This window comes from Mesorhizobium sp. M0659 (assembly GCF_040320605.1).
Taxonomy (GTDB): Bacteria; Pseudomonadota; Alphaproteobacteria; order Rhizobiales; family Rhizobiaceae; genus Mesorhizobium.
Genome location: NZ_JAMYPY010000008.1, coordinates 1 through 226962, shown reverse-complemented (window position 1 = coordinate 226962; position 226962 = coordinate 1). Strand labels below are relative to the sequence as shown.

Here is a 226962-nt window from a genome sequence, read left to right as displayed (position 1 = left end):
CCCCGTGTTCCGCCAAGCTATACATATTGCAGTGCAATATCAGATTGTGCAAGTGCGAGAATGGGGCTGGGCAGTCCCTTGGGAAGTATGCGCCTGTTCTTGCACGGGAATTGCCTGAAACAACGGATTTGCGCGTGGCAGCGAACTCGCAAGGACTGGGCAGTTACAGCTCGCCGCAGACGAACAAAGGGGCCGCGATGGCCCCTTTCCTTGTCAGTAGTTGATGATGTCAGGCGTTGGCTGCCGCCACGGCGCGCTTGGCCATCACGGCGATCAAATTGGCGCGGTATTCGGCCGAAGCGTGGAGGTCGGTCATCAAATTCTTCGCCGGCACTTTCACGCCGTCGAGCGCCGATGCGGCAAAGTTCTTCGCCAGTGCGGCTTCGATCTCCTTCGAGCGGAACACACCGTCATCGCCGGCGCCGGTAACGGCAACGCTGACCCCGTCCTTGCCCTTGGCCACGAACACGCCGACAATCGCATAGCGCGAGGCCGGGTTGCGGAATTTTTCGTAAGCAGCCTTGGCCGGCGCGGTAAAACTCACCGCCGTGATGATCTCGCCTTCTTTCAGCGCCGTCTCGAACAGGCCGGTGAAGAATTTCGCGGCTGAAATCTCGCGCTTGTTGGTGACGATGGTGGCGCCCAGCGCCAAGAGCGCCGCCGGATAATCGGCGGCTGGGTCGTTGTTGGCGACCGAGCCGCCGATCGTGCCCTTGTGGCGCACCGCCGGATCGCCAATCAGCGACGCCAGATGCGCAAGCGCCGGACAGGCCTTTCTCAGTCTCTCGTCATTGGCGACGTCGTAATGGGTGGTGGCAGCGCCGATGGTGACGGTCCTGCCCGACACCTTGACGCCTTGCAGCTCCTTGATCCGCGACAGGTCGATCAGGTCGGAGGGTGCGGCGAGCCGCGTCTTCATCGCCGGGATCAGCGTCATGCCGCCTGACAAAAGCCTGGCGTCGCCGCTCTTCACCAGCTTGGCGGCGTCGGCGACCGAGGCGGCGCGGTGGTAGTTGACTGCGTACATGGGATCCTCCCCTGAAGTGGTTAGGCAGTAGTGAGTAGGGAGTAGGGAATAAGGACGCTGTCATCTCCGGTAGTGCCCATTCCCTACTCACTACTCCCTACTCACTCATTTCTTCGCCCTAATCGCCGCCCACACCGTCGACGGCGAGGCCGGCATGGCGATGTCCACAATCCCCAAAGCGTCGGTGATGGCGTTGATGACCGCTGGCGGCGAGCCGATGGCGCCGGCTTCGCCACAACCCTTGATGCCGAGCGGATTGCTCGGACACGGCGTGTTCGAGGTCGACACCTTGAATGACGGCAGGTCGTCCGCGCGCGGCATGGTGTAGTCCATGTAGCTCGCCGTCAAAAGCTGCCCGCTATCGTCATAGTGAGCGCCTTCCAGCAGCGCCTGGCCGATGCCCTGGGCGATGCCGCCATGCACCTGGCCCTCGACGATCATCGGGTTGATGATGTTGCCGAAATCGTCCGCGGCGACGAACTGGACGATCTCGGTCGTGCCGGTTTCCGGATCGATCTCGACCTCGCAGATGTAGCAGCCGGCTGGGAAAGTGAAGTTCGCCGGATCGTAGAAGGCGGTTTCCTTCAGTCCCGGCTCCATGCCTGCCGGCAGATTGTGGGCGGTGTAGGCGGCAAGCGCCACCTGGAACCAGGGCAGGCTCTTGTCGGTGCCGGCAACCTTGACCTCGCCATTCTCGATGACGATGTCGCCCTCGTCGGCCTCGAGCAGATGGGCGGCGATTTTCTTGGCCTTGGCCTCGACCTTGTCGAGCGCCTTGGCAATTGCCGACATGCCGACCGCGCCCGAGCGCGAGCCGTAGGTGCCCATGCCCATCTGCACCTTGTCGGTGTCGCCATGGACGATCGACACCGAGTCGAGCGGCACGCCGAAGCGCTGGGTGACCAGTTGCGCGAAGGTCGTCTCATGGCCCTGGCCGTGGCTGTGCGAGCCGGTCAGCACCTCGATCGTGCCGACGGCATTGACCCGCACCTCGGCCGATTCCCACAGACCGACGCCGGCGCCGAGCGAACCGACCGCCGCCGACGGCGCGATGCCGCAGGCCTCGATATAGCAGCTCATGCCGATGCCGCGCAGCCTGCCTTGGTTGGCGGCGGCAGCCTTGCGTTCCGCAAAGCCGGGATAGTCGGACGCCTGTGTCGCCGCATCGAGTGAAGCTCCATAGTCGCCGGCGTCATAGTTCATGATGACCGGCGTCTGGTGCGGAAACTCGGTGATGAAATTGATGCGCCGCAACTCCGCCGGAGAGACCTCGAGTTCGCGTGCGGCGGTCTCCATTGTGCGTTCGAGCAAATAGGTCGCTTCCGGCCGCCCTGCCCCACGATAGGCATCGACGGGTGCCGTGTTGGTGTAGACGGTGCGCACATTGGCGTGGATTGCGGGAATATTGTACTGGCCCGACAGCAGCGTCGCGTAGAGATAGGTCGGCACGCAAGACGAGAACAGCGACATGTAGGCGCCGAGATTGGCGATGGTGTCTACCTTGAAGCCGGTGATCCGGTTGTTCTTGTCGAACGCCATTTCGACTGTCGAGACATGGTCGCGGCCATGCGCGTCGGTGAGAAAGCTTTCGGTGCGGTCGGCAACCCATTTGACCGGCACGCCGGTCTTCTTCGACGCCCACAGGCAGACGATCTCTTCGGGATAGATGTAGATCTTCGAGCCGAAGCCGCCGCCGACATCGGGCGCAATGACGCGCAGCTTGTTTTCCGGTGCGACATTGTAGAAGGCGCTCATCACCAGCCGCGCGACATGCGGGTTCTGCGACGTCGTCCAGCAGGTAAAATGGTCCTCGGCTTTGTCGTAATGGCCAAGGGCCGCGCGCGGCTCCATGGCGTTGGGAACCAGCCGGTTGTTGACGATCTTCATGCGGGTGACATGGGCCGCCGCCTGGATCGCTGCGTCGGTCGCCTTGGCGTCGCCGATCTCCCAGTCGAAGATCAGATTGTCCTCGGCATCGGCATGGACCTGCGGCGCACCTTTTTGCAGCGCCTTGGTGGCATCGACCACCGCCTTCAATTCCTTGTAGGTGATCTCGACCGCTTCGGCCGCGTCGCGGGCCTGGCCCTTGGTTTCCGCCACCACGATGACGACCGCATCGCCGACATAGCGCACCTTGTCGACCGCCAGCGGCGACCACGCGCCCATCTTCATCGGCGAGCCGTCCTTGGAATGGATCATCCAGCCGCAGATCAGGTTGCCGATGCCGTCGGCCTTGAGCTCCTTGCCGGTCAAGACGCCGATGACGCCGGGCATCGCCTGCGCTCGTCTGACGTCGATCTTCTTGATCTGAGCATGCGCGTGCGGGCTGCGCACGAAAGCGGCATGCTTCATGCCGGGAACCACCATGTCCTCGACATAGCGGCCGGCGCCGGTGATGAAGCGTTTGTCTTCCTTGCGCACGACCCGAGCGCCGATACCTTCAATGCCCATAGGAATTCCTCCGGAATAGCGAATAGTGAGTGGCGAATAGTGATTAGTGAGTAGGGAATTGTGCTCGGAGCGGTTCGGCTAAACCGACTACTCGCTACTCCCTATTCGCTACTCGCTTCTTTCTTACGCTGCCTGTTTCGCCCTGCCCTTCGGCACCTTCGCCATAGTCTGCCATGCGGCGAGGATCGCCTTGACGATGTTGTGGTAGCCGGTGCAGCGGCAGATGTTGCCTTCGAGCTCGGCGCGCACCGTCGCCTCATCGAGGCCTTCGGGATGGCGCGCGATCATGTCGGTCGCGGTCATGATCATGCCCGGCGTGCAGAAGCCGCATTGCAGCCCATGATGTTCCTTGAACGCGGCCTGCATCGGATGCAGGTCGCCGCCATTGGCAAGCCCTTCGATCGTCACCACGGTCGACCCGGAGGCCTGCACGGCCAGCATCGAACAGGACTTCACCGCCTTGCCGTCGACATGCACGACGCAGGCGCCGCATTGAGAGGTGTCACAACCGACATGCGTTCCGGTGAGACCAAGATTTTCGCGCAGGAAATGAACCAGAAGCGTTCGGTCCTCGGCAGCGCCGCTGATCCGTTTTCCGTTCACGACAAACGAAACGTCCGACATGCATCCTCCCTGGGTATGACCTTGGTAGTCATGCTGCCGATGCGGCTTTGGCGCTCGGCCATGCGCTATTGGTACACTGCACAAAGCGCAAAAAACACACGGCGCTCATTGTACTTTCGGTCATGGAGAAAACGAAAATCATGGGCCTGTCCGCCCCATTGCCAAAGAGCGAATAGGGGGCAACAATGCCCTCGACGCCAGCTCGCCGAGAGACATAAAACGGGCGCGCGCAGGAAGCGTCGGAGGATATCGGGAGGAAGCCTCTGGCCAGTTCACGGACGAGCTATGCATCCGGTCTGTCGGCGCTCACCACCGACGAGCCCGACGCCGATGCATTCGCCCTGGCGGTCGCTGTCGAGGCCGCAGCCATCGATGCCGGCTTTGCCCTGCTGTTCTTCTCCCAGAGCTTGTTTGACGCGAGCGTCCTTTCGCAAGGGCTGAAGACCCACGCACCGACGCTGGCCTACGCCGCCTGCTCGACCGCCGGCGAGATCACCCCCCAGGGCCTGGAGGAAGGCCATGTGCTGGCGCTGCTCTTTCCCTCCGCGTCGTTTTCGGCGGTCAGCACCATGGTCGACAATCTCTCCTCGTCGGGAATGGACAGGATCACTGATGAAGTCGAGGGCTTGCGGCGGTTGCTGCGCGGACGCACCGGCAGTTGCCATGCCAAAAGCACCTTCGCGCTCTGCTTCATCGACGGCCTGTCCTTTGCCGAGGAAGCTGTAACCTCGGCCATCCATTGGGGGCTGGACGACATCCCGCTGATCGGCGGTTCGGCGGGCGACGATTTGAAATTCGAAACCACCAGGCTGATTTCGAACGGCAAGGTTGCGTCCGATAGCGCCATCATTGTGCTGATCGCCACCGAGATCCCGTTCCATGTCTTCAAGACCGACAATTTCATCCCCACCGACGAGAAGCTGGTGGTGACGGCATCCGATCCGGACCACCGCACCGTGCGCGAATTCAACGCCACCAATGCGGCTGAGGAGTATGCAGCCTCCGTCGGCATCGTTGCGCAGAACCTGACGCCGATGAGCTTCGCTTCGCACCCGGTGGTGGTGAAAGTGGGTGGCGAATTTTACTGCCGCTCGATCCAGAAGATGCATCCCGACGGCTCGCTGTCATTCTTCTGCGCCATAGACGACGGCGTCGTGCTGTCCATCGCCCAGCCCAAGGACATGGTGGAATCCACGCGCGCCGCACTGCGCGACGTCGAGCAACGGCTCGGCGGCATCGACATGATCCTCGGCTTCGATTGCGTGCTGCGCCGGCTCGATGCGCGCAACCGCCAGGTCTTCCGCGACATTTCGGAGCTCTACCGGGTCAACAATGTCATCGGCTTCGGCACCTATGGCGAACAGTACCGCTCCATGCATCTGAACCAAACCTTCACCGGCATCGCCTTCGGCGAACGCCAGGCGGCGGAATAGCCCATGCCGCTCAGGGATATCGACGACGTCGACAGGCTGAAGAAGATCAACGCCGCTCTGGTCAGCCGCGTCGAGCGCTCGATGGACCAGCAGGGCAACGCCTTCTCGCTGTTCCAGACCGCAATTTCACTGGAAACCCGGGTGCGCATGCGCACCGAGGAACTGCACTCGACCTTGCGCCGGCTGGAACAGTCGAACATCGACCTCAGCGCCGCCAAGGAAAACGCCGAGCTGGCAAACTTGTCCAAGACCAGGTTCCTGGCCGCCGCCAGCCATGACGTGCTGCAGCCGCTGAACGCCGCCCACCTCTCCGTCTCGGCGCTGGCCGAAGTGCAGACCAGCGACGAGGGCAAGAAACTTGTCCGCCAGGTCGAGCGCTCGCTGGAGACCATGGAAGACCTGTTGCGCACGCTGCTCGACATTTCCAAGCTCGATGCCGGCGTGGTCCAGCCCGACATCGGCGATGTCAATCTGGAGACGCTGTTTTCCTCGCTGCGGTCGGATTTCCTGCCGGTGGCCGAGATGAAGGGGCTGGCGCTGAAGTTCCGCCCGGTCAGCGCCGTGGTGCGTTCGGACCGCACGCTCTTGCGCCGCATCCTGCAGAACATCCTGTCCAATGCGCTGCGCTATACCCCTTCGGGCGGCGTGCTTGTCGGCACAAGGCATCGCGGCGATACCATCCGCATCGATGTCGCCGACACCGGCTGCGGCATTCCCGAGGATCAGCGCGAGGCGGTGTTCGAGGAGTTCCATCGCGGCTCCGCCATTCCAGCCGACACCGGGATCTCCGGCGGCGGGCTGGGCCTGGGCCTTGCCATCGTGCGGCGCATGGCCGCCGCGCTCGGTCATCCCGTGACGTTCTCCTCGAGGGTTGGGCGCGGCACCATCTTCCACATCGACGTGCCGGTCGGCATCGGCGCCAGCGCCGATGCGATCGCCAGCCTTGCCGAGATGGAGCGGCCGCGCGGCTACGGCCTGTTCGGCACCAAGGTCCTGCTGGTCGAAAATGACGCCGACGTGTTGCAGGCGATGACCTTCCTGCTCGAGCGCTGGCAGTGCCTGGTGCGCGCCGCGACCTCGACCGAGGCTGCGATCAGCCTGCTTGGCGACACCGACTGGGTGCCCGACATCGTCATTGCCGACCAGCATCTCGACGACGGCGACCTCGGCACCGCAACAATAGCCGAAGTCCGCGACTATCTCGGCCGCGCCGTGCCGGCGCTGATCGTCACCGCCGACGGATCGGAGGCCGTCGCCAAGGCAGCCCGCGCCGCAGGCATAGAGCTGATGCGGAAGCCGCTAAAGCCGGCGCAGCTAAGGGCGCTGCTGGCGCATCTGCTGGCTTGAGCTCCATACCCTCCCCTCGATGGGGAGGGTCGGCGCGCAGCGCCGGGGCGGGGTGCAGCGCCAAGCTCCCCCACCCCCGCTCCGCTTCGCGGATCGACCCTCCCCACAAGGGGGAGGGTAAAGATCAAAACCCGGCCTGATCGCGAAACAGCTCCGCATTGTCCAGCTTCGACACCTCAATCACCGCTTGCGTCCGGCTATACACATTGAGCTTGCGCAGGATCTCCGAGACATGCGCTTTGACCGTGGTCTCGCCGACCTGCAGCTCGTAGGCGATCTGTTTGTTGAGCAGGCCGTGGCGCAGCATCTGCAGCACCCGCAGCTGCTGCGGCGTCAGTTTCGCCAGCCGCTGCACCATGTCGGCGCGGTCTGTGCTGTCGGCGTCCGGCGGCTGTCCCTCATAGTTTTCCGGCACATAGATCGCGCCTTCCATCACGGAGCGGATGGCGGCGGCGAGATCGCTTTTGCGCGCCGATTTCGGGATGAAGCCGGCAGCGCCATAGGACAGTGCCTCTGAAATGATCTTCGGCTCCTCATAGCCCGAGACGACGACCACCGGCAGCCGCGGATGGCGGGTCCTGAGTTGCAGCAGCCCGTCGAAGCCATGGACATCGGGCATGTTGAGATCGAGCAGCGCCAGGTCGAACGGTTTTATCCCACCCAGGAGATCGAGCGCTTCGGCGATCGAGCGCGCCTCCACCGTGTCGACTTCCGGGTACGCCATCTGCACGGCGCTGTGCAGCGCCTCGCGAAACAGCGGATGGTCGTCGATGATCAGAAACCGGGCGCGATCGTTGACTGCGGTCATGGTGTTCGTTTCAGTCCTCCCTGGGCAGGATACTCCCCGGACCATGGGCAGCTTATTGGCAAATAGTCTATCGCCATCTTAACCCCCGGAGGCGAAGCCGACTTTATCCGACAATCAAGGCGCAGCCGATGCTTTTGCGGACGCTGATGCCTTGCCCGGCGGTTCAAATCGGTCAAATGTGCCGGCAGTTGAAGCAGAAAGACCTGGTATGACAGACTTCGTCCTTCCCTTGCCCGCAACCCCATCGGTCGCCATAGCAGGCTCGTCGGCTCGCTTCGCGGTGCGCCGCATCTTCTGCGTCGGCCGCAACTACGCCGCGCACGCCCGCGAACTCGGCAATGACGAACGCGACCCGCCCTTCTTCTTCACCAAGCCGGCCGACGCGGTGGTCGATTCCGGCACCACGATCCCCTACCCGCCGCTGACCAAGAACCTGCACCACGAGATCGAGCTGGTCGCTGCGATCGGCAAGGCCGGCTTCCGCATTCCCCGCGCTGAGGCGCTAGACCATGTCTGGGGCTACGGCGTCGGCATCGATCTCACCCGCCGCGACCTGCAGGACGAGGCCAAGAGGGCGGCGCGGCCGTGGGACTGGTCGAAGGCCTTCGACCGCTCGGCGCCCTGCGGCCCGTTGGTACCAGCCGCCAAATCCGGCCACCCGCAAAAGGGCCGCATCTGGCTCGCCGTCGACGGCACGGTGAAACAGGAGGGCGACCTCGCCGAACTGATCTGGCCGATCGCCGATATCGTTTCTATCTGCAGCAGTGCGGTTGTACTACAACCGGGCGACCTGATCTTCACCGGCACGCCGGCCGGCGTCGGCGCGGTGGTGCCGGGCCAGACGATGACCGGCGGCGTCGACGGCATCGGCACCATCGAGATCACCGTCGGCCAAGATCCCGTCGGCCAAGATCGCATCGGCCAAGATTCCACCGGCCAAGATTCCAGCAGCAAGCCGTGACCCGATGAGCGATCTCGTCCTCCACAACTACTACCGCTCCTCCACCTCCTACCGCGTGCGCATTGCGCTGGAGATGAAGGGCCTGAGCTACGAGTACGTGCCGCATCATCTGCGTCACGGCGACCATCTGGAGCCCGCTTACCGCGCGGTCAATCCGCAGGGGCTGGTACCGGCGCTGATCCTGGGCGACGGCACGCTTTTGACGCAGTCGCTGGCAATCATCGAATTTCTCGACGAGACCAAGCCCGAGCCGCGGCTGCTGCCGAAGGACGCGCTCGGCCGGGCGCGCGTGCGAATGCTGGCGCAGATGATCGCCTGCGACATCCACCCGGTGAACAATCTGCGCGTGCTGACCTCGCTGCGGACTCTGTTCGGCGCCGGCGACCAGGATGTCATCCACTGGTTCCGCCACTGGGTGAACGAAGGGTTCCAGCCGCTTGAAAAGATTCTGGCTTCATCTGATGAGACCGGCGCCTTCTGTCATGGCGACACGCCCGGCCTGGCCGACATCTGCCTGGTCGCCCAAATCGCCAGCAACGCCCGTTTCGGCGTTGACCTGACGCCCTACCCCGAGATCTCGCGCATCCACGCCGCCTGCATGGCGCTGCCGGCCTTTCAGAGGGCAGCGCCAGAGAATCAGATAGATGCCGAATAGGCGCACAATGCCGGAGCAGAGCACAGAGAGTTGCCGATGAAAGCCGTCGTCTTCGAAAAATTCGGTGAGGCGCCGAGAATCCAGACCGTGCCGGATCCGAAACCGGCCGCCGACGGCGTCGTCATCAAGGTCGAGGCGACCGGGCTCTGCCGCAGCGACTGGCATGGCTGGATGGGCCATGACGACGGCATCACGCTGCCGCATGTGCCGGGCCATGAGCTGGCCGGCGTCGTCGTCGCCGTCGGCAAGCAGGTCACCCGCTGGAAGGCCGGCGAACGCGTCACCGTGCCGTTCTGTGTCGGCTGCGGCCGCTGCTTCGAATGCAATTCGGGCAATCATCAGGTCTGCGAACACCAGACGCAGCCCGGCTTCACCGCCTGGGGATCGTTTGCCGAATATGTCGCCATCGAGCATGCCGACACCAATCTGGTGCGCCTGCCCGAGGAGATGGAGTTCGCCACCGCCGCCAGCCTCGGCTGCCGCTTCGTCACCTCCTTTCGCGCCATTGTCGACCAGGGCCGGGTGACGCCGGGCGAATGGGTGGCGGTGCATGGCTGCGGCGGCGTCGGCCTGTCGGCGATCATGATCGCCAGTTCCATGGGCGCCAATGTCATCGCCATCGACCTCACCGACGAGAAACTTGAATTGGCCAAAAAGATCGGCGCGGTAGCGACCATCAACGCCTCGACGACGCCGAACGTGGTCAAGGCGGTCAAGCAGATCACCAATGGCGGCGCGCATATGTCGATGGACGCGCTCGGCCACTCCACGACCTCGTTCAATTCGATCGCGAACCTGCGCCGGCGCGGCCGCCATGTGCAGGTCGGCCTGATGCTGGGCGAACACGCCCGCCCGCAAGTGCCCATGGACAAGGTGATCGCCTTCGAGCTGGAAATCCTCGGCAGCCACGGCATGCAGGCCTACCGCTACCCCGCCATGATGGAAATGATCCGCACCGGCAAGCTCAAGCCCGAACTGCTGGTCGGCAGAAAGATCAGCCTCGACGAGGCGCCTGCGGCGCTGATGGCAATGGGCGGGTTCGAGGGGATTGGCATTGGGGTGGTGACGAAGTTCTAGGGCGGAGTCGCCCTCCACCACCAAACTCCTAGCGCGCAAATTTCTTCGCCCCGAACACGCAAGCCACCACGCCGAGCGTCACGACCACCATCAGCGGGCTGACCTGCTCGTGCAGCAGCGACGCTGCCAGCGCCAGGCCGAAAAAGGGCTGCAGCAACTGCAACTGCCCGACGGCAGCGATGCCGCCTTGGGCCAGGCCGCGATACCAGAACACGAAGCCGATCAGCATGCTGAACAGCGAGACATAGGCGAGACCCATCCAGGCGTGAGAGCCGATGCCGGCGAAGGACGACGGCAGCGTCGCAAAGGTCAGAACCAGCATGATCGGCAGCGAGATCGCCAGCGCCCAGCAGATCACCTGCCAGCCGCCCAGCCTGCGCGACAATGCCGCCCCCTCGGCATAGCCCAGGCCGCAGACGATGATGGCGGCCAGCATCAGGCCGTCGCCGACAGGTGAGGCCGTCACGCCTTGCATCAGGGCAAAACCGGCGACCAGCGCGCTGCCGATGCAGGAAAACAGCCAGAAGGCCGGGCGCGGACGCTCGCCACCGCGCAGCACGCCGAAGATCGCGGTGGCCAGCGGCAGCAGGCCGACGAAGATGATGGAATGGGCGGAGGTGACGTGCTTCAGCGCCAGCGCGGTGAGCAAGGGAAAGCCGACAACCACGCCAAGGGCGACGATCACCAGCGACAGAAAATCGCCGCGCTCCGGGCGTTTCTGCCGAAACAGCATCAGCATGGCGAGACCGAGAAGTCCGGCAATCGCGGCGCGGGCCGAGGTCAGGAATATCGGATCGAAATCGGCCACGGCCACGCGCGTTGCCGGCAGCGAGCCTGAGAAGATCAGCACGCCGATGAATCCGTTCATCCAGCCGCTCGCGGTTTTGTCCATTCCAGGCTCCATTGCTTTCGCCCTCTATCGGGCAAGTGCCTATGGTGCAGCCAGAGACAATGCAGTACAATTCCGCAAAACTGTAATGGCTATCAGAGCAATACAGATGACCGAACTCATTTTGGAAACCGGCAATGCGCACCCTCCTGTCGCGACCACGCTTGTGGAAACTGTCATGGCGACCATCCGCCAGCGGATATCGGCGCGCAGCCTGACGCCAGGCGCGCGGCTACCTTCGATCCGCGCCTTTGCCAAGGCCATGCAGGTGTCCAAGTCGACCGTGGTCGAAGCCTATGAGCGGCTCGCTGCCGAAGGCGCGATACGCTCACGGCCGGGTTCGGGTTTTTATGCCGCCGGATCGCTGGCGCCACTGTCGCTGGCCGAGATAGGCCCGCGGCTCGACCGCGCTGTCGATCCGCTTTGGGTTTCGCGCCAGTCACTGGAAGCCGGCGACGAGATGCTGAAACCCGGCTGCGGCTGGATGCCGGCCTCATGGATGCCGCAGGGGGCCTTGCGCCGGGCGCTGCGCACCGTGGCGCGCGCCGACGATGTCGACCTAGCCGATTACGGCACGCCGCTCGGCCTGCCGCCGCTCAGGCAATTGCTCGCGCGGCGCATGGCTGGCCACGGCATCGAGGTCTCGCCCGAACAGATCATGCTGACCGAATCGGGCACGCAGGCCATCGATCTTCTGTGCCGCTTCCTGATCGAACCGGGCGATACCGTGCTGGTCGACGACCCCTGCTATTTCAATTTTCACGCGCTGCTGCGCGCCCACCGCGCCAAGGTCGTCAGCGTGCCCTACACGCCATCGGGGCCTGATATCGAGCTGTTCGCGCAGGCGCTCGCCGAGCACAGGCCGCGCCTCTACATCACCAATTCCGCCATCCACAACCCGACCGGCGCGATCCTGTCGCCGGTCACCGCGCACCGGCTGCTGAAGCTCGCCGACCAGTCGGACCTGACCATCGTCGAGGACGACATCTTCGCCGATTTCGAGCACAGTCCCGCGCCCCGGCTGGCGGCGTTCGACGGCCTCAACCGCGTCGTCCATATCGGTAGCTTCTCCAAGACGCTATCGGCATCGGTTCGCTGCGGCTTCATCGCGGCACCGCGCGACTGGATCGAGCAACTCACCGACCTCAAGATTGCCACCACCTTCGGCGGCGGCCGGCTGGCGGCCGAACTGGTGCTGACGCTGCTTAGGGACGGCAGCTACCGCAAGCACATGGAATTGCTGCGCGCGCGGCTTTCCCGCGCCATGGGTGAGACGGGCGCGCGCCTGAAGGCGATCGGCATCACGCCCTGGATCGACCAACCGGCCGGCTTGTTCCTGTGGTGCAGCCTGCCGGATGGCGTGGATGCGGCTGAAATTGCTCGCCGTGCATTGGCCGACAACATCGTGCTGGCGCCCGGCAATGCATTCAGCCTGTCGGGAACCGCCAGCCGGTTCCTGCGCTTCAACGTTGCCCAATGCCAAGACGAGCGGATTTTCAGGGTGCTCAAGGCGGCAATGGCGCGCTGAGCGCTCAGCGGGAGGCCGCGCAGACCTTCCGAACGCAATCTCGCAGCCAGCGTTGCGCCGGATCGGCATCGAGCCGTGGATGCCAGAGCATCGAGATGGTGACCTCCACCGTGGCGACCGGCAGCAGAAAGCTGACCATGCCGGCGCGTGCGCCTTGCGTGTGCCGTTCGGGCACGCTGGCAATAAGGTCCGAAGCGCGCGCCATGGCGAGTGCAGCCGAAAAGCCGGAGACCATGCACGCCACGGTTCGCTGCAGGCCGAGCAGCGCCAAAGTCTGATCGATCGGCCCTCTTTCCCGACCCCGCCGTGAAACGCTGATGTGGCGGCCGGCCGCGTAGCGTTCAGGCGTCACCGCGCCTTCGCTCAAGGGATGGCCGGCTCCTACGGCGCCGACGAACCGGTCACGGAACAGCGCCTGTATCAGCACTTCAGGTCCGGTCTCGCCGGCAACGCCGATTTCCAGATCGATCGCTGCGTCGCGCAACGAGGCGACATCCTTGTCGGCTTTCGGCGCAAATCGCAGCCGCACGCCCGGCGCCTCGGCCTGGATGCGAGCGACAAGACGCGGCCCGAACTCCTCGACGAACCCTTCATTGGTGCGCAGCGTGAAGATCTGGTTCAGCTTCGCGAGATCGAGAGGCCTGGCAGGGCGCAGCAACGTTTCTGCTTCCTGGACGACACGGCCGGTCTGCTGCCGCAATGCCTCCGCGCGCGGCGTCGGCACAAGGCCTCGACCGGCCCGAACCAGCAGCGGGTCGCCGGTCGCTTCGCGCAGTCGCGCCAGGGTGCGACTCATCGCCGAAGGGCTGAGCCGCAGCCGGGTTGCCGCGCGAGCCACGCTACCTTCGGTCAGCAGGACGTCGAGAGCGAACAGCAGATTGAGGTCGGGCGATGTCATTGGCGGATTGTAGCACATGCCATGGCGTTTGGTGCACGAATAAGATGCAAATGCTGCGCCTTCCGCCATTCCACCCTGACGACTAGATCTCCGACAGGTCCGGTTGCGGGACTGACAAGGAGGAAATCGCCATGGCAACTGCCGAGCAGAACGAGTGCGCATCGGCGCCGCAGAACACCCGGTCCGCAGGCCTGGCCCACTCTCCTGTCTTGGCATTGGCCAGCCTGTCGCTCGCCACGCTGCTGTCGTCGCTTGGAACCAGCATTGCCAGCGTCGGACTGCCTTCCCTCATGCAGGCGTTCGGTGCGCCGTTCCAGTCCGTGCAATGGGTGGTTCTCGCCTATCTGCTCGCCATCACGGCCCTGATCGTCAGCGCCGGCCGGCTGGCCGATATGGTCGGCCGCCGGCCGTTGCTGCTCGGCGGCATCGCGCTGTTCACACTGGCCTCGGTGCTCTGCGGCCTGGCGCCGACGCTCTGGCTGCTGATTGCGGCGCGCGCCGTGCAAGGGCTGGGTGCCGCGCTGATGATGGCGTTGACGCTGGCCTTTGTCGCGGAGACCGTGACCAAGGAGAGAACCGGCAGCGCCATGGGCCTGCTCGGCGCCATGTCGGCGATCGGCACGACGCTCGGACCCTCCCTCGGCGGCTTGCTGATCGCCGGCTTTGGCTGGCGGGCGCTCTTCCTCGTCAATGTGCCGCTCGGCCTCCTGACCTTTGCCCTCGCCTGGCTGGCCCTGCCTGCCCGCGGCAAGGCTGCGGGCGTTCAAGGCGGGTTCGACGCGATCGGGACGGTCTTGCTAGGCCTGACGCTCGCCGCCTATGCACTGGCCATGACGCTCGGCCACGGCCATTTCGGCGCCCTCAACACCGGCCTGCTGGTTGCCGCCGGCATCGGCGTCGTTCTGTTCGGCGTCGCGCAGAAGAGGGCGAAGAATCCCTTGATCCGGCTTGCCCGGTTGTACGACATCCGGCTCAGCGCCAGCCTCGCCACGAACCTCGTTGTCGCCACAGTGATGATGGCGACCCTGGTGGTCGCTCCGTTCTATTTGTCGCGAGGGCTGGGGCTCAATGCTGCGATGGTCGGCGTGGTCCTGTCGACAGGTCCGCTGGTCTCCGCGCTCTCGGCACTTATCGCCGGCCGCCTCACCGATCGCTTCGGTACCAACAGGATGATGATCGCCGGACTATTCGGCCTGGTCAACGGCACCTTGCTTTTGTCGCTCGCCGCAACAAAACTCGGCATTGCCAGCTATATCGTGCCGATCGCCGTCACCTGCTTCGGGTACGCCCTGTTCCAGACATCCAACAATGCCGCCGTCATGAGCGGTGTCGCTGCCGGCGAGCGCGGCGTGGTGTCCGGCCTGCTCAATCTGTCGCGCAATCTCGGCCTGATCACCGGCGCATCGCTTATGGGCGCCATTTTTGCGGCTGCCTCGACGGGAGAACGGCAAAGCCAGGACATGCTGACCTCAGCGGCAGCCGCGCACGGCATGCAGGTTACCTTTCAGACGGCAACGGTCCTGGCGGTGGCTGCGCTGTTGCTGGCACTGCTCTCGACCCGCGCCGGCGGCAGGCTGTCGGTGCGGCAACAGCCATCATGACCGAAGATAGGGAGCTTACGCTCCCGCCCGCTTGCGCCGCTCATAAAGCATGACCAGCGTTTCGGCGGTCAGCGCCGGCCTCTGTTCGCCCTCGATCTCGACCGTATTGGCGGCCTTCATCAGATACTGGCCCGGCCCCTTGTCCTCCACCGACAACAGCGTCGTGCGCAGCCGGATGCGTGCGCCGACCCTGACGGGCGCCAGGAACCGCACCTTGTCGAAGCCGTAATTGAAGGCGGCTTGCGTGTTTTCGGGGACGATGCCCATGCCCAGCGCCAGCGCGCCGATGATCGACAGCGTCAGATAGCCATGCGCGATCGTGGTGCGAAATGGGCTCTGCCGCTTCGCCCGCTCCGGATCGACGTGGATCCACTGATGGTCGCCTGTGCATTCGGCAAACTGGTTGATGCGGTTCTGGTCGACGGTCGTCCATTCCGACACGCCGAGCTCCTGCCCGGCCATCGCCCTTAACTGCTCGAAGGTCGGCGGCGTTTTCGGCCGTAGTTCCGTCATTCCTGCTTTCCCGGTGGCTCCCAGTGCCTCGGACCACGAACGGACGGCTCCTGTCAATTCGCCCGTTGCGATTCCGTTCCGCCATTTTCCGCCAAACAGCGTCCCTCGTCCATGCTCATGCGCCGCAACTGGCCCACTCCTCTCATGGTTGCGTTGAGAGTCACTTCTTGTCATAGCCCGAGCGGATTTCCTCCATCGCTTCCTTGATGCGGCTGCGCAGGATTTCGATCGATTCGGTGCCGGATTTCTTGACCAGCTCGGCCACTTCGCCGGCATTTTTCAGGGCGGCTTCGAAGGATTTCCTGGCGAACTCCGCCTGCTTTGTCATCAGTTCCTGGGGATTGCCCGGCGCCTTGTAGCTCTGCGCCATGTCGCTGACTTCACGCAGCGTGTCCTGCAGCATCTCGCGCTGTCTGGACAACAATGAGGTCGCGCCGGCAGCTCCCGCCCGCGCCGATCTTTCCAGGGCCTCGAGGTTCTTGCGATGATGCGCGAGGATCGCCTCGACATTCGGCACCTTCAGGTCACGGCCGAACCGGCTGAACATGTCAAGGAACGAATCGGAGTCGGGTTGTTTGGCCATTGCTCGTGCTCCCCAGTGTCGCAAATGCTGAACCCTGTTCTGGACAATAGCACTCGCGCGCCGTGTGTCCATTCGGACGCCCAAGCAATTCAGCGGCAAATGCAGCATCAGCCAGCGAGAAACAGCCTCTCCGCCGTGTAGAGCACGAGACCGGCCAGGCCGCCAATAATCATGCCATTGAAGCGGATATATTGCAGGTCCCTGCCGATGTTCATCTCGATCAGCCTCGTCAGCTGGGCAAGGTCCCAGCGCTTGACCTGGTCGGCGATGAACGTCGACACACCGCTCTTCTGGCTCTCGACGAATGACGACAGCGCCACGACAAAGCCCTGGTTCATGTCGGCCCTGATCTGCGGATCGCCTGAGAGATGGCGGCCGACCTCGACGAACATGTTGGCGAGATGCGCGCGAACAATCGAATTCTCCGCCTTGGCGTCCTGTTCGATGAACAGGCTGAGGCTCTGCCACATGTCGCCGGCGAGCGACTTCACTTCCGGCCGCGCCAGGAAATCGCGTTTCAGCTTCTCGGCCCGTTTGGCGTATTGCTTCGAGGTTCTGAGCCGCTCGATGAAGCTGTGCGCGAAACGGTCGAATTCGGCGCGCATCGGATGGTCGGGGTCGGCGCGCACCTCGCCAAGCAGCGAACCGGCGGAAGCGACTATCTTCTTCAGCAGATAGGCGTCGGCTCTGAACAGGTTGAACAGCGACGGCAATTCCTCGCGGATTTTCTCGCGCATGGTCGCCAGCGCCTCTTCATCGTTCAGGAACCGGCCGATCACCCTGGTGAATTCGTCGAAGAGTTTCTGGTGGCGGCGGTCGTCGGTCAGTGCCGACAGCAATTCGGCCGCGAGCGGCGCCAGCGGCACCTTGTCGATCTGCTCCAGCATGCGGCTGGTGACGAAGCCGCGCAGGCCGGATTGCTCGATCGCCGCAAGCGTCTGCGGGACCAGCCGTACGACGAAGCGCGACAGGCCGGCAGAGCGTTCGGCGTCAGTCAGCCAGTCGGCGACCAGTGCTGCAAAATCGACCTCGGCCAGCTTTTCCCGCACCGGCTCCGGCGCCAGAAAATTGACCTCGATGAAGCGGCCCAGATTATCGGCGATGCGGTTCTGGTTCGCTGGGATGATGGCGGTGTGCGGGATCGGCAGGCCCAGCGGCCGCTTGAACAGCGCCACCACCGCGTACCAGTCGGCCAGGCCGCCAATGGTCGCCGCCTCGGCGAAGGCCGCCACGAAGCCCAGCCACGGATACTTAGCCTCGAACGATTTGGCCACGGCAAAAACCACGACGCAAAGCACCAGCGCAGCCGTGGCGAGGAACTTTGTCCGCCGCAACGCGAAAAGCTTGGCGCCCGTCTCGGCATCAAAACCGCCAGGCGCCAGGGACGAAGCCGATTGGGACATGATACGCCGCTCCTCATCGATCTCTTGGCTATCTGGCATGGGCTATTTAGGGGGTGTTTGGGCCCGTAGCATGATCGGATGGGCCGATTTCGTCCGGGAATTGCCGGTTTCGCACGCAAAGTTGACAAGAATGTTCATCTATCATGCAATCCCAGTCTGGAATTGTTCCAAGGTATAGGCCATATTCCGATCAGGCCAGTGTGGGCGAATCCGAAACTCCGGGTGAGAAAGCCGCACCAGCACAATCTAAAATCTGGTGCAGTTCCAGCGCGCCAGCACTCGGGTGAGGAATGAAATGCGGCTGACGCGCCAGACCAACTACGCCATGCGCATCCTGATGTATTGCGCCGCCAACAACGATCGCCTGAGCCGCATCCCCGAGATTGCGGCCGCCTATTCGGTGTCGGAGCTTTTCCTGTTCAAGATCCTGCAGCCGCTGGTCGAGCATGGCCTGGTCGAGACAGTGCGCGGCAGGAATGGCGGCGTGAGGATCGGCCGCCCCGCCGAGCAGATCAGCCTGTTCGACGTCGTACGGGTGACCGAAGAGAGCTTTGCCATGGCCGAATGCTTCGAGAACGATGCCGCCGAATGCCCGCTGGTCGACAGCTGCCAGCTGAATTCGGCGCTGCGCGAGGCGCTCAACGCCTTCTTTGCCGTACTCTCCCGCTACACCATCGCCGATATGGTGGCGGCGCGCCCGAATGTGCGTCATTTGCTCGGCATCGACATGCTGGTGCAGCGAGCTCCGGCCGCCTGAGTTTTCTAGTGCATGTCGCTCAAAAGTGGCCCCGGTTTTGAGACAACGACATGCATAAAGACAAAGACCTAAAGCGCGTCGCCTGAGTCCGTTCAAACGCGACGCGCTTTAGGCGGCTGACTGCGGCAAGACAAACGGCATGTTCGCCGCCGGCAACACACCGACCCTTAGCCGACAATCGAACACCTTTTCGATCAGATCGTCGCTCAGCACCTCCTGCGGTGAACCGTCGGCGGCGAGCCGGCCGCGATGCATCACGAAAATCCGGTCGGCATACATGGCCGTCAGATTGAGGTCGTGCAGGATGGCGATCACACCGCCGCCGCGCCGGGCGAAATCGCGGGCGATGTTCATGATGATCAGCTGGTGCTTGATATCGAGGCTGGAGACCGGCTCGTCGAGATAGAGATAGCGCGGCTTGCCGTCCAGCACCGGCGCCCAGACCTGGCACAGCACGCGCGCCAGTTGCACGCGCTGTTGCTCGCCGCCCGAGAGCTCCTGATAGAAACGGCCGGCAAAGCCGTCGAGGTCGACCCGCACCAGCGCCCGCTCGGGCAGACGATCATCTTCGCCCGGCAGAACGCCGGAACGGCCGCCGATAAGGCCGAGCCTGACCACTTCGTGCACGGTGAAGGGAAAGGACAGGGTCGTCGCCTGCGGCAGCACGGCACGCACGGTCGCGGCCTCCACCGGCCTCATCGCGGAGAGGTCGCGCCCGTTGACGGCCACTGTCCCCGTAAACGCCAGATCGCCCGACAACGCCTTCAAAAACGTCGTCTTGCCCGAGCCGTTCGGTCCGACGATTGCCGCAATTTCGCCCGGCCGCGCGACGAAATCGACATTGGCAACAATGCGCTTGCCGCCGATCGCCACCGAGACATCGCGTGCTTCGATCATGCCGGCCTCATAGGTTTCAAATCTCACAAGTCGATTACCCCGCGCTTGCGCAGCAGGATCCAGAGGAAGAACGGCGCGCCGGCGATCGCCGTGACGATGCCGATTGGCAATTCGGCCGGCGCCACGATGACGCGGGCAACTGCGTCGGCAAGAAGCAGCATCGAGGCGCCGAGCAGCGCCGATGCCGGCAAGAGATAGCGATTGTCCGGACCGATCAGCAGCCGCAAGAGATGCGGCACGACGATGCCGACAAAACCGATGCCTCCGCTGACTGCGACAGAGGCGCCGACCGCTGCCGAGACGCCGACGATCGCGGTGTATTTCAGCCGCTGTACCGGGATGCCGAGATGTCCGGCCGTCGCCTCGCCGAGCGCCAGGGCGTTGAGGCCTTTGGCCAGGAACGGCATTGCCGCAAGCGCCAGGATGATGATCGGACCGACGGAAGCGATCTTCGGCCAGGTCGCGCCGCCCAGCGAGCCCAGTTGCCAGAAGGTCAGATCGCGCAACTGCCGGTCGTCGGCCATGAAAATCAGGATACCGGTCAGCGCCATGGCAAGGGCTGCGAGCGCAATGCCGGCAAGCAGCATGGTGGCGACCGATGTGCGCCCCTGCCGCGTGGCGACGCGGTAGAGCACCAGCGTGACCGCAAGGCCGCCGCAGAAAGCGGCGAGCGGCAAGGCCAGCCCGCCGAGCGCCAGAGTGAGCGGCGCCAGCCACGTCGTGCCGAGCACGATGACGGCGACCGCGCCGAGGCTCGACCCGGCGGAAACGCCGATCAGGCCGGGATCGGCGAGCGGGTTGCGAAACAGGCCTTGCATGACCGCACCCGATACGGCCAGTGCCGCCCCGATGAGCACACCGAGCAGTACGCGCGGCATGCGGATATCGTAGACGATCAACCGGTCGCGGGCACCAAGCGCGGCGTCGTCCGGCATGGCGCCGGTCAGCCAGTCACGAATGACACCAACGGCCGATGCATCGGAAGCGCCCGACCTCAGCGACAGGAACATCGAAAGGGCAAGCGCCACACACAGGAGCACAATAACCATGCGAGCGCGCCCGGAACGATCGCCCTCGGCCACCTTGCCCGCCGCGCCGGCGATCGACTGATCCACCATCGGCTCAGTCCGTGACCTGGCTGCCATAGAGCGAGGCGGCCAGATCGTGGATGGCATCGGCCGTGCGCGGCCCGAAGCCGAGGAGATAGCTGCCATCCATCAGGGTCAGTTTGCGGCCTTCACCGGCCGGCGTCGAGGTGATCGACGGGATGGCAAACAGCTCGGCCTCCGCAATCGGCGGTCCGGCATTTTTCATCGCCAGGATCACGTCCGGCCTGGCGGTTACGATGGCCTCGTCGGACATCTGCTTGTAGCCGGAAAAACCTTCGACGGCGTTGACCGCACCGGCGAGCTTGATGATGCCGTCGCCGGCGGTGTCGGTGCCGGCGGCCAGGATCTTGCCGCCCTGGATCGACAGCACGAACAGGATGCGCTTGCGCTGCTTGATCGACGCCGTCTGCTTCTCGGCCGCCTTCAGCTTGGCATCGGTCTCAGCCACCAGCGTCTCGGCCTTGGCGTCGACGCCGAGCGCCTTGCCGACGATGCGGATCTTTTCCAGGATGCCGTCATGGCTGTAATGCTCGGGCACGTCGATGAACGGAACGCTCGACTTTTTCAGCACATCGACCGCTTCCTTCGGCCCACTGCCATGCAGCGCCAGAATGCCCGAAGGATTGACCGACAACACGCCTTCCGGCGACAGCTGGCGCATATAGCCGACGTCGGGCAGCGCGACCGCGGCGGCGGGGTAGCGGCTGGTCGAATCGCGGGCGACGAGATGACCTTCCTCGCCAAGCGCGTAGACGATCTCGGTGATCGAACCGCCGATCGCCACGATCCGCGACGTGTCGGCAAACACGGCCACGTTCTCGCTGGCCGGCACTGGGGCGGCAATAAACAGCGACAGGCCCATGGCCGCGGCAAGCATCCTGAACAGTGAAATCATCGTCGTTTCCTCAGGCTGCGGTCGGGCTTGGAATGCGCGGCAGGTTCTCGGCAAGGAACCGCCAGTCGTCGCGCTCGCCCTCGCCTTCATGGCGCTTGCCGAAGAACTGGATGATCATCTTGCCGTCGGCGCCATAGGCTTCGAGCGAGGAAACATGACCGTCCTTGGTCGGTTTGCGCACCGCCCACACCTCCTGGATGTGGTCGGTGCGCAGATGCAGGTGGAACGTCTCGTCCATGACGTTGATCCACGGCCCCATCGGCCTGATCGACTTGACGGGACCGGAATGGATCTGGATGCAGCCTCGGTTTCCGACAAAACACATGATCGGCATGTCGTCGGCGGCGGCATGGTGGAACATGGCGCCGATGGCGTTATTGTCGAGCAGCCAGGCATAGTCCTGGCCGACCATGCGCACGGCCTGGTGGCGGGTGAGCTTCAGCGTTTTCAACATGCCAAAGAACTGGTGGACGTCGGTCAGCCGGCTCCAGCGGTCGCGCAGATCATCGATGTCTGCGGCAACGCCCGACGTCTCCGCGTCGTCGTCGGCCAGGCCTGCGATAGACACGGTCGCCTCCTGGTTCGGCGATTCGAGTGCGGCCACGAGCTTCTGGTAGGCATAGAGATTAGACGCCGGCCGCAGATGCACCTTGTGCACCGCATCGCCGGCCACGTCGAAGAATTGCAGGCTGCGGCGGATGTCGCCACCGTCGCGCTTCTCGACGGCAAAGCCATGCGCCCAGACCTTTGGAAAGATACGCAGGTCGATGTTTTCGCCCAGCACCATGGCGTTGTGCGTGCCTGTGACAACCTTGTCGTAGACGCCGATCTTCTCGTGCACCGCGCTTTCGTTGCGGGTCAGCGCCATCACTTCGCCGACGGCGTCGAGGCCGGTCAGAAGATCGTTGACCCTGGGCTCGACGCGCACGACGCCGTCGCCGCAATGCGCGGCCACCAGCTCGGCCTCGGAAATACCGAGCTCGGCGGCAAGATCGCGCTCGCGCGCTTTCGGATTGTCTGCCCGCGCCCGCCGGATTTCATGCGGGGCGGGTTTTGCGCGCTGGTCCATGTCCTGCTTACCTGTCTGCCATGTTTGGTCGTTTCGTCACTTGTTGAGGATGAGCTTGCCCTGGCGGGTGATCTTCAGCCGATAGAGCGCGCCATGGTGCTCGATGCCGATCTCGTGCTCGCCCTGGAACAGCGTGTTGGAGGACAGCGTCCGCACCGCCAGCGGCACCCGGTCGAAGCGGGTCGGCGTCTCCTCGGAACGGCGGACGCGGTAACGGAAGTCGTTGGGATTGTGGGTGTTCATCTCTTTCGATCCCTTTCCTGTGCCGGGCAACTGGCTAGGCGTTGCAAAAATGCCGATCATTTCTTGACTCGCATAATCATGTTTATTAGTCAGTGCAATACCGGACCAAATGAGTCAACATTTAAGACGCCGGACAGAATGAAAAATGCCAGCGAGCACCAAGCCAGCCAGCATCGAACCTGGAATTTTGGAGTTAGGGCATGGGCTTGGGAAATTGTGGACGACTGGGTCTGGCGAACGCCGATCCGGTGCATCGGTCTATGGCAATGGCAGCCTTGCTTGCGGGGGCAGCGACGATCGCGCTGCTGACATCGCCGGCCAGCGCTCGGCTGGCCGCTGACCAGGCCGACCAGACCAGGAAAACCGAGGACACCAAGCCGGCGCCCGCCGGCGCGACCCTGCTGGACAAGATCCTCGTCATCAGCCGCACCGGCGAGACGGCAATCGAATCGCTGGCCTCGGCCAGCCATGTTGACCAGGAACAGCTCGACCGCCGCATGGCGACGACGCCGAACGAAATGCTGCTCGGTGTGCCTGGTGTCGCGGTGCAGGCCGATGCGCGACGCGTCAGCTCCAGCATCAACATCCGCGGCCTGCAGGATTTCGGTCGCGTCGCGGTCATCGTCGACGGTGCCAGGCAGAATTTCCAGCGCTCAGACCACGGCACGCAGTCGACCTTCTATGTCGATCCCGAGCTCATCAAATCCGTTGACGTCATTCGCGGACCGACCGCCAACACCTACGGCTCCGGCGCCATTGGCGGCGTCGTCTTCTTCGACACCAAGGATGCGGTGGATTTCCTCAGACCGGGCGAAACCTGGGCCGGCTCCGTCACCGGGCGCTATGAAAGCAACGGCAAGGGCTGGACCGCCAGCGCCAGCGGCGCCTACAAATTCAACGACGATTTGGATGTGCTGGGCAACATCGTCTACCGCGACTACGGCGACTACAAGAATGGCAGCGGCGACACCGTCGCCGGTACCGGTTTCGACGTGCTGAGCGGCCTGCTCAAGACCACAATCCGCCCGAGCGAGAACAGCGAATTGAAGCTCGGCTGGGTCGGCTCGAGCGACGGCTGGACGGAAACCAGCGGCGGCGTGCCGGCCAACGACGTCGACCTGAAGTCGAACACCTTCACCGCCCGCTACAACATCACTGACGACGCCAGGAGCTGGCTCGATCTCCACATCAACGCCTCCTACAACAAGACCAATCTCGACCTCGCCACGCTGGTCCCGCAGAACCGCTTCGATCCGTCGACCGGCCTTCCCGTGCTGCTGCCCGTCGGTTCGACCTCGACCTTCGACGTTGGCACGGCCGGCGTCGACATCTGGAACACGTCGCGCTTCGAAACAGCCGGTGTTGCGCACGAATTGACCTATGGCGGCGACTGGGTGGGTGACGATGTCGAGACCGGCGGCACCGCCGGCGGCGACAGCTTCTACACCCCATCGGGCAAGCGTAGTGTTTCGGGCGCCTACATCCAGGACAAGCTCACTTGGGACTGGCTCGAGGTCATTGCCGGGCTGCGTTACGACAGTTACAGCCTGGAAGACAGCACCCACGAAACGTCAGGTGATCGTCTGTCGCCGCGCATCACCGTTGGCGTCTCGCCATTCGAAAGCGCCAGCCTTGCGGGCCTGCAGTTCTACGGCACCTACGCGGAAGGCTACCGCTCGCCCTCGTTGACCGAGACGCTGATCAGCGGCAACCATCCGGCAGGCGTCACCTTCCCGTTCCTGCCCAACCCAAACCTGCGGCCTGAAACCGGCAAGACCACCGAGTTCGGCGTCAACTACAAGCTGGACGACCTTATCGAGGCCGGCGACGCGTTCCGGCTCAAGGCCGCCTACTTCCACAACGATGTCGACGACTACATCGAAGGCGTCACGCTGTCGGCATTCGACCCGACCAGCGGCTGCCCGTTCGGCCCCGGCATTCCGATCTGCTTCCAGTACCAGAACGTCGCCCAGGCCAAGATAAACGGCTTCGAACTGGAAAGCGTCTACGATGCCGCCTGGGGTTATGCCGGGCTCTCCGCCTCGATCACCAACGGCCACACCATCTCCGATGAAGGTGAGCGCGCCGACCTTGCCACCATCCCGTCCTCGCAGGTCACCGGGCAGCTCGGCTTCCGCTTCCTTCAGGACAAGCTGACCGTCGGCGGCGAGGTGCAGTACAACGGCAAGCCGAAGGGCAACCCCGTGGCCAAGGATTATACTCTGGTCAACGCCTTCGCCAGTTACCAGGCCACCGACAATCTGAAGGTGGACTTCCGCGCCGACAATTTGTTCGACGTCAAATACACCAACCCGCTGAACGGCGGCACCACCGCCGTCATCTATGAACCCGGCATCACGCTGAAGCTGGCCGCAACCATGCGCTTTGGAGGCTGACACCCATGACAAGTTTGACGGCATCGCTTCGGCTCCTGACCTCGACGCTGGCGATGTCGCTTGGCTTGATGCCGGCGTGGGCTCAGTCCGCGCCGGCTCCGCAACTCAGCCTCGAGCTCAATGCCGCGCAGCCCTCCGAAAAGGGTTGCCGCCTGACCTTCGTCGTCAACAATGCGCTCGGCGCCGATCTTTCCAAGGCGGCATTCGAGATCGCGCTGTTCAACGAGGCCGGCATTGTCGACCGCCTGAGCGTGCTCGACTTCAAGGACCTGCCGGCCGGCAAGACCAAGGTGATCCGCTTCGACCTCGCCGGCACCGACTGCACCAAACTCAGCCGCGTGCTGATCAACAGCGCCACCGAATGCGCCGGCGTCGAACCGGGCGCCTGCATGCGCGGCCTGAAGACGCAGACCAAGACCGGTATCGCATTCGGCGTTTGAGGTGGGTCTGCATCCCGCCTTCCTGCACGACAATGCGACACGACCCGTCGCAGCTCCGCCGTTATGGCCGGCAACCGATCTTGATTTGACAATCCCGCCGCGCTCGCGGCAGGTCTCGCCGCGAACCATGCAGGACATCACCCCCCTCCCCGACGCCGGCAACGAACCGGCGATAACAATGGACGAGCTCGTACAGCCGGCGGCCGCGGACCGCAAATGGACTGTGGCGATCGTCGCGTCCTGCCTGCTCCATGCCGCTGCCGCAGCGGCGTTCATGGTCGCACCCGCCGGGACATTTGATACCGGGAAGGCAATACAGGCCGAAGGCGCCGATCGATCAGGCGCAGACGTCCTCGGCACCGCTTTGCAAAACCCGGTACCCGACGCGGTGGATGTTACCCTGGTAACCGATCCGCAGCCGGCCAAGCCCGTCCAACCCACGCCGCAAACCGAGGCGCCTCAAGCCGTAGAGGAGCCGGCGGCGCCCAAATCTGCGCCGGAATCTGCCAACCAGGCAACCGTCGCTCCCGATGCACCAACGGCCGCCATCCCGGATGATCAAAGTGTCGCCCCAGAGGCTGAGACGCCTGCACCGTCACCGGTTCAAACGCAGAGTTCGGAGGCATCTCCCGCCAATCAGCCTGCCGTTGAATTGCCTGCCGCGAGGCCACCAGTCCCAAGCCCGAGGCCAAGTACATCAATATCGGGCGCACCAATATCGGGAGAGACTGGCGGCACGGCAGATGGCGAGGAGCGCGAGGCAACGGCGGTTGCCAGCAAAGGCGGAAAACAGAGCGCGGCGGGCAATTCGATGGAATCCGGCTACAGCGTTGAAGTTCAGAACAAGCTTGTCCGCGCCAACCGCCACGTTTCGAAGGCGGTTCAAGCCAAGGCTCGCAACAATGCCAGGGTCTATTTCGTCGTCATGGCCGACGGCAGCGTCAGCGACTTGCAGCTTGTCGAAAGTTCAGGGTCTGCCGAGCTAGACCAATTCGCTTTGAAACTGGTGCGCCAGCAAGCCCCGTTCCCGCCCATTCCACCCGAGACCGGATTATCAAGTTGGGTGTTCAGGGCGCGGATCGGTCCGTTTTAAACAGCTTGTAGACCTTCGCCAAATGGCATCGTCCACCAATTCGAGAGGAAGCCAATGTACATCGCCATGAACCGCTTCAAGGTCCAGAATGGCTCGGAGACCGCCTTCGAGGATGTCTGGAAGAACCGCGATTCGAGCCTCTCGGAGATGAAAGGCTTCAGGGAATTCCACTTGCTGCGCGGCCCGGTCAACGAGGCCGAGGGTTACACGCTGTTTGCCTCGCACACGGTGTGGGCAAGCCATGAGGATTTCGTCGCCTGGACCAAATCCGAGAATTTTCGCGCCGCCCATCGCAACACCGGCACCTCGAAGGTGCATTATCTCGGCCATCCGCAGTTCGAAGGCTTTTCGGTCGTCGAAGGGGCCTGATTGAGATTTCACCCGTCGACGAGATCTGACGACGGGCAGATGCCGTCAGGTTCCGGTTGAATTCCGGCCGCCCAGTCGCCGAAGCCACTGGGCAATGTGCAGGCGCAGCCGCCGCCAGGGCTGTCCGCGTGTCAGGTAGCGCGCCAACCGCGGATCACCGGCCAACTCCGGGAACTGGCTCACATGCTGCGTCAGGAATGCAGGTATGAAATTGCGCCCGTTGAGATCGCTGAGCCAGGCAGAATTCGCCAGCAAATAGTCTGCGGCATCCGCCGCCAACACGCTCCTGTAGCTCCTGTATGCAGGCGTTTGCCGCACATTGCCGCCGGCAAAGGCAGTTCCGGTGGACAGGTTGGAGCCATGCAGGCGATAGAGGCCGAGACCTTCTGACAGGATGAGGCTGCCGCCGGCCTGGTGCGCGAGTGTCGCCGTCAGATAATCCGTCCCGACCTTGGCCTTGAACGGGAAGGACAATACCGGTTCCAGCGCGCCACGCCGGTACATGATCGCCGAGCATTGCGACCACAGCCAGCCCGTCACCGCAGGTGCGAAATAGGTTACCGGATGCTCCGATGCGTAGGCGATCCCGGGCGCCATGCCGGCAAGCCGGCCACCGGGCGCGATGGCGACGCCACTGCGATCCGCTCCGGACCGCGGTTTGCGCAAGGCAAGGAAGGTGCCGCCCAGCAAGGTGCCGTCGCCATCGACAAGGAACACATCGGAACTCGACAGTGCGGCCGAATGCGTCGTGTTGAGGTGGGCGGACAGATGCGCGAGGAGAAAATCCGGCAGCCACACGTCATCGGCGTCGAGAAACGCGACGAAGGGCGCGTCGGTTGCGGCAAAGCCGTCGCGGAATCCCGCGGTCTGGCCGCCATTCTCCTTGCGCGCCAACAGGCGCAGGCGCGGGTCTTCTATATCCCTTAGAAGCTGTCGGACATGGTCGGCCGAGCCGTCCGTCGAGGCATCGTCGACGATGACGCATTCCCAATTCCGGTAGGTCTGCGCAAGCACCGAGCGGATCGCCTGTTCGACGTACGGCCGATAGTTGAAGCAAGTGATGACCACCGCCACGCGCGGCAGCTCAAACGGTCGGGACGTGTCTTCCATCTGTTCGGCTGCCCCGCTCGAGTTGCTCTCTATCCCTTGCGCATACCCTTGCAACCCGACGCAGGCAAGCGAGCCGCGAAAAGCCCCCTAGGCCGCCGCGAGCAGGCTGGCATTGCCGCCGGCAGCCGTGGTGTCGACGCAGACAGCGCGTTCATGCGCATAGGCCGCCGGGTTGAGCACCTCGCTGACCAGTGGCACGATCGGCCCGCTGCGGTCGGCAATGACCTTGCGCACGATCCGCGCCGCCTCGGGCCTGCCCGAGAAGGCGACGACATGGACGCGCAGCGAACGCGCTTCGACTGGGTCTGGCCGACCGTCTATGGCCGCCAGCGGCAACCCCTTGCCGGTCAGCGCCGACAGTGCCGCCGGCGCGCCCGGCGCCACGGCCAGCACCGCATTGCCGGCGGCCAGCGCCTGGATCGTCTGGGCAAGCAGCGTGTCGGCGTCCGGACCGAGGCACAGCACCCGGCCGCGCGGCGACAGCGACAGCGTGTTGGCCTCGCCGGTCGGTCCGGGCAGGTCGACCTGGCCGAAATCGATGGCGGCTGCAGCGCCGATGGCTGCAGCGCCCTTGCCGCGCAGATGTTTTCTCAAAATGGCGATGCGGTCCGGCCGCGTCGACCAGCCGCCAAGCGTCGGATCGGGCAGATTGTCGGCCAGTTCGGTCGCCGTCACCTTGTGGCCCTCGGCAATCTCCGTGCCCGCCTCCGGCCCTTTGCGGAACCGCCGGAGATAATGCGGCCCGCCGGCCTTCGGCCCGGTGCCCGAAAGCCCCTCGCCGCCAAAGGGCTGCGAGCCGACGACGGCGCCGATCTGGTTGCGGTTGACATAGATGTTGCCGGCATGGATGCCGTCGACGAAATGCTGGACGCGGCCTTCGATGCGGGTGTGCAGGCCGAAGGTCAGGCCATAGCCCTTGCGGTTGATGGCGGCGATGACGGCGTCGATCCCGTCGGCGTCGAAGCTGGCGACATGCAGCACCGGACCGAACACTTCGCGCTCCATCTCCTCGATGCCCTTGACCCGGAACACATGCGGCGCAACGAAGCGGCCGTCCTTCGGTGCTTCGAGCTTGGCAATCAACCGGCCCTGCAGCCCCATCTTGGTGCAATACTCGCGGATCGATTCCTGCGCCTCGTCATCGATGACCGGCCCGACATCGGTCGAAATCTGCCAGGGATCGCCGATGGTGAGCGCTTCCATGGCGCCCTTCAGCATCTCCAGCATCTTCTTCTCGACATCCTTTTGCACGTAGAGCACGCGAAGCGCCGAACAGCGCTGGCCTGCACTCTGGAAAGCCGATGCCAGTATGTCGCGCACCGCCTGTTCGGGCAGTGCTGTGGAATCGACGATCATGGCATTGAGACCGCCGGTCTCGGCGATCAGCATGGCGTCCGGCGCGGCCGTCTCGGCCAGTTGCTTCTCGATCAGCTTTGCAACCTCGGTCGAGCCGGTGAAGCAGACGCCGGCAATGCGCGGATCCGCAGTTAGCGGTCCGCCGACCGCCGGACCGTCGCCCGGCAGAAGCTGGATGACATCTTCCGGAACGCCGGCCTCGCGCAGCAGCTCGACGGCGCGGAAGGCGATCAGCGGCGTCTGTTCGGCTGGCTTGGCGATGACCGAATTGCCGGTGACGAGCGCTGCCGCGATCTGGCCGGTGAAGATGGCGAGCGGGAAATTCCACGGCGAAATGCACACGATCGCGCCGCGCGCCTCGCTGCCCGCTTCGTTGTTGGCCGCTTCGGCAGCGTAGTAGCGCAGGAAGTCGACGGCTTCGCGCAGTTCAGCCACGCCGTCGGCCAGCGACTTGCCGGCTTCCCTTGTAGCCAGCGCGAAAAACTCGACCGCATTGGCCTCATAGAGGTCGGCGGCGCGGTTGAGGATGGCGGCGCGCTCGGCAACGGGACGCTTTGCCCAGGCCGGCTGCGCTTCCACAGCAAAGCGCACCGCGGTCGCGACCTGCTTGGCAGCGGCTTCGGCGACCGTGCCGACGATCTCGGCAGGCTTTGCCGGATTGACCACCGGGCGCTGCTTGCCGTAGCCGGCGGCGCGCGTGATCGGCTTGGCATGCCAGCGCTCGGGCCCGGCAAAGGCCGCCTTGGCCTTGTCGATCGCCGCCAGCGTCACCGGATCGGTGATGTCGAACCCCTTCGAGTTGCGCCGACCAGCGCCGAAGATCGTCGCAGGACGAGCGATTGCCGGATTGGCGTCGGGGCCCTGGCTCTCGACCGTCTCGAGCGGATCGCGCGCAATATCCTCCGGCTCGACGTCCTCGTCGGTGAGCTGATGGACGAAGGAGGAGTTGGCGCCATTCTCCAGCAGGCGGCGAACCAGATAGGCCAAGAGGTCGGAGTGCGCGCCGACCGGCGCATAGATGCGGCAGCGCGTGCCTTCGGCCCGGCGCACCGTCTCATGCAGCGCTTCGCCCATGCCGTGCAGGCGCTGGAATTCGAAAGCGTCACGGTTGTCAGCCATCGACAGGATGGCGGCGACGGTATGGGCATTGTGCGTGGCGAATTGCGGATAGATACGGTCGGTCATGCCAAGCAGCTTCCTAGCGCAGGCCATATAGGAAACATCGGTGTTGGCCTTGCGGGTGAAGACGGGGTAGCCGGAAAGCCCCAGCGTCTGCGCCCGCTTGATCTCGGTGTCCCAATAGGCGCCCTTGACCAGCCGCACCATGATGTTGCGGTCGTACTTTTTCGCCAGCGCATAGAGCCAGTCGATTGTGAAGGCCGCGCGCGGGCCGTAGGCCTGGACGACGACGCCAAAGCCATTCCAGCCGGCAAGCTCCGGCTCGGACAACACACGCTCGATGACGTCGAGCGACAGGTCGAGCCGGTCGGCCTCCTCGGCGTCGATATTGAGGCCCATGCGCGAATGGCGTGCGGCCAGCGCCAGCGACAGCAGCCGCTCGGCCATCACCGGCAGCATCTTTTCCTTCTGTGCCTCTTCATAGCGCGGATGCAGCGCCGACAGTTTGACCGAGATGCCGTGGTTCTGGCGGATATCGGGACCGTTGGAGCCCGAATCCAGCGAGGAGATCGCGGCGGCATAGGCCTTGAGGTAGCGCAGCGCATCGGCCTCGGTGCGGGCGGCCTCGCCCAGCATGTCGAAGGAATAGAGATAACCTTTCTGGATCATCGACTTGCCGCGCTTGACGGCTTCCGCAATGGTGCGGCCGAGCACGAACTGCTCGCCCATTTCGCGCATGGCGGCGGCGACCGCCTTGCGGATCACCGGCTCGCCCAGCCGGCGAACCATCGAGCGCAGCGTGCCTTCAATGCCGCCCTCGCCCTCGTCGAGCACGCGCCCGGTCAGCATCAGCGCCCAGGTCGAGGCGTTGACGAAGATCGAGCTCGAACCGCCCGAATGCGCCGACCAGTCATGCGGTGCGATCTTGTCGGCGATCAGGTCGTCCATGGTCTCGGTGTCGGGCACGCGCAGCAGTGCCTCGGCCAGGCACATCAGCGCCACGCCTTCCTTGGTGGAGAGGCCGTAGGCCGAGAGAAAAACCTCCATCAGCCGCGGGTCGGACGAGCCGCGCACCGCGCGCACCAGATCCGCGGCACGGGCCGAGACGGCTTTGCGGTCATCGGCCGAAAGTTCTGTCGCCGCAGCCAGCCGCTTCACAGCCGCGTCTTCGTCGGGCAGGTAGTTGGCGCGGATCTGCTGGCGGATGGTGTCGAGCGGCATGGCGGTCCCTGCGGAGCAAACGTATGGGAGCGGGCCGGCGGTCGCCGGACCGAATGGCGCAAGCTAGCACAAAGCCGTATTTTCGGCCGGTCCAAAGAAATCGACATGGCAGGCCGAGCGGTCTATCATTGCGGCCAAATTGTTATCAGATGGACTGTGACATCCGTGACAGAAGACCAATTGGACCGCATCGACAAAAACATCCTGTCGGCGCTGGCGCGCGACGGGCGGCTATCCATGTCTGGACTGGCCGGCAAGGTCGGCCTGTCGAAGACGCCGGTGCAGGCGCGGGTGAAGCGCCTGGAGAAGGACGGTTATATCAGGGGCTATCAGGCGATCATCGATCGCGAGCGCATGGGCGAAGGTCATGTCGCCTTCGTCCAGGTCAAACTGTCGGACACACGCTCGGCCGCGCTCGATGCTTTCAATCGCGCGGTGCAGGCCGTGCCGGAGATCGAGCAGTGCCACATGATGGCGTCGAGCTTCGATTATCTCCTGAAAGTCCGTACCACCGACATCGCCGCCTATCGCCGCGTGCTCGGCGAGCGCATCTCGGCACTGCCGCATGTTGCGCAGACCTCGACCTTCGTGGCCATGGAGACGGTGAAGGATCGCTAGCTCACTCCGACAGCGTCTTCAAAAACGCCACCAGCGCCGCGCGTTCGCGGTCCGACAGTTGCAACGGGTGCACTTCGGAGGTGCCTTCAACGGCCGCCTCCGCCTTCGCGTAGTGCGCCACCACCTCCTCCAGCGTGGAGAACTGTCCGGCATGCATATAGGGCGGCCGTGTCGCCGCGCCCCGCAGCGACGGCGTCTTGTAGGCACGCATCAGTTCGGGTGCTGCCTTGACGATGAAGCGCAGTTCTCCGCAGGCGCCGGCGTCGCCATCGCGGAAGGCGCCGAAGCAGTTGAATGGGTCGGCCTGAACCTGGGCCACCGCATCGAAACGGCCGCGATCCAATGGCAAATCCCTGACCGGCCGCACGCCGGTGTTGTGGAAAGCGTTGTCGGTGAAGCGCGGGCCGTTATGGCAGGTGACGCAATTGGCCTTGCCGATGAACAGTTTCAGCCCGAGCATCTCCTCCTGCGAAAAGGCATCGTCGGCTTTCGGCTTGGCGCCTGACGCAAGATCGATGGCAAAGCGGTCAAAGCGCGTCTGTGCCGGTTCGATCGACCGTTCGAAGGCGGCGATCGCCTTGCCGATGTTGGAAAAGACGCGGTTGACGTCGTCCATTTGGGCCGCGGTCATTGCCTTCCAGGCCGCCTGCTCGGCCTCATTGCCGAGCGGGCTGGCGTTGGCCGGCACGGCGGAAAGATCCGGCAGTGGCCCGAAGATGCGCTCATAGCGCTCGCCGAACCGCTTCTGGATGTAATGCGCGAAGGCCGCGCGGTTTCCCGCCTGCTCAAGCGGGTTTTCCAGCGGCGTCAGCGCCTGCGCCCACAGGCTGTCGCGCCGTCCATCCCAGAAGAACCACGGATTGCGGGCAATGCCGGCCAGCGGCATCGAGCGCCTGTTGGTTCGGCCAACGCCGACGGATTGCGGCAGGTCATCCTGGAATTGCCGGTCGATCTTGTGGCAGGTCGAGCAGGATACGTTCCCGTCACGGCTCATCCCCTGATCGAAGAACAGAGTGGAGCCCAGGGCGGCGGCGGCCGGCACGTCGGCGAAGCGGTTGGTGGTGTCGGGTTTGAGCGCCGGCAAGGTGTTCAGCGCCAGCGAAGCGATGGTCTTCTTCTCGGCATCGGAAAAATCCGGTTTGCCGCAGCCGGCAACGAGCACGACCGCCGCCAATGCCAGAAGGCGCAACAGGCCGTTCATCCGCTCACAGCACCACGTTGAAGACGACCGTGTCGGAACCGGCCGCCGCCGAAATGGCGAAGCGCAACTGCCACACGCCGCTCATGGTGAATTTCAGCCCCTCGATCCTGTAGCGCCCCTCGCCAAGATAATCGGTCGCCTGCGGACTGGTCGGCAAGCCGTGATTGTGCTGCGGCATGCCGCCGGACACCGAGATCGCCGCACCTTCCACGGAATCGCCGTTGACCGTCTTCAGGGTCAGCAACCAGGATTGCAGTTCGCCTTGCCGGATAACGCCGCGTTCCGGCTGAATGCTGGCGACAAACAAGCCGTTCGCCGTCTTCTTCGAGCGCGAAATATCCGGGCCCGGCGCCGACTGCGGCGCGGTCAGATAGACGATCGCCAATATGCCAGTCAGCAAGGCGGCCAGACCAACGCCCGCAAGAAGATAACGCCATATCGATGCCAAACCGGTTCCTCTTCTGGGCATAACGTCTCGCGAAGCAATTCGCGTCCCGCCGCTTCTGTGGGAAAACGCTTCTGGCGCAAAAAACCGCCGCCGCCAAGCATGGCGCTGCCGGCCGCAAAAAGCTACATTAGCGAACTGGTCCGGAGACAGATCCATGGCAGCAGACGGCGTCGCTTCGATCGGTGAATGCATGCTCGAGCTGTCCGGCCAGGCCGGGCCGAACTGGCGCATGGGCTTTGCCGGCGACACGTTCAACACGTTGTGGGCGCTGCATGCGCTGAGCGGCGAGCGGCCGGCGACCTATGTCTCCGCCTTCGGCGACGATCCCTTCTCGCAGGGCCAGATTTCGTTCTTCGCCGAAAACGGCATCGGCATCGGCGCCAGCCCGGTCATCCCAGGCGCGCGGCCCGGCCTCTACGCCATCACCTTGACCGGCGCCGAACGCGCCTTCATCTATTGGCGCAGCGACGCGGCGGCCAGGCGGCTTGCCTCGGATCCAGCCGCCTTGGCAAAAAGCCTTGAAAACCAGGCGCTTGTGTATTTTTCCGGAATCACCTTGGCAATTCTGGATGCCGCCGCGCGCAAGACGTTGCTGGCAGAAGTGGCCAAGGCGCGGGCTGCCGGTTCGCTCGTCGCTTTCGACCCCAACTACCGGCCGCGCCTGTGGCAGAGCCGCGAGGAGGCGCAAGCCGCGATCCTCGACGCGCTTGCCGTCGCCGACATCGCGCTGCCGACCTTTCCCGACGAGCAGATGCTGTTTGGCGACTCGGCACCGCAAGCGACCGCCGAGCGGTTCGGAAAACTGGTCGGCGAAGTCGTCGTCAAGAATGGCGAGGAACCCGCGCTGATCGCCACTGGCGGAGCCCTGCAGCCGGTTCCGGCCCAGCATGTCGCCACCCCGGTCGACACCACCGGCGCCGGCGATTCCTTCAATGGCGGCTATCTCGCCGCCCGGCTGGCCGGCCATGCCCCGGCGGATGCCGTGCAGCGCGCGCATCGCGTCGCCGCCGCTGTCGTGCAGGTGCGCGGCGCGCTGGCGCCGTTCGAGGTTCTAAGAACCGCTTTCGAGGGCTAAGACCTTAGGGAAGCCTGAAACGATATTCCGTCACCTGATGATAGATCTGGCCCGGCCACAGCGTGGCCTGTGGGAAATAGGGCCGGTTCGGCGCGTCGGGCCACGTCTGCGCTTCCAGGCAAAAGCCGGAAAACGCCTTGTAGCGCCGTCCGTCCAGGCCGCCCGAGGTCGGCGCGACATACTGGCCGGTGTAAAGCTGCAGGCCCGGCTCGGTGGTCCAGACTTCCATCTCGACGCCGGAATTGGCGCCTTGCGCCCACGCCACCTGGTGAAGCGGGCCCCGGGCTGACGCCAGGCAGAAATTGACGTCGTAGGGAAGCTGCTCGCCTTCCGTTTCCATGCGCAGCGGCCGCGCCTGGCGGAAGTCGAAGGGCGTGCCGTCGACAGGTTTGACGACGCCGGTCGGGATCATCTCGCCATCGACAGGCGTATAGGCGCCGGCGTTCAGCATCAGCCGGTGGTCGAGAATGTCGCCAGCGCCGCCATCGTCGAGATTGAAATAGGAATGCTGCGCCAGATTGCACAGCGTCGGCTCCTCGCAAGTGGCGGTCAGTTCCATCGAGAGCGTGCCGGGGATCTTCAGCCGGTAGGTGCAGGTGACGTCGAGCGCGCCGGGAAAGCCCATCGTGCCCTCGGGATCGTGCAGGGTCAGCGTGACAAAATCCCGGCCGTGCAGCGAAACCGTCCACGGCCGGTGGAAGAAGCCCTCCGAGCCGCCATGCAGCGTGTGCTTGCCGAGGAAATTGCGCTCGGTCTGGTAGCGCTGGCCGGCAATGGTGAAGCGGCCGTCGCGGATGCGGTTGGCATAGCGGCCGACGACCGCGCCGAAGAAGGCCCGGTCGGTCTCGTAAGGTTCGAAGCGGTCGTAGCCCAGCACCAGCGGCGCGTCGTGACCGGCGAGCCGCAGATCCTGGATGATTGCGCCGAGCCCGATGATGTTGGCGCTGACCCCGCCGCCCCGGATGGTGAAACGGCGAACGGGTTCGCCCGCCTGCGTCGTGCCGAAGACTTCGCCGTCCTTCATCGCTATGTCCAAATGCTAATTCGTCGATCTATCGACTTAGAGCAATTCCAGGAAAAGTGTGAAACGGTTTTCCGTCCGGAATTGCAAAAAACAAAGAACTGGAGCGGTTCGGCGTTTCCGTGAAACGCTGAACCGCTCCAGGCCGGCTGAATGTCGTCTGGCAAGGGCCGGCCCGCGGCCTGCCCTGCCCGTCAATGATTTAGAGGCCGAGACCCCCGATGCAGACATATTTGGTGTCGAGATAGTCCTCGATGCCCTGATGTCCGCCTTCCTTGCCGAGGCCCGATTCCTTGACGCCGCCGAACGGCGCTTCCGGCGTGGTGATCAGGCCTTCATTGACGCCGACCATGCCGTATTTCAGGCCTTCCATGACCCGGAAGGCGCGGCCGAGGTCGCCGGTGTAGAAATAGGCGGCAAGGCCGAACTCGGTGTCGTTGGCAAGCGCAATGGCTTCCTCCTCGGTCTCGAACTTGAACACCGGGGCGATCGGGCCAAAAATCTCTTCCTTCATGAAGCGCATGTCAGGCTTCGCATCGGCGATGACGGTCGGCTGGAAGAATGAGCCGCCAAGCGCGTGGCGCTTGCCGCCGGCAACGACCTTGCCGCCCTTCGACGTGGCGTCGGCGATGAATTCCTCGACCTTCTCGACCGCCTTCACGTCGATCAGCGGTCCCTGCTGCACGCCCTCTTCCAGGCCCGAGCCAACCTTCAGCGCATTGCTGGCAGCGGCCAGCTTCTCGACAAACTTGTCGTAGATGCCGGCCTGCACCAGGAAGCGGTTGGTGCACACGCAGGTCTGGCCTGAATTGCGGTATTTGGCGGTGATGGCGCCGGCGACGGCGCGATCGAGGTCGGCATCGTCGAAGACCACGAACGGCGCATTGCCGCCGAGTTCCATCGAGACCTTCTTGACGGTGACGGACGACTTCTGGATCAGCAGCTTGCCGATCTCGGTCGAGCCGGTGAAGGTGATCTTCGACACCAGCGGATTGGCGCAGATCTCGTCGCCGATTTCGCCGGCAGCACCCGTCAGGATGTTGATGACGCCCTTTGGGAAGCCGACTTCCTCGGCGAGCGCGCCCCATGCAAGGCCGGAATACGGCGTCTGCGAGGCGGGCTTGACCACGGCGGTGCAGCCGGCGGCAAGCGCGGGGCCGAGCTTGCGGGCAAGCATCGAGGAGGGGAAATTCCACGGCGTGATGGCGGCAATGACGCCGACCGGCTCCTTGGTCACCAGGATGCGGCGATCGCCCCACGGCGATGGCACGACATCGCCATAGGTGCGGCGGCCTTCCTCGGCAAACCACATGATGTAGGCGGCGGCCGAACCGATCTCGCCCTTGGATTCGGCGAGCGACTTGCCCTGCTCGATGGTGAGCAGTTCGGCCAGCACATCCTGATTATCCATCATCGCGTCATGCAGCTTGCGCAACAGCTTCGAGCGCTCCAGCGCGGTCGTCTTGCGCCAGGTCTTGAAGGCTTCGCTTGCGGCTTCGATGGCGCGGCGGGTTTCCGCCTTGCCCGACTTCGGCACGGTGCCGATCTTGAGACCGGTGGCCGGGTTGTTGACGTCGACCGCTTGGCCGCTGTCGGCCTGCACCCATTCGCCATTGATGAGATTGGCCTGGCGCATGAAATGGCTGGTTTTCTGCAGCATGGTCTAGCCTCCGTTCGGCGCACTGACGGGCCGGTTTCCTGGATCTCTTGAACGAGCGTGCACAATGGCGGCGGAGCCGACACGCTGAAGCCACTGCTCTTTACCTAGGGCAAGCCCGGCAAGCAATTGCAAGATGGCATATAGGCTTTGGGCCAGCCCAACGCCAGAGAAAATTCACATGTAAATTAGTTTGGGCCGCAGCCTTGCCAAAGACCAGCCTTGCCAAAGACCAGCCTTACAGAAGACCAAGCCTACCCAAAGACATGCACCACCACCGTCAGCCAAAAGGCGGTTGTAACAACCGCGCTTGCCGTGGCGATGGTCATCTGGTTCGACGCCAGCGCCTGGCCGGTGTTGAACTGCACGGCGATGAGATAGGAATTGATGCCGGACGGCAGCGCCGCCACCACGACCGCCACTTTGGCCGTCAAGGGCGGCAGGCCAAACAGCCAGACCAGGCCGAGCACCAGCGCCGGCATCAGGAACAGTTTCAGCGTCGACAGCGCCAGCGCCGGTCGGATGTTACCGGAAATGCCGAAACGGCGCAGGCTGAGCCCCATGGCGAACAGCGCCACCGGCCCGGCGGTGTTAGCCAGCGCATCGGCCAGTCGCATGGCAAGGTTCGGCAGCGGCGCGCCGGTGAGGCGCCATGCCAGCCCGGCCAGGATGCCGATGATCAACGGATTGGTGAACAGTCTTCTCAGAAAGCTCTGGATGATGCGCAGGGGGTGTACGGGCTCGCTGCCGCCGCGGCCAAATATCTCGAACATGATGATCGAAGCCATCATCATGGTCGGCAGATGCACGGAAACGAGCAGCGACAGCACTTCGAATCCGCTGGACCCGAATACGCCGAGAACGAAGGGAATGCCCAGCAACACCACATTCGAGAAGGATGACGACACTCCACCGACGATGCCGGTGCGCGCGTCCCGCCCAAAGATCCGTGTCGTCACCAGATGGCCGGCGGCCCATGTCATTGCAACCGCCGCGAAATAAGCACCCCACAGCGACCAGGGCGCCACGCCGTGGAAATCCGAATTCACCATCGTCCGAAACAGCAGCAGCGGCATCGCGACGTTGATGGCGAATTCGGAGATGCCGTCCCCGCTGGCCGGTTTCAGATAGCCGGTGAGCCCGGTGACATAGCCGAGCGCGACGAGGCTGAAGACGAAAAGAACGGTTTCGGTGAGCGGAGACATTTTTCAGGGATAGGCGAGCCCGGATTCCAGCGCAATCGCCATGATCTTCAGAAACTGATCCTCGATCCGCCCGGCGCCTGAATTTGATCATGGTCGGGTGGCAGCGCTATACAGGCTTGGGATCATCAGGGCGGACACACAGCGAATGGTTGCGACGCCGAAACAGCGTCATTTCAGACAGGGGTGGCTGGTCGGACAAGTGTGGCTGGTCAGACAGGGGTGGCTGGCGGGTTTCGTCGCTATACTGCTTTGCCTTGGCGTATCTGAGGCCCAGGCCGCCGAGACCAAAAGTCTCAAGGGCGTGGCGCTGATCATCGGCCAGTCGAAATACGAACACATCGCAGCCCTTGCCAACCCGGCCAACGACGCCCGCGACATGGCCAAGATGCTGACCGATCTCGGCTTCGACGCCCGCAACGTCACCGATCGCGATGCCGCCAAGCTGAAGCGCGATCTCGATCGGTTTGTCGAGGATGCCGACGGCGCCGACGTCGCCTTCATCTATTATTCCGGTCACGGCATCGAGGCGGGCGGCGAGAACTATCTGGTGCCGGTCGACGCCGACGTCTCGTCGCTGAAAAATGCCGGTGAGGCGCTGGTGCCGATTTCAGCCGTCATGGACGAGCTGAAAAAGACCGTGCCGGTGACGATCGTGCTGCTTGACGCCTGCCGCACCAACCCGTTTCCGCCGGACGCGGTCGTGCGACGCGGGCCGACGGCTTCCGCCGAGCCTGTCGGCGCCGGCGGGCTGGAACCGGTCCGCGGCGCCAAGGCGCTTGCCAGTGCCTCAGTGGATGATGCCAGCCTGGGAACCGTGGTCGGCTTCGCCGCCGAGCCGGGCCGACCGGCGCTCGATGGCGCCGCCGGCGAAAACAGCCCCTACGCCGCCGCCCTGCTGCGCCACCTCACGGCGATGAAAGGCACCGAGTTCGGCTCGGTCATGCGCATGGTCACCGAGGAAGTCTATCTCGACACCAAGGCAAAGCAGCGCCCCTGGGTCAGCGAGAGTCTGCGTCGCCTGCTCTATTTCGGCGTCGCGCCGCCGGAACCGACCGGCGACGACGGGCTGATCACCGGTGAGCGGCGGCAATTGCTGCTGACCATTTCCGACCTGCCCGATCCCAAACGGGCTCAGGTGGAGTTGGCTTCTCTGCAGGACGGCGTGCCCCTTGACGCGCTCTACGGCGTGCTCAAGGCGCTCGGCACGGAAAAGATCCCTGAGGATCCCAACGACCTGCAGAAGGTGCTGGACAGCCAGGCCGAGCGTCTGAAGAAGATGATGGCCGAGCGCGCCGCATTACGCACCGACGATCCCGAGATCAGTCGCCTGGTCGCATCCGCCGACAAGGCCATAGGCCAGGGCGCCATGGTGACGGCGCGCAAATTCCTCGACGACGCGGTCGGCCGGATCGAGGAAAACAGCGGTGCGGTCGACGATGCCGAGGACCTGCTCCGGCAAAAGCGCATCGCCGACGCCGCCATCTATGCCAAACGCGCCGACGCCGCCGCGCTGGTCTTCGACTACAAATCCGCCGCCAACGACTATGCCAAGGCGTATTCGTTGGTCGAGAAGTGGGACGAAAAGCTGCGCTGGAACTACAAGAACCAGGAGGCCGAGGCGTTGAACGCTCATGGCTACGCCACCGGCGACCTCGATGCGCTGCAGCACTCCATCGAGGCCTATCGCACCATCTTGAACTTCATCCCCAACGGCGAACAGAATCGCGACTGGGCAATCACCCGCAACAACATGGCGGTGGTGCTGCAGACCATTGGAGAGCGCGAAACCGAGACTGCGCATCTCGAAGAAGCAGCGGTGATTTTCCGCGATTCGCTGGTGGTGTTCGAGCGCGAGAAGGACGACCGCAACTGGGCCGCGGCGCAGAACAACCTGGCCAACGTGCTTCTGAAGATCGGCGAACGCGAGAGCGACCCGAAGCGTCTCAATGAAGCGGTGGCGGCGACGCGCGCCACCCTTGAGAAGCGTCCGCGCGACAAGCTGCCGTTGGACTGGGCCGGTTCGCAGAACAATCTAGGCCTCGCGCTCTATGCACTCTCCGAGCGTGAGCCTGCCGGCGAGCATCTCACCCAGGCCGAAGCAGCCTACCGGCTGGCGCTTGAGGAATACACACGCGAGAAAGCACCCGTGGAATGGGCGATGGTCGAGAACAATCTCGGCAACACGCTTGTAACGCTTGGCATCCAGCTCAACGACAAGGCGAAGATCAACGAGGCGGCCGACGCGTTTCGCGCCGCGCTGGAAGTGCGAACCCGCGAAACTTTCCCGGTGTCCTGGGCGACCAGCCGCCTCAACCTGGGCAATGCGCTGAGCGGTATCGCCCGCTTCGATATGGGCACGGCTACGCTCGAAGAAGCTGCTGCTGCCTATGACGACGCTCTGACGGTGTTTACCCGCAAGCGCTTCCCGATGGACTGGGCGTCAGCCCAGAACAATCTCGGCTCGATCTATCAGACGCTGGGCCAGCGCACGCGTGATGCGGCCAAGCTGGAACAGTCGGCGGCAGCCTTCCAGGCGGCACGGCAGGTCTATGTCAGGCGGAAGTTCCCGCAGGACTGGGCGATGAGCTACTACAATCTCGGCAACACGCTGCAGCTTCTCGGCGGCGTCACCGACAAACCCGAGCATTACAGCGAGGCGGTCGACGCCTACGGCAATGCGTTGCGCGAGTACAAGCGCGAGACGAACCCGCGGCAATGGGCAATGGCCCAGGCCGGCCTGGGCTCGACGCTGCACTGGTTGAGCATGAGCAATGGCGATGCCAAGACCCTGCAGGATTCGATTGCGGCGCGGCGGGCAGCGCTCGAAATACTCACCATCGAGGCCGCGCCGGTCGACTGGGCCAACGCTCAAAATGGCATCGGTATGAGCCTGCTCAATCTCGGCAATCTCCAGCGGACCGACAAATATCTCAACGACGCCGAAGCGGCGTTCACGGCGGCGCTGAAGGTGTTTACGCGCGAAAGTCAGCCGCTGCAGTGGGCCTTCGAGCAGAACAATATCGGCGACGTCCACTGGAACCGCGCCAGCTATGGCGCGGGCAAGCCGGAATATCTCAAGGCGATCGAATTCTTCGAGAACGCCAAGCAGGGCTTCACCGAAGCCGGCTACACGATCCCTATCCCGCTCACCGATCAGAAGATCGAGCTGGCGAAGAAGCAAATGGCGAAAATGTGAAGCGAACCGAGGGTTCGCCTTTCGCTTGTCTTTGTGCCGGCTTTCCGATCCCTATATCAGAATGACCGGAGCCGGCATCCGGCTCCCGGAAAGGTTTCGATGATTCGATTTGTGCTGTCGCTGTTCCTGCTTGCTGTTCCCGCCGTCGCCCACGCGACCGACGCCGGCTGGGCGCTGCTGCGTGACGGCGGCCATGTCGTGCTGCTTCGCCACGCACTGGTCACCGGCACCACCGACCCCGCCAATTTCGTCATCGACAACTGTGCCACCCAGGTCAATCTATCGGCGCGCGGCAAGCAGCAGGCGAGCAAGATCGGCGCGCTGTTCGGCGCCCGCGCCGCCCCCATCGAGCGGGTGCTGTCCAGCCGCTATTGCCGCTGCCTCGACACTGCCCGCATCGCCTTCGAAGCGGAGCCGGAGCTTTTTGCGCCGCTCGACCTCCTGAGGAGCGATCCGACCGAGAAGGCCGCGCAGCTCGACGCGGTGATGAAGGAAATCCGCGCCTACACCGGTTCCGACAATCTGGTCATGGTCACGCATCTCGAAAACATCGTCGCGCTGACCGGCGTCTCGCCGCGCGAGGGCGAAGCGGTGGTGGTCGAGCCGCAGGGCGATGGCTTGCGCGTGCTCGGCCGCGTCACGTTCTGAGAGAGCCAGTGGTCAAGCTCCGTGAAAACTAAGCTGACGTAACGTCAACTGGAAGAGCCACCGGCTTGTCGGGCGGCCCTTCTTGTCTTCACGGGAGGGCCATCCCATCTGCGCCCCGCGCATCAGGCCTTTTCCTGCCGGGAAAAACCGATTAGACAGCGCCCAAACCAGATGCGGACAGATTCCGCCCGCAACCGAAGGAAGAGCCCTTGTCCACCACGTTCGACAAAGTCGCCAAGATCATTGCCGACACCAGCGAGATCGATATCGACACCATCACTCCCGAGAGCCACACGATCGACGATCTCGGCATCGACAGTCTCGATTTCCTCGATATCGTCTTTGCCATCGACAAGGAATTCGGCATCAAGGTGCCGCTGGAAAAGTGGACCCAGGAAGTCAATGACGGCAAGGCTTCGACCGACGATTACTTCGTCATGAAGAACCTGTGCGCCAAGATCGACGCGCTGGTCGCCGCCAAGACCGCCTGATATCGGCTGGCGCGCGGCCTTGACGGGCTGCGCCGCCTGACCCACAAAGCCGCTCATGAGCAGCCCTCGCGACGTCGTCATCACCGGTATCGGCCTTGTCTCCTCGCTGGGAGAGGGTCCGGATACCCACTGGCAGAAGCTGGCGCAGCCCGGCCTGCAGCCGGTGCTCGAATCCGCGCGCTTTGCGCCCTACACCGTGCATCCACTGCCGGAGATCGACTGGAACCTGCAGATCGCCAAGCGAGGCGACCAGCGGCAGATGGAAACATGGCAGCGGCTCGGCACCTATGCGGCCGGCATGGCGCTGGACGACGCCGGCATCAAGGGCAATGACGAGCTCTGCACGACCATGGACATGGTTGTCGCTGCCGGCGGCGGCGAGCGAGACGAGGCGGTCGATGCCGCCATCCTCGCCGCGTCCGAGAGCCGCAACGACCGCGACGTGCTGCTCAACGAGAAGCTGACCACCGAATTGCGGCCGACGCTTTTCCTGGCCCAGCTCTCCAATCTGCTCGCCGGCAACATCTCCATCGTCCACAAGGTGACGGGATCGTCGAGGACCTTCATGGGCGAGGAAGGTGCCGGCGTCGCCGCCGTCGAGACCGCCGCCGCGCGCATCCGCTCCGGACAGTCGACGCACATACTGGTCGGCGGCGCCTTCCAGACCGAACATTCCGACATGCTGCTCGGCTATGAATTGGCCGGCTATCTGCATCGCGGCCCATGGATGCCGGTCTGGCAGAGACAGGGCGCCGAGGGCGGCGGCCTGGTCTCCGGCTCCGGCGGCGCTTTCCTGGTGCTGGAGCAGCGCGAACACGCGCAAAGCCGTGGCCGCAAGATCTATGCCGAGCTCGGACCGGTCGTCTCAGGCCGCGCCCGGCGCTCGCGCGGCGAGCTTGACGCCGAGATCGCGGCATTGCTCAAACAGGCGGCTCTCCCGAACGGCAAGTTGCTGGCCCTGTCGGGCGCCTCCGGGGCGCATACCGCAACGTCAGCCGAAAAGTCAGCGCTGGATGCCAATCCGGCGATATCGGCGCGCGGCTTCGCCACGCTGACCGGTCATATGAAGGAAGCGCAGTTTCCATTCGCGGTCGCCCTCGCCGCCCTGGCCGTCGACCGCAAGGCCGCCTACCCCGTGTTCGACGCCGCGGCCGAGAAGCCGTTCGAAGGCATTCCCGAAACCGTGCTCGCAACGGCGATCGGCTATCACCAATTCGAGGGCATGGCGCTGGTCAACGCTGCTTGAAGCAGCGCTGCGCGATCATGCTGCAAAGTTAAGAGGTTCCGGATGGCCAATCTCAGAGATCACATGGGCAGGCCGATCGTCGCCGTCACCGGCATCGGCGTGGTAACCTCGCTCGGCGTCGGCAAGGCAGACAATTGGGCGGCACTGACCTCCGGCAAATCGGGCATCCACCCGATCACCCGCTTTCCCGTCGACCACCTCAACACCCGCATCTCCGGTATGGTCGATTTCCTCGACTCAAGCTCGAAAGGCGCCAGCCTGCTGACCTACGAGCTGGCCGAAACCGCAGCGAAGGAGGCGGTGGCCGAATCCGGCCTCGATTCCTCTGATTTTGGCGGGCCTCTGTTCCTCGCCTCGCCGCCGGTCGAACTCGACTGGCAGGATCGCTTCGCGCTCTACAATTCCGACGCCAAAGGCGCCGGCGCCGAAAGGCTGCTCAGGGTGGCGCGCGGGCTGAAGGAAACAGATACGTTCGCAAGCACGCAGTTCGGCGCGATCGCCGACCGGCTGGCCGACCGCTTTGGCACGCGCGGCCTGCCGATCACGCTGTCGACGGCCTGCGCTTCGGGCGCCACCGCCATCCAGCTCGGCGTCGAAGCGATCCGCCGCGGCGAATGCGACCGGGCGCTGTCCATCGGCGCCGACGGTTCGGCAACCGCCGAGGCGCTGATCCGCTTTTCGTTGCTCTCGGCGCTGTCGACCCACAATGACATCCCTGAAAAGGCGTCAAAACCCTTCTCCAAGGACCGCGACGGCTTTGTGCTGGCCGAAGGCTCCGGCGCTCTGGTGCTGGAATCGCTTGAGGCAGCCCTTGCCCGGGGCGCCAGCGTTCTCGGCATCCTGCGCGGCTGCGGTGAAAAGGCCGACGATTTCCATCGCACCCGTTCCAAGCCCGACGGTTCGCCGGCGATCGCAGCAGTCCGCGCCGCCCTTGCGGATGCCGGCCTGAGCAAGGACGAGATCGACTACGTCAACGCTCACGGCACCTCGACGCCGGAAAACGACAAGATGGAGCATCTGTCGCTGTCGACCGTGTTCGGCGATCGCATCGGCTCGATGCCGGTCTCGTCCAACAAGTCGATGATCGGCCACACGCTGTCGGCGGCGGGTGCTGTCGAAGCGGCGTTTTCGCTGATGACCATGCGCGAAAGCGTCATTCCGCCGACCATCAACTACGACAATCCCGACCCGGCAATCGTGCTCGACGTGGTGCCCAACAAGAAGCGCAATGCCGAGGTTCGTAGCGTTCTGTCGAACTCGTTCGGCTTCGGCGGCCAGAACACTTGCCTTGTCATGGCGCGGGAACCGGTCTAAGCGACCTTTTTCAGCCAGACTGAACTGACAGGCCCCATGCGCGCACTGCAACTTATCGAGGACCGCCGTCTTGAAACGGTGGACCTGCCGCCCCCGCCGCCCCCCGCATTGGGCGAAGTCACGTTGCGCATCAAGGCGGTCGCGCTGAACCATATCGACGTCTGGGGCTGGCGTGGCATGGCCTTCGCCAAGCGTAAGCTGCCGCTGGTCGTCGGCGCCGAAGCCTCCGGCGAGGTCGAGGCTGTCGGCCCCGGCGTGTCCAGCCTGCTGCCCGGACAATTGGTATCGATCTACGGCGCTCGCACCTGCGGCCTTTGCCGCGCCTGCCGCGAAGGCCGTGACAATCTCTGCGAACATGTCTCGGGCGTCCACGGCTTCCATCTCGACGGCTTTGCGCAGGAGAAGATCAACCTGCCGGCGCGCCTGCTGGTCCCTGCCCCTCCCGGTGTGACCGATGTCGGCGCTGCCGTCGCCCCTGTCACCTTCGGCACCGTCGAGCACATGCTGTTCGACAATGCCAAGCTGCAGCCCGGCGAAACCATCCTCATCCATGCCGGCGGCTCCGGCATCGGCTCGGCGGCGATCCAGTTGGCCAAGCGCATGGGTTGCACCATCATCACCACGGTCGGTTCCAACGACAAGATCGACAAGGCCAAGGCGCTCGGCGCCGACCATGTCATCAACTACCGCGACGATCGTTTCGAAGGCGTCGTGCGCAAGCTCACCAGGAAGAAGGGCGTCGACGTCGTCTTCGAACATGTCGGCGCCGACACCTTTGCCGCCTCGATGCTGTGCCTCAAGCGCGGCGGCCGCCTGGTCACCTGCGGCTCGACCTCCGGCGTGTCGACGCAGATCAATCTGATGCAGCTGTTCCAGCAGCAGCTGAAGCTGCTTGGGTCCTTCGGCTGCCGCATGGAGAACATGGCCAACGCCATGCAGAAGATGGCGGCGGGACAGGTCGCACCTGTCATCGACACCGAAGTCGGCTTCGACGGCATCGACGCCGCGTTGAAGCGCATGGAAGGCCGCGACGTGTTCGGCAAGATCATCCTGCGCGTTTCTTAGGACCATGGCCGGCTCGGTGTTCAAGAAAGCCCGCCGGGACTTCATGTTCCGCTATGGCCGAAGACTGCGCCAGATGGAGCACTGGCTGGTGGCGCGCGTGGCGATGACGATCATCTCGCTGCTGCGCCTCTTGCCCGCCGACAGGGCGCTCAATTTCGCCGACCGGGCGGCACGGCGCATCGGTCCGTGGGTCGGGCGCCACCGTGTCGCCATCAACAATCTGCGCCTTGCCTATCCCGAAAAGAGCGATGTCGAGATCGAGGCCATCGCCTCCGACATGTGGGGCAACATGGCCCGGCTCGCCGCCGAATACATCTTTCTTGACGCCCTCTTCGACTATGATCCGAACGCAGCGACGCCCGGCCGCGTCGAAGTCGGTGGCGCCGATCATTTCCATCAGATAGCTGGCGAGGACAAACCGCATATCCTGTTCACCGGCCATCTCGGCAATTTCGAGCTGCTGCCCGTGGCAGCCGCGACGTTCGGCATGAAGATCACGGCGCTGTTTCGTCCCCCGAACAATCCTTACCTCGCCGATTATATCCATTCGACGCGGCGTTCGAGCATGGGCGCCTTGCTGCCGTCTTCGACCGGCGCCTCCTTCGCGCTGGCGTCGATTCTGGAGAAAGGCGGCAATATCGGCGTTTTGGTCGACCAGAAATTCTCCAGCGGGCTGGAGACGATCTTCTTCGGTCGCCCGTGCCAGAGCAATCCGGTTCTGGGCATGCTCGCCCGTCACTATGATTGCGACGTCTATCCGGCGCGATGTGTGCGGCTGCCAGGCAACCGCTTCCGCCTCGAGATCGAGGACAAGCTGACCTTGCCGCGCAATAAAAGCGGCAGCGTCGATGTCGCGGCCACCACCCAACTGCTCGCCGACGTGGTCGAGCGCTGGGTGCGCGAGGATCCGGGACAGTGGATGTGGTTCCACAAAAGGTGGGAAATCTCAGGCCGGCGTCGCCGCCGGCGCGGACAGGCCAACGCCACCGGCCAGGGGCAGCGTCAATCTTAAGTCGTCGAAAGCCTCAGTTCGTCACAACGATCCGCGTATTGCCGAAGCCGACTTCGCGCACCATCGCATAGAACATCGCGGCATTGGCGGTGTGCAGCCGAACGCAGCCATGCGATGCCGGACGCCCTAGCTGCCTGACCGCGCCGGTGCCGTGGATGGCGTAGCCGCCATGGAAGAACACCGAGTAAGGCATTGGCGACATGTGGTATTTCTTCGAATACCACATCCGCGCCGTGCGTTGCGGCCGATAGGTGCCGCGCGGCGTGAAATAGCCACTGCGGGCGGTCGACACGCTCCAGCGATAAAGCACCTGGCCGTATTGGCTGACGGTCATGGTCTGCGACGAGACGTCGATGCTGGCCACCAGCGAGGCAGCCCTGCTTTCGATGGACGTGCCGAACAGCATCGCCGCAAAAGCAGCTGCCATGAGAACGATTTTAGTCATGAGATCAAACCCCTTTGATGCCCCTTGCCTGCCCTGTCATCACGCGGTTTTTCATCTTTTTAACGACAGGTGAGTGATCTAACACACACTCCTTGATAAATTCGCCAATCTAAAGCAGCGAATTTGAACGATTTTCCCGCCATAGTTGCCGCTGCGACACGAAGTTTCGGCGCCAGTGGCGCGATGCTTGCAAAACCACCCCCTTGCCTGCTCAAATCCGGGAATGAACGAACGACTCTTCAAAGCGATAGACGCCCGTGTTGATGACTTGGTCGCACTGACCGCCGACCTGATCCGCTTCCCGACCATCAATCCGCCTGGCGAAGCCTATCGCCCCTGCGTCGAATATATAGGTGCGCGCCTAGGCAGGCTTGGCTTCGAAACCGAATTCATCCGCGCCGAAGGCACGCCCGGCGATACCGACCGCTATCCCCGCGTCAATGTCGTCGCCCGCTTCGACGGCCGCTCGCCTGGGGCCTGCGTCCATTTCAACTCGCACATCGATGTGGTCGAAGCCGGCGAGGGCTGGAACGTCGATCCCTTTGCCGGCGTGGTGAAGGACGGCAAGGTCTACGGGCGCGGCGCCTGCGACATGAAAGGGGGCATGGCCGCCTCGATCATCGCGGCGGAAGCCTTCATGGAGGTATTCCCCGACTTTCCTGGCGCCATCGAAATCTCCGGCACCGTCGATGAAGAGTCCGGCGGCTTCGGCGGCGTCGCCCATCTGGCGAAGCTTGGCTATTTCTCGAAACCCAAGGTCGACCACGTCATCATCCCCGAGCCGCTGAACAAGGACCGCATCTGTCTTGGCCATCGCGGCGTCTGGTGGGCGGAGATCGAGACCAAGGGCGAGATCGCGCATGGCTCGATGCCGTTCCTCGGCGACAATGCCGTGCGCCACATGGGCGCCGTGCTGCAGGCCTTCGAGGATGAACTGTTTCCGGCGCTCGATCGCAAGGTGACGCGCATGCCTGTCGTGCCCGAAGGCGCAAAGCGCTCGACCATGAACATCAACTCGATCCATGGCGGCCAGACCGAGGATTTCCGCCCCGGCCTGCCCTCACCCAACGTGCCCGACGCCTGCCGGCTGACCATCGATCGCCGCTTCCTGCTCGAGGAGGACCTTGCCACGGTCAAGAGCGAGGTGACCGATATCCTCGACCGGCTGAAGCGCGAGCGCAAAAAGTTCGACTACGAGATTCGCGACCTGATGGAGGTGCTGCCGCTGATGACCGAGCGCGACGCGCCGGTGGTCAAGGCGGTGGCGCAAGGCATCATGGCGATCTTCGACCGTGAGCCGGATTATGTCATTTCACCAGGCACTTACGACCAGAAGCACATCGCCCGCATCGGCCACATCTATGATTGCATCGCCTATGGCCCGGGCATTTTGGACCTCGCCCACCGGCCCGACGAATGGGTCGGTATCTCTGATATGGTGGAGTCGGCCAAGGTGATGGCGATCGGGCTGAATGTGCTGCTCAGGGGCACGGCCGCGGACTGAACCATCGGCTTCGCTGAAAAAACATTCCTCCCCGCGCCGCTGCGGAGCACGAAACGCAATTTACTCCACCTCGAAATCACGCTTCTATCGCACCAGGGTTCGAGCATTTGGGAGTTGCACGATGAAATTGTGGAAAACCATTCTTGCCGCCGCAGTGCTGGCACTGGCCGGCAGTCAGGCATTTGCCGCACGCACCGACCTGGTGATCGGCATTCCGCTCGAGCCGCCACATCTCGATCCGACCGCCGGTGCTGCCGCGGCGATCGACGAAGTGCTCTACGCCAACGTCTTCGAGGGCCTGACCCGCATCGGTCCGAATGGCGAAGTGCTGCCGGACCTCGCCGAGAGCTGGGCCATTTCCGATGACGGCAAGGTCTACACCTTCAAGCTGCACACCGGCGTCAAATTCCATGACGGCAGCGATTTCGACGCCGGCGACGTGAAATTCTCGCTCGACCGCGCCCGCGCCGACAATTCCGTAAACGCGCAAAAGGCCCTGTTCGCCGCCATCGATACGGTCGAAGTCGTCGATCCGACGACAGTCAAGGTGACGCTGAAGAACCCGCAGGGGTCGTTCCTCTACAATATGGGCTGGGGCGACGCGGTGATCGTGGCGCCCGAGAGCGCAGACACCAACAAGGAAAAGCCCATCGGCACCGGCCCGTTCAAATTCCAGAGCTGGACCAAGGGCTCGTCGATCACGCTGGTGAAATCGGACACTTACTGGGGCGCTCCGGTATCCCTCGACAAGGCCGAGTTCCGCATCGTTCCCGACGCCGCTGCCGCCGTGCCGGCGCTGCTCTCCGGCGACATCCAGGCTTTCCCTTTCTTCGATCCCGACAGCGTCGCGCAGGTCAAGGACGATCCGCGCTTCAAGGTGGTGGTCGGCTCGACCGAGGGCGAGACCATTCTGGCGATCAACAACAAGAAGCCGCCTTTCGACAAGCTCGAGGTGCGGCAGGCAATTGCCTTCGCGCTCGACCGCAAGGCGATCATCGACGGCGCCTCGGCCGGGCTCGGCGTGCCGATCGGCTCGCACATGTCGCCCGCCAGCAAGGCCTATGTCGACCTCACCGGCCTGTACCCGCACAATGTCGACAAGGCCAAGGAGCTGCTGAAGCAAGCCGGCTTCGAAAACGGAATCAAGGCGACGCTGAAACTGCCGCCGCCTTCCTATGCACGGCTTGGCGGCGAGATCATCGCCTCGCAGCTGCGCGACGTCGGCATCGACCTGGAAATCATTCCGGTCGAATGGGCGCAGTGGCTGGATCAGGTGTTCACCAAGAAGGATTACGACCTGACCATCGTCTCCCACACCGAGCCCAACGACATCGATATCTATTCGCGCAAGGACTACTACTTCAACTACGACAACCCCGCCTTCGACAAGATCATCGCCGAGCTGAACCTCACCTCCGACGACGCCAAGCGCAACACGCTGCTCGGCGAAGCACAGAAGATCCTGGCCGACGACGCCGTGGTGGGGTTCCTCTATGAACTGCCGAAGGTCGGCGTCTGGGACGCCAAGCTGCAGGGCCTGTGGGAAAACGCGCCGATCCAGGCGAATGACCTGACCAAGGTGAAGTGGGCGGATTGAGGCGGCGGGCCAAAGGGCGGCGTTTGCGCTCCGTCACACCCCCCTCTGCCCTGCCGGGCATCTCCCCCGCAAGGGGGGAGATCGGGCTATCATCTCCGCTTTCGCCTATCGCGAACGTTGAACGCTGGTCGACGACACAGAAACTGCTGATCTCCCCCCTTGCGGGGGAGATGTCCGGCAGGACAGAGGGGGGTGGGCGGGAACTCGACTTTCAGGGCGCAGCCGCACCGGGCGCCCCTCCACCATGACCGCCTACCTCCTCCAACGCCTCGCCATTGCCGTCGCCACCTTGATCCTGGCCTCGATGGTCGTCTTCGCCGTGCTCGAAATCCTGCCCGGCGACCCGGCGCGGCTGATGCTGGGCCTCAACGCCAGCGCCGAGCAGGTCGAACTCCTGCGCAACCAGATGGGCCTCAACGCGCCGCTTCTCCTGCGCTACCTTCATTGGGTCGGCGGTCTGCTTAGCCTCGATTTCGGCCGCTCCTACACTTATTCAGTGCCGGTCATCGACCTTGTCCGCGAGCGCATGGCGGTTTCCCTGCCGCTGGCGCTGATCGCGCTGGCGCTGTCCACCATCATTGCCATCCCGGTCGGGCTCTATTCCGCCAGCCGGCGCGGGCGGGCCGGTGACACGATTGCCATGGGCGCCGCCCAACTCGGCGTCGCCATCCCGAACTTCTGGTTCGCGCTGATGTTGATCTACCTCTTTGCCGTCTGGCTGCGGCTGGTGCCGGCCGGCGGCTTTCCCGGCTGGAGCGCCGGTGTCTGGCCGGCGCTGAAATCGCTGCTGCTGCCGGCCGTAGCACTTGCGCTGCCGCAGGCGGCGATCCTGGCGCGCGTTGCCCGCTCCGCGCTGCTCGAGGTGCTGAACGAGGATTATATCCGCACCGCCCGCGCCAAGGGCCTGCCCTATCGTGCCGTACTATGGCGGCACGCGCTGCGCAACGCGATGATCCCGGTTCTGACCATTCTGGGCCTGCAATTCGCCTTCCTGCTCGCCGGCACCATCATCATCGAGAACGTCTTTTATCTCCCCGGCCTCGGACGGCTGGTGTTCCAGGCGATCACTCAGCGCGACCTGATCGTGGTGGAAAGCATCGTCATGCTGCTGGTCGTCGCCGTCATTGCCGTCAACCTCGTCGTCGACGTCTCCTACGCCATCGTCGATCCGCGCCTTCGAGGCCGGCAATGACGCTGCACATCGACATCCCGCAGGAGACGTTGGGCAGCATTCTGGCCAAGGCCTTCCGCAACCGCTCCTTCCTCATCGGCTTCGCCATCACGGTGCTGGTGGCTGCAATAGCGGTCATCTCCTACGTCTGGACGCCCTACGACGTGACCAAACTGGTGATCTCGGACAAGACGCTCGCGCCCTCTGCGGCGCACTGGTTCGGCACCGATCATTTCGGCCGCGACATCCTGTCGATGATCATGGTCGGCGCCCGCAACTCGATCGCCGTGGCGCTGGTCGCGGTCGGCATCGGCATGGGCGTCGGCGTGCCGCTCGGCGCCTTCGCCGCGGCGCGCGGCGGGTTCGTCGACGAGGCGCTGATGCGGCTGAACGACCTTGTCTTCGCCTTTCCGGCGCTTTTGTCGGCGATCATGATCACCGCCATCTTCGGACCGGGCGCCATCAACGCCATCATCGCGATAGGCATCTTCAACATCCCGGTGTTTGCGCGCGTCGCCCGCGCCGGCGCGCTGGCGATCTGGCCACGCGAGTTCATCCTCGCCGCGCGCGCCGCCGGCAAGAGCAAGACGCAGATTACAATCGAGCACGTGCTGCCCAACATCGCCACGCTGCTTCTGGTGCAAGGCACCATCCAGTTCGCGCTCGGCATTTTGGCCGAAGCCGGTCTCTCCTATGTCGGCCTCGGCGCCCAGCCACCAATGCCGAGCTGGGGCCGCATGCTGTTCGACGCCCAGACGCGCATGGTGGTGGCGCCGTGGATGGCGATCTTCCCCGGCATGGCCATTGTCGTCACCGTGCTTGGGCTCAATCTGCTCGGCGACGGCATCGCCGACATACTCGACCCGAAATCGCGGCGGCAGCGATGAGCCTGCTGCAGATCGAGAACCTGTCGCTGGCGATCGGCGACGCGCCGATCCTGAAAGGGGTCGAGCTCTCCGTCGCGCCCGGCGAGGTGATGGGCCTGGTCGGCGAATCCGGCTCGGGCAAATCGATGACGGCGCTGGCCATCATGCAGCTTCTGCCGCATGCTGCGCGCGCCACCGGCTGCGTGACCTTCGACGGCATCGACATCCTCGCGGCCAAAGAGGACCAGATGTGCGCGTTGCGCGGCGATGACATCGGCATGGTGTTCCAGGAGCCCATGACGGCGCTGAACCCGGTCAAGACCATCGGCGAGCAGGTCGCTGAAGGCATACGCTGGCACACCAGGGCAAGCCGCGCGGAAGCCGAAGACCGGGCGCGCAAAATGCTCGACCGCGTCGGCCTGCCCGAGGCCAAATTCCCGCTGTCGCGCTATCCGCACGAACTGTCGGGCGGCCAGCGCCAGCGCGTCGTCATCGCCATTGCCTGCGCACTGAAACCCAAGCTGCTCATCGCCGACGAGCCGACCACGGCGCTCGACGTGGTGCTGCAGGCGCAGATCCTCGACCTCTTGCGCGGCCTTGTCAGCGAAAACCGCATGGGCCTGCTTCTGATCTCGCACGATCTCGCCGTCGTAACCGAAATGGCCGACCACATCACCATCCTGCGTCACGGCGAGGTGATGGAAGCCGGCGACACCGCACGCACGCTGTCTGAACAGCTGCATCCCTATACGCGCCAGCTGGCGCTTGCCTCCATGCATGTGCCGGCCCGCGCCAAGGTTCACGCCAACGGATCGGCCAAGCCGCTGCTTGAGGTCGAAGGCGTGACCCGCGACTATCCCGGGCGGCGTACATCCCTGTTCAAACCCGCTCCCCCGATCCGCGCTGTCGACGACGTCTCCTTGTCGCTGGCGCCGGGCCAATCGGTGGCGCTGGTCGGCCGCTCCGGCTGCGGCAAGTCAACGCTTGCCCGCATGATCCTGGCGCTCGACAAATCGACCTCGGGAACGATCCGCTTTCGCGGCGAGACCATCACCGGCAAAAGCGAGGCGGAGCTCAAAGCCGCGCGGCGCGACATGCAGGTGGTGTTCCAGGATCCCTACGGCTCTTTCGACCCGCGCCAGAAGGTCGTAAAACTGGTCGCCGAGCCGCTGCATGTACTGGAGACGAAGCCGACACCGGCTGAGCGGCGCGAGATGGTGGCGCACGCACTGCACGAGGTCGGCCTCGGTACCAGCGACATGGACAAATATCCGCATGAGTTTTCCGGCGGCCAGCGCCAGCGCCTGTCGATCGCCCGCGCCATCATCACTAGGCCGAAGCTGGTCGTCGCCGACGAGCCGGTCTCGGCGCTCGACGTCTCGATCCGCGCCCAGATCCTCGATCTGTTCGCAGAGCTCAACCAGAAGCTCGGCATCGGCTATCTCTTCATCACCCACGATTTGACCGTCGCCCGCGCCATCACCGATGAGGTGCTGGTCATGCATGACGGCAGGATCGTCGAGCGCGGCAAGACCGGTGACGTGCTCGATCATCCGCAGTCGGAGGCGGCCAGGGCGCTGGTCGCGGCTGCGCCCGATCTGCATCGGGCGATCGCTCACCGTATGCAGGAACAGGGGTAAGTGACCGGTTCGCGCAGCGAATTCATCGTGCCAGTGGCACGATGAAAGGTCACAAACGCTGGGACGCTGCGAAGCAGCGGGGACCCGGCTGGGCGGCCGTTGCCCCTGGTCTGCCTCACTCCTCCGGCTTCACCACATCGACCGGGCTGATGTCGAGCAAATCGAGCGTGCGGCGCAACAGCCGCACTTCGCTCTCGGCCAGTTTGGAATCGGCTTTGGCGATCTCCGCCATGTGGAGCGCCAGCAACTTGCGCCGTTCGACATCGAGATCGCGGAACAGCGCAATGGCTTGCGAACCGTTGGTTTCGTAGCCGAAATCATTGAGATATTCGATGACCGCGTCGATGCTGCTTTCCGGGATGCCGAAGGCGTCCTTGCAGATGCGCCGGAAGGCGACCATCTCGCTCTCCGAAACCGAGCCGTCGGCCAGGATCATGCGAAACAGCATCAAGAGTTCCGCCGACAGCACCGGGTCGTCGGCAACCTTGCGCACGCCGGGGTCACCATCGAAGATCGAGCGTATCTGGTCGAGCAATGCCATCGCCAACAGTATCCCTTTTCCGAGTCCGCCCAGTGCATATGACCCAAAATTGCCCAGCGGTATTGGGATAATGACATGCACCACAGGAAATCCAAGCGCAACGCGCTTGGATGGACGTAGCGCGGAATCGGCCTTGCGCAAACCAGATGGCCATGAGAAGGCGCGGCATCACCTTTCCCGCCGGAATGTTCAGAAATCCCGATGCTCGACCTCGCTACCCACACCGTCATCATGCTTGCCTTGGCCGCCTTTGCAGCCGGCTTTGTCGATTCGATAGCCGGCGGCGGCGGGCTGATCACCATCCCGGCCCTGCTGCTTGCCGGCTTCCCGCCGGTCGCAGCACTTGGAACCAACAAGCTGCAGGGCATTTTCGGCACCGCTTCGGCGACCATCCACTACGCCATGAATGGCCATGTCGATCTGCGCCGACAGCTGCCATCGGCGCTTCTGGCCCTTACCGGCAGTGCCGTCGGCGCCTTGCTGGCGGCATTCGTGCCAGGTGATCTCCTGCGGGCGCTGCTGCCGCTGCTTTTGATCGCCATCGCGATCTACTTCGCCGTGAAACCCAACATGAACGATGTCGACCGCGCCGAGCGCCTGTCGCCCTTCCTGTTCGGGCTGATCATCGCCCCTTTGGTCGGCTTCTATGACGGGCTGTTCGGGCCGGGAGCCGGCTCCTTCTATATGCTGGCCTTCGTCAGCCTTGCCGGCTTCGGCGTGCTCAAGGCTACGGCACACACCAAGCTGCTCAATTTTGCCTCCAACATCGGCGGCTTCATCGTCTTTGCGGTCGCCGGCGTCGTCTACTGGAAGATCGGGCTGATGATGGGCGTCGCCCAGTTCCTCGGCGCCCGGCTCGGCGCCAGCCTTGCCATCCGCATCGGCGCCCGGCTGATCAAGCCGCTGCTGGTGATCATCTGCCTGGCTCTGGCGGTGAAGCTGCTGGCCGACCCGGCGAACCCATTGCGCCAGCTGATTGGTGTATAAGCCTCACGCCTGATAGAGTGCCGTTGTACGAATCATGTTGGAGGGACCACACATGAATCTTAGTGCACCCACTCAGCTTGTTTTCATCATATCCCTTGTCATCGCCATCATCGGCGTGCTCGCCGCGCTTGGCGTTCTTGCGTTCATTCCTCTGGCTGCGGTGTGGATTGTCCTCATCGCATACATCGTGCTTGCCGCCGCCTGCCTGATGCGCGGCGCCTAGGCGCCCGCGACTTCTGCAATTCGAAGCGCCCGGTCAAAAGCCGGGCGCTTTTGCTTTGGATGCATGGTCCGTTAGGCTCTTCCGCGCGGAAGGATGACCATGTCCGGCGAGACGGAGCGCCACGATCAACAGCACCGCCCGGTAGCCGACCGCTTCGAGATGGTGCGGCGCGCGCCGGGCCTGCGGCTGCAGAACGCGGTCACCGACATTTGTGGCTATCGCGAAACGGCGCCCGGCCATTTTCGCAATGTCGAATACGCCTCGCTCACCGTCCCGCTGGTGATCAGTTTCGCAGAATCCTTCGCCATCGGCCTTGGTCCTTCAGCGCCGCGTCGAAGGTCGGCGAAAGCGCCCGAACTTCGACATCCACGGAGTGGAAACGAAGCGGACGCGCAGACCCGAGGATGGCGAAACGGTGGACGGTCCTACCTTGCTAACCCAAAAATCGCATCGCACTCAAGATGGCGCTCCAGCTCGGTGGCGATCTCGTCCAGCGCTTTTTCCACGTCCGCGCGATAGTCGATGCCGCCGCCTTTCACGCCGAGGCTTTCCAGGAATCTCGCCCGGCAAGCGTCGGCGGAAAACAGGCCGTGCAGATAGGTGCCAAAAACCTTGCCATCGGCGGAAATAGCACCGTCGTCGATGCCGTTGATCACAGCCGACGGCCGCGCCATGTCCGGCCCGGTGGTGCGGCCGAGATGAATTTCGTAGCCCTCGAGCGCCAGGCCGAACGGCACTGAGCGGGCGCTGACATTGCGCACCGTCTTTTCCGGTTCCATCACCGTCTCGATGTCGAGCAGACCAAGACCTTCCGCCTCGGTGACGCTGCCCTCGATGCCATCGGGATCGCGCACCAGGCGGCCGAGCATCTGGAAGCCGCCGCAAATGCCGACGATATGGCCGCCGCGTTTGCGGTGCGCGAGGAGATCGCGATCCCAGCCATTCTCGCGGAATTTCATGAGATCCCCGATCGTCGATTTGGAACCGGGAATGACCACCAGGCCGGCATCCTCCGGCAAGCGCTGCCCCGGCGGCACGAACACCACTTCGACCTGCGGCTCGGCCTTGAGCGGGTCGAGGTCGTCGAAATTGGCGATGCGGCCAAGCATCGGCACGGCGACCTTCAACGCCCGCTTCTCGCCCGATGCCAGGCGTTCGAGCACGACCGAATCCTCCGAAGGCAATCGCGCCGCCGCCTTCAGCCACGGCACGACGCCAAAGCAGCGCCAGCCGGTGAAGCTTTCGATCGACCGGATGCCGTCGTCGAACAGCGAGACATCGCCGCGGAACTTGTTGATGAGGTAGCCGACGATCATGCGCCTGTCTTCCTCCGGCAGGATCAGATGCGTGCCGGCGACCGAAGCGATGACGCCCCCGCGGTCGATGTCGCCGACCAGGATCACCGGCACGTCGGCGCGTGTGGCAAAGCCCATATTGGCGATGTCGCGACTACGCAGGTTGATTTCGGCCGGCGATCCGGCGCCCTCGACGATGACCAGATCGGCGCCCTCACCGACCTTCGTCCAGGACTCCAGCACGGCGTCCATCAGCCCCGCTTTCATTGTCTGGTAGTCGCGCGCTCGCGCCTCGCCGAACACCTTGCCCTGCACGATCACCTGCGAACCGATGTCGCTCTGGGGTTTGAGCAGCACCGGATTCATATGCACGGTCGGCTGAACACCACACGCCAGCGCTTGCAGCCATTGCCCACGGCCAATCTCGCCGCCGCCGGCGCGGTTGTCGCCGGGAATGTCGGCGACGGCGGCATTGTTCGACATGTTCTGCGGCTTGAACGGCCTGACTTTCAGCCCGCGATTCCTGGCCGCGCGGCAGAGACCCGCCACCAACACGGTCTTGCCGACATCCGAGCCCGTGCCTTGCAGCATGATCGCCTTGGCCATGCTCAGCCCCTGCCCTGCGCGCCGGAAACGGTCGATTTCTGCGCCAGCGGCCCGCCGCGCCAGATGTAGAGCGCCAGCAACGGTTCGCTGCCGGTGCGCATGGCATGGCTGACATTGGAGGCGTGATGGATAATTTCGCCCGCCTGGCGGATGTGAAAGCCGCCCTCGCCCATGCGCCATTCGGTGCCGCCGGTCAGCGGAATGTAGATCTCCTCGGCAATGTGATGATGGTCGGGATAGGTGATGCCGGGCCCCAGGATCAGCAATCCGGCCGCGACCTCTTCATTGGCGAAATGGCCGCGCGTGCCAAACACCTCCAGCCAGCCGTATTTCTGCAAGAACGCTTCACCAAAATCGCTCGCGTTGTAGGTCTGCCCCCAGCACAGATCGTCACGACGCTCCGCCAGCAGTTGCACCAGAGGCTGCGGGTCCGGCGGCGCCAGTTCGACAATGCGGTCGAGCAGACCAAGGCAAGGCAGCGGATGCGCTTCGAGCACGCGCGCCGTCATATTCCAGCCGATCCGGGTCACGGCGTCCCGCACCAGCGCGTTGTCCACGCCCCGGAGATAGGCATGGAAGCGGTCGAGCAATTCGTCGAAATATGTCGGCACGCAATGCTCCGTTGATCCATTCATGCACAGCGGCTGCGCGGCGAGCCGGGTTGCGCGGCGGCATCATTGGTCTAGATTGAGCGGCGCGCAAAGCCAAAAACAACAGGCCAGCAAGCCAACCCCAACTGGGGAAACACAGGGAGCACGCCATGGACGCCGCGGTCGATGCGAGCACCAGTCAGTTCGAACTCAATGAGGAGCAGCGCGCCATCCAGGAGATGGCACAGGCCTTCGCCGCCGATCGCGTTGCGCCCAATGCGCTCGAATGGGACCGGGCAAGACACTTTCCCGCCGATGTAATCCGCGAGACCGGCCCGCTTGGCCTTGGCGGCATCTATGTCAGGGACGATGTCGGCGGCTCGGCGCTCGGCCGGCTCGACGCCGTGCTGATCTTCGAGGCACTGTCGCACGCCGATCCGGCGTTTTCCTCCTTCATCTCGATCCACAATATGGCGGCGTCGATGATCGACCGCTTCGGCGACGACGAGCAGCGCCAACGCTTCCTGCCGAAGCTGACCTCGATGGAATGGCTGGCGAGCTACTGCCTGACCGAGCCGGGCTCAGGCTCGGATGCCGCGGCGCTGACGACGCGCGCGGTGAAGAGCGGCGACGACTATGTGCTTAACGGCGCCAAGCAGTTCATCTCCGGGGCCGGCGACAGCGACCTCTATGTCGTCATGGCGCGCACCGGCGCCGACGGGCCGAAGGGCATTTCCACCTTCGTCGTGCCGAAGGATGCGCCCGGCCTGTCCTTCGGCGCCAACGAGCACAAGATGGGCTGGCACATGCAGTCGACCCGCCAGGTGATCTTCGAGGACTGCAAGGTGCCGGCTGCAAACCTGCTGTCGGGGGAAGGCGCAGGTTTCGGCATCGCCATGGCCGGCCTTGACGGCGGCCGCCTCAACATCGCTGCCTGTTCGCTCGGCGGCGCGCAATCTGCGCTCGACAAGGCGCTGTCCTATACCGCCGAGCGCAAGGCTTTCGGCTCGAAGATCAACCAGTTCCAGGCGCTGCAGTTCAGGTTGGCCGACATGGAGACCGAATTGCAGGCAGCGCGGATCTTTCTCTACGCCGCCGCCTCGAAACTCGACCGCAAGGCGTCGGATGCCGGCAAATGGTCGGCCATGGCCAAGCGCTTCGTCACCGACATCGGCTTCAACGTCGCCAACGAGGCGCTGCAGCTGCATGGCGGTTATGGCTATCTTCATGATTACGGTATCGAAAAACTGGTGCGCGACCTGCGCGTCCACCAGATCCTCGAAGGCACCAACGAGATCATGCGCGTCATCATCGCGCGGGCGTTGATTGGACGGCAGTAGGCAGTAGGCAGTAGGCAGTAGGCAGTAGGCAAAGGATGACCGGCAAGATCAACTCGTACAAGGATCTTATCGTATGGCAGCAGGCGATGGATCTGGCTGTCAGCACCTACTCATTGACCAAGACATGGCCCAAAGAGGAATTGTATGGGCTGACCAGCCAAATCCGCCGTTCAGCAACCTCTATCCCTGCAAACATCGCGGAAGGCTATGGCCGAGACAACCGAGGCTCCTATCAGCAATTTCTCAGGACAGCCCAAGGCTCGCTGAAGGAGTTCGAGACACACCTCCAAATCGCTCAACGCATTGGCGTTGCCACGCATGGGCAAGCTGAGCACCTGCTTCTGGCGGCCGAGGCCATCGGAAAGATGCTTCGCCAACTTGTTATCAAACTCGCACCCGAATAGGTCGCCCTACTGCCTACTGCCTACTGCCTACTGCCTACTGCCTACTGCCTACTCATCATGGAGCACCGCTATGACCACCATCGCCTTCATTGGTCTCGGAAATATGGGCAATCCGATGGCTGCCAATCTCGTCAAGGCGGGGCACGCGGTGCACGGCTTTGACCTGATGCCGGAAAACCTCACCGTCGCCCGCGAGCATGGCGTCATTGTCATGGCGAATGCCGTGGCGGCGGTGAAGGACGCCGATGTCGTGATCACCATGCTTCCCGCCGGCAAGCACGTGCTCTCGGTCTACGAGGACATCGCACCCAAGGCCAAACCAGGCGCCCTGTTCATTGATTCCTCGACCATCGATGTCGAGTCGGCCCGCAAGGCGCATGCCGTAGCAAGGAAGCAAGGGCTGCATTCGATCGACGCCCCCGTCTCCGGCGGCACCGGCGGTGCTGCTGCGGGAACGCTAACCTTCATGGCCGGCGGCGCCAAGGATGCCTTCGCCAAGGCCGAACCGGTCCTGAAGCCGATGGCAGGCCGCATCGTCCATTGCGGCGACGACGGCGCCGGTCAGGCAGCCAAAATCTGCAACAACATGATGCTCGGCATTTCGATGATCGGCGTCGCAGAGGCCTTCGTGCTGGCCGAAAAGCTCGGCCTCTCGCATCAGGCCCTGTTCGACGTTGCCTCGACCTCGTCGGGCCAGTGCTGGTCGCTGACCACCTACTGCCCGGTGCCGGGTCCCGTGCCGGCCTCACCCGCCAACCGCGACTACAAACCGGGCTTTGCCGCGGCACTCATGCTGAAGGACCTGAAACTGGCGCAGGAAGCCGCCCAAAGCGCCGGCGCGGTGACGCCGATGGGGGCCGAAGCGGCCCAGCTTTATGCGCTGTTCAACGCCCAGGGAAATGGCGGCGACGATTTTTCCGGCATCATAAATTTCCTTCGCGGCAGTTCTCTATAAGTTTCGAAATTTGGCAGCGCTTTTCTCGATTTTTATTGCGCGGAAAAATTGCAAATTTAGATTTGCTTAAGCTCTCGATAACCCGGCGGTAACGATGTGCCTATATAACGGATGGCGAGGCGGACACATCGCATCCGCCCGGCGCTCCGGATCAGGTCTCGCGTACCGGAGCCCGTAAGTTTCGCAAGTGTATTGTTGGCGAAATGCCATGCGTATCTGGCAAAGCCGCGTTCCGATGGAGCGCGGTTTTTTGCGTTTTGCAGTCCTATACTGTTCGGTCTGAATTATATTCCGATTGCAGCGTTCGGAATTGCCTGATGGTCTTCATTGACCAGCACGATCGGTGCGCTGACCCCTTCGACCCTGACGATAAGCAGGCGCACAGTCCGGGCGCCCTGATTGCAAGGCGTCCGGCTGTCGTTCCATCTACTTCTTGCGCAAATCCGCTTGCGCCAGATCCAGCGCTTTGGCGATGCGATCGCAAGCCATGTCGATCGTCGCGCGGGTCCAGATCAGCGGCGGCGACAGGATCATCGTGTCGCCGGTGGCGCGCAGCATCAGGCCTTGCGCGATGGCGTGGTCGCGGACGGTGACGGCGGCACTGCCCGCCGGCAGGAAGCGCTCCTTGGTCGCCTTGTCCTTGACGATCTCGACCGCTCCCATCAGCCCGATCGATCGCACCTCGCCGACCAGTTCGTGGCCGGCAATGCGCTCCTGCAGCGCCTGGGCGAAGTAAGGTCCAGTGTCGTTCCTGACCCTGTCGACTAGGCCTTCTCGCTCCATGATCTCGAGATTCTTCAGCGCCACCGCGCACGCCACCGGGTGACCCGAATAGGTATAGCCGTGGTAGAATTCGCCGCCCTTTTCGACCAGCGTCGCCGCGATACGGTCGCCGACCAGCAGCGCCGACAGCGGCTGATAGCCCGAGGTCAGTGCCTTGGCCGTGGTGATGGTGTCCGGCTCGATGCCGAAGGTCTGCGCCGCAAACCATTCGCCGGTGCGGCCATAGCCGGTGATGACCTCGTCCAGCATCAAAAGCACATCGTATTTGCGGCAGATGCGCTGCACTTCCGGCCAATAGCTCATCGGCGGTATTTTCACCCCGCCCGCTCCCATCACCGGCTCGCCGATGAAGGCAGCCACCTTGTCGGCGCCGGCCTCCAGAATGGCATCCTCGACCGCCTTGGCCGCGCGCAGGCCGAAATCATGGTCGCTTTCGCCAGGCAGCGCCAACTCATAGGCATAGGGCATCATCACATGGACGATGTTGGGAACCGCCCCGCCGAGCTGCTTGTGCATCAAATCCATGCCGCCGAGCGACGTGCCGGCGACGGTCGAGCCGTGATAGGCCGACTTGCGCGAGATGATGCGGTTCTTCTCCGGTTTGCCTTCCAGCACCCAATAGTGGCGCACGAGCCGCAGCGCCGTGTCGTTGGCCTCCGAGCCGGAGGAGCCGTAAAACACCTGGGCGATGCCCTTGGGCGCCAGCTCGGCCAGCTTCTTCGACAGCAGCACGGGCGTCGGCGTCGAGCATTTGAAGAAGGAATTATAGTAGGGCAATTCCTTCATCTGCGCGTAAGCGGCGTCGGCCAGCTCGTCGCGGCCATAGCCGACATTGACGCACCACAGCCCGGCCATGCCGTCGAGTATTTGGGTGCCGTCGGCATCGTAGATGAACGGGCCGTTGGCGTGGGTGATGATGCGCGAGCCGGTCTCGCGCAATTCCTTGTGGTCGGTGAAGGGATGCAGATGATGCGCGGCGTCAATCTGCTGAAGCTGCTTCAGCGAATAATTCTGGTAAGTCATGGGTTTGCTCTTTCCTCTGGAATCAAACCGGCAAGCTGCCGGGGCGACTTCGTCAGAGGACGGCGGGCGGCGAATAGCCGATGCGGGCGCACAGCCTGAGCAGTTCGGCGCGCAGCGTGCGCGGCGACGGTGTCACCGCGACCCCGAAGGCGCCGGATGTGCTCATGTAGACCATGGCGGCAGTCTATGCCGCCCGAGGCCCGGAATTCAAGCGGTGCCGCTCAATACCCTTTGCAGGAACACGTATTTCATGGCGGTTTGCGCCGCTTGCGGCCGGCGGTCGCCGCGTCCGCCATGGCCGCCTTCCGTCTCCTCGAAGAACAACGTCTTGCCGTGACCTGCTTCCTGCAGCTTCGCCGCCATCTTGCGGGCGTGGCCGGGATGGACGCGGTCGTCGGCGGTCGATGTCGTGAGCAGCACCGGGGGATAGACGGCATCGGCCGAGACATGATGGTACGGCGAATAGGCGGCGAGCCACTTGGCTTCTTCCGGTTTTGCCGGATCGCCATATTCGCCGATCCACGAGGCGCCTGGCGGCAGTTCGGTGTAGCGCAGCATGTCGAGCAGCGGCACCTCGATGATGACGGCGCCGAACAGTTCGGGATGCTGCGTCAGGGAAACGCCGGTAAGCAGGCCGCCATTCGAGCCGCCCTGGATGCCGAGGGAAGCAGCCGTGGCTATGCCGCGCCTGACGACGTCCTCAGCCACCGCGGCGAAATCGTCGAAGGCAGTCTGGCGATTGCCCTTCAGCGCGGCCTGATGCCAGGCCGGCCCGAACTCGCCGCCACCGCGGATGCAGGCCTGCACATAGGCGTTGCCCTTTTCCAGCCACAGCCTGCCGCGCACGCCGGCATAGCCGGGCAGCAGCGGTATTTCGAAGCCGCCATAACCATAGAGAAGCGTCGGTACCGGACCCTTCTGGTCGCGCCGCCTGACGACGAAATACGGGATCATGGTGCCGTCCTTCGAGCGCGCCTCGAACTGTTCGGAGACCAGCGGCGCGGCGTCGAACCGCGCCGGCTGCGATTTCACGGTGGCCAGCGTCGCCCCGTCATCGTCCGACCAGATGATCGAACTCGGCGTCAGGAAATCGGTGAAGGAGAAGGAGACGCTGGAACCGAAATGCTCGGCATGCGCGATGCCGACATTGCCGTTCTCGGGCAGCGCCACCGGCTTCAGCGACCAGCGGTCACCGCTGCGCTCGGCGACAACGACCTTGCCGCGCACATTGTCCATCAGATTGATGAACAGCCGGTCCTGAGTGCGGGCAATGCCGGCGACCGAAACACGGTGCGCTGGCGCGAGCATGGTTTCAACAGGGCCCAGGTCGCCGGTGTCCATCCAGTGTTCGAAATCGAAGGAATAGAGGCCGTCCGGCAAGCACTCAGTGCCGCCCGGCGCCGTCCATGGGCTGCGCACCCCGAACACGAACCAGCCCTTGAACAGCGCGGTGTCGGTGACATCGTCCGGCAGCGGGATGCGCCGGTTTTCGCCCGACGGCAGGCGCAGAAAACTGTGCGAGGAGAAGAAGGCGATCGTGCGGGCCAGAAACAAATACTGCCTGTCGCCATCATGCTCGACCCCCGCGCCGGCCGCGAGATCCTGCTTCTCGGCCTCGAAGATCGGCGTCGCCTCCTCCAACCGGGTGCCGCGCTTCCACAGCTTGACGACGCGCGGATAACCGGACTGGGTCTTGTCGTCTTCATTGAAGGCAGCCGAGACAATGACCGTGTCCTTGTCCAGCCAGGAAAAGCCGGATTTCGAGGCGGGAGCGCGGAAGCCGCCCTCGATGAATGATTTGGTCTCGATGTCGAATTCGCGCATCTCGCTGGCATCGCCGCCATCCGGCGACATCGCCACCAGGCAAAGGTTGAAATCGGGGTAAAGGCGGCTGGCGCCGCTGAACACCCACTTCACCCCCTCCTTGGCCGACAGCACGTCGAAGTCGATGATCGTCTCCCACACAGGCTTCTCGGTCTTGTAGGAAGCAACCGTCGTGCGGCGCCAGAGGCCGAGCACATTGGTCTTGTCCTGCCAGAAATTATAGACTTGGCCGTTGAGCGCGGCACCGGCCGCAATGTTGTCCTCGGCCGTCATCAGGTCGAGCGCCGTCTCGAAGGCCGCCTGGTAGGACGGATCGCCCTGTAGTTCGGCCACGGTGATCTCGTTCTGGCGATGCACCCAGTCGAGCGATTCCTTGCTGGTCCGGTCCTCCAGCCAGAGGAACTTGTCCTCCGCGGTGGCATCCGTCTGGCGTTTTGTCATCGATTGGGTCACGCATGGTCTCCAGGCTAGTGGCGGGCAGCCCTGCCTACATCGCGTTGCAAGCGGTTTTATTCAAGATGGTGACGTCAGGTCATCGGGGGAATGCGGCCTCAAACCATCCGCCGGCGCAGGACCGTGGCCACAGCCAGTGCCAGACAAATCGTGCCCAGCGTGATCGGCAGGCCGGAGGCGCCGATCACATCCATGACGCCACCCGCCAGCGGCGGCACCACGATGCCGCCGATGCCCCACATCAGGGAGAAGGCGGCATTGCCGGCGACCAGCGCCGAGCCGGTAAAGCGCTCGCCGAGCTCGATGATCGACATGGTGTAGATGCCATAGGAGACCGCGCCCCAGATAAAGACGCAAGGCCAGATCAACGGCGTCTCGATCAGCAGCGGCAACAGGGCGCAGCCCAGCACCGTCACCACGACGCAGATGAATCGCACCAGACGCGCCGTCAGCCGTTCCGCCAGCAAGCCGAGCGGCACCTGCATGGCGATGTTGCCTGCGATCGTCACCGACAGCAGCGCCGACATGCGCGCTTCCGCGATGCCATAGTGCGTGCCGTAGACCGGCAGCAGCGCCAGCACGCCCTGTTCGAAACCGGCGGCAACGACCACCGCCGACAGCAATAGCCATGCCAGTGGCATGAAGCCCATGACCGAAACCCTGCGCCCGGCTTCGTCGACCTTCGGCAGTTGCGGCAGCACCAGCGCCAGGCAGGCGCCGCAGAAGATGAAGGCGGCGATCCCCACCAGGAATGGCGGCCATCCCACGGTGCCGACAACGAGCAGGCAGAGCGGCCCGGCAGCGAAGCCGGCCGAGATGATGGTTGAATAGACACCCATGACGCGACCGCGGCGCGATGGCGGCGCCAGTGCAATGACCCAGATTTCGCTCAAGACATAGAGCGGGTTGGTCACCACCCCGATCAAGAAGCGCAGCGGAAACCACAGATAGACATTCTGGGTCCAGCCGATCAGCGCAAGCACAATAGCCGAAAGCGCCGCGCAGGTAAGCGCGGTGCGCCCTGCCCCGAACCGGCGCGCCAGTGCCGGGATCAGCGGCGACGAGACAATGAAGCCGATCGGCGTCATTGCCGCCGAGAGCCCGATGATGGCCGGCGAAACGCCTTGGCGTTGCAGGATGAAGCTCAGCAGCGGATAGGACAGGCCTTGCGCGATGGCGAACACCGAGACGGTCGCGATCACGCCGCTGATCGCCGCCCACTGCATCTTCTCGTTGTCAGCTTCCGCCAGGTTCATCATTGGCACCTAAACCAGGCTCAGGACTAGCTTTTCTGTCCGACGCGGGTAAGCCCCGCCCCGGTAAAAACCGTTTGCTCCAGACAAGGCCTGTCATGAGTTTGGGCCTGTCAGGAGTTTTTGGGCCTGTCAGGAGTTTGGCGCTTGAACGATCGGTAAAGCGCGAAGCTCACCAGCAGCGCGTCGAGTCCGGCGATCACCACCGGCAGGCCGAGCGGACCGATGACCTGCATCAGCGCACCGGCGCCGGGCGGGCCGACAATGCCGCCGGCGCCATGGTGTAGACGCCGTAGCCGACAGCGCCCATGACGAGAAGGACGAGCCAGATCGCCGGCGTCGTGATCAGCAACGGCAGCAAAACCGCGCAGGTCGTTGTCGCCAACGCACAGAAGATGATCATCGCCCGCCCGCCGAAACGCTCGGCCAGCAGGCCGAGCGGGATCTGCAGGAAGATGTTTCCCAGCGACAGTGCCATCACCAGGGCCGCCAGCGTCCTTTCGGGCAGGCCATAGGCGGCACCGAAGACCGGCATCAAAGCGTAGGTGCCCTGCTGGACCGCCGCCGAAACCAGCACGGCAAACAACAGCGCCGGCGCCAGCCTGGCGAAACCGAAAAAGCCGCCGGGCAATTGGCCGTCATCCTCGAAGCCGGCGAGGCTTGACGAAACAGCACGAAGGATCGCGGCGCACAGGATGAAGCCGGCCATGCCGACCAGGAAAGGAACCCAGCCCGATATCCCTACCGCGGTCAGGACCAAAGGCCCCGCAGCATAGCCAGCGCCCAGCACGGTGTTGAATGCCCCCATCACCCTGCCGCGGCGCGACGGCGGCGCCAGCGACAGCGCCCATACTTCGCCCAGTATATAGAGCGGGTTGATGACGATACCGATGATGAAGCGGATGACGAACCAGCCCACCCAGTCCTGCAGGTAGCCGATGCCGAGGAAGCACAGCGCCCCAATCAATGAGCAACCCACAGCCAGGTTGCGCGCGCCGACCAGCCGAATGGCTGCCGGCACGAACGAGGCCGAAAGGATCAGGCCAAGCGGCATCATCGCTGCCGACAAGCCGATCAGCGCCGGCGACATGCCTTGCTTCTGCATCAGCAGCGTAAACAGCGGCGAGCTCAGCCCTTGCGCCGCACCGAACATCGCGAGGGCGGCAGTTACGCCGGCAAGCGCCGCCCATTGCGTCCCCGCTTCGCCATCGCTCGAACCGGTCGCAGCCATGATGCCTTCCACATGAATTGCCGGCCCATCCAGCGGCAAACCACTGAGCTAGCGGTTCGATTTAGGGAAAGGAAGGGCCGCGCCTGAAATCCCCTTGCGCCAAGAGCCGCAGTGGGCGCGTCCTGTCCGCTAATCCCCGGCAAGGTTGTCAACTATCGGACTGCCGTTCGGGCATGTCGCTTCCCTCGTCCTAGTGGTCGCCGCCTCCGCAATGGCCGGACAGCCGCCGGTCCATTATGCCGCCCGCTACCAGCATCGTACGAGGACCATCATGACCGCCGCCCTGCATCCAGCCGAACCGCCTTTGGCAACCGACCGGGCCCGTCGCGGTGGCCGTGCGGGCAAGCGCGCCGGCGGCTCGGCCGCCTTCGAACAGCCGGCTTTTCGGCAACTGAGAAATCCGCTAACGCCGACCAAGCTGGTCTCTGACGACGAGCTGGAATCGATCCACCTCGCCTCGCTGCGCGTCTTGAGGGAAATAGGCGTCGACGTGCTGCATGACGAAGCGCGCCGCATGATGAAGGAAAACGGCGCCGATGTCCGCGAGGGCAGCGAGCGCGTGCGCTTCGACAGCGACATGATCCTCGATCTCATCTCCAACTGCCCGTCGGAATTCACGCTCCATGCCCGCAACCCGGCGCACAATGTGCGCTTCGGCGGCAACAATGTGATCCTGTCGATGATGGCGTCGGCACCGAACTGCTCCGACCTCGATCGCGGCCGCCGTCCGGGCAACCAGCAGGACTACCGCAACTTCCTGCGTCTGGCGCAGATGCACAACATCCTGAACTGCACCGGCGGTTATCCGGTCGAGCCGACCGACATCCATCCTTCCGTGCGCCACCTCGAATGCATCCGCGACCTCGCCACGCTGACCGACAAGGTGTTCCACATCTATTCGCTCGGCAAGGAGCGCAATGTCGACGGCATCGAGATCGCCAGGATCGCCCGCGGCATCAGCCATGAGCAGATGCTCGAAGAGCCGTCCGTCTTCACCATCATCAACACCAATTCGCCGCTGAAACTGGATGTGCCGATGATGGAAGGCATCATCCAGATGTCGAGCAAGGGTCAGGTCGTCGTCATCACGCCCTTCACCCTGTCCGGCGCGATGGCGCCGGTGACCATCGCCGGTGCGCTGGTGCAGCAAAATGCCGAGGCGCTGTCCGGCATCGCCTTTGCCCAGATGGTGAGAAAGGGCGCGCCGGTTGGCTATGGCGGCTTCACCTCGAATGTCGACATGAAGTCGGGCTCGCCGGCCTTCGGCACGCCTGAATATATGAAGGCGCAGCTTGTCGGCGGCCAGCTTGCCCGCCGTTACAAGATCCCCTACCGCACCTCCAATACCTGCGCCGCCAACACGGTCGACGCGCAGGCAGCCTATGAAAGTGTGTTCTCGCTGTGGGGCGCCATCCAGGGCGGCGGCAATCTGATGATGCACGGCGCCGGCTGGCTCGAAGGCGGCCTGCGCTGTTCCTACGAGAAGACCATGCTGGACATCGACCTGTTGCAGATGGTGGCCGAGTTCCTCACCCCGCTCGACCTGTCCGACGAAGCGCTCGGCTTCGACGCCATCCAGTCGGTCGGCCCCGGCGGCCATTTCTTCGGCACCCAGCACACGCAGGACCGCTACAAGACAGCCTTCTACTCGCCCATCCTCTCCGACTGGCGCAATTTCGAGACCTGGGCCGAAGCCGGATCGCCGACCGCGCTGGAAAAGGCCAACAAGGTCTGGAAGGAGCGGCTGGCATCCTACGAGGAACCCTATATGGACCCGGCGATCCGTGAAGAGCTCAACGACTTCGTCGAAAAGCGCACGGCCGAAGGCGGCGCGCCGACCGATTTTTGATCGGCAAGCAACTGGCGGCATCCCGCCAACCGACACACCTGATTCAATTTACGCAAAAACGGACCTATCTCTCATGAAATCTCACGTTAAAGCGGTTGTCATTGGCGGCGGCGTCGTTGGCTGCTCGGTGCTCTATCACCTGGCCAAGGCCGGCTGGACCGACATCATGCTGATCGAGCGGTCCGAGCTCACCTCCGGCTCGTCCTGGCACGCAGCCGGCGGCTTCCACACGCTGAACGGCGATCCCAATGTCGCCAAGCTGCAGGCCTACACGGTGCAGCTCTACAAGGAGATCGAGGAAATCTCCGGCCAGTCCTGCTCGCTGCATCTGACCGGCGGCGTGATGATGGCCGATACGCCCGAGCGCATGGATTTTCTGCGCCTGGCCCACGCCAAGGGCCGCTATCTCGGCATGGACACCGAACTGATCACGCCCTCCGAAGCCAAGGCGATGTTCCCGCTGATGGACGAGACCAATTTCGTCGGCGCCATGTGGGATCCGGTCGAAGGCCATCTCGATCCCTCCGGCACGACGATCGCCTACTCCAAAGCGGCCAAGAAGCTGGGCGCCGAGATCGTGCTGCGCAACCGCGTCGTCGAACTGACGCAGGAAGTTGACGGCACCTGGAACGTCGTCACCGAACAGGGCACCGTCCACGCCGAGCATGTCGTCAACTGCGGCGGCCTGTGGGCGCGCGAGATCGGCCGCATGGTCGGCGTCGAACTGCCGGTGCTGGCCATGGAGCACATGTACCTGCTCACCGAGCCGATGCCCGAGGTCGAAGAGTTCAACAAATCGACCGGCCGCGAGATGATCGGCGTGCTTGACTTCAAGGGCGAGATCTACACCCGACAAGAGCGCAACGGCATCCTGCTCGGCACCTATGAAAAGGCCTGCAAGCCATGGTCGCCGGTCAACACGCCGTGGGATTTCGGCCATGAACTGCTGCCGCCCGACCTCGACCGCATCGCGCCGTCGCTGGAGATCGGCTTCAAGCATTTCCCCGGCATCGAGAAAGCCGGCATCAAGCAGATCATCAACGGCCCCTTCACCTTCGCGCTCGACGGAAATCCGCTGGTCGGGCCGGTGCAGGGCCTGACCAATTTCTGGTGCGCCTGCGCCGTCATGGCCGGCTTCAGCCAGGGCGGCGGCGTCGGCCTCGCGCTGTCCAACTGGATGGTGCATGGCGATCCCGGCTTCGACGTCTGGGGCATGGATGTCGCCCGCTTCGGCGAGTGGGCCGGCCTGCGCTACACCAACGCAAAGGTGCGCGAAAACTATTCGCGCCGCTTCTCCATCCGCTTCCCCAATGAAGAGCTGCCGGCTGCGCGCCCTGCACAAACCACCCCGCTCTACGACACCATGCTCGCCAACAACGCCGTCATGGGCGATAGCTGGGGCCTGGAGACCCCGCTGTGGTTCGCGCCGAAGGGCAAGGAGCCGAAGGACGTCGTCTCCTTCCACCGCTCCAACGATTTCGGTCCTATCGGCGAGGAAGTGCGCGCCACGCGCGAACGCGTCGGCGTCACCGAAATCGCCAATTTCGCCAAATACGAAGTGTCGGGACCTGCGGCTGAGGATTTCCTCAACCGGCTGATGACCAACCGCATGCCGAAGATCGGCCGCATCGTGCTGACGCCGATGATCAACGAGTTCGGCAAGTTGATCGGCGACTTCACCATCGCCAAGGCAGGCGAAGACAGATTTATGATCTGGGGTTCGTCCGCCGCGCAGAAGTACCACATGCGCTGGTTCGAAAAGCACCTGCCGAAGGATGGTTCGGTGCGCATCCACCGCTTCGATCAGACGCTCGTCGGCCTGTCGATCGCCGGGCCGAAATCGCGCGACCTCTTGCAGAAGCTGGTCGATGTCGACATCTCGACCAAGGCGTTTCGCTTCATGGATTTCCGCGAAATGGCGGTCGGCGGCGCGCCCTGCATGGTCAACCGCATCACCTATACCGGCGATCTCGGCTATGAAATCTGGATGGCGCCGGCCTATGAGCGTCTGGTCTACAAGGCGATCAAGGACGCCGGCGAGGAGTTCGGCCTCGTCGATTTCGGCATGCGCGCTTTGCTCTCCATGCGCCTGGAGAAGAACTTCCCGACCTGGTACCGCGAGCTGCGCCCGATCTACGGCCCGTTCGAAGGCGCGATGGACCGTTTCATCAAGCTGGAGAAGAACGACTTCATCGGCCGCGAAGCCGCCGCCAAGGAACAGGCGGAAGGGCCGAAACTGCGCCGTGTCTCCTTCATCGTCGATGCGGCCGACGCCGATGTCATGGGCGACGAGCCGATCTGGGCCAAGGTCGGCAAGGACTATGGCACGGTGGAAAAGCCGCATGGCTATGGCGCGCCGCGCTTCGACATGGCGGGCAAGGAAGTGCGTGGCTCGAAGGCTGCCGAAGGCGCTTCCGCCGTGCGCGGCATCGTCGACGGCGACTGGCGCGTGGTCGGCTGGGTCACCTCGGGCGGTTATGCGCACTATGTGCAGAAATCGATGGCGCAGGGCTATGTGCCGGCGGCACTCGCCGAGGACGAAAGTGCCGGACTGTTCGAGATCGAGATCCTCGGCCACCGGCGTCCGGCGCGTATCAATGTCGAGGCGCCCTTCGACCCCAGCGGCGAGAAGATGCGGACCTGAAAAGGCGACAGGGAGCGTGAGATCGTGTAAGGGGCCTTCGGCAGTTGGCCGCAGGCATTTCCCTCGATGAGAAGACGATCCCCTTGCAGTATCTAGAGAAATGGACGGACTGGCTCGGCGAAGGCAAGGTCGGTCCCTTCAACGCCGCACTGGTCTGCGTCGCGGTCTATTGCGTCGTCCAGATCGTGGTGATGGCGCTGCTGTCCCATGTCGTGGGAACCGGTGTCGGCGTCGACGATTCCGAACAGCTGATGTACATGCGCTACCTCTGGGCTGGCTATGGCGGCTCGCAGCCGCCGCTCTACACCTGGCTCGCCCGCCTCGTCACCGCCGTGGTCGGAACGAACATCCTCGCGCTCAAGATCGTGAAGTACCTACTGATCGGAGCGGCGCTGGCGTCGGTTTTCATCGCTGTCCGCCGCCTGGGCTATTCCAGCCGCGCTGGCGCCGCCGCATTGTTCGGCCTGCTGTTGTTTCCGCAGATGGTGTGGGAGATGCAGCACGCCCTCACCCACTCGATCGCCGCTTTCTGTTTTTCAGTGGTGCTGTTTCTTGCGCTCGTCGAACTGGTGCAGCGGCGTTCCCTGGCCACCTATGTGCTGTTTGGCGTGGCGATGGCCGCCGCCATCCTGTCGAAATACAACAACGCGATCTTTCTCGGCGCGCTGATCCTGTCCACCCTGTCGCTGCGCGAAACGCGCGGCGTCATCCTCAACCGCCGGTTTTCGATCAGCCTTGTCGTGGCGGTGCTGCTTTGCCTGCCGACGCTCTACTGGAACCTGACCTACACCGACCAGCTGCTGTCGCACAGCAGCGGCTTCGGCATGGGCAGAGGAGAAAGCGCCATACAAACCGCATTCTACGGAATGCGCGGACTGGGCAAGGCTATCCTGTATTTCGCCGTGTTGCCGGCCGGCATATTCGTCGCGGCTTTGCTCATCGCATGGAAAAAGCCGGCGCCGGCTCTGCAACCGGCGCCATGGACCGAGAAACTGGTGTGGCGCACCATCGCTTTTGCCCTGGCGATGACCATCGTGCTCGTCCTGGCGAGCGGGACGACGCAATTTCGCGATCGCTGGATGCTTCCCATTCTTGTGTTGCTGCCGGTCGCGCTGGCCTTGCGGATGGATGCCAGAGGCGACAAGGGAAGGAAGGTGCAGGACGTCGTCGTCTTTGTCGGCGCAACGCTTGCCATCCTCGTGCTGCCGGTGACCTGGTACACGCACCTCAATGGCGGCGACAGCCGCGGCAGCATCGTGCGTGTCGACTACCAGTCGCTCTATGGCCAGCTGACGGCAAACGGTCCGGTTCGCACGGCGATATCGAGCTGGCACTGGGTGGGAAATCTGCGTCTTGTCGATCCCGATCTGGTCGTGCTCGACGACGAGATGCCGGACTTCGGCCATTTGCTGATCGAGCCGGCGGTGCTCGTGATGGCCAATGACAAGGAACCTCCCGAGGGCATCCTGCGGGCCTTGAGCGAGGCCGGCTATGTCGCTGACGGCTCGCCGCAGCAGTTGGTCGTTCCGATGCTGTTCGACAGCGAGCCGCCCACCCGCACGCTGACGGTCACGCGGCTGAAGAAAGCGGCCGCGGGCGCAGCGCCACAGTAAGTCGGCAGGGAGGCGTCGGGTGGAGAAACAAGGGTTCGGTCGTCATCGCAAGATCATGCCGTTCGAGCCCGGCTCCGTCGAAGCCTTGCGCGAAACATCGCGCCAGAAGGCGGCGTCGCTGAACCAGCATGTGCTGGGCTATGGCGCGCTGGCTGAAGCCGAATGGCAAGCGGCAGGCATCGCCGCGCCCGATCTTGCCGCGATGCGCAAATACCGGCTCGAGCGCCTCCGCGCCGAACTGAGGCGCCGAAACTACGCCGGCGCGCTGCTCTACGACCCCGTCAACATCCGCTACGCCACCGATTCGACCAACATGCAGCTGTGGGTCGCGCACAATCCGACCCGCCACTGCTTCGTCGCCACTGAGGGACCCGTGGTGCTGTTCGACTATTTCTCCTGCGAGCATCTGTCCGATCATTCCGGCGTCGTCGACGAGGTGCGGCCGGCAGTGTCGTGGATGTATCTCTATGGCGGCGAGCTGACCGAGCACAAAGTCCGCCGCTGGGCGGCCGGCATCGCCGATCTGGTCAAGGAGCATGGCGGCGGCAACAGCCGCATTGCGGTCGACCACATCAACCCGGAAGGCGTCGAGGAACTCGCCCGGCTCGGCATTTCGATCGGCAATGGCGAAGCGGTGATGGAAAATGCGCGGCTGATCAAATCGCCGGACGAGATCCTCGCCATGCGCCGCGCAATCGTCGCTTGCGAAGCGGCGATGGGTGAAATGGAGAAGGCGCTGACGCCGGGCATTTCCGAAAACGAATTGTGGGCCGAACTCCACCGCGGCAACATTGCGCGCGGCGGCGAATGGATCGAAACCCGGCTGCTTGCCTCGGGGCCGCGCACCAATCCGTGGTTCCAGGAATGCTCGTCGCGGGTGATCGAGGAAGGCGACCTCGTCGCCTTCGACACCGACCTGATCGGTCCCTACGGCTTCTGCGCCGATCTCTCCCGCACCTGGCTTTGCGGTGACGCGAGGCCGTCGAACGAGCAGCGCGACCTGTTCCGCATCGCCGCCGACCAGATCGCCCAGAACACGCAATTGATGCAGCCCGGCATATCCTTTCGCGACCTGGTCGAACGCTCCGTGGTGCCGCCGGGAGATTGCTTCCCGACACGCTACGGCGTGCTCTATCACGGCGTCGGCCTGGCCGACGAGTACCCGACCCTGCCGCATGCAAGCGACTGGACGCCGGACACGCCCGACGGCGCGCTGGAGCCGGGAATGGTGCTGTGCGTGGAAAGCTATATCGGCCGTCTCGGCGGCCATGAGGGCGTCAAGATCGAGGAACAGATCCTGATCACCGCGACCGGTAACGAGCAGCTTTCAACCTACAAGCTGGATGCGAGGCTGCTCGGCTGATCCGGCAAGCGCCTCGCGCAGAGCCTTGAGCGTCTTTTCCGGCGTCGTCCTGGCGGTGATGTAGGGCAGGCCTTTGCGCCTTGCCGTCCAGCCGACGACCTTCACGGCGTTTGCCGCAGGTTCGAAACGCTGCGCCAGCGCCCAGCTCTCACAGTCGATGGCAGCTATATCCGCCTTGCCCTCGGCGACCGCGACGATCGAGCCGCGATGGCCACCGCTTTCGCTGCGCGAGGAAAAGATATCCAGGCTTTCGCCGGCGGCCTGCAGATCGCGCGCCAGTGCAATGATGCCCGACATCGAATCGAGGCTGTTGTAGGTAAAACGCTTGCCGCGCATCAGATCGAGCGGCAGCGAGGCTTTGCCATCCGCGGGCGAGCGAACCTCCGGTCCCTCGCCCGTCCGCATCACCAGCGCGCTCGAATAGAGTTCGCCTTCGCCGCCCTCGTAAGCGTCGTAGCTCGGCTGGCCGACCACCTGCACATGCTTGCTCAGGCCGAGTTCCATCGGCCCCCAGCAGGTCTGCGCGAACAGCAGCGCCGGATGCAGCCAAAGCTGGTGATGGTCGAGTTCGTCCGGCGGCAGTATCGCCGGATCGGGCGCGATCAGTCTGCCCTCGGCGTCGTGGATACCGCCCGGCACCGGCGGCAGGTCGCCATTGCGGCGCACGATTGTCTGCGGCCCATCGACGCCCTTGTGCCGAAAAGCATCGCGCAACGCTGCCCATTGCGCGTCGACCTCGCCGCGCACTTCGGGCCAGTCGTACATCGGCAATGCCGCAACCAAATCACTCATGCCGACACTCAATCATCATGGCTCGGGAAAGGATCGCAAAAACGCGGCGTCCAATCAGAATTGGCCGACACGGGTTCGGGAAGTCCGGGGATTATTCCTTCGGCGGCTCGGCCGGAACCGGCGCGCTGCCAAGCCCGCTGATGCTGCGCGCCCTGATGCGCGGCTTGAACGCCCTGCCCGGCTCGGGCTGGCGGCGCAGCACCGGGTGCACGATCGGCTCCTTGGCCTTGAAGGCGTAGGCTTTGATCAGTGCGAAATAGTTCGGATAGGCGTAGCCATTGTTCATCCGCAGCCACTCGTCGCGGCGGTCGGCAAACAGTTTTGGCAGCCTGTACCAGGCAACAGTCGGGGTCTTGTGGTGAACGAAGTGCAGATTGTTGTTGAGGAACAGGAACGACAGCGGCGAGCGCTCGATGATCACCGTGCGTCCTTCAGGGTGCTCGGACCACTGATGTTCGGCGAAAGTCCGGACCGCGATCAGCGACTGGCCGAGCCAGACCGGCACCAGAATGTAGAGCCATACCGGAATGCCGAAGCCGAACTGCACGATCGGCACCACGATGGCGAGGCCGATCGCATGCAGCAGCCATGCCTTGCCGATCGCCTTATCGCCGGCAATCACATGCCTGGCGTCGTCGACGAAGAAACCGATGCAGGACAGCCAGGGGCCGAGAAAGAAACGGCCGGCCATGGTGTTGTTGATCTTGAGCAGGAATTTCATCGTCGGCGGCAGATCGTCATGCATCCACAACGCCTGGTAATAGCTCTCGGGATCGTCGAGCGGATCGGTCAGGCGCTCGTCGGCGTGGTGGCGCAAATGGAGCGTCTTGAAGCGACGGAACGGCCAGACCAGGCCGATCGGCAGGAAGACCAAGGCTTCGTTGATGAGCGCGCTGCGCGTCGGATGGCCATGCAGCACTTCGTGCATGATCGACGACTGCAAGGCCAGGATGAAGCCGAGGAGAAGAAGTGCCGGGGTCGGATAAGAGGGCCAGAGCAGGAGCCCGGCAGCGAGCCACATTCCGTAACAGAAGAAAGCGAGGACCACGGTCGGCCACTCGATGGCCGCTGCGTCGCGTCGCTTGATGCGCTTGCCTGTCATGCTATCGACCACTGTCCCTCAGTCGCCGGAATTGTTCCTGACAGCATAGTGTCAGGAGAAGCGATTCCGCTCAACGAGACAAAGTGTACAAAATGTTGCGATTGCGCATTTTTGACCGCAGATGTTATGCATTGTAAACAACCCTACGGATTCATTTACGCTGGAAATGCTGATTCGACGGCTCGGGCGCAAATTTTTCCTAAGAGAGTGCGGAGAACGAACAGTGGACAAACGGGACCTTTCGGCAATCTTCCGGGAGCGCCTGAAGCTGCTCCTGACACGGTCCGATCTCAACCAGTCGGCTTTCGCGTCAGCAGTCGGCATCGACCGGTCGGCGCTGTCGCAACTGATGTCCGGCGCCTCGACGCGCCTGCCACGTGCCGAAACGCTGCTCAACATCGCCGCCGAATTCAAGATCTCGCTGGACTGGCTGCTCGGCCTCTCCCAGGATGAAGGCGTCACCGGCGAAATCCGCGAAAGCCTGGAGATCGAAGAGGCGCCCGACGGCTTCGACCGCACGCTGCTCGCCAAATGGTTCGCCGAGGCCGCAGGCACCAAGATCCGCTATGTGCCGGCCGGCATTCCCGATCTCCTGCGCACACGCCAGCTGGTCGACTACGAAGCCAACATCACCAACCGCAGCCGTCTGGCGCAGGCCAGCGAGACGCAGTACCGCATCGAGTACAACCGGCGCCCTGAGACCGACATGGAGGTCTGCATGCCGCGCCATACGCTGGAGATTTTCGCCCGCGGCCTGGGCGTCTGGGACCGCTTTCCCGAGGCTGACCGCCGGCAGCAGCTTGCCCATATGGCGACGCTGCTTGACGATCTCTACCCCACCTTCCGCCTGTTCCTCTATGACGGCCGCATGCGCTATTCGATCCCGCTGACAATCTTCGGTCCCTACCGCGCCGCCATCTATGTCGGCGACATGTATGTCGTGCTGAATGCCACCCAGCCGGTACAGGCGCTGACCCAGCATTTCGACAATCTGATCCGGGCCGCCGACATCAACCCGCATGAGGCCGCCGCCTACGCGCGCAATCTGGCCGGCGCGTCATTTCCATCGGGTTCTGCCTGATCGCCAACGCCCCGGAAAGGTGAACCGCGCGGCAATTGCAGGTCGCAAACACATTGACTGGACATAAAGACTTCTTTATATCCTTATTCCATTCAAAATCTGAAAGCCGATCCGATGACCGCGAACAATCCCATCGATGCTCTGCTGGCCGAAAAGGGCGTGCTGCTCGCCGATGGCGCCACCGGCACCAATCTGTTCGCCATGGGTCTGGAGGCCGGCGAAGCGCCGGAGTTGCTGAACGAGACAGCGCCCGACACCATCACCAGCCTGCACCAGAATTTCGTCGACGCCGGCGCCGATATCATTCTCACCAACTCGTTCGGCGGCACGCGGCACCGGCTGAAGCTGCACCATGCGCAGGACCGCGTGCATGCGCTGAACAAGCGCGCCGCCGAGATTGCCCGCGCGGTCGCCGACAAGGCCGGCAGGAAAGTCATCGTCGCCGGCTCGGTCGGTCCGACCGGCGAGTTGCTGGTGCCGCTCGGCGCCATGACCTATGACGAAGCGGTCGAGGCTTTTGCCGAGCAGATCGAGGGTCTCAAGGAAGGCGGCGCCGAAGTCGCCTGGATCGAGACCATGTCTGCGCCGGACGAAATCCGTGCCGCGGCGGAAGCCGCCATTCGCGTCGGCCTGCCCTACACCTATACCGGTTCGTTCGACACTGCCGGCCGCACCATGATGGGCCTGCTGCCCAGGGATATCCACGGCGTCGTCGACGGACTTTCAGAGACGCCGCTCGGTGTCGGTGCCAATTGCGGTGTCGGCGCCTCCGACATCCTGGCCTCGCTGCTCGACATGACCGAGGCGAAGCCGGAAGCGACGGTGATCGTCAAGGGCAATTGCGGCATTCCCGAATTTCGTGGCACCGAGATCCATTATTCCGGCACGCCGGAGCTGATGGCCGACTATGTCCGGCTGGCGGTGGATGGCGGCGCGAAGATCATCGGCGGCTGCTGCGGCACCTCGTTCCAGCACCTTGCCGCCATGCGCAAGGCGCTCGACGCGCACACCAAATCCGAACGCCCGACCGTCGCGGGGATCGTCGAGCGCATCGGTCCGATGCGCAACAAGGTGGCGACGGAAAACACCGCCGAGACCAGCGAAGCCCGCCGCGAACGCCGCCGCAGCCGGGCCTGATATCGAACTTATTCGCTGTTTTCAGCGTAACGCGATAGCGCCGTCGTGAAATCCAGGGCGGTGCTGTCGGCGCTTTCATTCATCGTCACCAGGTCACCCGATGACTGCGGATTGCCGATCTGCTCCAGCATGACGCGAAAGCGGTCATTGGTCAGCGCCGACTTTGCGGTATTCCGGGCTGCGTCGACGTCATCCATGATGCGCCTGGATTCTGGCGACAGCGTTCCCGACGCCTGCGTGTGTCTCACCGCCGGCGTCGTGTTTCCAATGTTCATGATCTGCAATTCCCGGCTCCCCAAGCCCAGTCCCTAACCATGGGATAACATTCGGAGCATTGCGATGACGTTCCGGAAAAGCCACACAATTTAATGATCGGCCGGACATCGCCAGTACCCGGAAAAAAGGCCGGCAGGGTTTCCCCCGCCGGCCTGCCTCACCCGCCCGTAGCCGGTTCCCCGTATCAGAACGACCCCCGTCTGAAAGGAACCGGCGTTATTGCCACTACCGGTTACCGCCCAGCGCCGAGGCAAGGCGCACAAGCGAAAGGAACTCGGACCTGTACCCAAACGGGTCGGCTCCTCGGGCGGCGGTGGCAATCTCAATGATCTTGTCGTAGCCGAACTTCGCGGTCGCATCCTCGTCGCGCAGCTTCTGGCCGAAGGCGGCGACAGCGACGGAGAAACGCTGGTCGGTGCTGGCCTGGTCGAAGGACGCGACCTCGTTGGCCGAGGTCACCGGCGTGGTGATCAGCTTCGAGACGTCTTCGTTCGGCAGCTTGTAGCGGATCTTGACGAATGCATATTCGTCGGCATTGGCGACGCCGCCATTGTTGACCGTCGCCTGGCCGTAGCGCAGCGGATCCATCTGCTCGCCGCCACTGCCCTTCGGCGTGATCTCGTAGATGGCGGTCACCGAATGACCGGAGCCGATATCGCCGGCATCGACGCGGTCATTGTTGAAGTCCTCGCGGTTCAAGGCGCGGGTTTCATAGCCGATCAGCCGGTACTCCGAGACCTTGTCTGGATTGAACTCGACCTGGATCTTGACGTCCTTGGCGATGGTGAACAGCGTCGAGGAGGCATCCTCGACCAGAACCTTCTCGGCCTCGGCCAGCGTGTCGATATAGGCGGCGGTGCCGTTGCCGTTCTGGGCGATGGTCTGCATCATCTGGTCGTTCAGATTGCCGCGGCCGAAGCCGAATACCGACAGGAGCACGCCGGTCTTGCGCTCCTGCTCGATCAGCCGCTTCAGATCGTCGTCATCGGTCTGGCCGACATTGAAGTCGCCGTCCGTGGCCAGCATCACACGGTTGATGCCGTCCTTGACGAAGGACTGCTGGGCAAGCCTGTAGGCTTCCTTGATGCCCGCCTCGCCGGCCGTCGAGCCGCCGGGCGACAGATTGTCGATGGCGTTGAGGATCTTGTCCTTCTCGGTAACCTTGGTCGGCATCAGCACGGTGCCGGCGTCACCGGCATAGGTGACGATCGAGATGGTGTCGTCCGCCTTGAGCTTGCTGACCAGCAGCCGGAAAGCCGACTTGAGCAGCGGCAGCTTGTCAGGCTCGTCCATCGAACCCGAGACGTCGATCAGGAACACCAGATTGGCCTTGGGCTGCTCGACCGGCTTGATGTCGAAACCCTTGATGGCGACGTGCATCAGCTTGGTGTGCCCGTTCCACGGTGTCGGCATGACGCTGACGGTCGAATTGAACGGCGTCGAAGCCGAGTCCGGCCCCTTCCAGTCATAGGGGAAGTAATTGACCATCTCCTCGACGCGCACCGTGTCGGCCTGCGGCAGGTAGCCCTGCTTCAGCGAGCCGCGGACGAAGGAATAGGAAGCGGTGTCGACGTCGATCGAGAAGGTCGAGACCGGATCCTGAAGGGCTGCATGCACCGGATTGGTCTTGAAATCCTCGACGCGGTCGCGGTTTGGCTCCTGCGGCGCTATCTGGTCGGCCGGCATCGTCGAAGGCTGCGCCAGGTACTTGGACTCGGTCGCGCCGGCCATGCGGTCGACCCGCGCGCCGCCGGCCGGAGCAGCGGTGCCGTCAAGCGAAAACTCGCGGCTCTCAACTGGCGCAGGCTCGGCCAACACGCCGCGCCCCAGCGCATCCTGCTGCGCAGGGGCGACAGCAACGGTCGATTCGGGCTTCGGCGGCGCGGGCGGCGTAAGCGTCGTAGTGGTGTCGCGGCTTCGCACATCGGCGTCGGCCTTCTTGTCGCCTTCAGGCGCCTGCTTTTCTTTTACCGGCGCGTTGATCGCCGGCCCATTGGTTGCCGGCTTGTCGGCCAGCGTCTCAGTGATCTTCTCGTCGCTACCGAACGGCAACGGCTGTTCCCTCAGGATGTGGAAGGTGGCGTATCCGGCGATCGGCAGGGCGACGAGCCCGGCAATGGCTGGCGTGGCGATGAGTTTCTTTTGCATGATCTCGCTCCAGAGCTTTTGTGCTCGCTCTGTGAGACGAAGCCCGCCGACCGATCCTTGGGTGACGGCAGAAATATTTTCCTGATCATAGGCGCGCATGGCGGCTTCGAAGGCGCGTGTCTTCGCGCTCTCGCCCGGCGCCGGTACTGCTGCGTCGCGCAGCCTGTTGAGTTCGTTGTCGTCGACCATGGTCACACTTCCCCGGCTGAACGCATCAACGTCTTCAGCCGTTTCTTCGCTTCATGGATGTGCCAGGAAACCGTCGTCTCCGAGATTGCCATCGCCTCGGCGGCGGCCGCATGGCTCAAACCTTCGCCATAGACCAGAAGTACTGCATCGCGCTGCTTGTCCGGCAATTGCCGCACCGCTGCCCAGAGCGCCTCAGTCGGATCTTCGGGCTCGGCGGATGCCTCTCCCGATATCATGCTGTAGGCGCCGAAAGCCTCGGTCTTGACGTTTTCGCGCGTCGTCTTGCGCATCATGTCGCGCGCCGCGTTCAGCGTCACGGAATAGAGCCATGTCGTAAACGCGCCGCCGCCGCGGTAGTCGCGGATCGCCTTGCCGAGACGGACACAGACCTCCTGGGCGATGTCTTCGGCATCGGCCTTCTTTCCGCACCAGCGATAGGCGGCGCGATAGACGAAGTCGTAGTGCCGCTCCAGCAATTTGCCGAAGGCACCCCTGTCTCCGCCCTTCGCCCGCCCGATCAATTCGGCGTCGGAGGCTTCGCTTTCATCCAGCATCATCGCCATCATTTGCCTGTTGGACGAAGGCTAATGGCCAATCCTTGGGGTTATGGAAAGATTTTTTTCCGAGGCGACGGATGCACGCGCAACAGGTGCGCTGAGATTCAGGTGAGGCCGAGCCGAAAACGATGGATTTCGAGAACCGGAGTGGAGCGTACTTTTGGTACGCGAGCACCGGAAGCACTGAAAGCCGTCGTTTGCAGGCCGGCCTCACCTGAATATCAGCACACCTGGCCCGAGGCCCAGCCGGACGACCAAGCCCACTGAAAATTATAGCCGCCCAGCCAGCCCGTGACATCGACGACTTCGCCGATGAAAAACAGCCCCGGCACGGATTTCGCCTGCATCGTCTTCTGATCGAGCCCGTTGGTATCGACACCGCCAAGCGTCACTTCCGCCGTGCGGTAACCCTCGGAGCCGGCCGGCTTGATGCGCCAGTCGTTGACGGCGGCTTCGACGGTTTTCATTTGCAGGTCTGTCAAATCAGCGAGATTGCCATCGATCCCACTGCGCTCGGCGACTGCTTGCGCAAGGCGCTTCGGCAAATGGTTTGCAAGCACCGTCTGCACCGCTTGCCTGCCGTTGACGCGCCGGGCGGCGCGAAGCAGTTCCGCCACATCCCTCCCCGGCAGCATGGCGATGCGGATCTCGTCGCCCTCGCGCCAATAGGACGATATTTGCAGGATGGAAGGCCCGCTCAAGCCGCGATGCGTAAACAGCATCGCTTCTGAAAACCGCGTCTTGCCGCAGGCGACTTCGGCATCGACGGCATTGCCGGCCAAAGGCGCCAGCCGCTCCAGCGTTCTTGCGTCGAAGGTAAGCGGCACCAGCGCCGGCCGTGTTTCCACCACCGCAAGGCCGAATTGCGCCGCAAGCTCGTAGCCGAAACCGGACGCGCCCATTTTGGGGATCGACTTGCCCCCGCAAGCCACGACTAACGAGCTGCAAGCGACGCGGCCAGCGGAGAGCGTCAGCACAAACCCGTCCGCGGTCTTGCTGACGTTCCTCACCTCGGTCGACAACGCCAGTTCCACACCCCAATCCTGCATGTCGGAAACCAGCATGTCGATGACCTGGCGCGCCGAGCCGTCGCAAAACAGCTGTCCCAGCGTCTTCTCGTGATAGGCAATGCCATGGCGTTCGACGAGCGCGATGAAGTCGCCTTGCGTGTAGCGGCTGAGCGCCGAAATGCAGAAATGCGGATTGCCGGAGATGAAATTCTTCGGGCTGGTGTGGATGTTGGTGAAATTGCAGCGGCCACCGCCGGAGATGCGGATCTTCTCGCCGGGCTTTGCCGCGTGATCGAGCACCAGGACCGAGCGGCCGCGCTTGCCCGCCTCGATGGCGCACATCATTCCGGCCGCACCGGCGCCGATCACCACGACATCATAGGATTGCATCAGGCTGTTCGTTCCCGCTCGACTGGCGCTGTTTTAACAGGCCGCGCCAATCGTGCAGTCTCTACCCGTTCGTTGCGACTTCAGGCAACGCCTCGTTAGATCAGCGTCTCGGCGAACAGCGTCGTCAGTCGCTTCCAATGACGTTCGGCGCCGGCCGCGTTGAAGACGCTGTGGTCCGACACGCACCAGCCATGCGCCATGCCGGCATAGTTTTCGATGGCGTGGTCGACCTCCGCCACGCGCAGCGCCTCGACCAGCCGCGCCGACTGCTCCGGCGGAAAGCTGCGGTCGACGCCCGATGTCCCGACATAGACGCGCGCCTTGATCATTGCGGCCTTGCGGTGCGGGCTGTCGGCGGCATCGCTGGCCAGATTGCCGCCATGGAAGCTCGCCGCCGCCACGATGCGATCGGGATAGGTTGCAGCCGCATTCAAAGCCCGCGCCCCGCCCATGCAGTAACCGACGACACCGACCGGTCCGGTGACACCTTCAGCGGTAAGCGTGTCGAGGAACGCCCTGCTGTCGCGGATGGTCATGTCCTGTGTCGTGCCGTGGACCAACGCCGTCAGCGCGACCTTGGTCTCCTCGACGAAGAAAGCGGTCTTGGGCTCGAACGGCCCGTAGGGTGCTTTGCGATAGAAAAGATCCGGCACCAGCACGGCATAGCCCTCGCCTGCCAGCCGTTCCGCCATTGCGTCGAGCGCCGGTCGCGGACCGAAAGCGTCCATATAGAGAATGATGCCGGCCCTGGACGAGGAAGCGGTCGCCGAGCGGAACAGCCCGGCTTTCGCCACGCCGTCCCCGGTCTTGATCTCAATGTCCTGCTTCGCCATGGCCCGCTCCGTTAAATGTCGTGCGATACATATAAGCAGGCACCGTCAGGGCAAGCCGTTCCCTGACAATCCCGTTCAACACTTTGTGCGGGCTTTCGACCCGGCTACAGGCCGGCAAACGCCGTCATGTGAAAGGCCTGAACCTCAGGCGGATAGCGATGGGCCGTGCCATACGGACAGGCGTTGCGGTCGAGGCAGCCGCCGCCGCGGCATGGTTCGCCCTTCGATCCCCGCACATGCGCCAGGCAAGCCTGATGAGCGAAACCATCCGCGGAATAGGCGTCAACCGGACAGGATTTCAGGCAAGGTTTTGCAACACAGGCGTCGCAAAGGTGAATCGCTTCGCGACGTTCAGGAAGCGCGATCTCATCCTCGAACAGCAACGCGCCGCGATAGGCATGCCAGAGCCCGTACTGCGGATGCATCAGGATGCCCAGCGGCGACGGTCTCAGCCCCTCCGCTCGCATCGCCCATTGCTGGAACGGCAGATAAGGTCTGTCCGAAGGCGAAACGGCGCGCGCGCCGAATTTCTCCGCCACCGCACCGATCACTGCGCGCGACCATGTGTCGAGCGGATTAGCAATGGTTTGCGGTTGCCGGTCGCGCCAGCGCAGGAAATGCGGCCAGGGTGCCGCTCCCGCCTGCCCCACCAACAGCACGGATTTGGCGGGGGCAACTGAAGGGCCATGCGGCGGCGTTTCGCTTGTTGCGAAATTGAAGCCGCCGCGCAGGATGAGGCCGTCGGCGGAAAGCGCGGCCGCTATCTCGTCAGCCCGGCGCCGCGCAATCATCCCTTCTTGTCCGGGTCGGAGAAAGCGCTCCGCCAGACTTCCTTGTGGATGATGTTGGCGACTTTAGCCCCGCCTGACTCGGGCTCCTTTCAGGTGAAGGCGTCAGCCATCGACGCCTTCTTCGTCGCGATGTAGTCCTTCAGCCCGTCGTCGATGCCCGGATCGAGATACGGCGCCTCATAGGTCTCCAGCCAGCGGCGGGCGAGTTCGTTGGCGCGCTGCGGCGCTGTCTTCTCGCCCTCGGCCAGCCACTGCTCGTAGGAATTGTTGTCGGCGATGCTGGAGCGGTAGAAGGCGGTCTGGAAATTGGCCTGGGTGTGGTCGCAGCCGAGATAGTGGCTGCCCGGGCCGACCTGGCGGATGGCGTCCATCGCCTGGCCGTTTTCCGAGAGGTCGACGCCTTCGGAAAACTTTTGCGTCATGCCGAGCTGATCGATGTCCATCATGAATTTTTCGTAGCAGGACGCCAGTCCGCCTTCGAGCCAGCCGGCCGAATGCAGGACGAAATTGGTGCCGGCAAGAATGGTCGAGTTGAGCGTGTTGGCGCTCTCGTAGGCGGCCTGCGCATCCGGAACCTTGGAGGCGCAGAGCGAGCCGCCGGTGCGGAACGGCAGACCGAGCCGGCGGGCAAGCTGTGCGGCGCCGTAGGAAACCAGCGACGGCTCCGGTGTGCCGAAGGTCGGCGCACCAGACTGCATGGAGATCGACGAGGCGAAGGTGCCGAACAGCACCGGCGCGCCGGGACGGATCAACTGCGTGAAAGAGGCGCCGGCCAGCACCTCTGCCAGAACCTGCGTCAGCGTGCCGGCCACCGTGACCGGGCTCATCGCGCCGGCAAGGATGAACGGCGTGACGATGCAAGCCTGGTTGTGACGCGAATAAACCTTCAGCGCGCCCAGCATGGTTTCGTCGAACACCATCGGCGAATTGGCGTTGATCAGGCTGGTCAGCACGGTGTTGTTTTCGACGAAATCGTCGCCGAACACGATCTTGGCCATGGCGACGGTGTCTTCGGCCCGCTCTGGCGCCGTCACCGAACCCATGAACGGTTTGTCCGAATATTTGATGTGGCTGTAGATCATGTCGAGATGGCGTTTGTTGACCGGCACGTCGACCGGCTCGCAAACCGTGCCGCCCGAATGGTGAATCGACGGCGCCATATAGGCGAGCTTCACGAAATTCCGGAAATCCTCGATCGTCGCGTAGCGCCTGACACCGTCGAGATCGCGCACGAAGGGCGGACCATAGACCGGCGCGAAGACCGTGGCGTTGCCGCCGATCTGCACCGAACGTTCGGCGTTGCGCGCATGCTGGGTGTAGATGGGCGGCGCGGTCTTCAGCAGCGAGCGGCAGAGGCCCTTGGGAAAATGCACGCGCTCGCCCTTGACGTCGGCGCCCGCCTCTTTCCAAAGCTGCAGCGCCTCGGCGTCGTCGCGAAAGATGATGCCGATCTCTTCCAGCACCGTATCGGTGTTGTTTTCGATAATCGCCAGGCCTTCCTCGTTGAGGACCTCATAGATGTTGATCTTGCGCTTGATATAGGTGAGCTGGGTGCCCGGTCCGCCGCCCGAGCGCGCCGCCCGCCTTGCAGCCGCGCCGCCGCTGGCAGCACGTCCACGTCGCGCATTGGACGCTTCCTGGTCGACTGACGCGTTTTCACTCATGATCGTTTTTCCCTAAAAACCGTTTGCGGCCGCGTAGGCGGCTTCTCGCCCGGATCGTAGCCATGCACCCTATTCGAAACGGCCCGCCAGCGCCAACGCCTGTCGCAAAATCGACAAGAATTCCAATAGATTTGCGGTCGCTTTCCTTTTGCGGGAAGTCGCAAATCAGCTATGGATACCTGCCCCCGCCGGGTTAGGTATTGACGCGATTATTTTAAGCCGCCGTGATCGCATCCGCGCGGCAAGGAGCCCGAGAAAAATGGCCGACGAAGAGATCATCCTCTCCGAGCTTTCCGACGACGAGTTGGTGCAGCAGATGCACGACGATCTCTATGACGGACTGAAGGAAGAGATCGAGGAAGGCACCAACATCCTGCTCGAGCGCGGCTGGGTGCCCTACAAGGTGCTGACCGAAGCTCTGGTCGAAGGCATGCGCATCGTCGGCGAGGACTTTCGCGACGGCATCCTGTTCGTTCCCGAGGTGCTGCTGTCGGCCAACGCGATGAAAGCCGGCATGTTCATCCTGCGCCCGCTGCTGGCCGCCACCGGCGCGCCGAAGCAGGGCAAGATGGTGATCGGCACCGTCAAGGGCGACATCCACGACATCGGCAAGAACCTCGTCGGCATGATGATGGAAGGTGCCGGCTTCGACGTCATCGATCTCGGCATCAACAATGCGGTGGAAAAATACCTCGACGCCATCGAGCAGCACCAGCCCGACATTATCGGCATGTCGGCGCTTTTGACCACGACCATGCCTTACATGAAGGTCGTCATCGACACGATGAAGGAAAAGGGCATCCGCGACGACTATGTCGTCCTGGTCGGCGGCGCGCCGCTCAACGAGGAATTCGGCAAGGCCGTCGGCGCCGATGCCTATTGCCGCGACGCGGCTGTGGCGGTCGAGACCGCGAAGGACTTCATGAAGCGCAAGCATAATATGCGCGCTTCAGCCTGATCTCTTCCGTAAGGCGTCTGGCCCACAATCGAAAGCCGCGCCTTGCAGCGCGGCTTTTTTGTTCCCAGCTATTGGAACGGATGGCTGCGTCAGGGTTTGGTGACGGTGTCGTCGACGGCTTTGGCAGTCGATTTGATATCCCGGCCGACACCACGGACGGTGTTGGCACAGGCCGTAAGCGCCAGGACGCAGGCAAGGATTGCAATCGGCGCAACGCGTAACAGTTTCATGGACGGTTTATCCCTCTCTCGATAGATTCGCCCCACAGCAACGAAGGCCGCTTCGACCGGGTTCCATGGCCAGAATGCAAAAAACGAAACCGAATCAAGACGACAGGCTGCTGGTCATCGCCTGTGGAATGATTGCGCGCGAAGTTTTGGCCGTCAAGGAGCAGCTCAAGCTCGACCATCTCGACCTGACCTGCCTGCCGGCGGAGTTCCATTTCTACCCCGACCGCATCGCACCGGCGATGGACAATGCGATCGAAAAGGCCAAGGCGGAAGGCTATAGCAACATCTTCGTCGGCTATGCCGATTGCGGTACCGGCGGCATGCTCGACCGGGTCCTGGAGAAGCACGGCGTCGAGCGCATGGCCGGGCCGCACTGCTTTGCCTTCTACCAGGGCATGGACGCCTATGCGAAGGTCGCCGACGACGACATGATGTCGTTCTACATGACCGATTTCCTGTGCCGCCAGTTCGACGCCTTCTTCATGAAGCCGCTCGGCCTCGACAAGCACCCGGAGCTGATCAAGGACTATTTCGGCAACTACCAGAAGCTGATCTACATCGCCCAGACCGACGATCCGGAACTCGACAAAGTCGCCGAGAAGGCCGCGAAGATGCTTGGCCTCGCCTATGAGCGCCGCTCGACCGGCTATGGCGACCTGACGGCCGGACTGGCGCAGGCCGCCGCCCACGCCTGAAGCGGTTCTTGAGCCGGGACGCTGTCGAGAACAGATGACAGGCCGCCGCGAATGGTTAAGTTGTGAGCCAAAAGCAAACAGGCTGATTCAGCCATCCGAACACGGAACGTCCCGATGACCCCTCGCGTCCTGCTTGCCGCCCTTGGCCTCCTCTGCCTCGTCTTGCCCGCTCGCGCCGACGGCGAGGTGCAGAAGATCATCACGCCTGCCGACAAGGTTCGCCTCGACAAATATGGCGAGACCCGCAAGGCGGCGCTGGCCGAGGCAAAAGCGGGAGACCCGGCTGAGGTCAGCCAACTCGACGCGCTGCTGGCAAAGCCGATAGTGGCCTTTTCCGACAAGGACCTGAGCGGCAACTGGCAATGCCGAACCATCAAGGTGGGCCTGACCGGCCCGCTGGTCATCTATGGCTGGTTCAAGTGCAAGGTCACGGACGATGGCTCCGGCTGGCAGCTGGAAAAGGTCAGCGGCTCGCAACGCACCAAGGGCCGTTTCTTCGACGATAGCGAAAAACGCGCGATCTATCTCGGCTCCGGCTATGTCAATGACAACAAGCCAAAACCCTATGGCAGCGGCCCGGAAAGCGACCAGGTCGGCTATGCCTTCCGCACCAGCGCCAATGAATGGCGCATCGAATTCCCGGCGCCCTACTACGAATCGAAACTCGACATCATCGAGTTCAAGCGCTGATCCGTTGGTCTCTCGCTGGCCGGGCGGTCATCAAGATTTAACCTCGCCCGGCACAGAATTGAGCCGGGCAGCGCACGGCAAATGGTTGCGCGCCGGCAAGAAAGCGTGCCATGGCATCAGCGGTTGAAAAAAGTGCTGCGATCGTCATCGTCACCGAAGGCGGACCGCACATCTGGGCAATCGTCAACGCCATCGCCGACCAGTTCGGTCCTGTCAGCGTCATCCTCGAAAGCCCTGAATCCAAAAAACAATTGCTGCTCGGCCGGGCGCGCCGCCAGGGCTTGTTTTCGGCCATCGGTCAACTCGGCACGATGGTGTTGACGAGGCTCGGCAAGCGCTTCTTCGCTGGCCACGCAGAGCGGCTCATCGCCGATCAGAAGCTTGAGACCGAGCCGAAGCCGGGACAAAAGATCATCCACGTCTCCTCCGCCAACGCAGCCGATTGCCTGCAGGCGATCGCCGACATCCGCCCGGGCGTGGTGCTGCTCGCCGGCTGCCGGCTCTTGTCCCGGCAGACGCTGGCGCAAATGCCCTGCCCGGTGCTCAACTACCACGCCGGCATCGCGCCCAAATACCGCGGCATGAATGGCGGCTACTGGGCGCTGGCCTCCCGCGATCTCCAGAATTTCGGCACCACCGTGCATCTGGTCGACGCCGGCGTCGATACCGGCGGCGTATTGAAACAGGCGCGCGGCAAGCCGGAGCCCGGCGACACTATTTCGAGCTATGCGTTGCGCCAGGCGGCGTTCTCGCGTGACATCTGCGTCGAGGCGGTCCGCGACGCCTTGGACGGAAAGTTGGCCACGATCGACCCCGGCCTGCCGTCGAAACAATGGTACCATCCGACGATCTGGTTCTATCTCTGGACCGGCCTGACCAAGCGGGTTTGGTAGCCAGCCTTCCCTCGGAATCTCGCCTTTCTTTTTGCGACGTCCAATAGCGTCGCTTTTGAATGCGCGCGCGTCGTCCCATAACAAGCAGCCCCACTGCGCATCCGGCAATGCTCGCACCTGCTGGACAAAGTGGTGGAGCGTCGTTTCCCTCATGGACGCACGGCGCTCTACAGGGAGTGAGAGAATTCATGGCCGATCTGATCGTCGTCTATTGGCGCGACATCCCCGCCCAGGTCATCGTCAAGAAGGGCCGGCAGAACGCCAAGCGCGAACTGCCGCTGCGCTTCACCGAGGCGATCGATATGTGCGCCATGCGCACCGGCGCCGGCGGCACCGACGATTACCTCGCGGAATGGCGCAAGGCCGATCCGATCCCGGTCGGCGACGACCTCGAAGCCGAGGTCGAGAAGGCATTCAGCGACATCGACGCGAAATACGACCGCGAGCGGCTGGTCGCTCTGGTCAAGGCGGGCGGGAAAGAAAATGTCTGAAACCACTCCTGCCAAAGAGGGGCCAAGGATTACCCAGCCGGTTACCCAGGCCACTCAGGTCAAGAAAGCAGCGCCGAAATCCGACTACAAGCCGGCCGACGTATCGCCGCAGCGGCGCGTGCAGCGCTCGTTTGCCATCAGGCTGTGGTCGATCCGCCATTCGCGATTGCTCGAATGGTTCTACTCCAGATTCGCAGACATGTTCCTGCTGCTCCATCCGCTGTGGAAAGGCCTTGGCTACGGCCGCGTCGAAGCGCCGATCAAGTTCGTTGAAAAACGCGTAAAAGGCTTCATGTTCGACTGCCGCATGTGCGGTCAGTGCATATTGTCCTCGACCGGCATGTCGTGCCCGATGAACTGCCCCAAGCAGCTGCGCAACGGCCCGTGTGGCGGCGTGCGCGCCAACGGCAATTGCGAGGTCGAGCCCGACATGCCTTGCGTCTGGGTCAAGGCCTGGGAAGGTTCGCGGAACATGGAGCATGGCGACAGGATCCTGACCGTTCAGAAGCCGGTCGACCAGTCGCTGCGCGAAACCTCGGCCTGGCTGCGGGTGACGGCGCAGTCGGCAGCGGCCCGTGAACCCGCTGCCAAAGCCAATACCGGAGCGGGCGCGTGATCGGCCGCCAGCGCGATGAAAACCCGGCCGGCATCCATCTGCCGCTAGATCCCCTGCCCGGCCACTCCTCGCGTGGCCGGCTGGAGCGCGTGCTGCGACGCGGCGAATTCGCCGTCACCACCGAGCTCAACCCGCCCGACAGCGCCGATCCCGAAGACGTCTATAACCGCGCGAAAATCTTCGACGGCTGGGTCGACGCCATCAATGCCGTCGATGCCTCCGGCGCCAACTGCCACATGTCCTCGGTCGGCATCTGCGCGCTTTTGACCCGCATGGGCTATGCCCCGATCATGCAGATTGCCTGCCGCGACAGGAACCGCATCGCCATCCAGGGCGACGTGCTGGGCGGTGCGGCGATGGGCGTCGCCAACATGCTGTGCCTCACCGGCGACGGCGTCCAGGCCGGCGACCAGCCCGGCGCCAAGCCTGTCTTCGACCTCGATTCCATGTCGTTGCTGGAAACCTGCCGCATCATGCGCGACAACGGCAAGTTCCTGTCCGGCCGCAAGTTGACGACGCCGCCGCAAATTTTCCTCGGCGCCGCCGTCAACCCCTTCGCGCCACCCTTCGATTTCCGCCCGATCCATCTCGGCAAGAAGATCGCCGCCGGCGCGCAGTTCGTGCAGACGCAGTATTGCTTCGACGTGCCGATGTTCAGAACCTTCATGCAGAGGGCGCGGGACTTGGGGCATACGGAAAAAGTTTTCATCCTGTGCGGCGTCGGCCCGCTGGCTTCGGCCAAGACGGCCAAATGGATCCGCTCCAACGTGCCGGGCATTCATATTCCCGATACCATCATCAAGCGGCTGGAATGCGCGCAGGACCAGAAGAAGGAAGGCAAGCAGCTCTGCACCGACATCATCAACGAGGTGAAGGAAATTCCTGGTGTCTCCGGCATCCATGTGATGGCCTACCGCCAGGAGGAATATGTCGCCGAGATCGTCGATGAATCGGGTGTGCTGAAAGGCCGCCAGCCATGGAAACGTGAGATCCGCCACGACGATCAGATGGTCGCCGACCGGCTCGAGAGCATACTGCACGACGACATTACCGAAACGCAGGTGGATATGGTGAAGACCGCGCACTGACAGCGCGGACGGCCAGCCATTCGCTTGAATGAAACCAGACAACGATATAAAGAAATCTTTATATCAGGCGGAGAGACTTCATGACCCGGACCATCGTCGCCTCGGCGACACGAGAGATCATCATCGGCTTCGACCAGCCTTTCTGCGTCATCGGCGAGCGCATCAACCCGACCGGCCGCAAGAAGCTGGCCGCCGAGATGATCGCCGGCAATTTCGAGACCGTCATCAAGGATGCGCTGGAACAGGCCGCCTGCGGCGCCACCATGCTCGACGTCAATGCCGGCGTCACCTCCGTTAATCCGAACGAAACCGAACCCGGCCTGCTCGTGCAGACGCTGGAGATCGTCCAGGGCCTTGTCGACCTGCCGTTGTCGATCGACTCGTCGGTGACCGCCGCCATCGAGGCAGCGCTCAAGGTCGCCAAGGGCCGGCCGCTGGTCAACTCCGTGACCGGCGAAGAGGAAAAGCTCGAAGCCATCCTGCCGCTGGTCAAGAAGTACAACGTTCCGGTCGTCGCCATCTCCAACGACGAGACCGGCATTTCGATGGATCCGGATGTGCGCTTTGCCGTCGCCAAAAAGATCGTGCAGCGTTGCGCCGATTTCGGCATTCCCGCGCATGACGTCGTCGTCGACCCACTGGTGATGCCGATCGGCGCGCTGGGCGATGCCGGCCGCCAGGTCTTCGCGCTGTTGCGCCGCCTGCGTGAAGAGCTCAAGGTCAACACCACCTGCGGCCTGTCCAACATCTCGTTCGGCCTGCCGCACCGCCACGGCATCAACGCCGCCTTCATCCCGATGGTGATCGGCGCCGGCATGACCTCGGCGATCATGAACCCGGTGCGCCCGCAGGAAATGGAAGCCGTGCGCGGCGCCAATGTGCTCAACGGCACCGACGAGAACTGCACCAACTGGATCAGGACCTACAAGGACTACAAGCCGGCCGAAGGCGGCCAGGCGGTCGCAGCGCCCACCGCGGTTAACGCTCCGGGCGAAGGCGGCGGCAATGGCAATGGCGGTCGCCGTCGCGGCGGCCGTGAAGCCCGCATGGCCAGGGGATAGAGCGAGACAGGACACGGTTTTCTTGACAGATCAAGACCGCACAAGGCCTGAAATGCCGAACTGGCAGGTAATTCTGCGAGTGGCTTTTTGCAGCGTATTTATGCTTTTGGCCGGGTCCTATGCCTTCGGCTATCTGAGTCATGAATACCTCCGGTATTTTGTTCTGTGTATCTACGCCACTGCCTTTCTAATGTTTGTCCTGATCGCATTTCCACTTCTGCTCGGGGCAATTCCCGCAAGGACATTGGACCGGCAAAGACTGGACAATTTCTCCATGTTTTGGCTGCGATGGTATCCGCTGCCGCTCATCGCTTCCTATCTGGCAAGCCTCGCATATGTGAAATCTTTTCCCAGTGCCGGCTTAGTCGAGTAATGAAAATATGAACTCGCCTGCAAACATTACCGATCCGCTCGTGCTGTTCATGCCGTCAGGCAAGCGCGGGCGGTTTCCTGTCGGCACGCCGGTGCTCGACGCCGCGCGCCAGCTCGGTGTCTATGTCGAAAGCGTCTGCGGCGGTCGCGCCACCTGTGGGCGCTGCCAAATCGAGGTGCAGGAAGGCAATTTCGCCAAGCACAAGATCGTCTCGTCCAACGACCACATCTCGCCCAAGGGCGCCAAGGAAGAGCGCTACGAGCGCGTCCGCGGCCTGCCCGAGCGGCGCCGCCTCTCCTGCTCGGCGCAGATCCTCGGCGACCTCGTCATCGACGTGCCGCAGGACACGGTCATCAATGCACAGACCATCCGCAAGGATGCCGACACCCGCGTCATCGCCCGCGATTCAGCGATCCGCATGTGCTATGTCGAGATCGAACAGCCCGACATGCACAAGCCGCTCGGCGATCTCGACCGCCTCAAGATCGCGCTGATGAAGGATTGGGGCTTCAAAAACCTCGAATTTGACTTCTACCTGATGCCGCAGGTGCAGGGCATCTTGCGCAAGGGTAATTGGACCGCCACCGCCGCCATCCACAAGGACGCCGAAAGCGACATCGCCCGCGTCATAGCACTCTGGCCCGGCCTCAAGAACGAAGCCTATGGGCTGGCCTGCGACATCGGCTCGACCACCATCGCCATGCATCTGGTGTCGTTGCTGTCGGGCCGCGTCGCCGCCTCGTCGGGCACGTCGAACCCGCAGATCCGCTTCGGCGAGGATCTGATGAGCCGCGTCTCCTATGTGATGATGAACCCGGACGGCCGCGAAGGCATGACGGTCGCCGTGCGCGAGGCGATCTCGGGCCTGGTCGACAAGGTCTGCGCGGAAGGTAATGTCCAGCGCAACGACATCCTGGATTCCGTCTTTGTCGGCAATCCGATCATGCACCATCTGTTCCTCGGCATCGATCCGACCGAACTCGGCGGCGCGCCCTTCGCGCTCGCCGTCTCGGGCGCGGTGCGCATCAAGGCCTCCGATATCGGCCTGAAGCTCAACCAGGGCGCCCGCCTCTATATGCTGCCCTGTATTGCCGGCCATGTCGGCGCCGATGCGGCGGCGGTGACGCTGTCGGAAGGCCCGCACCGCCAGGACGAGATGATGCTGATCGTCGACGTCGGCACCAATGCCGAGATCGTGCTTGGCAACCGCAAGCGGGTGGTCGCAGCCTCCTCGCCCACCGGCCCGGCCTTCGAGGGCGCCGAAATCTCCGGCGGCCAGCGCGCCGCCCCCGGCGCAATCGAGCGCGTGCGCATCGACCCCGATACGCTGGAGCCGAAATACCGCGTCATCGGCTCTGAACTCTGGTCCGACGATCCCGGCTTCGTCGATAGCGTGCAGGCGACCGGCGTCACCGGCATCTGCGGCTCCGGTATCATCGAGATCGTGGCCGAAATGTACCTCGCCGGCATCATCTCCGAGGATGGAGTGATCGACGGGTCGCTGGCCGAGCGCTCGCCGCGCGTCACGGTCAACGGCCGCACCTTCTCTTATGTCTTGAAGGAAGGCGAACCCAAGATCACCATCACGCAGACCGACGTGCGCGCCATCCAGCTTGCCAAGGCGGCGCTCTATGCAGGCACCAAGCTTTTGATGGAAAAGCAGAACACCGAACACGTCGACCGCATCCATTTCGCCGGCGCGTTCGGCTCGTTCATCGATCCGAAATACGCCATGGTGCTCGGCCTGATCCCGGATTGCGACCTCGACAAGGTCTCGGCCGTCGGCAACGCCGCCGGCGCCGGTGCGCGCATGGCCCTGCTCAATCGTGGCTATCGCCGCGAGATCGAGGACACGGTCAGCCACATCGAGAAGATCGAGACCGCACTGGAGCCGAAATTCCAGGAGCATTTCGTCTACGCCATGGCGCTTCCCAACAAGGTCGATCCGTTCCCGAAACTGTCGGCGGCGGTGAAATTGCCGCCACGCAAGACCGTCAGCCAGGATGGCGTCGCCGGCGACGCCGCCCCGCGCCGGCGTTCGCGTGAAGGCCATGCCGCCAGGCGCAGCCGGGAATAAGCCACCTTACGAAGGCCGCCAATTCGACCAATTTCATTTGTATGCAAATGTTTCCAGATCGCACCGATCTGGAAACCGAAACGCTGTTTTGGCGCAATACGTCCGATACAGACGTGAAGCATTTAACGGACATCGAATGGCGGACCGGACTATTCCGCCGCCACAACGCTCCAAAGGAGAATAGAGATGTTCGAGACCCTCGGCCGTTTTCGTGCGGCCATGAAGAATGCACAGGCCGTGCGCGCCATGAACAACCTGCCACCCGAAATCCAGAAGGACATCGGCTGGCCCGTGTCGCCGCGCATCGACGCCCAGACCAACCTGTCGCGTCTGATCCTGGGCTCGGGCCGCTGATGACCTTCGCCGACAAGTGCAAATTGCTGACTAAGCGCCGGGGCCGCCGCATGGTCCCGGCTGCGACCGACATCAAGCTTCGCGCCGCGCTGCTGCCCCGGCGCTGAGCCGCGCTGCGCAAAACAGCGGACCTGGCTGATCAAACAACCGTGTTGGCTTGGGCCAGAATCTTGACATTTCGGCTGGAGGTACGATCTTCGCGACAGTGGGGGAATTCTCTTAGTCGGCTGCGGCCGAGCTTGTGTAGGCGAATGCCCAGTTTCAAAAGCCACCTCGTTTCCTTCATCCTCCGGCACAGCCGCAAGAAGGCATTTGCCAGCCCGGAAAACCTGCAGCGCTGGATCGCCTATGCCCGCAAGACCGAGGATCATCATCCCCCGGCATTGCTGCGGGAGCGGCTCGATATCACCGAGCGCAGCGTCGATGGCTTCCCTGTCTATGAAATCGCGCCGAAGGCCGGCGAACGCAGGCGCATCCTCTACATGCATGGCGGCGCCTATGTCTTCCAGATCACATCCTATCATTGGGGGTTGATCGCCGAGGTGGCCGAGCGCTTGGGTTTCGGCATCACCGTGCCGATTTATCCCATCGCGCCGGAGCATGATTTCCACGCCATGTTCGGCATGGTCGGCGACGTCTACCGGCAGATGCTGGATGAGACCGACGCTGAAGACATCGTCTTCATGGGCGATTCCGCGGGCGGCAACATGGCCGTCGTGCTGACCATGATGGCGGCTGAGGAAGGCCTGCCCTTGCCGTCGCGCCACGTGCTGATTTCACCCGGCCTCGACATGTCGCTGTCCAACCCCGAAGTGTTCGAGGCGGAACGCAACGATCCGTGGCTCGGCATTTCCGGCGGGCTGGAAGCGATCCGCATGTACAGTGCCGGCATTGATCGCAGCGACTGGCACATCAGCCCGCTCTATGGCGACCTCGCGGTGCTGCCGAAGACCCTGCTTCTGACCGGCTCGCACGACCTGCTCAGCCCCGACAATCTGATCTTCGCCAAAAAGGCGCGCGCTGCCGGCGTCGACGTCGAGGTCGTCTACGAGGAAGGCATGTTCCACGTCTGGCCGCTGATCGAGATGCCGGAGGCGCGTCGCGCCAGGGACAGCATCGTCACCTTCCTTGAAGGTGAGCCAACTGCGCGGCGCACGGCGCGACCCGCTCTCGCGGCGCGCCCCGCCCAAGCAGCGGAATAGCAGAGCAATTCCAGGAAAAGTGTAAAACGGTTTCCCGGGAAAAGCGTGTAGCGCTTTCCCTTGGGAATTGCGTCAAAACAAGGAGTTAAAGCGGCTCGCGTTTCCGTGAAACGGTGAACCGCTCTAGAACTTGCCGGTTTCGCGGAAAAGCTCGAACGTCGCACGGATATGGTCGGCGACGGCCTTGACCGGCGCGCTGGCGTCCGGCGACACCACCATCGCCAGATTGTAGGTGCCGATATCGGGCATGCCGTCCTTCGGGCAAAGCTCGACCATGTCGTTGCCGAGGAATGACTTCGGCAGCGGCGCAACCGCGAGATCCGACATGATGGCGGCGCGCTGGCCTGCCGTGTGGGCGCTCATATAGGCGATGCGGTAATTGCGGCCTTCACGGCTCAGCGCATCGAGCGCGCCGGCCCGCCAGGCGCAGCCCTCTTCCCACAGCGACACCGGCAAAGGCTCGCGCAGATGCGCGCTGCCGCCCTTGGCGCCGGCCCAGACGATCGGCTCGGTGAGCAGCACCTCGGCGCCGAGTGCGCTGGTCTTGTAGGAATTGGTCAGCAGCGTGATGTCGAGCGCCCGGTCGTCCATGCGGCGGCGCAGATTGCTGCTCTGGTCGATGGTGACGTCGACGGCAATCGACGGATGCGACTGCGCGAAACGCTTCAGCACATGCGGCAACACGCGCTCGCCATAGTCGTCCGGCGAGCCGAGCCGCACCACGCCGACGATCTCGGGGATGATGAACTTCGACACCACCTCGCGGTTGATCGACAACAGCCGGCGGGCATAACCGAGCAGCATCTCGCCATCCGTGGTCAGCGTCACCGAGCGCGCATCCCGCGCGAAAACAGAGCGCCCGAGAATGTCCTCGAGCTTCTTGATCTGCATGGAGACCGCCGACGGCGTGCGGAACACCGCATTGGCCGCCGTGGTGAAACTGCCGGTCTCTGCAATGGCCACGAAGGTGCGCAAAACGTCGAGATCGAGCAGCGGCAGCGGATGATTGAGTGGGGCGTTCATCGGGATCGACCTTCAATTTTTCTGATGTGAAGCATCATTCCATTTCGTTTGATTGAACATCAGATTGGGAGGATAGTCAACTCCATCGAAGGCAGGACGTGCCATGGCTCCAACGCTCCTGACACGGAATTGCACTCGATGCGGAATATCCAGGCGACGGAACGCGTTCATGCGGGACGTGCCACAACCAAAGGAGAATGAAATGTCTATCCTGTCATCCATCGGTCGGCTTGCGACCGAATTGAGCGCGGCCCGCGCCCGCTTCCAGACCGAACGTGCGATCCGCTCGCTGCCGATCGAACTGCAGAAGGATATCGGCTGGCCTGAAGCTGCCGACACCAAGACCGGTGCACGCCACGGCGTCGGATCCTGGGCTGGAGCAAAGTAAACCATTGTGTACCTTGTGCTGAAGGCCTGCCGCGCAGACCAGCCCGGCAGGCCTTCTCTATTGGCCCTGCAGGCTTTCTCCAACTTATTTGCACTCAAATGATTTTCAGAGCCGTGTCGCCGCTGCATGGCGCATATGCGTCACTTGCATGGCGCCTCAATGTCGCCGGTAACACACTGTAAGTAATCGTAAATTTTGGGCACCATGCCCAATAATGTCGCAAACGATGTCGCATTTCCATTCAAGCGCTTCGCATTTGCGATTTAGTTTCTGCTCACGCAGGCCTATATCACCGTCAGCAAACGAGCTGCCCCACTCCATCAAGCGAAGGCGACCCGTCTGAGCAACCGATAGGAGATGATGATGAAGCTTTTTGCCCGCCTCTTTGCCCGCCGCGAAATGAACCTGACGACCGCTCTCGAGCGCCAGCGCCTTGCCAATACCATGCCCGGCCAGACCGGTGCCATGAATGCGGTGCGCCTCGGTTTCGTTGCCTGAGATAACGGCTAGCGCTCAGCGCTTCCCTGCCGCTGCCGATAGTCGATAACAGCGCCGCTTCGGCTTGACCGAAGCGGCGTTTCTCATTTTTGGCACCTATGCCGCCGCCACCATGCCCAATCCGTCGGCAGCCCGTGCCTGTCATCCCGGACGATTGCTCATTTGCGACCCATGTCGCAAATATAGTTTCCGCTTAGCCCCCTAGCCGATTGACAGGAATGGTTTTTCCTGATGTCGCTGTGCTGTTCGCGACATCCTGTTCGCGCCATGGCCGCGTGAGGTTCCCTTGAACGCCGTAAAGCATCCGATCAAGCGATCGTTTGTATTCTTCCTTGTCCCGGACTTCACCATGATCGCCTTTGCGACGGCGCTCGACCCGCTGCGCTCGGCCAACCGCATGCTCGGCTATGAGGCCTATCGCTGGCGCCTCGCCAGCATCGACGGCAAGCCGGTGCGCGCCTCCAACGGCGTCGAATGCGCCGTCAACACCTCGCTCGAGGAAGAGCGCAAGAAAATGGCCGGGCCGGATCGGCCGAACATGGCCATCGTCTGCAGCGGCATGAATGTCGAGCGCTACCAGAATAGGTCGGCCTTCGCCTGGCTGCGCGAGGAATACAACAGAGGCGTCGCCGTCGGCGGCCTGTGCACCGGCGCGCATATCCTTGCCGCCGCCGGCCTGCTCTCCAACAAGCGCTGCGCCATCCATTGGGAAAACCTGCCGGGCTTTTCCGAGGCCTTTCCCAAGGCCAACGTCTTTGCCGACCTCTTCGAGATCGACCAGAACATCTACACCTGCGCCGGCGGCACCGCCGCCCTCGACATGATGCTCAAGCTGATCGGCGACGATTTCGACGACAATCTGGTCAACCGCGTGTGCGAGCAGGTGCTGACCGACCGCGTGCGCAGCCCCACCGACCGCCAGCGCCTGCCGCTGCGCGCCCGCCTCGGCGTGCAGAATTCCAAGGTGCTGACCATCATCGAACTGATGGAAGGCAATCTCTCCGAACCGCTGTCGCTGATCGAGATCGCCGACCATGTCGACCTGTCGCGCCGCCAGATCGAGCGCCTGTTCCGCACCGAGATGGGCAGATCCCCTGCCCGCTACTACTTGGAAATCCGCCTCGACCGCGCCCGGCACCTGCTGATCCAGTCCTCGATGCCGGTGGTCGAGGTAGCGGTCGCCTGCGGCTTCGTCTCGGCGTCGCATTTCTCCAAATGCTACCGCGAACTCTATGCCCGCTCGCCGCAGCAGGAGCGCGTCGACCGCAAGCAATTGCTGGCGGCCTGATCCGAAAACGCACTCAGGCTTCGGCGGGCTGCGCCTGTACTGTGCGCATCGCCTCGACGCGGATATCCTCGGTCAGCCGCGCCTTGAGCGCCGAGAACTCCCGGCTGGTCTTCAGCGTATAGTGACGCGGATGCGGCAGGTCGATGGCGACATCCGACTTGATGCGGCCTGGCCGCGCGCTCATCACGATCACCCGCGAAGCCATGAAGATCGCCTCCTCGATGTCGTGGGTGACGAACAGCACTGTCTTCTTGCGCCGCTCCCAGATGCCGAGCAGCAGTTCCTGCATCAGTCCGCGCGTCTGGTTGTCGAGCGCACCGAACGGCTCGTCCAGCAACAGGATTTCGGGGTCGTTGGCCAGCGCCCGGGCGATCGCCGTGCGCTGCTGCATGCCGCCGGACAGCTGCTTTGGCCAATGGTTCTCGAAGCCCTTGAGCCCGACGAGGTCGACATAGGAAGCGACGATCCCGTCTCGCTCCTTTTCGGCCATGCCACGTTCGCGCAGTCCGAAGGCGATATTCTGCGCCACCGTTAGCCACGGAAACAGCGTGTAGGACTGGAACACCATGCCGCGATCCGGTCCCGGCCGCGTCACCGCCTTGCCGTCGAGCAGCACACGGCCTTCGCTCGGCGCTTCCAGGCCGGCAACGATCCTGAGCAGCGTCGACTTCCCGCAGCCGGACGGCCCCAGAATGGTGATGAAGTCGTTGGCCGCGACCGCAAGGTCGACCGGCATCAGCGCCTTGACCGGCTGCCCGCCGCGCACGCCGGCGAAGGTTCGCGAGACGCCTTCGATAAGCAACTTGCTCATGCCAGGCTCCAGGGAAAGAGCCAGCGATTGAACGCCTTGAAGGCGAAGTCGGACAACAGTCCGATCAGCCCGATGACGATGATGCCGAAGATGATCTGCCCTGTCGCCAGCCGCGACTGGCTGTTGATGATCATGTAGCCGATGCCTGAGGACGAACCGATCAGCTCGGCGACGATGACATAGGTCCAAGCCCAGCCGAGCACCAGCCGCAGCGTCTCGGCAATCTCGGGCGCATTGGCCGGCATGATGACCCGTTTGACGATGCCGCTGTTGGTCGAACCCAGCGTATAGGCCGCCTCGACCAGGTCGCGCCGCGTCGAGCCCACCTTGACCGCGACGATCAGGATGATCTGGAACACCGAGCCGACGAAGATGACCAGCAGCTTTTCCAGCTCGCCAATGCCGGCCCACAGGATGAGCAGCGGAATGAAGGCCGAAGCCGGGAGGTAGCGGGCGAAGGAGACGAACGGCTCCAGAAACGCCTCTATTGGTTTCCAGGCGCCCATGGCGATGCCGATCGGCACGGCGACGATCGACGCCAGCAGGAACCCGCCGAAGACCCGCCAGATGGTGATCAATATGTCGAGCCAGAAGCGGTCCTCGACCAGCAGCCGCCAACCATCCCGCAGCATCGACAGCGGGTCGGCGAGGAAGATGCGGTTGACGTGGCCGCCAAGCGTGATCCACGCCCAGAAGGCGACGAACAGCACGAAGAAGGAAATGCCAAGCACGGTTCGAATGCCCGGCGACACCGGATGCAAGGGGCGCATCTTCAGATCGTCCGCATCGTCAAATCATCACTTGTCCAGGAGAGAGCGGCGGCCCTAGGCGCCGCCGCACAATGGTCAAAGGCCGGACTATCAGTTCGCCACCGCGCTGGTGTCGGCCAGCGTGGCAACATCTGGCGCTTCCTTGATCAACCCCATCTGCAGCAGAAGCTCGCCGGCGGTCTTGGAAAAGTCCTGGAATTCCTTGGTGAAGAACTGCTTGTTCTCCGCCTTGTCGGCCCATTTCAGGTATTTCGCCGAATCCTCGAATTCTTTCGCAGACTGCTTCACGTCGGCGCCCATGATTTCGTAGGATCTCTGCGGATCGCTCTTGATCAGGTCGAGCGCTTCGAAATAGCTGTCGGCCAGCGCCTTGGCGGCGTCGGGATTGGCGGTGAGGAATTCAGGCGTGCAGCCGACCGTGTCGAGCACCATCGGGTAGTCGAGCGTGGTCGCCAATATGTGGCCCTGATCGGACTTGTCGCGCACCGCCGAGATGAACGGCTCATAGGTGACTGCCGCATCGTTCTGGCCGGCCAGGAAGGCTTGCGCCGCCGCATCCGGTTCCAGGTTGACGACGGTCACATCCTTGGTCGACAGGCCGTTCTTGTTCAGCACCCAGGCCAGCATGAAATAGGGCGACGTGCCCGGCGCCGAAGACGCGACATTCTTGCCCTTGAGGTCGGCGACGGTCTTGATGTCGTTGCGCACGACAATGCCGTCGGCGCCATAGGATTTGTCGAGCTGGAAGATCTGCTTGGTGGTGACGCCGCTGGCGTTCCACACCAGCCAGGTCTCGACCGTGGTGGCGGCGCATTGCAGATCGCCGCTGGCGATGGCGAGCGGCCGGCTGGCCTGCGGCACCTTCTTCAGGGTCACGTCGAGGCCATGCTTCTCGAAGATGCCGGCCTGCTTGGCGAGCGTCAGCGGCGCAAAGCCGGTCCATCCGCTGATGCCGATGGTGACCGATGTGGCAGCCTCGGCCGGCACGGATATTGCAGCCGCAAGCGCCAATGCCGCGGCAGCGACGATGGTCTTGTTCATGTCGGTTCCCCTTGTTTTTTCGGATGCCGAATTGTGTCACAGACGCCCATGGGCTTGTCAATGAAACCGGCCCTTCACGGCAGCGTGATGATGCGAACGCTAACGCGCATCGAACATCCAGCTGCGGTCGCGCCACATCTTTTCGCCGACCTGGCAGTCGGTCGGCCGGTCCTGCGCCAGCACCACCGGCGGATGCCCGGCCTCCTCGCGCGCCCGTTGCGGCGAAGCGGCGCCGGCCAGCTCCAGCACCAGCTTGCGGCGGATGGCTTCGGGAAACTGCGTCCAGTCATTGACCGGGATCATGAAGGATCCGGGACCGCCGATGACGCAGTCGCTGTAGTAGCGGTCGAGATTGTTGACGTCATAGGCGCCGCCGAACCCGCCGCGCGTCATCAGCGGCAGGCCGTTGATGATGATGCCTTGCTTGACCACCGCGTCTCGGGTGATGTCAACGGGCGCGCCCTGGTTGTTGGGTCCGTCGCCGGAAATATCGATGACGCGCTTTGTCCCCTGAAAACCGCTTTCGGCGAAGAGATCGCTGCCGAATTCCAGCGCGCCGGAAATCGAGGTGCGCCGGGCGCTGGCCGGCGCATGGGCGGAAAGCTGCGCGGCCACCCGCTCGGCATCGGCCCGGCTGGCGATCACCGTCCACGGCACGACGACCTGCTGCGTGGTCGCTCCCGCCCATTCGACATAGGTGACGGCGACCTTGCCGTAGGCGCCATCGGCGATGGCCTGCAGAACATTGTCGTGCGTCAGCGCAGCAGCATAGCCGTGACGCTGGATTTCAAGTTCGCCTGGCGACATCGACAGCGACACGTCGACGGCCAGCACCAGCTCGACGTCGACCGGCTCGGCGGCTTGAACCGGCGGCACCAGCCAGAGCCCCAGCGCCAGCGCGGCGCTGCCTGAAAGGAAATGTCGTGCGCAAGAAAAAGCAGACATACCCGAAGGTAAGCGAAAACCGGCTGCTGACAAAGCAAAAAGCCCGGCGAGGTGCCGGGCTTTTCGATGTGTTGGTTGGAACCTATGACGCTCAACTCCTCGGCTTCAAATTCTCTGGATCGTAGAGCGGCTTGTAACCAACCGCCGCCACTTCTACCGGGTAGGTCTCGCCGAAATATTCGATGGCGAGCTTGCGGCCTTCCTGGGCATGGGCCCAGGGCAGATAGGCGAGGCCGATGTTCTTGCCGATGGTCGGGCCATAGGCCATCGACGTGGTGAAAGACCGGCGGCCGAGTTCGTCAACCAGCGTCTCGCCGGTCTTCGGATCCATCACCGGCATGGTGCCGACGGGATAGCGGGCAACGCCTTTCGCATCGACGTTCTCGGTCATCACCAGCGTGCACAGGATCGCCGGCTGGTGCTCGCGGGCGCGGTATTCGACATGTTTGGCCTTGCCGCAGAAATCGTTCTCCTTGACCTTCGGTCGGGCAAGGTCGGCCTCAAGCAGATTGTACTCGGTCAGAAGGTCGGCGTTCTGCAGGCGCAGGCTCTTTTCCATGCGCCGGGTGTTGGCATAGGTCTCGACGCCGAACGGCATGACCCCGGTCGAGCGCAGCGCGTCCCAAACGGCCAGGCCGTCCTCGTAGCGCATGTGCAGTTCCCAGCCCTGCTCGCCGACATAAGAGATGCGGAAGGCGGTGACGTCCTTGCCGCCGATCCTGACCGGCTTGATCGCCGCGAAGGGGAAGTTCTCGAGCGAGAGACCATCCGGATTTTCGACCACTTTCTGCAGCGTCGCCCGCGCGTTCGGTCCCCAGATGCCGATGGTGACGTATTTTTCCGTCACGTCGGTGATGGTGACGTCAAAGCCTTTGTCCTGCGCGGTGCGCTGCATGTAGCGGAAGTCGCGCGGACCGGCGTCGGCGCCGTCGATCAGACGGCAGCGGTCGGCCATGCGGATGACGGTGAAGTCGGCGCGCACCATGCCTTCCTCGTCGAGGAAGTGGGTGTAGATACCCTTGCCGATATTGTTGTCGCCACCAATCTTGGCCGCGCACAGCCACTCCAGCAGCGCGACATGGTCCGGCCCTTCGATGTCGTACATCGAGAAATGCGAGAGGTTGACGATGCCGCAATCCTCGCTCATCGCCAGGTGCTCGGCATTGGACACCCGCCAGAAATGGCGGTTGTCCCATTCGTTCTCACGTATGGGAACCCGGTTGCCATACTTCTCCAGCAGATGCTCGTTGGCGGCATAGCCATGCGCGCGCTCCCAACCGCCCAGCTCCATGAAGTAACCGCCAAGCTCCTTCTCGCGCTCCCAGAACGGCGAGCGGCGGATGTTGCGACCTTTGGAGAACGGCTCGCGCGGATGCACCGCTGGATTGTAGACCTTCATCGCCGTCTCGGTGCAGCGATCCCAGATGAACTGCTCTTTCGTCTGGTGCGGATAGAAGCGCGCATAGTCGATGGCGTGATGGTCGATTTCCGTGCGGCCGTCCGTCATCCAGTCGGCGATCAGCTTGCCCATACCGGGGCCGTCCTTGACCCAGATGGCGACGGCGTACCAGAGGCCCCTCACCTTCTGGCTCTCGCCCATGGACGGGCCGCCATCGGCGGTCACCTGCAACAGGCCGTTGAAGGAATGGCTTTCGTTGTAGCCGAGTTCGCCCAGGATCGGCGTCAGTTCCATGGCGCGCTCCAGCGGCGCCAGGATCTGCTCCATGTCGAGATCGCGCTGCGACGGCGACAGCCGCGCCTGATCCTTTTCCAGCAAATCGCGCGGATGGCAAAGACGCGGATTGGTCTCTTCGTAGTAACCCCATTCGATCTGGCCGCCTTCGGCGGTCTTGGGATCGCCGGTGTCGCGCATATAGGCCGAATTGCCTTGGTCGCGCAGCAGCGGCCAGCCGATCTCCTTGCCGGTACCGGCAAACTCATTGTAAGGCCCGAAGAAGGTCAGCGGATGGTCGATCGGCATCACCGGCAGGTCTTCGCCGACCATCTCGGCGATCAGCCGGCCCCAGATGCCGGCGCAGACGATGACATAATCGGCCATGATCGTGCCGCGGTCGGTGACGACGCCCTTGATGCGGCCTTCCTCGACGATGAGAGATTTGGCGGGCGTGTTGGCGAAGGATTTGAGTTTCCCCGTAGCTTCCGCCTGGTCGACCAGCTTGCCGGCGACGGTCTGCGAGCGCGGGATGACCAGGCCGGCGTCCGGATCCCACAGGCCGCCCTGCACCATGGACTCTTCGATCAGCGGGAATTTTTCCTTGATCTCGGCCGGTTCGATCAGCCGGGCGCGGGTGCCGAAGGATTTGGCCGAGGCGATCTTGCGCTTGATCTCGTCCATGCGGCTGTCGTCGCCGACGCGCGCCACTTCGAGACCGCCGATGCGGGCGTAATGGCCCATCTTTTCGTAGAAATCGATGGAGTAGAGCGTCGTCCAGCACGACAGGAAATCATGGCTCGTGGTGTAGCAGAAGTCCGAGGCATGCGCGGTCGAGCCGATATCGGTCGGGATGCCCGATTTGTCGATGCCGACAATGTCGGTCCAGCCGCGTTCGATCAGGTGATGGGCGATCGATGCGCCGACAATGCCACCCAGGCCGACGATGACGACCTTCGCCTGTTTCGGAAACTCTGCCATTGCCGCGACTCCAAGGGGATAAAGCGGGCGCGTCCGCGCCCGTTCGAATGGCGCACAATATGCAGAGGACGTGGATGGAGCTACCGCCTGTTTGCGACACGTCGCGGATGCGACGCGACCCGGCGCGCCGGCGTGCCGCCAGTGGCGATCTATCTCAGGCGAAGGCCCAGATGTCCTCGGCCTGGAAGCCGACCTGATAGCCTGATGTCTTGAGCTTGACCACGACCTCGCCGATTTCAGCCGCCGGCAGCGCGCCGACCTCGACCTTGATCATGCCGGGGCGGTAGCGCTTGAGGTCGAGCTGTTCGAAGACGATCCAGTCGGCGCCCTCGCAATCGACCAGGAAGGCGTCGATATGCGTGATGCCGTTGCGGTCGAGCAGCGTCTGCAGCGTTTCCGACGGCACCTCGATATCCCTGAGGTGCGGCGCGAACTTGTTGAAATTGGCGTCGGCCTCGCCCCAGGCATTCTTGCCCGACATCAGATTGGTGTCGGTGACCGATGAGCAGCCGATGAACTCGACCGGCAGCGTGCCGGCCTCGAGTGCCGCGGCATCGAAAGTGTGGACGGTGATCGTGCCTTTGGTTTTTGTCACCGCGACCGGTTCGACGACGAAGCGTTCCGTGTCGGGATAGTTGGCGCGCAACCGCTTCTGATTGTACGGGATCGGCTCGACCAGCACGGCCCGCGCCCGCGGAATGCGGTGCAGCCACGGCGTGACGTCGTCGAACAGCGCGCCGTCGCAAGCGCCGACATTGACCATCTGGAAGGATTGCCCACCGCCAAACCGCGCCTTCAGCGCCGCCTTGGCCAGGAATTTCGTGCCACGCAACGCCGGCCCGCGATCAAGCAGGCCGGCAGGCAGGCCGAGTGAAAGGGCGATGCGCGCCAGCCCGGAAATGGAACTCATGGCTTATCTCCAGGTATGGCGATGGGCCGCCTTCCATTCAGGCTTGCCGACGCCCACAGCGCCATGATCGGGCCGACAAGCAAAAGGTAGGGCGGCAGAAGGTTCGGGAAGTAGATGCGGGTGTCGTGGATCGGAAAGACGGTGAATTTCGCCAGCACGCCAAGCACCAGCGCTGCAAGCAGGATGCCGGCGCGACGATCGAGCCGGAAGCCGGCGCGGCCGAGCGCAAACCACGCGGCCAGCGCCAGAACCGAGACCCCGACCCAGCTGTTGATGCTGATGGCGCGAATGAAGGATGCGGCAAACGCCTTGAGATAGGCGCCAACCGAGAACGGCGGCTCGAAGCCATCCATATTGTAGTGCTGCTCGATGCTGGAGAACCACAGATGCGGCCACCAGCCGGGATGCTGGGCCCAGTGCGAAATCGCGAAATAGGCGACGAAGGACGCGGCAAAGCCGGCCAGCGCGCCCCACGCCCGCTGCCGGAAGACCAGCAGCAGCACGGCGAAAATGGCCAGGAACACGATGTTGTCCGGCCGCGCCATGAAGGCCAGGAAAAGCAGGACAGCGGTCGCTGCCTCGCGGCCGCGCACATAGGCAAGCAGCCCGCCGAGGAACAGCGCCGAGCACAACAGATCCGGGGTCGAGGCGCGTGCGGCATCGCCGAAATCGGCCATGATCAGCACCGCGCCGACCACAGGCGCCAGCGCAAGCGCGCCTTCGGTTCGCAGCCACAGCAGCGTGATCATCCCGAACAGCAGCACCGAGACCACCTGCAGCACCCGCATCGCCTCGACCGGCGACATCACCGAACTCATCGTCGACAGCATCTCGGCATAGAGAAACTTGATCCGGTACATGCCAAGCAGCGAGTGAAAGTCGGCGGCATTTTGCGCCATATGGCTGCGGAAGCCGCCGCCATCGTCAGTCAGCGCCTTGTAGTCGGCGGCCGAAACGCCGGCCTGGACCGTCCTGTAGGCATAGTCATGCAATGCCTGCGCATCGGGATAAGCGCCCTCCTCGGCGATTGCGAGATAAGACAGCATGTCCCAATTGGCATCGGGCATCGTCCAGGCGGTAAACGCCGTCAGCAGGATATAGAGCGAAAACGCGATCGCGCCGATTGGCGCGGCCCATCGCGCATAAGTCCCCTCGCCCCACGCCAGAGCGGCCGCGGTCAGCCGATCGAGTGTGTTTTGCGGGGCGGGAGACTTGCTCAGCATTGTCGGACTCGGGACTTCGCTCAACGGACTTCTTTAACGGACCTGGCTTTTGACGAAATCCTTCACGATCCCCACGATGCCGCGCGACAGCAGGCTATCGAAGGCATCGACGAAATGGTCGACATGCTCGCGCTGGCAGATCAGCGGCGGCTCGAGACGGATGACGTTGCGGTTGTATTCGGTGAAGGCGACGAGCACGTCATAGTCGCGCAGCAACAGCGCGCCGACGAAGCCCGACAGCGAGCCCTTCAGCTTGTCGTCGAGGACGCTGACGATCGGACGCAGCACCATCGGCAAGGTCTGCGAGAAGTCGTGGAACTCGAGCCCGACCATAAAGCCTTTGCCGCGCACATCCTTGATGATCTTCGGGTACTTCTCCTTCAGCGCCTGCAGGCGCTGCAGCAGATAGTCGCCGGTAGTGGCGGCGTTGTCGATCAGCCCCTCATCATAGAGCACGTTGATGCCCTCGATCGCGGTGACGCAGGCCTCGCCCATGCCGCCAAAGGTGGCCATGGCATGGATCATCGCCGTCTTCGGCGTGCCATAGGCCTTCATATAGACCTCGCGCCGGGCGATCATCGCGCCGACCGCCGCCTTGCCGGCGCCGAGCGATTTCGCCAGCGCCGTCACATCGGGCACGACGCCATAATGCTCGAAGGCATAGAAGCGTCCCGAACGGCCATAGCCGCACTGCACTTCGTCCGCCACCCACAGCACGCCATACTGGTCGCAGAGCACGCGCAATTTCTGCCAGTATTGCGCCTCTGCCTGGATGATGCCGCCGCCGCCCTGGATTGTCTCAAGCACGATGACGCCGACCTCCGGGTCGGAGCGGAACAGCCGCTCGACCGCTTCGATATCGGCGAACGGAATGCGAACGGTGTTCTCAGCCATCTTGAAGTCCGCGCGGTAGAGCTGGCCATCGGTAATGCCGAGCACGCCCTTGGTCTTGCCGTGGAAGGAATTCTCGGCATAGACGATTTTTGGCCTCTTAGGCCCGGCGGCGCGCTCGGCGAGCTTCACCGCCGCTTCCATCGCTTCCGAACCCGACGAGCCCAGAAACACCATGTCGAGATCGCCGGGCGAGCATTTGGCGATGTTGTGCGCGAGGGCCGATGCATATTGCGACATGAAGGCGATCGCGATTTCCTGGCGCTTCTCCTCCTGGAATTTGCGCCGGGCCTCCAGGATGCGCGGATGGTTGTGGCCGAAGGCCAGCGAACCGAAGCCGCCGAAGAAGTCGAGAATCTTGCGGCCGTTCTGGTCGATGTAGAACATGCCTTCGGCACGCTCGATCTTGATCTTGTGGAAGCCGAGCAGCTTCATGAAATGCAGCTGGCCCGGATTGAGATGCGCCTTGAACAGGTCGGTCATGCGCGCAACATCCATCGCCTTCGCCTGCTCGACGCTGATCAGGTCGGGCTTGGCGATGGCGGTAGGCGACAACGCCGGCGCGCCGACCATGGTGCGCGCGTTCGTCTGCTCAGGCTTGGCCATGACGGTCATTTCGGAGTTCTCCTGGTCGTCCCACCTATTCGGCGGGGACATGATTTGCGGTGACGGCAAGCCCGTCTTTCTTGGCGCGGTATTCGCTGTAGGCGGCGATCAGCATGTCCTCGTCGCGATATTGCGGCACCCAGCCGAGCTGGCGCTCGGCCTTGGATACGTCGAGCACGCACTCCTCATCGGCGATCAGATATTGTTCGGGATCCATGATCGGCATGTTCATGAGATCGAGCAGGTCGAGGGTGCGCTTGACCGCCCAGCCGGGAGTCGGGATCAGCAGCGATTTCGAGCCGGCATGCTTGATCAGGTCGCCCAGCAATTTCTTCACCGGCGGCGGATTGAGGGAGCCCAGATTATAAGCCTGGTTGGGCACGCCTGCCTTCCAGGCCGAGCGGGCAGCTTCCGCGCAATCGAACACCGAGATGAACTGATAGGGGTTCTTGCCCGAGCCGATCATCGGCACAGGAAAATTCCAGTCGATCAGTTTGAACAGCTTTTCCAGGATCCCGAGCCGGCCGGGACCGATGATCAGACGCGGGCGAAACAGCGAGATCGACATGCCGCGCTTGCGCCATTGCGCGGCGAGTTCCTCGGTCTTCTGCTTCGACCATCCATATTCGCCGAGCGGCGCGACCGGATGTTCCTCGGTCATCGGCTGGGTGACCGTATGGCCGTAGATCATGTCGGTGGTGTAGTGGACGAGCTTGGACGCGCCGGCCTTGTCCATCGCCTGCATGATGTGTTCGGTGCCATGGAAATTCACCGGAAAGAAGAAGTCGTGACGCTTGGCCCGCACCTGGATCGGCGACAGCATTTTGGCCGACAGGTTGTAGATCATGTCGTCGGCCTTCAATCCGATGTTGGCCACCGAGGCCGTATCCGTGACATCGCAGGTGACGAAGCGAACGTTGCGATAGTGCGTCAGGTCGCTCTTGACGATGTCGGCAACGACAACCTCTTCACCATCGGCCACAAGCTTCGGGGCAAGATGACGGCCGACGAAGCCGTCGCCGCCGAAAATAACATGTCTCATCGAACGATCTCGTTTGTCTGGATCTTGTCGGGGATGATGGAAGCGGTTTGGTCGTCATGCCCGCGCCCGCCCAAGTCTCGACCGCTTTGCGCGATCAGCACGGTGCCGACGCAGATGAAGGCGATGCCGGCAATGCGCCAGGCATTGAGGTCCTCGCGGAAGATGAAATAGGCGAAGATCGCAACCGCGACATAGGCAAGGCTGAGGAACGGATACGCAAAGCTGAGCTCGACCTTGGACAGCACATAGAGATGCGAAGCCATCGAGATGACGAAGGTGCACAGGCCGAGAAACACCCATGGGCTGAAAACGACCTGCAACAGCCTCAACAGCGGATTGGTGCCTTCGAACGAAATCGGCCCGAGCGACATCATGCCTTGCTTCAGCATCAGCTGCGCGGCGGCATTGGTCATGACCGTGAACAGAATGAAGACGATGTATTTCATATTTTGCACCCGCCACTCGCAACGATCCTATTACGAACCTGCAAACATTTCATGAAGTCACGGCAATGCTTTGAGTAAACCACGGAACTTACGATCTATTAACCATGACTTATTCGGATTGTACCTATTCAGCTGCCTTGACACGCCCTGGCCGGTCGTTGAGCTTTTTCGCCGTCCGCAGCCAGAAACTGGACACGAACGCCGGGTCGCGCAGCGCTTCAAGCCGCTGCCAATTCGGGAAGGAGGCCGCGAAAGTATCAGCGCCCATGCGCGCATCCTTGTACGGGTTGACCGCGCCGCCGGCCGCGACCGTGATGCGGTCGAGTTCGCTGAGCAGGGCCAGCGTCCTGTCGCCGCGATTGGGGAAATCCAGCGTCAACGTGAAGCCTGGCCGCGGAAAGGACAGCAGCCCCGGCGAGCGGATCGAGCCGAAGCGCTTCAACACGGTGAGGAAAGAGCCCTGCCCGGCCCGTCGCGCCGCCTCGAGCAGCGCCGGCACGGTCTGACGCGCGACATTTTCCGGCACCACGCTCTGGTGCTGGTAGAGACCTTTCGGGCCATACAGCCGATTCCAGTCGCCGACACCATCAAGCGGAAAGAAAAAGCCCTGGTAGCCGGTTTGGCTCGGCCCCGGCGAGCGCCCCTTCTTCCACCGATAGGCGGCGTTGAAGGCGGTGAGGAACGGCCGGTTGAGCACATTGAACGGCGGCTGGAACGGCACTGAAAAACGGGAGCCGGCGCGAGACGCCGCATGCGAACCATACTCGGCATGATTGCCTGTCAACAACAGGCCGCGCCCGCGGCCATGGCCGCCGGCAAGCTGGTCGATCCAGGCGACGGCATATTCATTGGCCTGGTCGGCGGCCTCGGCCAGTTCGAAGAATTCGCCGAGATCGGCAAACCGCGTTACCTTCTCGGCGATATCGAGCGAATGCACCCGCATCAGCCGGATCGAGGCCGACAGGATCAGGCCGGTCAGCCCCATGCCGCCGATCGTCGCCGCAAACAGCCTTGCATTGTCGGTTGCCGAGCAGGTGTAGGTCCGCCCATCCGAGCGCAGCAGCGTGAACGACTCGACATGGCAGCCAAAGGTGCCGCGCCGGTGATGGTTCTTGCCATGGACGTCATTGGCGATCGCGCCGCCAAGGGTGACGAACTGGGTGCCTGGGACCACAGTCGGAAAGAAACCGTAAGGTGCAGTGTGCGCAATGATATCGGAGAGGAACACGCCGGCCTCCGCCTCGAGCAGGCCGGTCTCGGCATTGAAGGCGCCGATGCGGTTCAGCGGCCGCATGTCCACGACCGCACCTGGCTCGTTCTGGCAGGAATCACCGTAGGAGCGGCCATTGCCATAGGCGAGCAGAGCGTTCTTTGTCGCCTTGCCGCTTCGCATCAGCGCGATGGCATCGTCGGCCGCGATGGCTCGCTTTGCGGCCGGCGTGGCGAAGCCAAAACTCCGGTACCGTTCGCCGGCCATGCCCTACCAGCCTCCCGCGACCAGAAGGGCGGCGCCGATCACCACGACGATCTGGCTTCGCCAGTCGCGAATGATGAAGATGACCGGATCATCATTCATCTCGTTGCGGCGCGCCAGGATCCAGACCCGCATGGTCAAATACAGCACGATCGGCGCCAGCGGCCAGACCAGCCAGGGATGCGGATAGAGTTCGCGCACGGAGACGCTGTCCATGTAGAGCGCCAGCACCAGCGCCGAGGAGAAGGCCGACGCCATGCCCGCCTGGGCGACGATCTCCTGATCTTCGATGCGGTAGCCGCGACCGGCAATGCGCTCGCCCACCGGAATGGCTGTGGTGCGCAGTTCGACATAGCGCTTCACCAGCGCCAGCGACAGGAAGAAGAAAATCGAGAAGGCAAGCAGCCAGAACGAGACTTCGACCCCGGTCGCCGCAGCACCTGCCAGCACACGCACTGTGTAGAGCCCCGCCAGCGTCAGTACGTCGGCCAGGAGCATGCGCTTGAACGACAGCGAATAGGCTGTGGTCACCACCAGATAGCCGGCGAGCACGCCCAGGAACTCGATCGGCAACAGAAGCCCGGCGGCAATGCCGATCGCCAGCAGCACCGCCATCGCGCCGAGACCGAACGGGATCGACAAAGCGCCGCTGGCGAAAGGCCGGTTGCGTTTGGTCGGATGCTTGCGGTCGAGCGCAAGGTCGAAGAAATCGTTGAGAATGTAGATGGCGGAAGCCACGGCGCTGAAGGAGACGAACGCCAGCAGGCATTGCCAGATCATGTTGATGTTGAAGTATTCATGCGACAGCACCATCGGCACCGCGATCAGCGAATTCTTCAGCCACTGATGCACCCGCAGCATCTTGACGTATGTCTTCAATGTCCCTTTCGGCGCCGGCATCCTTTCGGCGCTATGCGCGGCCTGCCAGCGCTTCGCATGGCGGTCGGGCGCCACGACGATGGCGTTGCGTGCGGCTCCGAAAACCTTGAGGTCGTGCCGGCTGTTGCCGGCATAGTCGAAACCGCCGTCCCCATAGGCGGCGATGAGCGCGTCGCGCTTGCGGCCCGAGGTCATGTTGTGGGGACCGTCGGTCGCCAGCACATAGTCGAAGACGCCCAGATGCGCGGCGATCGTCTCGGCGAACTTGCGTGGCGTACCGGTCGCCAGCACGATCTTGCGTCCGTCGCTATGGTCGGCGAGCAGCCGCTGCAGCAGCGCTTCGCGATAGGGCAGCGAGGCCGGATCGATGTCGATGCGGTCGGCGATGGCTTGTTTCAGCCGCGCCGGGCCGGCGGCCAGCCAGAACGGAACCAGGAAAACATAGAGCGGATTCTTCTTGAGCAGGATGAACAGGCCTTCCCAAAGAAGATCGGTCGCAATCAGCGTGCCGTCGAGGTCGACCGCAAGCGGGATTGCGTTCTTGTCCGACCGCGCATCCATATCTTTCCTGCCCAGCTCAAAAACCCGTCGCGCCACGTTTCGGCGTCTGGGTATCCGGCATAGCGAGCAACGGCGCAACGAACGTTAAAACGTCTGGTTGCAACGGATATGCGCCGGGGTATTTCCCTCGTCATCGTTAAGCAACCGTTGCCGTAGACGAGAAAAGGCCGGGCATTGCCCGGCCTCTGCAAGAGCTGCTTGCCGACTTTACTTGATGCGGGCAACGCCACCCGAGATTTCGACCGTTTCCGAGCCGGTCAGGGCCTCGAGGTCACCATTGGGCAAGGTGACGAAACAGCCGTTCGGGCAGAATTCCACGGTTTCGCCGGCGGCCAACGCCAGTTCCGTCTTGCCGCCGCCTTCCGTCACGATCAGCGTACGGGTCTCAGCATCCTTGTTGACCGCGCTGGCGGCAAAGGCCGAGCCACTCGCTGCGGTAAGAGCGATGGCGACGACGAGCGACTTCCACATTTTGCAATATCGGTGTTTCCACACCGCCTCTGTTGCATTTCGCAAGGCATTCTCGCCTTTGCATGTGAGCTTATATGAGATGCAAGCTGAACCGCAACTGAATGCCGCATTCATGCCGCAATTGGTTTGGGAGGAGCTTGGGGCCTTAGCTGGGATCGGGTTTGCGGGCCTTGCGACCAGTTTTGGCCAGCCGCTTCGCCTCGGCGGCGGCTCTGGCCTCCGCCTGCTCCTTCTCGGCGAACTCGACCTCGATCTTGTCGTCGTCGATCGGCCATGCGTCGGTCTTCTTGACCTTGACCTCGGCGCGCGGCGTCGAGGGGATTTCTATGTGCTCGGCGTCAAAAGCATCGAGAACGGCAAAGCGGATATCGTTCTGAACGATGGCGCCGTTCAGCACATCGGCCAGGAACACGCGGATCTCGAACTCGAGTGCTGCCGGCCCGAAATTGGTGAACAGCACGAAGGGTTCCGGGTTCTTCAGCACCAGCGCATGGCCGCGCGCAATCTCAAGCAGGACCGCGTGTACCCGCTTGACGTCGCTGCCATAGGCGACCCCGACCTTGATCTCCACACGTCCGAGCTTGTTGCGGTGCGTCCAGTTGCCGACGGCGTTGTTGATGAGGTTCGAATTGGGCAGGATCACCGATTGCCGCTGGAAGGTCTCGATTTCGGTGGCGCGCACGCTGATCTTCTTGACCGTGCCTGATGTGTCGCCGGCGACGATCCAGTCGCCGACCTTGAACGGCCGCTCGGCGAGCAGGATCAGGCCGGACACGAAGTTGGACACGACATTCTGCAGGCCAAAGCCGATACCCAGCGAGAGTGCGCCTGCAACGAGCGCCAGGTTGGAGAGATCGATGCCCGCCGCCGAGATGCCGACGAGCCCAGCGAGCGCGACGCCGGCATAGCCGACCGCCAGCCGGATCGAGTTGCGCACGCCGGTATCGACCTTGCCGCGCGCCATTACCGAGCCGTCGAGCCAGCCCTGGAACCAGCGGGTCAGGAAATAGCCTATGATGAAGACGACGATTCCGGTGAGGATGCCGGTGACCGAAATCGTCACCGAACCGACGGTGACGCCTGTCGCCAATTTATAGCCCCAGGCCTGGATATCGCCGGGCTGGAAGCCCCACATCAACAGGATCAGCGGCAGGAACACCAGCACGATCATCAGGTTGATGGCGACGCTGACGACGAGGCCGAGTTGGTCGAGCGCGGTGTCCTCATAGCTGGAATTGGTCTTCAGCCAGCGCCCGATGGACGTGCCGGCGAAACCATCCTCCTCGCCGATCTCGCGTGCCGACAGGAAGCCGATATAGGCGGTGAGCAGGATGGTGCCGGTGACCACGACCTGCAACGAGACGAAGATGGCAAGACCGATATAGCCTAACAGCGCCGCCGCAATCGTGAACAGGCCGAGCGCGACACAGGTGTAGCGCAGCCAGGCCGGCCAGGGGCGCCAGCGCCGGTCGGCATCCTTGTAAGGCTTCAGCAGCGCCATAAGGATCAGGATGACGCCCACGATGACGGTGGCGACAAAACTCCTGGCCACCGTCAGCGACAGGGGCGAGCCCATCTTGTCGTTGACGATCGACAGGAAATTGTTGATGCCGATGACGACTGCCATGGCCGTCGTCAGCCGCACCAGCCAACGCGCCGGGCCGGTCTCGACCTGGATCAGGCGCCAGTTCGGCATGCTGGGCGACAGCGCCGCATTGGTCAGGCGGTTGACACAGAACACTATGGCGATGACGGCTGCCAGAGCGTTGAGGAAAACGCCTATGTCGCCGCGCAGCACATTGTAGTAATTGTACAGGAACACCGTCGAGGCGAGGAAGGCGCTGACCGCCAGCGTCGGCAGCAAAGTCGACCAGAACGCCACCGACAGGCGGCTGAGATACGTCGGATCTTCAACCGACGCGTCGGGCTCGAAGATGCGCCCAAACAGGCGGCGCCCACCGACCAGAAGCACCACGGCCAACGCGAGCGCCATGAGGGTCGCCGCGAGCATCGCCTGGAACTTGAACTTGAAGGCAAAGCTCAGCCAGGACGACACCGCCCTGTAAAAATTGGCGTATTCGTCCCTGGCGTCGGAAAACACTTGCGGGCTCAGTGCATCGGACAGCACGTAACGCTTGGTCAGCCCGCTGCGAAACAGCTCGCTGCGCATATTGCCGATCTTCTCGATCAGCGCATTGATGCGGATCGACAGGTTCTGCGCGCCGGCGATGACGGCGTTGATCTCCGCCTTTTCCGACGCCAGCGCCTGGCGCTCGCCGGTCACGATATCCGGTTCAGGCGGCTGTCCGGCAGCCGGGGGCGCACCAAGCTGCTCAAGCCTCGAATTGATCTCCCCCAGCCGGGACCGGAACGCCAGCGCGCTGTTCAGCGCAGCGCGCGACAGCTCTTCCAGCTGCAGGCGGATCTCGACGAGGGTGGTGTCGTCGACGCCGTCCTCCTGGACTTTCTTCTCCAGAGCGTCGGTTTTCGTCGTCAAACCCTGCAGGATTTTCTGCTGGTCGGCGACCAGCCCGGCAGGCGCCTGGCCCAGCCCCTGCGCCATCGCGCCGAACGAATGCGGCGCCAAGGCAACGAGCGCGAGGACCAGGATCAGGCGAAAGAAGCGAAAAAGCATAATGGTGGCGACTCAAAGGGCGGCAAGGCCGCTTCTAAAGCGGTCCTTGATAGAGACGCTCATCCCGTGGGGCAAGTCGTGGCGAAGTCATCGCAGTTGGGCGCCTTGCGGGAGTCGGCCAGTCGAAAAGCCATGGCGCAATCTTGGCTTTGCGCCCGCCGCCTGCTCTATAGTCTGCCGCATCGCGCCGAGCCGGAAGGTTTCAGGTCTGTCCGACCTGAAACCTTCCGGCTCTAGAAATCAAAGATATAGAGCATGATGTCGTCCGAAAACCGCTTCACACTTTTCGGCATCATGCTCTAGGGATGGCATGAAGAATGGCGGAATATTCAGCCCTTTCGCTTCTCACGAACGCGCTCAAGGGAAACAAGGACTGGAAGCCGGCCTGGCGCAAGCCCGACCCCAAGGCTTCCTATGACGTCATCATCATCGGTGGCGGCGGCCACGGCCTGTCGACGGCGTACTATCTGGCCAAGGAGCACGGCATCACCAATGTCGCGGTGCTGGAAAAGGGCTGGCTGGGTTCCGGCAATGTCGGCCGTAACACCACGGCGGTGCGCTCCAACTACCTTTTGCCGTCCAACACCCGCTTCTACGAACATTCGATGAAGATGTGGGAGAACCTTTCGCACGACCTCAACTACAACGTCATGTTCTCGCAGCGCGGCTGCCTGAACCTGGTTCACACGCCGGGCCAGTTCGACGACTTGGCAAGGCGCGGCAACGCCATGCGCCACCTCGGCGTCGATGCCGAGCTGATGAACACCGCCGAGATCGCGCGCCTGGTCCCGGCGCTGGACATGTCGGCCTCCGCGCGCTTTCCCATCGTCGGCGGCCTGATGCAGCCGCGCGCCGGCACCGCCCGTCACGATGCGGTTGCCTGGGGCTATGCCCGCGGCGCCGACCGACGCGGCGTCGACATCGTCGAGAATTGCGAGGTCACCGGCTTCCTGCGCGACGGCGACCGCATCACCGGCGTGCAGACGACGCGCGGAGAGATCCGCGGCAAGAAAGTTGCCGTGGCCGTTGCCGGCAGCACCGGACGGGTGATGCAGCTTGCCGGCATCGACAGGATGCCGATCGAGAGCCATGTGCTGCAGGCCTTCGTGACAGAGTCGCTGAAACCTTTCGTCGACACGGTGCTGACCTTCGGCATGGGTCATTTCTACATGTCGCAGTCCGACAAGGGCGGCCTCGTCTACGGCGGTGACATCGACGGCTACAACAGCTACGCTCAGCGCGGCAACCTGCCCATCGTCGATGAGGTGATGAGCGAGATGCTGGCGCTGTTTCCCGGCCTTGCGCGTGTACGCATGCTGCGCTCCTGGGGCGGCGTCTGCGACATGTCAATGGACGGTTCGCCGATCATCACCACCGGCCCGCTGCCCGGCATGTATCTCAACTGCGGCTGGTGCTATGGGGGCTTCAAGGCGACGCCGGCCTCGGGCTGGTGCTTCGCATACACCATCGCCAAGGACGAACCGCACGCGTTCAACGCGCCGTTCACGCTCGACCGTTTTTATCGCGGCCTAGTGATTGACGACAAGGGCCAGGGCGCAACGCCCCGGCTGCATTAGGGTTCAAACAAATGCTTATCACTTGTCCCTATTGCGGCCCGCGCGACGTCATCGAGTTCACCTATCAGGGCGACGGCAACCGCGAGCGCCCGCAGCCCAACTCGCAGGACCTCGACGCCTGGAACGCCTATGTCTACGATCGGCTGAACCCGGCCGGCGACCACAATGAGATCTGGCAGCATTCGGGCGGCTGCCGCACCCATCTGAGGATGGTGCGCAACACGGTCACGCATGAGATTTCCAGCACCGGTTTCGCCCGCGGCGACCACAATGCCGCCGCCCGGCACAAAGCCGGAGGCAAGTCGTGAGCCCGCGCCGCACCGAGACCGGCGGCCGCGTCGACCGGCTGCGCACCATCCGCTTCACCTTCGACGGCACGCCCTACACCGGCCATGCCGGCGACACGCTGGCCTCGGCGCTGCTTGCTAACGGCGTCACGCTTTTCGGCCGCTCATTCAAATACCACCGCCCGCGCGGCCTGCTCTCGGCCGGCGTCGAGGAACCGAACGCGCTGGTGACGGTGCTGCGCGGCGAAGTGCGCGAGCCCAACATCGCCGCAACCATGGTCGAGATCTATGACGGGCTGGTGGCCGTCAGCCAGAACCGCTTTCCCTCGCTCGCCTGGGACATCAACGCCGTCAACCAACTCGGCGGCAAGATCCTGGCCGCCGGCTTCTACTACAAGACCTTCATGGGCCCTGTCTTCGGCCCCCTGAAAGGCACCCGCTTCTGGATGTTCTGCGAGCATTTCATCCGCCGCGCCGCCGGCCTGGGCCGCGCCGGTATTGCCGCCGACACCTCGCGCTACGAGCGCATGAACGCGTTTTGCGACGTGCTGGTGGTCGGCTCCGGCCCGGCCGGCCTGTCAGCCGCCAAGGCCGCTGCCGACCAGGGCGCGCGCGTCATCCTGGCCGAACTCGAGCCGCGTTTCGGCGGCTCGGCCAACTGGTCCGGCGAGGCCATCGACGGCGCGCCGACCGCCGACTGGGCGGCGCGCGCCGTCAGCCAGCTCGAAGGCCATGACACGGTCCGCCTGCTGCCGCGCACCACGGTGTGGGGCTATTACGACGGCAACACGCTAGCCGCGCTCGAGCGCGTCACCGACCACAAGGAAACGCCCGGCAAGGGCGAGCCGCGCCATCGCTACTGGGCGATCCGCGCCAAAACGGTGGTGCTGGCCACCGGCTCATTCGAGCGGCCGCTTGTGTTCCCCGGCAACGACCGGCCGGGCGTCATGCTGGCGCATGCCGCCGAGCGCTATGTTAGTGATTATGGCGTGCTGCCCGGCGACAGGATCGCGCTGTTCACCAACAATGACAGCGCCTATCGCTCGGCGCTGGCGCTGAGGAAGGCCGGGGCCGCTATTGTCGCCATCGTCGATGTGCGCCCCGAGCTTTCGGCCGAAATGCGCAGCCTCGCCACCGAGGCCGAAGCCGAAATCCTCTCCGGCCATGCCGTGGTCGCCACCGAAGGCGGCAAGGCGCTCTCCGGCCTCAAGGTGCAGCGCTTCGACATGACCTCGGGCGCGCTCAGCGGTGACGCCCGCAGCATCCACGCCGATTGCCTGCTGATGTCGGGCGGCTGGTCGCCGACCATCCATCTCGCCAGCCAAGCCGGCGCCAGGGCCGAGTGGAACGCCGACCGCCAGGCCTTCCTGCCCCCTAAGCCGACTCGGCAATGGAGTGGCGCCGGCGCTTTCAACGGCAGCTTTTCGACCGTCGAAGCCATCACTGAGGGCCGCGCCGCCGGCTTTTCGGCAGCAGGTGCAACAGGTGCGCCCGCAGCCTTGCCGGATGTCGAAGCAGCACCGGGGAATCCCGATCCGGCGCCGGTGTTCGAGATCAAGGCAAAAGGCAAAAGCTTCGTCGATTTCCAGCATGATGTCACCGCCGAAGACGTGCGGCTGGCGCATCGCGAAGGTTTTGTCTCTGTCGAGCATTTGAAGCGCTACACCACGCTCGGCATGGCGACCGACCAGGGCAAGAACTCCAACGTGCCGGGCCTCGCCATCATGGCCGAGGCGCTGGGCAAGCCGATCCCCGAAGTCGGCACGACACGTTTCCGCCCGCCCTATTCTGCGGTGTCGATCGGCTCGCTCGCCGCCGAACGCTTCGGCGACCTGAAACCCGAGCGGCTGACGCCGATGCATGACTGGCACCTCGCCAACGGCGCGGCCATGTATTCCGCCGGCCTCTGGTATCGGCCAATGATCTACGGCCTTGCCGGTGAGACGATCGAACAGGCCTATGTCCGCGAAGCCAGGGCGACGCGCGAGAGCGCCGGCATCGTCGACGTTTCGACGCTGGGCAAGATCGCCGTGCAGGGACCCGACGCCGGCGAATTCCTCGACCGCGTCTACACCAACATGTTTTCGACGCTTGCCGTCGGCAAGGCGCGCTACGGGCTGATGCTGCGCGAAGACGGGCTTGCCTTCGACGACGGCACCACCTGGCGGCTCGGCGAACAGGATTTCCTGATGACCACCACCACGGCGAACGCCGGCAAGGTGATGCAGCATCTGGAATACTTTCTCGACGTGATCTGGCCGGAGCTTAAGGTGCACGTCACCTCGGTGACCGACGAATGGGCGGGCGCCGCTCTCGGCGGACCGAAGGCGCGGGACATCCTTGCCGCCTGCGTTTCCGGTACAGCGGTCGACAATACGACCCTGCCCTTCATGGGCATCGTGCGCGGCCAGATTGCCGGCGTACCGGTGATGATTTGCCGGCTGTCCTTCTCTGGAGAAATGGCCTTCGAGGTCTATTCCGGCGCCGGCTACGGCACCCATGTCTGGGAAGCGCTTGTCGAGGCCGGCAAGCCGTTCGGCCTGGTGACCTATGGGCTGGAAGCGCTGGGCACGATGCGCATCGAGAAAGGCCATGTCACCGGCGCCGAGATCGACGGCCGCACCACGGCGCGCGACCTGCATCTCGACTGGATGCTGTCCAAGAAGAAGCCGTTCATCGGCTCGGCGATGATGAACCGCGAAGGCCTGATCGCGCCCGACCGGCTGCAGCTGGTCGGCCTGGTCTCGCTCGACAACCGGCCTCTCAACGGCGGCGCGCATATCGTCGAGGAACTGGACGAGGCCAATCCGCACGATTCCATCGGCCACATCACCGCCTGCTGCTATTCGCCGGCGCTGGGCAAGCACATCGCGCTGGCCCTAGTCGAGGGCGGCAAGGCCAGGCACGGGACCCGTGCGTTTGTCTCCGATCCGCTGCGCAAGCGCTTCGGGCCGGTCGAGATCGTCTCCAACCATTTCTACGACCCGGACGGGAGCCGCATGCATGGCTGAGCGCCAATCACCCGAACGCCCACTACCTGAGCGCCTCTCGCCGCTCGAGCCGGTGTTCCATCCGGGTTCGCACGGCAATTTCGAGCATGGCGTCGATGTCATCCTGACCGAGACCCGGCCCGGTTCGATCCTGCAGCTCGCCGCATGGCCGGGCGCGGAAAAGCAACTGATTGAGGCGATCCGCAAGGTCACCGGCCTCGCTTTGCCCGACGGCGCCGGCGGCGGCGTCGCCAAGGACGGCAAGGCTGTCTTCGGCTTCGCGCCGGGAAAATTCACCGTCGTCGACGAGGCCGAGGGCCTGGCATCGGCCTTTGCCAGGGACGTCACCCCGGCCATCGGCACCATCACCGACCTGTCGCATGGCCGCACCGCCATCCGCATCGCCGGACCGAAGGCCGAATGGGTGCTGGCGAAATTCTTCGCCATCGACTTCGCGCTGCCCGCCTTCCCTATCGGCGCCGGCCGTTCGACCACCCATCACGACGTCTTTGCGCAGATCCAGCGCACCGGCGCCGACCAGTTCGACATCTATGTCTTCCGCTCCTTCGCCCGCTCGTTCTGGAAGGCGCTCTGCCATGCCAGCGAGGAAGTCGGCTACGAGGTGCAGTAGCCGTCCCGCCTTCCGCCACTGGCATCAAGGCCAGCCGGCTCTGCCGCTAGAGAATCCCGCGCTAGACGCCCATGATGGATAAACGTGGCCGCCCAACCGGTCCAAAGGGGGTCTGAAAACCCCTTCTTTAGAGTCGGCATCCTCGTTTGGTTCGAACATCCCCATGACCGCAGAACTATCCGCCGGCGCCACGGATCGCGCCGATGTGTCGGCCAGAGCCTTGCTCCTGCTGCCGCTGACGGTCGCCTGCGGCGTGTTCATGACCAGCCTCGACCAGAATGTCGTGGTCACCGCTCTGCCCGGCATCAGCGAAAGCCTTGGCCGCCCGTCGAGCCAGCTCGGCCTTTTGATCACCGTCTATGTCGCCAGCCTGATCATCTCGATGCCGCTCGGCGGCTGGGCCGCCGAGCGCTTCGGCCTGCGCAACGTCTACTGCTTTGCCTTGCTGGTGTTCGCGGCGTCATCGGCGCTGTGCGGGCTCTCCAACGACATCTGGACGCTGGTCGGCGCCCGCGCGCTGCAAGGGTTCGGCGGCGCCTTGATGGGTACGCTCGGCCAGGTCGTCATCCTGTCGACCTTCCCGCGGAGCCGCACGCTGAAGATCAACATGTATATCTCGCTGGCCGGCCAGTCCGGACCGCTGGTCGGCCCGCTCGTCGGCGGCGCGCTGACGACCTACATTTCCTGGCGCTGGATCTTCTTCATCAACGTGCCGTTCGCGCTGGCCGCGGCCGTTCTTGCCGCGTCGCTGTTTCCGGCCGTTACCAAACCGGTGCGCACGCCGTTCGATTTCCCGGGCTTCCTGCTGGTCGGCAGCGGCATGGTCCTGCTGGTCTTCGGCATGGATTCGCTTGCGGCCAAAGACGCCGCCGGCAGCATGATCGCGGCCGAGCTGGCGCTGGCGATCGTCATCCTGACGCTTGCTTCCTTCTACTGCCTGCGCGCCCGCAACCCTTTGCTTGACCTGAAGCTCCTGCGCATCCGCACCTTTCGCATCTCCTTCCTCACCGGCGGCGGACTGGACACGATTGGCCTGAGCTCTGTCGTCTTCCTTTTGCCGCTGATGTTCCAGCTCGGCTTCGGCATGAGCGCGGTGCAGGCGGGATCGCTGACCTTCGTCGCCGCGATCGGCTCGCTGATCATGCGTGTCTTCATGCCGCGCCTGCTCAACCGCTTCGGCTTTCGCCGCGTGCTGGTCGTCAACACGCCGATCGTTGCGGCGATGGTTGCCGGCTTCGCCTTGATAGAGGCAACCACGCCGGTCTGGATCGTGCTTGCCTATATCTTTGCCTTCGGTGTCCTGCGCTCGGCGCAGTGGGCGTCGACCGGCAATCTCGCCTATTCCGACATCGCGCCCGACCAGCTCGCCCGCTTCAGCGCGCTCTACTACATACTGTGGCAGCTAGGGGTGGCGATCAGCGTCGGCCTGGCGGCGGCGCTGTTGTCGTTCCTGGCTGGCGGCAGGCCGGCGGTGACCAACGATTTCCGCATCCTGTTCGTGGTCGAGGGCGTCATCACTTTGTGCGCGCTGATCGCCTATCTCAGACTGACACCGCAGGACGGCGCCCATGTCAGCGGCCATGGCGCGCAGATGAACGTGGAATAAGGCCCCGGTAGCCGAGGCCTAGCCGCTGAACGTCACCCACTCTTCCAGCGGCACGCGGTCGGTGCGGAAGTCGTTTTCGGGTTTCGACGTATCCTCAAGGCCGAGCGCCATGCCGCAGACGACGATCTCCTCGTCGGGGATGTTGAGCACCGGCCGGATCTGCCGGTGATAGGGCGCGAAGGCGGCCTGCGGGCAGGTGTGCAGGCCCCTGCCTCGCGCCGCCACCATGATGTTCTGCAGGAACATTCCGTAGTCGATCCACGAGCCCTGGTTCAGCCGCCGGTCGATGGTGAAGATCATGCCGACCGGCGCGTCGAAGAAGACGAAGTTGCGGTCGTGCTGGGCGCGCATCTTGTCGACCTCGCGGCGGCCGATGCCGAGTGCCCCATAGAGCCCGAAACCGTTGGCGCGGCGGCGGGTGAGATACGGCTCGAAGAACTGGGTGGGATAATAGCGATACTCGTCCCAATCGGCCTTTTCGGCGCGGATACCGGAATTCAGGATGGCATCGGTGATCTGCTGCTTGACCTCGCCCTTGACGACATAGACCCGCCAAGGCTGCATATTGGTGCCCGAAGGCGCGCGCGCGGCGACGCCAAGAATGGCTCGGATCGTCTCGTCATCGACCATGTCGGGCAGGAAGGCACGCACTGAACGGCGCGAGATGATCGCCTCGTCGACAACAGCCGCGTTATGCGCTGCCAGGCCGTTTTTTTCCAGCATGGGCCGTCCCTTTGCGCACACTTCGAAAGCCGAACCGGCTATCGGAGAAGACCTTGCGCAGATTTCAATCCTTGGTCGCCGACCCGCATTCCCACACCCGCCGCTCGTGGCAGAGCCTTTGCATGAACTGCCAAAATGGCGCAAGCAAATCTTGTGTGTCCATGAAAATTCGCTTGATTTTTTCACGGACATGAGCTCTCATGAAATTCATTTCCAGAGTTTCATCAAGTGAGCGTTTTTGCCCCCAGCTATCCCCAAAACATTGCAGGGACCCGACGAGCGCCTGCTGGCGAGCGACATCCGTGCGCTCCGCAAGGCGCGTGGGCTGACGCTTGCTGAGATCGCGCTGAAGCTTGGCCGCTCTGTCGGCTGGGTCAGCCAGGTCGAGCGCGGCCTGTCGATTCCTTCGCTCGGCGACCTCAGGGCCTTCGCCGATTTGTTCGGCGTGCCGCTCAGCCTGTTCTTCAGCCACGACGTGCCGATCGAAAAGGAGCGCGGCGTTGTCGTGCGCGCCGGCAGCCGGCGCACGCTTGGCACAAGCGAATCCGGCCTGGTGGAGGAGCTTCTGTCGCCCGATCTCGGCGGTAGTTTCGAGATGGTGCGTTCGATCTTTGCGCCGGGCGCCGAGATGAAGAGCGAGCAGCTGCGGCCGACCGAGGAAGCCGGCTACATCGCCTCTGGCGTTTTCGAGATCGAGATAGCAGGCGTCTGGCACCGGCTCGGCGAAGGCGATTCCTTCCGCTTCGAGCGCAAGCCATACCGCTGGCGCAATCCCGGCACCGAGCCGGCCGTAATCATCTGGGTGGTTTCGCCGCCTGTTTATTGAATGCATGTCGCCCAAAGTGTGCAGCGGTTTTGGGAAACGACATGCGTCAAGCAAAAAGATAGAAGCGCAGCGCGCTTCAGGTTTGGGAGAAGAATATGGCCGGTTTGCCGACCACGGCGCGCGTGGTGATCATCGGAGGCGGTGTCGTCGGCGCCTCCTCGCTTTACCATCTGTGCAAGGCGGGCTGGACCGACTGCGTGCTGCTTGAAAAGAACGAGCTGACATCGGGCTCGACCTGGCATGCCGCCGGCAATGTGCCGACTTTCTCGTCGTCCTGGTCGCTGATGAACATGCAGCGCTATTCGACCGAGCTTTATCGCGGTCTCGCCGACGCGGTCGACTATCCCATGAACTACCACGTTACCGGCTCGCTCCGCCTCGCCCACACCAAGGAGCGCATGCAGGAGTTCCAGCGCGCCAAGGGCATGGGCCGCTACCAGGGCATGGACATCGACATCGTCGGCCCCGACGAGATCAAGCGCCGCTATCCCTTCATCGAGACGCATGAATTGAAAGGCGCGCTCTATGATCCAAACGACGGCGACATCGATCCGGCGCAGCTGACGCAGGCGCTGGCCAAGGGCGCACGCGACATGGGCGCCAGGATCGTCCGCTTCTGTCCGGTGTCAGGTGTGCGCCGCGAGAACGACGAATGGGTGGTTGTCACCCCGCAAGGCGAAATCCGCTGCGAGATCGTCGTCAATGCCGCCGGCTACCGTGCCGCCGAAGTCGGCAAAATGTTCGGCCGCGACGTCCCGATGATGGTGATGAGCCATCAGTACATCTTGTTCGAGGAGATACCCGAACTGGTGGCGTGGTCGAAGGAGCAGGGCAAGAAGCTGCCGCTGCTGCGCGACGTCGACACCTCCTACTATCTGCGCCAGGAAAAGAACGGCATGAATCTCGGCCCCTATGAGCGCAATTGCCGCGCGCATTGGGCGACCCACAACGACCCGATGCCGGAGGATTTTTCCTTCCAGCTCTTCCCCGACGATCTCGACCGTCTCGAGCACTACCTTGCCGATGCCGTAGCCCGCGTGCCGATTCTGGGCACTGCCGGCCTGTCCAAGGTGATCAACGGGCCGATCCCTTACGCGCCGGACGGCAATCCGCTGATCGGTCCGATGCCCGGCGTTCCCAACGCGTTCGAGGCCAGTGTCTTCACCTTCGGCATCGCCCAGGGCGGCGGCGCCGGCAAGGTGCTGGCCGAATGGGTTACGCAGGGCCAGACCGAATGGGACATGTGGTCTTGCGATCCGCGCCGTTTCACCTCATTTGCGGCCGCCCCCGACTATAGCGTCGCCAAGGGCATGGAGATCTACGGCAACGAATACGCCATCCAGTTCCCGCGCCATGCCTGGCCGGCCGGGCGCGACCGCAAGCTGTCGCCGATCCACGATCGCATCAAGGCCCTCGGCGCCCAGTTCGACGCCTATAATGGCTGGGAGCGTGCCACCTGGTATGCGCAACCCGGTGACGACACGTCGGAAGAAGCAACACTCACCTTCCGCCGCGACGGGCCGTGGCAGCACCGCGTGCGCGAAGAATGCCTGGCGGTGCGCGACGCCGCCGGCATTCTCGACCTGCCCGGCTTCTCGCGCTTCAACCTCGAAGGTCCTGGCGCAGCCGAATGGCTGGCGCTGCAGGTCACCGGTCTGGTGCCCAAGCCCGGCCGAATCGGCCTCGCCTATTTCGCCGACGACAAGGGCCGCATCGTCACCGAGATGTCGGTGGTGCGCCATGGCGAAGAGCAGATGACGCTGATCACCGCGGCGGTAGCGCAGTGGCACGATTTCGAATGGCTGAAGTCGCGCCTGCCGAAGGACGCAACTTTCACCCTCACCGACAGGACCGAAGACTATTCGACGCAAATCCTCGCCGGCCCCAATTCGCGCAAGATCCTGGCCGAGGTCTGTGGCGCGGATCTCTCGCTGCCCTGGCTGACGCATCAGGAAACCACCATCGCCGGCCGCTGGGCGAAGCTGGTGCGGGTATCCTTCGCCGGCGAACTCGGCTGGGAAATCCACACCAAGGTGGGAGACACCGCCGCCATCTTCGACGCCGTCTGGACGGCGGGACAAAAACACGGTCTGAAACCGTTCGGCATGTATGCGCTGGATTCGCTGCGCCTCGAAAAGGGCTACCGGACCTGGAAGGGCGACCTGTCGACCGACTATACGGTCCTGCAGGGCGGGCTCGAGCGCTTCGTAAAATGGGACAAGCCCGACTTCCGCGGCAAGGCAGCCCTGCAGAACGAAAAGCAGCAAGGCGTAAAGAAGCGCTTCGTCACGCTGGTGGTCGAAAACCCCGGCGATTGCGACGCGCCGTCGGTGTCGACGCTCTGGCATGACGGCAAGATCGTCGGCGAGACGACGTCCGGCGGCTGGGGGCATCGCATCGACAAATCGATCGCGCTCGGCATGCTGCGCGCCGACCTGGCTGAACCCGATACCGCGATCGAGATTGAAATTTTTGGCGATCGTTTCAGGGCGGTCGTGCAGAAAGACGAGCCGCTGTGGGATCCGAAAAACGAAAGACTGAGAGCATGAAGAAAGTCATTCTCACCGATGGCGGCATGGGCCAGGAACTGGTCCGCCGCAGCAGCTCCGAGCCGACGCCGCTCTGGTCGGCCAGGGTGCTGATCGACGAGCCGGATCTGGTGCGTGACCTGCATGCCGAATTCATCCGGGCCGGCGCTCGCGTCATCACCATCAACACCTATTCGGCAACGCCGGAGCGGCTCGCGCGGGAAGGAGCAGAAGACCTCTTCAAGCCCTTGCAGAAGCGCGGCATCGAATTGGCAAGACAGGCACGCGACGAGGCAGGCGATGCAGCGATCGCCGGCTGCCTGTCACCGCTGTTCGGCAGCTATGCGCCGGCGCTGACCATATCGTTCGAGGAGACGCTGGACATCTATCGCCGCATCGTCGCCGAGCAGGCCGATGGCGTCGACCTGTTCCTGTGCGAGACCATGGCCTCAGCCGAGGAAGGACGTGCGGCCGTTACCGCTGCGTCGGAAAGCGGCAAACCTGTCTGGGTGTCTTGGACTCTCGCCGATCACGGCGCGCCGCGCCTGCGCAGCGGCGAAACAATAGCGGCAGCGGCGGGCGCCCTCGACGGCCTGACGGTTGCAGCGCGCCTGGTCAATTGCTGCCGGCCAGAAGCGATCGCCGCGGCACTGCCCGAATTGATTGCTCTCGGCGGCCCGGTCGGCGCCTATGCCAACGGCTTCACCTCTGTCGAAGCGCTCAAGCATGGCGGAACGGTCGAAGTGCTGCACGCCCGCCACGACCTTGATCCGGATGCCTATGCCGACCAGGCGCTCGGCTGGGTCGCCGCCGGCGCCACCATCGTCGGCGGATGCTGCGAAGTCGGCCCGGCCCACATCGCTGCCTTGCGCGACCAGCTCGAACAGGCCGGCCACGAAATCTCGGGAGTATCCTGATGCCCAGACCGTCATCGCGCATTTCCGGCATCGTGCCTTCGGGCAAAGATGGCTGGGAGGTCCACACCGAGGCATGGGCCCGCAAGGAGGCCGGCCAGGACATCATCATGCTGTCGGTCGGCGACCATGATTTCGATACGCCGAGCCAGACGATCGAAGCCTGCGTGACGGCGGTTCGCGGCAGCAACCATCACTACACCCCGCTTTCCGGCGTTCCGCGCCTTCGCAGGGCGATGGCGGCGGCCTCGACCGCTTGCACCGGGGTCGAGACGGCACCTGACCAAGTCATCGCCACGCCCGGCGGCCAGGCTGCCCTTTACGCGGCCGTGCAGGCCGTTCTCGACCAGGGCGACCACGCCATCGTGGTGGCGCCCTACTACGCGACTTATCCCAACACGTTCAGCGCCGCCGGCGCCAGCTTCACCGTCGTCGAGACGCCGGCCGAAGACGGTTTCCAGCCGCACGCCGAGATGATCCGCGCTGCGCTCAAGCCCAACACGCGCGCCATTTTGATCAACACGCCGAACAACCCGACCGGCGCCGTCTATTCGCGTGAGCGTCTGGAAGAGCTGGCCGAGATCTGCCGCGAGCACGATCTCTGGCTGCTGTCGGACGAGGTCTACTGGACGCTCGGCGGCGGCGAGCACATCTCGCCGCGCGGCCTGCCCGGCATGGCCGAGCGCACGCTGGTCATCAATTCGATGTCCAAGAGCCATGGCATGACCGGCTGGCGCATGGGCTGGCTGACTGGCCCGGCGCAGATGATCACGCTGTTGACCAATCTCAATCTGGTGACGACCTACGGCTTGCCGGCCTTCATCTCGATCGCCTGCGCCGAGGCGCTGGAGAACCGCTATGGCGTGAAAGAGATCGCCGAACGCTATGCGGCGCGCCGCACCGTCCTGCTCGACGCCGTGCGCGGCATGAACAATATCAGCGTGCACGGCTCGGAGGGCGGCATGTATGTCATGCTCGACATCTCCGCCGTCGAGCCCGACGACGAGAAATTCGCCTGGGCCTTTCTCGACCAGGAGAGTGTCGGCGTCATGCCGGGTTCCAGCTTCGGCAAGGCCGCTGCCGGCCACATCCGCATCAGCCTCTGCCAACCGGAACCGGTGCTTCAGGAAGCCGCAAAACGCCTGCGCCGCTTCGCATCCGGCTATCGCCGCGAGGCCGCATGACCAGAAGCATTCCCACCAAGGCCCGCGCGGTTATTATCGGTGGCGGCGTCTCCGGCTGCTCGGTAGCCTATCATTTGGCCAAGCTCGGCTGGACCGACATCGTGCTGCTCGAACGCAAGCAGCTGACCTCGGGCACGACCTGGCACGCCGCTGGGCTGATCGGCCAGCTGCGCGGTTCGCAGAACATGACGCGGCTGGCGAAATATTCGGCCGACCTCTACGTCAAGCTGGAGGCCGAAACCGAAGTCGGCACCGGCATGCGCCAGGTCGGCTCGATCACCGTGGCGCTGACTGAGGAGCGCAAGCACGAGATTTATCGGCAGGCCTCGCTCGCCCGCGCCTTCGATGTCGATGTGCGCGAGATTTCGCCTGGTGAAGTCAAGGAGATGTACCCGCATCTCAACGTGTCCGATGTGGTCGGCGCCGTGCATCTGCCGCTCGACGGCCAGTGCGATCCGGCCAACATCGCCATGGCGCTGGCCAAGGGCGCCCGCCACCGCGGCGCCACAGTCGTCGAGAATGTGAAGGTCACCAAGGTCCACACCAAGGCCGGTCGCGTCACCGGCGTGTCGTGGGCGCAAGGCGACGACCAGGGCACGATCGAGGCCGACATCGTCGTCAACTGCGCCGGCATGTGGGCGCGCGAACTCGGCGCCCAGAACGGCGTCACCATCCCGCTGCATGCCTGCGAGCATTTTTATCTCGTCACCGAGCCGATCCCCGGCCTTGGCCGGCTGCCGGTGCTGCGCGTGCCGGATGAGTGCGCCTACTACAAGGAAGACGCCGGCAAGATGATGCTCGGCGCCTTCGAGCCGGTGGCCAAGCCCTGGGGCATGGACGGCATAAGCGAGGATTTCTGCTTCGACCAGCTTCCCGAGGACATGGAGCATTTCGAGCCGATCCTCGAAATGGGTGTCAACCGCATGCCGATGCTGGCAACCGCCGGCATTCACACCTTCTTCAACGGCCCCGAAAGCTTTACCCCCGACGACCGCTACTATCTCGGCGAAGCGCCGGAGCTGTCGGGCTACTGGATGGCGACCGGCTACAATTCCATCGGCATCGTCTCGTCCGGCGGCGCCGGCATGGCGCTGGCGCAGTGGATCAATGAGGGCGAAGCGCCCTTCGACCTCTGGGAAGTCGACATCCGCCGCGCCCAGCCATTCCAGAAGAACCGTAGGTATCTCAAGGAGCGTGTCTCCGAAACACTCGGCCTGCTCTATGCGGATCACTTCCCCTACCGGCAGATGGCAACGTCCAGAAATGTCAGGCGCTCGCCCCTGCACGAACACCTGAAGGCGCGCGGCGCCGTGTTCGGCGAAGTCGCCGGCTGGGAGCGCGCCAACTGGTTTGCGCGAGAGGGACAGGAGCGCGAATACCGCTATTCCTGGAAGCGGCAGAACTGGTTCGACAACCAGCGCGAGGAGCACCTGGCGGTCCGCAACAAGGTCGGCCTGTTCGACATGACCTCGTTCGGCAAGATCCGTGTCGAGGGCCGCGACGCCTGTGCCTTCCTGCAAAGGCTGTGCGCCAACGATATGGACGTGGCGCCGGGCAAGATCGTCTACACCCAGATGCTCAACCAGCGCGGCGGTATCGAAAGCGACCTCACGGTGTCGCGGCTATCTGAGACCGCCTACTTCCTCGTCGTGCCGGGCGCGACGCTGCAACGCGACCTCGCCTGGCTGCGCCGGCATGTCGGGGATGAATTCGTAGTCATCACCGATGTCACGGCAGCTGAGGCCGTGCTCTGCCTGATGGGTCCGGATGCGCGAAAGCTGATCCAGAAAGTCAGCCCCAACGATTTCTCCAACGACAACAATCCATTCGGCACCTTCCAGGAGATCGAGATCGGCATGGGCCTCGCCCGTGCCCACCGCGTCACCTATGTCGGCGAACTCGGCTGGGAACTTTATGTCTCGACCGACCAGGCGGCTCATGTCTTCGAGGCGATCGACGAGGCCGGCGGCGATGTCGGCCTGAAACTTTGCGGCCTGCATACGCTGGATTCCTGCCGCATCGAAAAGGCGTTTCGGCATTTCGGCCACGACATCACCGACGAGGACAATGTGCTGGAGGCCGGCCTCGGCTTTGCGGTCAAAACCGCCAATGGCGAGTTCATCGGCCGCGATGCGGTGCTGAAGAAAAAAGAAGCCGGCCTGTCGCGCCGGCTGGTGCAGTTCCGGCTGAAGGACCCGCAGCCTCTGCTCTTCCACAACGAGGCGATCCTTCGCGACGGCAAGATCGTCGGCCCGATCACATCAGGCAACTACGGCCACCATCTCGGCGGCGCGATCGGGCTGGGCTATGTGCCCTGCCAGGGCGAGAGCGAGGCGGATGTGCTGGCCTCGTCCTATGAGATCGAGATCGCCGGCGAGCGCTTTCCGGCGGAAGCATCGCTGAAACCGATGTACGATCCCAAGGCGGAACGGACGAGGATGTAGCACCTTTTTACCCTCCCCTTGTGGGGAGGGTCGGCTCGCAGTCGGAGCGAAGCGGCGATTGCGAGACGGGGTGGGGGGTGCGCCCTACGAGACCCCCCACCCCGCTTCGGAAAAGCCGCCTTGCGGCATTTGCTGCGCGACCCTCCCCACAAGGGGGAGGGTGAAGAAGCTCAAAACCGCTCCAGCTTCGCCCGCACCTTCACCAGAAACGCCGCCCTCGTCCTTGGCGTGGAGACGTCCATCAGGTAGTGCGCCAGGAAAAACGTCCGGCAGCGGCGGGCGCACAGCGCGCGCATACCGCGCAGCAAGGTCTTGCGGCCGGGCTGGCCGACAACGACGCTCCACCAGGTCGGCGCGCCGCAGGTGGTGATGACGCCGACCCTGGTGACATGTGTCATCAGCGACGTGATGCGCCCCTTGCCCAGCTTGAAGGCGACACCGGTCGCCCAGACCCGGTCGAGCCAGCCCTTCAGCATGGCCGGCAGCCCGTACCACCAGGTCGGATAGATGAACAGGATCGCCTCAGCCCAGGCGAGATGCTCGAAATGCGGTTTTAGGGCCGGATCCTCCGGCGCCCGCTCATTGTAGGCGCGCCGCTCCTCGCTACCCATCACCGGGTCGAATTTTTCGGCATAGAGGTCGAGCAGCCGTACCTCCCAACCCCGCGCCTTCAGCACGTCGACGGCGGTATCTCTGATCGCGGCGCAAAAACTTTCGGGCACCGGATGGCAATAGACCACCAGCACGCGCATCAGAATTCATCCATCCCGGCCGCGACCTTGGCCATGAAGGCTGCCCGCGTCTCGTCGGTCGACAGGTTCATCGAATAATGAGCGAGGTAGGACACCGAGGCGCCGGGCCTGATCGTCGCGCGCAGCATCCGCTTGACCAATCTGCGTGGCGGATCGCCCATCAGCATGGCGCGGAAGCGGCTGCCGCCATAGGTGGTGACGGCGGTCAGCTTGCGGATATTGTGGAGCGACGGCTGCGCCTTGCCGTCGGCCAATTTGAACGACACGCCGGGCAGAAACACGCGATCGAAATAACCCTTCAGGATGGCCGGAAAACCGTAGTTCCAGACGGGATATGACAGCACCAGCGCCTCAGCCCGCAGCAAACGCTCGACATGGGGCGCGGCCGGGTCCGCAGGGCTGCGTTGGTTATGATAATCCAGCCTCTCCCCGCGCGTCAGCCTGGGGTCGAAATCCTCGGCATAGAGATCGCAATCGTCGACCTTATGGCCGGCGGTCGTCAGCCGCTCGACGATCGTGCGGTGCAGGCTGGCATTGAAGCTGGTCTCCACCGGGTGTGCGTAAAGGACGAGGACTTTCATGGGAAATTGCTGGGCTCGGCGCGAGGCACCCCCCTCTGCCCTGCCGGGCATCTCCCCCTCAAGGGGGGAGATCGGACTGCCGCATCGCTTTCACTAATTGTCAGCGTGTCAGATTGGCTGCGGCGTTCAGGCTGCCAATCTCCCCCCTTGCGGGGGGTGAGAAGTGGTCGGCGAAGCCGATGGGAAGCCAATTGCTTGGCTTTCCAAACAACGAACGCCCGAAGCGGCAGCGTAGGGCCTGTGCCGGCAGGACAGAGGGGGGTGCTCAAGCTCAAACCTCTGCTCATTCTGCTTTCTGCAAACCCTTGAACAAAAAAGTCCGGCCCGAGCGATAGTCGTAATCCGGATTTTCCCAGGCGATCATCTTGCCGGGATTGAGCAGGCCTTGCGGATCGGTCTCGCGCTTGAAGGCGAGCTGGATTTCATCCGTCTGCTTCATGCCGCCCTCTTCCAGCGTGTAGCGGTGCGGGTTGAAGATCGGGCAGCCATTCTCCTCATGCAGCCGGATGATTTCGTTGAGCCGCGCCTCGGTGGTGAATTTCACCAGCGGCAGGCCGAAGCAGGTGATGTTGCCGTCGAGGCGCACGAATTCGAGATGCGAAAAGACCTCGTTCGGAAACATCGCGTCCATCTTCTCCACCAGCGCCAGCTGGTTGGGAAACGGATAGAGCGATTGCAGATAGGTGATCGCGGGATCGACCCGCAGTGCCCTGAGCGTGGTGTGGTTCCACGCCAGTTCGAAGCCCGGCGGCAGGCCCTTTTTCTCTTCGTCCGTTGCCGTCGCCGCATTGAAGATGACTTCGCCGCCGGCGCGGCGGGTGAAGGCGAGGAACGCGTCTAGCCCATGCCGGGCAACCATGACGACGCAGATGCTTTGCCCGTCCCGGAAGAACTTCTGGTGGCGCTTGAAATAGAGCTGCGGCACGGGCGCGGCGATCGGCGTGATCAGCTTGGTCAGGATGCCGTCCTGGCGTGCCAGCGCGTTGCCGTAGCGGGCTGCCGGCATGAAAGCGTCGAAGCCGACGATCACGTCGATCCATTCATAGGCTGCAGTCAGCGGCATCTCGACCTCGGTGATGATGCCGTTGGTGCCATAGGCGTGGGTGACCTTGTGCAGGTCCTCGCCGGCGAGTTCGAGCGCCTTCGGCTCCGCCTCCATAGTGACGACGCGCAGGCGCAGCACATTGCCGAAATCACGCAGACCGCCGAAATTGATCGAGCCGACGCCGCCCGAGCCGCCAGCGATGAAGCCGCCGATCGAGGCGGTGTTGTAGGTCGACGGCGACAGCCGCAGTTCCTGCCCGGAATGCGCGCGCGTCGCTCTGTCGATGTCGGCGAGGATCGCGCCCGGCCCGGTGACGACGCGGCCCGGCGCTATGGCCTTGATCTCGTTCATCTCGGCAAGGTTCAAAACCACGCCGCCCGATAGCGGCATCGCCTGACCGTAATTGCCGGTGCCGCTGCCGCGCGGCGTCACCGGAACGCCATGACGGTGGCAAGCGGCAAGCACGCGGATCAGTTCGGCCTCGTTCCTGGGCGTCACGATCAGGTCGCCGGTGACGTGGTCGAGCTGCTGCTTCAGCACCGGGCTGTACCAGTAGAAGTCGCGGCTCTTCTGCTGGATGATGGCCGGATTGTCGTCGAGCTTTATCCCGTCGAGATCGCGTTTGAGCGCCGAAACATCCATCATTCCACCATCAGTCCGTCGAGCTCGGCGTAATCGGGCAATTGTCTGTCGATCGCTCGTCCCGCGCGCACGACGATGCGATCCGATTCGGGCCGCGAGAGCAATTCCGTCCAGCTCCGCCCTTTGAAGACGATGAAATCGGCGCTGCCACCGGCTGCCAGTGTCCCGACACCGTCGAGCCGCATCACCTTGGCCGGCGTCGCCGCCACCGTCTGCGGCCAGTCGCCGACCGGATGGTCGAAATGCAGGATGCGCGTCGCCATGCGGTAGACCTCCAGCATGTCGAGATCGCCATAGGCATAGAACGGATCGCGGGTGTTGTCGGAGGCGACCGCGACCGGGATGCCCCTCGCCTTCATCTCGTGCAGCAGCGTCACGCCGCGCCAGCGTGGCGTGGTCTGGTCGGCGCGCCGGTCCTGCAGATAGAGATTGCACATTGGCAGCGACACCACCGCCAGCCGCGCCTTGGCCACCTTGTCGAGTGTATCGAGCACGTCGAGGTCCGGCTGGCGCGCCAGCGAGCAGCAATGTCCCACCAGGATGTTGCCCTCAAAACCGTTCCAGAGTGCGGCCTCGGCAATCTTCTTCAGCGAGATCGCCGCGATATCGTCGGTCTCGTCGGCGTGGAAATCGAGATCGAGCCCGTGCTTGTTCGCCTCGGCGAACACCTTGTCGAGAAGCTCTTCGAGATCCGGCACCATATAGGTGACGACGCCGAGCACGCCCTTGGCCGCAGCCACACGCTTGGCCAGCCTCTCGAACCACTTTCTGTCGCGCACGCCTTCGATGCCGAGCAGGCAGGCTGCCTGCAATTCGATGCGGCCGCGCCATTTCTCCCGCATCGCCTCGAACACCGGCCAGGAGATTTCCTCCTGTGGCGGCACGCTGTCGAGATGAGTGCGCAAGGCCTTGGTGCCGTGCGCGTAGGCCGAGCGCAAAGAGAAATCCATGCGCCGCGCCACGTCCTCGGCGCTCCAGCGCGCTGCACGGTCGGCGCTGGCGGCATTGAGCGCGCCCATGAAACTGCCGTCGGGATTGGGTTTGCGCGGCCAGATATGGCCCTTGTCGATGTGGGTGTGGCAATCGACGAAGCACGGCAGGATGATGCGGCCGGCAAGGTCGATGGCGGTGGCTGGCGCTTTTGATTTCTTGTGCGCGGCGATGCTGGAGAGCTTACCGTCGGCGACGGCGATGTCGGCCAGCGCGAAGCCGTCAGTATCGTAAGTGGTGGCAAGACCTGATGTCAGCGACCGGTGAAGGCGGACGTTGGTGAGATGGTACGAGCCAGAGGTCGGTATCAAGGACCGCCCCCCTCTGCCCTGCCGGGCATCTCCCCCTCAAGGGGGGAGATTGGCAGCTTTGCCGGCAGCACCCGTCTTCCAACGTCGATAATTGGCGAAATCCCGGATGACGTCCAATCTCCACTCTTGAGGGGGAGATGGCCGGCAGGCCAGAGGGGGGTGCTTCGCGCCAACGTCTCGCTCACCTCGTCACCCTACCGCTCCTGCTTCAGCGCGCTCTCGTGCCAGCGGCGCAGGATGAGATGCGACACCAGCGACAGCACCAGGAAGATCAATATGCCGGTGAGCGAGATCAGGATCAGCGCCGCGAAAAGCCTTGGCGCGTTGAGGCGGTAGCCGGCCTCGATGATGCGCGAGGCGAGCCCTGAGGATTGTCCCTGCGCGCCGGCGACGAACTCGGCCACCACGGCGCCGATCAGCGACAGACCGCCGGCGATCTTCAAGCCTCCTAGAAAATACGGCATGGCCGCCGGCAGTCTGAGATAGCGCAATTGCTGCCAGCGCGTCGCGCCGTTGAGCTTGAACATGTCGCGAAGATTGCGGTCGACCGAATTGAGGCCGAGCGTGGTGTTGGACAGGATCGGGAAGAACGCGACGATCCAGGCGCAAAGCAAAAGCTTCACCGTCTGGTTGTCCACATAGATGTTGATGAGCGGGAAGACCGCCACGATCGGTGTTACCTGCAGCACGATGGCGAAGGGAAAGAACGACATCTCCACCCATTTCGATTGCGCAAACAGCACCGCCAGTCCGACGCCGCCGACGACCGCGAGCAGCAGGCTGAGAAAGGTTATGCGCAACGTGACCAGCAGCGCGGAGAACAGGAGCCCGGCATCGCTATAGAGCGTCCACAGCACCACGCCGGGGCGCGGCAGAATATATTGCGGGATCGCGTTCCACACGCAAATGCGGTCCCACAGCCAGATCGCCAGGATCATGATCGCCAAAGGCAAGACCCACCGGCCGATCCGCTCCAGCCGCTCCTGGCGTACGCGGCCCGCCTCTTCCGCGTCGAGCGTTGCGGCATTCTGGTCAATGGCCGTCATGGTGCGGTCCGGCTGATGTGTTGATGGCGTTGACCAGGATGTCCGAGGCCTGGCGGCAGAGCGCGGCATAATCGGGCGAAGTGCGGAAAACCTCGTCTCGCGGATAGGAGGCGTCGATGGCAAGCTCGGCATGGACGCGGCCCGGCCGCGCCGCCATGACGACGACGCGGTTGGACAGGAACACGCTTTCGAAGACGCTGTGGGTGACGAAGACGACGGTGAAGCGCTCGTCCTGCCACAGCTCCAGAAGGTCGTTGTTGAGCTTGAAGCGGGTGATCTCGTCGAGTGCGGCGAACGGCTCGTCCATCAGCAGAATGCGCGGCTTCGTCACCATGGCGCGTGCGATCGAGACGCGCATCTTCATCCCGCCGGAAAGCTCGCGCGGCACGGCGTTCTCGAAGCCGGTCAGGTGCACCCGCTCCAGCATCTCCGTCACCGCCGGCGCCGCCTTGGCGCGCGACACGCCTTTCAGCCTGAGCGGCAGCCAGACATTGTCGAATACATTGGCCCAGGGCAGCAGCGTCGGTTCTTGGAAGACGAAGCCGATATTGGCGCGGTCGATCGAACCGCCCCAGTCGAGCTGACCGGATGTCGGCGTCGACAGGCCCGCGATCAGCCTCAACGCCGTTGACTTGCCGCAGCCGGACGGCCCGAGAAGGCTGACAAAATCGCCCTCGCGAATGGCGAGATCGACGTCGCTCAATGCAGTCACGCCATTGGAAAACACCTTGCCGACATGGCGCAGCGTCAGCAGCATCGGGCCTTCACCCGATGCCGTCATGGGCGCCTGCGCCATCTTTTCCAGCTTCACGACTACTTCTTCAGCTCGATCCCGACACCTTTGTTGATGAAGGCCAGCGTGTAGGCCTTCTTGATATCGATGCCCTCGGGCGTGACCTTGGCCTTGACCATCTTGTCATAGAAGCTCTTGATCCGGTCTTCGTTCATGGCGCCGATGCCGAGCTTTTCGGTGTCGCCGGAATCGGCCAGGCCGAACTTCTTCATCTGCTCGATCGAGAAGGCAATCTGCTCGTCGCTCATGTCGGGGTTGTCTTTCTTGATCATCTCGTTGGCGGCCTTGTTGTCGCCGTAGAGGTAGTTGTACCAGCCCTTGGCCGAGCCATCGACGAAGCACTGGACCACCTCCGGCCGCTTGTCGATCGTGTCCTGCATCACCTCGATCGTCGTCGAATAGGTGTCCCAGCCATAGTCGGCGAGCAGGAACTGGTTGGGCACGAAGCCGCCTTCCTTCTTGACCGCAAAAGGCTCCGAGGTGACGTAACCCTGCTGGATCGACTTCTTGTTGGCCAGGAATGGAGCGGTGTTGTAGGTGTACGGCACGCGCTTGGCGGCATCGAAACCGAGTTCGATGACCATCCACTGGAAGAAGGTCTGGACGCCCTCGTCGCCGAGAATGTACTGGTCGGCGTTCTTCAAATCCTCCCACTTGTCCAGCCCCTGCCCCGGGTGGGACATGATGACTTGAGGGTCCTTCTGGAAATCGGCTGCGACGACGCGCATCGGGATGCCCTGCTGGACGGCGTCGAAGGCCGACAGCAGATTGCCGCCCATGTAGAAATCGAGCTTGCCGGCCAGCAGCAGCGGCCGCCCGCTGACCTGCGGACCTCCCTGCGAAATCGTCACGTCGAGGCCACATGCAGCGTAGGTGCCGTCGGCGACGGCCTGGTAGTAGCCGCCATGCTCGGGCTCGGCCAGCCAGTTGGTGCCGAAGGTGACCTTCTCGTTTGCTGCCGCGCCGAACGTGCCGGCTCCAAGCAGCGCGACCGCAAGCGCTGAAATCTTCTGTTTTCCGTACATCGACACCACCCTTTGTTGGCTCCGGAGCGTCACGCGCCGGGCTCGACACCATTGATCCAAGAAGCAAGACACATGCCACCGCCCGGGCCGCCTGCTTGCGCGGCAGTCACTGCCAACACCGGACGGGTCATGCTGTGCGGGAGGCATCGTGCCTATTTTTTGGACGCCTGTCCACAATCGCCCTCGTGCCATGCACCACATCTTGAACGTACTATCGGTCACGTCTTAGGCTGGTCTCGCAGACAGGAGATTGCCATGTTCAGATACCTCGCGCCGAAGTCGATCAAGCCGCCTTTCGCCCGCTATAGCCACGGCGTCGAGGTGCCGCCAGGCAAGCGGCTGGTTCTGTGCTCCGGTCAGGTCGCCATCACGGCGGACGACCAGATCCCCGAGGATGCCGGCGCGCAGGCCGAGCTCTGCTTTCAAAACATAGCGGCGATTCTGGCTGAAGCCGGGCTGGGGCTAGGCGACATCGTGCGCATAAACGCCTACGTCACCGACCGCGCCTTTCTGCGGCCCTATATGGACGTCCGCGACCGCTTGTTTGCCAGCCCCGCGCCCGCCTCGACGCTGATGATCGTGTCAGGCTTTGCGCGGCCGGAGTTCAAGGTCGAGGTCGAGGCGATTGCGGCTGGGTGATCGACAGGCGACGTTTGGCGCGCTAGGTCTCCCTCACAGTCAAGAGGCATGACATGACCGTTGCAAACAGACGCGTTTGGTGGGGCGACTACCGGACCACCGAATACGCCGCGATCGATCCGGAGGCGACGATTGCCGTGCTGCCGGTGGCGGCGATCGAGCAGCACGGCCCGCATCTGCCTGTATCAACCGATACCTCGATCATGAACGGCATGCTGGAGACGGTCATCGCCCGCCTGCCCGGCGATCTCGACATCCGCATCCTGCCGGTCCAAACGGTCGGCAAGTCGAACGAGCATCTGCAGGCGCCGGGCACGCTCACCCTGCCGGCGGCCACCCTGGTCGATGCCTGGACCGAGCTTGGCCTGTCCGTTGCCCGCGCAGGCGTAAGGAAACTGATCGTCGTCAACTCGCATGGCGGCAATGAAGAGATCATGGGCATCGTCGCGCGCGAGCTGCGCGTGCGTGAGAGGATGCTGGCGGTGAAGACCAGCTGGCAGCGCTTCGGCCGCCCCGCCGGCATGTACACCGAGCTGGAAGACCGCCATGGCATCCATGGCGGCGACGTCGAGACCTCGTTGATGCTGCATTTTCGCCCGGAGTTAGTCGACATGGCCAAGGCCGACAATTTCGCCTCCAAGGTCGCCCGCGCCGAAACCGAATTTGCGCTGCTGCGCCACACCGGAACGCACGCTTTCGCCTGGATCGCTGGGGATCTCAACCCCAACGGCGTGGTCGGCGATGCCAGCATTGCCGCGGCCGAGAAAGGCCGACTGACGGCGGAGCATCAGGCCGACGGCTTCATCACCCTGTTGAAGGATGTGCGCAAGGCGAAGCTTGCCGACTGGCTGGCATAGCGGGCCGCCTTAGCCGTCGATCTTCAACACGAAAGGCGTACCCTCAAAAGCATCGGCGCCGCGTCCGATCGCCTCGATCGCTTCGATCATGCGGCCTTGTCGTGAGAGAAGAGCATCCGCGACGGCGATCAACCGTGGATTGGGTGTCGCCGAGGGCGAAAGCTTCCGCAATGTCTGCGCAAGTTCGACTTCGTCGCGCTTCGGGGCGAGCGCCGCCGCAATGATATAGGCCGAGGCGGTCGAGCGGCTGATGCCGGCATAGCAATGGACGACCATGGGTTTGGCGCGGTCCCATTTCCGGGCGAAATCGAGCAGATTGCGCACATGGCCTTCGCCGGGCATGGTCATGCCGTCCTGCGCCACCGCGATGTCGTGCATGACCAGATGCAGGTGGTTCTCCCTCGATATCGAGGCCGGCCGCGTCACCTCGGTGCCGGCAGCGAGCAGCGACAGCACGCGCTCGGCGCCGCTTTTGGCCACCGTCTCCTCAAGCTTTGCCAGCGAACAGATATGGATCATGGCGCGATCTCCTTCGACCCATCGTCGCGCCGTGCGCGCCAGTCGGCAAGCGCCGATTCGAGCCGCTGCCATTCCTCCTGACGTCCAGGCAGCCCCGCGCGGAGCACCTGGGGACGCTCGAAAAAATGCCTGAGCAATATGCCGCGCTCGCCGAGCGTCGAAAACAGCCCCGGTGCATCGGCAAGCCGGAGATAGCGAAACAGCGTCGTGCCGCCGGCGACAGCAACGCCAAAGCGCGAAAGCAGCGCATCGAGCCGCGCCGCATCCTGCGCCAGCCGCCGCCGCATGTCGGCCTGCCAGCCGCTGTCGGCAAGCGCGCGGATGCCGTATTCGAGCGCTGGGCCGGCGACCGCCCAAGGGCCGAATTGCGTTTCAAGCCTTTCGACCGTCACCGCACCGGAAAGTGCGAAGCCGAGCCGCAGGCCGGCGAGACCGAAGAATTTGCCAAACGAGCGCAGCACGACGATGCCGCCCCGCCCGACATCGCCGGCCAGGCTTTCCGCGTGCGGGCCGACATCCATGAAGGCTTCGTCGACGACCAGCAGACCGCCTATGGCGCGCAATGTCTCGGCAAGCCGAAGCAGCCTTTCCCGCGACACGACTCGCCCGTCGGGATTGTTGGGATTGACGACGATGGCAATTTCGGCTCCGGCAAGCGCCTCGAAATCGTCGACCTCCGCCACCGCATGGCCGGCAATCGCGGCGGCCCTGGCATGCTCGGCATAGGTCGGCCCGAGCACCAGCGCCTTGCCGGGGCTGACCAGCGAGGCGACGCGCGGCAGCAGGATCTGCGTGCCCGGGGCGACCGCCACATTCTCGTCCGAAGGCGCGCCATAGGCGCCGGCCGCGACCCTGGCCAGCTCACGCAGGCGCGCGGCTTCCGGCAATCGTGACAGGGCGGTGGCGGGCAGCTCGAAAAGCGGGTAGGAGTGCGGATTGATACCTGTCGAGAGATCGACGAAAGGTTGTGGCGCGTGAGGGAAGAGCGCCCTCGCCCGGCCAAGGGATCCACCGTGATCCACCACAGTAATCGCTCCATCAGAAAGCTTCATGTCGATCCTGATCGCTTTCCTGTCGCTGGCCATCGAACGCATCCTGGGTTACCCGGACTGGCTGTTCCGTGCCGTCGGCCATCCCGTCACCTGGTTCGGCAGGCTGATAGCCTTTCTCGACCTCAGGCTCAACCGCGACACTGATTCCGACGCGCTGCGTCGCCGCCGCGGCGTGCAGGCGCTGCTGGTGATCGTGCTGGTGCCGGCGGCAATCGCCTTCATCGTGCAAATCCTGCTCTGGCAGCTCTTTCCTGCCGGCATGATCATCACGGCAATCCTGGCCTCGTCGCTGCTGTCGCAAAAGAGCCTTACCGAACATGTCGAGGCGGTGGCCGATTCGCTGGATACCGGCGGGCTGGCGCTCGGCCGCATTGCGGTTGCGCGCATCGTCGGCCGCGACCCAGAGAAGCTCGACCATGCCGGCGTCAGCCGCGCCGCCATCGAAAGCCTGGCCGAGAATTTCTCCGACGGCATCGTTGCGCCCGCCTTCTGGACAGGTGTCTGCGGTCTGGCCGGCGGCGTCGCCTACAAGGCCGCCAACACCGCCGATTCGATGATCGGCCACCGCACCCCGCACCACGAGGCCTTCGGCCGCGCGGCGGCACTCTTCGACGACTGGATCAACCTGCCGGCGTCCCGGCTGACCGCGTTGCTGATCGTTGCCGCCGCCTTTCTCGTTGACGGCGCCGATCCCCGCAACGCCTGGCAAGCAATGCGGCGCGACGCCAAAAAGCACCGCTCGCCCAATGCCGGCTGGCCGGAGGCGGCGATGGCTGGCGCGCTCGGCTTGGCGCTCGCCGGCCCGCGCAGCTATGGCGGCGTCATCGTCGAGGACGCCTATATGGGCGAAGGCGGCCGCCGCGAGGCCGACAGCACCGACATCCGGCGGGCGCTGAAACTTTACCAGATAGCAGACTATCTGCTGATCGCGCTGTTTGGATTGCTCTCCGCGGTCGTCATCTACCTGGATGTTTTGATCTCGCAGTAGATGCGCCGCCTGACTCACCAAGAGACACGGACTTCCTTGGCGTTTGAATCCACCGCCGCGCCAAATCTTTTGATCGCGTAACCGCCGGCGGCCACTGCCGAGGATTTCAGCACAGGCTCAATCACAAGGAAAAGCTTCTCGGCGTCTGGCCCGTACAGATAGAGGGTGCATTTGCCCTCGCCAAACTCGTCGCCATCAAATTCGCCGACATGCGCATTCGAAACAGCTTGTTCCAACCGATCCTCCAGAACTTGGACCGATTGCCGCTCTTCCGGCGCCCCGAACTGACCGCCGCTCAGAAGAAGATAGACAATTACCGCTTGTTCCAACGGTCATCTCCCGAAGTTAGACCCTCAAAACTCGATTCCCTGCTGCGCCTTAACGCCTGCGGAAAAATGGTGTTTGGTCACGCCCATCTCGGTGACGAGGTCGGCCGCCTCGACCAGCGCCGGCTTGGCGTTGCGGCCGGTGACGACGACATGCAGACCTTCGCGCCGCGCTTTCAGCGCCGCCACCACTCTGTAGAGATCGAGATAGTCGTAACGCAGCGCGATGTTCAGTTCGTCCAGCACGACGAGGCTGATCGAGGGATCGGCGATCAGTTCCAGCGCCTTGGCCCAGGCGGCTTCGGCCGCCTTAATGTCGCGCTTCAGATCCTGCGTCTCCCAGGTGAAACCCTCGCCCATCGTGTGCCAGACGACGCGGTCGCCAAACGCCGCGAAGGCATCCTTCTCGCCGGTGTGCCATTTGCCCTTGATGAACTGGACGATTCCGACGCGCTTGCCATAGCCGAGCATGCGCAGCGCCAGCCCGAAGGCGGCCGTGGTCTTGCCCTTGCCGGGTCCGGTGTTGACGATCAGCAGCCCCTTCTCGACCGTCTTTTCCGCGACCTCGGCGTCCTGCACCGCCTTGCGTTTGGCCATCTTGGCGCGGTGGCGTTCTTCGTCTTTTGCGTCGATATCGGTCATCATTTCACCTTGAGCGGCAGCCCCGCCACCATCAGTAGCACCGTATCGGCAACCGCCGCGACCTGCTGGTTGAGACGGCCGGCGGCATCACGAAACCGGCGTGCGAGCGCATTGTCGGGCACGATGCCTTGCCCGACTTCGTTCGAGACAACGAGCCAGGGCCCGCGCGGCCGCGACAGCATGTCGGCTAGCCGCCGGCATTCCGCCTCGAGATCATGGTCGGAAAGCATATGATTGGTCAGCCACAGCGTCAGGCAATCGACGAGCACCGGCTGGTTGTCGGGCAAGGCTTCGAGCGCTCCGACAAGATCGAGCGGCGCGTCGATGGTCGCCCAGCCTTCGCCGCGCCGCGAGCGATGCAGCGCGATGCGCTCGCGCATCTCATCGTCATAGGCTTCGGCGGTGGCGATATAGGCCCATGGCGGCGGCAACGCCGTCGCCAGGGTTTCGGCATGCGCGGTCTTGCCGGGGCGCCCACCGCCGATGATAAAGGTCAAACTGCGATCAGGCAAAGCTGTCGCGCAGGCTGGTCGCCGAGTCGGTGAAGCGTTCGCGCACCACGCCAATGACGGCGCCGAGCACCAACCAGAACACCAGATTGGTCACCGTCACCGCCACCACGAACTGGTGATGCAGGCCTTCGGGGATCGGCGTCTCGAAACTGTCGGGCTGCGGCGCGCCGACAATATGCGGGGCGACGATCAGAACGACGGCAAGGACGGTCAGCGGCGCCGAGGTGCGGAAGGCGATCAAGGCAAGGCCAATGGCAGTCGCCACAACCGTCGCCACCCACCAGATCTGGCGCTGCATGAGATCGGCCGCCGGCATTGCCGGCAGTTCCGGCGGCAGGCCGAGGCCCGGAGCCAGCGTGAATACGGCAAAGCCGGCCAGACCCCAGAACACCCCCTGGCGCCAGTTGCCGATGCCGCCGGCGAATTCGGAAACCGCCACCAGGACCAGCGCGAACCCGATGCCGGTGACAATGTTGGCGACGACACTGAAGGCGAAGCGCTCGAAGCCGTCGGCCGGCGCCCAGCCTTCGTCCTCCGCCGGCGCGGCTGCTTCAGCCGGGGCTGCGCTGCTCACGGCATTTTCCGCCGGCGCGGCGGTGCTCATGGCATTGGTGTCCGCAGCGTTGGCGGCGGGCGCCGCGGCATGCTCATGCTCATGGCCGCCACCAGCCTTTTCGTAGACCTCCGCCTTGAGGATCAGCGGCACGGTGGCGTAGGCCTGCATGCAGGCGAGAGCGACACCGGCCACGAGCCCTGCGATCGCCGCGATGAACACGACGTTGCGAAACAGGTTCATGATGTCAGATCCTGGTCAGTGGCAGGGAAACGCCATCGAATGGCGATAGTCGTGCGCCGCATTGTGGACCGCATCGATGTGCGAGAAACCGACAACGCCGACGACGAAAATGCCCAGAAACGCGCTAAGCACGAGCTGCATGAAGCGCGACTGCGAGGAGACGGAAGCGCCGAGGGAGACGGAAGCGGTATTCATATCTTGTCCTTTCGCCCTCCACCCGAGGGCATCGAAGTCAGTTCCCTGTCGCCGGCAGGTCTCCTGGCTCGCGGATCAGCGCCCTTCCCCACCTTCCCGAAGAAAAAATCCCCAGTGGCTTGGAGAGGACTACCGCACACAGTTGCGGGGGCAGCCACGGCATTGGGCAACAAGTCAGCCCTCACCGCATTCCCTCTTGGTCCCTAACGGAACCGACGACATGCATGACTATAGGCTGAAACGGCCGCATCCGGCAAACCAAATTCCGCCGGCCAACAGCGCGAATGCGCCATGCGGCGTTACGGGTTCAACGCGGTGATCCGCTCGGCAACCAGCCGCTGCAGCCGCCACAGATGGCGATCGTGAATGCCGCGCTCTTCAAGGTTTTTCACCGTGTTGTAGAGATAGTCGGCGCCCGACCCCCAGTGCCCGCAGGACGTTGCCAGCCTTTCGACGACCTTGCCCTCGTCGAGCGGTCCTGAATAGGTCAGGCCGTTGCGGTTGATGACGAAGGCCAATGCCCTGAGCGGTCCGGCCTCGCTTGCAAGCTTGAGCATGCGCGGCCGGTAGCTTGTCGGCTTCAGCGTGACTTCGCGCCGGAAAAGCCGGCCCAACTGCTCGCGCCGGTTATTGTCGGTCAGCCGAAAGGCGACGCCCTTGCATTGTCCGCCACGGTCCAGCGCCATCATCAGGCCGGGGCTGTCCTTGGTGCCGCGCCAGCGCGTCATGTTCATGCAAAAGGACCGATGCCAGCCGCGCGCCAAGGCAACGCGGTCCTCGACATAATCTATTTCCGGTTTCCAGATCAGCGATCCATAGCCGAACAGCCATAGCGGTTCGCTGTCCGGGAGTTCGACCTGCAATTCATCCAGCAGCGCGTCATAGTCGGCTTCATCGAGATGCATCGCGTCCGGATCCGGCCCGGGGTCCCTGATCTCGCGCCAGCAGCGCGCGACCAGCTCCGGCGTAAGCGACATCTGTCGTGCGGCCACTTTCCGAATCCCCCCAATTTCCGAATGTCCCGTGTCTACGACATGATTATGCGCCGCGCCTGCAACCGGCAATGCGGCACTCTGATTGACAAACGATTTGCCGGGGTGTCGGCTGACGCTTCATAGGAAGCCAGCCATGCATCCCAGCCCGAGCGAGCGCGACCCCTATAACGGCCTGAGCCGGGCCGAACCGACGCTACCGTCGTTGGCCTATTGGGATAGCGAGGCTTACCAGCGCGATCTCGACGCCATCTGGCACAAAAGCTGGCTGCTCGTCTGCCGCGAGGCCGACCTCGCCCAGCCGCTGGCGTTCAGGACATTCCGCGTCGGCACGCAGGAAATCGTCGTGCTGCGCGACGACACCGGCGAGTTGCGCGCCTTCCACAACACCTGCCGGCATCGCGGCTCGCAGCTTTGCCAGGAAAGCGAGGGCCGGCTGAAAGCGCGGCTCATCACTTGCCCCTACCACGCCTGGTCCTACTCGCTGCGCGGCGATCTCGTGCGCGTTCCCTCGAAATCGCTGCCAGATGGTTTCGACAAGGCCGATCATCCGCTCTACCGGGTGGCGCTGTCGGTGTGGCGCGGTTTTGTCTTTGTGAACCTTCAGCAGGCTGCGGCCGGCTCCGCCGGGACCTCCTTCGATCCCGCATCCGGCGACCTCGCCAACTGGCCGCTGGAAACGCTGGTATCAGGCCATGTCCTGCGCAAGGTGATGAACTGCAACTGGAAGATCTTCTGGGAGAACTTCAACGAGTGCCTGCATTGCCCAGGCGTCCACAAGGACCTGTCTCGGCTGGTGCCGATATACGGCCGCGGCCTGATGAGCCGGCACGACGACCCCGACTGGGTCCGCCATGCCGACAATGACGCGCCGGAGTTTTCGGGTGGCCTGCGCGCCGGCGCCGAGACCTGGTCGCGCGACGGACATGCCCATGGCCCGGTCTTCCCGGGCCTGACGCCAGCCGAGAGTGCGGCCGGACAGACCTATGCCACCAGCCTGCCCTCGATGTTCATCGTCGGCCATGTCGATTATGTCAGGACGGTGCGACTGATGCCGCTCGGTCCCGAACAGACCGAACTCACCGCCGAATGGCTGTTCGCGCCCGAGGCGCTGGCTGAGACGGACATCGACAATGTCGTCGCCTTCGGCACCCAGGTGCTGGAGGAGGATGCCGCGATCTGCGAGATCAACCAGAAAGGCCTGCGCTCCATGCGTCACGCGGCCGGCGTGCTGATGCCGGAGGAGTACGATCTGCACCGCTTCCACAACTGGGTGCGCGAGCGGCATGCAGCGCTTGAGGCAACCGCCTGATCGGCGACTAAAGCGACTTCGGCAGATAGCGCCAGGTGATAAAGCCGCAAACAGCGGCCAGGATGCCCAGCGTCACGAACACCGAGCCGAGGCCGAAAAACGCCAGCACCACCGAATAGACCAGCGGCGGCGTCAGCTCGGAAAAGTCGAGATAGGTGCGGTAGACCGCGGCCATCTGCGCCCGCTCATAGGACCGCACCGAGCGCATGAAGGCGGTCGAGCCCAGTGCATCGAGCGCGATGGTGAAGAAGGCGCCGCAGAGCAGGAAAAAGCCCGTAAGCAGCGGCGCGGTAGTGCCGACCGCGCCCGCCGCAAGCAGCGTCGCCGACATCGCGAAATAGGCGAAGGTCATGGTGCGCCGGCCGCCGAAGCGTTTTCCCGCTTTGCCCCAGAAGATCGCCATGAACAACAGCGCATTGCCGGCCGAAACCAGCAGGCCGCCGGCAAGCTTGCCCTCGCCGGTAATCACCATGAACAGCGGCCCGTAGACGAAGAACGTCGTCCAGAAGCAGGAGCGGCCGAAGGCGATCAGCCAGGCCAGCCTGAGCCTGGGTTGTGCTACGAAGCGGCCGATATTGGCCAGCGGATTGGCCGGCCGTGTCTTGCCCGGCCGGATCGACCGGTTGTCGCCCAGCCTGTAGGTCCAGAACAGCGCCAGCAAGGCCAACGCAAACACCGCGACCGCGCCATGCGCGGCATAGATGCCGTAGCGTGTGTAGAGGAAGATGCCGAGTGTCGGCCCGCCGGTCCAGGCCAGCATCGACCACGCCATGCGCAGCGATTCGGCCTGCATGAAATCGGTCTTGCGGATGTGGTCCATGATGTAGAGGTTGAGCGTGATCGACAGGGCGCTCGCCCCCATGACGCGGCACAGCATGCCTGTCAGTTGCCCGGCAAGCGTGTGGGTGACGAAGAACAGAGAGCCTATCGCCAGCAGGCAGGCGCCGGCGGTATAGACCCAGCGCCGGGCAAACCTGCGGATCAACATCGGCATGAACAAGGTCACCGACAGGCCGAGCAGCGCCACGATGGTGTAGAGGATCGAGACGATCTGCTCGTTGTGCAGAATCTCATAAGCCTGGATCGGGATGACGCTCGATACCGTGGCGCGGGCGAAGGATTCGACCGCATAGAGCGAGGCAAAGGTGCGCGCATCCGCCGGACGCAGGGCTGGCAGCCAGATCGGATGGCGCACATGGGTGGACATTTGATCCCCAAATCAGACTCGCAGCCCAAATCTGCGCTGGCGCTTCCTCCGCCGGTAACAGGAAACCGACCCCTTCCCGGCAAAAAGCGAATTCGGCCAAAGGCTTTCCGGCTCTGGCCTAAAGCGCCGCGCGATGCAGCCGCACGGCGCGACCCGGAGCGTAGAGGGCGGCCTTCTTTTGTCCGGTGCAACCGTGATAGTCGTCTTTGGGGCTGAATCAGATCGCGAGACCATGAGCATCCATACCGCACCCCCTGGAGATCAACTGAAGCGAGATCAACCGAAGCGCATCGTCGCCATCGATGTCGTACGCGGCATCGCGCTGATCGCCATGGCGAGCTACCACTTCACCTGGGATCTCGAAAATTTCCACTACACCGACCCCGGCCTCACCGCCGTCGGCTGGTGGAAGATCTATGCGCGCTGCATCGCCTCGACCTTCCTGTTCCTGGTCGGCGTCAGCCTGTTTCTCGCTCATGGCAGGCAGATCCGCTGGACCGGCTTCTGGAAACGTTTTGCCATGGTCGCCGTCGCGGCCGCCGCCATATCGGCGGTCACGTACTTCATCACGCCGGACAGCTTCATCTTCTTCGGCATCCTGCATCAGATCGCGCTGGCCAGCCTGCTCGGCCTTTTGTTCTTGCGGCTGCCGTCCTTGCTGACGCTTGTCGTGGCGGCAGTGGTGATCGCCGGGCCGATCTATTTCAGATCCGAAGCCTTCGATCATCCGGCGCTGTGGTGGGTCGGCCTGTCGGCGATCAACCCGCGCTCCAACGATTACGTGCCGCTTTTTCCCTGGTTCGGCGCCGTGCTTCTCGGCATCGCCGCGGCAAAGTTTGCGTCCACCACTGGCCTGCTGGCGCGGCTGGCCACGCTGGCATCAGGAAGCTGGACCAGGCCGCTCACCTTCATCGGCCGCCACAGCCTGGCTTTCTATCTGATCCACCAGCCTCTGCTGTTCGGCTGCGTCTGGCTGTTCTCGCAGATCGCGCCGGCGCCGGTCGAGACACGGGAAGTGGTCTTCCTCAAGGAATGCCAGGTATCCTGCGAACAGCAGCGCGACACGGAGTTCTGCACCAGCTATTGTGTGTGCATGCTGGACACGCTGCAAAGCGAAGCGGCATTCGACCGGCTCTACAATGGTGACCAGACCCCGGAGTTCAAAGCGCATCTCGGTGAACTCGCCGGCATCTGCACCGCAAGGACGGAGGAGAGTCCGATGACGCAGGGAGGGCAACAATGACCGACAAGCTCACAAAACCCGGGCTGGCAAAACCCGATCTACCGAGACCACGGCTGATCCCATGGCCGCCGCTGATCTACATCGCCGCCATTGCCATCAGCATCGCGCTCGGCCTGTTCTATCCCCTGCCCTGGATCGGCGACCTCTTGGGCGACCTTTTGTTTGCCGCCGGCTTTGTGGTGCTGTTTGCCGTCGCAGCCCTCTGGTTCACCGCTATCCGCACCATGATCCGGGCCAAAACGACGATGAACCCCAATGGCGTGCCGGATCATCTGGTGACGTCTGGCCCGTTCGGCGTGACGCGCAACCCGATGTATCTGGCCAACACGCTGCTTTTGATCGGCGTCGCCTTCGTCTCGGGGATCGTATGGTTCCTGCCGCTGGCCCTGATCGCGGCTTTTGCAACGCAGAAGGTCGCCATCGAGAGCGAGGAGAAGGTGCTGTTCGCCAAATTCGGCAAGAAGTACCGCGACTATACGAAGCGGGTGCGCCGGTGGATTTGAGGCGGGTGTGATCGCTGGCAGGGTTCGCATGCCTTGGCGACTAGCCGAACGCCCATCTCTTCGTCATCCACGGGCGGAGCAAGGAGCGTAGCGATGCAGCATAGACCCGAGGATCCATGCCGCGACTCCAGAGCGTTGCTATGGTCCAGAATTCGCTACCGCTGCACTCCACGACCGATGTCACGGAATGGATTCTAGGGTCTCCGCGGCGGAGCTTCGCTCCTGCTTCGCCCTAGAATGACGAAGTGTGGAAGGCCTCCGCTAATCGCGAACGTTTGCGACGGGCGCGCAAACGCTCGACGATCCGCTCAGGTATTTACCCCCAACTCCGCCAGCCGCTCGACGCAAGACTCCTCCGCTTGGTCGAGCTCCGCCAGCGTCTCCTCGAGATCGCGGCGCTTCTGGCGCAAATCCTCGCGCTTTTCCTCGATGCGCTTGATCATCAGGTTGAGTTGACCGACCTCGCCGGGCGGTTCCTTGTACATCTGGATGATTTCGCGGATCTCGTTGATCGAGAAGCCGAGCCGTTTTCCGCGCATGATCTGACGGATCAGATGCCGGTCAGATGGACGAAACAGCCTTGTGCGGCCCCGCCGGACCGGTTGCACCAGCCCCTCGTCCTCATAGAAGCGCAGCGTCCGCGTCGACACGTCGAATTCGCGGGTCAGTTCGGTGATCGAATAATATTCCCGCATCTTTGCTCCAAATGTCGGAACATCGGAAAACGCCCGGTCGCCCGGGATTTCCATCGCATTCCGATCAACCCCGTTCCAAGCCGGACTCGGCATGAAACCCCGCGCAAGCCTCGCACCACATTTACGTAAAAGTCAATTGAACCCGCAACGCCTCTTTCTCAAGGGATAGCGAACCACCAGGTGGCCAGCCCGAGGAAGGCAAAGAAGCCAACGACGTCGGTGACCGTAGTGACGAAAACCGCCGACGCCACCGCCGGGTCGATCTTGAACCGGTCGAGGAATAGCGGGATCAGGATACCGGCAAGGGCTGCCACGAACATATTGATGATCATCGCCGCCGCTATGATGCCGCCCAGATTGGGATCGCGGAACCAGACGGCCGCGACGATGCCGATCAGCACGGCGAAGATGATGCCGTTGATGGAACCCACGCCCATTTCGCGGCGGATGATGCGGCCGGCATTGTAGATGTCGAGATCCCTGGTCGCTAGCGCGCGCACGGTGACGGTCATGGTCTGCGAACCGGCATTGCCGCCCATGCCGGCCACGATCGGCATCAGCACGGCCAGTGCCACAATATGCTCGATGGTGCGGTCGAACAGGCCGATCACCGATGCCGCCAGGAACGCCGTCAACAGGTTGACCAGCAGCCAGGGCACGCGCGAGCGCGAGGTCGAAAAAATGCTGTCGGACAACTCTTCGTCGCCGACGCCGCCCATGCGCAGCAGATCTTCCTCGGCCTCCTGCTGGATGACGTCGACGACGTCGTCGATGGTCAGCACGCCGACCAGCCGCTCGTTCTCGTCGACGACGGCGGCGGACAGAAGATCGTATTGCTCGAAGTCCCGCGCCGCCTCTTCCTGGTCCATGGTGGCCGGAATGGCGTGCCTCGTCTCGTGCATCACGTCTCCGACCTTGGTCGTGCGCTTGGTGCGCAGGATCTGGTCGAGGTCGATGGCGCCGAGCAACTTGAAGCTTGGATCGATGACGAAGATCTGGCTGAAGCGCTCGGGCAGGTTCTTGTCTTCGCGCATGTAGTCGATGGTCTGGCCTATGGTCCAGAACGGCGGCACGGCGACAAACTCGGTCTGCATGCGGCGACCGGCGGTCTCTTCCGGGTAGTCGAGCGAGCGGCGCAGCCTGATCCGCTCGGTGAACGGCAGCTGCGACAGGATCTCGTCCTGGTCTTCCTTTTCAAGGTCTTCGAGAATGTAGACCGCGTCGTCGGAATCGAGGTCCTGCATGCCCTGGGCAATTTGCTCATTGGGCATATTGTCGACGATATCGCGGCGGATCGCCTCGTCGACCTCGGTCAGCGACGAGAAGTCGAAATCGGCGCCGAGCAGTTCGACAAGGGCGCGACGCTGTTCGGGGTGCAGGGCCTCCAGCAGATCGCCAAGTTCCGACTGGTGCAGGTCGTCGACTTCGCGCTTCAGCGTCAGCGTATCGCGATCGGCGATCGCCGCCCCGATCTGGGCCAGGAATGATGACAGGACGGCGCCGTCCTCGCCATAGATGTCGGCGTGGGCATCGTCAGCGGCTTTGGCGCCGGTCGTGTGGTCGTCCTGGCGTTCCACCAGCGGCTCCCGCCATGGGAATTTCGGAAAAGGTGCCTGTCAGGTCTAGCGCGCAACGCACGGGAATATCAAACGAAATGCGCCCCGCCCTGCATATGGGGAGAGAGCGATTTCATCAGGATATGACGCCGCCCAGGATTCAGGCGGCGCGACAGCACATGTCGCTGGGGAAAGAGCACCCCAGCACGGTTGGGGCAGAATTGTCATGATGCAGGTCCAGGCAAAGGCCTGACCCGCCCAGGCGACAACCAGAACAGCCGGAAGCCCTTGAAGATCAGGTCGCAGACGCAGAAGGCAATCGAGGAACGGCGCGTGCGCGTGGTCGTGGCCGAACGCAATCCGCTCGTCATATCGGCGCTGCGCGACATGCTGGACTGCGACGGGCGCTTCGATCTCAGGGCCTGCGTGCAAAGCGGCAGGCATTTTCTGGAATTGGCAGCCGAAGCGGAATTCGACGTCGCCGTTATCGGCTGGAAGCTCTCCGACATGGACGGCGCCGATGTGCTGGCCGAGGTTCACAGCCGCAAGCTCGGCGTGCGCATCGCGGTGTTTTCCAACGACCACGACATCGGCATCCTGAAGCAGTGCGTGCGGCTCGGCGCCCAGGGCTACTGCTTCCAGTTCGACGATCCGGCGATCATCTTCGAGACCATCCTGGCCGTCGCGCATGGCCGCATCTGCATCCCCTACATCGACATCAACAAGGTCAACGACACACCCTTGTCGCTGCTCACCGTGCGCGAGCGCGAGCTGCTGGCGGTGCTGTCCGACGGCTGGACGAATCTGCAGATCGCTACGCGGACCGGGATTTCCGAGAACACGGTGAAATACCACCTCAAGAACCTCTACGACAAGCTCGACGTCCGCAACCGGGCGATGGCCGTCGCGCTCTATGCGCGCGAGCGGCGTACCCAGAAGCAGCCGTTCGGGTAGGCGAGCGATGAGCCGCGGGTAGGTCACCCGGGTAGGCAAGCCCCACCCGCGCGCGGCAAGATGTTACCCCTTGAGGTGTTGTTGCCATTAGCCGTCGAGACGAAACTCCCCTCACCGCTTTGCTGGATCAGGAGGAGTTCGCGACATGGCTGGTTTCACCCATCTTTTCATTCCCGGACCGACCAACATTCCCGAACAGGTCCGGCAGGCGATGAACCTGCCGATGGAGGACATGCGCGCAGCATCCTTCCCCGATCTCACGCTGCCGCTGTTCGAGGACATCAAGACGGTTTTCAAGAACGAGACCGGCCGCGTTTTCATCTACCCCTCCTCCGGCACCGGCGCCTGGGAAGCGGCGATGACCAATGTGCTCAGCCCTGGTGACCGCGTGCTGATGTCGCGCTTCGGCCAGTTCTCGCATCTGTGGGTCGACATGGCCGAGCGCCTCGGCTTCGACGTCGATGTCATCGACTGCGAATGGGGAACCGGCGTGCCGCTCGAGCTCTATGCCGAGCGGCTGAAGGCTGACAAGGCGCACCGCATCAAGGCAGTCTTCTGCACCCAGAACGAGACCGCGACCGGCGTGACCAGCGACGTCGCCGGTTGCCGCGCCGCGCTCGACGACGCCAATCACCCTGCCCTTCTCTTTGTCGACGGCGTGTCGTCGATCGGCTCGATCGACTTCCGCCAGGAGGAATGGGGCGTCGACTGCGCGGTCAGCGGCTCGCAGAAGGGTTTCATGCTGCCCGCCGGCCTCGGTTTCCTCTCCGTCAGCAAGAAGGCACTGGTGGCGTCGCGGAGCGCCACCCACCGCCGCTGCTTCTTCTCCTTCGAAGACATGATCCGCGCCAACGACGCCGGCTATTTCCCTTATACGCCGGCGACGCAGCTGCTGCGCGGCCTGCGCGCCTCGCTCGACCTGATCGCCGAGGAAGGGCTGGAAAACATCTTCGCCCGTCACCATCACCTCGCCGAAGGCGTGCGCAAGGCGGTCGACGCCTGGGGCCTGAAGCTCTGCGCCAAGGCGCCGAAATGGCACTCCGACACCGTCAGCGCCATCCTGGTGCCGGACGGCGTCGACAGCGGCGATGTGGTCAAGCGCGCCTACCAGAAGTACCAGACCTCGCTCGGCGGCGGCCTCAACAAGGTGATCGGCAAGGTCTTCCGCATCGGCCATCTCGGCTGGCTGAACGAGGTGATGGTGCTGGCCTCGCTCTCGGCCGCCGAAATGGCGCTGCTCGACTGCGGCGTGCGGCTGGCGCCGGGCTCGGGCGTCGGCGCCGCCATCCAGCACTTCCGCGCCTCGGCCGCCGTGCCGGTCGCCGAAGCCGCCTGAGGAGCCGACAATGAGCCACACCATCAACCACCTGAAGAAACTCCGCCTGCAGCGCAGCGAGCTGGCGGTTCCCGGCTCCAGCCCGGAAATGATCGACAAGGCGGCGAACAGCGCCGCCGACTTCATCTTCCTCGACATCGAGGACGCCGTTGCCCCACCCGACAAGGAGCGCGCCCGCAAGAACATCATCCAGGCGCTCAACGACATCGACTGGCGCGCCAAGGGCAAGACCGTCTCGGTGCGCATCAACGGCCTCGACACGCACTACATGTACCGCGACGTGGTCGACGTGATGGAACAGGCCGGCGACCGGCTGGACACCATCCTGGTGCCGAAGGTCGGCGTGCCGGCTGACCTCTACATGGTCGAGGCCATGGTCAACCAGATTGAGATGGCAAAGGGCTTCAGGACCCGCGTCGGCCTCGAAGCGCTGATCGAGACCGCGCTCGGCATGGCCAATGTCGAGGCGATTGCCGCGACACCCGGCCGGCTCGAAGCCATGCATTTCGGCGTCGCCGACTATGCCGCAAGCTGCAAGGCGCGCACGGTCAACATTGGCGGCCTCAACCCCGACTATCCCGGTGATCAGTGGCATTTCGCTCTGTCGCGGATGACCGTCGCCTGCCGGGCCTATGGCCTGCGCGCGATTGACGGGCCTTTCGGCGACTTCTCCGATCCGGAGGGCTACGTCGCCGGCGCCAGACGCGCGGCGGCGCTGGGTATCGAAGGCAAATGGGCAATCCATCCCTCGCAGATCGCGCTCGCCAACGACGTCTTCTCTCCACCGGAAAAAGAGGTCACCCGCGCCCGGCGCATCCTCGAAGTGCTGAAGGAGGCGGAGGCGCAGGGCAAGGGCGCGGCCGCCCTCGACGGCAAGATGATCGACGCCGCGTCGGAACGCATGGCGCGCAATGTTCTGGTGGTCAACGAGGCAATCGAACGCGCCGGTCAATTCTCTAGTGAGCCGCGCGTCGCCACGCATTGACCGTTCAGGGAGGACAAAATGGACATCCACGAATATCAGGCCAAGGAACTGCTGGCACGCCACGGCGTGCATGTGCCGCGCGGCGGGCTGGCCTACAGCCCCGAGCAGGCAACCTACAGGGCGCGCGAGATCGGCGGCAGCAAATGGGTGCTGAAGGCGCAGGTGCATTCCGGCGCCCGAGGCAAGGCCGGTGGCATCAAGCTCTGCGCCAATGACGAGGAAATCTCCAACGCGGCCGAGGGCATGCTCGGCCGCAAGCTGGTGACCCAGCAGACCGGCCCGCGCGGCAAGCTGATTTCGCGCCTCTATCTCGAGGAAGCCGTCGATATCGCGCAGGAGCTCTATGTCGGCTTCGTTCTCGACCGCAAGGAAGAGCGCGTCATGATCGTGGCCTCGGCCGCCGGCGGCATGGAGATCGAGGACATCGTCGAGAAGGCACCGAACTCCATCCTGCGCACATCGGTCGATCCCGGCGTCGGCATGCAGCGTTTCCAGGCGCGCGAGATCGCCTTCGGGCTCGGCCTCGACCACAATCTGATCGGCAAGGCCACCGAAACCATCTTCGCCTGCTATCAGGTGTTCCGCGACTACGACGCCTCGATGCTGGAGATCAATCCGCTGGTGGTGACCCGCGACGGCAATCTGATCGCGCTCGACGCCAAAATGTCGTTCGACGAGAACGCGTTGTTCCGCCGGCCGGAAATCTCCGAGCTGCGCGACAAAAGCCAGGAAGATCCGCGCGAAACTTTTGCCAGCGACCGTGGCCTCTCCTATGTCGGCCTCGACGGCAACATCGGCTGCATCATCAATGGCGCAGGGCTCGCCATGGCGACCATGGACATGATCAAGATCGCCGGCGGCGAACCGGCCAACTTCCTCGACATCGGTGGCGGCGCCTCGCCGGAGCGGGTGGCGAAATCCTTCCGCGCCGTGCTCGGCGACAAGAATGTCGAGACCATCCTGGTCAACATCTTTGCCGGCATCAACCGCTGCGACTGGGTCGCCGAAGGCGTCATCAAGGCGATACGCGAGGTCGGCGTCAACGTGCCGCTGGTGGTCCGTCTCTCCGGCACCAGGGCCGAGGAGGGTCGCCGCATCCTGGCCGATTCCGGCGAGGCGGTGATCGTTGCCGACACGCTGGCCGAAGCCGCCGAAAAAGCCGTCGCCGCCTGGCGCGCGGCCACCAAGAAAAAAGCAGCCTAGAGCCGGATGATTTCAGGTCGAATCGACCTGAAATCTGAATCCGTCTCTAAAATCAAACAGATGGAGCATGATGTCGTCCGAAAACCGCTTCACACTTTTCGGCATCATGCTCTAGGGAGGTCGAGAAAATGGCAATCCTGCTCAACCGCAGCACCCGCGTTATCGTCCAGGGGTTCACCGGCAAGATCGGCAGCTTCCATGCCGAGGACATGAAACGCTATGGCACCAAGCTGGTCGGCGGCGTCACCCCCGGCAAAGGCGGCCAGAAGCATCTCGGCCTGCCCGTCTTCAACACGGTCAAGGGCGCGGTGCGCGAGACCCGCGCCGAGGCCAGCATCGTCTTCGTGCCGCCGCCCTTTGCCGCCGATTCGATCATGGAAGCGGCGGATGCCGGCATTAAACTCTGCGTCTGCATCACCGACGGCATCCCCTCGCAGGACATGATGCAGGTCAAGCGCTACATGCTGCGCTATCGCTACGAAGACCGCATGCGGCTGATCGGGCCGAACTGCGCGGGCGTCATCACACCCGGACAGGCGCTGATGGGCATCATGCCCGGCAGCATCTATCTGCCTGGCCGCGTCGGCATTGTCGGCCGCTCGGGAACCCTGGGCTACGAGGCGGCGTCGCAGATGAAGTCGCTCGGCATCGGCGTCTCGACCAGCGTCGGCATCGGCGGCGACCCGATCAACGGCTCCTCCTTCAAGGACGTGCTGAAACTGTTCGAACAGGATGACGACACCGACGCCGTGGTGATGATCGGCGAGATCGGCGGGCCGCAGGAAGCCGAAGCGGCCATCTGGGCGCGCGACAATATGAGAAAGCCGCTGATCGCCTACATCGCCGGCCTCTCCGCCCCCAAAGGCCGCCGCATGGGGCACGCCGGCGCCATCATCTCGGCCTTCGGCGAGTCGGCGCAGGAAAAGGTCGAAATCCTGAAGGAAGCCGGGGTAGTCATCGTGCCGACGCCGTCGTCGTTTGGCGAGGTGGTGGCGGATACGCTTGCGTGGATGAAGAAGGCGGCGTGACAGCAGCCCCCGAGTCCGACTGCGCCTCAGGCAGCCCGAACCTCAGGCAGCCTTGTCGGTCGCGGGCTTCGCGACCTTGGTGCGGGTGGCGCTGCGGCGGCCGTCGACGCTGACCGGAACGTCGCCGTCGACCGTGGCGCGACGCACCACCCGGTGCTGGTCGCCATAGTCGTTGACGGCGTAGTGTTGCGTCGCGCGGTTGTCCCAGATCGCCACATCGCCGGCTTTCCAGCGCCAGCGCACGGTGTTCTCCGGCGCGGTGACATAGGACTGGAACACCTCGTAGAGCTTCGCCGAATCGCTTTTGGAAAGGCCGATCAGCCGTTGCACGAAATTGCCGAGCAGCAGCGTGCGCTCGCCTGTTTCGGGATGGACGCGGACGACGGGATGCTCGGTCTCGTAGATCGTCGAGGTGAAGATTTCCTCGAAGTGCTTCTTTTCCGCGGCGCTCGCACGCGGCCGCACCGCGGCGTAATCGTAGGCGTTGCTGTGCACCGCCCAGAGATTGTCGGCGAGCAGTTTCAACGGCTCGGGCAGGTCCTGATAGGCGGCCGCGGTGTTCGACCAGATGGTGTCGCCGCCGGCCGGCGGTATGACGACGCCGCGAAGAACCGAGAATTTCGGATAGGCGTCGACGAAGGTGACATCGGTATGCCATTGGTCGGCGCGACCGCCGCCACGGCTGGAATCGAGTTCGAGAATGGACGCCGTTCCCTTGACGGGACCTTGGGTCGGATGCGGGACGAGGTCGCCGAGACGCTGGGCAAAGCGCTCCTGCCCGGCATCGTCGAGATGCGCCTGGTCGCGGAAGAACACCACCTTGTGCCGCAACAGGATCTGGTTGATCGCCGCGACCGTCTGCTGCGGCAGGTCGCCGGAGAGCCGAATGTTCCTGATCTCTGCGCCGACGCGTCCGGTAAGCGGGACAATATCGGCATCCGGGATGATCTGCTCTACGGGGGTAAGTCTGGTCATGGGAACCTCTTCCTCTAAAGCCGCGGGGCTGCTGGCAATGCTCCGCCGTCTGCCGGCCGCATAGCGATCGGCGGAGCAACTCCCTCATCGGGAGCCGACTTGCTTGGTAACGAGAGCACTGATCTCAACTCAGGAGGCGAGGCCGCCAACGCTGGCGAGCAGTACCGAGATGCCATTCAAAGCGTAATTCTACAAATTCCATAGACATTTCTTTTCAAAGTTCGGCGGCCCTGAGAAAAATGCCTTCTGTCCAATTCGTTCGTGAGCGGCAGGCGGTGGAGCCCTGCGCGACGCGGCCCGCACCCGTAGTGACGCTGTCGTATCCCTTCGATATTGGAGATGGCGGGTGAATTGCATGCCTGATATTGATGGCTTCCACGCATCACGCAGGCGCCGAGATGACAGACTCCGATAAGGCTGACGCTGTCGAGCAATTGCTCGATACGCCTGACCTCGCCACCGCGCTGGAAAGCGACCAGTTCAAGAAATTTCTCGACCAGATGCCGATCGCGATCGCCGTCTCGGAATTGATCGCGAAGGAGCGTGTCGTCTACGCCAATCCCGAATTCGAGAAGCTCTCGGACCTCAAGGCGCCGAAGCTTGCGCGGGAAAACTGGGCGGCCCTTTCCGGCAGGGGGCTTCATCGGCAGAAGGACAGGCCGCTCGCCGAGGCTGTCGTTGAAGACACCGATTTCGTCGGCACATTTCGCCTCGAGCGCGGCGAGGACAAGCCGGCAATCGTCGACGTTTATTCCAACGTTATCGAGGACGACAACGGCAAGCTCTGCTTCCGGCTGGTGGCGCTTGTCGACGTCACGGCACACGGTGAGACCGAGGACGCGCGACCCGCGGAGGAGCTCATCCGGGAGAAGGACACCCTGTTGCGCGAACTGCAGCACCGGGTGAAAAACAATCTGCAGATGATCACCGCTTTGATCCGGATGGAAACCCGCAACGCCACCGAACCGGACCAGAAGCGTTTCGAAAGGCTTGCCGGCCGGGTAGACGCATTGGCAATCCTCTACCAGACATTGTCGGCTGACCAGCAGAAGGATGAGGTGGATCTTGGCGTGTATCTTAGCCAGATCGCGTCCGCTGTCATGGCGTCGCACGCAGTCGAAGGTATCCGCCTCGACCTTAAGGTGGATACCTATCCGGTATCCATCAACGTTGCCATGCCGACAGGCCTGGTCGTCAATGAGTTGCTGACCAACGCTCTCAAACATGCATTCGTCGGGCGCGATGGCGGCACGATCACGCTGCACAGCGTCGTCAGCGGCGATGGTTGCCGGGTGACTGTCGCCGATGATGGGATCGGTCTGCCGACGGGTGAGACCTGGCCCAGGCCAGGCAAGCTCGGCTCCCTGATCGCGCGGTCGCTGACCGAAAATGCCAAGGCGCAATTCGACGTCAAGTCGAGTGCCGGCGAGGGAACCAGGGTCACCATCGTCTTCAAGCGATCGGCGGCGACGGACTGAGGCTATGCGACGGCGCGCCGGCAAATCCCGGCCGGACAGGTGCTTCGGGCGCTCGCGGGTGTGGCCTTAAGTCGCAAACGATTTGGCTGCAGAAGCGGGGCGCCGGGCTTCTTTGACGGTGCGATCAGCACCATATGTGGTCCACAGCCCTCCAAAACGAGAGAAGCTCGCTCCGGCGGGTCGCACCGCGGCCGTCAGCCGGCAATGGCTATGAACCAGGAAACTGAAAACCATCATGCGTGAAAATATCAGACCAGCGTCTAGAGACGTCCCCCTCATTCAGCTAGGCCTCAACCAGTGCCGCTTCCCGGTGAGCGAAGACCGCTCGGTACCCGGTGGCTACCGTTTTTGTGCCGGGCCGACGTCGCCGGATCGCGTCTACTGCGATCACCACCACACCGTCGTGACGGCCGTTGACCCTCGTCGAGCCCGTCCGGGTCTCCATTTCACGCAACGACGCGCCGCTTAGGTCACCCACATCTCCTGCCCCGCCACCGGCAAAGCCGGGGACTCGGGTGCAGGAGGCTGGCCGGTGCGAGCCAAGCGGCGTTCGCGTGCGGCTCTGCGACCTCCTGTTGCAACTCTGCTGCGGCCGGTTCAAGCGCCAAAGGCGATGATCTGGCGTCGACGGCCTGAGAAGTCGCAATGATTTCAATGGCCGAAAAATTATGGTGCGGTCGAGAAGACTCGAACTTCCACGGGTTGCCCCACAGCGACCTCAACGCTGCGCGTCTACCAATTCCGCCACGACCGCCCGTGGTAGGAGCCGGAACGAACCGGCTCGCGGCGTGTAGCAAATCGTTTCCGGCGAAACAAGGGCGCGGCGCGCAATAATCGCCGCGAATTGGCATATCGGCCTCTACAGCGCCGCGCGTCCTGTGAGACGCGCAACGACGCTGCAGCACTTTGATTTGGCGCATGATCCTTTCCGAAGATCGTTCCTATCTTCGGGGTCGTGCGCGAAGGCCGAAATGCGTGGCGAACTGGACGTTTCAGCCGGATACCGCCATATGAAGGGCAAATGCATTTGGCCCCAGAGCGCAAGGCGGTTTCGCCAAGCCGGCGTGCATCACGCGAAAAACGAAAAAGCCATGACCGAACGCAGCCAGATCGCCACGTCGTTCCTGCCCTTGCCGGGTTCGGCGCCGGTCGAATGGCGCATCGAGCCCGGCCTGACCGGCTACACCGATGCGCTGGCCCTGATGGAAGCGCGCGCCGAGGCGATCCGCGCGGGTGCAGCCGCCGAGATGGTCTGGCTGGTCGAGCATCCGCCGCTTTACACCGCCGGCACCAGCGCCCGCATCGAGGACCTAATCGACCCCGACCGTTTCCCGGTCTTTGCCGCCGGACGCGGCGGCGAATACACCTATCACGGGCCGGGGCAGCGGGTTGCCTATGTCATGCTTGACCTGAAGCGCCGGCGTGAGGATGTGCGCGCCTTCGTCGCCGCGCTCGAGCAGTGGATCATCGGCACGCTTGCCGCCTTCAATGTACGCGGCGAACGCCGCGAGGACCGCGTCGGCGTCTGGGTGGTGCGGCCCGAGCGCCCGTCCCTGCCCGACGGCTCGCCGGCTGAAGACAAGATCGCGGCCATCGGCATCCGGCTGCGGCGCTGGGTGAGCTTTCATGGCATCGCCGTCAATGTCGAGCCGGATCTCAGCCATTTCAGCGGCATCGTGCCATGCGGCGTGCCGGATCACGGTGTCACCAGCCTCGTCGACCTCGGCCTGCCCGTGACCATGGGCGATTTCGACCTGGCGCTGAAATCCGCCTTCGAGGATGTTTTCGGGGCAGCGGAGTCAACTTCTGCAGAACCGGCTCGCAAGGCCGGCTGAGTCTCGCCTCGACCAACGCTCAAAGCAACCGCGCCGAGGCCCACAACAGCCCGAAACCGTGAATGGCGAAGACGGCCAGCAGCGCGCCGGCCATGGCGAAACGGTCGAAGATGCGGATCGGCTTCAATTCGTGGCGCGGTTTTACCCCGCTACCCACTGTCATCAGGCTGAGGATGGCAAAGACGGCGCCCGCCACCAGCAGAAAGCTTTGGGAAAAGCCGGCCAGCCAGCCAAGCCATAGCAAGGCCGAGAGCAGGGAAAACGAGGCGAGCGCCAGGGCGACCGGCCCCGGGCAGATCTGGCGCAGCACCTGACCGCCGTCGAATTTCCACACCGGCACCAGATTGGCGATGTTGAACAGCGCGGCAAAGCCGGCAAGCGTCGCCAGAAGGGCCGCGGCGAGCCGATGTCCCTCGCCGGATGCGAGCCCGCTGGCGACGATCAGCAGCGGTACCAGGAACGCGGAAAAACCAGCGCCCATCAGCGCCACGAAGGCGACCTCGAAGCGGCTGTCATAAGGCCGGCCGCCAATGGCGATGCCGCCGAGCAGCGGGATAAAGATCATCCGCGCCTTGCGATGACCGGTTAGCCGAAAGGCCGCCATGTGGCCGAGCTCATGCAGGGCAACCACCGAGGTCAGGATCGCGGCCAGCGCCAGGCCGCCGAGATTGAGCCCGAAGAACGGCCAAAGGATGAAAGCCGACAGAACGGCGAACCCGACCTGGCTCAGCGGATGCTCGAACCAGCCGCCCTTGCGATACTGTCCGGTCCTCGCCCAGATCTCCAGCTTGCCGAGCTCGCGGCGCATGGCGAAGTAGCGGAACACCAGGAAGGCGACGCCGCGATAGCGATCGGTCTGACTGAGCGTCACCCGCGTGCCGGCACCTTCCGAGGTGAGTTCGGTGGTCTCATAAAAATCCTTCCAGAACGACGCGTCGAGCGCGGTGTCCTCGATGACCCGCATCGAAAAACGACTGCCTTCGACGACGTCCTCGAAGCGCGACCTTCGCTCGATCGGCTGGCCGTCCCGGCCCTCCCAGGACAGCAGGATGCGGGCCGTGCCCTGCCCGTCCAGCGGCTGGGCCGAGAGTATCTCGCCGGACCAGCCGGCATCGCTGCCGAGCGGCCACAGCGCCTGCCAGAGGCGCTGCCGGTCCACCGCAACCACGCGGCTCAGCCGCACCGTGCGCAAACCGAGCGGCGCGGTCATCAGAAGGAAAATCAGTCCGAGATTACCGGCCACGAGAAGGGCCGTCACGATCGGCGACACCTGAGGTTTTTGCTCCCTGTCTTGGCGGGGCAGCCTAGCGTCATGGCGGCAAGAAAGGCTTAACGGCACAGCGCCTTCCTGCCCGCCTAAAACAGTGCGGCGAACCGCAGTTGCATCACATGGCGCCGATCCAGACAGCCATGGAAACCAGAAACGCACTCATGCACACCAACGAAACGACGTCCTGAACAAGATCGCTCATAACTCTCTCCTGTTGTTGATATGTTCGTATTTTGTTCTAACTTTGTTCGAAAGTCAATGAGCGGAAAGCGGCATGCCGACGAATCCTGACAGCCGGTTTGGGCAGGGTTAAGGAAAGGTTGACGGGGTGACGGCAGTGCTGACGCAGGGCGCATCGCATGCCTTTGCGATCGGGACACGCACCAATCACTTCGTGATCCTAGGGCGGAGCAAGGAGCGCAGCGACGCGGCGCAGACCCTAGGATGAGGAAGTTGGGGCCTACAACGGAACGACCTTGCCATCCGCCAACGTCACCCGGCGGTCCATGCGCGAGGCGAGTTCGTGATTGTGGGTCGCGATCAGCGCGGCAAGGCCGGACTGCTTGACCAGCGCGCCAAGCGCCTCGAACACATAGGACGCGGTGACCGGGTCGAGATTGCCGGTCGGCTCGTCGGCGAGCAGCAGCAATGGCGCGTTGGCGACCGCGCGAGCAATGGCGACGCGCTGCTGTTCGCCGCCGGACAGCTCCGACGGACGGTGCGACGCGCGCTTGCCAATCTGCATATAGTCGAGCAGCTGTGCTGCGCGCTCCGACGCCTCCTTGCGCGAAAGCCCCTTGATCAGCTGCGGCATCATGATGTTTTCCAGTGCCGAAAACTCCGGCAGCAGATGATGGAACTGATAGACGAAGCCGACATCGTTGCGGCGGATTGCCGTGCGTTCGTCGTCGGAGAGCCGTCCGCAGGCGCGGCCGGCCAGAATGACGTCACCGGCATCGGGGCGCTCGAGCAGGCCCGCCGTGTGCAGCAGCGTCGACTTGCCGGTGCCCGACGGCGCCACCAGCGCCACCATCTCGCCGCGCTTCAGCGAAAAGTCGGCGCCGTTCAAAATGGTGAGCTTGCGCGGCCCCTGGACATAGTGCCGCTCGACGCTCTTCAGCTCGATAATGATCTCGGACTTCATTCGTATCTCAAGGCCTCGACCGGATCGAGCCGTGCGGCGCGCCATGCCGGAAACACCGTTGCTAGGAAGGACAGGCCGAGCGCCATCAGGATGACATAGGTGGTCTCGCGCGGGTCCATCTTTGCCGGCAGCTGGCTGAGGAAATAGAGCTCCGGGTTGAACAGCACCTTGCCGGTCATCCAGGAGAAGAACTGGCGGATGGATTCGATGTTGGTGCAGATGAGCACCCCGAGCAGCACGCCGGCCAGCGTGCCGGTGACGCCGATCGCAGCACCCGTCATCAGGAAGATGCGCAGGATGGCGCCGCGCGAGGCGCCCATTGTGCGCAGGATGGCGATATCGTGGCCCTTGTCCTTCACCAGCATGATCAGGCCGGAGATGATGTTGAGCGCCGCCACCAGCACGATCAGCGTCAGGATCATGAACATGACGTTGCGCTCGACCTGCAGTGCTGAAAAGAACGTCTCGTTGCGCTGGCGCCAGTCGACCATGTCGATCGGCCGTTGCGCCGCCGCATCCACCAGCGGTTTCAGCGCGTCGACATTATCGGGGTTGTCGACATAGATCTCGATCGTCTGCGCCCTGCCGTCCATGTTGAAATAGAGCTGCGCTTCGGAAAACGGCATGTAGACGATGGAGCTGTCATATTCCGACATGCCGACCTCGAAGATCGCCGCCACCTTGTAGCCCTTCAGCCGCGGCGTCGTGCCCATCGGCGTCACATCGCCGTCCGGCGAGATCAGCGTGATGGTGTCGCCGAGCACAAGGCCGAGATTCTCGGCCATGCGCTTGCCGATGGCGACGCCATCGCCGGAGTCGAAGCCGTCAAGCGTGCCTTGCTTGACGTTTTGGGCGACGATGGCGATCTTGCCGAGGTCTTCGGCCCTGATACCGCGCACCAGCGCGCCCATGCCGCCGCCGACATTGCCTTGCGCCAGGACCTGGCCGTCGATCAGCGGTATCGCGTATTTGACGCCGGCCACGCCGTTGATGCGGGCTGCGACCTGCGCATAGTCCTCAAGCGGCGAATCCAGCGGCTGCACGATCAAATGGCCGTTGACGCCGAGGATGCGGGTCAGAAGTTCGGCTCGAAACCCGTTCATGACAGCCATGACGACGATCAGCGTGGCGACGCCTAGCATGATGCCGAGGAAGGAGATCGAGGCGATGACCGAGATCACCGTCTCCTTGCGGCGCGACCGCAAATAACGCCAGGCGACCATGCGTTCGAACATGGAGAACGGGCCGGCGACCGGAGACTTGGTGACCGGAGACTTGGCGACCGGAGACTTGCCAACCGGAGACTGGGCTACCGAAGACTTCGCTGCCGCGGCTTCGCTCATGCGGTTGCACCGAAGCGTTTCCTGGCCTCCGCGACCGGCAGCGTCTCGCGCTCGCCGGTCCGACGGTTCTTGATCTCGATCTCGCCGGCGGCCACGCCGCGCGGCCCGACGATCACCTGCCAGGGCAGGCCGATCAGGTCGGCGGTGGCGAACTTGCCGCCCGGCCGCTGGTCGGTGTCGTCGTAAAGCACATCCTTGCCGGCGCCGGTGAAGGCGGCGTAGAGCTCGCCGCAAACGCGGTCGCACTCGGCGTCGCCGGCCTTCATGTTGATCAGGCCGATGTCGAACGGCGTCACCGCTTCCGGCCAGATGATGCCGTTGCCGTCATGGCTGGCCTCGATGATCGCCGCCACCAGCCGCGACGGACCGATACCGTAGGAGCCGCCGGAAACGAAATGATCCTTGCCGTCGGGCCCGGTCACCTTGGCGCCCATGGGCTTGGAATATTTGTCGCCGAAATGGAAGATGTGGCCGACCTCGATGCCGCGTGCCGAGACCCGGTCGGCCTCGCTAAGCTTGTCCCAGGCCGCCTCGTCATGCATCTCGTCGGTGGCGGCGTAAGGCGTCGTCCACGTTTTGACGATGTCGGCGATCTCGCCGTCATTGCCGAAGTCGGTTTTCTCGCCGGGCACCTGGAGCGACAGATATTCGCGGTCGCAATAGACCTGGCTCTCGCCGGTGTCGGCCAGGATGATGAATTCATGGCTGAGATCGCCGCCGATCGGCCCGGTGTCGGCCCGCATCGGAATGGCCTGCAGCCCCATGCGCGTGAACGTTCGGAGATAGGATACGAACATGCGGTTATAGGCGGCCTTCGCGCCCTCGAAATCGAGGTCGAAGGAATAGGCATCCTTCATCAGGAACTCGCGCGAGCGCATGACGCCGAAGCGCGGCCGCACCTCGTCGCGGAACTTCCACTGGATGTGGTAGAGGTTGAGCGGCAAATCCTTGTACGACTTGACGTAGGCGCGCACGATCTCGGTGACCACTTCCTCATTGGTCGGACCGTAGAGCATGTCGCGGTCCTGCCGGTCCTTGATGCGCAGCATCTCCTTGCCATAGTCGTCATAGCGGCCGCTTTCGCGCCACAGATCGGCCGACTGGATGGTCGGCATCAGGATTTCCAGAGCGCCGGCGCGGTTCTGCTCCTCGCGGATGATGCGGCAGACCTTGTCGAGCACCAGCTTGCCTAGCGGCAGCCAGGAAAAGCTGCCCTGCCCCTGCTGGCGGATCATGCCGGCACGCAGCATCAGCCGGTGCGAGACGATCTCGGCCTCGCGCGGATTTTCTTTCAGGATGGGCAGGAAAAACTGCGACAAACGCATGGACAGGTCCGTGAGAGAGGAGGCTGCGCCGGAATCGGCGCGGCTGGCTTGCTTGCCCCGGCTTCATAGCTATTTCGTGACGGAATGGAAACCCGAGCGGCCGCATCGGTCCGAAATCGCAAAAATCGATTCTTCTTCCAAAGACCTTCGCACGGAAAACGATAATGCTTCTGGTGCAAAGTGATCGCCTGACTGCAAAGTCCTCACACGCGCTTTGGGCGTCCGGGCGACGCGGCACACCTGGCCCCATTAATGCGGCAGCCCCGGCGTTGTTCGTTTCGCAAGCAAAGCCTGCCGCACTATTGTGCACTGCAGCACAGATTGCCCGATTGCGGGCAAAATTCTGCGTGACAATTTCATCAGGGTTAGGCTAGTGTGCCCTGATAACCGAGAGGGTGGAGAAAAATCTGCTCTCCTACGCGGTCAAAGTCTTGGGAGGATGCGATCTAGGCGCGGTTACCCGCTGCCGCCGGAAACCGGAAAACAGATCGGAACGCGTTTAAATTGCAAGGCCTTGTGCCTTGCATTTTTTTTGCCCGATCATCTGGTTAGATCAACCTGTTCCCAAATCACGTGAGCTTGCGTCAGCCTGACACCAAGGCGTGATTCTAATGCGGGTGGGCCATGCCTGGCCGCCTATTGCGCATCGCAGGCTGGCGAGACAAAATCTGAGTTTGGCGCTCCGAAACAGACACAAACATCCCAGCCGATCTGCCGGCGGGAAAGTGGTTAGTTAGCCGGTGCCTGGCTGGCTTCGGGGATGATGTGCGGGACTTCGTCGAGGCTGTAGCCCAGCCCGTGCGTCAGGCTATAGAAAACCCCCATGACGACAGCCGTGACGATGGTGGTGCGGATCACGGCGCGCAGCATATGCGGCCCGCGCGGCGCACTCGCAACCGTGCCCAGCGTCACGTCCTGGTCGTCATCCTGCGTCTTGACGCTGAACGGCAGCACGATGAACAGCATCAGCCACCAGGTGATGAAGAACAGCGCGGCAAACGAAATCCAGCTCATGCCTGCTCCAGTTCGACCAGCGTGCCGAAGAAATCCTTGGGATGCAGGAACAGCACCGGCTTGCCGTGGGCGCCGGTTTTGGGATTGCCGTCGCCCAGCACGCGGGCGCCGCTCGCTTTGAGGTGATCGCGCGCGGCAAGGATGTCGTCGACCTCGTAGCAGACATGATGCATGCCACCCGAGGGGTTCTTGTCCAGAAAGGCCGCGATCGGCGACCCCTCGCCCAGCGGCTCCAGGAGTTCGATCTTGGTGTTGCCGACATCGACGAACACCACGGTAACGCCATGCTCGGGCAGCGCTTGCGGCGCGGTGACCTTCGCGCCAAGCGTATCGCGATAGGCCGCAATCGCCGCGGCCAGGTCCGGCACGGCAAGCGCGACATGGTTCAGGCGTCCGAGCATGAAGTGCTCCACAAGTTAAGAGAGTAGGGAATGGGCAGTAGGCAGTAGTGATACATCTGCATTTTTCTCCACCGCCTACCGCCTACTGCCTATTCCCTCACCTCGTCACAAACACCGTCACCAGCGGCTTCTTGCCCCAGGCCTCGTTGGCGGCGCCGCGCACGGCGCGGCGCACCGCTTCCTGCACCAGATCGAGGTCCTTGCGGCGCTGGCGAGGGATCGAGTCGACCGCGCCGACGGCCGCGTCGAGCATCAGATCTTCCATGTTTTCGCCACGGGCATCGGCCTCGGCGACGCCGATGGCGACCAGATCGGGATCGCCGGCGAGCTCATATTTGTCGTCGAGCACGACATTGACCGCGACATGGCCGGCAAAGGATAGCTTGCGCCGGTCGCGTATGCCCATCGCCTGGTCGGTGCCGATCAGCCTGCCGTCCTTGTAGATGCGGCCGAACGGCACCTGGTCGATGATTGTGGCCGGACCCGGCGCCAGCCGCAGCATGTCGCCGTCGCGCACTTGCGCCACCTGGCCGATGCCCGACGTCGACATCAGCGACCCCTGCGCCACCAGATGCGCGGCTTCGCCGTGCACGGGAACGCCGATCTGCGGCCGCACCCATTCATACATCCTGCGCAATTCGCTGCGGCGGGGATGGCCGGAGACATGCACAAGCGCGTCGCCATCCTCGATGATCTTGATGCCGAGGTCGATGAGGCGGTTCTTGATCTCGAGGATCGCCTTCTCGTTGCCGGGAATGGTGCGTGAGGAAAACACCACCGTGTCGCCGGCCGTCAGCGACACCGATTTCATCTCGTCGCGCGAAAGTTTTGCCAGTGCCGCCAGCGCCTCGCCCTGGCTGCCGGTGCAGATGATGACCAGGTTCTCGCGCGGGATGAAGCCGAAATCCTCTTCGGCGATGAACTCCGGCAGCCCGTCCATGTAGCCGAGCTCGCCGGCGACATCGATGACCCGCTTCAGCGAGCGGCCCAGCACCAGGCACTGGCGGCCGGCATCGCGCGCCGCCTTGGCGATCGAGACGATGCGCCCGACATTGGAAGAGAAGGTGGTGACGGCGACACGGCCGACAGCGCTCTGGATGACGCCCCTGAGGCCTTCGCCCACCGCCACTTCCGACGGCGATTCGCCTTCGCGCAGCGCATTGGTGGAATCGCAGACCAGCGCCAGAACGCCCTTGTCGCCATAGGCGCGAAACCGCGCCTCGTCGGTCTTGGGGCCGATCGTCGGTTCCGGATCGATCTTCCAGTCGCCGGTATGGATGACGGTGCCGGCCGGCGAGGTGATCGCCAGCGACATCGGCTCGGGGATCGAGTGCGCCACCGGAATGGCCTCGATCGAGAACGGGCCGACAGTGAATGTTTCGCCTGCCCGGTAGATCGTCACCGGAATTTTCTTCGGCGCGCCCTGCTCGCCCTGGCGCTTGGCGTCCAGCAGTCCGGCGCTGAACGGTGTCATCCACACCGGCGCCTTCAGCTTCGGCCAGATGTCGAGCAGCGCCCCGTAATGGTCTTCATGCGCGTGGGTGATGATGATGCCGCGCAGGCCGGCGAGGTTCTCCTCGATGAAGCGCGTATCGGGCAGGATCAGGTCGACGCCAGGATGCGCCGCATCGGGAAAAGTCACGCCGACATCGACGACGATCCACTCGCGCGCGCTAGGCGGCCCATAGCCGTAAAGGGCGAAGTTCATGCCGATCTCGCCGACGCCGCCGAGCGGCACGAAGACGAGTTCGGCGTTTTGCGCTTTCGCCATCAATTTTCCCTTCCCGGCCCTTGCGGCCAGCCCCTAAATCTTTGCCGACGCGACGGCGCCGAAATGCACGTCGCCGGCGGCTACCGTCACGACCGACCCCTCATCATCGCGGATCACGAAACGGCAGTCCGCGTCAATGGTTTCGAAGGTACCGCGCACCACATTCCCGTCAATCCTGACAGCAACCTCGCCGCCAAGCCCCGCCGCGCGCGCCAGCCAGCGACGCCGGATGGCGTCGAGCCCGCGTCCGTCATCCCACAGCCGGGCATTGTCGGTCCAGGCATCGGACAGCGCCAAGAACAGCGTTTCGGCGTCGCATGTCGCGCCCAGCGCCTGAAGCGATGTCGCCGGATACGGCAAATCCGGCGGATGCGCCACCACATTGACGCCGATGCCCACCGCCACCGCGAAACGGCCGCCATCGAGAATGGCCGATTCCAGCAGGATGCCGGCCAGTTTGGCGCCGGAGGCAAGCACATCGTTCGGCCATTTCAGCTCGAAGCGGTTCTGCCCTTGGCTGGCGCCGTCGAGGCCGATGGCGATCCTGCCCTTCGGCACCACGGCGTCAAGCGCATCGGCCAGCGACAGGCCGGCGACGAAGCCCAGCGTCGCCGCCAGACGCAACTCACCGCCGGTGATGACCAGCAATGTCGCCGCCAGATTGCCCTCGGGAGATACCCAGGCCCTGCCGCGGCGGCCACGGCCGCTTTCCTGCTTCTTGGAAACGACCCACAATTTGCCGGGGTCGCCTGCCCTTGCATGGTCCAGCGCAAGCGTGTTGGTGGAACCCACGCTGTCATGGGCCTCGAGCCGGAACCCTTCCGTCTCAGAGGTTGGAGCCAGCCGAAATGCCATCCGGTCAGAAAAATGTCTTGGCGGCGGCTTCGGCGTAGGTCGCGATCGGACCGCCGATCAACACATAGAACAGCACGAAAGCGCCGGAGACACCAAGCACGAGGCGCAGCTCAACCGCCATCGGCACGAAGCCACCGGCCGGTTCGTCGAACCACATGATCTTGATGATACGCAGATAGTAGAAAGCGCCCACGACGGAGGCCAGCACGCCGATGATCGCCAGCGCATAGAGGTTGGCGTTGATGGCGGCGAGGAACACGTACCATTTCCCCCAGAAACCGGCGAGCGGCGGGATGCCGGCCAGCGAGAACATCAGGATGGTCAGGATCGTCGCCATGATCGGGTTGGTCGACGACAGACCGGCGAGATCGCTGATCTGCTCGACATTGCCTTCCTTGCGCCGCATGGCGAGGATGAAGGCGAAGGTGCCGAGCGTCATGACGAGATAGATCAGCATGTAGATGGCGACGCCGCGCACGCCGGCCTGGCTGTTGGCGGCTAGGCCGACCAGCGCGTAGCCCATATGGCCGATCGAGGAGTACGCCATCAGCCGCTTGATGTTGGTTTGGCCGATCGCGGCGAAGGAGCCGAGCGCCATCGAGGCGATCGAGATGAAGACGATGATCTGCTGCCAGTCGGAAGCGATCGGCTTGAAGGCGCCCATGGTGACGCGCACGATCAGCGCCATTGCCGCCATTTTGGGGGCAGCCGCCAGGAAGGCGGTGACCGGCGTCGGCGCGCCCTCGTAGACATCGGGCGTCCACATGTGGAACGGCACCGCGGAAATCTTGAAGGCAAGACCGGCCAAAACGAAAACCAGGCCGACGACGAGGCCGAGCTGGCGCTCACCGCTGCCAAGCGCCGAGGCGATTTCCTGGAAGCCGACATTGCCGGTGTAGCCGTAAATGAGGCTGATTCCGTAAAGCAGCATGCCCGACGACAGCGCGCCGAGCACAAAATACTTCAAACCGGCCTCGGTCGAACGCAGATTGTCGCGATTGATCGCCGCCAGCACGTAAATCGCCAGCGACTGCAGTTCGAGGCCGAGATAGAGCCCGATCATGCCGTTGGCCGAGATCATCAGCATCATGCCGAGCGTGCACAACAGGATCAGCACCGGGTATTCGAACTTGTCGAAATGCTCCTGCCTGGCGAAGCGCATCGACATCACCAGCGTCACCGCCGAACCGATCAGCGACAGCACCTTCATGAAGCGGGAGAACGGATCCTGGATGAAGGCGTTGCCGTAGGCGCTCCCCTGCCCCGTGGGAAAGATCAGCCATAGGCCTGCGATCACCAGCACGGCGACGGCAAGGCCAGTCACCAGAATGGCAGTGTTGGCGCGCGAATAGGCGCCGACCATCAACAGCGCCAGCGCGCCGATGGCGAGGATCAGCTCCGGCGTCGAGAGCGAAAGACTGGAGTAAAGGTCCGGCGTCATGGTTCGCAAAACCTCTGGTCAGTTGGCCGCCGCGGTCTGCGCGGCGCCGATGGATGCGGTGACATTGGTGACGAGCGCCTTGACCGACTGGGCCGTGGCATCGAAGACGGGAGCGGGATAAACGCCGAAGAAGATGACCAGCACGACCAGCGGGTAGATGATTGCCTTCTCGCGCGTCGACAGATCGAGCAGGCCCTTCAGGCTTTCCTTGGTCAGCGCGCCGAAGATCACCCGGCGGTAGAGCCAGAGCGCGTAGGCCGCCGACAGGATGACGCCGGTGGCGGCGAAGAAAGCCACCCAGGTGTTGACCCGGAACACGCCGAGCATGGTCAGGAACTCGCCGACGAAACCTGACGTGCCCGGCAAGCCGACATTGGCCATGGTGAAGATCAGGAACACGGTTGCGTATTTCGGCATGTTGTTGACCAAGCCGCCATAGGCGTCGATCTCGCGAGTGTGCATGCGGTCGTAAATGACGCCGACGCACAGGAACAGCGCGCCCGAGACGAGGCCGTGGCTCAGCATCTGGAAGATCGCGCCCTGCACGCCTTCCTGGTTCATGGCGAAGATGCCCATGGTGACGAAGCCCATATGGGCGACGGAGGAATAGGCGATCAGCTTCTTCATGTCCTCCTGCATCAGCGCCACCAGCGAGGTGTAGATGATGGCGACGACCGACAGCGTAAACACCAGCGGCGCGAACATTTCCGAGGCCAGCGGGAACATCGGCAGGGAAAAGCGCAGGAAGCCGTACCCGCCCATTTTCAACAGGATGCCGGCCAGGATCACCGAACCCGCCGTCGGCGCTTCGACGTGCGCATCGGGCAGCCAGGTGTGCACCGGCCACATCGGCATCTTCACCGCGAAGGAGGCGAAGAAGGCTAGAAATAGCCATGTCTGCATGTGGGCCGGGAAGTTGTGGGTCAGCAGTGTCGGGATGTCGGTGGTGCCCGCCTGGAAGAACATCGCCATGATGGCGAGCAGCATCAGCACCGAGCCGGCCAACGTGTAGAGGAAGAACTTGAACGAGGCATAGACGCGGCGCTTGCCGCCCCAGACGCCGATGATGATGAACATCGGGATCAGGCCGGCCTCGAAGAAGACGTAGAACAGCACGATGTCGAGCGCGCAGAACACGCCGATCATCAGCGTTTCCAAGAGCAGGAAGGCAATCATGTAAGCCTTGACTCGCTTGTCGATCGCTTCCCACGACGCCAGGATGCAGAGCGGCATGAGGAATGTCGTCAGGATGACGAACAGCATCGAAATGCCGTCGACGCCCATATGGTAGGAGATGCCGGAATCCAGCCAGGCAAACTTCTCGACGAACTGGAAGCCGGCTTGCGAATTGTCGAAGCCGGTCCAGATGAACAGGGAGATGATGAAGGTGGCCGCTGTCGTCGTGAACGCGATGGCGCGGATGTTGCGACGCGCATTCGGGCTGTCATCCCTGATGAACAGGATCAGCAGCACACCTACGAGCGGCAGGAAGGTGACCAGCGAGAGGATTGGCCAGGCGGTCATCAGAGCATCATCCAGGTGACGAGTGCGGCCACGCCGATCAGCATGGCGAATGCATAGTGATAGAGATAGCCGGTCTGCAGCTTGACGACGCGGTCGGTGACGTCGACGACGCGCGCCGAAATGCCGTCAGGACCGAGCCCGTCGATGATGGTGCCGTCGCCGGTCTTCCACAAGAACCTGCCCAGCGCCTTTGCCGGCCGCACGAACAGGACGTCGTAGAGCTCGTCAAAGTACCATTTGTTGAGCAGGAAGGCATAGAGCAGCCGATGGTTGGCGGCGACGCTCCGGGGCAGTTCCGGCGAGCGGATGTAGAACTTCCAGGCGACGGCAAAGCCGATGACCATGGCGACGAACGGTGCCAGCTCGACCCACAGCGGCAATTCATGGATCTCGTGCAGGATGTGGTTGTCCGGCAGCGTGAACAGCGACGCCTTCCAGAATTCGGCATAGGCTTCGCCGATGAAGGCGCCATGAAAGATAACGCCGGCAAACAGCGCGCCCGCGGCCAGGATGAACAGCGGCACCAGCATCACCGGCGGCGATTCATGGACATGGTGCATGACGTCGTGGCTCGCCCGCGGCTCGCCGTGGAAGGTCATGAAGATCAGCCGCCAGGAGTAGAAGGAGGTGAAGCAGGCGGCGATGACCAGCAGGACAAAAGCGAGGCCGGCGACCGAATTGTGGCCGGCAAAGGCAGCCTCGATGATGGCATCCTTGGAGAAGAAGCCGGCGGTGCCGATGACGGTCACCGGAATGCCGACGCCGGTCAGTGCCAGCGTGCCGATCACCATCATCCAGTAGGTCTTCGGAATGAGCTTCCGCAGGCCACCCATCTTGCGCATGTCCTGCTCGTCGGACACGGCATGGATGACCGAGCCGGAGCCCAGGAACAGCAGCGCCTTGAAGAAGGCATGCGTGAACAGATGGAAGATCGCCGCGCCATAGGCGCCGACGCCGAGCGCGACGAACATGTAGCCGAGCTGCGAGCAGGTCGAATAGGCGATGACGCGCTTGATGTCGTTCTGGACCAGGCCGACGGTCGCCGCGAAGAAGGCGGTGAAGGCGCCGATGAAGGTCACCACGGTCAGCGCCGAATGCGACAGTTCGAACAGCGGCGACAGCCGGGCCAGCATGAACACGCCGGCCGTAACCATGGTGGCGGCATGGATCAGCGCGGAAACCGGCGTCGGGCCTTCCATGGCGTCCGGCAGCCAGGTGTGCAGCGGCACCTGCGCCGACTTGCCCATGGCGCCCATGAACAGCAGCAGGCAGACGATGGTCATGGCCGCCTGCTTGTCCAGCGCATAGCCGAGGAAGGTCAGCACGGCGGCGCCTTGTGGTGCGCCTTCGGCCGGAATGAACGTCGCGGCATTGGCGAAGATGGTGCCGAGATTGACCGAGCCGAACAAAACGAAGACGCCGAAAATGCCGAGCGCAAAGCCGAAATCGCCGACGCGGTTGACGACGAAGGCCTTGATCGCAGCGGCATTGGCCGACGGCTTCTTGTACCAGAAGCCGATCAGCAAATAGGAGGCGAGACCCACCCCTTCCCAGCCGAAGAACATCTGCACCAGATTGTCGGCCGTCACCAGCATCAGCATGGCGAAGGTGAACAGCGACAGATAGGCAAAGAAGCGGGGCCGGTTCGGATCGTGGTGCATGTAGCCGATCGAATAGATGTGGACCAGCGCCGACACCGTGTTGACCACCACCAGCATGACCACCGTCAGCGTGTCGATCCTGAGCGCCCAGGACGCGTCCAAGCCGCCGGATTGGATCCAGCGCAGTACCGGCACGGTGAACACCTCGCCTTCGCCGAAGCCGACGGAGAAGAAGGCGACCCAGGACAGCACGGCCGAGATCACCAGGAAGCCCGAGGTGATGTATTCCGATGCCTTGGCGCCCAGCGAATTGCCGAACAGACCGACGATCAGGAAGCCGAGCAGCGGAAGGAAGACGATCGCTTGATACATGTTAGCCCCGTCAACCCTTCATCTGGTTCACGTCTTCGACCGCGATCGAGCCGCGGTTGCGGAAGAAGACGACGAGAATGGCAAGACCGATGGCCGCTTCGGCGGCGGCGACCGTCAGCACGAACAGGGCAAACACCTGGCCGACGAGATCGCCCAATGCCGCCGAGAAGGCAACGAAATTGATGTTGACCGCCAAAAGAATCAGCTCGATCGACATCAGGATGACGATGATGTTCCTGCGGTTCAGGAAGATGCCGAACACGCCCAGCGTGAACAGGATCGCCGATACGGTCAGGTAATGTGCGATGCCGACGACCATGGCCAGATCAAACCTTTCCCGGCATTTGTTGAATCATTGAACGCGCGGATACGATGGCGTCCAAGAGGCTGTCTATGGCAGAAGGCTCGAAGATAACTGTTGCATCATTCCGGCCTGCCCCCTGAACGTATGTGAAATCTTCGCTCTTGATGTTCAGCGTAAGATTCCCGTCGCGATTCCAGACGAATACCCAGGCCTTCTCAGTCGAATCAACCCGCCAAGAGGCAACCTGCTCTCCCCAGTATTTTTTCTTCAAACGACCGAACATCGTCAGAGCCCCTCGCCCGACTTGACCTTGCGGATTTCCATGCCTGTCGCCGGCGTGCGGCCGACCTGGGCTGCGATCGACTGCCGCTTGATCCCTTCCTTGTGGCGCAGCGTCAGCACGATGGCGCCGATCATGGCGACCAGCAGGATGAGGCCCGAAATCTGGAAGTAGTAGAGGTAGTCGGTATAGAGGATGTCGCCGAGTGCTGCGGTGTTTGTCCGCGCGGCAAGATCCGGGATGGGTTTGGAGACCGTCGAGGCCAGTTGCGGCGCGAAGGTGTAGCCGCCGAGCACCACGATCAGCTCGGCCGCCAGGATCAGCCCGACCAGCGCGCCGATCGGCGCATATTGCAGGGCGCCTTCCTTCATCTCGGCGAAGTCGACATCGAGCATCATGACGACGAACAGGAACAGCACCATGACCGCGCCGACATAGACGACAAGCAGGATCATCGCCAGGAACTCGGCGCCGGTCAGCATGAACAGGCCGGCGGCGTTGAAGAAGGTCAGGATCAGGAACAGCACGGAATGCACGGGGTTGCGCGACGAAATGACCATGAAGGCCGACGCCACCGCGACAAAGGCGAAGAGGTAGAAAAAGGCCGCCTCTAGTCCACTCAGCATTGGGGATCCCCCGGGTTCCTGTCCAAACAGGACATCCGTCCTGTTTGATTTCTGCGACCGCCTCCGGCCGGCAAGTTGCGTTGTCCTTAGACGAGGCCCCTCGCCCCGTCCATGCGTCAAATGTCAGCGGTAGGGCGAGTCCAGCGAGATGTTGCGCGCCAGTTCGCGCTCCCAGCGGTCGCCATTCGCCAGCAGCCTGTCCTTGTCGTAGTAAAGCTCCTCGCGCGTCTCCGTCGCGAACTCGAAATTCGGCCCCTCGACGATAGCGTCGACCGGGCAGGCTTCCTGGCAGAAGCCGCAATAGATGCACTTCACCATGTCTATGTCGTAGCGCACGGTGCGGCGCGTGCCGTCATTGCGGCGCGGGCCGGCCTCGATGGTGATCGCCTGCGCCGGACAGATCGCTTCGCACAATTTGCAGGCGATGCAGCGCTCTTCGCCATTGGGGTAACGGCGCAAAGCATGCTCGCCCCGGAAGCGCGGGCTGATCGGCCCCTTTTCGTGCGGATAGTTGATCGTCTCCTTCGGCGCGAAGAACTGGCGCATCGACAGGAAGAAGGCGCTGACGAAATCCTGCAGCAGCAGCGATTTTGCGGCCTGGCCAAAAGCGGACATCACGCAAACCCCGTGATTTTGAGGAAGGCCGCGGTGGCAACGACCATGAACAGGGAGATCGGCAGAAAGACTTTCCAGCCCAGCCGCATCAGCTGGTCGTAGCGGTAGCGCGGCACGAAGGCCTTCACCATCGAGAACATGAAGAACATCAGGCAGATCTTGAGCACGAACCAGATCACGCCGGGCACCCAGGTGAAGGGGGCGAAGTCGAAGGGCGGCAGCCAGCCGCCGAGGAACAGGATGGTGGCCAGCGCGCACATCATCACCACGGCGACGTATTCGCCGAGGAAGAACAACAGGAACGGCGTCGAGGAGTATTCGACCATATGGCCGGCGACGAGTTCCGACTCGGCTTCCACCAGGTCGAAGGGCGGGCGGTTGGTCTCGGCCAGCGCCGAGATGAAGAAAATGACGAACATCGGGAACAGCGCCAGCCAGTGCCAGTCGAGGAAGCTGTTGGGCAGGCCAAGCTTGGTGCCCAGCCCATCCTGCTGCGACAGCACGATGTCCGACAGGTTGAGCGAGCCGACGCAGAGCAGCACGGTGACGATGACGAAGCCGATCGAGACTTCGTAGGACACCATCTGCGCCGCCGAGCGCAGCGCGCCGAGGAACGGGTATTTCGAGTTGGACGCCCAGCCGCCCATGATCACGCCATAGACCTCGAGCGAGGAGATGGCGAAGACGTAGAGGATGCCGACATTGACGTTGGCGATCCCCCAGCCCGCATTGACGGGAATGACCGCCCAGGCCGAGATTGCCAGCACGGCCGACACCAGCGGCGCCAGCAGGAACACGCCCTTGTTGGCGCCGGACGGAATGACCGGTTCCTTGAAGACGAATTTCAGCAGATCGGCGAAAGCCTGCAGCGTGCCCCACGGGCCGACGACGTTCGGGCCGCGGCGCAATTGCACCGCCGCCCAGATCTTGCGGTCGGCGTAAAGCAGGTAGGCAACCCCGATCAGCAAAACGACGATCAGCACGACCGACTTTAAAAGGATGATCAGCGTCGGCAGCACGTAGAAGGAGAAGAAGGTGTCCATGTCTACTCTGCCGCCTGCCTGAAGCCGTTTTTCGCCAGCGCCGAGCATTCCGCCATGACGGCGGAGGCCCGCGCGATCGGGTTGGTCAGATAGAAATCCGTGACCGGCGAGGTGAAAGTGCCCTTGTTCAGCCGCCCGCCGAGCTTCGCCACCTTGGCGACGTCATCGGCATTGCCGGCTTCGACATGATCGATGCGGGCGAGATGCGGGTATTCGCCATAAAGTTTGGCGCGCAACTGCTGCAGCGAATCGAAGGGTAGTTTCTTGCCCAGCACATCGGACAATGCCCTCAGGATCGCCCAGTCTTCGCGCGCGTCGCCCGGCGCGAAGCCCGCGCGGTTGGTCTGCTGCACGCGTCCCTCGGTGTTGACATAGGTGCCGGACTTTTCGGTGTAGGCGGCTCCCGGCAGGATGACATTGGCGCGGTGCGCACCGGCGTCGCCATGCGTGCCGACATAGACGACGAAGGCGCCGCCGGTCTTGGACATGTCGACCTCGTCGGCGCCGAGCAGGAACAGAACCTCGCTCTCCCCCAGCATGCCGGCAACGTTCTTGCCGCCCTTGCCAGGCACGAAGCCGACATCGAGACCGCCGACGCGCGCGGCCGCAGTGTGCAGCACGGCAAAGCCGTTCCAGTCGGCGCGCGCAGCGTTGACGGCCGTGGCGAGTTTCGCCGCCTGGCCGAGCACCGCCGCGCCGTCGGCACGCGACAGCGCGCCCTGGCCGACGATGATCAGCGGATGCGTCGCCTTCTTCAGCACCTGGAAGAACTTCCCGTTGCCGCCGGCCAGGTCTTTCAGCGACTCCGGGCCGGCGCCGAGCTGTTCGTAGTCGTAACGCGTGTCGCCGACCTCGCCGATGACGCCGACCGGCAGATTGCCGATCCGCCAGCGCTTGCGGATGCGGGCATTGAGCACCGAGGCCTCGAAGCGCGGATTGGCGCCGATGATCAGCACCGCGTCGGCCTGCTCGATGCCCTCGATGGTGGGGTTGAAGATGTAGCTGGCGCGGCCGAGCGCGGGATCGAGTGCGGCGCCGTCCTGGCGGCAATCGGTGTTCTTCGAGCCCAACGCAGCCATAAGCTGCTTCAGCGCGTAGATTTCCTCGACGGCGGCAAGATCGCCCGCAATCGCGCCGATTTTCTCGGGCGCAGCATTCGACACCGCATCCCTGATCGCAACGAACGCTTCGGCCCAGCTGGCCGGCGCCAACTTTCCGTCCTTGCGGACATAGGGGCGGTCGAGGCGCTGCGTGCGCAATCCGTCCCATATGAAGCGGGTCTTGTCGGAAATCCACTCCTCGTTCACCGCTTCATTGACGCGCGGCAGGATGCGCATCACCTCGCGGCCACGGCTGTCGACGCGGATTGCCGAGCCGACGGCGTCCATGACGTCGATGGATTCTGTCTTGGTCAGCTCCCACGGCCGTGCCTGAAAGGCGAAAGGCTTGGAGGTCAGCGCGCCGACCGGGCAGAGGTCGATGACATTGCCCTGCAGCTCGGAGGTCATGGCGCTTTCGAGATAGGTGGTGATCTCGGCATCCTCGCCGCGGCCGATCAGGCCAAGCTCGGAAATGCCCGCAACTTCCGTGGTGAAGCGAACGCAGCGCGTGCAGTGGATGCAACGGTTCATCACCGTCTTGACCAGTGGGCCGATATACTTGTCTTCGACCGCGCGCTTGTTCTCGTGATAGCGCGAGGAATCGACGCCGAAGGCCATCGCCTGGTCCTGCAGGTCGCATTCGCCGCCCTGGTCGCAGATCGGGCAATCCAGCGGATGGTTGATCAGCAGGAATTCCATCACGCCTTCGCGGGCCTTCTTGACCATCGGCGTGTTGGTGAAGATTTCAGGCGCCTCGCCATTGGGTCCCGGACGCAGGTCGCGCACATTCATGGCGCAGGAGGCCTGCGGCTTGGGCGGCCCGCCCTTCACCTCGATCAGGCACATGCGGCAATTGCCGGCAATCGACAGCCGCTCATGGAAGCAGAAGCGCGGCACTTCCGCGCCGGCGTCCTCGGCCGCCTGCAGCAACGTGTAGTGGTCGGGTACAGTGATCTCTTTCCCGTCGACCTTGAGCTTTGCCATCAATTGCCCCTGGCGGTCTGCGCCGTCTCATATGCCTGAAACAGATCGCTCAGCCTAATGCCATTGATCATCATGCCGGCGACTTCAGCGTTTTCTATCTTCAAATTGCTCATATTCACATTGCTGAAAAACGCGTCCGAGAGGTTCGCGTCCTCCACAACGGCCGCCGACAGGTCGACGTTGTGAAACTGCGTGTTCGACAAGTTCACATCGTCAAATCTGGAGTTGCTGACGATGGCATTGCGCACATCGAGAACATCGCTCCTGTCGTGGATCTCCATGCCTGCCACCCCTACTTCTTCGCCTTGGCGGCCAGCGTCAGCGCCGCGGCCTGGCGGGTCCACTCGTCGCGGCCGATACGGCCGGTGAGCGACAGGTAGTCCTCGACCCAGGCGATCTCTTCTGGCGCCCAGGCGGCGATCTGGGCAAAGGTCCAGATGCCGAGGCCGTTCAGCACCTTTTCCAGCTTCGGCCCAACGCCGGTGATCGCCTTGAGATCCGACGGCTTGGCCGGACGAGCCACGGCCTTGGGCTGTCTGAAATCCTCCGGCATCAATCCGATCGTCGCGCCTTCGGCGACGGCCTCGGTCTTCTCCGGCTCGGCATCGACGGTGAGAGCGGCAATATCGGTCACATCCTGGGCAAAACTCTGCGCCGCGGCGATCAGGGTTCTGGTCGCCGCGCGCGCCTTGGTGGCGGGGGCGGTCTCGGCGAACCCTTGGCTGCGCTGTTCGAAATCGTCGATGATCGGCTGGAAAATCCGCTGCGATGCCTCGGCAGCACCCGACAAGGCGCCTAGCCACACGCCAAAGGCATGGTTGGCAAGGCCGAAGCCCAGCGCCGACATGGCGGCGGCACCAGCGACAGGATGCGCGAGAAGGTTGACGGCGCTGGCCATCTCCTTCGGCATCATCCTTGTCAAATCCTGGTTCATCTTCTCAAGCTGGTCCAAATTGGGCATCAAAGGGTTCGAATAGGGCGCCATAGACATCTCCTGGTCGTTTCTTCGTCAGCCCCGCCCCTATATTTCTGTCCGGGGCTTGCGCCCGATTTCAATCTACTCAGCAGCCACCATCACGGGTTCGGCTCGGTGCGCGTTGCGCGAAAACTCGTCGATGCGCCGCTCCACCTCGCCGCGGAAATGCCGCATCAGGCCCTGGATCGGCCATGCCGCTGCATCGCCCAGCGCGCAGATCGTATGACCCTCCACCTGTTTGGTGACGTCGAGCAGCATGTCGATCTCGCGCTTCTGCGCCTCGCCGCGCACCAGCCGCTCCATCACCCGCCACATCCAGCCGGTGCCTTCGCGGCACGGTGTGCACTGGCCGCAGCTCTCATGCTTGTAAAAATAGGACAGCCTGGCAATCGCCTTCACGATATCGGTCGACTTGTCCATGACGATAACAGCCGCCGTGCCGAGCCCGGATTTCAGGTCGCGCAAAGCATCGAAATCCATCGGCGCATCGATGATCTGCTCGGCCGGCACCAGCGGCACCGAAGCGCCGCCCGGAATGACCGCGAGGAGATTGTCCCAGCCGCCGCGAATGCCACCGCAATGCGTCTCGATCAGCTCGCGGAACGGGATCGACATCGCCTCTTCGACGGTGCACGGATTGTTGACGTGGCCGGAGATGCAAAACAGCTTGGTGCCGACATTGTTGGGCCGGCCGAAGGACGAGAACCAGGCGGCGCCACGGCGCAAAATGGTCGGCGCGACCGCAATGGACTCGACATTGTTCACGGTTGTCGGACAACCGTACAAGCCGACATTGGCTGGGAATGGCGGCTTCAGCCGGGGCTGGCCCTTCTTGCCTTCGAGGCTTTCCAGAAGTGCTGTTTCCTCGCCGCATATATAAGCGCCGGCGCCGTGATGCATGTAGATGTCGAAATCGTAGCCGGACGTGTTGTTCTTGCCGATCAGCCTGGCCTCATAGGCCTCGTCGATGGCGCGCTGCAGCGCCTCGCGCTCGCGGATGAACTCGCCGCGCACATAGATGTAGGCGGCGACCGCACCCATGGCGAAGCCGGCGATGAACGAGCCCTCGACCAGCGTGTGCGGATCGTTGCGCAGGATATCGCGGTCCTTGCACGTGCCGGGCTCGGATTCGTCGGCGTTGACAACGAGATAGCTCGGCCTTCCGTCGCTCTGCTTGGGCATGAACGACCATTTCAGCCCGGTCGGGAAACCGGCGCCGCCACGGCCGCGCAGGCCTGACGCCTTCATCTCATTGACGATCCACTCGCGCCCCTTGGCGATGATGCCGGGCGTGTTGTCCCAGGCGCCGCGCGCCATCGCGCCGGCCAGCGACTTGTCGAAGAGGCCGTAGATGTTGTTGAAGATGCGGTCTTTGTCGGCCAGCATGACTTACCTCTTTCCCCGCAAGACGATCGAGACCCACACCAGCAGGCCCATGCCGGTCGCGGCCATCGATTCCAGGGTATCCGAAAACGGCAATTCGACGAGGCGCCGAAGCCCCTCCAGAAGGATGTTGGCAGCAGCGATGCAGACAACGCCGATGACAATGCTGCGCAGCGACAGCAAAGATCCGGTGCTTTGCGCTTCAGCCATCAACGTGGCTCCTTGCCGAAGACGCGGATGTATTCGGCGACGCCGCCCTTGGCGAGCGCCTTGGCCTGCTTGCCCCAGTCGTCGCGCTCGATGCGGCCCTGGAAAGCGAGATATCCATCCACCCAGTCGCGCTCGGCCTTATTCCAGGATGCGACCTGTGTGAAGGTGAAGATGCCAAGCGAATGAAGGATGCCCTCGATCTTCGGGCCGATGCCCGAGATCAGCTTGAGATCGTCGACCGCAGCCGGCCTGTCGATTCCGGCCGGACGGTTCTTGTCCTCGAGCGACGGCTTTGCGGGCCTGGCTGTCGGCGCCTTGACGGCCGGGGCCACGGGGGCCTTGGCCGCTGGCGCCTTGAATTCCGGAGCGATGAAGGCAGCTGCCGGCGTGGAGGTGGTCTTCGGGCCATTACGCTGCTTGGCGACCTTCTCGACTTCAGGCGCCGCGGTGTTGGCGTTGGCGGCCGAATGCAGGGGCGCCGGGACGCTCGCCGCTTTTTCCGCCGCCGGTGCAACCTTGGCCCTGGAGGGCGACTTCAACGCCGAGCTGGTTTCCGGCGCATCGGTTTTCGGCTTGCCGGCGTTGGATGGCGCCACCGGGGCGGCCGCTGCAGGAGCGGCAGGCGCCGGAACAGGCGCTGCAATGATCGCGTCGGGCGCCGCGTGGGCAGCCTTGCTCGCCGCCCTGGCTTCCTTGTCGCGCGTCGCTTTGAGGATCGCCTTTTCGCTCTTCAGCGTCGTCAGGCCAGGCGCCGGCTCCGAGCCGGTTCTGCCATTTTGCGGTCCCGTGGGAACCGAGGCGCCCTTGCCTGCATCATAAAGATCGATGATTTCGGCCAGCCGCTCAGGCGTCAGATCCTCGAACGTGTCCTTGAAGACCATCACCATCGGCGCGTTGACGCAGGCGCCGAGGCATTCGACCTCCTCCCACGACAGCGTGCCCTTGTCGTTGGTGTGGAACTGGTCGTGATGGATTTTCGAGCGGCACACATCCATCAGCGCTTCCGAGCCGCGCAGCATGCAGGGCGTGGTGCCGCAGACCTGGATATGCGCGCGCGTGCCGACCGGATTGAGCTGGTACTGCGTGTAGAAGGTCGCGACTTCGAGCCCGCGAATGCGCGGCATGCCGAGCATGTCCGAAATCGTCTCGATCGCCGCCTTGGTGACCCAGCCTTCCTGCTCCTGCGCAATCATCAGCAAGGGAATGATCGCCGACTGCTCGCGGCCCTTCGGATATTTCTTGATCCATTGCTTCGCAACCGCCGCATTCGCCCGGTTGAAGGCGAAGGTGGCTGGCTGGACGCTTGCTTCTGCGAGACGGCGGACTGACATTTAGCGATCGACCTCACCAAACACGATGTCGAGGGAACCCAGGACGGCAGTGACGTCGGCCAGCATGTGGCCACGGCAGAGGAAATCCATGGCTTGCAGATGCGCGAAGCCGGGCGCGCGCAGCTTGCAGCGGTAGGGCTTGTTGGTGCCGTCGGAGACGAGATAGACGCCGAACTCGCCCTTCGGCGCCTCGACCGCGGCATAGACCTCGCCGGCCGGCACGCGATAGCCCTCGGTGTAGAGCTTGAAATGATGGATCAGCGCTTCCATCGAGCGCTTCATCGCCTGGCGCTTGGGCGGCACCACCTTGCCGTCGAGGTTCGACACCGGCCCGGTGCTCTCCTTGCCGAGCAGAAGGTCGACGCACTGACGCATGATCTTGGCTGACTGACGCATTTCTTCCATGCGCACGAGATAACGGTCGTAGCAGTCGCCGTTCTTGCCGATCGGGATGTCGAAATCCATCTCGGAATAGCATTCATAGGGCTGCGACTTGCGCAAATCCCAGGCAGCACCCGAGCCGCGCACCATGACGCCGGAAAAACCCCAGGCCCAGGCGTCGGCAAGCGACACGATACCGATATCGACATTGCGTTGCTTGAAGATGCGGTTGCCGGTAAGCAGCCTGTCGAGGTCGTCAAGCGACTTCAGGAACGGGTCGATCCACTTGCCGATGTCCTCGACCAGCTTCGCCGGCAGATCCTGGTGCACACCGCCCGGACGGAAATAGGCCGCGTGCATGCGCGAACCGGAAGCGCGCTCATAAAACACCATCAGCTTTTCGCGTTCGACGAAACCCCACAGCGGCGGCGTCAGCGCGCCGATATCCAGCGCCTGCGTCGTCACATTGAGGATGTGCGACATGATGCGGCTGAGCTCGGAATAGAGCACGCGGATCAACTGGCCGCGCTTCGGCACTTCGATGCCGAGCAACCGCTCGGTGGCGAGCGCGAAGGCATGCTCCTGGTTCATCGGTGCGCAATAGTCGAGCCGGTCGAGATAGGGCACTGCCTGAAGATAGGTCTTGTGCTCGATCAGCTTTTCGGTGCCGCGATGCAGCAAGCCGATATGCGGATCGACGCGGTCGACCACCTCGCCGTCAAGCTCCAGCACAAGACGCAAAACACCGTGTGCCGCAGGGTGCTGCGGTCCGAAGTTGATGTTGAAGTTGCGGACGGAGTGCTCGGTCATGCTAGATTCCAAGCCTTTCCTTGGCTGACGGCGTCAGTTCCATGAAGCGGACCGTCTGCGGCCCGGCCACATATTCTTTTGCTCTCTGCTCGCATTGCTCAATGGTCTCGTTGGAAGGCTGGAGATCGGCCAGCTCTCCAGCATCGCGCAAGGCGTTCAAAATCTGGTCCAATTCAATCTGCATCGCAGGCTTGATACGAAATATCGTCGGGCAGTTCTTCACCGTGTCGTTCGCCACGACAGCTCGCGCCGCCGAATAGCAATCCACTCCAGCTACTTTGCAGTCTTTCGCAAAAGCATTCTGCAAGCCGGCACAGCAAAACAGGCTTAGTAGCGCTACGCGGATCATCGCCACGCCGCCGCCCCTACTGTTTCGCCTTCTCATCGCCCGGCAGGACGTAGTCCGTCCCTTCCCATGGCGAGAGAAAATCGAAGTTCCTGAATTCCTGCTTCAATTCCACCGGCTCGTAGATCACGCGCTTGGCTTCGTCGTCGTAGCGCACCTCGACGAAACCTGTCAGCGGGAAGTCCTTGCGCAGGGGATGGCCCTCGAAGCCGTAATCCGTGAGGATGCGGCGCAGGTCCGGATGGCCGGAGAACAGCACGCCATAGAGATCGTAGGCTTCGCGCTCATACCAGTCGGCGCCGGGATAGACAGCGGTGAGCGACGGCACCAGCGTCTCTTCGTCGGCCTGCACCTTGATGCGGATGCGCAAATTCTGCTTCGGCGACAGCAGATGATAGACGACATCGAAACGCTTGACGCGCGACGGGTAGTCGGCGCCGCAGATATCGATGATCGAAATGAACTGGCAGCCCGAATCGTCACGCAGGAAGCTTGTCACCTCGATCAGATTGTCTGTAGCAACCGAGATCGTCAGTTCGCCATAGGCAAGCACTGCATCGGTGACGCGGCCCGGCAGCTTTTCGCCGAGATAGGTCGACAGTTCGCTCAGGGATGCGGCCATGGGTCTACCGTTCGATCGTGCCGGTGCGGCGGATCTTCTTCTGCAGGAGAAGAATGCCGTAGAGCAGCGCTTCGGCGCTTGGCGGGCAGCCGGGCACATAGATGTCGACCGGCACGATGCGGTCGCAGCCGCGCACCACCGAATAGGAATAGTGATAATAGCCGCCGCCATTGGCGCAGGAGCCCATCGAGATGACGTAGCGCGGCTCCGGCATCTGGTCGTAGACCTTGCGCAAAGCCGGGGCCATCTTGTTGGTCAGCGTTCCCGCCACGATCATGATGTCGGACTGGCGCGGCGACGCGCGAGGAGCCACGCCAAACCTTTCAGAATCATAGCGCGGCATCGAGGTGTGGATCATCTCGACGGCGCAGCAGGCGAGACCGAAGGTCATGAACATCAGCGAGCCGCTGCGTGCCCAGGTGATCAGCGCCTCGGTCGAGGTGACCAGAAAACCCTTGTCGGCCAGTTCATTGTTGATCTCGAGGAAGAACGGATCGTCGGAACCGACCGGACGTCCGGTATTGGGGTCGATCAGGCCTTTGGGCTTCGGCGCGACGAGCGTTCCGGAACTGTCGTTCAATCCCATTCCAGCGCTCCTTTTTTCCACTCATAGGCAAAGCCGATGGTCAGCACCGCCAAAAACACCATCATCGACCAGAAACCGAGCATGCCGATCTTCGAGAACGACACCGCCCACGGAAACAGGAAGGCCACTTCCAGATCGAAGATGATGAACAGGATCGACACCAGGTAGAAGCGGATGTCGAATTTCATCCGGGCATCGTCGAACGAGTTGAACCCGCACTCGTAGGCGGAAAGCTTCTCCGGATCGGGATTGCGATAAGCCACCAGAAACGGCGCGATGATAAGCGCCAGGCCTACAACCGCGGCCACGGCGATGAAGAGGACGATGGGCAGGTATGAACTGAGGAGTACGTTCATGCTCGGCTTTCCGTTGGCGGCCAATCCACTCTGATTACAGCAACCAACCCTAATGCGGAAGCGCGACAGTTTAACCGCTGAACCGTTTTAGGTGCCTTTGCTGCAACGCGGCGAGGGTTAGCGCACGGCTTTCAGCGAAGCAAGTCAAACCTTGTTCAAAAGACAGTGCTGGACGGCAGGCCGGGAAAAACTGGTCCGATCTCCTCCTGTTTGATTTCCTTCATCTTTAACTCCACTTTTGTCTCCTGACACATCTCCCGCCATTTGCCTGCTAGCATCACCGGAATCGCCGGCTAAAGTCGGGAAAATGGTTCGAGGCAAGACACTTTGACGAAGGACAAAATCTCACTCCCGACGGCCAGGCGCATCGCGCTCGCCGCGCAAGGATTTCTCGACCCGCGACCGGGCGGCATACCGGACCGCCGTCACCTCGCCCGCGTGCTCTCGCGCACCGGCCTTCTGCAGATCGATTCCGTCAGCGCCGTGGTGCGCGCCCACTATATGCCGCTCTATTCGCGGCTTGGCCCCTACCCGCTCGCCCTGCTCAACAATGCCGCAATCACCCGCAAGCGCACCGTGTTCGAGTACTGGGCGCATGAGGCCTCGTTCCTGCCGGTCGAGACCTACCCGCTGATGCGCTGGCGCATGCAGCGGGCCGAGCAAGGCGACGAAATGTATCTCGGCCTCGCCAAATGGGGCCGCGAGCACGCCGCCTATATCGAAGAGATCTACCGCGCGGTCGCCGAGCGCGGCCCGATTGCCGCTTCGGCACTGGAAGGCCAGAAAGGTTCGGGCGGCTGGTGGGGCTGGAGCCACGCCAAGCACGCCTTCGAATGGCTGTTCTGGGCCGGACGCATCACCACGGCGCACCGCCGTGGCTTCGAGCGTTTCTACGACCTGCCCGAGCGCGTGCTGCCGCAGGCGATCCTCGATCTGCCGGTGCCGGCGGCCGAGGACGCGCACCGCGAATTGCTGCGCATTTCCGCCCGCGCCCACGGCATCGCGACGTCGGGTGACCTGCGCGATTATTTCCGCTTGTCGCCGGCCGACATGAAGGGCCGGCTGGAGGAACTGGTCGAGATGGGCGAGTTGCTGCCGGTAAACGTCGAAGGCTGGGACAAGCCGGCTTACCTCTATAAGGACGCCCGTCTGCCGCGAAAGATCGAGGCCCGCGCGCTACTGGCGCCCTTCGATCCGGTGGTCTTCGAGCGCTCGCGCACCGAGCGCCTGTTCGATTTCCACTACCGCATCGAGATCTACACGCCGGCCGAAAAGCGCCAATATGGCTACTACGTGCTGCCCTTCCTGCTCGGCGACCGGATCGTCGCCCGCGTCGATCTCAAGGCCGACCGGCCTGCGAGTGTCTTACGCGTCCACGCCGCCTACGCCGAAGCAGGCGCACCGCCTGAGACCACCGCACAGCTTTTCGAGGAACTAAAGGAGATGCAGGGCTGGCTTGGACTTGAGCGCATGGAAGTGACGCCCGCCGGCGATTTGGGGCCGGCATTGGCTAGCGAGAGAGATGGCCAACCCTTGCAGCGTCTGTCATAGACGCCTCAATAAGCCTCGTAGGTTGTGCAATGGCATCGGACAAAGTGCTCGACATGATCCATGGCGCCCTCATTGCGCATGGAATAGATGCAGTCCGCAGAGATAGGGACGTCATGCTCCAATCGAAGCAGCTTCGGTTTGAGGCTGAGGTGTTCGAGACGAGTTCTGACCGGCTGGTCCTGGAAATCTACATTTTTTCTCCGCTGCTTGATGTTCAGCCGGTCATTGAATCCTTTGCTGGCTTCGGCGACACGCGCGAACAGGAACTGAACCAGGCGTTTGAAAAGTTTCTCCGTGGTGTTTTCCATGTGGCCATTGAGGGACTGGCCGATCACGTCTGCGAGAACATGCAGGCCGAAATAGAGCTTTGGCAGCGAAGCAGCGCCAGTTGGAAGATCTGGCGAAAAGATGCCCGCTGGAAAATCTATAGCGGCCCGGTCATTTCCCAGGCCACAACCGAGCTATGCTCGCTGACACCAGGCTATCCAGCATTCTACGCCAAGCTGGAAAAGCTGTTCACAGCTTCGGTACCCCCCGGAAGCCATTTTGTCCGGACCTTTCTGGCAGGCTTGAAGGGCACGCTGATTAGTGCCGAAGTCCTTCTGGACAACGCGGTTTGGCATGAGGGACAGAATCTGGCTGTCGGTCATGACTGGCACTATGGCGATGGCTATCAAGCTATCCGACAGGTCATCCTGGCACTGCCGGAAGCCGGGACATGACAGCCCCTGCCGACATCGCCATGTCGTAGCCGTGCGTTGACACCGCCGCCCGCAAAAGCCTAAATCCGCTGCAGACGGTCCCCTGCCCGCAACGGCAAGGGCCAAGAGGGAATGCGGTGCGGGATTTCGGTCCCAAATCCGCGGCTGTCCCCGCAACTGTAAGCGACGAGCCAAGGCCGAAAGCCACTGGGTAACACCGGGAAGGCGGCTAACCAAGGCGACGACCCGCGAGCCAGGAGACCTGCCGTCTGAGACAAAGTATCCGATCGCCTGGCGGGTTTCCGGGCAAGGAGCACGGTTTTTGGACCAGAACAGCAGTTTTTCGGCTGGCACAGCGGACATTGCGTCCGGGGACAACGACGCCCTGACCGGCGTGACCGTCATCGTCTGCGCCTCCTGCCGCGATGAGACCGGTTCCGACGCCCATCCGCGCGCCGGCGAATTGCTGGCTGAGGACACACGCCGCGCCGCTGCCGGCGATATCCGGGTCCGCACCGCCGAATGTCTCGGCAATTGCAAGCGCCGCCTCAGCGCCGCGATCCTGCGCGATGGCTGCTGGAGCTATGTCTTCGGCGATCTGACCGCAACCAGCGGCGCCGACCTCGTTACCGGCGCAAAGCTCTTCGCGACTTCGGCCGACGGCCTCATCCCGTGGCGCGGCCGGCCCGATAGCCTCAAGCGCGGCCTCGTTGCCCGCATCCCACCCCTCGACATGCTGAAGGACTGACGATGAACGCTTCAAACCCGGCCGCCAACCTCTCCCGTGTTCCCTGCACTGTCGTTACAGGCTTCCTCGGCGCCGGCAAGACGACGCTGGTCCGCCATCTCCTGGAAAATGCCGGCGGCAAGCGCACCGCCATCATCGTCAACGAGTTCGGTGACATCGGCATCGACGGGGAAATCCTGAAAGGCTGCGGCATCGACACCTGCCCCGAGGAAAACATCGTCGAACTGGCCAATGGCTGCATCTGCTGTACAGTCGCCGACGATTTCGTGCCCGCCCTCGACAAGATCCTCGCGCTGACACCGAAGGTTGACCACATCCTGATCGAGACTTCGGGCCTGGCTCTGCCCAAGCCCCTGGTCCAGGCGTTCCAGTGGCCGAGCGTGAAGAGCCGGGTAACCGTCGACGGTGTCATCGCCGTGGTAGACGGCCCGGCGCTGGCCGAAGGCCGCGTCGCCAACGACATGGACGCTTTGCAGGCACAGCGCGCTCAGGACGAGACGCTCGACCATGACGATCCTGTCGAAGAAGTGTTCGAGGACCAGATCGCCTGCGCCGATTTGATCATCCTGTCGAAAAGCGATTTGATGGACGCCGCCGGTTCTGCCCGCGCCAACGCCATCATCAATGAACATTCCGCCCGCGCCGTGAAGATCGTGCCGACCGGGCATGGCAAGGTCGACCCGTCGGTGCTGCTTGGCCTCGGTCTCGCCGTCGAAGACGACATCGAGAACCGCAAGTCGCATCACGACGGCGCTTTCGATCATGAGCATGACGATTTCGACACCTTCATCGTCGACATCCCCTCGATCGCCAATCCCGACGACCTGGCCAAGCGCGTCGCCACCGCCGCCGAACAGGAAAACGTGTTGCGTGTAAAAGGCTTCGTCGATGTCGGCGGCAAGCCGATGCGGCTTTTGCTGCAGGCCGTCGGCCCACGCGTCAACCATTACTATGACCGCGCCTGGACGGCAGAGGACGATCGCCGCTCGCGTCTCGTCGTCATTGGCCTGAAGGGGCTGAACCGTCCGGCGATCGAGCGTATACTCGCCGGTTGATCTCAGGCACGAGCCGCGATGCACATACTCACCACGACCTCCGCCTCGCTCGACGACCTCGCCGAGCCGGTTGATCTCCGGCAGACGCCGGCGGATATCGTGGCGCTGTCCTTCACCGACAGCGACCTCGCCGGCCTCGCGGCGGCCTGGAAGGCCGATGCCGCCCGCCTGCCGTCGATGCGGCTGGCGGCGTTGCGCGACCTGCGTCATCCCATGTCCGTGGACCTCTGGATCGACAGCGTCGCCCGCCAGGCCAAGGTGATCTTGGTGCGCATCCTCGGCGGCTATGACTGGTGGCGCTATGGCTGCGACCAACTCGCGGTGACTGCTCGCGAACGTGGCATCAAGCTGGCGCTGCTGCCTGGTGAAAGCCATGACGAGGACCTCAGGCTGATCGAAGCCTCGACGCTGCCCCGGGCGGAGTTGGACGGCCTGCTTGGTTATTTCCGCGAGGGCGGACCGGAGAATATGGTAGCGCTGATGCAGCGGCTGGCGGGGTTGGCTGGGCAGGATGCGGCGGCGGCTGAGCCGGTCAGCGTGCCGAAAGCCGGGTTTTATGAGCCTTGCTGCGGCGTGGTCGAATTTGCCGATGTCGGCGTTCCGTCACACCCCCCTCTGTCCTACCGGACATCTCCCCCTCAAGGGGGGAGATCAGCCGTCACCAAAGCCGGCTCCTCTTCGGCCCCGTTGAACAGGAAGCTGTCTGGGTCATCTAAGATTGGCGAAACCGTTGACGACAGCTCAATCTCCCCCCTTGAGGGGGAGATGTCCGGCAGGACAGAGGGGGGTGTGACAGAACTCCACGCTGATAACCCCATCGTCCCCATCCTCTTCTACCGCTCGATGCTGCTGGCAGCCGACGTCGCCCCCATCGACGCGCTTTTTGATGCACTGCGCCAACGCGGCATGCGCCCGGTCCCGATCTTCGTCTCCAGCCTGAAGGACCCGACGTCGCTGGCCTTCGTCGAGACCGCGCTCGCCTCGCTCAACCCCGCCGCCATGATCACTTCAACCGCCTTCGCATCCGGCGCCGAACCCGGCGTCCAAACCCTGTTCGACCGGGCCTGCGTGCCGGTCTTCCAGGTCATCGTCGCCACCACCCGCCGCGACGTCTGGGACAACAACCAGCGCGGCCTGGCGCCGGCCGACCTTGCCATGCATGTCGTGCTGCCCGAACTCGACGGCCGCATCCTGGCCGGCGCGATTTCCTTCAAGGGCGAGAGCGAAACCAACCCGGCACTCGGCCACCGCGCCTTAGCGAACCGCCCGGAACCGGATCGCGTGGCGCAAGTGGCGGAGCGTGTCGCGGCGTTCATCAAGCTGCAGCAGACGCCCCGCGCGACGCGTAAGTTGGCGATCCTCATTCCGGACTATCCGAGCGCGCCCGGCCGCACTGGCTATGCAGTGGGCCTGGATGTGCCGTCCAGCGTGCTGGCCATGCTGCATGACCTGAAGGAGCAGGGCTATCGGGTTGAAGGGATTCCGCAAACGCCGCGTGAGTTGCTGGACGCGTTGGAGCGGAGAGGCGATGGGCTGGGGTTGGAGGAGTATCTGGACTTCTCAAAGGATTTGCCGGCTGACGCACTGGCTGCAGTCGAGGCGGCATGGGGCGCCCCTTCACCCTCCCCCTTGTGGGGAGGGTCGGTTCGCGACATTCGCGAAGCGGATGGCGCGAAACGGGGTGGGGGTAGCGGTGCACCACCCCCACCCGGCCCTGCGGGCCACCCTCCCCACAAGGGGGAGGGTAAGAGCGGCTTCCCCTTCCGCGCCGCCACCTTCGGCAACATCACTGTCGCTCTCGCCCCCGACCGTGGCCGCTCGGCCGACCGGCGCGCCGATTACCACGACCCGACGCTCCCTCCCCGCCACAACCTCATCGCCTTCGGCCTGTGGCTGCGCAAATCGCTCCGCATCCATGCTCTCATCCATGTCGGCGCTCATGGCACGCTGGAATGGCTGCCCGGCAAGACGGTAGCGCTCTCACAAAACTGCTTCCCCGAGATCGTCACCGGCTCGCTGCCCGTCATCTATCCCTTCATCGTCTCCAATCCCGGCGAGGCGGCGCAAGCCAAGCGGCGCATAGCAGCCGTCACGCTTGGCCATCTGCCGCCACCACTGGCAGCTGCTGGCCTTGATGAAGAGCAGCACAAGCTCGAGCGCCTCGTCGACGAATACGCCCAGGCCGACGGCCTCGACCGCCGCCGGCGCGATCGTCTGGCCAAGCTGATCGTCGACACCGCGCAGAAGACCGGCATCGCCTCCGAAGCCGGCGTCGCCGGAACCGATGCGCCCGACGAGGCGCTGCGCCGCATCGACGCCTGGCTCTGCGACCTCAAGGATTTCGCCATCAAGGACGGCCTGCACATCTATGGCCGCGCTCCCGACGACGAGCCCGACGCCATGCGCGTGCAAAGCGCGGAGGCCGAGAAAGCAGCACTTCTTGCCGCGCTCGACGGCCGTCACATCAAGGCGGGTCCGGCGGGCGCACCGGCGCGTGGCCGCTCCGACGTGCTGCCCACCGGCCGCAACCTGTTCACCTCCGACCCGCGCACCATGCCGACTCCGACCGCCTACGATCTGGGAAAGGCGGCGGCAGAAGAAGTCGTGCGCGGCTATATGCAGTCGCATGGCGACTGGCCGCGCTCGCTGGTCATCGACCTCTGGGGCTCGGCCTCGCTGCGCACCGGCGGCGAGGAGATCGCGCAAGGCCTGGCGCTGATGGGCTGCCGGCCGCAATGGGATTCGGCCACCGGCCGCATCACCGGCATCGAAGTGCTGCCGCCGGCCACGCTCGGCCGTCCGCGCGTCGATGTCACCTGGCGGATTTCGGGTCTGTTCCGCGACATGTTCCCGACCCAGATCGCGCTGATCGACGCCGCTGCCAACGCCGTTGCCGCGCGCGACGAGGACGATTCGGAAAACCCGCTCGCCGCCAGAACCCGTGCCGATGGCAAGATCGGCCCGCGCATCTTCGGCACCTCGCCCGGCACCTACGGTGCCGGCGTCGAGGACCTGCTGTCCAGTGGCGACTGGGCCGCGCGCGAAGAGATCGGCCGCGCCTATCTCGATGCGACGTCGCATGCCTATGGCGGCGCCAAGAGCGAAGGCATCGCTTCCCCCGGTGCCTTCGAGACCCGCGTCGCCGAGGCCGATCTTCTCGTCCACACCGGTGACGACCCCGGCCGCGATATACTTGAAGGCTCCGCCGACGTCGCTTTCATCGGCGGTTTTTCGGCGGCGCTGGCGGCACTGGGCCGCAATGCCGACGTGATCGTGCTCGACACCACGGATCCGCAGAAGCCCAAGCCGCGCTCGGTCGGCGAGGCTGTGTCGCGCGTGGTGCGCGCCCGCGCCGTTAATGCGCGCTTTATAGCCGCCCAGATGCGGCATGGTCCGCGCGGCGCTTCCGAGTTTGCCGAAACTGTCGACCGCCTCATCGGCTTTGCCGAAACCACGCACGCCATTTCGGGCGCGTTGATCGAGGCCGTGCATGACGCCTATGTCGGCGATCCCGATGTCCGCGCCTTCATCCTGCGTGAAAATCCGGCCGCTGCCAAAGTCATCGCCGAGCGCTTCCTGTCGGCGCGCCGGCGCGGTCTCTGGCATCCCTTGCGCAACTCGGTCGACGACGATCTCGCGGCGCTGATCGCCGAGGCCGAGGCGCTCGGGGTTGCGGCATGAACGCCTTTTCAAGGCGCGGCGCCTGCCCGGCTCTGTCAGCGCCGATGCAGACCGGCGATGGCCTGCTGGTGCGGCTCAACCCGGTTGCTGGAGGGCTTTCCCCCAAGTCGCTGATCGGACTCTGCGAATCCGCCTTGAAGCGCGGCAACGGCATCATGGAAGTGACCGCGCGCGGCAGCCTGCAGATACGCGGGCTGACGGCGGAAAGCGCAGCGCTGCTGGCGGCGGAGGTGGATGCGCTGGGCATCGCCGTGCGCACCGGCGTGCCGGTCGAGACCGGGCCGCTGGCCGGCATCGATCCGCGGGAGATTGCCGATCCGCGAGCTTTGGCTGAGCGGATCAGGATGGCGGTTGAGGAGGCTGGGCTGACGCCAAGGCTGGGACCGAAGGTTTCGGTGGTTGTCGACGGCGGCGGGCAGTTGACGATGGATGCGGTGACGGCCGATGTCAGGCTGAAGGCGGTGCGGGTGGGCGGCAACGTTATGTGGGCTTTGTCTGTTGCCGGCGACGGTCAAAGCGCGAGGCCGCTTGCGACGGCCGATGAGGATGCAGCGCGCGATATTGCGGTTGCTGTGCTGAGGATGGTTGCCGAGAAGGGGCGTGACGCACATCCTCGGGATTTGTCGGAGAGGCAATTGGCCTCTCTCGCAAGCTGGCATTCCTTCGCGCCCCCCTCTGTCCTGCCGGACATCTCCCCCTCAAGGGGGGAGATCAGCAGGGTCGCCGGCGGCTCTCCACTTTCGACGCTGAAAATTGGCGAAATCGCCCACGAAGACGCAATCTCCCCCCTTGAGGGGGAGATGTCCGGCAGGACAGAGGGGGGTGTGCAGGATCGCCGGCCTATCGGTCTTTTCCCCTTATCCAACGACACCACCGCTCTCGGCATAGCCCTCCCCTATGGCAGCATGCCGGCCGAAAAACTCATCGCCCTCGCCCAAAGCGCCCTGTCCCTCGGCGTCGCCGAAATCCGCCTCGCCCCCGGCCGCGCCTTGCTGTTCCTCGGCCAACCATCGTCCGCAAACCACCCCCTGCGAGCCACCGCCGCCGCCCTCGGCTTCGTCACCATCGCCGCCGACCCGCGCACCCGCATCGCCGCCTGCCCCGGCACCCCTGCGTGTGCCTCCGGCCGCATCGCCACGCGCGACATCGCCGAGACAATCGCCGCCGAAAACGCTGATATCCTCGACTTCACACTGCACATTTCCGGCTGCGCCAAGGGCTGCGCTCACCCCGGCTCTGCCGCGCTAACAATCGTCGGTGGCGAAAACGGAGCCGGACTTGTCGTGAACGCGACGGCAAAGGCCCTTCCTGCGGGCTACAGGCCAGGCTATGACGCCGCACGCGGCGTCAGTCGCGTCGCGGCGATGGTCCGCAGCGCACGATTTCAGGGCGAAACCGCCGCCGCCTGCCTGACAAGGCTCGGGCCGGCGGCAATCGCCGAAAGCTACCGACAGGAATAAGCATGGCCGCCTACGACTACATCCATGACGGCAACGCCATCTATGAGCGCTCTTTTGCCATCATCCGCGCCGAGGCCGACCTGTCCCGGTTCTCCGAGGCGGAAGCCGACGTCGCCATCCGCATGATCCATGCCTGCGGCCAGGTCGAAGCATCAAGTCATTTTGTCTTCTCCAGCGATTTCGTCGCCGCCGCCCGCAGCGCTTTGGCGGCCGGCGCGCCGATCTTCTGCGATGCCGAAATGGTCTCGCATGGCGTCACCCGCGCCAGGCTGCCGGCCGGCAATGAGGTGATCTGCACCTTGCGCGACCCGCGCACGCACGACATCGCCAAGCAGATCGGCAACACCCGCTCGGCCGCCGCGATCGACCTCTGGGGCGAACGCATGGCCGGTTCGGTCGTGGCCATCGGCAATGCGCCGACAGCGCTCTTCTATCTCCTGGAAAAGCTGCGCGATGGCGCGCCGAAACCGGCCGCCATCATCGGCATGCCGGTCGGCTTCGTCGGTGCCGCCGAATCCAAGGATGCGCTGGCTGAAAACTCCTACGGCGTACCCTACGCCATCGTGCGCGGCAGGCTTGGCGGCAGCGCCATGACCGCAGCCGCGCTCAATTCGCTGGCGAGGCCCGGCCTGTGAACGCAGCCGTCAAAGAAGATCTGGCAAAAGGCCGTCTTGTCGGCGTCGGCACGGGGCCTGGCGACCCCGAGCTGCTGACGCTGAAGGCCGCGCGCGTTCTGGCCGAGGCCGATGTAGTCGCCTACTTCGCCAAGCGCGGCAACAACAGCAACGCGCGCGCCATCGTCGAGGCGCGCTTCCGGCCGGATATGCTGGAACTGCCGCTGCTCTACCCCGTCACCACCGAGATCGACAAGGATCACGACGACTACCGTTCGCAGATCACCGATTTCTACGAGGAGTCGGCCGAGAAGGTCGCCGAACACCTCGAAGCCGGCCGCATGGTCGCCGTGCTCTCCGAAGGCGACCCGCTGTTCTACGGCTCCTACATGCACCTGCATGTCCGGCTGGCACACCGCTTCCCGACCGAAGTCATCCCCGGCGTCACCGCCATGTCGGGCTGCTGGTCGCAGACCGGCGTGCCTATCGTCCAGGGCGACGATGTGCTGACGGTTTTGCCCGGCACGATGAGCGAATTCGAACTGACACGCCGTCTCGCCGACACCGATGCCGCCGTCATCATGAAGGTCGGCCGCAACCTGCCCAAGATCAGGCGGGCGCTGGAAGCCACCGGCAAACTGACCCGCGCCGTCTATGTCGAGCGCGGCACCATGGCCGGCAGCGTTTCGTTGAAGCTCGCCGACAAGCCGGACGACAAGGCCCCCTATTTCGCCATCGTGCTGGTCGCCGGCTGGTCCGGCCGGCCTGGCGTTATGGGAGGCACGCCGTGAGCGGCCGGCTCACCGTCATCGGCCTTGGGCCCGGCAATGCCGACCAGGTGACGCCGCAAGCCAGCCGCGCCGTCGCCGAGGCAAAGTTCTTCTATGGTTACAAGCCGTATCTCGACCGGCTTGATCTTCGCCCGGATCAAACCCGCGTCGCCTCGGATAATCGCGAGGAACTCGCCCGCTCCAAGGACGCGCTGGTAAAGGCGGCGGACGGCCATGACGTCGCCGTCGTCTCCGGCGGCGATCCCGGCGTGTTCGCCATGGCGGCCGCCGTCTGCGAGGCGATCGAGGCCGGTCCGGCCGAATGGCGCACCGTCGATGTCACTGTCGTGCCCGGCGTCACCGCCATGCTGGCGGTTGCCGCCCGCATCGGCGCGCCGCTCGGCCATGATTTCTGCGCCATCTCGCTGTCCGACAATCTGAAGCCGTGGGACTTGATCGAACTGCGCCTCCTGGCGGCGGCCGGCGCCGGCTTCGTTATCGCGCTCTACAACCCGATCAGCAAGGCGCGCCCTTGGCAGCTCGGCCGTGCCTTCGAATGCCTGGCCGCCATCCTGCCCGGCACCACGCCGGTCATCTTCGGCCGCGCCGCCGGCCGCCCGGACGAGCGCATCGAGGTCTTTTTGCTGGCCGATGTCGACGCGCAAAAAGCCGACATGGCGACCTGCATCATCATCGGTTCGCCGGAGACACGGATCATCAAGCGCGGTGACAAACCGGCGCTGGTCTACACACCGCGTTCCGCGACGGGGTCGAGACCATGATCGATCATCGCGGCCAATGCTTCGACAGTTTCGGCCGACGGCACCTCCGGCAGGATGGGCCTGCGCACCATCACCACCTCGATACCGAGCGCCCGCGCCGCCGCGATCTTGCCGTAGGTGGCCTCGCCGCCGCTGTTCTTGGATACGACGACATCGATGCGGTGCTCCTCGAGCAGCGCGCGTTCATCCGCCTCGCGAAACGGCCCACGCGCCAGCAGGTAGGTCGCATCCGGCACCGCCAGTTTCGGCTCGACCGGATCGACGCTGCGGACAAGGTAATGATGCTGCGGCGCCGCCTCGAAAGCCGCGACCTCCTGCCGGCCGAGCGCCAGGAAGGCACGGCGCGGCGGCGATCCAAGCGCGTGCACCGCATCGCCTGTCGTATCGACCTGCGTCCAGCGGTCGCCGTCGACAGGCTTCCAGCCGGGACGGCGCAGCGCCAGGATCGGCACACCGGTCAGGCGCGAGGCTTGCGCCGCATTGGCGGAAATTCGCGCGGCATAGGGATGCGTCGCGTCGATCAGCAGATCGGTTCGCGTCTCCTTGAGATAGGCCGCCAGCCCGTCGGCGCCGCCAAAGCCGCCGCTGCGCACCGGCACGCCTTGCGCGACCGGGCTTTCGGTACGGCCGGCCAGCGACAGGGTGACGAGGAAATCTTCCACCAGTTTTCCGGCCAATTGGCGCGCTTCTGTCGTGCCGCCAAGGATCAGTATCTTCTTCATGAGCACCATGTTGAACAGCGTCGGCGCTGCCCCTCACCCCTACCCTCTCCCCGTGAAGAACGGGGAGAGGGAGGCGTCAGCGCCGGAGCTTCTCCCTTCTCCCCGTCACTACACGGGGAGGTGAGGAGTGGTCTGGCTGGCAGACGAAAAGTCAATTGCTTGACTTTTCGAACGACGAACGCCTCAGGCGGATGAGGGGCGGCGCGACATGTCAAAAAAACAGCCCACGCCAAAATGGCTTACAATCGTCGGCATCGGCGAGGACGGTTTAGCGAGTCTCGGCGACGAGGCCAAGCGGCAGATCGCTGACGCCGAGACCGTCTTCGGCGGCAAGCGGCATCTGGCGCTGGTGGCTTCGCTCATCAAGGGTGAGCAGCGCCCATGGCCGGTGCCCTTCGATGCCGGCATGGCAGACGTGCTGGCGCTGGCCGGCCGGCAGGTCTGCGTGCTCGCCTCCGGCGATCCGTTCTTCCATGGTGTCGGCGCTACGCTTGCCCGCAAGGTGAAGCCTGGGCAAATGCATGTTATCCCCGCGCCGTCAGCGACTTCGCTGGCCGCCGCACGGCTCGGCTGGGCGTTGCAGGACATCGAGACCGTCTCGCTGCATGGCCGCCCACTCGACCTGATCCGGCCGCTGCTGCAGCCCAGGGCGCGCATCCTGGCGCTGACATCAGACGGCGACGCACCAGCGACAATAGCGCGCCTGCTCGTCGAACTCGATTTCGGCGCTTCGCGGCTGACGGTTTTGGAAGCGCTGGGCGGACCGAACGAGAAGCTTCGCTCGGCACGTGCCGACGCTTTCGATCTCAGAGACATCAATCCACTCAACGTGCTGGCGCTTGAGCTTGAATCAGCACAAGAGGCCCGCATCCTGCCGCTGACCGTTGGCCGCGCCGACCATCTGTTCGAGCACGACGGCCAGATCACCAAGCACGACATCCGCGCCATGACGCTTGCGGCGCTGGCGCCGAGGCGTGGCGAATTGCTGTGGGACATCGGCGCCGGTTCCGGCTCCATCGGCATCGAATGGATGCTCGCCCATCCCTCGATGCGCGCCATCGCCATCGAGGCCAACAGCGACCGCGCCGCCCGCATCGTCCGCAACGCCGCGCATTGCGGCGTGCCCGGTCTTGTCGTGGTGGAAGGGTCGGCGCCCAAGGCACTGGCCGGGCTGGACACGCCGGATGCGATCTTCATCGGCGGAGGTGGCAGCGACGCCGGCGTACTGAACGCCGCCATCAAGACGCTGCGCGCCGGCGGCCGTCTGGTTGCCAATGCCGTCACGCTGGAGATGGAAAGCCTGCTTCTCGCGGAGCACATCAAGCGCGGCGGCGACCTTACCCGCATCACCATTTCCCGCGCTTCTCCTGTCGGTTCGATGCAGGCCTGGCGCCCGGCCATGCCGGTCACCCAGTGGAGCTGGGTGAAGCCATGATGGTGGCGGGCATCGGCAGCCGGAAGGGCGTGAGCGTCGAAGACGTGCTGGCGGCGATAGAAACGGCGCTCGAAGCGCACGGGCTGGCGACGACGGCGCTGTCGGCACTGGCGACTGCCTCGCTCAAGAAAGACGAAGAAGCGATCTCTGCCGCTGGCCGCACGCTCAACCTTCCCGTCATCATCGTTGATGACGCAGCACTTCAGGCCGTCTCGTCGGAGGCACTCAGCAAATCCGATCTCTCGCAGGATCTCGCCGGCACACCCTCCGTCTCAGAAGCCTCCGCCCTTGCCGTTGCCGGCCCCGGTGCGAAGCTGCTTGGTCCACGCACCGTGCTCGGCCCGGTCACCTGCGCCATCGCCATCAGCGGAGACGCGCCATGACCGTGCATTTCATCGGCGCCGGTCCCGGTGCCGCCGACCTCATCACACTGCGCGGCGCCAAGCTGCTGGCAAGCTGCCCGGTCTGTCTGCATGCCGGCTCGATCGTCGCGCCGGAATTGCTGCAGCACTGCGCGCCTGGCACAAAACTGATCGACACCGCGCCCATGTCGCTCGACGAGATCGAGGCCGCGTATCTGGAAGCCCATCAGGCCGGCCATGACATCGCCCGACTGCATTCCGGCGATCTCTCGGTGTGGAGTGCGGTTGCCGAGCAGATCCGCCGGCTGGAAAAGCACGGCATCCCCTACACGCTGACGCCGGGCGTTCCCTCTTTCGCCGCCGCAGCCGCAGCCCTTCGCCGCGAACTGACCATTCCCGAGGTGGCGCAAAGCCTGGTGCTGACCCGCGTCTCCGGCCGCGCCTCGAAAATGCCGCCGGGCGAAACGCTGGCCGGCTTCGGCCGCACCGGCGCGACGATGGCCATTCATCTCGCCATCCACGCCATCGACCGAGTCGTCGCCGAATTGTCGCCGCATTATGGCGGCGATTGCCCGGTGGCGATCGTCTTTCGCGCTTCATGGCCGGACGAGCGCGTGCTGACCGGCACGCTCGCCACGATCGAGGCACTGCTCGCCGCCGACCCGATGGAGCGCACGGCGATCATCTTCGTCGGCCGCTCGCTGGCAGCGGAAGGTTTTGGCGAGAGTTCATTGTACGACGCCCACTATCAGCGGCGTTTCCGGGGACGGACGGATTGTGAGCGGTAAAAGCGAAAACACCACGCTCGAACAGGCCCTTGCCCGGCTGAACTTCAAGCCGCGCCGGCTTGAGCCGGGCCATGTCTGGCTGGTCGGCGCCGGCCCCGGCGATCCCGGCTGCCTGACGCTGGAAGTGCTGGCGGCATTGGCCGAGGCCGACGCTGTGGTCTATGACGCGCTGGTCTCCTCTGACGTTGTCGCCGTTGCGGACAATGCCCAGCTGTTCTTTGCGGGAAAGCGCGGCGGCAGGCCGTCGATGAAGCAGGACGACATCACCGCTTTGCTGGTGCGGCTGGCGCGCGATGGCCGCCGCGTCATCAGGCTGAAGGGTGGCGATCCCTATATTTTCGGCCGTGGCGGCGAAGAGGCGCTGGCGCTGGCGCGCGAAAAAATCCCGTTCCGCGTCCTGCCCGGCCTGACATCGGGGCTGAGCGCGCTGGCCGCCACCGGCATTCCCGCAACCATGCGCGGCATCAACAAGGCGATCATCCTGGCGACAGGTCATGCCGCCGGCACAGATGACGATCTCGACTGGGGCGCGATCGCCCGCACCGGCCAGCCGGTGGTCATCTATATGGGCATGGCCAATCTGCCTGTTATCGCCGCGTCGCTGCTCGAAGGCGGGCTGGCGCCGTCGACGCCGGCGGCTGTCATCGTTTCGGCGACGACACCGCAGGAGCGGACCGTCGTCGCGACACTCGCCACCATTTCCGAAGCGGCCGCCGCGGCGGAATTGGCCTCGCCGGCCCTCATTGTCGTCGGCGGCATCGTCGCCATGCGCGCAGCACTGGCGGGTAACGCATGACCCGCGCCATCATCATCGGCGCGCCGCGTTCCGGCTCCGGCAAGACCAGCGTCACCATCGGCATTTTGCGCGCGCTCGCCCGGCGCGGCATCAAGGTGCGCGGCGCCAAGTCCGGCCCCGACTATATCGATCCGGGTTTTCATACCGCCGCCACTGGCCTGTCCGGCGTCAACCTGGACAGCTGGGCGATGTCGCCTGACCTGCTCAACGCGTTGGCCGGCAATGCCACCGAGGACGCCGATTTTATCTTCCTCGAAAGCGCCATGGGCCTGTTCGACGGCATCCCGGCCGGACAAGGCCGCACCGGCTCGGCCGCCGATCTGGCGCGGCTCTACCACCTGCCGGTGCTTTTGGTGCTCGACGTCTCGGGACAGTCGACGACGGCGGCCGCCGTCGCGAAGGGTTTTGCCACCTACGACCCGGATGTGCGCATGGCCGGAATCGTGCTCAACCGTCTCGGCAGCGAGCGCCACCGCAAGCTGTGCAGCGAGGCGATCGAAACGCTCGGCCTGCCGGTCGTCGGCGCCATCCTGCGCGATCCCACGCTCAATTTGCCGGAGCGCCATCTCGGCCTCGTCCAGGCCGGCGAATATGCCGACCTGATGACGCATCTCGACCGCCTCGCCGACATGGTCGAGAAATCCCTCGACCTTGACGCCATCATGGCGCTGGCCGCGCCGTTTTCGCCGGCATCAGGCAGTTTCGAACATGCCTTGCAGCCGCCCGGCCAACGAATCGCGCTCGCCGAAGACGCCGCCTTCACCTTCCTCTATCCGCACGTCGCCGCCCACTGGCGTCAGGCCGGCGCCGAGATCGTGCCGTTCTCGCCGCTAGCCGACGAAGCACCGGTGCAGAATTGCGATGTCTGCTGGCTGCCCGGCGGCTATCCCGAGCTCCACTCCGGCAGCCTCGCGGCGGCGACCAATTTCCGAGCTGGCATGGCCAGGTTTGCCGAGACCAAGCCGATCCATGGCGAGTGCGGCGGCTTCATGGTGCTGGGCGAAGCGCTGGAGGACGCGGCCGGCGAGACGCACGCCATGCTTGGCCTGCTCGGCCATTCCACCAGCTTTGCCAAGCGCAAGATGAACCTCGGCTACCGCGAGGCACGCCTGCGCGTCGCCTGTCCGCTGGGGCCGCAAGGCGCGCTGATCCGTGGCCATGAATTCCACTATGCGCAGATGATTGCGACCGGCAATGACGAGCCATTGGCCGATCTCGCCGACGGTCAGGGCAATCCGCTCGGCGCCTCCGGCTATCGCCGCGGCCATGTCAGCGGCACCTTCTTCCACGCCATTGCGAGGGGTGCATGACCTCCGTGCCCTCGCCCCGGCAAGCGCTCGACGACGTCGCGCTTTGCCTCGTCTTCTTCACCCGGCTGCCGCTGCCGGTCTTCGACCTTCGTGGCCGCAGCCTGGCCGATGCGATCTGGGCGGCGCCTGTCGCCGGCCTCGCGGTCGCTTTGGTCGGCGCCGTCGTCTACGCCATCGGGGTAAAGCTCGGTCTCGCCGCTGGGCCGGCGGCCGCACTTGCGCTTGCAGCAACCCTGCTCGCCACCGGCTGCCTGCATGAGGATGGGCTGTCGGATGTCGCAGATGGCTTTGGCGGCGGCAAGACGCGCGATAAAAAACTCGAGATCATGCGCGACAGCCGTATCGGCGCCTATGGCGCTTCGGCGCTTGGCCTGTCGATGCTCATTCGCTGGAGCGCGCTGTCGCAACTGGCCGATCCGACAAGCGTTCTCTTCGCGCTGATCGCCGCCCATGCCGCCTCGCGAGGCCTGCTCGGCGCGTTCATGCATCTGGCGCCGGCGGCGCGCAGTGACGGCCTGTCTGCCGGCGCCGGGACCGTCTCGACCCAGACAGCTGTTCTCGGCGCCGTGCTCGGGGCCATCCCGCTTCTGACTCTGGGGCTCGGCGGCGCCTTTGCCGCACTGATCCTGCTCGCTCTCGTGTTCAGCGCCTTGCGCGCGCTCTGCCTCAACCAGATTGGCGGCCACACCGGTGACACGATCGGCGCCCTGCAGCAGCTGGGCGAGATCACTGTCCTGCTCGTCGCTTCCGTTTCCCTGTCCTGATTCTTCCCCGGAGATTCCTTCCCCATGCCATTCAAATCATTCGACGAACTGCGCGCCGCCTGTCTCGATCTGCCTGCCGGCAGCGATACCGCCGCCAACGCCGTCGCCCGCCGCCAGGACACGCTGACCAAGCCTCAAGGCAGCCTGGGCCGGCTGGAAACTCTCGCCGCCTGGCTGGCGCGCTGGCAGGGTCGCGACATGCCGAAACTGGACCGCGTCAAAGTCTTCGTGTTCGCCGGCAACCACGGTGTGACGGCGCAAGGCGTTTCAGCCTTTCCCTCGGAAGTGACGGTGCAGATGGTGGCGAATTTCGCCGGCGGCGGCGCCGCCATCAACCAGCTTGCCCGCATCGCCGGCGCGGAACTCGACGTCATCCCGCTCGATCTCGATCATCCGACCGGCGACTTCACTGACGTGCCGGCAATGGACGAAAAAAACTTCCTCGCCGCCGTCTCGGCTGGCTATGACGCGGTGACGAAAGACCTCGACCTCGTCTGTTTCGGCGAGATGGGCATCGGCAACACCACGCCGGCGGCCGCCATCTCGACCGCCCTGTTCGGCGGCGGCGCTGAAAAATGGACCGGGCGCGGCACCGGCGTCGACGATGCCGGGCTGAAGCGCAAGGTCATCGCCATTGAATCCGGCCTCAAGCGCCATGCCGACGCGCTGTCCGACCCGCTGAAGATCGCCGCCGCCCTTGGCGGACGAGAACTCGCCGCCACCTTCGGCGCCACGCTCGCCGCCCGCCGCAACAATGTCCCGGTGCTGCTCGATGGCTTCGTCTGCACGGCCGCGGCAGCGCCCTTGGCGCGGCTGCACCCGTCTGGCCTCGCCCACACCATCGCCGCCCATGTCTCGGCCGAATCCGGCCACCGCCGCCTGCTCGAAGCGCTCGGCCTGCCGCCGCTGCTCGACCTCGGCATGCGGCTCGGCGAAGGCTCCGGCGCCTGCCTAGCCGTCAACATCGTCCGCTCGGCGCTGGAGTGCCACACGGGCATGGCGAGCTTTGCCGAGGCTGGTGTTTCGGAGAAGTAGCTAGAGCGATTTGACGGGAGGGCGCCGGCCCGAACCTTCACTGACCATCGTCGGGCCGATCACTGGCATTCCGGGCTGGTGGCTCGAACAGCACGGCCGCTGAAAGATTCCCCACCTGGGGGTTGGCCCGCTGCTTCTGTGGTGGGCTCTTTTTACTGGCACTATTCGCCGCCGTTGCCGACAAAATGTGATTGACGTAACGGTGACCAGGCGCAATCATTACGGATTGTGCAGGGTGAGGGCGTTTTCAATGAAACTCGTTGTCTTTGGCGTAGCAATAGTATTGGCCGCTACCGGAGCAGCTGTTGCGAAAGAGAAGAAAAAGGTGGCCACCGCTCAGGCTACAACCTCGTGTTCTACAGCTCATAAGAAGGCTGGCAGCAAGCCGACCGCGAAACCGGATTGCAAATCGACAGGCACCGTGTTTGCGCGACCGTCAAATAGGGCCGAAAACTTCCTGGATCATTATAATCCGCGCTTAGGGTATGACACCAGTCCGTGGTTTCAAACTGGCTTTAATTGATGGCGGCTTCGGCTTCCGGGCCTTTCTTAATCCAGCGCGGCCTTCCCTCCTTCGCCAAATAGCGCACCGGCTTACCGGCCGCCGAGTTTAAGGCAAACCTGCCCCATGATTGAGGCATGTCGAGGCGCGTCAACGCGTCCGGCATTCCAAGGTCTTCCACCAACTTTTCTAGAAATTTGGTGGGTGCGCACAGGATTGAACTGTGGACCCGCTGATTAAGAGTCAGCTGCTCTACCAACTGAGCTACGCACCCACTCGACCGGTAAAACCGGCGTTGGCGGGCATATAGCCGCCGATACCGGTCCTGTCCAGCCCTGCCGGAATCATTTCCCGACAAATCGCTGAACTGCCGCAGGTGGTCACACGAACAGCCTGCCTTCCGCCACCTTGATGGCATGGCCGCCGATGCGCGCGGAGGCCAGTTTTCCGCCTTCGACAGTGAGTTCCAAGCGGATACGTGACGGGCGGCCCATCTCCAGCCCCTGCTCGATCCACAGCTGCGAAATGCCGTCGGTGGGCGCATCGAAATGCATGATGGCGCCGGCAAAGGCCGCCGCCGCCGACCCGGTCGCCGGGTCTTCATAGGACGGCGTGCCCGGCACGATCATGCGGACATGGAAGGCGCTGTCATGGTTCACCGTCTGGCGGCAATAGACATACGGGCTGGCGAAGGCCCATTCGCTCTTGCGCGGCGCCAGTTCCGACCAGGCCTGGTTGTCGAGCTTGATCCGGCCGGCAGCCTCCAGATTGGAGACCGGAATGCTGACGTAAGGCACGCCTGCCGACCAGAACGACACCAGGTGATTCTCGAAGCCGATCTCGTGCGGCGCCAGCCCGAGGGCGGCGCCGATCGCCTCCGGGTCGGCATCGAGCTTCAGCGGCTCCGGCAGCTTCGCCAGGTCGAACTCGGCAAAGGTGGCGCCATCGTGCCGGCTGACGGCGCAGCGCACCGGGCCGATATTCTCCTCCAGCACGAAGATGCCGGCTTCGCCCTCGCCTGTCAGTTCGGCCAGCGCGATCGCGGCGCCAACTGTCGGATGTCCGGCGAACGGCATCTCATAGTCGGGCGTGAAAATGCGGATGCGGTTGCGATGTTTTGGATTGTCCGGCGGCAGCACGAAGACCGATTCGGACAGGTTGAACTCGCGCGCAATGGCCTGCATGGCGGCTGTATCCAGCCCTTGGCTGTCGAGCACGACAGCCAGCGGATTGCCGGCCAGCCGCTCCGTCGTAAACACATCGTAGAGCAAGTAATTGCGGGTCTGCATCTTGAAAAACCTTCCGCCTCAATCCGAACATGGCCGAAATTTAATTTGATATTCGAACCACCAAGCCTGATCTGTGCACAACTAGGGACATTACGCTTTCATAGGGGTCCGGCGTGGACCAGCTTGTCAATCTGCCAAAGACGGAATCGGATTCCGCCATCGAGGCGGCGCTCGGGCTTGATCAGAGCGGCGTGCGCAAGACGCGCCGCCGGGGCTGGCTTTACGCGCTGCTGGCGCTGATCGCACTTGCCGCCGGGTTGGCTGGCTACCAGTGGTTTGCCGGCTCCCCGGCCAAGATCGACTACACCACCACGCCGGCTACCATTGCCGACCTCACCGTCGCGGTTTCGGCGACCGGCACGCTGCAGCCCCTCACCCAGGTCGACATTTCAAGCGAGCTGTCCGGCATCATCCGCTCGGTCTCGGCCGAAGAGAACCAGCAGGTCAAGAAGGGCGACGTGCTGGCGACGCTCGACACGGTGAAACTCGAGGTCCAGATCGAACGCGCCGAAGCCTCGGCCAAGGCCGCTGCCGCCAATGTCGAGGACGCCACGGTAACCCTGAAGGAGAACGAAAGCGCCCTCACCCGCGCGGCCGAACTGACCAGGCGTGGCATGGCGACCGATCAGTCGCTCGAGGCGGCGACTGCCACGCGCGACCGCTCCAAGGCGGCGCTCGATAGTGCGCAGGCCAATCTCGCCATCGCCCAGGCCGATCTCAAGGCGCAGCAGACCGACCTTGCCAAGAGCACCATCTATGCGCCGATTGACGGCATCGTCTTGACGCGTTCCGTCGACCCCGGCCAGACGGTCGCCTCCTCGCTGCAGGCGCCGGTTCTGTTCATCATCGCCGCCGATTTGAGGAACATGGAATTGGTGGCGGCGGTCGACGAGGCCGATATCGGCGCGGTCAAACCAGGCCAGCATGCACGCTTCACCGTCGATGCCTTTCCGGAGCGGCCGTTCGACGCCGAGATCCGCGACATCTCCTACGCCTCGGTCACCACCGACGGCGTCGTCACCTACAATGCACGGTTGGAAGTCGACAATAACGAGCTTTTGCTGCGGCCCGGCATGACCGCCACGGTTTCGGTCGTCACCAGGCAGGCCAAGAGCGTGCTCACCGTGCCGTCCACCGCTTTCCGCTACCGCCCGGCGCAGCAGGCCGCGCGCGCGTGGAGCCTCAGCGATCTGTTCACCGGCCGCATGGGCCGTGGCGGCAACCGCCGCCAGCCGGTGAAGGCGCCCACCGACGGCTCACGCACGCTCTATGTGCTGGAGAACGGCCGGCCGCATCCGGTCAACGTCAAGATCGGCTCCACCGACGGCGAACTGACCGAGATCACCTCCGGGCTGGACGAAGGTGCAGAGGTTATCACGGCCTCGCAGCTGCGGAGCTGACGCCATGGCCGCGGGCCTCATCGGTTTCGACACGGTCTGGAAGAGCTATGGCCAGGGCGAAGCCAAGGTCCATGCGCTGGCCGGCGTCGACCTCGCCATCCAGCGTGGCGAATTCGTCGCCATCATGGGCCCGTCCGGTTCGGGCAAATCGACCGCGATGAACATCATCGGTTGCCTCGACACGCCGACGGCCGGAACCTACTCCTTCATGGGCATCGATGCTGGCCGGCTCGACCGCAACCGCCGGGCGCTGCTGCGCAATCTCTATATCGGCTTCGTCTTCCAGGGCTACAATCTGTTGCCGCGCACCACGGCGGCGGAAAATGTCGAGCTGCCGCTGATCTATCGCGGCGCGCCGGCCCGCGAGCGCCGCGATCTTGCCATGCAGGCGCTGGCGGAGGTCGGCCTGGTCGGGCGCGAACATCACACGCCGGCCGAACTCTCCGGTGGTCAGCAACAGCGCGTGGCGATCGCGCGCGCCATCGTCACCAGGCCGACGCTGCTCGTCGCCGACGAGCCGACCGGCAATCTCGACACCGCCCGCACGCATGAGATCATGGAGTTGTTGACGCGGCTGAACCGGGAGCTCGGCTTGACCATCGCCATGGTCACCCACGAGGCCGATGTCGCCGATTATGCCGAGCGCACCATCCGCTTCCTCGACGGCCACGTCGCGTCCGACACGGTCAAGTCGGAGTTGGCGTCATGATCTGGGAAACCGTCCGCCTCTCTCTGCGCTCCATCCGCCGCAATGTGCTGCGCTCGTTCCTGACGCTGCTCGGCATCGTCATCGGTGTCGCCGCCGTCATCGCCATGCTGACCATCGGTTCGGGCACCACGGCCAAGGTCAAGTCGGACATCGCCAAGCTCGGCTCGAACCTGCTCGTCGTCCGTTCCGGCCGCCCGGCAGGCACCGGCGGACCAGGCGGGCTCGACCAGGCGGTACGGCCTCTGGCCGACAAGGATGTAGCCGCCCTCGTAGCCCACCTGACCGGAGCGCGCGCCATTGCGCCGGCGTCGCAGAAACAAGTCCGCGTCATTTTCGGCACCGAGAGCCTGACCTCGGGCGTCACCGGCACCGACAGCGCCTATCTCGACGCCCGCGACTGGAAGCTGGTGTCGGGCCGCCCGTTCTCGGATTCGGAAACACGCTCCGGCACCGGCGTCTGCCTGATCGGCGAAACGGTGCGCCAGCAATTCTTCGGCGCCGGCGAACCCGAGGGCGAGATCATCCGCGTCAACCGCACCTCGTGCAAGATCATCGGCCTGCTCGAACCCAAGGGCTATACCGGCTTCGGCCAGGACCAGGACAATGTCGTCTTAATGCCGCTTGCCGCCTATCAGCGCCGCATCGCCGGCAACCGCGACATCGACAACATCTACGTCGCCGCCGACGACCGCACCCCGACCACCGAATTGCAGCCGCGAGTCGAGGACATTTTGCGCGACACCCGCCGCATCACGCCGGACCGCGAAGACGATTTCTCGATCCGCGACATGACCCAGATCGCCGACGCCATGGCCAGCGCCACCACCACCATGACCGGCATGCTGGGCGCCGTCGCGGGCGTCAGCCTGCTGGTCGGCGGCATCGGCATCATGAACATCATGCTGGTCTCGGTCACTGAGCGCACCCGCGAGATCGGCATCAGGCTCGCCATCGGCGCGCATGAAAAGCACATCCTCATCCAGTTCCTGGTCGAGGCGACGGTGCTGTCGCTGCTCGGCGGCATTATCGGCATCCTGATCGGCCTGGCGCTGGCCGGCCTCGCCTCGGCAACGCTGGCCATACCGTTTGCGCCGAGCCCGGCGGTCATCCTGCTCGCCGTCGGTTTTTCGGCGCTGATCGGCATGGTGTTCGGCTTCTTCCCGGCGCTGCGCGGCGCCAGGCTCGACCCGATCGACGCGCTGCGCCACGAATAAGCGCCAGATCAGCTCCACCGCAACCAACCGCTATCCACAAGGATGGGTGCTTGTCGACATCGGCAATACTTGTTGTCGTCCGGTCTGCGATGCTAATTTTAGAGCAAAGCATCTGGTCAAGGAGTGGCAATGAGCAAGAAGGCGCGGCTGATTCTGACGATGGTGATCATCGAAGGCGCCCTTGCGGGACTTTGGTGGTATCTCGCCCGCTACGGCATGGCCAATCCCGATCGTGTCACCGCCGATTTTCAGGCAGTCGTCGGCCAGACGATGGGCATGGTCATGGGTGGATTGCTGGGCATCGGCGTCATCCTGTTCCTCGTCGCCGCCCGCAACGACCGCAAGGCGGCGCAGAACAATCCGCGCCGTTAGCCCCCGCCACCGCCAAAATGCCACTCGACCAGCGGCTTCATATGCGGTGCCAGCCCTTCCGGCAGGTCGGCGGCGTGGCGGATGATCACCGGCCCCTCGATCTCCGGCTCGGTCTCGGTCGCGACGAAGGCGCCGATGCGCCGCGCAATCTCGTCGGCCGGCGCATCGACGTGGTAGCGGCGGAAGAGGACCGTGCCGGTCGAAGTCGACAGCGCATGGTAGCGCTTGCCGCGCGCAGCGCCTGTCAGGTCAAGCCCGGTCTCCTCGCGCACTTCACGGATCATGTTGAAATCGACATCGACGCGGCCATCGCGAAAATCGATCGGCTCGAACGAGCCGGCAGCGAAGTAGACACTGCCGGCCGGGACCGTGTGCGCGCCCATGCGGATCGCCACCAGGGCGTTGTCGCCGGCGACCAGCATGGCGTGGCCATAGGCATGCTCGGCGCCCGTTCCCTGCCGGTTCTTTCGCCACAGCAGGAAGGTCGAGTACTTCACCGCCTGACAACGCCCGACGATCCGGTTGTCGCGCCAGGCGAGCGCCGAGAGCAGCACCACCGTGCCGTCGAACAACGCCGGATTGGCCGTGACCTCGCGCCGCCAGTTGTCAGTGATCGCCTGCGCGTTGTCGCGCTCGAACGGATGCGGGCCGGGGTCGAGCCGGACGTCGATTTCGTCGACGGGCAGGATGACGTTGCGCGGCAGGTCGAAGCTCACCGTGCTCAAGCCATGTCCAGGGTAATTGCGACGGGACAATGGTCCGACGCCTTCGGCCGGTCCCAGCCGGCGCGCGGAAAGCGCTCCACCGCCTGTCCGGCCGGAAAGATGGTGCGCCAGGGCTGGCCGTTGCGGATGATGTCGGGAACCGCCGTCGCATTCTTCGCCGCCAGCCCTTTCGACAGCAGGATGTAGTCGAGCTGGCACAGATGCCGCTCCTTCGGCCCGCGCGTGTGGTAGAAACTCCAGCGGTCCATCTCCGGCCGGCGTTCGACGACATTCTCGCAAAAGCCGCCGGCGGTGAGCACATCGATACAGGACTGGCTCTCGTCGATCACCTGGAAGCGGTAGCCGTCGACGGCGTCGCCCTCGATCTTCACCCGCTGGCGGTAGTCGTTCATGTCGCCGCAGATCGCCCAGTTTTTATCGGCTGCGTGCTCTTTGCCGAAGCGCTCCTCGATGATGCGGCGCACCGCTTGCGCCTCGGCGATGCGCACCGGCATCGTCGCCTTGCGGCCGTCGAGCCCATTGCGCGGCGAGCCCATCGATTTGAAATGGACGAGGTAAAGCGTCAGCGGCACGCCGCCGACCTTGATGTCGACCTCCAGGCAGTCGCGCCGGAAGATGCGTTCATTGGCCAGGTTGCCGAGCGCCTCGAGTTCAGGCGTGTGCAATCCGAACTGCTCGAACGTGACATAGGCATGGCTGGTCATGCGCACGAACTCGATCGGCTGACCTTGCGCGGTCTCGTTGCGCATCATCACGGCAACGTCGATGCCGCGCGAATCATTGCCGGCGGTGGTGTATTTCTGCCGGTAACCCTCGCCCACCATCTTGAAGAGATAGCCGTACTCGAAGGCCTTCAGCGCCTCGATGTTGTCGACCTCCTGCATGCAGATGATGTCCGCGCGGGTGGCGGCAACGGCGAGCGCGGTCAACTGGCGCGTATCGTCGGATTGCGCGATGGCGCGCGCCTGCTCCAGCATCCGGTATTCGGCTTCGCTCTGGATGTCGAAAAGCGCCAGCGTGCGGTCTTCGTTGAGCTGGTTGCGGAAGCCCGAGTAATCGAACCTGTTCATCAGGTTTTCGACATTGAAAGTGGCGAGGCGCAGCGACATGGACTGACCTTTGCCTGCAAGCGCCAATGAAAACAAGGGCTGCTCGTCATGGCTGATGGAACCTTTCTGTTCATCCTCCGTTCAGACGCCAAGGTCCATCAATAGGCCACTTCCCTGGGGTATCCGGGCGTGGGGCCTGTATCACTTGGAGAGTGCAATGAGCTCGCTCTTTTCGTCCACAGTCAAATCCGGGCTGTTAGCGCTCGGTCTTTTCTCGGGTCTCACGGCGCCATCCGCCGCGGGCCCGATCCTGCAGCCGGACTTGTCGGTGCCGGCAAGCACCGCATTGTCTGACATCACACCGGTTCGCGACAGCTGGGCGGGCGGCAATGACCGCCGCTCCTTCAACGATTGGCAGTGGCGCCGCCACGACGGCCGTCGCTTTGCCCGGTCAGGCAACTGGAACAACGGCAACTGGAATGGCGGCAACTGGAACGGCGGCGACAACTGGCGCTGGCGCCATCACCGCCACCATCGCGGCCGTGATTTTGACACCGGCGCCGCAGCAGTTCTCGGCCTCGGCCTGGGTCTGGGCCTCGGCAGTATCTACAACAACGGCTACTACAACAACGGCTATTACAATGACGGCTATTACGTGCAGCCGGCGCCCCGCCGCTATTACCGCACGCAGCGTCTGTCCAGCGCCCATGTACAGTGGTGCTACGACCGCTATCGGTCCTACCGGGCCTGGGACAACACGTTCCAGCCCTATGGTGGCCCGCGCCAGCAATGCTGGTCGCCCTACAGCTGAACTATAAACGACAATACACGACGGCGCCGCCCCATCGCGGCGCCGTTTTCATTTGGGAAAGACGGCTGGTCTCGGTCACCGCTAACCATATGTTTATCGGCTCAGCCTATCCGTGATATCGTGCCCCATCTGACGATCGCGCCGATCCGGTCGCGAAGGACGTGCCGTCATGGCCGACAACGAATTGCGAAACAAACACCGGCAGCGCGTGCTGAAAGGCGCGACGATTCTGACCGGCCTCACCAATTCCGAGGTCAAGTGCACGGTGCGCAACATGCATGCCGGCGGCGCCGAACTGAAAGTCTCGATAGACGCGCGCGTGCCGGACGAGTTCCTGCTCTATGTGCCGGTCGACGGCATCGGCTACAAGGCCATCGTGCGCTGGCGCCGCGACGACCGCATCGGCGTCGAGTTCACCGGCACCGAGCCGAAGCCGCATTGGCACTATGGCTGAGCGTCCTGATCGATAAACCGGCATGAAAGAGCCGGCGGATCGCTCCGCCGGCTCTTTGCTCCCAATCCTGACGACTGCGGGTTAGTTCTTGGCCTTGTCGACCAGCTTGTTCTTGGAAATCCAGGGCATCATGGCGCGCAGCTTGGCGCCGACTTCCTCGATCTGGTGGCTGTCATTGTTGCGGCGGATGCCCTTGAAGCGCGACATGCCGGCGCGGTATTCCTGCATCCACTCCGAGGTGAATTTTCCGGTCTGGATGTCTTTCAGCACGCGCTTCATCTCGGCCTTGGTCTCGGCGGTAATGATGCGCGGGCCTGAGACATATTCACCCCATTCGGCGGTGTTCGAGATCGAGTAGTTCATGTTGGCGATGCCCCCTTCATAGATCAGGTCGACGATCAGCTTGACCTCGTGCAGGCACTCGAAATAGGCCATTTCGGGCGCATAGCCGGCTTCCACCAGGGTCTCAAAACCGGCGCGGATCAGTTCGACCAGGCCGCCGCAGAGCACGACCTGCTCGCCGAACAGATCGGTCTCGCATTCCTCGCGGAAATTGGTCTCGATGATGCCCGAACGGCCGCCGCCGACGCCGCAGGCGTAGGACAGAGCGAGATCGAGCGCGTTGCCGGAAGCATCCTGGTTGACGGCGACCAGGCACGGCACGCCGCCGCCCTTCTGGTATTCGCCGCGCACCGTGTGGCCGGGGCCTTTCGGCGCGATCATGACGACATCGACGGTCGACTTCGGCTCGATGAGGCCGAAATGCACGTTGAGGCCGTGCGCGAAGGCAATCGCGGCGCCGTCACGTATGTTTGGCGCGATTTCGTTTTTGTAGATGTCGGCCTGCAATTCGTCAGGCGTCGCCATCATCATCAAATCGGCCCATTTGGCAGCGTCCGCCACGCTCATCACCTTGAGCCCGTCGGCCTCGACCTTCTTGGCCGTCGCCGATCCCGCCTTGAGGCCGATGGCGATTTCCTTGGCGCCCGAATCCTTGAGGTTGAGCGCATGCGCCCGGCCTTGGCTGCCATAGCCGATGATGGCGACCTTCTTGCCCTTGATCAGATTGAGATCGGCGTCGCGATCGTAATAGACACGCATCTTTTGCTTCCTTCCCGTAGAGATTAGAGGCCTTGCGGCCCGGTTTTTGCTCCATAAAGAGCGAGAAACTGCTGCGTTGCCCGGACGGCATCGCCGCCGATCGCCGCTTCAGTCAATTCCAGCCTGTCGCCGAGCAGGAGACGGATCTGCACGTCGCGGGCGACCAGCCCGAAAAAGGTCCGGAACGCCATTTCGGCATCCGTAAAGTCGAGCAGCCCGGCCTGCTTGCCGGCAAGCAGCACCGGCTTCAGCCGTCTGGCCAGCGCGAAACGGCCATTCTCCAGCACGATGGCGCCGAGATCGTCCTTTCCGGATCCGGCATGGCCGACCGCGACGCGGTTCAGCGCGATCGAGGTATCGCTCGAAATCACCTTCAGCCAGTCCGAGGCGAAGCCTTCCAGGCTTGCCGTCAGCGAGGCAAGATCGAGCCGCTCACCGTCGACCGGCACCACGCGCACTTTCGATGCCTGCCACTGCACGGTCGCCGTCAGCAGTCCGTCGCGGTCGCCGAACCATTTGTAGAGCGTTTCCTTCGAGCAGCTGGCGCGGCGCGCCACCGCCGTCATGGTCAGATTGTCGCCCTCCTCGACCAGCAGCCGCAAAGCCGCGTCCAGGACGGCCTTTTGCCGCTCTGTCAGCACTTCGCTGGTATCGATCTCGGCCCTTGCCTGCAACAATTTCCTGCCCATTCGATGAGGTCGCCGGGTCGCCTCAAACGGCGTACCGTACGTTACGGTTCGGCATATTGCGCAATCCTATGCTCGACGCAAGGGGTCAGGTAGAAAAATCGTCGACGTGAGAGCCGCCGAGCAAACCACGAGATTCTGACGGATCAATCATCGGCGGGCGGATGGCGCAGCTCTCCAAGCAGGCTCGCCAGTATCTTCAGCTCCTCGGCGGAGAGTTTTGCGCCGACCAATTCCGCAATCGACCGTCCATAGACAGCCCACATCCGTCGCCGCGTCTGACGGCCCTTGGCCGAGATGCGGATGGTCTGGCCGCGGCCGTCATCGGCAGCCCTGAGCTTCTCGACCAGTCCGTCTGCCTCGAGGCGCGCCAGAAGCCGCGAGATGTTATACTGCGCAAACAGTGTGCGCTCGGTCAGCTGGAATGGCCGCAGCCCGCCCTCACCCGCCTCGGCGAGTTCATGCAGCACGTCATACCAGTCGAGCGGCGGCAAGCCGCTAGTCTTCAAAGCCTCTTCCGCCTTTTCGATGAGCTGGCGCGAAACCCGCATCAGGCGGGCCCAGGCCTTGACGGCTTCGGGCGAAGGCGTGGTTGTTTTGATCATGACCCATCCTAGGCGGTAGATGCAGTTGCATCAAGCTTGACGGTCAATGCACTTGCATCTATATGCATGCAACTGCATCGATCCGGGAAAGATCCATGAAACACGAAATTTGCAAAGTCGCCGACGTCCCACAGACGGGCAGCCTGATCGCACCGTTCTTCGGCCGCGAGGTCCATGTCTGGCGCAGCGGCGAGCGTGTCCGTGCCGCCGCCAATGTCTGCCTGCATTTCGGCGGGCCGCTCGGCTGCAAGGACGGCAAGCTGGTCTGCCAATGGCACGGTGCCGCCTTCGATATGGAAAGCGGCGATCGGCTTGAAGGTCCGGCGCTAAAAGCGTCGCGACTGATGTTCCTGTCGACGCGCGTCGAGGACGGCGCGTTGAACTATGTCTGGGGAGAGTGACATGCCTGAGAAGAATGAAATGACTGGCAAGCTCATTCTGGTCAGCCATCATCTGTGCCCCTATGTCCAGCGCGCCGCGATCTCGCTGACTGAGAAGGGCGTGCCGTTCGAACGCGTCACCATCGACCTCGCCAACAAGCCGGACTGGTTCAAGGCGATTTCGCCGCTGGGCAAGGTGCCGCTGCTGATCGTCCAGGCAAATGGCGAGGAGACGGTGATCTTCGAATCCGCCGTCATTCTCGAATTCCTCGAGGAGACGCAAGCCAATCCTCTGCATCCGGCCGACGCCTACGCCCGTGCCCGGCATCGCGCCTGGATCGAGTTCGGCTCGGCGACATTGAACACCATCGGCCGGTTCTACTCGGCTTCGACGGAGGCCGCCTTCCTGGCAGAGTCCACGGCACTTTCGGCCATGTTCGATCGTCTGGAGGACGAACTGGCCGACCAGGCCGGACCGTGGTTCAACGGCGAGCGCTTTTGCCTCGTCGATGCCGTCTACGGCCCGGTCTTCCGCTATCTCGACGCCTTTGACCGGATCGGCAATTTCGGCATTCTGGACGGCAAGCCATTGGTCCAGGCCTGGCGCAAGGCGTTGAGCGAACGCGCCTCGATCAAGGGTGCCGTGGCGCCGGACTATCCGCAGCGGCTGCGTCTATTCCTGCGTGCGAGAAATTCGTTTCTCTCGACCCTGATCCCGCCGGATGATCTGGCCAGTGCACCTCCTCTAGCCCGATCCGCCTGAACGGATCGATCAGCGTGCCGGCCACCATCGAGGCAAGCACGCCTGGCACTGGCGGGATTTTGGCGATGGTTGCCACCAGCCTGTCGCGGAAGAAGGGCAGCATCGTGCCGTCCGACTGGTAGAACGGCGTCAGCGCCAGCGACAGCAGCTGGAAGATCCGAACATGCCATCGCCGCGCCCGGGCGTAGCTTTCCAGCGCTGCCTCGACGTTGCCCGTTTGTGCCAAGGCATGGCTGAGTGCTGCCGCGTCGAGCAGCGCCATGTTGGCGCCTTGCCCGAGCTGCGGGCTGGTCGAATGCGCGGCATCGCCGATCACGGCCAGCCTGCGGCCGGCCGGCAGCTTCATCGTGTGGTGGCCGTAGCGCGCCAGCGACAGCTGGTCGAAGCTGTCGATCTGGCTGGTGAACGCCTCGCACTGTGGCCACAGCGAGACCAGTCTCGCCTTCCAGGCGTCGAGCCCTGCCGCGCGCACGTTTTCGGCATCCGCCGGCTTCAGGCTCCAGAAGAACGCCGCCATCTTTTCCCCGCCCGGCTCCGGTCGGCCGATCGGCAGGACGCCGATCATCACGCTGGCCTTGTCGTAGCGCTGCAGCAGCGCATTTTCGTCGAAGCCTTCGCGCCAGCCGAGCGAGGCCCAGAACGCGCCGTAAGTGAGCTGCCGCGGCTGGGCCGGATCGTTGAGGCACCGGCGCAGCTTCGAACGCGAGCCGCTGGCGTCGACGACGAGGTCGAACGGCCCTGCCCTGCGGCCCCCCACCGTTCGGCTCTTGTCGAAGATCAGGCTTGCCCGCTCACCGACGTCCAGCGCCTCGATCTCGACACCGGTTTCCATGGCTATGCCTTGGCGCTGCGCGGCGCGGAACAACACGTTGAACAGCGCCGCCCGGTGCACCGCCAGCCCGAAGCGGCCGCCAGGCTGCGCGTCGTAGCGCACGGCGAGCACGGTGCGGCCGGTCGAGGCATCGGCGCCATGCAGACGCTCGATGCGGCTGCCGAGCGCCAGAATGTCGTCGAGCAGGCCGAGATCGGCAACCACGCTCAGCCCGGTCGGCTGCAGGATCAGTCCGGAGCCGACGGGCTTGGGCTCCTCGAAACGTTCGAAGATGGTGACGTTATGGCCCGCACGCTTGAGAAAGAGCGCGGTGGCGAGCCCTGCCGGGCCGGCGCCCGCAATCGCGATGTCTAGAGATTTTTCCATTGCCCGCCCAACCACTGGCGGGACAATCCTTCAGCGCCATTGTCAAATCAAGCCGTTGCTGCATGGACCAAAATATCAGCCACCGGCGTCGAAGGCAGCGCGCGCCTTGCGCACCGCACCATGGTTGAGTTCGGCCCACAGGATCAGTTGATGCAAGGCGCCGAACATCGAACGGCCGAGATCGGTCAGGCTGTATTCGACGCTTGGCGGCTTGGTCGGGAACACTTCGCGATGAACAAAGCCGTCGCGCTGCAGATCGTGGAGCGTCTGGGTGAGCATGCGCTGCGAGATGTCGGGCACCAGGCGCCGCAACTCGCCGAAACGATAGGGCTGCTCTGCGAGCGCCGCCATCAGCAGCGAACTCCATTTGCCGTTCACGCCCTGCATCACGTCGCGAACCGGGCAATCGGCAATGTTTGCGCCATCGCTGGTGGCTTTGAATATATTGAGCTTGGTTCTCAGATTGACGACCTTGCCGTCCATCGCTGCTGGTTCCCTGGCGGTGCCTACCTCCCTAAAAACTGCCTTCTTTACGGTGGCCGGTCAATTCTTATTTTAGTGCTGGTCTCTTTTTGAGACTGTCAAAAGCACCCGCCACCCGGCGCAATTTCAGGATCCCCCATGACCGCAACCCTTCTCGTCACCGGCGCTTCCGGCCAGCTTGGCCGCGGCGTCATCAACCACCTGCTGGACACATTAAAGATCTCCGCAAACCGCATCATCGCCACCACCCGTACACCCGCCAACCTTGCCGATCTGGCGGCGCGCGGCGTCGTCGTCAGAGCCGCTGACTTCAACGACCCGCAATCGCTTGCCGAGGCCTTCGCGGGAGCCGACCGGGCACTCGTCATCTCGACCAACGAACTTGAGGTACAGGGGAAGCGGCGCGAGCAGCAGCTTGCGGCGGTGACGGCGGCCAAACAGGCTGGCGTCGGCCACCTGCTGTACACCTCGATGCCCAACCCCGAGCCTGGTTCGCCGGTTGTTTTCGCGCCCGACCACTACGACACCGAACAGGCGATCAAGGCGAGCGGGATCCCCTACACGATATTCCGCAATGGCTGGTATAACGAGAACCTGTTCATGGCGTTGCCGCAGGTTCTGGCATCGGGTCAGTGGTACACCTCCGCCGGCGACGGCGCCATTTCCTACGGCACGCGTGACGATTTCGCGGCGGCGATCGCAGCGGGGCTCGCCTCGGACAGCAGCGAAAGCGCGACTTACACGCTCACCGGCCCCAGTGCGTATACGGCTGCCGAAGTGGCGGCGTTGGTCACCGAGGTCACCAGCAAGCCGATCCAGGTCATCCAGCTTTCCGACGAAGCCCTGACCGAGGGAATGAAGTCGGCCGGCCTGCCTGAACCCTTCGCCAAGGTGCTGGTTTCATTCGACGCCGCCGCACGCGCAGGTGACCTCGGCATGGTGACAGACGCGGTCGAAAAACTCTCCGGCCGAAAGTCGGTGCCGCTGAAGCAGTTTCTGGAGACGAACAAGGCTGCACTGGCCGGCTGAAAGCTGCCGTTGCGGGACGCCGAGCCCTTAAGGTTCGGCCTCCCGCACAATTACTTACGTCGCTTGACCAGTCCCAGCCGGATCAGGCTTTCGCCCGTGGCAATCAAAGCATCTTCGCGCGAGCGTGGCGCCCAGCCGAGCACGCGCACCGCCTTGGCGTTGGTGGCGTTCTTGATCTTGCCCAGTTCCGTTGCGAGTTGTGCCGCTTCCGGATTAAACAGCCCGATGATGCGCACCAGCCAATCGGGAACTCCCGCGTCGAGACGCGCGACGCCGCCGGCCCGAGCCGCGTCTTCAGGGTCTGCGCGATCTCGCGCACCGTCATGAAATCGCCGGCGACAGCGAGGAACCGTTCGCCCTTGGCGGCGGGGTGGGTCATGGCGCGAACATGCAGATCCGCCACGTCGCGCGCGTCGACGACGCCGAAGGACAGGCGCGGCAGCCCAGGCACGGCGCCGTTCAGCATGCGCTGGACAAATTCGGTCGAGGTCGAATGGTCCGCGCCGAGCACCGGTCCAAAGATGCCAACGGGATTGACGACCGCAAGCTCCAGCGCGCCGCCCTGCTCGGCGATGAAATCCCAGGCCGCGCGCTCGGCGAGCGTCTTGGACTTCACATAGGCGCTGACCTTGCCTGCCGGATCGGTCCAGTTTTCCTCGTTGAAAGGCTGCCCATCCGCGCGCATCTTGCCATAGCCGACGGCCGCGAAGGATGAGGTGAGCACGACGCGCCTGACCCCGGCATCCCGCGCCGCCCGCAGCACGCGCAACGCGCCCTCGCGCGCCGGAAGGATCAGGTCATCCTCATGCGTGGGCACGCCGGGCGGAAAAGGCGATGCGACATGCAGCACGTAATCGCAGCCGGCCACCGCCGCCGGCCAGCCTGCGTCGGCCATCAGATCGGCATGGGCGAATGAAAGGGCGTCACCGGGCTCCGTGCCACCTGCCTTGAGCATGGCGAGCACATCGGCTTCGCGCCTGGCCGATCGCACGGAGGTGCGGACGCGGTAGCCGGCCTTCAACAGTTCGAGGATGCAGTGAGCGCCGAGGAAGCCGGACCCGCCGGTGACCAGCACCAATTCGCCGCTCATATTAGCCTCCTCGACGATTTATCCGTTCGAGACCCTCAGATCGCCACCTGCGTGCCGATCTCGACCACACGTCCGGTCGGGATCTGGAAATACTCCGTCGCATCGGCCGCCGAGCGGGCGAGCCCGATGAACAGCTTGTCCTGCCACACCGGCATGCCGGAATTGGGCGATGCCTTGAGCGAGCGCCGCGACAGGAAGAACGACGTCGTCATGATGTCGAACTTCCAGCCCTGCTTGCGGCAGATCGCCAGCGCGCGCGGAATGTTGGG

General features: G+C 63.7%; 213 protein-coding genes, 2 tRNA genes, 4 pseudogenes and 2 riboswitches. Of the genes and pseudogenes, 103 read left to right on the top strand and 116 right to left on the bottom strand.

Translation table 11 applies throughout. The annotated features are described in order from the left end of the window. Positions 1-229 precede the first annotated feature (229 nt). The 3 genes from NKI31_RS15775 to NKI31_RS15765 all read right to left on the bottom strand — a co-directional run bounded on the left by NKI31_RS15775 (position 230) and on the right by NKI31_RS15765 (position 4102). Positions 230-1027 carry an FAD binding domain-containing protein gene (locus tag NKI31_RS15775; protein ID WP_023751574.1) on the bottom strand — a complete coding sequence of 266 codons (798 nt, stop codon included), beginning with the start codon at positions 1025-1027 and terminating at the stop codon, positions 230-232. A 105-nt stretch (positions 1028-1132) separates the two neighbouring features. After that, complete coding sequence (locus NKI31_RS15770) at positions 1133-3478, bottom strand: xanthine dehydrogenase family protein molybdopterin-binding subunit (protein ID WP_352652029.1); 2346 nt, start codon at positions 3476-3478, stop codon at positions 1133-1135. Positions 3479-3601: 123 nt separating this feature from the next. Then, positions 3602-4102 (bottom strand): (2Fe-2S)-binding protein, encoded by a 501-nt coding sequence (locus NKI31_RS15765; protein WP_023818091.1) that lies wholly within the window; start codon positions 4100-4102, stop codon positions 3602-3604. Positions 4103-4350: 248 nt separating this feature from the next. Between NKI31_RS15765 and NKI31_RS15760 the strand changes: the two genes are divergently transcribed. After that, positions 4351-5535, top strand: coding sequence for an FIST N-terminal domain-containing protein (locus tag NKI31_RS15760; protein WP_353622726.1), 1185 nt, complete (start codon positions 4351-4353; stop codon positions 5533-5535). A 3-nt stretch (positions 5536-5538) separates the two neighbouring features. After that, the gene (locus tag NKI31_RS15755; RefSeq protein WP_352652028.1) at positions 5539-6882 is read left to right on the top strand and encodes a hybrid sensor histidine kinase/response regulator; all 1344 of its coding nucleotides are present in this window, start codon (positions 5539-5541) and stop codon (positions 6880-6882) included. A 124-nt stretch (positions 6883-7006) separates the two neighbouring features. Here NKI31_RS15755 and NKI31_RS15750 read toward each other — a convergent pair whose 3' ends face one another. Further along, entirely contained in the window at positions 7007-7690 is a 684-nt protein-coding gene (locus tag NKI31_RS15750; protein ID WP_023818089.1) for a response regulator, read from the bottom strand. A 208-nt stretch (positions 7691-7898) separates the two neighbouring features. Here NKI31_RS15750 and NKI31_RS15745 point away from each other — a divergent pair, with 208 nt between their 5' ends. From NKI31_RS15745 to NKI31_RS15735, 3 genes are read left to right on the top strand one after another with little or no spacing between them, the layout of a single operon-like run. Next, positions 7899-8651 carry a fumarylacetoacetate hydrolase family protein gene (locus NKI31_RS15745; RefSeq protein ID WP_023818088.1) on the top strand — a complete coding sequence of 251 codons (753 nt, stop codon included), beginning with the start codon at positions 7899-7901 and terminating at the stop codon, positions 8649-8651. A 4-nt stretch (positions 8652-8655) separates the two neighbouring features. After that, a complete protein-coding gene (gene maiA, locus NKI31_RS15740) occupies positions 8656-9306 on the top strand; it encodes a maleylacetoacetate isomerase (protein ID WP_023818087.1) in 651 nt (216 codons plus the stop codon). 36 nt (positions 9307-9342) lie between these two features. Beyond that, positions 9343-10383, top strand: coding sequence for a zinc-dependent alcohol dehydrogenase family protein (locus NKI31_RS15735; protein WP_023818086.1), 1041 nt, complete (start codon positions 9343-9345; stop codon positions 10381-10383). 28 nt (positions 10384-10411) lie between these two features. On the opposite strand, the gene NKI31_RS15730 is transcribed toward NKI31_RS15735, so the two are convergent. Continuing rightward, positions 10412-11275, bottom strand: a complete 864-nt coding sequence (locus NKI31_RS15730) for a DMT family transporter (protein ID WP_023706042.1) — start codon at positions 11273-11275, stop codon at positions 10412-10414. A gap of 106 nt (positions 11276-11381) precedes the next feature. Here NKI31_RS15730 and NKI31_RS15725 point away from each other — a divergent pair, with 106 nt between their 5' ends. After that, positions 11382-12800, top strand: coding sequence for an aminotransferase-like domain-containing protein (locus NKI31_RS15725; protein WP_023739060.1), 1419 nt, complete (start codon positions 11382-11384; stop codon positions 12798-12800). A gap of 4 nt (positions 12801-12804) precedes the next feature. Here the strand turns inward: NKI31_RS15725 and NKI31_RS15720 are convergent, their stop codons facing one another. Then, positions 12805-13698 carry a LysR family transcriptional regulator gene (locus NKI31_RS15720; protein ID WP_023691058.1) on the bottom strand — a complete coding sequence of 298 codons (894 nt, stop codon included), beginning with the start codon at positions 13696-13698 and terminating at the stop codon, positions 12805-12807. 131 nt (positions 13699-13829) lie between these two features. Here NKI31_RS15720 and NKI31_RS15715 point away from each other — a divergent pair, with 131 nt between their 5' ends. Continuing rightward, the gene (locus NKI31_RS15715; RefSeq protein ID WP_023706044.1) at positions 13830-15299 is read left to right on the top strand and encodes an MFS transporter; all 1470 of its coding nucleotides are present in this window, start codon (positions 13830-13832) and stop codon (positions 15297-15299) included. Positions 15300-15314: 15 nt separating this feature from the next. Here NKI31_RS15715 and NKI31_RS15710 read toward each other — a convergent pair whose 3' ends face one another. From NKI31_RS15710 to NKI31_RS15700, 3 genes are all read right to left on the bottom strand, one after another. Then, positions 15315-15812, bottom strand: coding sequence for a MaoC family dehydratase (locus NKI31_RS15710; RefSeq protein WP_023681725.1), 498 nt, complete (start codon positions 15810-15812; stop codon positions 15315-15317). Between the two features lie 160 nt (positions 15813-15972). Continuing rightward, a complete protein-coding gene (locus NKI31_RS15705) occupies positions 15973-16395 on the bottom strand; it encodes a phasin family protein (protein ID WP_023672638.1) in 423 nt (140 codons plus the stop codon). A gap of 107 nt (positions 16396-16502) precedes the next feature. Further along, entirely contained in the window at positions 16503-17798 is a 1296-nt protein-coding gene (locus NKI31_RS15700) for a DUF445 domain-containing protein (protein WP_352652027.1), read from the bottom strand. 295 nt (positions 17799-18093) lie between these two features. On the opposite strand from NKI31_RS15700, the gene rirA reads away from it, so the two are divergent. Then, positions 18094-18555 carry an iron-responsive transcriptional regulator RirA gene (rirA, locus tag NKI31_RS15695; RefSeq protein ID WP_023672640.1) on the top strand — a complete coding sequence of 154 codons (462 nt, stop codon included), beginning with the start codon at positions 18094-18096 and terminating at the stop codon, positions 18553-18555. Between the two features lie 108 nt (positions 18556-18663). On the opposite strand, the gene NKI31_RS15690 is transcribed toward rirA, so the two are convergent. From NKI31_RS15690 to hemP, 5 genes are read right to left on the bottom strand one after another with little or no spacing between them, the layout of a single operon-like run. Next, positions 18664-19452, bottom strand: a complete 789-nt coding sequence (locus NKI31_RS15690) for a heme ABC transporter ATP-binding protein (protein ID WP_352652026.1) — start codon at positions 19450-19452, stop codon at positions 18664-18666. A 23-nt stretch (positions 19453-19475) separates the two neighbouring features. Continuing rightward, entirely contained in the window at positions 19476-20570 is a 1095-nt protein-coding gene (locus NKI31_RS15685; RefSeq protein ID WP_352652025.1) for a FecCD family ABC transporter permease, read from the bottom strand. Positions 20571-20574: 4 nt separating this feature from the next. Next, positions 20575-21456: a heme/hemin ABC transporter substrate-binding protein gene (locus NKI31_RS15680; RefSeq protein WP_352652023.1), complete on the bottom strand. Its 882-nt coding sequence runs from the start codon at positions 21454-21456 to the stop codon at positions 20575-20577. Between the two features lie 10 nt (positions 21457-21466). Next, the gene (locus NKI31_RS15675) at positions 21467-22525 is read right to left on the bottom strand and encodes a hemin-degrading factor (RefSeq protein ID WP_352652022.1); all 1059 of its coding nucleotides are present in this window, start codon (positions 22523-22525) and stop codon (positions 21467-21469) included. A 36-nt stretch (positions 22526-22561) separates the two neighbouring features. Continuing rightward, positions 22562-22768 (bottom strand): hemin uptake protein HemP, encoded by a 207-nt coding sequence (hemP, locus tag NKI31_RS15670; protein WP_023673860.1) that lies wholly within the window; start codon positions 22766-22768, stop codon positions 22562-22564. 266 nt (positions 22769-23034) lie between these two features. On the opposite strand from hemP, the gene NKI31_RS15665 reads away from it, so the two are divergent. From NKI31_RS15665 to hmuQ, 4 genes are all read left to right on the top strand, one after another. Then, positions 23035-25164 carry a TonB-dependent hemoglobin/transferrin/lactoferrin family receptor gene (locus NKI31_RS15665; protein WP_502899140.1) on the top strand — a complete coding sequence of 710 codons (2130 nt, stop codon included), beginning with the start codon at positions 23035-23037 and terminating at the stop codon, positions 25162-25164. Positions 25165-25169: 5 nt separating this feature from the next. Then, a complete protein-coding gene (locus NKI31_RS15660; RefSeq protein ID WP_023710743.1) occupies positions 25170-25604 on the top strand; it encodes a hypothetical protein in 435 nt (144 codons plus the stop codon). 127 nt (positions 25605-25731) lie between these two features. After that, entirely contained in the window at positions 25732-26697 is a 966-nt protein-coding gene (locus tag NKI31_RS15655; RefSeq protein ID WP_023815474.1) for an energy transducer TonB family protein, read from the top strand. Positions 26698-26751: 54 nt separating this feature from the next. Continuing rightward, positions 26752-27066 carry a heme-degrading protein HmuQ gene (gene hmuQ, locus NKI31_RS15650; protein ID WP_023681734.1) on the top strand — a complete coding sequence of 105 codons (315 nt, stop codon included), beginning with the start codon at positions 26752-26754 and terminating at the stop codon, positions 27064-27066. A gap of 45 nt (positions 27067-27111) precedes the next feature. On the opposite strand, the gene NKI31_RS15645 is transcribed toward hmuQ, so the two are convergent. Both NKI31_RS15645 and putA read right to left on the bottom strand, forming a co-directional pair. After that, positions 27112-28176, bottom strand: a complete 1065-nt coding sequence (locus tag NKI31_RS15645) for a glycosyltransferase (protein WP_352652020.1) — start codon at positions 28174-28176, stop codon at positions 27112-27114. 87 nt (positions 28177-28263) lie between these two features. Next, the gene (putA, locus tag NKI31_RS15640) at positions 28264-31872 is read right to left on the bottom strand and encodes a bifunctional proline dehydrogenase/L-glutamate gamma-semialdehyde dehydrogenase PutA (RefSeq protein ID WP_352652019.1); all 3609 of its coding nucleotides are present in this window, start codon (positions 31870-31872) and stop codon (positions 28264-28266) included. A gap of 165 nt (positions 31873-32037) precedes the next feature. Here putA and NKI31_RS15635 point away from each other — a divergent pair, with 165 nt between their 5' ends. Then, positions 32038-32490, top strand: coding sequence for an Lrp/AsnC family transcriptional regulator (locus tag NKI31_RS15635; RefSeq protein WP_023818076.1), 453 nt, complete (start codon positions 32038-32040; stop codon positions 32488-32490). Between the two features lies 1 nt (position 32491). On the opposite strand, the gene NKI31_RS15630 is transcribed toward NKI31_RS15635, so the two are convergent. Further along, positions 32492-33691 (bottom strand): cytochrome-c peroxidase, encoded by a 1200-nt coding sequence (locus NKI31_RS15630; RefSeq protein WP_023696486.1) that lies wholly within the window; start codon positions 33689-33691, stop codon positions 32492-32494. Positions 33692-33695: 4 nt separating this feature from the next. Further along, entirely contained in the window at positions 33696-34139 is a 444-nt protein-coding gene (locus NKI31_RS15625; protein ID WP_023818074.1) for a FixH family protein, read from the bottom strand. Positions 34140-34293: 154 nt separating this feature from the next. Here NKI31_RS15625 and NKI31_RS15620 point away from each other — a divergent pair, with 154 nt between their 5' ends. Further along, entirely contained in the window at positions 34294-35214 is a 921-nt protein-coding gene (locus NKI31_RS15620; protein WP_352652018.1) for a sugar kinase, read from the top strand. A 4-nt stretch (positions 35215-35218) separates the two neighbouring features. Here NKI31_RS15620 and NKI31_RS15615 read toward each other — a convergent pair whose 3' ends face one another. The 3 genes from NKI31_RS15615 to NKI31_RS15605 form a co-directional block, all read right to left on the bottom strand. After that, complete coding sequence (locus NKI31_RS15615) at positions 35219-36244, bottom strand: aldose epimerase family protein (protein WP_023681740.1); 1026 nt, start codon at positions 36242-36244, stop codon at positions 35219-35221. A 193-nt stretch (positions 36245-36437) separates the two neighbouring features. After that, on the bottom strand, positions 36438-37895 hold the full coding sequence (locus NKI31_RS15610; protein WP_023714372.1) for an NAD-dependent succinate-semialdehyde dehydrogenase: 1458 nt from the start codon (positions 37893-37895) through the stop codon (positions 36438-36440). A 251-nt stretch (positions 37896-38146) separates the two neighbouring features. Then, complete coding sequence (locus NKI31_RS15605) at positions 38147-39097, bottom strand: AEC family transporter (RefSeq protein WP_023681741.1); 951 nt, start codon at positions 39095-39097, stop codon at positions 38147-38149. A 145-nt stretch (positions 39098-39242) separates the two neighbouring features. Between NKI31_RS15605 and NKI31_RS15600 the strand changes: the two genes are divergently transcribed. From NKI31_RS15600 to NKI31_RS15570, 7 genes are all read left to right on the top strand, one after another. Then, a complete protein-coding gene (locus tag NKI31_RS15600; protein ID WP_352652017.1) occupies positions 39243-42293 on the top strand; it encodes a caspase family protein in 3051 nt (1016 codons plus the stop codon). 99 nt (positions 42294-42392) lie between these two features. Further along, entirely contained in the window at positions 42393-42941 is a 549-nt protein-coding gene (locus tag NKI31_RS15595; RefSeq protein WP_023670442.1) for a histidine phosphatase family protein, read from the top strand. A gap of 209 nt (positions 42942-43150) precedes the next feature. After that, complete coding sequence (locus NKI31_RS15590) at positions 43151-43432, top strand: acyl carrier protein (protein WP_010909964.1); 282 nt, start codon at positions 43151-43153, stop codon at positions 43430-43432. A gap of 55 nt (positions 43433-43487) precedes the next feature. Then, on the top strand, positions 43488-44678 hold the full coding sequence (locus tag NKI31_RS15585) for a beta-ketoacyl-ACP synthase (protein ID WP_352652016.1): 1191 nt from the start codon (positions 43488-43490) through the stop codon (positions 44676-44678). Positions 44679-44720: 42 nt separating this feature from the next. Then, positions 44721-45992, top strand: coding sequence for a beta-ketoacyl-ACP synthase (locus NKI31_RS15580; protein ID WP_023691043.1), 1272 nt, complete (start codon positions 44721-44723; stop codon positions 45990-45992). 36 nt (positions 45993-46028) lie between these two features. Next, positions 46029-47057 (top strand): zinc-binding dehydrogenase, encoded by a 1029-nt coding sequence (locus NKI31_RS15575; protein WP_023733737.1) that lies wholly within the window; start codon positions 46029-46031, stop codon positions 47055-47057. Between the two features lie 4 nt (positions 47058-47061). Then, on the top strand, positions 47062-48069 hold the full coding sequence (locus NKI31_RS15570) for a lipid A biosynthesis lauroyl acyltransferase (protein WP_352652015.1): 1008 nt from the start codon (positions 47062-47064) through the stop codon (positions 48067-48069). A gap of 13 nt (positions 48070-48082) precedes the next feature. Here NKI31_RS15570 and NKI31_RS15565 read toward each other — a convergent pair whose 3' ends face one another. Further along, the gene (locus tag NKI31_RS15565) at positions 48083-48514 is read right to left on the bottom strand and encodes a L,D-transpeptidase (RefSeq protein WP_023681747.1); all 432 of its coding nucleotides are present in this window, start codon (positions 48512-48514) and stop codon (positions 48083-48085) included. A gap of 223 nt (positions 48515-48737) precedes the next feature. On the opposite strand from NKI31_RS15565, the gene NKI31_RS15560 reads away from it, so the two are divergent. The 5 genes from NKI31_RS15560 to NKI31_RS15540 all read left to right on the top strand — a co-directional run bounded on the left by NKI31_RS15560 (position 48738) and on the right by NKI31_RS15540 (position 55292). Next, positions 48738-50018 (top strand): acetylornithine deacetylase/succinyl-diaminopimelate desuccinylase family protein, encoded by a 1281-nt coding sequence (locus NKI31_RS15560; protein ID WP_352652014.1) that lies wholly within the window; start codon positions 48738-48740, stop codon positions 50016-50018. A gap of 121 nt (positions 50019-50139) precedes the next feature. Beyond that, positions 50140-51615 carry an ABC transporter substrate-binding protein gene (locus NKI31_RS15555; RefSeq protein ID WP_352652013.1) on the top strand — a complete coding sequence of 492 codons (1476 nt, stop codon included), beginning with the start codon at positions 50140-50142 and terminating at the stop codon, positions 51613-51615. A 244-nt stretch (positions 51616-51859) separates the two neighbouring features. Then, positions 51860-52807, top strand: a complete 948-nt coding sequence (locus NKI31_RS15550; RefSeq protein ID WP_352652012.1) for an ABC transporter permease — start codon at positions 51860-51862, stop codon at positions 52805-52807. Next, complete coding sequence (locus tag NKI31_RS15545) at positions 52804-53673, top strand: ABC transporter permease (RefSeq protein ID WP_023700306.1); 870 nt, start codon at positions 52804-52806, stop codon at positions 53671-53673. Before NKI31_RS15550 ends, NKI31_RS15545 begins: the two co-directional genes overlap by 4 nt. Beyond that, entirely contained in the window at positions 53670-55292 is a 1623-nt protein-coding gene (locus tag NKI31_RS15540) for an ABC transporter ATP-binding protein (protein WP_352652011.1), read from the top strand. The genes NKI31_RS15545 and NKI31_RS15540 overlap by 4 nt, the downstream gene beginning before the upstream one ends. 115 nt (positions 55293-55407) lie before the next feature. Here NKI31_RS15540 and NKI31_RS15535 read toward each other — a convergent pair whose 3' ends face one another. After that, positions 55408-55839 (bottom strand): TerB family tellurite resistance protein, encoded by a 432-nt coding sequence (locus tag NKI31_RS15535; protein ID WP_352652009.1) that lies wholly within the window; start codon positions 55837-55839, stop codon positions 55408-55410. A 195-nt stretch (positions 55840-56034) separates the two neighbouring features. Between NKI31_RS15535 and NKI31_RS15530 the strand changes: the two genes are divergently transcribed. The 3 genes and pseudogenes from NKI31_RS15530 to NKI31_RS15520 all read left to right on the top strand — a co-directional run. Further along, the gene (locus NKI31_RS15530; protein ID WP_352652008.1) at positions 56035-56820 is read left to right on the top strand and encodes a TSUP family transporter; all 786 of its coding nucleotides are present in this window, start codon (positions 56035-56037) and stop codon (positions 56818-56820) included. Between the two features lie 52 nt (positions 56821-56872). Further along, positions 56873-57043: a hypothetical protein gene (locus NKI31_RS15525; protein WP_023670429.1), complete on the top strand. Its 171-nt coding sequence runs from the start codon at positions 56873-56875 to the stop codon at positions 57041-57043. 99 nt (positions 57044-57142) lie between these two features. Beyond that, a pseudogene (locus tag NKI31_RS15520) lies at positions 57143-57361 on the top strand (AraC family transcriptional regulator); the annotation flags it as partial. A 107-nt stretch (positions 57362-57468) separates the two neighbouring features. Here the strand turns inward: NKI31_RS15520 and NKI31_RS15515 are convergent. Both NKI31_RS15515 and NKI31_RS15510 read right to left on the bottom strand, forming a co-directional pair. Then, entirely contained in the window at positions 57469-58944 is a 1476-nt protein-coding gene (locus tag NKI31_RS15515; RefSeq protein ID WP_352652007.1) for a cobyric acid synthase, read from the bottom strand. A gap of 2 nt (positions 58945-58946) precedes the next feature. Continuing rightward, positions 58947-59555 carry a dimethylsulfonioproprionate lyase family protein gene (locus NKI31_RS15510; protein WP_352652006.1) on the bottom strand — a complete coding sequence of 203 codons (609 nt, stop codon included), beginning with the start codon at positions 59553-59555 and terminating at the stop codon, positions 58947-58949. A 149-nt stretch (positions 59556-59704) separates the two neighbouring features. Here NKI31_RS15510 and NKI31_RS15505 point away from each other — a divergent pair, with 149 nt between their 5' ends. The 3 genes from NKI31_RS15505 to mmsB all read left to right on the top strand — a co-directional run bounded on the left by NKI31_RS15505 (position 59705) and on the right by mmsB (position 62233). Beyond that, complete coding sequence (locus NKI31_RS15505) at positions 59705-60874, top strand: isobutyryl-CoA dehydrogenase (RefSeq protein WP_023725617.1); 1170 nt, start codon at positions 59705-59707, stop codon at positions 60872-60874. 35 nt (positions 60875-60909) lie between these two features. Next, positions 60910-61278 (top strand): four helix bundle protein, encoded by a 369-nt coding sequence (locus NKI31_RS15500; protein ID WP_023725616.1) that lies wholly within the window; start codon positions 60910-60912, stop codon positions 61276-61278. Between the two features lie 70 nt (positions 61279-61348). Then, positions 61349-62233 carry a 3-hydroxyisobutyrate dehydrogenase gene (gene mmsB, locus NKI31_RS15495; protein WP_023725615.1) on the top strand — a complete coding sequence of 295 codons (885 nt, stop codon included), beginning with the start codon at positions 61349-61351 and terminating at the stop codon, positions 62231-62233. Positions 62234-62659: 426 nt separating this feature from the next. Here mmsB and NKI31_RS15490 read toward each other — a convergent pair whose 3' ends face one another. The 5 genes and pseudogenes from NKI31_RS15490 to NKI31_RS15470 all read right to left on the bottom strand — a co-directional run bounded on the left by NKI31_RS15490 (position 62660) and on the right by NKI31_RS15470 (position 68800). Next, complete coding sequence (locus NKI31_RS15490) at positions 62660-64039, bottom strand: aspartate aminotransferase family protein (RefSeq protein WP_352652005.1); 1380 nt, start codon at positions 64037-64039, stop codon at positions 62660-62662. Between the two features lie 52 nt (positions 64040-64091). After that, a complete protein-coding gene (locus tag NKI31_RS15485; RefSeq protein ID WP_023670422.1) occupies positions 64092-64214 on the bottom strand; it encodes a hypothetical protein in 123 nt (40 codons plus the stop codon). Between the two features lie 32 nt (positions 64215-64246). Next, positions 64247-66304 (bottom strand): prolyl oligopeptidase family serine peptidase, encoded by a 2058-nt coding sequence (locus NKI31_RS15480; RefSeq protein WP_502899142.1) that lies wholly within the window; start codon positions 66302-66304, stop codon positions 64247-64249. 110 nt (positions 66305-66414) lie between these two features. After that, complete coding sequence (locus NKI31_RS15475) at positions 66415-67572, bottom strand: MFS transporter (protein ID WP_352652003.1); 1158 nt, start codon at positions 67570-67572, stop codon at positions 66415-66417. Positions 67573-67682: 110 nt separating this feature from the next. Next, positions 67683-68800, bottom strand: a pseudogene (locus tag NKI31_RS15470) (MFS transporter). Between the two features lie 271 nt (positions 68801-69071). Here NKI31_RS15470 and NKI31_RS15465 point away from each other — a divergent pair. The 4 genes from NKI31_RS15465 (at position 69072) to NKI31_RS15450 (ending at position 76269) form a co-directional block, all read left to right on the top strand. Next, positions 69072-70649 carry a trimethylamine methyltransferase family protein gene (locus NKI31_RS15465; protein ID WP_023753424.1) on the top strand — a complete coding sequence of 526 codons (1578 nt, stop codon included), beginning with the start codon at positions 69072-69074 and terminating at the stop codon, positions 70647-70649. A 73-nt stretch (positions 70650-70722) separates the two neighbouring features. After that, positions 70723-73293, top strand: a complete 2571-nt coding sequence (locus NKI31_RS15460) for a GcvT family protein (protein WP_352652002.1) — start codon at positions 70723-70725, stop codon at positions 73291-73293. A 44-nt stretch (positions 73294-73337) separates the two neighbouring features. Further along, positions 73338-74906, top strand: coding sequence for an ArnT family glycosyltransferase (locus NKI31_RS15455; protein WP_352652001.1), 1569 nt, complete (start codon positions 73338-73340; stop codon positions 74904-74906). A gap of 55 nt (positions 74907-74961) precedes the next feature. After that, positions 74962-76269 carry a M24 family metallopeptidase gene (locus NKI31_RS15450; RefSeq protein ID WP_023753427.1) on the top strand — a complete coding sequence of 436 codons (1308 nt, stop codon included), beginning with the start codon at positions 74962-74964 and terminating at the stop codon, positions 76267-76269. On the opposite strand, the gene NKI31_RS15445 is transcribed toward NKI31_RS15450, so the two are convergent. Beyond that, complete coding sequence (locus NKI31_RS15445; RefSeq protein ID WP_352651999.1) at positions 76234-77061, bottom strand: phosphate/phosphite/phosphonate ABC transporter substrate-binding protein; 828 nt, start codon at positions 77059-77061, stop codon at positions 76234-76236. The genes NKI31_RS15450 and NKI31_RS15445 overlap by 36 nt on opposite strands. A gap of 91 nt (positions 77062-77152) precedes the next feature. Then, positions 77153-78163 (bottom strand): fatty acid desaturase, encoded by a 1011-nt coding sequence (locus NKI31_RS15440; protein ID WP_352651998.1) that lies wholly within the window; start codon positions 78161-78163, stop codon positions 77153-77155. 223 nt (positions 78164-78386) lie between these two features. On the opposite strand from NKI31_RS15440, the gene NKI31_RS15435 reads away from it, so the two are divergent. Both NKI31_RS15435 and bmt read left to right on the top strand, forming a co-directional pair. Beyond that, complete coding sequence (locus NKI31_RS15435; RefSeq protein WP_023681768.1) at positions 78387-79244, top strand: helix-turn-helix domain-containing protein; 858 nt, start codon at positions 78387-78389, stop codon at positions 79242-79244. 114 nt (positions 79245-79358) lie between these two features. After that, positions 79359-80381, top strand: a complete 1023-nt coding sequence (gene bmt, locus NKI31_RS15430; protein ID WP_023688124.1) for a betaine--homocysteine S-methyltransferase — start codon at positions 79359-79361, stop codon at positions 80379-80381. Between the two features lie 8 nt (positions 80382-80389). Here bmt and NKI31_RS15425 read toward each other — a convergent pair whose 3' ends face one another. From NKI31_RS15425 to NKI31_RS15395, 7 genes are all read right to left on the bottom strand, one after another. After that, a complete protein-coding gene (locus NKI31_RS15425; protein WP_023724232.1) occupies positions 80390-80656 on the bottom strand; it encodes a hypothetical protein in 267 nt (88 codons plus the stop codon). 226 nt (positions 80657-80882) lie between these two features. After that, positions 80883-82994 carry a vWA domain-containing protein gene (locus NKI31_RS15420; protein ID WP_352651996.1) on the bottom strand — a complete coding sequence of 704 codons (2112 nt, stop codon included), beginning with the start codon at positions 82992-82994 and terminating at the stop codon, positions 80883-80885. Positions 82995-82996: 2 nt separating this feature from the next. Further along, the gene (locus tag NKI31_RS15415) at positions 82997-83557 is read right to left on the bottom strand and encodes an RNA polymerase sigma factor (protein WP_023696454.1); all 561 of its coding nucleotides are present in this window, start codon (positions 83555-83557) and stop codon (positions 82997-82999) included. 215 nt (positions 83558-83772) lie between these two features. Further along, on the bottom strand, positions 83773-84951 hold the full coding sequence (locus NKI31_RS15410) for a BaiN/RdsA family NAD(P)/FAD-dependent oxidoreductase (protein WP_352651994.1): 1179 nt from the start codon (positions 84949-84951) through the stop codon (positions 83773-83775). A 95-nt stretch (positions 84952-85046) separates the two neighbouring features. Continuing rightward, the gene (locus NKI31_RS15405) at positions 85047-85784 is read right to left on the bottom strand and encodes a dienelactone hydrolase family protein (protein ID WP_352651993.1); all 738 of its coding nucleotides are present in this window, start codon (positions 85782-85784) and stop codon (positions 85047-85049) included. Between the two features lie 104 nt (positions 85785-85888). Beyond that, complete coding sequence (locus tag NKI31_RS15400) at positions 85889-86575, bottom strand: hypothetical protein (protein WP_023691016.1); 687 nt, start codon at positions 86573-86575, stop codon at positions 85889-85891. 89 nt (positions 86576-86664) lie between these two features. Beyond that, positions 86665-88239 carry a trimethylamine methyltransferase family protein gene (locus tag NKI31_RS15395; protein ID WP_023670403.1) on the bottom strand — a complete coding sequence of 525 codons (1575 nt, stop codon included), beginning with the start codon at positions 88237-88239 and terminating at the stop codon, positions 86665-86667. Between the two features lie 259 nt (positions 88240-88498). On the opposite strand from NKI31_RS15395, the gene NKI31_RS15390 reads away from it, so the two are divergent. Further along, positions 88499-89197, top strand: coding sequence for a cobalamin B12-binding domain-containing protein (locus NKI31_RS15390; RefSeq protein WP_352651991.1), 699 nt, complete (start codon positions 88499-88501; stop codon positions 89195-89197). Positions 89198-89286: 89 nt separating this feature from the next. Here NKI31_RS15390 and NKI31_RS15385 read toward each other — a convergent pair whose 3' ends face one another. Continuing rightward, entirely contained in the window at positions 89287-89427 is a 141-nt protein-coding gene (locus tag NKI31_RS15385) for an entericidin A/B family lipoprotein (protein ID WP_023670401.1), read from the bottom strand. 65 nt (positions 89428-89492) lie between these two features. Here NKI31_RS15385 and NKI31_RS15380 point away from each other — a divergent pair, with 65 nt between their 5' ends. The 11 genes from NKI31_RS15380 to NKI31_RS15330 all read left to right on the top strand — a co-directional run bounded on the left by NKI31_RS15380 (position 89493) and on the right by NKI31_RS15330 (position 98967). Next, positions 89493-90122 (top strand): DUF1638 domain-containing protein, encoded by a 630-nt coding sequence (locus NKI31_RS15380; RefSeq protein ID WP_352651990.1) that lies wholly within the window; start codon positions 89493-89495, stop codon positions 90120-90122. Between the two features lie 114 nt (positions 90123-90236). Then, positions 90237-90812 carry a DUF4893 domain-containing protein gene (locus tag NKI31_RS15375; RefSeq protein ID WP_023670399.1) on the top strand — a complete coding sequence of 192 codons (576 nt, stop codon included), beginning with the start codon at positions 90237-90239 and terminating at the stop codon, positions 90810-90812. A gap of 110 nt (positions 90813-90922) precedes the next feature. Next, positions 90923-91705 (top strand): formyl transferase, encoded by a 783-nt coding sequence (locus NKI31_RS15370; RefSeq protein WP_352651989.1) that lies wholly within the window; start codon positions 90923-90925, stop codon positions 91703-91705. Positions 91706-91893: 188 nt separating this feature from the next. After that, entirely contained in the window at positions 91894-92196 is a 303-nt protein-coding gene (locus tag NKI31_RS15365) for a virulence factor (protein ID WP_023670397.1), read from the top strand. Next, positions 92189-92812 (top strand): methylenetetrahydrofolate reductase C-terminal domain-containing protein, encoded by a 624-nt coding sequence (locus NKI31_RS15360; protein ID WP_352651988.1) that lies wholly within the window; start codon positions 92189-92191, stop codon positions 92810-92812. Before NKI31_RS15365 ends, NKI31_RS15360 begins: the two co-directional genes overlap by 8 nt. Then, positions 92809-93900, top strand: a complete 1092-nt coding sequence (locus NKI31_RS15355) for a methylenetetrahydrofolate reductase (protein ID WP_352460720.1) — start codon at positions 92809-92811, stop codon at positions 93898-93900. Before NKI31_RS15360 ends, NKI31_RS15355 begins: the two co-directional genes overlap by 4 nt. An 80-nt stretch (positions 93901-93980) precedes the next feature. Next, a complete protein-coding gene (locus tag NKI31_RS15350; RefSeq protein WP_023688111.1) occupies positions 93981-94961 on the top strand; it encodes a methyltetrahydrofolate cobalamin methyltransferase in 981 nt (326 codons plus the stop codon). Between the two features lie 22 nt (positions 94962-94983). Then, the gene (locus NKI31_RS15345; RefSeq protein WP_156929758.1) at positions 94984-95334 is read left to right on the top strand and encodes a hypothetical protein; all 351 of its coding nucleotides are present in this window, start codon (positions 94984-94986) and stop codon (positions 95332-95334) included. Positions 95335-95341: 7 nt separating this feature from the next. Next, positions 95342-97411 carry an ASKHA domain-containing protein gene (locus NKI31_RS15340; RefSeq protein ID WP_352651987.1) on the top strand — a complete coding sequence of 690 codons (2070 nt, stop codon included), beginning with the start codon at positions 95342-95344 and terminating at the stop codon, positions 97409-97411. A 186-nt stretch (positions 97412-97597) separates the two neighbouring features. Next, positions 97598-97765 carry a hypothetical protein gene (locus NKI31_RS15335; RefSeq protein ID WP_196813564.1) on the top strand — a complete coding sequence of 56 codons (168 nt, stop codon included), beginning with the start codon at positions 97598-97600 and terminating at the stop codon, positions 97763-97765. 251 nt (positions 97766-98016) lie between these two features. Next, on the top strand, positions 98017-98967 hold the full coding sequence (locus NKI31_RS15330) for an alpha/beta hydrolase (RefSeq protein WP_023818043.1): 951 nt from the start codon (positions 98017-98019) through the stop codon (positions 98965-98967). Positions 98968-99090: 123 nt separating this feature from the next. Here the strand turns inward: NKI31_RS15330 and NKI31_RS15325 are convergent, their stop codons facing one another. Beyond that, entirely contained in the window at positions 99091-99990 is a 900-nt protein-coding gene (locus tag NKI31_RS15325) for a LysR substrate-binding domain-containing protein (protein ID WP_023670389.1), read from the bottom strand. A 202-nt stretch (positions 99991-100192) separates the two neighbouring features. On the opposite strand from NKI31_RS15325, the gene NKI31_RS15320 reads away from it, so the two are divergent. The 3 genes from NKI31_RS15320 to NKI31_RS15310 all read left to right on the top strand — a co-directional run bounded on the left by NKI31_RS15320 (position 100193) and on the right by NKI31_RS15310 (position 102164). Continuing rightward, positions 100193-100378 carry a hypothetical protein gene (locus NKI31_RS15320; protein WP_023681786.1) on the top strand — a complete coding sequence of 62 codons (186 nt, stop codon included), beginning with the start codon at positions 100193-100195 and terminating at the stop codon, positions 100376-100378. A gap of 363 nt (positions 100379-100741) precedes the next feature. Further along, positions 100742-100876 carry a hypothetical protein gene (locus tag NKI31_RS15315; protein WP_023681787.1) on the top strand — a complete coding sequence of 45 codons (135 nt, stop codon included), beginning with the start codon at positions 100742-100744 and terminating at the stop codon, positions 100874-100876. A 349-nt stretch (positions 100877-101225) separates the two neighbouring features. Further along, on the top strand, positions 101226-102164 hold the full coding sequence (locus NKI31_RS15310) for a GlxA family transcriptional regulator (protein ID WP_348524244.1): 939 nt from the start codon (positions 101226-101228) through the stop codon (positions 102162-102164). Between the two features lie 13 nt (positions 102165-102177). Here NKI31_RS15310 and NKI31_RS15305 read toward each other — a convergent pair whose 3' ends face one another. The 14 genes from NKI31_RS15305 to NKI31_RS15240 form a co-directional block, all read right to left on the bottom strand. Then, on the bottom strand, positions 102178-102975 hold the full coding sequence (locus NKI31_RS15305; RefSeq protein WP_023696446.1) for an ABC transporter ATP-binding protein: 798 nt from the start codon (positions 102973-102975) through the stop codon (positions 102178-102180). Further along, positions 102972-103745 (bottom strand): ABC transporter permease, encoded by a 774-nt coding sequence (locus NKI31_RS15300; protein ID WP_023688107.1) that lies wholly within the window; start codon positions 103743-103745, stop codon positions 102972-102974. Before NKI31_RS15300 ends, NKI31_RS15305 begins: the two co-directional genes overlap by 4 nt. A 90-nt stretch (positions 103746-103835) precedes the next feature. After that, a complete protein-coding gene (locus NKI31_RS15295) occupies positions 103836-104786 on the bottom strand; it encodes an ABC transporter substrate-binding protein (protein WP_023825777.1) in 951 nt (316 codons plus the stop codon). 99 nt (positions 104787-104885) lie between these two features. Beyond that, the gene (locus tag NKI31_RS15290; protein WP_023681790.1) at positions 104886-105731 is read right to left on the bottom strand and encodes a DUF1194 domain-containing protein; all 846 of its coding nucleotides are present in this window, start codon (positions 105729-105731) and stop codon (positions 104886-104888) included. 91 nt (positions 105732-105822) lie between these two features. After that, positions 105823-108384, bottom strand: a complete 2562-nt coding sequence (locus NKI31_RS15285; protein ID WP_352651985.1) for a GcvT family protein — start codon at positions 108382-108384, stop codon at positions 105823-105825. Between the two features lie 154 nt (positions 108385-108538). After that, positions 108539-109294 carry an FkbM family methyltransferase gene (locus NKI31_RS15280; RefSeq protein WP_023815498.1) on the bottom strand — a complete coding sequence of 252 codons (756 nt, stop codon included), beginning with the start codon at positions 109292-109294 and terminating at the stop codon, positions 108539-108541. Further along, positions 109291-110517, bottom strand: coding sequence for a hypothetical protein (locus NKI31_RS15275; RefSeq protein ID WP_352651984.1), 1227 nt, complete (start codon positions 110515-110517; stop codon positions 109291-109293). Before NKI31_RS15275 ends, NKI31_RS15280 begins: the two co-directional genes overlap by 4 nt. A 33-nt stretch (positions 110518-110550) precedes the next feature. Then, positions 110551-111981: an aspartate aminotransferase family protein gene (locus NKI31_RS15270; protein WP_352652051.1), complete on the bottom strand. Its 1431-nt coding sequence runs from the start codon at positions 111979-111981 to the stop codon at positions 110551-110553. Between the two features lie 67 nt (positions 111982-112048). After that, entirely contained in the window at positions 112049-113056 is a 1008-nt protein-coding gene (locus NKI31_RS15265) for an NAD-dependent epimerase/dehydratase family protein (protein ID WP_023670374.1), read from the bottom strand. Beyond that, complete coding sequence (locus NKI31_RS15260) at positions 113053-113502, bottom strand: EamA family transporter (RefSeq protein WP_023670373.1); 450 nt, start codon at positions 113500-113502, stop codon at positions 113053-113055. The genes NKI31_RS15265 and NKI31_RS15260 overlap by 4 nt, the downstream gene beginning before the upstream one ends. 124 nt (positions 113503-113626) lie before the next feature. Beyond that, positions 113627-114979: an FAD-binding oxidoreductase gene (locus NKI31_RS15255; RefSeq protein ID WP_352651983.1), complete on the bottom strand. Its 1353-nt coding sequence runs from the start codon at positions 114977-114979 to the stop codon at positions 113627-113629. Between the two features lie 3 nt (positions 114980-114982). Further along, complete coding sequence (locus NKI31_RS15250) at positions 114983-116416, bottom strand: UbiA family prenyltransferase (RefSeq protein ID WP_352651982.1); 1434 nt, start codon at positions 116414-116416, stop codon at positions 114983-114985. A gap of 207 nt (positions 116417-116623) precedes the next feature. Further along, the gene (locus NKI31_RS15245) at positions 116624-116887 is read right to left on the bottom strand and encodes a hypothetical protein (protein ID WP_023670370.1); all 264 of its coding nucleotides are present in this window, start codon (positions 116885-116887) and stop codon (positions 116624-116626) included. Between the two features lie 145 nt (positions 116888-117032). Continuing rightward, positions 117033-119522: a mechanosensitive ion channel family protein gene (locus NKI31_RS15240; protein WP_352651981.1), complete on the bottom strand. Its 2490-nt coding sequence runs from the start codon at positions 119520-119522 to the stop codon at positions 117033-117035. Positions 119523-119839: 317 nt separating this feature from the next. Here NKI31_RS15240 and NKI31_RS15235 point away from each other — a divergent pair, with 317 nt between their 5' ends. The 5 genes from NKI31_RS15235 to NKI31_RS15215 all read left to right on the top strand — a co-directional run bounded on the left by NKI31_RS15235 (position 119840) and on the right by NKI31_RS15215 (position 126613). Then, complete coding sequence (locus tag NKI31_RS15235; RefSeq protein ID WP_352651980.1) at positions 119840-121099, top strand: sarcosine oxidase subunit beta family protein; 1260 nt, start codon at positions 119840-119842, stop codon at positions 121097-121099. Positions 121100-121110: 11 nt separating this feature from the next. Then, positions 121111-121407, top strand: a complete 297-nt coding sequence (locus NKI31_RS15230; protein ID WP_023670367.1) for a sarcosine oxidase subunit delta — start codon at positions 121111-121113, stop codon at positions 121405-121407. Further along, positions 121404-124397, top strand: coding sequence for a sarcosine oxidase subunit alpha (locus NKI31_RS15225; protein WP_352651979.1), 2994 nt, complete (start codon positions 121404-121406; stop codon positions 124395-124397). Before NKI31_RS15230 ends, NKI31_RS15225 begins: the two co-directional genes overlap by 4 nt. Next, on the top strand, positions 124390-125007 hold the full coding sequence (locus NKI31_RS15220; RefSeq protein ID WP_352651978.1) for a sarcosine oxidase subunit gamma: 618 nt from the start codon (positions 124390-124392) through the stop codon (positions 125005-125007). The genes NKI31_RS15225 and NKI31_RS15220 overlap by 8 nt, the downstream gene beginning before the upstream one ends. A 163-nt stretch (positions 125008-125170) precedes the next feature. Further along, positions 125171-126613: an MFS transporter gene (locus tag NKI31_RS15215; RefSeq protein WP_352651977.1), complete on the top strand. Its 1443-nt coding sequence runs from the start codon at positions 125171-125173 to the stop codon at positions 126611-126613. An 18-nt stretch (positions 126614-126631) separates the two neighbouring features. On the opposite strand, the gene NKI31_RS15210 is transcribed toward NKI31_RS15215, so the two are convergent. Continuing rightward, positions 126632-127336 carry a nitroreductase gene (locus NKI31_RS15210; protein ID WP_023670762.1) on the bottom strand — a complete coding sequence of 235 codons (705 nt, stop codon included), beginning with the start codon at positions 127334-127336 and terminating at the stop codon, positions 126632-126634. Between the two features lie 283 nt (positions 127337-127619). On the opposite strand from NKI31_RS15210, the gene NKI31_RS15205 reads away from it, so the two are divergent. The 5 genes from NKI31_RS15205 (at position 127620) to NKI31_RS15185 (ending at position 135232) form a co-directional block, all read left to right on the top strand. Next, entirely contained in the window at positions 127620-128162 is a 543-nt protein-coding gene (locus NKI31_RS15205; RefSeq protein ID WP_352652050.1) for a helix-turn-helix domain-containing protein, read from the top strand. 95 nt (positions 128163-128257) lie between these two features. Next, positions 128258-130711 carry a GcvT family protein gene (locus NKI31_RS15200; protein WP_352651975.1) on the top strand — a complete coding sequence of 818 codons (2454 nt, stop codon included), beginning with the start codon at positions 128258-128260 and terminating at the stop codon, positions 130709-130711. After that, entirely contained in the window at positions 130708-131607 is a 900-nt protein-coding gene (locus NKI31_RS15195; protein WP_352651974.1) for a homocysteine S-methyltransferase family protein, read from the top strand. Before NKI31_RS15200 ends, NKI31_RS15195 begins: the two co-directional genes overlap by 4 nt. Next, positions 131607-132788, top strand: a complete 1182-nt coding sequence (locus NKI31_RS15190) for a pyridoxal phosphate-dependent aminotransferase (RefSeq protein WP_352651972.1) — start codon at positions 131607-131609, stop codon at positions 132786-132788. Before NKI31_RS15195 ends, NKI31_RS15190 begins: the two co-directional genes overlap by 1 nt. Continuing rightward, the gene (locus NKI31_RS15185) at positions 132785-135232 is read left to right on the top strand and encodes a GcvT family protein (RefSeq protein WP_352651971.1); all 2448 of its coding nucleotides are present in this window, start codon (positions 132785-132787) and stop codon (positions 135230-135232) included. The genes NKI31_RS15190 and NKI31_RS15185 overlap by 4 nt, the downstream gene beginning before the upstream one ends. A 170-nt stretch (positions 135233-135402) precedes the next feature. On the opposite strand, the gene NKI31_RS15180 is transcribed toward NKI31_RS15185, so the two are convergent. From NKI31_RS15180 to NKI31_RS15150, 7 genes are all read right to left on the bottom strand, one after another. After that, the gene (locus NKI31_RS15180; protein ID WP_352651969.1) at positions 135403-135984 is read right to left on the bottom strand and encodes an NAD(P)H-dependent oxidoreductase; all 582 of its coding nucleotides are present in this window, start codon (positions 135982-135984) and stop codon (positions 135403-135405) included. Beyond that, positions 135984-136565, bottom strand: a complete 582-nt coding sequence (locus NKI31_RS15175; protein WP_352651968.1) for an NAD(P)H-dependent oxidoreductase — start codon at positions 136563-136565, stop codon at positions 135984-135986. Before NKI31_RS15175 ends, NKI31_RS15180 begins: the two co-directional genes overlap by 1 nt. A gap of 283 nt (positions 136566-136848) precedes the next feature. Beyond that, the gene (locus tag NKI31_RS15170) at positions 136849-138252 is read right to left on the bottom strand and encodes an FAD-binding oxidoreductase (RefSeq protein ID WP_352652049.1); all 1404 of its coding nucleotides are present in this window, start codon (positions 138250-138252) and stop codon (positions 136849-136851) included. Then, entirely contained in the window at positions 138252-139553 is a 1302-nt protein-coding gene (locus NKI31_RS15165) for a cytosine deaminase (protein ID WP_352651967.1), read from the bottom strand. The genes NKI31_RS15170 and NKI31_RS15165 overlap by 1 nt, the downstream gene beginning before the upstream one ends. A gap of 194 nt (positions 139554-139747) precedes the next feature. After that, positions 139748-140599 (bottom strand): ABC transporter permease, encoded by an 852-nt coding sequence (locus tag NKI31_RS15160; protein ID WP_023670772.1) that lies wholly within the window; start codon positions 140597-140599, stop codon positions 139748-139750. Beyond that, the gene (locus NKI31_RS15155) at positions 140586-141410 is read right to left on the bottom strand and encodes an ABC transporter ATP-binding protein (RefSeq protein ID WP_023685233.1); all 825 of its coding nucleotides are present in this window, start codon (positions 141408-141410) and stop codon (positions 140586-140588) included. Before NKI31_RS15155 ends, NKI31_RS15160 begins: the two co-directional genes overlap by 14 nt. 2 nt (positions 141411-141412) lie before the next feature. Beyond that, entirely contained in the window at positions 141413-142417 is a 1005-nt protein-coding gene (locus NKI31_RS15150) for an ABC transporter substrate-binding protein (protein ID WP_023670774.1), read from the bottom strand. A 255-nt stretch (positions 142418-142672) separates the two neighbouring features. Here NKI31_RS15150 and NKI31_RS15145 point away from each other — a divergent pair, with 255 nt between their 5' ends. Continuing rightward, positions 142673-143056 (top strand): RidA family protein, encoded by a 384-nt coding sequence (locus tag NKI31_RS15145; RefSeq protein WP_023670775.1) that lies wholly within the window; start codon positions 142673-142675, stop codon positions 143054-143056. Positions 143057-143109: 53 nt separating this feature from the next. Further along, a complete protein-coding gene (locus tag NKI31_RS15140; protein WP_023685232.1) occupies positions 143110-143913 on the top strand; it encodes a creatininase family protein in 804 nt (267 codons plus the stop codon). A gap of 9 nt (positions 143914-143922) precedes the next feature. Here NKI31_RS15140 and NKI31_RS15135 read toward each other — a convergent pair whose 3' ends face one another. Further along, the gene (locus tag NKI31_RS15135; RefSeq protein ID WP_023685231.1) at positions 143923-144432 is read right to left on the bottom strand and encodes a tyrosine phosphatase family protein; all 510 of its coding nucleotides are present in this window, start codon (positions 144430-144432) and stop codon (positions 143923-143925) included. Continuing rightward, positions 144429-145484 (bottom strand): threonine-phosphate decarboxylase CobD, encoded by a 1056-nt coding sequence (cobD, locus tag NKI31_RS15130; protein ID WP_023685230.1) that lies wholly within the window; start codon positions 145482-145484, stop codon positions 144429-144431. Before cobD ends, NKI31_RS15135 begins: the two co-directional genes overlap by 4 nt. Here cobD and cbiB point away from each other — a divergent pair. Next, positions 145483-146472, top strand: a complete 990-nt coding sequence (cbiB, locus tag NKI31_RS15125) for an adenosylcobinamide-phosphate synthase CbiB (RefSeq protein WP_023685229.1) — start codon at positions 145483-145485, stop codon at positions 146470-146472. The genes cobD and cbiB overlap by 2 nt on opposite strands. 14 nt (positions 146473-146486) lie before the next feature. Here the strand turns inward: cbiB and NKI31_RS15120 are convergent, their stop codons facing one another. From NKI31_RS15120 to NKI31_RS15095, 6 genes are all read right to left on the bottom strand, one after another. Beyond that, the gene (locus tag NKI31_RS15120; RefSeq protein ID WP_023670780.1) at positions 146487-146801 is read right to left on the bottom strand and encodes a hypothetical protein; all 315 of its coding nucleotides are present in this window, start codon (positions 146799-146801) and stop codon (positions 146487-146489) included. Between the two features lie 24 nt (positions 146802-146825). Next, positions 146826-147440 (bottom strand): cob(I)yrinic acid a,c-diamide adenosyltransferase, encoded by a 615-nt coding sequence (gene cobO, locus NKI31_RS15115; protein ID WP_023744682.1) that lies wholly within the window; start codon positions 147438-147440, stop codon positions 146826-146828. Beyond that, complete coding sequence (gene cobU, locus NKI31_RS15110; RefSeq protein WP_352651966.1) at positions 147440-147952, bottom strand: bifunctional adenosylcobinamide kinase/adenosylcobinamide-phosphate guanylyltransferase; 513 nt, start codon at positions 147950-147952, stop codon at positions 147440-147442. Before cobU ends, cobO begins: the two co-directional genes overlap by 1 nt. After that, positions 147945-148748: a CbtA family protein gene (locus NKI31_RS15105; RefSeq protein ID WP_352651965.1), complete on the bottom strand. Its 804-nt coding sequence runs from the start codon at positions 148746-148748 to the stop codon at positions 147945-147947. The genes cobU and NKI31_RS15105 overlap by 8 nt, the downstream gene beginning before the upstream one ends. A gap of 15 nt (positions 148749-148763) precedes the next feature. Then, positions 148764-148943 (bottom strand): CbtB domain-containing protein, encoded by a 180-nt coding sequence (locus tag NKI31_RS15100; protein WP_023670784.1) that lies wholly within the window; start codon positions 148941-148943, stop codon positions 148764-148766. Between the two features lie 36 nt (positions 148944-148979). Next, positions 148980-149175: riboswitch (cobalamin riboswitch) on the bottom strand. A 67-nt stretch (positions 149176-149242) separates the two neighbouring features. Further along, positions 149243-149935, bottom strand: coding sequence for a gamma-glutamylcyclotransferase (locus NKI31_RS15095; protein WP_031196360.1), 693 nt, complete (start codon positions 149933-149935; stop codon positions 149243-149245). A gap of 136 nt (positions 149936-150071) precedes the next feature. Here NKI31_RS15095 and NKI31_RS15090 point away from each other — a divergent pair, with 136 nt between their 5' ends. Further along, positions 150072-151247, top strand: coding sequence for an aromatic ring-hydroxylating oxygenase subunit alpha (locus tag NKI31_RS15090; protein ID WP_352651964.1), 1176 nt, complete (start codon positions 150072-150074; stop codon positions 151245-151247). Between the two features lie 7 nt (positions 151248-151254). On the opposite strand, the gene NKI31_RS15085 is transcribed toward NKI31_RS15090, so the two are convergent. Further along, positions 151255-152454, bottom strand: coding sequence for an MFS transporter (locus NKI31_RS15085; protein WP_352445494.1), 1200 nt, complete (start codon positions 152452-152454; stop codon positions 151255-151257). A 232-nt stretch (positions 152455-152686) separates the two neighbouring features. Between NKI31_RS15085 and NKI31_RS15080 the strand changes: the two genes are divergently transcribed. Both NKI31_RS15080 and NKI31_RS15075 read left to right on the top strand, forming a co-directional pair. Next, positions 152687-153697 carry an acetyltransferase domain-containing protein gene (locus tag NKI31_RS15080; protein WP_352651963.1) on the top strand — a complete coding sequence of 337 codons (1011 nt, stop codon included), beginning with the start codon at positions 152687-152689 and terminating at the stop codon, positions 153695-153697. Next, the gene (locus NKI31_RS15075; protein WP_352651961.1) at positions 153694-154200 is read left to right on the top strand and encodes a methyltransferase family protein; all 507 of its coding nucleotides are present in this window, start codon (positions 153694-153696) and stop codon (positions 154198-154200) included. The genes NKI31_RS15080 and NKI31_RS15075 overlap by 4 nt, the downstream gene beginning before the upstream one ends. 308 nt (positions 154201-154508) lie before the next feature. Here the strand turns inward: NKI31_RS15075 and NKI31_RS15070 are convergent, their stop codons facing one another. Next, on the bottom strand, positions 154509-154895 hold the full coding sequence (locus NKI31_RS15070) for a MerR family transcriptional regulator (protein ID WP_352651959.1): 387 nt from the start codon (positions 154893-154895) through the stop codon (positions 154509-154511). 158 nt (positions 154896-155053) lie between these two features. Further along, on the bottom strand, positions 155054-156472 hold the full coding sequence (gene mgtE / locus NKI31_RS15065; RefSeq protein ID WP_352651958.1) for a magnesium transporter: 1419 nt from the start codon (positions 156470-156472) through the stop codon (positions 155054-155056). A gap of 267 nt (positions 156473-156739) precedes the next feature. Between mgtE and NKI31_RS15060 the strand changes: the two genes are divergently transcribed. The 5 genes from NKI31_RS15060 to sucD all read left to right on the top strand — a co-directional run bounded on the left by NKI31_RS15060 (position 156740) and on the right by sucD (position 161957). Further along, positions 156740-157405: a response regulator transcription factor gene (locus tag NKI31_RS15060; protein ID WP_023698324.1), complete on the top strand. Its 666-nt coding sequence runs from the start codon at positions 156740-156742 to the stop codon at positions 157403-157405. A 145-nt stretch (positions 157406-157550) separates the two neighbouring features. Next, the gene (locus NKI31_RS15055; RefSeq protein ID WP_352651957.1) at positions 157551-158741 is read left to right on the top strand and encodes an aminotransferase class V-fold PLP-dependent enzyme; all 1191 of its coding nucleotides are present in this window, start codon (positions 157551-157553) and stop codon (positions 158739-158741) included. A gap of 10 nt (positions 158742-158751) precedes the next feature. Then, positions 158752-159726, top strand: a complete 975-nt coding sequence (locus tag NKI31_RS15050) for an HpcH/HpaI aldolase/citrate lyase family protein (RefSeq protein WP_352651956.1) — start codon at positions 158752-158754, stop codon at positions 159724-159726. Between the two features lie 18 nt (positions 159727-159744). Continuing rightward, positions 159745-160929, top strand: coding sequence for a malate--CoA ligase subunit beta (locus tag NKI31_RS15045; RefSeq protein WP_352651954.1), 1185 nt, complete (start codon positions 159745-159747; stop codon positions 160927-160929). 128 nt (positions 160930-161057) lie between these two features. Beyond that, on the top strand, positions 161058-161957 hold the full coding sequence (gene sucD / locus NKI31_RS15040) for a succinate--CoA ligase subunit alpha (protein WP_352519644.1): 900 nt from the start codon (positions 161058-161060) through the stop codon (positions 161955-161957). Positions 161958-161999: 42 nt separating this feature from the next. On the opposite strand, the gene NKI31_RS15035 is transcribed toward sucD, so the two are convergent. Then, the gene (locus NKI31_RS15035) at positions 162000-162932 is read right to left on the bottom strand and encodes a TauD/TfdA dioxygenase family protein (protein WP_352519643.1); all 933 of its coding nucleotides are present in this window, start codon (positions 162930-162932) and stop codon (positions 162000-162002) included. A gap of 398 nt (positions 162933-163330) precedes the next feature. Here NKI31_RS15035 and NKI31_RS15030 point away from each other — a divergent pair, with 398 nt between their 5' ends. Further along, on the top strand, positions 163331-164410 hold the full coding sequence (locus NKI31_RS15030) for a sensor histidine kinase (RefSeq protein WP_023685214.1): 1080 nt from the start codon (positions 163331-163333) through the stop codon (positions 164408-164410). 235 nt (positions 164411-164645) lie between these two features. Then, on the top strand, positions 164646-164879 hold the full coding sequence (locus NKI31_RS15025) for a GcrA family cell cycle regulator (RefSeq protein ID WP_352519642.1): 234 nt from the start codon (positions 164646-164648) through the stop codon (positions 164877-164879). Positions 164880-165079: 200 nt separating this feature from the next. Here NKI31_RS15025 and NKI31_RS15020 read toward each other — a convergent pair. Further along, positions 165080-165164 (bottom strand) — tRNA-Leu (locus tag NKI31_RS15020). Positions 165165-165501: 337 nt separating this feature from the next. Here NKI31_RS15020 and lipB point away from each other — a divergent pair. Then, positions 165502-166245, top strand: coding sequence for a lipoyl(octanoyl) transferase LipB (gene lipB / locus NKI31_RS15015; RefSeq protein ID WP_023685213.1), 744 nt, complete (start codon positions 165502-165504; stop codon positions 166243-166245). Positions 166246-166264: 19 nt separating this feature from the next. Here the strand turns inward: lipB and NKI31_RS15010 are convergent, their stop codons facing one another. The 27 genes from NKI31_RS15010 to NKI31_RS14880 all read right to left on the bottom strand — a co-directional run bounded on the left by NKI31_RS15010 (position 166265) and on the right by NKI31_RS14880 (position 192259). Continuing rightward, on the bottom strand, positions 166265-167515 hold the full coding sequence (locus tag NKI31_RS15010) for a peptidase M50 (RefSeq protein ID WP_023700369.1): 1251 nt from the start codon (positions 167513-167515) through the stop codon (positions 166265-166267). A 460-nt stretch (positions 167516-167975) separates the two neighbouring features. Then, positions 167976-168659, bottom strand: coding sequence for an ABC transporter ATP-binding protein (locus NKI31_RS15005; protein ID WP_023685211.1), 684 nt, complete (start codon positions 168657-168659; stop codon positions 167976-167978). Then, positions 168656-169894, bottom strand: a complete 1239-nt coding sequence (locus NKI31_RS15000; protein ID WP_027050260.1) for a lipoprotein-releasing ABC transporter permease subunit — start codon at positions 169892-169894, stop codon at positions 168656-168658. Before NKI31_RS15000 ends, NKI31_RS15005 begins: the two co-directional genes overlap by 4 nt. Before the next feature lie 104 nt (positions 169895-169998). Continuing rightward, on the bottom strand, positions 169999-171327 hold the full coding sequence (proS, locus tag NKI31_RS14995) for a proline--tRNA ligase (protein ID WP_023751639.1): 1329 nt from the start codon (positions 171325-171327) through the stop codon (positions 169999-170001). A gap of 729 nt (positions 171328-172056) precedes the next feature. Continuing rightward, a complete protein-coding gene (locus tag NKI31_RS14990; RefSeq protein WP_023670803.1) occupies positions 172057-172341 on the bottom strand; it encodes a DUF1467 family protein in 285 nt (94 codons plus the stop codon). Continuing rightward, on the bottom strand, positions 172338-172742 hold the full coding sequence (gene mce / locus NKI31_RS14985) for a methylmalonyl-CoA epimerase (protein ID WP_023670804.1): 405 nt from the start codon (positions 172740-172742) through the stop codon (positions 172338-172340). Before mce ends, NKI31_RS14990 begins: the two co-directional genes overlap by 4 nt. A gap of 97 nt (positions 172743-172839) precedes the next feature. Then, on the bottom strand, positions 172840-174513 hold the full coding sequence (locus NKI31_RS14980; protein ID WP_023690300.1) for a ribonuclease J: 1674 nt from the start codon (positions 174511-174513) through the stop codon (positions 172840-172842). A 33-nt stretch (positions 174514-174546) separates the two neighbouring features. Next, entirely contained in the window at positions 174547-175368 is an 822-nt protein-coding gene (locus NKI31_RS14975) for a biotin--[acetyl-CoA-carboxylase] ligase (RefSeq protein ID WP_023670806.1), read from the bottom strand. Between the two features lie 4 nt (positions 175369-175372). Further along, a complete protein-coding gene (gene nuoN, locus NKI31_RS14970) occupies positions 175373-176809 on the bottom strand; it encodes an NADH-quinone oxidoreductase subunit NuoN (RefSeq protein WP_023731229.1) in 1437 nt (478 codons plus the stop codon). Positions 176810-176827: 18 nt separating this feature from the next. Continuing rightward, complete coding sequence (locus NKI31_RS14965; RefSeq protein ID WP_023670808.1) at positions 176828-178333, bottom strand: NADH-quinone oxidoreductase subunit M; 1506 nt, start codon at positions 178331-178333, stop codon at positions 176828-176830. Beyond that, positions 178333-180306 (bottom strand): NADH-quinone oxidoreductase subunit L, encoded by a 1974-nt coding sequence (gene nuoL / locus NKI31_RS14960; protein WP_023733803.1) that lies wholly within the window; start codon positions 180304-180306, stop codon positions 178333-178335. Before nuoL ends, NKI31_RS14965 begins: the two co-directional genes overlap by 1 nt. Before the next feature lie 10 nt (positions 180307-180316). Then, positions 180317-180625: an NADH-quinone oxidoreductase subunit NuoK gene (gene nuoK, locus NKI31_RS14955; protein WP_023670810.1), complete on the bottom strand. Its 309-nt coding sequence runs from the start codon at positions 180623-180625 to the stop codon at positions 180317-180319. A gap of 7 nt (positions 180626-180632) precedes the next feature. Continuing rightward, the gene (locus NKI31_RS14950; protein ID WP_023670811.1) at positions 180633-180893 is read right to left on the bottom strand and encodes a hypothetical protein; all 261 of its coding nucleotides are present in this window, start codon (positions 180891-180893) and stop codon (positions 180633-180635) included. 2 nt (positions 180894-180895) lie between these two features. Further along, entirely contained in the window at positions 180896-181516 is a 621-nt protein-coding gene (locus NKI31_RS14945) for an NADH-quinone oxidoreductase subunit J (protein WP_023670812.1), read from the bottom strand. 123 nt (positions 181517-181639) lie between these two features. Then, the gene (gene nuoI, locus NKI31_RS14940; RefSeq protein ID WP_023731231.1) at positions 181640-182131 is read right to left on the bottom strand and encodes an NADH-quinone oxidoreductase subunit NuoI; all 492 of its coding nucleotides are present in this window, start codon (positions 182129-182131) and stop codon (positions 181640-181642) included. Further along, on the bottom strand, positions 182131-183174 hold the full coding sequence (gene nuoH, locus NKI31_RS14935; protein WP_023685202.1) for an NADH-quinone oxidoreductase subunit NuoH: 1044 nt from the start codon (positions 183172-183174) through the stop codon (positions 182131-182133). Before nuoH ends, nuoI begins: the two co-directional genes overlap by 1 nt. Before the next feature lie 2 nt (positions 183175-183176). After that, positions 183177-185258, bottom strand: coding sequence for an NADH-quinone oxidoreductase subunit NuoG (gene nuoG, locus NKI31_RS14930; protein WP_352651952.1), 2082 nt, complete (start codon positions 185256-185258; stop codon positions 183177-183179). Next, complete coding sequence (locus tag NKI31_RS14925; protein ID WP_352514988.1) at positions 185258-185539, bottom strand: pentapeptide repeat-containing protein; 282 nt, start codon at positions 185537-185539, stop codon at positions 185258-185260. Before NKI31_RS14925 ends, nuoG begins: the two co-directional genes overlap by 1 nt. Positions 185540-185550: 11 nt before the next feature. Further along, positions 185551-186243 (bottom strand): helix-hairpin-helix domain-containing protein, encoded by a 693-nt coding sequence (locus NKI31_RS14920; RefSeq protein WP_352651951.1) that lies wholly within the window; start codon positions 186241-186243, stop codon positions 185551-185553. Between the two features lie 72 nt (positions 186244-186315). Then, positions 186316-187620, bottom strand: coding sequence for an NADH-quinone oxidoreductase subunit NuoF (nuoF, locus tag NKI31_RS14915; RefSeq protein WP_023670819.1), 1305 nt, complete (start codon positions 187618-187620; stop codon positions 186316-186318). Positions 187621-187623: 3 nt separating this feature from the next. Then, a complete protein-coding gene (locus tag NKI31_RS14910; protein ID WP_352651949.1) occupies positions 187624-187827 on the bottom strand; it encodes a hypothetical protein in 204 nt (67 codons plus the stop codon). Beyond that, a complete protein-coding gene (locus NKI31_RS14905; protein WP_352537698.1) occupies positions 187827-189158 on the bottom strand; it encodes an NADH-quinone oxidoreductase subunit E in 1332 nt (443 codons plus the stop codon). Before NKI31_RS14905 ends, NKI31_RS14910 begins: the two co-directional genes overlap by 1 nt. After that, on the bottom strand, positions 189159-190349 hold the full coding sequence (locus tag NKI31_RS14900) for an NADH-quinone oxidoreductase subunit D (RefSeq protein ID WP_352651948.1): 1191 nt from the start codon (positions 190347-190349) through the stop codon (positions 189159-189161). 1 nt (position 190350) lies between these two features. Further along, positions 190351-190704 (bottom strand): hypothetical protein, encoded by a 354-nt coding sequence (locus NKI31_RS14895; RefSeq protein WP_156933208.1) that lies wholly within the window; start codon positions 190702-190704, stop codon positions 190351-190353. Between the two features lie 10 nt (positions 190705-190714). Then, complete coding sequence (locus tag NKI31_RS14890) at positions 190715-191317, bottom strand: NADH-quinone oxidoreductase subunit C (RefSeq protein ID WP_023670823.1); 603 nt, start codon at positions 191315-191317, stop codon at positions 190715-190717. A 4-nt stretch (positions 191318-191321) separates the two neighbouring features. Next, positions 191322-191903 carry a NuoB/complex I 20 kDa subunit family protein gene (locus NKI31_RS14885; RefSeq protein ID WP_023670824.1) on the bottom strand — a complete coding sequence of 194 codons (582 nt, stop codon included), beginning with the start codon at positions 191901-191903 and terminating at the stop codon, positions 191322-191324. Continuing rightward, on the bottom strand, positions 191894-192259 hold the full coding sequence (locus tag NKI31_RS14880; protein WP_023670825.1) for an NADH-quinone oxidoreductase subunit A: 366 nt from the start codon (positions 192257-192259) through the stop codon (positions 191894-191896). The genes NKI31_RS14885 and NKI31_RS14880 overlap by 10 nt, the downstream gene beginning before the upstream one ends. A 327-nt stretch (positions 192260-192586) precedes the next feature. Between NKI31_RS14880 and NKI31_RS14875 the strand changes: the two genes are divergently transcribed. The 9 genes from NKI31_RS14875 (at position 192587) to NKI31_RS14835 (ending at position 203621) form a co-directional block, all read left to right on the top strand. Then, entirely contained in the window at positions 192587-193810 is a 1224-nt protein-coding gene (locus NKI31_RS14875) for a winged helix-turn-helix domain-containing protein (RefSeq protein ID WP_352651946.1), read from the top strand. Between the two features lie 29 nt (positions 193811-193839). Further along, positions 193840-194532, top strand: coding sequence for a DUF6348 family protein (locus tag NKI31_RS14870; RefSeq protein WP_352651945.1), 693 nt, complete (start codon positions 193840-193842; stop codon positions 194530-194532). Positions 194533-194590: 58 nt separating this feature from the next. Further along, positions 194591-194795: riboswitch (cobalamin riboswitch) on the top strand. Between the two features lie 38 nt (positions 194796-194833). Further along, positions 194834-195259, top strand: a complete 426-nt coding sequence (locus NKI31_RS14865; RefSeq protein WP_023700378.1) for a DUF1636 family protein — start codon at positions 194834-194836, stop codon at positions 195257-195259. A gap of 2 nt (positions 195260-195261) precedes the next feature. Further along, positions 195262-196314 (top strand): cobalamin biosynthesis protein CobW, encoded by a 1053-nt coding sequence (gene cobW, locus NKI31_RS14860; RefSeq protein WP_352651944.1) that lies wholly within the window; start codon positions 195262-195264, stop codon positions 196312-196314. Between the two features lie 18 nt (positions 196315-196332). Then, positions 196333-199995: a cobaltochelatase subunit CobN gene (gene cobN, locus NKI31_RS14855; RefSeq protein ID WP_352651943.1), complete on the top strand. Its 3663-nt coding sequence runs from the start codon at positions 196333-196335 to the stop codon at positions 199993-199995. Then, entirely contained in the window at positions 199992-201455 is a 1464-nt protein-coding gene (gene cobG, locus NKI31_RS14850) for a precorrin-3B synthase (protein WP_352651942.1), read from the top strand. Before cobN ends, cobG begins: the two co-directional genes overlap by 4 nt. A gap of 2 nt (positions 201456-201457) precedes the next feature. Next, positions 201458-202090 carry a precorrin-8X methylmutase gene (locus tag NKI31_RS14845; RefSeq protein ID WP_023746866.1) on the top strand — a complete coding sequence of 211 codons (633 nt, stop codon included), beginning with the start codon at positions 201458-201460 and terminating at the stop codon, positions 202088-202090. Further along, complete coding sequence (locus NKI31_RS14840) at positions 202087-202860, top strand: precorrin-2 C(20)-methyltransferase (RefSeq protein WP_031199068.1); 774 nt, start codon at positions 202087-202089, stop codon at positions 202858-202860. Before NKI31_RS14845 ends, NKI31_RS14840 begins: the two co-directional genes overlap by 4 nt. Next, the gene (locus tag NKI31_RS14835; protein WP_023700382.1) at positions 202857-203621 is read left to right on the top strand and encodes a precorrin-3B C(17)-methyltransferase; all 765 of its coding nucleotides are present in this window, start codon (positions 202857-202859) and stop codon (positions 203619-203621) included. Before NKI31_RS14840 ends, NKI31_RS14835 begins: the two co-directional genes overlap by 4 nt. Here the strand turns inward: NKI31_RS14835 and NKI31_RS14830 are convergent. Further along, on the bottom strand, positions 203585-204343 hold the full coding sequence (locus tag NKI31_RS14830) for a cobalt-precorrin-6A reductase (protein WP_352651941.1): 759 nt from the start codon (positions 204341-204343) through the stop codon (positions 203585-203587). The two genes, NKI31_RS14835 and NKI31_RS14830, sit on opposite strands and share 37 nt — an antisense overlap. A gap of 208 nt (positions 204344-204551) precedes the next feature. Between NKI31_RS14830 and cbiE the strand changes: the two genes are divergently transcribed. The 8 genes from cbiE (at position 204552) to NKI31_RS14790 (ending at position 211356) form a co-directional block, all read left to right on the top strand. Then, positions 204552-205778, top strand: coding sequence for a precorrin-6y C5,15-methyltransferase (decarboxylating) subunit CbiE (gene cbiE / locus NKI31_RS14825; protein ID WP_352651940.1), 1227 nt, complete (start codon positions 204552-204554; stop codon positions 205776-205778). Beyond that, entirely contained in the window at positions 205775-206161 is a 387-nt protein-coding gene (locus NKI31_RS14820; protein WP_023753485.1) for a cobalamin biosynthesis protein, read from the top strand. The genes cbiE and NKI31_RS14820 overlap by 4 nt, the downstream gene beginning before the upstream one ends. Then, complete coding sequence (gene cobM, locus NKI31_RS14815) at positions 206158-206928, top strand: precorrin-4 C(11)-methyltransferase (RefSeq protein WP_023753486.1); 771 nt, start codon at positions 206158-206160, stop codon at positions 206926-206928. The genes NKI31_RS14820 and cobM overlap by 4 nt, the downstream gene beginning before the upstream one ends. Further along, entirely contained in the window at positions 206918-207724 is an 807-nt protein-coding gene (gene cobA, locus NKI31_RS14810; RefSeq protein WP_352651939.1) for a uroporphyrinogen-III C-methyltransferase, read from the top strand. The genes cobM and cobA overlap by 11 nt, the downstream gene beginning before the upstream one ends. Then, positions 207721-209034, top strand: a complete 1314-nt coding sequence (locus tag NKI31_RS14805) for a cobyrinic acid a,c-diamide synthase CobB (protein WP_352651938.1) — start codon at positions 207721-207723, stop codon at positions 209032-209034. The genes cobA and NKI31_RS14805 overlap by 4 nt, the downstream gene beginning before the upstream one ends. Next, a complete protein-coding gene (cobS, locus tag NKI31_RS14800) occupies positions 209031-209798 on the top strand; it encodes an adenosylcobinamide-GDP ribazoletransferase (RefSeq protein WP_352651937.1) in 768 nt (255 codons plus the stop codon). The genes NKI31_RS14805 and cobS overlap by 4 nt, the downstream gene beginning before the upstream one ends. A 24-nt stretch (positions 209799-209822) precedes the next feature. Continuing rightward, positions 209823-210833 carry a nicotinate-nucleotide--dimethylbenzimidazole phosphoribosyltransferase gene (gene cobT, locus NKI31_RS14795; protein ID WP_023830490.1) on the top strand — a complete coding sequence of 337 codons (1011 nt, stop codon included), beginning with the start codon at positions 209823-209825 and terminating at the stop codon, positions 210831-210833. A gap of 250 nt (positions 210834-211083) precedes the next feature. Next, the gene (locus NKI31_RS14790; protein WP_155924157.1) at positions 211084-211356 is read left to right on the top strand and encodes a hypothetical protein; all 273 of its coding nucleotides are present in this window, start codon (positions 211084-211086) and stop codon (positions 211354-211356) included. Here the strand turns inward: NKI31_RS14790 and NKI31_RS14785 are convergent. The 3 genes from NKI31_RS14785 to NKI31_RS14775 form a co-directional block, all read right to left on the bottom strand. Continuing rightward, positions 211349-211501, bottom strand: coding sequence for a hypothetical protein (locus NKI31_RS14785; protein ID WP_023731248.1), 153 nt, complete (start codon positions 211499-211501; stop codon positions 211349-211351). The genes NKI31_RS14790 and NKI31_RS14785 overlap by 8 nt on opposite strands. Before the next feature lie 32 nt (positions 211502-211533). Then, positions 211534-211609, bottom strand: a tRNA-Lys gene (locus tag NKI31_RS14780). Positions 211610-211715: 106 nt separating this feature from the next. Next, positions 211716-212624 carry a PhzF family phenazine biosynthesis protein gene (locus NKI31_RS14775; RefSeq protein WP_352651936.1) on the bottom strand — a complete coding sequence of 303 codons (909 nt, stop codon included), beginning with the start codon at positions 212622-212624 and terminating at the stop codon, positions 211716-211718. Between the two features lie 113 nt (positions 212625-212737). Here NKI31_RS14775 and NKI31_RS14770 point away from each other — a divergent pair, with 113 nt between their 5' ends. The 4 genes from NKI31_RS14770 to NKI31_RS14755 all read left to right on the top strand — a co-directional run bounded on the left by NKI31_RS14770 (position 212738) and on the right by NKI31_RS14755 (position 216319). Then, positions 212738-214024 carry an efflux RND transporter periplasmic adaptor subunit gene (locus NKI31_RS14770; protein WP_352513036.1) on the top strand — a complete coding sequence of 429 codons (1287 nt, stop codon included), beginning with the start codon at positions 212738-212740 and terminating at the stop codon, positions 214022-214024. A 4-nt stretch (positions 214025-214028) separates the two neighbouring features. Continuing rightward, positions 214029-214733 (top strand): ABC transporter ATP-binding protein, encoded by a 705-nt coding sequence (locus NKI31_RS14765; RefSeq protein ID WP_023735929.1) that lies wholly within the window; start codon positions 214029-214031, stop codon positions 214731-214733. Next, entirely contained in the window at positions 214730-215947 is a 1218-nt protein-coding gene (locus NKI31_RS14760; RefSeq protein WP_023685173.1) for an ABC transporter permease, read from the top strand. The genes NKI31_RS14765 and NKI31_RS14760 overlap by 4 nt, the downstream gene beginning before the upstream one ends. 129 nt (positions 215948-216076) lie before the next feature. Further along, a complete protein-coding gene (locus NKI31_RS14755) occupies positions 216077-216319 on the top strand; it encodes a hypothetical protein (RefSeq protein WP_023690325.1) in 243 nt (80 codons plus the stop codon). Here NKI31_RS14755 and NKI31_RS14750 read toward each other — a convergent pair. After that, on the bottom strand, positions 216316-217035 hold the full coding sequence (locus NKI31_RS14750) for an NUDIX hydrolase (RefSeq protein WP_352652048.1): 720 nt from the start codon (positions 217033-217035) through the stop codon (positions 216316-216318). The two genes, NKI31_RS14755 and NKI31_RS14750, sit on opposite strands and share 4 nt — an antisense overlap. 5 nt (positions 217036-217040) lie before the next feature. Beyond that, the gene (locus NKI31_RS14745) at positions 217041-218153 is read right to left on the bottom strand and encodes an endonuclease/exonuclease/phosphatase family protein (RefSeq protein ID WP_352651935.1); all 1113 of its coding nucleotides are present in this window, start codon (positions 218151-218153) and stop codon (positions 217041-217043) included. 157 nt (positions 218154-218310) lie between these two features. On the opposite strand from NKI31_RS14745, the gene NKI31_RS14740 reads away from it, so the two are divergent. Beyond that, a complete protein-coding gene (locus NKI31_RS14740; RefSeq protein ID WP_023733828.1) occupies positions 218311-218904 on the top strand; it encodes a BA14K family protein in 594 nt (197 codons plus the stop codon). A gap of 169 nt (positions 218905-219073) precedes the next feature. Continuing rightward, positions 219074-219358, top strand: coding sequence for a PilZ domain-containing protein (locus tag NKI31_RS14735; RefSeq protein ID WP_023685169.1), 285 nt, complete (start codon positions 219074-219076; stop codon positions 219356-219358). An 81-nt stretch (positions 219359-219439) separates the two neighbouring features. On the opposite strand, the gene ilvC is transcribed toward NKI31_RS14735, so the two are convergent. The 3 genes from ilvC to NKI31_RS14720 form a co-directional block, all read right to left on the bottom strand. After that, entirely contained in the window at positions 219440-220459 is a 1020-nt protein-coding gene (gene ilvC, locus NKI31_RS14730; RefSeq protein WP_013531065.1) for a ketol-acid reductoisomerase, read from the bottom strand. Between the two features lie 23 nt (positions 220460-220482). Then, positions 220483-221148 carry a TetR/AcrR family transcriptional regulator gene (locus tag NKI31_RS14725; protein ID WP_245264573.1) on the bottom strand — a complete coding sequence of 222 codons (666 nt, stop codon included), beginning with the start codon at positions 221146-221148 and terminating at the stop codon, positions 220483-220485. Positions 221149-221291: 143 nt separating this feature from the next. Next, complete coding sequence (locus tag NKI31_RS14720; protein WP_352626227.1) at positions 221292-221750, bottom strand: MarR family winged helix-turn-helix transcriptional regulator; 459 nt, start codon at positions 221748-221750, stop codon at positions 221292-221294. Between the two features lie 95 nt (positions 221751-221845). On the opposite strand from NKI31_RS14720, the gene NKI31_RS14715 reads away from it, so the two are divergent. Both NKI31_RS14715 and NKI31_RS14710 read left to right on the top strand, forming a co-directional pair. Continuing rightward, positions 221846-222151 (top strand): Rieske (2Fe-2S) protein, encoded by a 306-nt coding sequence (locus NKI31_RS14715; RefSeq protein WP_352626226.1) that lies wholly within the window; start codon positions 221846-221848, stop codon positions 222149-222151. Position 222152: 1 nt separating this feature from the next. Next, the gene (locus NKI31_RS14710) at positions 222153-222893 is read left to right on the top strand and encodes a glutathione S-transferase family protein (RefSeq protein WP_352651933.1); all 741 of its coding nucleotides are present in this window, start codon (positions 222153-222155) and stop codon (positions 222891-222893) included. On the opposite strand, the pseudogene NKI31_RS14705 reads toward NKI31_RS14710, so the two are convergent. After that, a pseudogene (locus NKI31_RS14705) lies at positions 222850-224091 on the bottom strand (FAD-dependent oxidoreductase); the annotation flags it as partial. The gene NKI31_RS14710 and the pseudogene NKI31_RS14705 sit on opposite strands and share 44 nt — an antisense overlap. A gap of 75 nt (positions 224092-224166) precedes the next feature. Further along, entirely contained in the window at positions 224167-224574 is a 408-nt protein-coding gene (locus NKI31_RS14700; protein WP_023690335.1) for a winged helix-turn-helix transcriptional regulator, read from the bottom strand. A 138-nt stretch (positions 224575-224712) separates the two neighbouring features. Between NKI31_RS14700 and NKI31_RS14695 the strand changes: the two genes are divergently transcribed. After that, the gene (locus NKI31_RS14695) at positions 224713-225603 is read left to right on the top strand and encodes an SDR family oxidoreductase (RefSeq protein ID WP_023712683.1); all 891 of its coding nucleotides are present in this window, start codon (positions 224713-224715) and stop codon (positions 225601-225603) included. 50 nt (positions 225604-225653) lie between these two features. Here NKI31_RS14695 and NKI31_RS14690 read toward each other — a convergent pair. Both NKI31_RS14690 and NKI31_RS14685 read right to left on the bottom strand, forming a co-directional pair. Further along, positions 225654-226693 (bottom strand): annotated as a pseudogene (locus NKI31_RS14690) (SDR family oxidoreductase). A gap of 35 nt (positions 226694-226728) precedes the next feature. Further along, a partial coding sequence (locus NKI31_RS14685; protein WP_032911610.1) for a KUP/HAK/KT family potassium transporter occupies positions 226729-226962 on the bottom strand: 234 nt, incomplete at its 5' end.

Coding starts and splice junctions, on each gene's coding strand:
- NKI31_RS14830 (WP_352651941.1), bottom strand. CDS start 204,343: ATGAAGAAGATACTGATCCTTGGCGGCACGACAGAAGCGCGCCAATTG.
- NKI31_RS15160 (WP_023670772.1), bottom strand. CDS start 140,599: ATGACGGCCATTGACCAGAATGCCGCAACGCTCGACGCGGAAGAGGCG.
- NKI31_RS15655 (WP_023815474.1), top strand. CDS start 25,732: ATGCAGGACATCACCCCCCTCCCCGACGCCGGCAACGAACCGGCGATA.
- NKI31_RS15610 (WP_023714372.1), bottom strand. CDS start 37,895: ATGCTGCAGAAAACCAGCCATTTCATGCGCCAGGCCAATCTCATCAAT.
- NKI31_RS14905 (WP_352537698.1), bottom strand. CDS start 189,158: ATGTCAGTCCGCCGTCTCGCAGAAGCAAGCGTCCAGCCAGCCACCTTC.
- NKI31_RS15745 (WP_023818088.1), top strand. CDS start 7,899: ATGACAGACTTCGTCCTTCCCTTGCCCGCAACCCCATCGGTCGCCATA.
- NKI31_RS14950 (WP_023670811.1), bottom strand. CDS start 180,893: ATGTTCGGTCGTTTGAAGAAAAAATACTGGGGAGAGCAGGTTGCCTCT.
- NKI31_RS15220 (WP_352651978.1), top strand. CDS start 124,390: ATGGCTGAGCGCCAATCACCCGAACGCCCACTACCTGAGCGCCTCTCG.
- nuoN (WP_023731229.1), bottom strand. CDS start 176,809: ATGACGCCGGACCTTTACTCCAGTCTTTCGCTCTCGACGCCGGAGCTG.
- NKI31_RS15180 (WP_352651969.1), bottom strand. CDS start 135,984: ATGCGCGTGCTGGTGGTCTATTGCCATCCGGTGCCCGAAAGTTTTTGC.
- NKI31_RS15245 (WP_023670370.1), bottom strand. CDS start 116,887: ATGTGGAAGTCGCTCGTCGTCGCCATCGCTCTTACCGCAGCGAGTGGC.
- NKI31_RS15350 (WP_023688111.1), top strand. CDS start 93,981: ATGACCCGGACCATCGTCGCCTCGGCGACACGAGAGATCATCATCGGC.
- NKI31_RS14925 (WP_352514988.1), bottom strand. CDS start 185,539: ATGGAGATCCACGACAGGAGCGATGTTCTCGATGTGCGCAATGCCATC.
- NKI31_RS15360 (WP_352651988.1), top strand. CDS start 92,189: ATGTCTGAAACCACTCCTGCCAAAGAGGGGCCAAGGATTACCCAGCCG.
- NKI31_RS15005 (WP_023685211.1), bottom strand. CDS start 168,659: ATGAAGTCCGAGATCATTATCGAGCTGAAGAGCGTCGAGCGGCACTAT.
- cbiE (WP_352651940.1), top strand. CDS start 204,552: ATGTCAAAAAAACAGCCCACGCCAAAATGGCTTACAATCGTCGGCATC.
- NKI31_RS14975 (WP_023670806.1), bottom strand. CDS start 175,368: ATGGCATTTCGGCTGGCTCCAACCTCTGAGACGGAAGGGTTCCGGCTC.
- NKI31_RS15445 (WP_352651999.1), bottom strand. CDS start 77,061: ATGAGTGATTTGGTTGCGGCATTGCCGATGTACGACTGGCCCGAAGTG.
- NKI31_RS15275 (WP_352651984.1), bottom strand. CDS start 110,517: ATGCTGAGCAAGTCTCCCGCCCCGCAAAACACACTCGATCGGCTGACC.
- NKI31_RS15285 (WP_352651985.1), bottom strand. CDS start 108,384: ATGGCAGAGTTTCCGAAACAGGCGAAGGTCGTCATCGTCGGCCTGGGT.
- NKI31_RS15425 (WP_023724232.1), bottom strand. CDS start 80,656: ATGAACATTGGAAACACGACGCCGGCGGTGAGACACACGCAGGCGTCG.
- NKI31_RS15450 (WP_023753427.1), top strand. CDS start 74,962: ATGCCGTTCGAGCCCGGCTCCGTCGAAGCCTTGCGCGAAACATCGCGC.
- NKI31_RS15100 (WP_023670784.1), bottom strand. CDS start 148,943: ATGAATACCGCTTCCGTCTCCCTCGGCGCTTCCGTCTCCTCGCAGTCG.
- NKI31_RS15055 (WP_352651957.1), top strand. CDS start 157,551: ATGGCTGGTTTCACCCATCTTTTCATTCCCGGACCGACCAACATTCCC.
- NKI31_RS15530 (WP_352652008.1), top strand. CDS start 56,035: ATGCTCGACCTCGCTACCCACACCGTCATCATGCTTGCCTTGGCCGCC.
- cbiB (WP_023685229.1), top strand. CDS start 145,483: ATGTCGATCCTGATCGCTTTCCTGTCGCTGGCCATCGAACGCATCCTG.
- NKI31_RS15660 (WP_023710743.1), top strand. CDS start 25,170: ATGACAAGTTTGACGGCATCGCTTCGGCTCCTGACCTCGACGCTGGCG.
- NKI31_RS15175 (WP_352651968.1), bottom strand. CDS start 136,565: ATGAAAGTCCTCGTCCTTTACGCACACCCGGTGGAGACCAGCTTCAAT.
- NKI31_RS15775 (WP_023751574.1), bottom strand. CDS start 1,027: ATGTACGCAGTCAACTACCACCGCGCCGCCTCGGTCGCCGACGCCGCC.
- NKI31_RS15440 (WP_352651998.1), bottom strand. CDS start 78,163: ATGACAGGCAAGCGCATCAAGCGACGCGACGCAGCGGCCATCGAGTGG.
- cobT (WP_023830490.1), top strand. CDS start 209,823: ATGCCATTCAAATCATTCGACGAACTGCGCGCCGCCTGTCTCGATCTG.
- NKI31_RS15685 (WP_352652025.1), bottom strand. CDS start 20,570: ATGGTGGATCAGTCGATCGCCGGCGCGGCGGGCAAGGTGGCCGAGGGC.
- NKI31_RS14820 (WP_023753485.1), top strand. CDS start 205,775: ATGATGGTGGCGGGCATCGGCAGCCGGAAGGGCGTGAGCGTCGAAGAC.
- NKI31_RS15105 (WP_352651965.1), bottom strand. CDS start 148,748: ATGAACCTGTTTCGCAACGTCGTGTTCATCGCGGCGATCGCAGGGCTC.
- cobD (WP_023685230.1), bottom strand. CDS start 145,484: ATGAAGCTTTCTGATGGAGCGATTACTGTGGTGGATCACGGTGGATCC.
- NKI31_RS15145 (WP_023670775.1), top strand. CDS start 142,673: ATGTTCAGATACCTCGCGCCGAAGTCGATCAAGCCGCCTTTCGCCCGC.
- NKI31_RS14735 (WP_023685169.1), top strand. CDS start 219,074: ATGGCCGACAACGAATTGCGAAACAAACACCGGCAGCGCGTGCTGAAA.
- NKI31_RS14765 (WP_023735929.1), top strand. CDS start 214,029: ATGGCCGCGGGCCTCATCGGTTTCGACACGGTCTGGAAGAGCTATGGC.
- putA (WP_352652019.1), bottom strand. CDS start 31,872: ATGCCGCTCGACACCATCCGCCAGCAGATCCGCGCCAACTACCTGCCC.
- NKI31_RS15370 (WP_352651989.1), top strand. CDS start 90,923: ATGGCATCAGCGGTTGAAAAAAGTGCTGCGATCGTCATCGTCACCGAA.
- NKI31_RS15505 (WP_023725617.1), top strand. CDS start 59,705: ATGGACGCCGCGGTCGATGCGAGCACCAGTCAGTTCGAACTCAATGAG.
- ilvC (WP_013531065.1), bottom strand. CDS start 220,459: ATGCGTGTCTATTACGATCGCGACGCCGATCTCAATCTGATCAAGGGC.
- cobM (WP_023753486.1), top strand. CDS start 206,158: ATGACCGTGCATTTCATCGGCGCCGGTCCCGGTGCCGCCGACCTCATC.
- NKI31_RS14785 (WP_023731248.1), bottom strand. CDS start 211,501: ATGCCGGACGCGTTGACGCGCCTCGACATGCCTCAATCATGGGGCAGG.
- NKI31_RS15330 (WP_023818043.1), top strand. CDS start 98,017: ATGCCCAGTTTCAAAAGCCACCTCGTTTCCTTCATCCTCCGGCACAGC.
- NKI31_RS15585 (WP_352652016.1), top strand. CDS start 43,488: ATGAGCAGCCCTCGCGACGTCGTCATCACCGGTATCGGCCTTGTCTCC.
- NKI31_RS15150 (WP_023670774.1), bottom strand. CDS start 142,417: ATGTACGGAAAACAGAAGATTTCAGCGCTTGCGGTCGCGCTGCTTGGA.
- NKI31_RS14715 (WP_352626226.1), top strand. CDS start 221,846: ATGAAACACGAAATTTGCAAAGTCGCCGACGTCCCACAGACGGGCAGC.
- NKI31_RS15545 (WP_023700306.1), top strand. CDS start 52,804: ATGACGCTGCACATCGACATCCCGCAGGAGACGTTGGGCAGCATTCTG.
- NKI31_RS14790 (WP_155924157.1), top strand. CDS start 211,084: ATGAAACTCGTTGTCTTTGGCGTAGCAATAGTATTGGCCGCTACCGGA.
- NKI31_RS14745 (WP_352651935.1), bottom strand. CDS start 218,153: ATGTCGCTGCGCCTCGCCACTTTCAATGTCGAAAACCTGATGAACAGG.
- nuoI (WP_023731231.1), bottom strand. CDS start 182,131: ATGTCCGCTTTTGGCCAGGCCGCAAAATCGCTGCTGCTGCAGGATTTC.
- NKI31_RS15490 (WP_352652005.1), bottom strand. CDS start 64,039: ATGACTTACCAGAATTATTCGCTGAAGCAGCTTCAGCAGATTGACGCC.
- NKI31_RS15680 (WP_352652023.1), bottom strand. CDS start 21,456: ATGATTTCACTGTTCAGGATGCTTGCCGCGGCCATGGGCCTGTCGCTG.
- hemP (WP_023673860.1), bottom strand. CDS start 22,768: ATGAACACCCACAATCCCAACGACTTCCGTTACCGCGTCCGCCGTTCC.
- NKI31_RS15000 (WP_027050260.1), bottom strand. CDS start 169,894: ATGTTCGAACGCATGGTCGCCTGGCGTTATTTGCGGTCGCGCCGCAAG.
- NKI31_RS15320 (WP_023681786.1), top strand. CDS start 100,193: ATGTCTATCCTGTCATCCATCGGTCGGCTTGCGACCGAATTGAGCGCG.
- NKI31_RS15420 (WP_352651996.1), bottom strand. CDS start 82,994: ATGGTCGACGACAACGAACTCAACAGGCTGCGCGACGCAGCAGTACCG.
- NKI31_RS15295 (WP_023825777.1), bottom strand. CDS start 104,786: ATGAACAAGACCATCGTCGCTGCCGCGGCATTGGCGCTTGCGGCTGCA.
- nuoK (WP_023670810.1), bottom strand. CDS start 180,625: ATGGTCGTCGGCATCGCACATTACCTGACCGTATCGGCGATCCTGTTC.
- NKI31_RS14775 (WP_352651936.1), bottom strand. CDS start 212,624: ATGCAGACCCGCAATTACTTGCTCTACGATGTGTTTACGACGGAGCGG.
- NKI31_RS15250 (WP_352651982.1), bottom strand. CDS start 116,416: ATGGATGCGCGGTCGGACAAGAACGCAATCCCGCTTGCGGTCGACCTC.
- NKI31_RS15075 (WP_352651961.1), top strand. CDS start 153,694: ATGACCGACAAGCTCACAAAACCCGGGCTGGCAAAACCCGATCTACCG.
- NKI31_RS15525 (WP_023670429.1), top strand. CDS start 56,873: ATGAATCTTAGTGCACCCACTCAGCTTGTTTTCATCATATCCCTTGTC.
- nuoF (WP_023670819.1), bottom strand. CDS start 187,620: ATGCTGGCCGACAAAGACCGCATCTTCAACAACATCTACGGCCTCTTC.
- NKI31_RS15620 (WP_352652018.1), top strand. CDS start 34,294: ATGGCAGCAGACGGCGTCGCTTCGATCGGTGAATGCATGCTCGAGCTG.
- NKI31_RS15190 (WP_352651972.1), top strand. CDS start 131,607: ATGCCCAGACCGTCATCGCGCATTTCCGGCATCGTGCCTTCGGGCAAA.
- NKI31_RS15555 (WP_352652013.1), top strand. CDS start 50,140: ATGAAATTGTGGAAAACCATTCTTGCCGCCGCAGTGCTGGCACTGGCC.
- NKI31_RS14725 (WP_245264573.1), bottom strand. CDS start 221,148: ATGGGCAGGAAATTGTTGCAGGCAAGGGCCGAGATCGATACCAGCGAA.
- NKI31_RS15665 (WP_502899140.1), top strand. CDS start 23,035: ATGGCAGCCTTGCTTGCGGGGGCAGCGACGATCGCGCTGCTGACATCG.
- NKI31_RS15255 (WP_352651983.1), bottom strand. CDS start 114,979: ATGGCCGGCGAACGGTACCGGAGTTTTGGCTTCGCCACGCCGGCCGCA.
- NKI31_RS15050 (WP_352651956.1), top strand. CDS start 158,752: ATGAGCCACACCATCAACCACCTGAAGAAACTCCGCCTGCAGCGCAGC.
- NKI31_RS15365 (WP_023670397.1), top strand. CDS start 91,894: ATGGCCGATCTGATCGTCGTCTATTGGCGCGACATCCCCGCCCAGGTC.
- NKI31_RS15315 (WP_023681787.1), top strand. CDS start 100,742: ATGAAGCTTTTTGCCCGCCTCTTTGCCCGCCGCGAAATGAACCTGACG.
- NKI31_RS14845 (WP_023746866.1), top strand. CDS start 201,458: ATGGCCGCCTACGACTACATCCATGACGGCAACGCCATCTATGAGCGC.
- NKI31_RS15675 (WP_352652022.1), bottom strand. CDS start 22,525: ATGGACCAGCGCGCAAAACCCGCCCCGCATGAAATCCGGCGGGCGCGG.
- NKI31_RS15575 (WP_023733737.1), top strand. CDS start 46,029: ATGCGCGCACTGCAACTTATCGAGGACCGCCGTCTTGAAACGGTGGAC.
- NKI31_RS15415 (WP_023696454.1), bottom strand. CDS start 83,557: ATGGCGATGATGCTGGATGAAAGCGAAGCCTCCGACGCCGAATTGATC.
- NKI31_RS15540 (WP_352652011.1), top strand. CDS start 53,670: ATGAGCCTGCTGCAGATCGAGAACCTGTCGCTGGCGATCGGCGACGCG.
- cobN (WP_352651943.1), top strand. CDS start 196,333: ATGCACATACTCACCACGACCTCCGCCTCGCTCGACGACCTCGCCGAG.
- NKI31_RS15595 (WP_023670442.1), top strand. CDS start 42,393: ATGATTCGATTTGTGCTGTCGCTGTTCCTGCTTGCTGTTCCCGCCGTC.
- NKI31_RS15565 (WP_023681747.1), bottom strand. CDS start 48,514: ATGACTAAAATCGTTCTCATGGCAGCTGCTTTTGCGGCGATGCTGTTC.
- mmsB (WP_023725615.1), top strand. CDS start 61,349: ATGACCACCATCGCCTTCATTGGTCTCGGAAATATGGGCAATCCGATG.
- NKI31_RS15475 (WP_352652003.1), bottom strand. CDS start 67,572: ATGAACCTGGCGGAAGCTGACAACGAGAAGATGCAGTGGGCGGCGATC.
- cobO (WP_023744682.1), bottom strand. CDS start 147,440: ATGACCGATATCGACGCAAAAGACGAAGAACGCCACCGCGCCAAGATG.
- NKI31_RS15090 (WP_352651964.1), top strand. CDS start 150,072: ATGCATCCCAGCCCGAGCGAGCGCGACCCCTATAACGGCCTGAGCCGG.
- NKI31_RS15280 (WP_023815498.1), bottom strand. CDS start 109,294: ATGAGTTCCATTTCCGGGCTGGCGCGCATCGCCCTTTCACTCGGCCTG.
- NKI31_RS15335 (WP_196813564.1), top strand. CDS start 97,598: ATGTTCGAGACCCTCGGCCGTTTTCGTGCGGCCATGAAGAATGCACAG.
- rirA (WP_023672640.1), top strand. CDS start 18,094: ATGCGGCTGACGCGCCAGACCAACTACGCCATGCGCATCCTGATGTAT.
- NKI31_RS15270 (WP_352652051.1), bottom strand. CDS start 111,981: ATGGTCGGCGCGCCGGCGTTGTCGCCTACCGCCATCGCCAAGCCCGAC.
- NKI31_RS15400 (WP_023691016.1), bottom strand. CDS start 86,575: ATGATTGCGCGGCGCCGGGCTGACGAGATAGCGGCCGCGCTTTCCGCC.
- cobS (WP_352651937.1), top strand. CDS start 209,031: ATGACCTCCGTGCCCTCGCCCCGGCAAGCGCTCGACGACGTCGCGCTT.
- NKI31_RS15550 (WP_352652012.1), top strand. CDS start 51,860: ATGACCGCCTACCTCCTCCAACGCCTCGCCATTGCCGTCGCCACCTTG.
- NKI31_RS15560 (WP_352652014.1), top strand. CDS start 48,738: ATGAACGAACGACTCTTCAAAGCGATAGACGCCCGTGTTGATGACTTG.
- NKI31_RS15195 (WP_352651974.1), top strand. CDS start 130,708: ATGAAGAAAGTCATTCTCACCGATGGCGGCATGGGCCAGGAACTGGTC.
- mce (WP_023670804.1), bottom strand. CDS start 172,742: ATGCTCGGACGCCTGAACCATGTCGCGCTTGCCGTGCCGGACCTGGCC.
- NKI31_RS15645 (WP_352652020.1), bottom strand. CDS start 28,176: ATGGAAGACACGTCCCGACCGTTTGAGCTGCCGCGCGTGGCGGTGGTC.
- hmuQ (WP_023681734.1), top strand. CDS start 26,752: ATGTACATCGCCATGAACCGCTTCAAGGTCCAGAATGGCTCGGAGACC.
- proS (WP_023751639.1), bottom strand. CDS start 171,327: ATGCGTTTGTCGCAGTTTTTCCTGCCCATCCTGAAAGAAAATCCGCGC.
- NKI31_RS14740 (WP_023733828.1), top strand. CDS start 218,311: ATGAGCTCGCTCTTTTCGTCCACAGTCAAATCCGGGCTGTTAGCGCTC.
- NKI31_RS15395 (WP_023670403.1), bottom strand. CDS start 88,239: ATGAGTGAAAACGCGTCAGTCGACCAGGAAGCGTCCAATGCGCGACGT.
- NKI31_RS15750 (WP_023818089.1), bottom strand. CDS start 7,690: ATGACCGCAGTCAACGATCGCGCCCGGTTTCTGATCATCGACGACCAT.
- NKI31_RS14755 (WP_023690325.1), top strand. CDS start 216,077: ATGAGCAAGAAGGCGCGGCTGATTCTGACGATGGTGATCATCGAAGGC.
- NKI31_RS15290 (WP_023681790.1), bottom strand. CDS start 105,731: ATGTCTGCTTTTTCTTGCGCACGACATTTCCTTTCAGGCAGCGCCGCG.
- NKI31_RS15770 (WP_352652029.1), bottom strand. CDS start 3,478: ATGGGCATTGAAGGTATCGGCGCTCGGGTCGTGCGCAAGGAAGACAAA.
- NKI31_RS15215 (WP_352651977.1), top strand. CDS start 125,171: ATGACCGCAGAACTATCCGCCGGCGCCACGGATCGCGCCGATGTGTCG.
- NKI31_RS15605 (WP_023681741.1), bottom strand. CDS start 39,097: ATGTCTCCGCTCACCGAAACCGTTCTTTTCGTCTTCAGCCTCGTCGCG.
- NKI31_RS15300 (WP_023688107.1), bottom strand. CDS start 103,745: ATGCGCCCCTTGCATCCGGTGTCGCCGGGCATTCGAACCGTGCTTGGC.
- NKI31_RS15405 (WP_352651993.1), bottom strand. CDS start 85,784: ATGGCGAAGCAGGACATTGAGATCAAGACCGGGGACGGCGTGGCGAAA.
- NKI31_RS15235 (WP_352651980.1), top strand. CDS start 119,840: ATGGCGGAATATTCAGCCCTTTCGCTTCTCACGAACGCGCTCAAGGGA.
- cobW (WP_352651944.1), top strand. CDS start 195,262: ATGAACGCTTCAAACCCGGCCGCCAACCTCTCCCGTGTTCCCTGCACT.
- NKI31_RS15515 (WP_352652007.1), bottom strand. CDS start 58,944: ATGGCCAAGGCGATCATGCTGCAAGGCACGGGCTCGGATGTCGGCAAG.
- NKI31_RS14920 (WP_352651951.1), bottom strand. CDS start 186,243: ATGGCGCCCTATTCGAACCCTTTGATGCCCAATTTGGACCAGCTTGAG.
- nuoH (WP_023685202.1), bottom strand. CDS start 183,174: ATGGACACCTTCTTCTCCTTCTACGTGCTGCCGACGCTGATCATCCTT.
- NKI31_RS14885 (WP_023670824.1), bottom strand. CDS start 191,903: ATGGGATTGAACGACAGTTCCGGAACGCTCGTCGCGCCGAAGCCCAAA.
- bmt (WP_023688124.1), top strand. CDS start 79,359: ATGACCGCGAACAATCCCATCGATGCTCTGCTGGCCGAAAAGGGCGTG.
- NKI31_RS15310 (WP_348524244.1), top strand. CDS start 101,226: ATGATCGCCTTTGCGACGGCGCTCGACCCGCTGCGCTCGGCCAACCGC.
- NKI31_RS15580 (WP_023691043.1), top strand. CDS start 44,721: ATGGCCAATCTCAGAGATCACATGGGCAGGCCGATCGTCGCCGTCACC.
- NKI31_RS15200 (WP_352651975.1), top strand. CDS start 128,258: ATGGCCGGTTTGCCGACCACGGCGCGCGTGGTGATCATCGGAGGCGGT.
- NKI31_RS14760 (WP_023685173.1), top strand. CDS start 214,730: ATGATCTGGGAAACCGTCCGCCTCTCTCTGCGCTCCATCCGCCGCAAT.
- NKI31_RS15460 (WP_352652002.1), top strand. CDS start 70,723: ATGAAATCTCACGTTAAAGCGGTTGTCATTGGCGGCGGCGTCGTTGGC.
- NKI31_RS14990 (WP_023670803.1), bottom strand. CDS start 172,341: ATGAGCTGGATTTCGTTTGCCGCGCTGTTCTTCATCACCTGGTGGCTG.
- NKI31_RS15720 (WP_023691058.1), bottom strand. CDS start 13,698: ATGACATCGCCCGACCTCAATCTGCTGTTCGCTCTCGACGTCCTGCTG.
- NKI31_RS15085 (WP_352445494.1), bottom strand. CDS start 152,454: ATGTCCACCCATGTGCGCCATCCGATCTGGCTGCCAGCCCTGCGTCCG.
- NKI31_RS15375 (WP_023670399.1), top strand. CDS start 90,237: ATGACCCCTCGCGTCCTGCTTGCCGCCCTTGGCCTCCTCTGCCTCGTC.
- NKI31_RS14910 (WP_352651949.1), bottom strand. CDS start 187,827: ATGGCTGAAGCGCAAAGCACCGGATCTTTGCTGTCGCTGCGCAGCATT.
- NKI31_RS15260 (WP_023670373.1), bottom strand. CDS start 113,502: ATGAAATACATCGTCTTCATTCTGTTCACGGTCATGACCAATGCCGCC.
- NKI31_RS15240 (WP_352651981.1), bottom strand. CDS start 119,522: ATGCTTTTTCGCTTCTTTCGCCTGATCCTGGTCCTCGCGCTCGTTGCC.
- NKI31_RS15035 (WP_352519643.1), bottom strand. CDS start 162,932: ATGACCAGACTTACCCCCGTAGAGCAGATCATCCCGGATGCCGATATT.
- NKI31_RS15705 (WP_023672638.1), bottom strand. CDS start 16,395: ATGGCCAAACAACCCGACTCCGATTCGTTCCTTGACATGTTCAGCCGG.
- maiA (WP_023818087.1), top strand. CDS start 8,656: ATGAGCGATCTCGTCCTCCACAACTACTACCGCTCCTCCACCTCCTAC.
- NKI31_RS14965 (WP_023670808.1), bottom strand. CDS start 178,333: ATGACCGCCTGGCCAATCCTCTCGCTGGTCACCTTCCTGCCGCTCGTA.
- NKI31_RS15045 (WP_352651954.1), top strand. CDS start 159,745: ATGGACATCCACGAATATCAGGCCAAGGAACTGCTGGCACGCCACGGC.
- nuoL (WP_023733803.1), bottom strand. CDS start 180,306: ATGTATCAAGCGATCGTCTTCCTTCCGCTGCTCGGCTTCCTGATCGTC.
- NKI31_RS15380 (WP_352651990.1), top strand. CDS start 89,493: ATGGCCAGAATGCAAAAAACGAAACCGAATCAAGACGACAGGCTGCTG.
- NKI31_RS15735 (WP_023818086.1), top strand. CDS start 9,343: ATGAAAGCCGTCGTCTTCGAAAAATTCGGTGAGGCGCCGAGAATCCAG.
- NKI31_RS15170 (WP_352652049.1), bottom strand. CDS start 138,252: ATGGATGTTTCGGCGCTCAAACGCGATCTCGACGGGATAAAGCTCGAC.
- NKI31_RS14945 (WP_023670812.1), bottom strand. CDS start 181,516: ATGCTGAGTGGACTAGAGGCGGCCTTTTTCTACCTCTTCGCCTTTGTC.
- NKI31_RS14880 (WP_023670825.1), bottom strand. CDS start 192,259: ATGAACGTACTCCTCAGTTCATACCTGCCCATCGTCCTCTTCATCGCC.
- NKI31_RS14870 (WP_352651945.1), top strand. CDS start 193,840: ATGGCATCGGACAAAGTGCTCGACATGATCCATGGCGCCCTCATTGCG.
- NKI31_RS15500 (WP_023725616.1), top strand. CDS start 60,910: ATGACCGGCAAGATCAACTCGTACAAGGATCTTATCGTATGGCAGCAG.
- NKI31_RS15725 (WP_023739060.1), top strand. CDS start 11,382: ATGACCGAACTCATTTTGGAAACCGGCAATGCGCACCCTCCTGTCGCG.
- NKI31_RS15465 (WP_023753424.1), top strand. CDS start 69,072: ATGACCGCCGCCCTGCATCCAGCCGAACCGCCTTTGGCAACCGACCGG.
- NKI31_RS15715 (WP_023706044.1), top strand. CDS start 13,830: ATGGCAACTGCCGAGCAGAACGAGTGCGCATCGGCGCCGCAGAACACC.
- NKI31_RS15630 (WP_023696486.1), bottom strand. CDS start 33,691: ATGAACGGCCTGTTGCGCCTTCTGGCATTGGCGGCGGTCGTGCTCGTT.
- NKI31_RS14710 (WP_352651933.1), top strand. CDS start 222,153: ATGCCTGAGAAGAATGAAATGACTGGCAAGCTCATTCTGGTCAGCCAT.
- NKI31_RS15390 (WP_352651991.1), top strand. CDS start 88,499: ATGGCCGACGAAGAGATCATCCTCTCCGAGCTTTCCGACGACGAGTTG.
- NKI31_RS15765 (WP_023818091.1), bottom strand. CDS start 4,102: ATGTCGGACGTTTCGTTTGTCGTGAACGGAAAACGGATCAGCGGCGCT.
- NKI31_RS15140 (WP_023685232.1), top strand. CDS start 143,110: ATGACCGTTGCAAACAGACGCGTTTGGTGGGGCGACTACCGGACCACC.
- NKI31_RS15710 (WP_023681725.1), bottom strand. CDS start 15,812: ATGACGGAACTACGGCCGAAAACGCCGCCGACCTTCGAGCAGTTAAGG.
- NKI31_RS15135 (WP_023685231.1), bottom strand. CDS start 144,432: ATGATCCATATCTGTTCGCTGGCAAAGCTTGAGGAGACGGTGGCCAAA.
- lipB (WP_023685213.1), top strand. CDS start 165,502: ATGACCGAACGCAGCCAGATCGCCACGTCGTTCCTGCCCTTGCCGGGT.
- NKI31_RS14980 (WP_023690300.1), bottom strand. CDS start 174,513: ATGGCGAAAGCGCAAAACGCCGAACTCGTCTTCGTGCCGCTCGGCGGC.
- NKI31_RS15410 (WP_352651994.1), bottom strand. CDS start 84,951: ATGCAATCCTATGATGTCGTGGTGATCGGCGCCGGTGCGGCCGGAATG.
- NKI31_RS14720 (WP_352626227.1), bottom strand. CDS start 221,750: ATGATCAAAACAACCACGCCTTCGCCCGAAGCCGTCAAGGCCTGGGCC.
- nuoG (WP_352651952.1), bottom strand. CDS start 185,258: ATGGCAAAGCTCAAGGTCGACGGGAAAGAGATCACTGTACCCGACCAC.
- NKI31_RS14900 (WP_352651948.1), bottom strand. CDS start 190,349: ATGACCGAGCACTCCGTCCGCAACTTCAACATCAACTTCGGACCGCAG.
- NKI31_RS15305 (WP_023696446.1), bottom strand. CDS start 102,975: ATGAGCAAGTTGCTTATCGAAGGCGTCTCGCGAACCTTCGCCGGCGTG.
- NKI31_RS15700 (WP_352652027.1), bottom strand. CDS start 17,798: ATGTCCCAATCGGCTTCGTCCCTGGCGCCTGGCGGTTTTGATGCCGAG.
- NKI31_RS15600 (WP_352652017.1), top strand. CDS start 39,243: ATGGTTGCGACGCCGAAACAGCGTCATTTCAGACAGGGGTGGCTGGTC.
- sucD (WP_352519644.1), top strand. CDS start 161,058: ATGGCAATCCTGCTCAACCGCAGCACCCGCGTTATCGTCCAGGGGTTC.
- NKI31_RS15690 (WP_352652026.1), bottom strand. CDS start 19,452: ATGATCGAAGCACGCGATGTCTCGGTGGCGATCGGCGGCAAGCGCATT.
- NKI31_RS14805 (WP_352651938.1), top strand. CDS start 207,721: ATGACCCGCGCCATCATCATCGGCGCGCCGCGTTCCGGCTCCGGCAAG.
- NKI31_RS15730 (WP_023706042.1), bottom strand. CDS start 11,275: ATGGACAAAACCGCGAGCGGCTGGATGAACGGATTCATCGGCGTGCTG.
- NKI31_RS15210 (WP_023670762.1), bottom strand. CDS start 127,336: ATGCTGGAAAAAAACGGCCTGGCAGCGCATAACGCGGCTGTTGTCGAC.
- NKI31_RS15480 (WP_502899142.1), bottom strand. CDS start 66,304: ATGACAAAACGCCAGACGGATGCCACCGCGGAGGACAAGTTCCTCTGG.
- NKI31_RS15070 (WP_352651959.1), bottom strand. CDS start 154,895: ATGCGGGAATATTATTCGATCACCGAACTGACCCGCGAATTCGACGTG.
- NKI31_RS15485 (WP_023670422.1), bottom strand. CDS start 64,214: ATGGTCTACATGAGCACATCCGGCGCCTTCGGGGTCGCGGTGACACCG.
- NKI31_RS15755 (WP_352652028.1), top strand. CDS start 5,539: ATGCCGCTCAGGGATATCGACGACGTCGACAGGCTGAAGAAGATCAAC.
- NKI31_RS15325 (WP_023670389.1), bottom strand. CDS start 99,990: ATGAACGCCCCACTCAATCATCCGCTGCCGCTGCTCGATCTCGACGTT.
- NKI31_RS15385 (WP_023670401.1), bottom strand. CDS start 89,427: ATGAAACTGTTACGCGTTGCGCCGATTGCAATCCTTGCCTGCGTCCTG.
- NKI31_RS15265 (WP_023670374.1), bottom strand. CDS start 113,056: ATGAGACATGTTATTTTCGGCGGCGACGGCTTCGTCGGCCGTCATCTT.
- NKI31_RS14695 (WP_023712683.1), top strand. CDS start 224,713: ATGACCGCAACCCTTCTCGTCACCGGCGCTTCCGGCCAGCTTGGCCGC.
- NKI31_RS15230 (WP_023670367.1), top strand. CDS start 121,111: ATGCTTATCACTTGTCCCTATTGCGGCCCGCGCGACGTCATCGAGTTC.
- NKI31_RS15080 (WP_352651963.1), top strand. CDS start 152,687: ATGAGCATCCATACCGCACCCCCTGGAGATCAACTGAAGCGAGATCAA.
- NKI31_RS15185 (WP_352651971.1), top strand. CDS start 132,785: ATGACCAGAAGCATTCCCACCAAGGCCCGCGCGGTTATTATCGGTGGC.
- NKI31_RS15025 (WP_352519642.1), top strand. CDS start 164,646: ATGCGTGAAAATATCAGACCAGCGTCTAGAGACGTCCCCCTCATTCAG.
- NKI31_RS15030 (WP_023685214.1), top strand. CDS start 163,331: ATGACAGACTCCGATAAGGCTGACGCTGTCGAGCAATTGCTCGATACG.
- NKI31_RS14700 (WP_023690335.1), bottom strand. CDS start 224,574: ATGGACGGCAAGGTCGTCAATCTGAGAACCAAGCTCAATATATTCAAA.
- cobG (WP_352651942.1), top strand. CDS start 199,992: ATGAACGCCTTTTCAAGGCGCGGCGCCTGCCCGGCTCTGTCAGCGCCG.
- NKI31_RS14890 (WP_023670823.1), bottom strand. CDS start 191,317: ATGGCCGCATCCCTGAGCGAACTGTCGACCTATCTCGGCGAAAAGCTG.
- NKI31_RS15570 (WP_352652015.1), top strand. CDS start 47,062: ATGGCCGGCTCGGTGTTCAAGAAAGCCCGCCGGGACTTCATGTTCCGC.
- NKI31_RS15340 (WP_352651987.1), top strand. CDS start 95,342: ATGAACTCGCCTGCAAACATTACCGATCCGCTCGTGCTGTTCATGCCG.